Annotated in this window: 229 protein-coding genes, 7 tRNA genes, 1 other RNA gene and 2 pseudogenes (2 of these 239 running past the window's edge); 150 read left to right on the forward strand and 89 right to left on the reverse strand. The window is 62.1% G+C overall.

The genetic code is table 11. The annotated features are described in order from the left end of the window. Window positions 1-135, forward strand: the 3' portion of a protein-coding gene (locus HGO38_RS00755) for an endonuclease/exonuclease/phosphatase family protein (protein WP_250954012.1). 678 nt of this gene lie to the left of the window's left edge; only the last 135 of its 813 coding nucleotides appear in the window; its start codon lies off the left edge, out of view; its stop codon occupies window positions 133-135. Between the two features lie 74 nt (window positions 136-209). Next, window positions 210-2,369, forward strand: coding sequence for an NAD-dependent DNA ligase LigA (gene ligA, locus HGO38_RS00760; protein WP_250954013.1), 2,160 nt, complete (start codon window positions 210-212; stop codon window positions 2,367-2,369). A gap of 18 nt (window positions 2,370-2,387) precedes the next feature. Here ligA and HGO38_RS00765 read toward each other — a convergent pair whose 3' ends face one another. The 5 genes from HGO38_RS00765 to HGO38_RS00785 all read right to left on the reverse strand — a co-directional run bounded on the left by HGO38_RS00765 (window position 2,388) and on the right by HGO38_RS00785 (window position 7,500). Continuing rightward, window positions 2,388-2,798, reverse strand: a complete 411-nt coding sequence (locus HGO38_RS00765) for a TIGR02588 family protein (protein ID WP_250954014.1) — start codon at window positions 2,796-2,798, stop codon at window positions 2,388-2,390. A 14-nt stretch (window positions 2,799-2,812) separates the two neighbouring features. Further along, entirely contained in the window at window positions 2,813-3,694 is an 882-nt protein-coding gene (locus HGO38_RS00770) for a TIGR02587 family membrane protein (protein WP_250954015.1), read from the reverse strand. Window positions 3,695-4,034: 340 nt separating this feature from the next. Continuing rightward, window positions 4,035-4,649 carry a LysE family translocator gene (locus HGO38_RS00775; RefSeq protein ID WP_250954016.1) on the reverse strand — a complete coding sequence of 205 codons (615 nt, stop codon included), beginning with the start codon at window positions 4,647-4,649 and terminating at the stop codon, window positions 4,035-4,037. Window positions 4,650-4,791: 142 nt separating this feature from the next. Then, window positions 4,792-6,747, reverse strand: coding sequence for a DEAD/DEAH box helicase (locus tag HGO38_RS00780; protein WP_250954017.1), 1,956 nt, complete (start codon window positions 6,745-6,747; stop codon window positions 4,792-4,794). 210 nt (window positions 6,748-6,957) lie between these two features. Then, window positions 6,958-7,500, reverse strand: coding sequence for a GNAT family N-acetyltransferase (locus HGO38_RS00785; protein ID WP_250954018.1), 543 nt, complete (start codon window positions 7,498-7,500; stop codon window positions 6,958-6,960). 274 nt (window positions 7,501-7,774) lie between these two features. Between HGO38_RS00785 and HGO38_RS00790 the strand changes: the two genes are divergently transcribed. Together HGO38_RS00790 and HGO38_RS00795 are read left to right on the forward strand one after the other, a co-directional pair. Beyond that, a complete protein-coding gene (locus tag HGO38_RS00790) occupies window positions 7,775-8,392 on the forward strand; it encodes a 3'-5' exonuclease (RefSeq protein ID WP_250954019.1) in 618 nt (205 codons plus the stop codon). A gap of 54 nt (window positions 8,393-8,446) precedes the next feature. Beyond that, a complete protein-coding gene (locus HGO38_RS00795) occupies window positions 8,447-8,938 on the forward strand; it encodes a CreA family protein (RefSeq protein ID WP_250954020.1) in 492 nt (163 codons plus the stop codon). 299 nt (window positions 8,939-9,237) lie between these two features. On the opposite strand, the gene HGO38_RS00800 is transcribed toward HGO38_RS00795, so the two are convergent. From HGO38_RS00800 to HGO38_RS00815, 4 genes are all read right to left on the reverse strand, one after another. Next, window positions 9,238-9,609, reverse strand: coding sequence for a hypothetical protein (locus HGO38_RS00800; RefSeq protein ID WP_250954021.1), 372 nt, complete (start codon window positions 9,607-9,609; stop codon window positions 9,238-9,240). A 223-nt stretch (window positions 9,610-9,832) separates the two neighbouring features. Continuing rightward, complete coding sequence (locus tag HGO38_RS00805) at window positions 9,833-10,297, reverse strand: chemotaxis protein CheW (RefSeq protein WP_168472641.1); 465 nt, start codon at window positions 10,295-10,297, stop codon at window positions 9,833-9,835. Between the two features lie 2 nt (window positions 10,298-10,299). Beyond that, complete coding sequence (locus HGO38_RS00810) at window positions 10,300-12,270, reverse strand: methyl-accepting chemotaxis protein (protein ID WP_250954022.1); 1,971 nt, start codon at window positions 12,268-12,270, stop codon at window positions 10,300-10,302. Between the two features lie 203 nt (window positions 12,271-12,473). After that, the gene (locus HGO38_RS00815; RefSeq protein ID WP_250954023.1) at window positions 12,474-13,262 is read right to left on the reverse strand and encodes a DUF2189 domain-containing protein; all 789 of its coding nucleotides are present in this window, start codon (window positions 13,260-13,262) and stop codon (window positions 12,474-12,476) included. 140 nt (window positions 13,263-13,402) lie between these two features. On the opposite strand from HGO38_RS00815, the gene HGO38_RS00820 reads away from it, so the two are divergent. The 3 genes from HGO38_RS00820 to HGO38_RS00830 all read left to right on the forward strand — a co-directional run bounded on the left by HGO38_RS00820 (window position 13,403) and on the right by HGO38_RS00830 (window position 15,344). After that, complete coding sequence (locus HGO38_RS00820) at window positions 13,403-13,561, forward strand: hypothetical protein (protein WP_250954024.1); 159 nt, start codon at window positions 13,403-13,405, stop codon at window positions 13,559-13,561. Between the two features lie 178 nt (window positions 13,562-13,739). After that, on the forward strand, window positions 13,740-14,339 hold the full coding sequence (locus HGO38_RS00825; RefSeq protein WP_250954025.1) for an SCO family protein: 600 nt from the start codon (window positions 13,740-13,742) through the stop codon (window positions 14,337-14,339). A 132-nt stretch (window positions 14,340-14,471) separates the two neighbouring features. After that, entirely contained in the window at window positions 14,472-15,344 is an 873-nt protein-coding gene (locus tag HGO38_RS00830) for a 50S ribosomal protein L11 methyltransferase (protein ID WP_250954026.1), read from the forward strand. A gap of 248 nt (window positions 15,345-15,592) precedes the next feature. Here HGO38_RS00830 and HGO38_RS00835 read toward each other — a convergent pair whose 3' ends face one another. Further along, window positions 15,593-15,766, reverse strand: coding sequence for a hypothetical protein (locus HGO38_RS00835; protein WP_250954027.1), 174 nt, complete (start codon window positions 15,764-15,766; stop codon window positions 15,593-15,595). Between the two features lie 342 nt (window positions 15,767-16,108). Here HGO38_RS00835 and HGO38_RS00840 point away from each other — a divergent pair, with 342 nt between their 5' ends. Further along, window positions 16,109-17,944, forward strand: a complete 1,836-nt coding sequence (locus HGO38_RS00840; RefSeq protein WP_250954028.1) for an aminopeptidase P family protein — start codon at window positions 16,109-16,111, stop codon at window positions 17,942-17,944. Here the strand turns inward: HGO38_RS00840 and HGO38_RS00845 are convergent. Together HGO38_RS00845 and HGO38_RS00850 are read right to left on the reverse strand one after the other, a co-directional pair. Then, window positions 17,934-18,245 carry an AzlD family protein gene (locus tag HGO38_RS00845; RefSeq protein ID WP_250954029.1) on the reverse strand — a complete coding sequence of 104 codons (312 nt, stop codon included), beginning with the start codon at window positions 18,243-18,245 and terminating at the stop codon, window positions 17,934-17,936. The genes HGO38_RS00840 and HGO38_RS00845 overlap by 11 nt on opposite strands. Further along, window positions 18,242-18,970: an AzlC family ABC transporter permease gene (locus HGO38_RS00850; protein ID WP_250954030.1), complete on the reverse strand. Its 729-nt coding sequence runs from the start codon at window positions 18,968-18,970 to the stop codon at window positions 18,242-18,244. Before HGO38_RS00850 ends, HGO38_RS00845 begins: the two co-directional genes overlap by 4 nt. Before the next feature lie 150 nt (window positions 18,971-19,120). Here HGO38_RS00850 and HGO38_RS00855 point away from each other — a divergent pair, with 150 nt between their 5' ends. Then, window positions 19,121-19,378 carry a DUF2164 domain-containing protein gene (locus HGO38_RS00855; RefSeq protein WP_250954031.1) on the forward strand — a complete coding sequence of 86 codons (258 nt, stop codon included), beginning with the start codon at window positions 19,121-19,123 and terminating at the stop codon, window positions 19,376-19,378. Between the two features lie 11 nt (window positions 19,379-19,389). Here the strand turns inward: HGO38_RS00855 and panB are convergent, their stop codons facing one another. From panB to pncA, 3 genes are all read right to left on the reverse strand, one after another. Continuing rightward, window positions 19,390-20,208 (reverse strand): 3-methyl-2-oxobutanoate hydroxymethyltransferase, encoded by an 819-nt coding sequence (gene panB / locus HGO38_RS00860; protein WP_250954032.1) that lies wholly within the window; start codon window positions 20,206-20,208, stop codon window positions 19,390-19,392. A gap of 1 nt (window position 20,209) precedes the next feature. After that, window positions 20,210-21,082 carry a pantoate--beta-alanine ligase gene (gene panC, locus HGO38_RS00865; RefSeq protein WP_250954033.1) on the reverse strand — a complete coding sequence of 291 codons (873 nt, stop codon included), beginning with the start codon at window positions 21,080-21,082 and terminating at the stop codon, window positions 20,210-20,212. An 85-nt stretch (window positions 21,083-21,167) separates the two neighbouring features. Continuing rightward, window positions 21,168-21,794, reverse strand: coding sequence for a bifunctional nicotinamidase/pyrazinamidase (pncA, locus tag HGO38_RS00870; protein ID WP_250954034.1), 627 nt, complete (start codon window positions 21,792-21,794; stop codon window positions 21,168-21,170). A gap of 233 nt (window positions 21,795-22,027) precedes the next feature. Between pncA and HGO38_RS00875 the strand changes: the two genes are divergently transcribed. Further along, window positions 22,028-24,376, forward strand: a complete 2,349-nt coding sequence (locus HGO38_RS00875) for a glucose/quinate/shikimate family membrane-bound PQQ-dependent dehydrogenase (protein ID WP_250954035.1) — start codon at window positions 22,028-22,030, stop codon at window positions 24,374-24,376. Between the two features lie 176 nt (window positions 24,377-24,552). Further along, window positions 24,553-24,834 (forward strand): DUF6074 family protein, encoded by a 282-nt coding sequence (locus tag HGO38_RS00880; RefSeq protein ID WP_250954036.1) that lies wholly within the window; start codon window positions 24,553-24,555, stop codon window positions 24,832-24,834. A 6-nt stretch (window positions 24,835-24,840) separates the two neighbouring features. Here the strand turns inward: HGO38_RS00880 and HGO38_RS00885 are convergent, their stop codons facing one another. Together HGO38_RS00885 and HGO38_RS00890 are read right to left on the reverse strand one after the other, a co-directional pair. Beyond that, window positions 24,841-25,023 (reverse strand): DUF559 domain-containing protein, encoded by a 183-nt coding sequence (locus tag HGO38_RS00885; RefSeq protein ID WP_250954037.1) that lies wholly within the window; start codon window positions 25,021-25,023, stop codon window positions 24,841-24,843. A gap of 289 nt (window positions 25,024-25,312) precedes the next feature. Beyond that, on the reverse strand, window positions 25,313-27,793 hold the full coding sequence (locus HGO38_RS00890) for an ATP-dependent helicase (protein WP_250954038.1): 2,481 nt from the start codon (window positions 27,791-27,793) through the stop codon (window positions 25,313-25,315). Between the two features lie 256 nt (window positions 27,794-28,049). Here HGO38_RS00890 and HGO38_RS00895 point away from each other — a divergent pair, with 256 nt between their 5' ends. From HGO38_RS00895 to HGO38_RS00920, 6 genes are all read left to right on the forward strand, one after another. Further along, a complete protein-coding gene (locus HGO38_RS00895) occupies window positions 28,050-29,237 on the forward strand; it encodes an efflux RND transporter periplasmic adaptor subunit (protein ID WP_250954039.1) in 1,188 nt (395 codons plus the stop codon). Beyond that, window positions 29,237-32,398, forward strand: a complete 3,162-nt coding sequence (locus HGO38_RS00900; protein WP_250954040.1) for an efflux RND transporter permease subunit — start codon at window positions 29,237-29,239, stop codon at window positions 32,396-32,398. The genes HGO38_RS00895 and HGO38_RS00900 overlap by 1 nt, the downstream gene beginning before the upstream one ends. 31 nt (window positions 32,399-32,429) lie before the next feature. Next, window positions 32,430-33,170, forward strand: a complete 741-nt coding sequence (locus tag HGO38_RS00905; RefSeq protein ID WP_250954041.1) for a dienelactone hydrolase family protein — start codon at window positions 32,430-32,432, stop codon at window positions 33,168-33,170. Between the two features lie 2 nt (window positions 33,171-33,172). Next, complete coding sequence (locus HGO38_RS00910; protein ID WP_250954042.1) at window positions 33,173-33,856, forward strand: class I SAM-dependent methyltransferase; 684 nt, start codon at window positions 33,173-33,175, stop codon at window positions 33,854-33,856. 155 nt (window positions 33,857-34,011) lie between these two features. Further along, complete coding sequence (locus HGO38_RS00915; protein WP_250954043.1) at window positions 34,012-35,421, forward strand: FAD-binding oxidoreductase; 1,410 nt, start codon at window positions 34,012-34,014, stop codon at window positions 35,419-35,421. Between the two features lie 91 nt (window positions 35,422-35,512). Further along, entirely contained in the window at window positions 35,513-39,217 is a 3,705-nt protein-coding gene (locus HGO38_RS00920; RefSeq protein WP_250954044.1) for an AsmA family protein, read from the forward strand. A 73-nt stretch (window positions 39,218-39,290) separates the two neighbouring features. On the opposite strand, the gene HGO38_RS00925 is transcribed toward HGO38_RS00920, so the two are convergent. Further along, on the reverse strand, window positions 39,291-39,692 hold the full coding sequence (locus HGO38_RS00925) for a hypothetical protein (RefSeq protein ID WP_250954045.1): 402 nt from the start codon (window positions 39,690-39,692) through the stop codon (window positions 39,291-39,293). Window positions 39,693-40,028: 336 nt separating this feature from the next. Here HGO38_RS00925 and HGO38_RS00930 point away from each other — a divergent pair, with 336 nt between their 5' ends. Next, entirely contained in the window at window positions 40,029-40,598 is a 570-nt protein-coding gene (locus HGO38_RS00930; protein WP_250954046.1) for a helix-turn-helix domain-containing protein, read from the forward strand. Between the two features lie 7 nt (window positions 40,599-40,605). Here HGO38_RS00930 and HGO38_RS00935 read toward each other — a convergent pair whose 3' ends face one another. The 5 genes from HGO38_RS00935 to HGO38_RS00955 all read right to left on the reverse strand — a co-directional run bounded on the left by HGO38_RS00935 (window position 40,606) and on the right by HGO38_RS00955 (window position 42,975). Beyond that, window positions 40,606-40,818 carry a ribbon-helix-helix domain-containing protein gene (locus HGO38_RS00935; RefSeq protein WP_250954047.1) on the reverse strand — a complete coding sequence of 71 codons (213 nt, stop codon included), beginning with the start codon at window positions 40,816-40,818 and terminating at the stop codon, window positions 40,606-40,608. Between the two features lie 93 nt (window positions 40,819-40,911). Beyond that, window positions 40,912-41,106: a DUF4169 family protein gene (locus tag HGO38_RS00940; RefSeq protein WP_250954048.1), complete on the reverse strand. Its 195-nt coding sequence runs from the start codon at window positions 41,104-41,106 to the stop codon at window positions 40,912-40,914. A 59-nt stretch (window positions 41,107-41,165) separates the two neighbouring features. Next, entirely contained in the window at window positions 41,166-41,675 is a 510-nt protein-coding gene (locus tag HGO38_RS00945; protein WP_250954049.1) for an SspB family protein, read from the reverse strand. Window positions 41,676-41,826: 151 nt separating this feature from the next. Further along, window positions 41,827-42,206, reverse strand: a transfer-messenger RNA (tmRNA) gene (ssrA, locus tag HGO38_RS00950). A gap of 22 nt (window positions 42,207-42,228) precedes the next feature. Further along, window positions 42,229-42,975, reverse strand: coding sequence for an AprI/Inh family metalloprotease inhibitor (locus tag HGO38_RS00955; RefSeq protein WP_250954050.1), 747 nt, complete (start codon window positions 42,973-42,975; stop codon window positions 42,229-42,231). 238 nt (window positions 42,976-43,213) lie between these two features. On the opposite strand from HGO38_RS00955, the gene HGO38_RS00960 reads away from it, so the two are divergent. The 6 genes from HGO38_RS00960 (at window position 43,214) to HGO38_RS00985 (ending at window position 48,584) form a co-directional block, all read left to right on the forward strand. Continuing rightward, window positions 43,214-44,008, forward strand: coding sequence for a thymidylate synthase (locus HGO38_RS00960; protein ID WP_250954051.1), 795 nt, complete (start codon window positions 43,214-43,216; stop codon window positions 44,006-44,008). Between the two features lie 35 nt (window positions 44,009-44,043). Beyond that, window positions 44,044-44,571 carry a dihydrofolate reductase gene (locus HGO38_RS00965; protein WP_250954052.1) on the forward strand — a complete coding sequence of 176 codons (528 nt, stop codon included), beginning with the start codon at window positions 44,044-44,046 and terminating at the stop codon, window positions 44,569-44,571. Window positions 44,572-44,718: 147 nt separating this feature from the next. Next, the gene (hflK, locus tag HGO38_RS00970; RefSeq protein ID WP_250954053.1) at window positions 44,719-45,810 is read left to right on the forward strand and encodes an FtsH protease activity modulator HflK; all 1,092 of its coding nucleotides are present in this window, start codon (window positions 44,719-44,721) and stop codon (window positions 45,808-45,810) included. A gap of 2 nt (window positions 45,811-45,812) precedes the next feature. Then, window positions 45,813-46,739, forward strand: coding sequence for a protease modulator HflC (gene hflC, locus HGO38_RS00975; RefSeq protein WP_250954054.1), 927 nt, complete (start codon window positions 45,813-45,815; stop codon window positions 46,737-46,739). Between the two features lie 11 nt (window positions 46,740-46,750). After that, entirely contained in the window at window positions 46,751-46,936 is a 186-nt protein-coding gene (locus HGO38_RS00980; RefSeq protein ID WP_250954055.1) for a DUF2065 domain-containing protein, read from the forward strand. Between the two features lie 97 nt (window positions 46,937-47,033). Continuing rightward, window positions 47,034-48,584, forward strand: coding sequence for a Do family serine endopeptidase (locus HGO38_RS00985; RefSeq protein WP_250954056.1), 1,551 nt, complete (start codon window positions 47,034-47,036; stop codon window positions 48,582-48,584). Window positions 48,585-48,618: 34 nt separating this feature from the next. On the opposite strand, the gene HGO38_RS00990 is transcribed toward HGO38_RS00985, so the two are convergent. The 3 genes from HGO38_RS00990 to serB form a co-directional block, all read right to left on the reverse strand. Further along, on the reverse strand, window positions 48,619-50,925 hold the full coding sequence (locus HGO38_RS00990; RefSeq protein ID WP_250954057.1) for a putative bifunctional diguanylate cyclase/phosphodiesterase: 2,307 nt from the start codon (window positions 50,923-50,925) through the stop codon (window positions 48,619-48,621). A 193-nt stretch (window positions 50,926-51,118) separates the two neighbouring features. Continuing rightward, on the reverse strand, window positions 51,119-51,691 hold the full coding sequence (locus HGO38_RS00995; RefSeq protein WP_250954058.1) for a GNAT family N-acetyltransferase: 573 nt from the start codon (window positions 51,689-51,691) through the stop codon (window positions 51,119-51,121). Window positions 51,692-51,709: 18 nt separating this feature from the next. After that, window positions 51,710-52,600 carry a phosphoserine phosphatase SerB gene (gene serB, locus HGO38_RS01000; protein ID WP_250954059.1) on the reverse strand — a complete coding sequence of 297 codons (891 nt, stop codon included), beginning with the start codon at window positions 52,598-52,600 and terminating at the stop codon, window positions 51,710-51,712. Here serB and miaA point away from each other — a divergent pair. Beyond that, window positions 52,599-53,492 (forward strand): tRNA (adenosine(37)-N6)-dimethylallyltransferase MiaA, encoded by an 894-nt coding sequence (miaA, locus tag HGO38_RS01005; RefSeq protein ID WP_250954060.1) that lies wholly within the window; start codon window positions 52,599-52,601, stop codon window positions 53,490-53,492. The two genes, serB and miaA, sit on opposite strands and share 2 nt — an antisense overlap. A gap of 22 nt (window positions 53,493-53,514) precedes the next feature. On the opposite strand, the gene HGO38_RS01010 is transcribed toward miaA, so the two are convergent. Next, window positions 53,515-55,569, reverse strand: coding sequence for an ATP-binding protein (locus HGO38_RS01010; RefSeq protein ID WP_250954061.1), 2,055 nt, complete (start codon window positions 55,567-55,569; stop codon window positions 53,515-53,517). A gap of 339 nt (window positions 55,570-55,908) precedes the next feature. Here HGO38_RS01010 and HGO38_RS01015 point away from each other — a divergent pair, with 339 nt between their 5' ends. From HGO38_RS01015 to HGO38_RS01025, 3 genes are all read left to right on the forward strand, one after another. Beyond that, window positions 55,909-57,687 (forward strand): acetolactate synthase 3 large subunit, encoded by a 1,779-nt coding sequence (locus HGO38_RS01015; RefSeq protein WP_250954062.1) that lies wholly within the window; start codon window positions 55,909-55,911, stop codon window positions 57,685-57,687. Window positions 57,688-57,709: 22 nt separating this feature from the next. Beyond that, window positions 57,710-58,282 carry an acetolactate synthase small subunit gene (gene ilvN / locus HGO38_RS01020; protein ID WP_250954063.1) on the forward strand — a complete coding sequence of 191 codons (573 nt, stop codon included), beginning with the start codon at window positions 57,710-57,712 and terminating at the stop codon, window positions 58,280-58,282. Between the two features lie 161 nt (window positions 58,283-58,443). Next, window positions 58,444-58,713 carry a hypothetical protein gene (locus HGO38_RS01025; RefSeq protein WP_250954064.1) on the forward strand — a complete coding sequence of 90 codons (270 nt, stop codon included), beginning with the start codon at window positions 58,444-58,446 and terminating at the stop codon, window positions 58,711-58,713. Window positions 58,714-58,725: 12 nt separating this feature from the next. Here HGO38_RS01025 and HGO38_RS01030 read toward each other — a convergent pair whose 3' ends face one another. Then, window positions 58,726-59,571 (reverse strand): aldo/keto reductase, encoded by an 846-nt coding sequence (locus HGO38_RS01030; protein WP_250954065.1) that lies wholly within the window; start codon window positions 59,569-59,571, stop codon window positions 58,726-58,728. Between the two features lie 143 nt (window positions 59,572-59,714). On the opposite strand from HGO38_RS01030, the gene HGO38_RS01035 reads away from it, so the two are divergent. The 6 genes from HGO38_RS01035 (at window position 59,715) to HGO38_RS01060 (ending at window position 64,111) form a co-directional block, all read left to right on the forward strand. Beyond that, complete coding sequence (locus HGO38_RS01035) at window positions 59,715-60,308, forward strand: LysE family translocator (protein WP_250954066.1); 594 nt, start codon at window positions 59,715-59,717, stop codon at window positions 60,306-60,308. A 34-nt stretch (window positions 60,309-60,342) separates the two neighbouring features. Then, window positions 60,343-61,134, forward strand: a complete 792-nt coding sequence (locus HGO38_RS01040; RefSeq protein WP_250954067.1) for a bestrophin-like domain — start codon at window positions 60,343-60,345, stop codon at window positions 61,132-61,134. A gap of 141 nt (window positions 61,135-61,275) precedes the next feature. After that, entirely contained in the window at window positions 61,276-61,851 is a 576-nt protein-coding gene (nthA, locus tag HGO38_RS01045; RefSeq protein WP_250954491.1) for a nitrile hydratase subunit alpha, read from the forward strand. Beyond that, on the forward strand, window positions 61,848-62,507 hold the full coding sequence (gene nthB, locus HGO38_RS01050; RefSeq protein ID WP_250954068.1) for a nitrile hydratase subunit beta: 660 nt from the start codon (window positions 61,848-61,850) through the stop codon (window positions 62,505-62,507). The genes nthA and nthB overlap by 4 nt, the downstream gene beginning before the upstream one ends. Beyond that, a complete protein-coding gene (locus tag HGO38_RS01055) occupies window positions 62,494-62,865 on the forward strand; it encodes a nitrile hydratase accessory protein (protein WP_250954069.1) in 372 nt (123 codons plus the stop codon). The genes nthB and HGO38_RS01055 overlap by 14 nt, the downstream gene beginning before the upstream one ends. Window positions 62,866-62,983: 118 nt before the next feature. After that, window positions 62,984-64,111, forward strand: coding sequence for an ATP-dependent DNA helicase (locus tag HGO38_RS01060; RefSeq protein WP_250954070.1), 1,128 nt, complete (start codon window positions 62,984-62,986; stop codon window positions 64,109-64,111). 185 nt (window positions 64,112-64,296) lie between these two features. On the opposite strand, the gene HGO38_RS01065 is transcribed toward HGO38_RS01060, so the two are convergent. Continuing rightward, window positions 64,297-64,989, reverse strand: coding sequence for a MerR family transcriptional regulator (locus tag HGO38_RS01065; RefSeq protein ID WP_250954071.1), 693 nt, complete (start codon window positions 64,987-64,989; stop codon window positions 64,297-64,299). 563 nt (window positions 64,990-65,552) lie between these two features. Between HGO38_RS01065 and HGO38_RS01070 the strand changes: the two genes are divergently transcribed. After that, window positions 65,553-66,305, forward strand: a complete 753-nt coding sequence (locus tag HGO38_RS01070; protein WP_250954072.1) for a pyridoxine 5'-phosphate synthase — start codon at window positions 65,553-65,555, stop codon at window positions 66,303-66,305. A gap of 82 nt (window positions 66,306-66,387) precedes the next feature. On the opposite strand, the gene HGO38_RS01075 is transcribed toward HGO38_RS01070, so the two are convergent. Next, window positions 66,388-67,278: an SDR family oxidoreductase gene (locus tag HGO38_RS01075; protein WP_250954073.1), complete on the reverse strand. Its 891-nt coding sequence runs from the start codon at window positions 67,276-67,278 to the stop codon at window positions 66,388-66,390. A 140-nt stretch (window positions 67,279-67,418) separates the two neighbouring features. On the opposite strand from HGO38_RS01075, the gene HGO38_RS01080 reads away from it, so the two are divergent. Beyond that, window positions 67,419-67,829, forward strand: coding sequence for a winged helix-turn-helix transcriptional regulator (locus HGO38_RS01080; RefSeq protein WP_250954074.1), 411 nt, complete (start codon window positions 67,419-67,421; stop codon window positions 67,827-67,829). 18 nt (window positions 67,830-67,847) lie between these two features. Here HGO38_RS01080 and HGO38_RS01085 read toward each other — a convergent pair whose 3' ends face one another. The 3 genes from HGO38_RS01085 to HGO38_RS01095 all read right to left on the reverse strand — a co-directional run bounded on the left by HGO38_RS01085 (window position 67,848) and on the right by HGO38_RS01095 (window position 69,638). Continuing rightward, entirely contained in the window at window positions 67,848-68,741 is an 894-nt protein-coding gene (locus HGO38_RS01085; RefSeq protein ID WP_250954492.1) for a bifunctional helix-turn-helix transcriptional regulator/GNAT family N-acetyltransferase, read from the reverse strand. 113 nt (window positions 68,742-68,854) lie between these two features. Continuing rightward, complete coding sequence (locus tag HGO38_RS01090; RefSeq protein WP_250954075.1) at window positions 68,855-69,229, reverse strand: DUF4087 domain-containing protein; 375 nt, start codon at window positions 69,227-69,229, stop codon at window positions 68,855-68,857. Between the two features lie 163 nt (window positions 69,230-69,392). Next, the gene (locus HGO38_RS01095; RefSeq protein WP_250954076.1) at window positions 69,393-69,638 is read right to left on the reverse strand and encodes a hypothetical protein; all 246 of its coding nucleotides are present in this window, start codon (window positions 69,636-69,638) and stop codon (window positions 69,393-69,395) included. Between the two features lie 380 nt (window positions 69,639-70,018). On the opposite strand from HGO38_RS01095, the gene HGO38_RS01100 reads away from it, so the two are divergent. Then, a complete protein-coding gene (locus HGO38_RS01100) occupies window positions 70,019-70,657 on the forward strand; it encodes a TetR/AcrR family transcriptional regulator (RefSeq protein ID WP_250954077.1) in 639 nt (212 codons plus the stop codon). A 71-nt stretch (window positions 70,658-70,728) separates the two neighbouring features. Further along, entirely contained in the window at window positions 70,729-71,748 is a 1,020-nt protein-coding gene (gene ilvC / locus HGO38_RS01105) for a ketol-acid reductoisomerase (RefSeq protein ID WP_250954078.1), read from the forward strand. Between the two features lie 106 nt (window positions 71,749-71,854). Here ilvC and HGO38_RS01110 read toward each other — a convergent pair whose 3' ends face one another. From HGO38_RS01110 to HGO38_RS01120, 3 genes are all read right to left on the reverse strand, one after another. Beyond that, on the reverse strand, window positions 71,855-74,878 hold the full coding sequence (locus tag HGO38_RS01110; RefSeq protein ID WP_250954079.1) for a calcium-binding protein: 3,024 nt from the start codon (window positions 74,876-74,878) through the stop codon (window positions 71,855-71,857). 437 nt (window positions 74,879-75,315) lie between these two features. Beyond that, window positions 75,316-75,687, reverse strand: a complete 372-nt coding sequence (locus tag HGO38_RS01115; RefSeq protein ID WP_250954080.1) for a hypothetical protein — start codon at window positions 75,685-75,687, stop codon at window positions 75,316-75,318. Between the two features lie 146 nt (window positions 75,688-75,833). After that, window positions 75,834-76,319, reverse strand: coding sequence for a cupin domain-containing protein (locus HGO38_RS01120; RefSeq protein WP_250954081.1), 486 nt, complete (start codon window positions 76,317-76,319; stop codon window positions 75,834-75,836). A 69-nt stretch (window positions 76,320-76,388) separates the two neighbouring features. On the opposite strand from HGO38_RS01120, the gene HGO38_RS01125 reads away from it, so the two are divergent. Together HGO38_RS01125 and HGO38_RS01130 are read left to right on the forward strand one after the other, a co-directional pair. After that, complete coding sequence (locus tag HGO38_RS01125) at window positions 76,389-76,994, forward strand: TetR/AcrR family transcriptional regulator (protein WP_250954082.1); 606 nt, start codon at window positions 76,389-76,391, stop codon at window positions 76,992-76,994. Between the two features lie 135 nt (window positions 76,995-77,129). Then, entirely contained in the window at window positions 77,130-78,356 is a 1,227-nt protein-coding gene (locus HGO38_RS01130) for an aminotransferase-like domain-containing protein (RefSeq protein ID WP_250954083.1), read from the forward strand. A gap of 29 nt (window positions 78,357-78,385) precedes the next feature. On the opposite strand, the gene HGO38_RS01135 is transcribed toward HGO38_RS01130, so the two are convergent. Beyond that, on the reverse strand, window positions 78,386-79,249 hold the full coding sequence (locus HGO38_RS01135) for a DMT family transporter (RefSeq protein WP_250954084.1): 864 nt from the start codon (window positions 79,247-79,249) through the stop codon (window positions 78,386-78,388). A gap of 108 nt (window positions 79,250-79,357) precedes the next feature. On the opposite strand from HGO38_RS01135, the gene HGO38_RS01140 reads away from it, so the two are divergent. Further along, the gene (locus HGO38_RS01140) at window positions 79,358-80,785 is read left to right on the forward strand and encodes an aminotransferase-like domain-containing protein (RefSeq protein ID WP_250954085.1); all 1,428 of its coding nucleotides are present in this window, start codon (window positions 79,358-79,360) and stop codon (window positions 80,783-80,785) included. A 10-nt stretch (window positions 80,786-80,795) separates the two neighbouring features. Here HGO38_RS01140 and HGO38_RS01145 read toward each other — a convergent pair whose 3' ends face one another. Then, window positions 80,796-82,697 (reverse strand): CASTOR/POLLUX-related putative ion channel, encoded by a 1,902-nt coding sequence (locus HGO38_RS01145; RefSeq protein ID WP_250954086.1) that lies wholly within the window; start codon window positions 82,695-82,697, stop codon window positions 80,796-80,798. 270 nt (window positions 82,698-82,967) lie between these two features. Between HGO38_RS01145 and HGO38_RS01150 the strand changes: the two genes are divergently transcribed. From HGO38_RS01150 to HGO38_RS01160, 3 genes are read left to right on the forward strand one after another with little or no spacing between them, the layout of a single operon-like run. After that, window positions 82,968-83,948 carry an ABC transporter substrate-binding protein gene (locus HGO38_RS01150; protein WP_250954087.1) on the forward strand — a complete coding sequence of 327 codons (981 nt, stop codon included), beginning with the start codon at window positions 82,968-82,970 and terminating at the stop codon, window positions 83,946-83,948. A gap of 12 nt (window positions 83,949-83,960) precedes the next feature. Further along, entirely contained in the window at window positions 83,961-85,655 is a 1,695-nt protein-coding gene (locus HGO38_RS01155) for an ABC transporter permease (RefSeq protein ID WP_250954088.1), read from the forward strand. Beyond that, entirely contained in the window at window positions 85,643-86,671 is a 1,029-nt protein-coding gene (locus tag HGO38_RS01160; RefSeq protein ID WP_250954089.1) for an ABC transporter ATP-binding protein, read from the forward strand. The genes HGO38_RS01155 and HGO38_RS01160 overlap by 13 nt, the downstream gene beginning before the upstream one ends. 18 nt (window positions 86,672-86,689) lie before the next feature. Here HGO38_RS01160 and HGO38_RS01165 read toward each other — a convergent pair whose 3' ends face one another. Continuing rightward, on the reverse strand, window positions 86,690-87,067 hold the full coding sequence (locus HGO38_RS01165; RefSeq protein ID WP_250954090.1) for a DUF4189 domain-containing protein: 378 nt from the start codon (window positions 87,065-87,067) through the stop codon (window positions 86,690-86,692). A gap of 160 nt (window positions 87,068-87,227) precedes the next feature. Here HGO38_RS01165 and HGO38_RS01170 point away from each other — a divergent pair, with 160 nt between their 5' ends. The 4 genes from HGO38_RS01170 to HGO38_RS01185 all read left to right on the forward strand — a co-directional run bounded on the left by HGO38_RS01170 (window position 87,228) and on the right by HGO38_RS01185 (window position 90,265). After that, window positions 87,228-88,337 carry an endonuclease/exonuclease/phosphatase family protein gene (locus tag HGO38_RS01170; protein WP_250954091.1) on the forward strand — a complete coding sequence of 370 codons (1,110 nt, stop codon included), beginning with the start codon at window positions 87,228-87,230 and terminating at the stop codon, window positions 88,335-88,337. Then, window positions 88,334-89,074 (forward strand): NUDIX hydrolase, encoded by a 741-nt coding sequence (locus tag HGO38_RS01175; protein ID WP_250954092.1) that lies wholly within the window; start codon window positions 88,334-88,336, stop codon window positions 89,072-89,074. The genes HGO38_RS01170 and HGO38_RS01175 overlap by 4 nt, the downstream gene beginning before the upstream one ends. 71 nt (window positions 89,075-89,145) lie before the next feature. Next, complete coding sequence (locus HGO38_RS01180; RefSeq protein ID WP_250954093.1) at window positions 89,146-90,063, forward strand: PhzF family phenazine biosynthesis protein; 918 nt, start codon at window positions 89,146-89,148, stop codon at window positions 90,061-90,063. Window positions 90,064-90,189: 126 nt separating this feature from the next. After that, a tRNA-Lys gene (locus tag HGO38_RS01185) sits at window positions 90,190-90,265 on the forward strand. A 177-nt stretch (window positions 90,266-90,442) separates the two neighbouring features. Here the strand turns inward: HGO38_RS01185 and HGO38_RS01190 are convergent. From HGO38_RS01190 to HGO38_RS01200, 3 genes are read right to left on the reverse strand one after another with little or no spacing between them, the layout of a single operon-like run. Then, window positions 90,443-91,225: a heme ABC transporter ATP-binding protein gene (locus HGO38_RS01190; RefSeq protein WP_250954094.1), complete on the reverse strand. Its 783-nt coding sequence runs from the start codon at window positions 91,223-91,225 to the stop codon at window positions 90,443-90,445. Next, window positions 91,225-92,310: a FecCD family ABC transporter permease gene (locus HGO38_RS01195; RefSeq protein ID WP_250954095.1), complete on the reverse strand. Its 1,086-nt coding sequence runs from the start codon at window positions 92,308-92,310 to the stop codon at window positions 91,225-91,227. The genes HGO38_RS01190 and HGO38_RS01195 overlap by 1 nt, the downstream gene beginning before the upstream one ends. Then, a complete protein-coding gene (locus tag HGO38_RS01200) occupies window positions 92,307-93,200 on the reverse strand; it encodes a heme/hemin ABC transporter substrate-binding protein (protein ID WP_250954096.1) in 894 nt (297 codons plus the stop codon). The genes HGO38_RS01195 and HGO38_RS01200 overlap by 4 nt, the downstream gene beginning before the upstream one ends. Before the next feature lie 298 nt (window positions 93,201-93,498). Here HGO38_RS01200 and hmuQ point away from each other — a divergent pair, with 298 nt between their 5' ends. Continuing rightward, window positions 93,499-93,840 (forward strand): heme-degrading protein HmuQ, encoded by a 342-nt coding sequence (gene hmuQ / locus HGO38_RS01205; RefSeq protein ID WP_250954097.1) that lies wholly within the window; start codon window positions 93,499-93,501, stop codon window positions 93,838-93,840. Window positions 93,841-93,848: 8 nt separating this feature from the next. Then, a complete protein-coding gene (hutX, locus tag HGO38_RS01210) occupies window positions 93,849-94,370 on the forward strand; it encodes a heme utilization cystosolic carrier protein HutX (protein ID WP_250954098.1) in 522 nt (173 codons plus the stop codon). A 32-nt stretch (window positions 94,371-94,402) separates the two neighbouring features. Here hutX and HGO38_RS01215 read toward each other — a convergent pair whose 3' ends face one another. Next, window positions 94,403-95,803, reverse strand: coding sequence for a M10 family metallopeptidase C-terminal domain-containing protein (locus HGO38_RS01215; protein WP_250954099.1), 1,401 nt, complete (start codon window positions 95,801-95,803; stop codon window positions 94,403-94,405). Window positions 95,804-96,108: 305 nt separating this feature from the next. Between HGO38_RS01215 and HGO38_RS01220 the strand changes: the two genes are divergently transcribed. The 6 genes from HGO38_RS01220 to HGO38_RS01245 all read left to right on the forward strand — a co-directional run bounded on the left by HGO38_RS01220 (window position 96,109) and on the right by HGO38_RS01245 (window position 103,368). After that, window positions 96,109-98,589: a mechanosensitive ion channel family protein gene (locus HGO38_RS01220; RefSeq protein ID WP_502941487.1), complete on the forward strand. Its 2,481-nt coding sequence runs from the start codon at window positions 96,109-96,111 to the stop codon at window positions 98,587-98,589. A gap of 129 nt (window positions 98,590-98,718) precedes the next feature. After that, window positions 98,719-98,982, forward strand: coding sequence for a hypothetical protein (locus HGO38_RS01225; protein WP_250954101.1), 264 nt, complete (start codon window positions 98,719-98,721; stop codon window positions 98,980-98,982). Window positions 98,983-99,232: 250 nt separating this feature from the next. Then, window positions 99,233-100,057 (forward strand): response regulator, encoded by an 825-nt coding sequence (locus HGO38_RS01230; RefSeq protein ID WP_250954102.1) that lies wholly within the window; start codon window positions 99,233-99,235, stop codon window positions 100,055-100,057. A gap of 156 nt (window positions 100,058-100,213) precedes the next feature. Further along, a complete protein-coding gene (locus tag HGO38_RS01235) occupies window positions 100,214-101,572 on the forward strand; it encodes a diguanylate cyclase (protein WP_250954103.1) in 1,359 nt (452 codons plus the stop codon). Window positions 101,573-101,683: 111 nt separating this feature from the next. Beyond that, the gene (locus HGO38_RS01240) at window positions 101,684-102,610 is read left to right on the forward strand and encodes an ABC transporter ATP-binding protein (RefSeq protein WP_250954104.1); all 927 of its coding nucleotides are present in this window, start codon (window positions 101,684-101,686) and stop codon (window positions 102,608-102,610) included. Then, window positions 102,607-103,368, forward strand: a complete 762-nt coding sequence (locus HGO38_RS01245) for an ABC transporter permease (protein WP_250954105.1) — start codon at window positions 102,607-102,609, stop codon at window positions 103,366-103,368. The genes HGO38_RS01240 and HGO38_RS01245 overlap by 4 nt, the downstream gene beginning before the upstream one ends. Before the next feature lie 19 nt (window positions 103,369-103,387). Here HGO38_RS01245 and HGO38_RS01250 read toward each other — a convergent pair whose 3' ends face one another. From HGO38_RS01250 to HGO38_RS01260, 3 genes are read right to left on the reverse strand one after another with little or no spacing between them, the layout of a single operon-like run. After that, on the reverse strand, window positions 103,388-104,089 hold the full coding sequence (locus HGO38_RS01250) for a TIGR02281 family clan AA aspartic protease (RefSeq protein ID WP_250954493.1): 702 nt from the start codon (window positions 104,087-104,089) through the stop codon (window positions 103,388-103,390). Continuing rightward, window positions 104,086-104,307, reverse strand: coding sequence for a DUF1289 domain-containing protein (locus HGO38_RS01255; RefSeq protein ID WP_250954494.1), 222 nt, complete (start codon window positions 104,305-104,307; stop codon window positions 104,086-104,088). Before HGO38_RS01255 ends, HGO38_RS01250 begins: the two co-directional genes overlap by 4 nt. 39 nt (window positions 104,308-104,346) lie before the next feature. Further along, entirely contained in the window at window positions 104,347-105,129 is a 783-nt protein-coding gene (locus tag HGO38_RS01260; protein ID WP_250954106.1) for an adenosylcobinamide-GDP ribazoletransferase, read from the reverse strand. A gap of 142 nt (window positions 105,130-105,271) precedes the next feature. Here HGO38_RS01260 and cobT point away from each other — a divergent pair, with 142 nt between their 5' ends. From cobT to HGO38_RS01275, 3 genes are all read left to right on the forward strand, one after another. Continuing rightward, window positions 105,272-106,294 (forward strand): nicotinate-nucleotide--dimethylbenzimidazole phosphoribosyltransferase, encoded by a 1,023-nt coding sequence (gene cobT / locus HGO38_RS01265; RefSeq protein WP_250954107.1) that lies wholly within the window; start codon window positions 105,272-105,274, stop codon window positions 106,292-106,294. After that, window positions 106,287-106,694, forward strand: coding sequence for a diacylglycerol kinase (locus HGO38_RS01270; RefSeq protein WP_250954108.1), 408 nt, complete (start codon window positions 106,287-106,289; stop codon window positions 106,692-106,694). The genes cobT and HGO38_RS01270 overlap by 8 nt, the downstream gene beginning before the upstream one ends. Before the next feature lie 106 nt (window positions 106,695-106,800). Beyond that, window positions 106,801-107,040, forward strand: coding sequence for a hypothetical protein (locus tag HGO38_RS01275; RefSeq protein WP_250954109.1), 240 nt, complete (start codon window positions 106,801-106,803; stop codon window positions 107,038-107,040). Window positions 107,041-107,333: 293 nt separating this feature from the next. On the opposite strand, the gene HGO38_RS01280 is transcribed toward HGO38_RS01275, so the two are convergent. From HGO38_RS01280 to HGO38_RS01350, 15 genes are all read right to left on the reverse strand, one after another. After that, entirely contained in the window at window positions 107,334-108,494 is a 1,161-nt protein-coding gene (locus tag HGO38_RS01280) for a tyrosine-type recombinase/integrase (RefSeq protein ID WP_250954110.1), read from the reverse strand. Further along, a complete protein-coding gene (locus HGO38_RS01285) occupies window positions 108,494-108,760 on the reverse strand; it encodes a helix-turn-helix transcriptional regulator (protein WP_250954111.1) in 267 nt (88 codons plus the stop codon). The genes HGO38_RS01280 and HGO38_RS01285 overlap by 1 nt, the downstream gene beginning before the upstream one ends. Beyond that, window positions 108,757-109,335 carry a hypothetical protein gene (locus HGO38_RS01290; RefSeq protein ID WP_250954112.1) on the reverse strand — a complete coding sequence of 193 codons (579 nt, stop codon included), beginning with the start codon at window positions 109,333-109,335 and terminating at the stop codon, window positions 108,757-108,759. Before HGO38_RS01290 ends, HGO38_RS01285 begins: the two co-directional genes overlap by 4 nt. 127 nt (window positions 109,336-109,462) lie before the next feature. Beyond that, the gene (locus tag HGO38_RS01295; protein ID WP_250954113.1) at window positions 109,463-109,666 is read right to left on the reverse strand and encodes a hypothetical protein; all 204 of its coding nucleotides are present in this window, start codon (window positions 109,664-109,666) and stop codon (window positions 109,463-109,465) included. Then, window positions 109,663-109,971, reverse strand: coding sequence for a hypothetical protein (locus HGO38_RS01300; RefSeq protein WP_250954114.1), 309 nt, complete (start codon window positions 109,969-109,971; stop codon window positions 109,663-109,665). Before HGO38_RS01300 ends, HGO38_RS01295 begins: the two co-directional genes overlap by 4 nt. Next, the gene (locus HGO38_RS01305) at window positions 109,968-110,171 is read right to left on the reverse strand and encodes a hypothetical protein (protein ID WP_250954115.1); all 204 of its coding nucleotides are present in this window, start codon (window positions 110,169-110,171) and stop codon (window positions 109,968-109,970) included. Before HGO38_RS01305 ends, HGO38_RS01300 begins: the two co-directional genes overlap by 4 nt. After that, the gene (locus tag HGO38_RS01310; RefSeq protein ID WP_250954116.1) at window positions 110,168-110,446 is read right to left on the reverse strand and encodes a hypothetical protein; all 279 of its coding nucleotides are present in this window, start codon (window positions 110,444-110,446) and stop codon (window positions 110,168-110,170) included. The genes HGO38_RS01305 and HGO38_RS01310 overlap by 4 nt, the downstream gene beginning before the upstream one ends. Further along, window positions 110,446-111,630 carry a phage Gp37/Gp68 family protein gene (locus HGO38_RS01315; protein ID WP_250954117.1) on the reverse strand — a complete coding sequence of 395 codons (1,185 nt, stop codon included), beginning with the start codon at window positions 111,628-111,630 and terminating at the stop codon, window positions 110,446-110,448. Before HGO38_RS01315 ends, HGO38_RS01310 begins: the two co-directional genes overlap by 1 nt. Beyond that, on the reverse strand, window positions 111,630-112,946 hold the full coding sequence (locus HGO38_RS01320; protein ID WP_250954118.1) for a reverse transcriptase domain-containing protein: 1,317 nt from the start codon (window positions 112,944-112,946) through the stop codon (window positions 111,630-111,632). Before HGO38_RS01320 ends, HGO38_RS01315 begins: the two co-directional genes overlap by 1 nt. Before the next feature lie 4 nt (window positions 112,947-112,950). Continuing rightward, window positions 112,951-113,319, reverse strand: coding sequence for a diversity-generating retroelement protein Avd (gene avd, locus HGO38_RS01325; protein ID WP_250954119.1), 369 nt, complete (start codon window positions 113,317-113,319; stop codon window positions 112,951-112,953). A 49-nt stretch (window positions 113,320-113,368) separates the two neighbouring features. Then, entirely contained in the window at window positions 113,369-114,232 is an 864-nt protein-coding gene (locus HGO38_RS01330; protein WP_250954120.1) for a phage major tropism determinant, read from the reverse strand. A 5-nt stretch (window positions 114,233-114,237) separates the two neighbouring features. Then, on the reverse strand, window positions 114,238-114,411 hold the full coding sequence (locus tag HGO38_RS01335; RefSeq protein WP_250954121.1) for a hypothetical protein: 174 nt from the start codon (window positions 114,409-114,411) through the stop codon (window positions 114,238-114,240). Beyond that, window positions 114,395-114,730 (reverse strand): hypothetical protein, encoded by a 336-nt coding sequence (locus HGO38_RS01340; protein ID WP_250954122.1) that lies wholly within the window; start codon window positions 114,728-114,730, stop codon window positions 114,395-114,397. Before HGO38_RS01340 ends, HGO38_RS01335 begins: the two co-directional genes overlap by 17 nt. Then, complete coding sequence (locus HGO38_RS01345; protein ID WP_250954123.1) at window positions 114,727-114,999, reverse strand: hypothetical protein; 273 nt, start codon at window positions 114,997-114,999, stop codon at window positions 114,727-114,729. The genes HGO38_RS01340 and HGO38_RS01345 overlap by 4 nt, the downstream gene beginning before the upstream one ends. A 2-nt stretch (window positions 115,000-115,001) precedes the next feature. Next, on the reverse strand, window positions 115,002-115,226 hold the full coding sequence (locus HGO38_RS01350; protein WP_250954124.1) for a hypothetical protein: 225 nt from the start codon (window positions 115,224-115,226) through the stop codon (window positions 115,002-115,004). A 302-nt stretch (window positions 115,227-115,528) separates the two neighbouring features. Between HGO38_RS01350 and HGO38_RS01355 the strand changes: the two genes are divergently transcribed. Beyond that, a complete protein-coding gene (locus HGO38_RS01355) occupies window positions 115,529-115,861 on the forward strand; it encodes a hypothetical protein (RefSeq protein WP_250954125.1) in 333 nt (110 codons plus the stop codon). Window positions 115,862-115,894: 33 nt separating this feature from the next. On the opposite strand, the gene HGO38_RS01360 is transcribed toward HGO38_RS01355, so the two are convergent. Then, window positions 115,895-116,236: a helix-turn-helix domain-containing protein gene (locus HGO38_RS01360; RefSeq protein WP_250954126.1), complete on the reverse strand. Its 342-nt coding sequence runs from the start codon at window positions 116,234-116,236 to the stop codon at window positions 115,895-115,897. A gap of 93 nt (window positions 116,237-116,329) precedes the next feature. Between HGO38_RS01360 and HGO38_RS01365 the strand changes: the two genes are divergently transcribed. From HGO38_RS01365 to HGO38_RS01555, 39 genes are all read left to right on the forward strand, one after another. Continuing rightward, window positions 116,330-116,521: a helix-turn-helix domain-containing protein gene (locus HGO38_RS01365; protein WP_250954127.1), complete on the forward strand. Its 192-nt coding sequence runs from the start codon at window positions 116,330-116,332 to the stop codon at window positions 116,519-116,521. Window positions 116,522-116,780: 259 nt separating this feature from the next. Beyond that, on the forward strand, window positions 116,781-117,245 hold the full coding sequence (locus HGO38_RS01370; RefSeq protein WP_250954128.1) for a hypothetical protein: 465 nt from the start codon (window positions 116,781-116,783) through the stop codon (window positions 117,243-117,245). A gap of 4 nt (window positions 117,246-117,249) precedes the next feature. Next, window positions 117,250-117,729 carry a hypothetical protein gene (locus HGO38_RS01375; protein ID WP_250954129.1) on the forward strand — a complete coding sequence of 160 codons (480 nt, stop codon included), beginning with the start codon at window positions 117,250-117,252 and terminating at the stop codon, window positions 117,727-117,729. 1 nt (window position 117,730) lies between these two features. Beyond that, window positions 117,731-117,958: a hypothetical protein gene (locus tag HGO38_RS01380; protein WP_250954130.1), complete on the forward strand. Its 228-nt coding sequence runs from the start codon at window positions 117,731-117,733 to the stop codon at window positions 117,956-117,958. Next, a complete protein-coding gene (locus tag HGO38_RS01385; protein ID WP_250954131.1) occupies window positions 117,955-118,137 on the forward strand; it encodes a hypothetical protein in 183 nt (60 codons plus the stop codon). The genes HGO38_RS01380 and HGO38_RS01385 overlap by 4 nt, the downstream gene beginning before the upstream one ends. Beyond that, window positions 118,137-118,868, forward strand: a complete 732-nt coding sequence (locus HGO38_RS01390; RefSeq protein ID WP_250954132.1) for a hypothetical protein — start codon at window positions 118,137-118,139, stop codon at window positions 118,866-118,868. Before HGO38_RS01385 ends, HGO38_RS01390 begins: the two co-directional genes overlap by 1 nt. Then, window positions 118,865-120,334 carry a hypothetical protein gene (locus HGO38_RS01395; protein WP_250954133.1) on the forward strand — a complete coding sequence of 490 codons (1,470 nt, stop codon included), beginning with the start codon at window positions 118,865-118,867 and terminating at the stop codon, window positions 120,332-120,334. The genes HGO38_RS01390 and HGO38_RS01395 overlap by 4 nt, the downstream gene beginning before the upstream one ends. Then, the gene (locus tag HGO38_RS01400; RefSeq protein ID WP_250954134.1) at window positions 120,331-120,642 is read left to right on the forward strand and encodes a hypothetical protein; all 312 of its coding nucleotides are present in this window, start codon (window positions 120,331-120,333) and stop codon (window positions 120,640-120,642) included. Before HGO38_RS01395 ends, HGO38_RS01400 begins: the two co-directional genes overlap by 4 nt. Next, a complete protein-coding gene (locus HGO38_RS01405) occupies window positions 120,639-120,923 on the forward strand; it encodes a hypothetical protein (RefSeq protein WP_250954135.1) in 285 nt (94 codons plus the stop codon). Before HGO38_RS01400 ends, HGO38_RS01405 begins: the two co-directional genes overlap by 4 nt. Further along, the gene (locus tag HGO38_RS01410) at window positions 120,923-122,419 is read left to right on the forward strand and encodes a DNA cytosine methyltransferase (RefSeq protein WP_250954136.1); all 1,497 of its coding nucleotides are present in this window, start codon (window positions 120,923-120,925) and stop codon (window positions 122,417-122,419) included. Before HGO38_RS01405 ends, HGO38_RS01410 begins: the two co-directional genes overlap by 1 nt. Then, window positions 122,416-123,615, forward strand: a complete 1,200-nt coding sequence (locus tag HGO38_RS01415) for a helix-turn-helix domain-containing protein (protein ID WP_284739279.1) — start codon at window positions 122,416-122,418, stop codon at window positions 123,613-123,615. The genes HGO38_RS01410 and HGO38_RS01415 overlap by 4 nt, the downstream gene beginning before the upstream one ends. Next, window positions 123,602-124,267 (forward strand): transcription termination/antitermination protein NusG, encoded by a 666-nt coding sequence (gene nusG / locus HGO38_RS01420; protein WP_250954138.1) that lies wholly within the window; start codon window positions 123,602-123,604, stop codon window positions 124,265-124,267. The genes HGO38_RS01415 and nusG overlap by 14 nt, the downstream gene beginning before the upstream one ends. Window positions 124,268-124,493: 226 nt before the next feature. Next, window positions 124,494-124,898, forward strand: coding sequence for an HNH endonuclease (locus tag HGO38_RS01425; protein WP_250954139.1), 405 nt, complete (start codon window positions 124,494-124,496; stop codon window positions 124,896-124,898). Between the two features lie 166 nt (window positions 124,899-125,064). Then, window positions 125,065-125,694 (forward strand): P27 family phage terminase small subunit, encoded by a 630-nt coding sequence (locus HGO38_RS01430; protein ID WP_250954140.1) that lies wholly within the window; start codon window positions 125,065-125,067, stop codon window positions 125,692-125,694. 10 nt (window positions 125,695-125,704) lie between these two features. After that, window positions 125,705-127,432 (forward strand): terminase large subunit, encoded by a 1,728-nt coding sequence (locus tag HGO38_RS01435; protein ID WP_250954141.1) that lies wholly within the window; start codon window positions 125,705-125,707, stop codon window positions 127,430-127,432. Then, a complete protein-coding gene (locus HGO38_RS01440; RefSeq protein WP_250954142.1) occupies window positions 127,433-128,662 on the forward strand; it encodes a phage portal protein in 1,230 nt (409 codons plus the stop codon). Continuing rightward, window positions 128,640-129,488 (forward strand): head maturation protease, ClpP-related, encoded by an 849-nt coding sequence (locus HGO38_RS01445; protein WP_250954143.1) that lies wholly within the window; start codon window positions 128,640-128,642, stop codon window positions 129,486-129,488. Before HGO38_RS01440 ends, HGO38_RS01445 begins: the two co-directional genes overlap by 23 nt. Before the next feature lie 12 nt (window positions 129,489-129,500). Further along, window positions 129,501-130,907: a phage major capsid protein gene (locus tag HGO38_RS01450; RefSeq protein WP_250954144.1), complete on the forward strand. Its 1,407-nt coding sequence runs from the start codon at window positions 129,501-129,503 to the stop codon at window positions 130,905-130,907. Between the two features lie 77 nt (window positions 130,908-130,984). Next, the gene (locus HGO38_RS01455) at window positions 130,985-131,422 is read left to right on the forward strand and encodes a hypothetical protein (protein WP_250954145.1); all 438 of its coding nucleotides are present in this window, start codon (window positions 130,985-130,987) and stop codon (window positions 131,420-131,422) included. Window positions 131,423-131,484: 62 nt separating this feature from the next. After that, a complete protein-coding gene (locus HGO38_RS01460) occupies window positions 131,485-131,754 on the forward strand; it encodes a hypothetical protein (RefSeq protein ID WP_250954146.1) in 270 nt (89 codons plus the stop codon). A 1-nt stretch (window position 131,755) separates the two neighbouring features. After that, window positions 131,756-132,367: a head-tail connector protein gene (locus tag HGO38_RS01465; RefSeq protein WP_250954147.1), complete on the forward strand. Its 612-nt coding sequence runs from the start codon at window positions 131,756-131,758 to the stop codon at window positions 132,365-132,367. 62 nt (window positions 132,368-132,429) lie between these two features. After that, window positions 132,430-132,582, forward strand: a complete 153-nt coding sequence (locus HGO38_RS01470) for a hypothetical protein (protein WP_250954148.1) — start codon at window positions 132,430-132,432, stop codon at window positions 132,580-132,582. Then, the gene (locus HGO38_RS01475; protein WP_250954149.1) at window positions 132,572-132,916 is read left to right on the forward strand and encodes a phage head closure protein; all 345 of its coding nucleotides are present in this window, start codon (window positions 132,572-132,574) and stop codon (window positions 132,914-132,916) included. The genes HGO38_RS01470 and HGO38_RS01475 overlap by 11 nt, the downstream gene beginning before the upstream one ends. After that, entirely contained in the window at window positions 132,913-133,371 is a 459-nt protein-coding gene (locus tag HGO38_RS01480) for an HK97-gp10 family putative phage morphogenesis protein (protein WP_250954150.1), read from the forward strand. Before HGO38_RS01475 ends, HGO38_RS01480 begins: the two co-directional genes overlap by 4 nt. Further along, a complete protein-coding gene (locus tag HGO38_RS01485) occupies window positions 133,371-133,760 on the forward strand; it encodes a DUF3168 domain-containing protein (RefSeq protein ID WP_250954495.1) in 390 nt (129 codons plus the stop codon). The genes HGO38_RS01480 and HGO38_RS01485 overlap by 1 nt, the downstream gene beginning before the upstream one ends. A gap of 40 nt (window positions 133,761-133,800) precedes the next feature. After that, the gene (locus tag HGO38_RS01490) at window positions 133,801-134,253 is read left to right on the forward strand and encodes a phage tail tube protein (protein ID WP_250954151.1); all 453 of its coding nucleotides are present in this window, start codon (window positions 133,801-133,803) and stop codon (window positions 134,251-134,253) included. Then, on the forward strand, window positions 134,253-134,669 hold the full coding sequence (locus HGO38_RS01495) for a gene transfer agent family protein (RefSeq protein WP_250954152.1): 417 nt from the start codon (window positions 134,253-134,255) through the stop codon (window positions 134,667-134,669). Before HGO38_RS01490 ends, HGO38_RS01495 begins: the two co-directional genes overlap by 1 nt. Then, window positions 134,669-134,818 (forward strand): hypothetical protein, encoded by a 150-nt coding sequence (locus tag HGO38_RS01500; RefSeq protein ID WP_250954153.1) that lies wholly within the window; start codon window positions 134,669-134,671, stop codon window positions 134,816-134,818. The genes HGO38_RS01495 and HGO38_RS01500 overlap by 1 nt, the downstream gene beginning before the upstream one ends. Further along, entirely contained in the window at window positions 134,818-136,866 is a 2,049-nt protein-coding gene (locus tag HGO38_RS01505) for a tape measure protein (protein ID WP_250954154.1), read from the forward strand. The genes HGO38_RS01500 and HGO38_RS01505 overlap by 1 nt, the downstream gene beginning before the upstream one ends. Window positions 136,867-136,868: 2 nt before the next feature. Beyond that, a complete protein-coding gene (locus HGO38_RS01510; RefSeq protein ID WP_250954155.1) occupies window positions 136,869-137,510 on the forward strand; it encodes a hypothetical protein in 642 nt (213 codons plus the stop codon). Window positions 137,511-137,865: 355 nt separating this feature from the next. Then, entirely contained in the window at window positions 137,866-138,642 is a 777-nt protein-coding gene (locus HGO38_RS01515; protein WP_250954156.1) for a hypothetical protein, read from the forward strand. Window positions 138,643-138,766: 124 nt separating this feature from the next. Next, on the forward strand, window positions 138,767-139,393 hold the full coding sequence (locus tag HGO38_RS01520) for a hypothetical protein (protein ID WP_250954157.1): 627 nt from the start codon (window positions 138,767-138,769) through the stop codon (window positions 139,391-139,393). Then, entirely contained in the window at window positions 139,390-139,818 is a 429-nt protein-coding gene (locus HGO38_RS01525) for a DUF6950 family protein (RefSeq protein WP_250954158.1), read from the forward strand. The genes HGO38_RS01520 and HGO38_RS01525 overlap by 4 nt, the downstream gene beginning before the upstream one ends. Further along, entirely contained in the window at window positions 139,818-142,643 is a 2,826-nt protein-coding gene (locus HGO38_RS01530; RefSeq protein WP_250954159.1) for a phage tail protein, read from the forward strand. Before HGO38_RS01525 ends, HGO38_RS01530 begins: the two co-directional genes overlap by 1 nt. Further along, window positions 142,640-144,154 carry a hypothetical protein gene (locus tag HGO38_RS01535; protein ID WP_250954160.1) on the forward strand — a complete coding sequence of 505 codons (1,515 nt, stop codon included), beginning with the start codon at window positions 142,640-142,642 and terminating at the stop codon, window positions 144,152-144,154. The genes HGO38_RS01530 and HGO38_RS01535 overlap by 4 nt, the downstream gene beginning before the upstream one ends. Before the next feature lie 11 nt (window positions 144,155-144,165). Beyond that, on the forward strand, window positions 144,166-144,384 hold the full coding sequence (locus tag HGO38_RS01540) for a hypothetical protein (protein WP_250954161.1): 219 nt from the start codon (window positions 144,166-144,168) through the stop codon (window positions 144,382-144,384). Beyond that, window positions 144,384-145,232, forward strand: a complete 849-nt coding sequence (locus HGO38_RS01545) for a hypothetical protein (RefSeq protein ID WP_250954162.1) — start codon at window positions 144,384-144,386, stop codon at window positions 145,230-145,232. The genes HGO38_RS01540 and HGO38_RS01545 overlap by 1 nt, the downstream gene beginning before the upstream one ends. 15 nt (window positions 145,233-145,247) lie before the next feature. After that, window positions 145,248-145,553, forward strand: coding sequence for a hypothetical protein (locus tag HGO38_RS01550; protein ID WP_250954163.1), 306 nt, complete (start codon window positions 145,248-145,250; stop codon window positions 145,551-145,553). Window positions 145,554-145,555: 2 nt separating this feature from the next. After that, a complete protein-coding gene (locus HGO38_RS01555) occupies window positions 145,556-145,888 on the forward strand; it encodes a hypothetical protein (RefSeq protein WP_250954164.1) in 333 nt (110 codons plus the stop codon). Here HGO38_RS01555 and HGO38_RS01560 read toward each other — a convergent pair. Further along, on the reverse strand, window positions 145,885-146,472 hold the full coding sequence (locus tag HGO38_RS01560) for a hypothetical protein (protein ID WP_250954165.1): 588 nt from the start codon (window positions 146,470-146,472) through the stop codon (window positions 145,885-145,887). The genes HGO38_RS01555 and HGO38_RS01560 overlap by 4 nt on opposite strands. 100 nt (window positions 146,473-146,572) lie before the next feature. Between HGO38_RS01560 and HGO38_RS01565 the strand changes: the two genes are divergently transcribed. From HGO38_RS01565 to HGO38_RS01595, 7 genes are all read left to right on the forward strand, one after another. Continuing rightward, window positions 146,573-147,274, forward strand: coding sequence for an NlpC/P60 family protein (locus tag HGO38_RS01565; protein WP_250954166.1), 702 nt, complete (start codon window positions 146,573-146,575; stop codon window positions 147,272-147,274). Continuing rightward, window positions 147,271-147,516 carry a hypothetical protein gene (locus HGO38_RS01570; protein WP_250954167.1) on the forward strand — a complete coding sequence of 82 codons (246 nt, stop codon included), beginning with the start codon at window positions 147,271-147,273 and terminating at the stop codon, window positions 147,514-147,516. Before HGO38_RS01565 ends, HGO38_RS01570 begins: the two co-directional genes overlap by 4 nt. Then, window positions 147,513-147,893: a hypothetical protein gene (locus HGO38_RS01575; protein WP_250954168.1), complete on the forward strand. Its 381-nt coding sequence runs from the start codon at window positions 147,513-147,515 to the stop codon at window positions 147,891-147,893. The genes HGO38_RS01570 and HGO38_RS01575 overlap by 4 nt, the downstream gene beginning before the upstream one ends. A 49-nt stretch (window positions 147,894-147,942) precedes the next feature. Beyond that, complete coding sequence (locus tag HGO38_RS01580) at window positions 147,943-148,092, forward strand: hypothetical protein (RefSeq protein WP_250954169.1); 150 nt, start codon at window positions 147,943-147,945, stop codon at window positions 148,090-148,092. Next, entirely contained in the window at window positions 148,092-149,669 is a 1,578-nt protein-coding gene (locus HGO38_RS01585) for a hypothetical protein (RefSeq protein ID WP_250954170.1), read from the forward strand. The genes HGO38_RS01580 and HGO38_RS01585 overlap by 1 nt, the downstream gene beginning before the upstream one ends. 30 nt (window positions 149,670-149,699) lie before the next feature. Further along, the gene (locus HGO38_RS01590; protein ID WP_250954171.1) at window positions 149,700-150,008 is read left to right on the forward strand and encodes a ubiquitination-like system serine protease family protein; all 309 of its coding nucleotides are present in this window, start codon (window positions 149,700-149,702) and stop codon (window positions 150,006-150,008) included. A gap of 187 nt (window positions 150,009-150,195) precedes the next feature. Beyond that, the gene (locus HGO38_RS01595) at window positions 150,196-150,411 is read left to right on the forward strand and encodes a hypothetical protein (RefSeq protein WP_250954172.1); all 216 of its coding nucleotides are present in this window, start codon (window positions 150,196-150,198) and stop codon (window positions 150,409-150,411) included. Between the two features lie 28 nt (window positions 150,412-150,439). Here HGO38_RS01595 and HGO38_RS01600 read toward each other — a convergent pair whose 3' ends face one another. Then, window positions 150,440-150,664, reverse strand: a complete 225-nt coding sequence (locus tag HGO38_RS01600; RefSeq protein WP_250954173.1) for a hypothetical protein — start codon at window positions 150,662-150,664, stop codon at window positions 150,440-150,442. A gap of 34 nt (window positions 150,665-150,698) precedes the next feature. Here HGO38_RS01600 and HGO38_RS01605 point away from each other — a divergent pair, with 34 nt between their 5' ends. Further along, window positions 150,699-151,034, forward strand: a complete 336-nt coding sequence (locus tag HGO38_RS01605; RefSeq protein WP_250954174.1) for a hypothetical protein — start codon at window positions 150,699-150,701, stop codon at window positions 151,032-151,034. A 98-nt stretch (window positions 151,035-151,132) separates the two neighbouring features. Here HGO38_RS01605 and HGO38_RS01610 read toward each other — a convergent pair. Continuing rightward, window positions 151,133-151,206 (reverse strand) — tRNA-Cys (locus HGO38_RS01610). Between the two features lie 246 nt (window positions 151,207-151,452). Between HGO38_RS01610 and HGO38_RS01615 the strand changes: the two genes are divergently transcribed. From HGO38_RS01615 to exoR, 7 genes and pseudogenes are all read left to right on the forward strand, one after another. Continuing rightward, window positions 151,453-152,124 carry a protein-L-isoaspartate O-methyltransferase family protein gene (locus HGO38_RS01615; RefSeq protein WP_502941479.1) on the forward strand — a complete coding sequence of 224 codons (672 nt, stop codon included), beginning with the start codon at window positions 151,453-151,455 and terminating at the stop codon, window positions 152,122-152,124. Between the two features lie 296 nt (window positions 152,125-152,420). Continuing rightward, window positions 152,421-153,818 (forward strand): TolC family outer membrane protein, encoded by a 1,398-nt coding sequence (locus HGO38_RS01620; protein ID WP_250954175.1) that lies wholly within the window; start codon window positions 152,421-152,423, stop codon window positions 153,816-153,818. A gap of 155 nt (window positions 153,819-153,973) precedes the next feature. Continuing rightward, a pseudogene (locus HGO38_RS31230) lies at window positions 153,974-154,124 on the forward strand (DUF2497 domain-containing protein); the annotation flags it as partial. A 467-nt stretch (window positions 154,125-154,591) separates the two neighbouring features. Beyond that, window positions 154,592-154,804, forward strand: a pseudogene (locus tag HGO38_RS31235) (PopZ family protein); the annotation flags it as partial. A 132-nt stretch (window positions 154,805-154,936) separates the two neighbouring features. After that, window positions 154,937-157,867 carry a valine--tRNA ligase gene (locus HGO38_RS01630; RefSeq protein ID WP_250954177.1) on the forward strand — a complete coding sequence of 977 codons (2,931 nt, stop codon included), beginning with the start codon at window positions 154,937-154,939 and terminating at the stop codon, window positions 157,865-157,867. Between the two features lie 489 nt (window positions 157,868-158,356). After that, the gene (locus HGO38_RS01635) at window positions 158,357-159,541 is read left to right on the forward strand and encodes an OmpP1/FadL family transporter (RefSeq protein WP_250954178.1); all 1,185 of its coding nucleotides are present in this window, start codon (window positions 158,357-158,359) and stop codon (window positions 159,539-159,541) included. 558 nt (window positions 159,542-160,099) lie between these two features. Beyond that, window positions 160,100-160,894, forward strand: coding sequence for an exopolysaccharide production regulator ExoR (gene exoR, locus HGO38_RS01640; protein WP_284739281.1), 795 nt, complete (start codon window positions 160,100-160,102; stop codon window positions 160,892-160,894). Between the two features lie 58 nt (window positions 160,895-160,952). Here exoR and xth read toward each other — a convergent pair whose 3' ends face one another. After that, window positions 160,953-161,744: an exodeoxyribonuclease III gene (xth, locus tag HGO38_RS01645; protein WP_250954179.1), complete on the reverse strand. Its 792-nt coding sequence runs from the start codon at window positions 161,742-161,744 to the stop codon at window positions 160,953-160,955. A 146-nt stretch (window positions 161,745-161,890) separates the two neighbouring features. After that, a complete protein-coding gene (erpA, locus tag HGO38_RS01650; RefSeq protein ID WP_250954180.1) occupies window positions 161,891-162,223 on the reverse strand; it encodes an iron-sulfur cluster insertion protein ErpA in 333 nt (110 codons plus the stop codon). Window positions 162,224-162,409: 186 nt separating this feature from the next. Between erpA and HGO38_RS01655 the strand changes: the two genes are divergently transcribed. The 13 genes from HGO38_RS01655 (at window position 162,410) to HGO38_RS01715 (ending at window position 178,094) form a co-directional block, all read left to right on the forward strand. After that, window positions 162,410-163,627 carry a deoxyguanosinetriphosphate triphosphohydrolase gene (locus HGO38_RS01655; RefSeq protein ID WP_250954181.1) on the forward strand — a complete coding sequence of 406 codons (1,218 nt, stop codon included), beginning with the start codon at window positions 162,410-162,412 and terminating at the stop codon, window positions 163,625-163,627. Window positions 163,628-163,690: 63 nt separating this feature from the next. Then, window positions 163,691-165,448, forward strand: a complete 1,758-nt coding sequence (argS, locus tag HGO38_RS01660; RefSeq protein WP_250954182.1) for an arginine--tRNA ligase — start codon at window positions 163,691-163,693, stop codon at window positions 165,446-165,448. A gap of 67 nt (window positions 165,449-165,515) precedes the next feature. Then, window positions 165,516-168,386, forward strand: a complete 2,871-nt coding sequence (locus HGO38_RS01665; RefSeq protein WP_250954183.1) for an SPOR domain-containing protein — start codon at window positions 165,516-165,518, stop codon at window positions 168,384-168,386. 120 nt (window positions 168,387-168,506) lie between these two features. Then, window positions 168,507-169,523 (forward strand): beta-N-acetylhexosaminidase, encoded by a 1,017-nt coding sequence (nagZ, locus tag HGO38_RS01670; protein ID WP_250954184.1) that lies wholly within the window; start codon window positions 168,507-168,509, stop codon window positions 169,521-169,523. A gap of 56 nt (window positions 169,524-169,579) precedes the next feature. Beyond that, complete coding sequence (locus HGO38_RS01675; RefSeq protein ID WP_250954498.1) at window positions 169,580-170,374, forward strand: segregation and condensation protein A; 795 nt, start codon at window positions 169,580-169,582, stop codon at window positions 170,372-170,374. A 36-nt stretch (window positions 170,375-170,410) separates the two neighbouring features. Continuing rightward, window positions 170,411-171,109, forward strand: a complete 699-nt coding sequence (scpB, locus tag HGO38_RS01680) for an SMC-Scp complex subunit ScpB (protein WP_250954499.1) — start codon at window positions 170,411-170,413, stop codon at window positions 171,107-171,109. Between the two features lie 90 nt (window positions 171,110-171,199). Continuing rightward, complete coding sequence (locus HGO38_RS01685) at window positions 171,200-172,342, forward strand: ABC transporter ATP-binding protein (protein ID WP_250954185.1); 1,143 nt, start codon at window positions 171,200-171,202, stop codon at window positions 172,340-172,342. A gap of 4 nt (window positions 172,343-172,346) precedes the next feature. Then, window positions 172,347-172,559: a twin-arginine translocase TatA/TatE family subunit gene (locus HGO38_RS01690; protein WP_250954186.1), complete on the forward strand. Its 213-nt coding sequence runs from the start codon at window positions 172,347-172,349 to the stop codon at window positions 172,557-172,559. A 67-nt stretch (window positions 172,560-172,626) separates the two neighbouring features. After that, complete coding sequence (gene tatB / locus HGO38_RS01695) at window positions 172,627-173,391, forward strand: Sec-independent protein translocase protein TatB (RefSeq protein ID WP_250954187.1); 765 nt, start codon at window positions 172,627-172,629, stop codon at window positions 173,389-173,391. Further along, window positions 173,388-174,212 carry a twin-arginine translocase subunit TatC gene (tatC, locus tag HGO38_RS01700; protein ID WP_250954188.1) on the forward strand — a complete coding sequence of 275 codons (825 nt, stop codon included), beginning with the start codon at window positions 173,388-173,390 and terminating at the stop codon, window positions 174,210-174,212. The genes tatB and tatC overlap by 4 nt, the downstream gene beginning before the upstream one ends. Window positions 174,213-174,305: 93 nt before the next feature. Then, a complete protein-coding gene (gene serS, locus HGO38_RS01705) occupies window positions 174,306-175,589 on the forward strand; it encodes a serine--tRNA ligase (protein WP_250954189.1) in 1,284 nt (427 codons plus the stop codon). A 148-nt stretch (window positions 175,590-175,737) separates the two neighbouring features. Continuing rightward, window positions 175,738-176,379, forward strand: coding sequence for a protein-L-isoaspartate(D-aspartate) O-methyltransferase (locus HGO38_RS01710; protein WP_502941488.1), 642 nt, complete (start codon window positions 175,738-175,740; stop codon window positions 176,377-176,379). A gap of 149 nt (window positions 176,380-176,528) precedes the next feature. After that, on the forward strand, window positions 176,529-178,094 hold the full coding sequence (locus tag HGO38_RS01715) for a peptidoglycan DD-metalloendopeptidase family protein (protein ID WP_250954191.1): 1,566 nt from the start codon (window positions 176,529-176,531) through the stop codon (window positions 178,092-178,094). A gap of 70 nt (window positions 178,095-178,164) precedes the next feature. On the opposite strand, the gene HGO38_RS01720 is transcribed toward HGO38_RS01715, so the two are convergent. After that, window positions 178,165-179,034 (reverse strand): ATP-binding protein, encoded by an 870-nt coding sequence (locus HGO38_RS01720; protein ID WP_250954192.1) that lies wholly within the window; start codon window positions 179,032-179,034, stop codon window positions 178,165-178,167. A gap of 213 nt (window positions 179,035-179,247) precedes the next feature. On the opposite strand from HGO38_RS01720, the gene yajC reads away from it, so the two are divergent. The 5 genes from yajC (at window position 179,248) to HGO38_RS01745 (ending at window position 184,024) form a co-directional block, all read left to right on the forward strand. Continuing rightward, window positions 179,248-179,595: a preprotein translocase subunit YajC gene (gene yajC / locus HGO38_RS01725; protein WP_250954193.1), complete on the forward strand. Its 348-nt coding sequence runs from the start codon at window positions 179,248-179,250 to the stop codon at window positions 179,593-179,595. 64 nt (window positions 179,596-179,659) lie between these two features. Next, window positions 179,660-182,215, forward strand: a complete 2,556-nt coding sequence (secDF, locus tag HGO38_RS01730; protein ID WP_250954194.1) for a protein translocase subunit SecDF — start codon at window positions 179,660-179,662, stop codon at window positions 182,213-182,215. Window positions 182,216-182,220: 5 nt separating this feature from the next. Beyond that, entirely contained in the window at window positions 182,221-182,607 is a 387-nt protein-coding gene (locus tag HGO38_RS01735) for an Mth938-like domain-containing protein (protein WP_250954195.1), read from the forward strand. 66 nt (window positions 182,608-182,673) lie between these two features. Beyond that, a complete protein-coding gene (locus HGO38_RS01740; RefSeq protein ID WP_250954500.1) occupies window positions 182,674-183,486 on the forward strand; it encodes a phytoene/squalene synthase family protein in 813 nt (270 codons plus the stop codon). Between the two features lie 79 nt (window positions 183,487-183,565). Further along, a complete protein-coding gene (locus HGO38_RS01745) occupies window positions 183,566-184,024 on the forward strand; it encodes a hypothetical protein (protein ID WP_250954196.1) in 459 nt (152 codons plus the stop codon). Between the two features lie 45 nt (window positions 184,025-184,069). Here the strand turns inward: HGO38_RS01745 and trmFO are convergent, their stop codons facing one another. From trmFO to HGO38_RS01760, 3 genes are all read right to left on the reverse strand, one after another. Next, on the reverse strand, window positions 184,070-185,488 hold the full coding sequence (trmFO, locus tag HGO38_RS01750; RefSeq protein WP_250954197.1) for a methylenetetrahydrofolate--tRNA-(uracil(54)-C(5))-methyltransferase (FADH(2)-oxidizing) TrmFO: 1,419 nt from the start codon (window positions 185,486-185,488) through the stop codon (window positions 184,070-184,072). A 101-nt stretch (window positions 185,489-185,589) separates the two neighbouring features. After that, window positions 185,590-185,733 (reverse strand): DUF1127 domain-containing protein, encoded by a 144-nt coding sequence (locus HGO38_RS31100; protein ID WP_168472761.1) that lies wholly within the window; start codon window positions 185,731-185,733, stop codon window positions 185,590-185,592. A gap of 260 nt (window positions 185,734-185,993) precedes the next feature. After that, window positions 185,994-186,140: a DUF1127 domain-containing protein gene (locus tag HGO38_RS01760; protein ID WP_168472762.1), complete on the reverse strand. Its 147-nt coding sequence runs from the start codon at window positions 186,138-186,140 to the stop codon at window positions 185,994-185,996. Between the two features lie 734 nt (window positions 186,141-186,874). Here HGO38_RS01760 and HGO38_RS01765 point away from each other — a divergent pair. From HGO38_RS01765 to tig, 4 genes are all read left to right on the forward strand, one after another. Then, entirely contained in the window at window positions 186,875-187,981 is a 1,107-nt protein-coding gene (locus HGO38_RS01765; protein WP_250954198.1) for a DUF2157 domain-containing protein, read from the forward strand. After that, a complete protein-coding gene (locus tag HGO38_RS01770) occupies window positions 187,978-188,574 on the forward strand; it encodes a GDYXXLXY domain-containing protein (RefSeq protein ID WP_250954199.1) in 597 nt (198 codons plus the stop codon). The genes HGO38_RS01765 and HGO38_RS01770 overlap by 4 nt, the downstream gene beginning before the upstream one ends. Window positions 188,575-188,693: 119 nt before the next feature. After that, a tRNA-Leu gene (locus tag HGO38_RS01775) sits at window positions 188,694-188,778 on the forward strand. A gap of 185 nt (window positions 188,779-188,963) precedes the next feature. After that, the gene (tig, locus tag HGO38_RS01780) at window positions 188,964-190,454 is read left to right on the forward strand and encodes a trigger factor (RefSeq protein WP_250954200.1); all 1,491 of its coding nucleotides are present in this window, start codon (window positions 188,964-188,966) and stop codon (window positions 190,452-190,454) included. Window positions 190,455-190,531: 77 nt separating this feature from the next. On the opposite strand, the gene HGO38_RS01785 is transcribed toward tig, so the two are convergent. Beyond that, complete coding sequence (locus HGO38_RS01785) at window positions 190,532-190,831, reverse strand: putative quinol monooxygenase (protein WP_250954201.1); 300 nt, start codon at window positions 190,829-190,831, stop codon at window positions 190,532-190,534. Window positions 190,832-190,879: 48 nt separating this feature from the next. Continuing rightward, window positions 190,880-191,896: an NADP-dependent oxidoreductase gene (locus HGO38_RS01790; RefSeq protein ID WP_250954202.1), complete on the reverse strand. Its 1,017-nt coding sequence runs from the start codon at window positions 191,894-191,896 to the stop codon at window positions 190,880-190,882. 109 nt (window positions 191,897-192,005) lie between these two features. On the opposite strand from HGO38_RS01790, the gene HGO38_RS01795 reads away from it, so the two are divergent. Next, entirely contained in the window at window positions 192,006-192,554 is a 549-nt protein-coding gene (locus HGO38_RS01795) for a TetR/AcrR family transcriptional regulator (RefSeq protein WP_250954502.1), read from the forward strand. A gap of 169 nt (window positions 192,555-192,723) precedes the next feature. Here the strand turns inward: HGO38_RS01795 and HGO38_RS01800 are convergent, their stop codons facing one another. The 8 genes from HGO38_RS01800 to HGO38_RS01835 form a co-directional block, all read right to left on the reverse strand. After that, complete coding sequence (locus tag HGO38_RS01800) at window positions 192,724-193,308, reverse strand: hypothetical protein (RefSeq protein WP_250954203.1); 585 nt, start codon at window positions 193,306-193,308, stop codon at window positions 192,724-192,726. Between the two features lie 402 nt (window positions 193,309-193,710). After that, entirely contained in the window at window positions 193,711-195,129 is a 1,419-nt protein-coding gene (gene sthA, locus HGO38_RS01805; protein ID WP_250954204.1) for a Si-specific NAD(P)(+) transhydrogenase, read from the reverse strand. Window positions 195,130-195,334: 205 nt separating this feature from the next. Next, window positions 195,335-196,729 carry an amidase gene (locus HGO38_RS01810; RefSeq protein WP_250954205.1) on the reverse strand — a complete coding sequence of 465 codons (1,395 nt, stop codon included), beginning with the start codon at window positions 196,727-196,729 and terminating at the stop codon, window positions 195,335-195,337. A 34-nt stretch (window positions 196,730-196,763) separates the two neighbouring features. Then, on the reverse strand, window positions 196,764-197,777 hold the full coding sequence (locus HGO38_RS01815; RefSeq protein WP_250954206.1) for an ABC transporter ATP-binding protein: 1,014 nt from the start codon (window positions 197,775-197,777) through the stop codon (window positions 196,764-196,766). Between the two features lie 262 nt (window positions 197,778-198,039). Continuing rightward, a complete protein-coding gene (locus HGO38_RS01820) occupies window positions 198,040-199,029 on the reverse strand; it encodes an ABC transporter ATP-binding protein (protein ID WP_250954207.1) in 990 nt (329 codons plus the stop codon). Continuing rightward, window positions 199,026-199,898 (reverse strand): ABC transporter permease, encoded by an 873-nt coding sequence (locus tag HGO38_RS01825; protein ID WP_250954208.1) that lies wholly within the window; start codon window positions 199,896-199,898, stop codon window positions 199,026-199,028. Before HGO38_RS01825 ends, HGO38_RS01820 begins: the two co-directional genes overlap by 4 nt. Continuing rightward, the gene (locus HGO38_RS01830) at window positions 199,895-200,845 is read right to left on the reverse strand and encodes an ABC transporter permease (RefSeq protein ID WP_250954209.1); all 951 of its coding nucleotides are present in this window, start codon (window positions 200,843-200,845) and stop codon (window positions 199,895-199,897) included. Before HGO38_RS01830 ends, HGO38_RS01825 begins: the two co-directional genes overlap by 4 nt. Window positions 200,846-201,309: 464 nt before the next feature. Next, window positions 201,310-202,842, reverse strand: coding sequence for an ABC transporter substrate-binding protein (locus HGO38_RS01835; RefSeq protein ID WP_250954210.1), 1,533 nt, complete (start codon window positions 202,840-202,842; stop codon window positions 201,310-201,312). 246 nt (window positions 202,843-203,088) lie between these two features. On the opposite strand from HGO38_RS01835, the gene HGO38_RS01840 reads away from it, so the two are divergent. Both HGO38_RS01840 and speB read left to right on the forward strand, forming a co-directional pair. After that, window positions 203,089-204,291 carry an aminotransferase gene (locus tag HGO38_RS01840; RefSeq protein ID WP_250954211.1) on the forward strand — a complete coding sequence of 401 codons (1,203 nt, stop codon included), beginning with the start codon at window positions 203,089-203,091 and terminating at the stop codon, window positions 204,289-204,291. A gap of 98 nt (window positions 204,292-204,389) precedes the next feature. Beyond that, window positions 204,390-205,448 carry an agmatinase gene (gene speB, locus HGO38_RS01845; RefSeq protein WP_250954212.1) on the forward strand — a complete coding sequence of 353 codons (1,059 nt, stop codon included), beginning with the start codon at window positions 204,390-204,392 and terminating at the stop codon, window positions 205,446-205,448. Window positions 205,449-205,467: 19 nt separating this feature from the next. On the opposite strand, the gene radC is transcribed toward speB, so the two are convergent. The 4 genes from radC to HGO38_RS01865 are packed head-to-tail and all read right to left on the reverse strand — an operon-like array spanning window position 205,468 to window position 209,789. Further along, on the reverse strand, window positions 205,468-206,319 hold the full coding sequence (radC, locus tag HGO38_RS01850) for a RadC family protein (RefSeq protein WP_250954213.1): 852 nt from the start codon (window positions 206,317-206,319) through the stop codon (window positions 205,468-205,470). Window positions 206,320-206,329: 10 nt separating this feature from the next. After that, entirely contained in the window at window positions 206,330-207,160 is an 831-nt protein-coding gene (gene map / locus HGO38_RS01855; RefSeq protein WP_250954214.1) for a type I methionyl aminopeptidase, read from the reverse strand. A gap of 12 nt (window positions 207,161-207,172) precedes the next feature. Then, window positions 207,173-207,913 carry a DNA/RNA nuclease SfsA gene (gene sfsA / locus HGO38_RS01860; protein ID WP_250954215.1) on the reverse strand — a complete coding sequence of 247 codons (741 nt, stop codon included), beginning with the start codon at window positions 207,911-207,913 and terminating at the stop codon, window positions 207,173-207,175. 40 nt (window positions 207,914-207,953) lie between these two features. Next, on the reverse strand, window positions 207,954-209,789 hold the full coding sequence (locus tag HGO38_RS01865; protein WP_250954503.1) for a PHA/PHB synthase family protein: 1,836 nt from the start codon (window positions 209,787-209,789) through the stop codon (window positions 207,954-207,956). Window positions 209,790-209,854: 65 nt separating this feature from the next. Here HGO38_RS01865 and HGO38_RS01870 point away from each other — a divergent pair, with 65 nt between their 5' ends. The 5 genes from HGO38_RS01870 (at window position 209,855) to recJ (ending at window position 215,554) form a co-directional block, all read left to right on the forward strand. Beyond that, complete coding sequence (locus HGO38_RS01870) at window positions 209,855-210,346, forward strand: SHOCT domain-containing protein (RefSeq protein ID WP_250954216.1); 492 nt, start codon at window positions 209,855-209,857, stop codon at window positions 210,344-210,346. A 227-nt stretch (window positions 210,347-210,573) separates the two neighbouring features. After that, complete coding sequence (locus tag HGO38_RS01875; RefSeq protein WP_250954217.1) at window positions 210,574-211,791, forward strand: LL-diaminopimelate aminotransferase; 1,218 nt, start codon at window positions 210,574-210,576, stop codon at window positions 211,789-211,791. Window positions 211,792-211,852: 61 nt separating this feature from the next. Continuing rightward, on the forward strand, window positions 211,853-213,175 hold the full coding sequence (locus HGO38_RS01880) for a homoserine dehydrogenase (protein WP_250954218.1): 1,323 nt from the start codon (window positions 211,853-211,855) through the stop codon (window positions 213,173-213,175). Window positions 213,176-213,411: 236 nt separating this feature from the next. Next, window positions 213,412-213,627: a hypothetical protein gene (locus tag HGO38_RS01885; protein WP_250954219.1), complete on the forward strand. Its 216-nt coding sequence runs from the start codon at window positions 213,412-213,414 to the stop codon at window positions 213,625-213,627. Window positions 213,628-213,751: 124 nt separating this feature from the next. Beyond that, a complete protein-coding gene (gene recJ, locus HGO38_RS01890) occupies window positions 213,752-215,554 on the forward strand; it encodes a single-stranded-DNA-specific exonuclease RecJ (RefSeq protein ID WP_250954220.1) in 1,803 nt (600 codons plus the stop codon). 229 nt (window positions 215,555-215,783) lie between these two features. Here the strand turns inward: recJ and HGO38_RS01895 are convergent. The 4 genes from HGO38_RS01895 to gloA all read right to left on the reverse strand — a co-directional run bounded on the left by HGO38_RS01895 (window position 215,784) and on the right by gloA (window position 217,701). Beyond that, a tRNA-Glu gene (locus HGO38_RS01895) sits at window positions 215,784-215,858 on the reverse strand. 216 nt (window positions 215,859-216,074) lie between these two features. Continuing rightward, window positions 216,075-216,149: transfer RNA gene (locus HGO38_RS01900), tRNA-Glu, on the reverse strand. A 211-nt stretch (window positions 216,150-216,360) separates the two neighbouring features. Further along, window positions 216,361-217,098 (reverse strand): hypothetical protein, encoded by a 738-nt coding sequence (locus HGO38_RS01905; protein WP_250954221.1) that lies wholly within the window; start codon window positions 217,096-217,098, stop codon window positions 216,361-216,363. Between the two features lie 162 nt (window positions 217,099-217,260). Next, window positions 217,261-217,701, reverse strand: a complete 441-nt coding sequence (gloA, locus tag HGO38_RS01910) for a lactoylglutathione lyase (RefSeq protein WP_250954222.1) — start codon at window positions 217,699-217,701, stop codon at window positions 217,261-217,263. Between the two features lie 189 nt (window positions 217,702-217,890). Between gloA and HGO38_RS01915 the strand changes: the two genes are divergently transcribed. From HGO38_RS01915 to HGO38_RS01940, 6 genes are all read left to right on the forward strand, one after another. Then, the gene (locus HGO38_RS01915) at window positions 217,891-218,469 is read left to right on the forward strand and encodes a cold-shock protein (protein ID WP_250954223.1); all 579 of its coding nucleotides are present in this window, start codon (window positions 217,891-217,893) and stop codon (window positions 218,467-218,469) included. Window positions 218,470-218,506: 37 nt separating this feature from the next. After that, window positions 218,507-218,944, forward strand: a complete 438-nt coding sequence (locus HGO38_RS01920) for a DUF192 domain-containing protein (RefSeq protein ID WP_250954224.1) — start codon at window positions 218,507-218,509, stop codon at window positions 218,942-218,944. Between the two features lie 96 nt (window positions 218,945-219,040). Next, window positions 219,041-219,117: transfer RNA gene (locus tag HGO38_RS01925), tRNA-Pro, on the forward strand. A 99-nt stretch (window positions 219,118-219,216) separates the two neighbouring features. Then, the gene (locus HGO38_RS01930; RefSeq protein WP_250954225.1) at window positions 219,217-219,522 is read left to right on the forward strand and encodes an ETC complex I subunit; all 306 of its coding nucleotides are present in this window, start codon (window positions 219,217-219,219) and stop codon (window positions 219,520-219,522) included. Window positions 219,523-219,575: 53 nt separating this feature from the next. After that, window positions 219,576-219,652, forward strand: a tRNA-Arg gene (locus HGO38_RS01935). 816 nt (window positions 219,653-220,468) lie between these two features. Beyond that, window positions 220,469-220,680: the 5' portion of a Csu type fimbrial protein gene (locus HGO38_RS01940; protein WP_250954226.1), read on the forward strand. 301 nt of this gene lie beyond the right edge of the window; 212 of the gene's 513 nt are visible here — the first part of the coding sequence; it begins with the start codon at window positions 220,469-220,471; its stop codon lies beyond the right edge, outside the window.

Genomic DNA, 220,680 nt, shown 5'->3' on the forward strand with positions numbered 1-220,680 from the left:
CTGGACCGCATCATGGCCAACCAGGCCGGGCTCATCACCGATATCTCGGTGCACGATACGCCGCTGGCGCGCACGGCATCGGACCATCTGCCGATCAAGGCGCGGCTTGATCTGACGCTCGGCAAACTTGTCTGAGGGTTTTGCGAAAGGCGTCTTCTCATGGCGCCGTTTTTCGCTAATACCTGCCAAGTCGCAATTCGGAGGTGGCCATGGCGTTTGAAACGATCGCAATCGAAGAGCTGAGCCAGGACCAGGCAAAGGCCGAGCTGGAACGTCTGGCGCGCGAAATCGCCCATCACGACGCGCTCTATCACGGCAAGGACCAGCCGGAGATCTCGGACGCCGACTACGATGCGCTGAAGCGGCGCAACGATGCGATCGAGGCGCGGTTCCCGGAGCTGCTGCGCACCGACAGCCCGTCGCAGCGGGTCGGCGCGGCACCGGCCGGCGTCTTCTCGCAGGTCACCCATGCGCGGCCGATGCTGTCGCTCGACAATACGTTTTCCGACGAGGACGTCGCCGATTTCGTTTCCGCGGTCTATCGTTTCCTCGGGCATCTTCCCGACGACAGCATTGCCTTTACCGCCGAACCGAAGATCGACGGCCTGTCGATGTCGCTGCGCTACGAGAACCGCCGGCTGGTGACGGCCGCGACCCGCGGCGACGGCACGACGGGCGAAAACGTCACCGCCAATATCCTGACCATTCCCGAAATTCCGACCGAGCTTCCCGCAGGTGCACCCGACATCGTCGAGGTGCGCGGCGAGGTCTATATGGCCCGTAGCGATTTCCTGGCGCTGAACGCGCTGATGGAGGCCGAGGGCCGGCAGACCTATGTCAATCCACGCAATACGGCCGCCGGCTCGCTGCGGCAGCTCGATCCGAAGGTGACCGCTAGCCGCAAGCTGAAATTCTTCGCCTATGCCTGGGGCGAGATGTCGGCAATGCCGGCCGATACCCAGATGGGCATGGTCGAGACGTTTGGAACATGGGGCTTTCCGGTCAATCCGCTGATGAAGCGGCTGGTCTCGGTGGCAGAGATCATCGAGCATTACCGCGAGATCGGCCTCAAGCGCGCCGATCTCGACTACGATATCGACGGTGTGGTCTACAAGGTCGACCGGCTCGACCTGCAGGCGCGGCTCGGCTTCCGCTCGCGCAGCCCACGCTGGGCCACAGCCCACAAGTTCCCGGCCGAGCAGGCCTTTACCACGGTGGAGGCGATCGACATCCAGGTGGGCCGCACCGGGGCGCTGACGCCCGTGGCGCGGCTGGAGCCGATCACCGTCGGCGGCGTGGTGGTGACCAACGCGACCTTGCACAATGCCGACTATATCGAGGGCATCGGCAATGGCGGCGAGCGCATCCGCGAGGAGGGGCATGACATCCGAGTTGGCGACACGGTCATCGTGCAGCGGGCCGGCGACGTCATTCCGCAGGTGCTTGATGTGGTTCTGGAGCGCCGGCCGGAGGGGGCAGTCAAATACGCGTTTCCGACCCAATGCCCGGTCTGCGGCAGCCATGCGGTGCGGGAGAAGAACGAGAAGACCGGCAAGCTCGATTCGGTGACGCGCTGCACGGGCGGCTTTGTCTGCTCGGCGCAGGCGAAAGAGCACATCAAGCATTTCGTGTCGCGCAATGCCTTCGACATCGAGGGGCTCGGTACCAAGCAGGTCGATTTCTTCTTCGACAGCGAAGATCCGTCGCTCTCCATTCGTACGGCGCCGGATATTTTCACGCTGAAGCGGCGGCAGGAGGCCTCGACGCTGACCAAGCTGGAAAATATCGACGGGTTCGGCCGGGTCAGCGTGCGCAAGCTGTTCGACGCCATCGATGCACGGCGCGATATCGCCCTGCACAGGCTGATCTTCGCACTCGGCATTCGTCATGTCGGCGAGACCACGGCCAAGCTGCTGGCGCGCTCCTATGGCTCCTATGCGGCCTTTGCGGAGGCCATGCAGGCGGCAGCGCCGAAATTCGGTGAGGCCTGGAACGAGCTGAACGCCATCGACGGCATCGGCGAGGTGGTGGCCGCCTCGATCGTCGAGTTCTTCAACGAACCGCGCAACATGGAAGTGGTGTCGCGCCTGCTCGACGAGGTGCGCCCGATCGATGCGGCGGCGCCGGTGACCAGCGGCAGTCCGGTTGCCGGCAAGACGGTGGTGTTCACCGGCAGCCTTGAAAAATTCACGCGCGACGAGGCAAAGGCGCGGGCCGAAAGCCTCGGGGCGAAGGTCGCAGGATCCGTGTCGAAGAAGACCGATTATGTCGTCGCCGGGGCCGATGCCGGTTCCAAGCTCGCCAAGGCGCGGGAGTTGGGTGTCACGGTGATGACCGAAGACGAATGGCTGGCGCTGATCGGCGGGTAAGCGTGGCAGCAATAGCCATCACGGATCGGTAAATCCCACCGGGCGGATCGTCACCTGTTTGCCGGTCGGGTCGGTCTGGAAAATCAACGCGCCGCCGGCCTTGGATTGTGAGGGGACGTAGTCGAAGGTCACTTCGGCTTCTTCGACGACCTCGCCATTGTCGGTGATTTCGCCATGCAGGACGACGGCGGCCGCGGTGGCGGTCGAGATGTTCTCGACCTCGAAGGTGACCCGGTGTCCGGTCGGGCCGCTGTCGGTGCCAAGCAGCGTCACGGACAGCTCCGGCGTCTCATCGGTGCGCGTGACGGCCTCGTAGCCGACCCAGCCGATGATGGCGAGGATCAGCACCAGCGACAGCATGCCGGCGACCCATTCGATCCAGTGGGGCTGGTCATATTCGGTGCTGTGGCCGCTTTTGACGGTGGTCATGGGTTGGGTCCCCTTTACAGGATCAGGCGGGCGGCGGCGGCGCCCAGGGCAGCGGGAAAGCCGAGCACGATCATCGAGATGATGATTTCCACCGAGGCGGTGTCGTTGATGCGCTCGAAGGTCCACAGCGCGTAGAGGCTGATCATTAGCGCAATGGCATAGCCGGGCAGGGTGAAGCGGATGAAGGCATGCCACCAGGGCGTCTCCGGCGACAGTTCATGGCCACCTTCAAATGACACCGCATAGACGAAGCCGTGCATCAGGCCGATCGACAGGACGAGGATGGCCAGCGCATGCCAGGGCGTCATCTTGTAGGCCAGCACGATCATCTCTTCGGTCGGGGCGACATTGAGCGACAGGAACAGGGCGCCGGCCGCCATCAGGAACAGTTCGCCGCCATAGCTGGTCTTGCGCTCCTGTTCCTCGTCATCCTCTTCGTCGTCCTCGTCCTCGTCCTCGTCATCCGCATCGCCGGCCAGCTGGCTGCGGCCGAGCATGGCGCCGATGCTGGCGGGAACGGCCTGCAGGGCGATCTTGCCGATCCACTCGCTGAGCGGCATGTCGCCCTTCAAGAGACCAAAGGCCAGGAGGATCACGGTGCTGGCGACGATGCCGATGCCATAGGCGACGATGGCATCGCGGATCGCTTCGCGCCAGGTCAGGGTCTTTTCAAAACCGATGCGGTGGGACAGCACGATCAGCAGGGGGATATTCAGCAGCATCAGCAGCAGCAGGCGTTCGCGGCTGATGTAGAAGCCGAGATACCACATTTCCATGGTCATCAGCATCGGCAGGGCAAACAGCAGGGCACCGGCCAGCCCGCGCGCCAGCCCCATCACAAAGCGATTGCGTTTAAGACGACGCGCGTCCTGCCTGGCTTCGACCGCTGAAATCATGATTGTTGCCGCTGCTCCCCGATGTGGGAGGGCAATCGCACACTAGAAAGCCCCTCTCTGGCCTGCCGGCCATCTCCCCCACAAGGGGGAGAAGACCCGGACGAACCCGCTCGCTTCTATCCATAGAGGGTGCGGCTGGGTTAAGCCCTCCCCCTTGTGGGGAGGGTTTGGGAGGGGACTGTCTTCAGATGCGATTGCCCTGCCCGATGTGGCGAGGTAATGCGGGCGAGGCGCAATTGTTCCATTCTAAAAAGGCAACCCAAAACCGCCCGCTAAACCGCGTCTGCGCTGCGTATGGTTGAGCGGACGACCAGCAGGCGCCCAAGACCCTGCCGGATCCTCAATTGCGTGTCGCGATAGCCGCCGCCGCTCCCCCCAAAGCGAGGGCCCCGATCCGGTTGGCCATGCGTGTGGCACGCGGGGTGCGCAAGAGATGCCGCGCCTTGTGTGCGAGGAAGGTCCAGCTCAGATCGATCGCCGCCAGCGTTGCCAGCGTCACGGCGGCGAGGATCGCCCATTCCTGTACCCCTGTCCTTGAAAGATCGATCAACGACGGCAGAAGGGCGAGGTAGAACACCATGATCTTGGGGTTGCCCAAGGTCAGCGCCATACCCGCACCGAACATCGACAATGGCGAGGTCCGCCGCGGAAGATCGTCAATGCCTTCGCCGACCGATTGGCGCCACATCTTGAAGGCCAGCCAGCAGAGATAGGCAATGCCGAGCCATTTCAGGACATGAAAGCCAAACTGGAAGGTTTGGGCCAGAGCGGTGAGGCCGGCCATCGCCATGGTCAGCCAGATCACTTCGCCGATCCACATGGCAGCCACGAAGGGGATTACGTCGCGCCATCCATTGGTGATCACACGCGATACCAGTGCGGCAATGCTCGGACCGGGTGTCCCTGCATTGAGCAGCAAAGCGCCTGCGAAGATGGCAATCGATAGCGGTTCCACGGACACCCTCGACGAGATCGGTTTTCAGACGGAAGCGTAGACAATGGGCAGGATGCCGGATGCCGATATTTCCCGCAAGCAGAAACGCTCGCAACATGTCTGCTGCGAGCGTTCCGATTTTTCCAATGTGATTGAGCTGGGCTCAGGCCTTCGGCTTGCGCGGCTTCTTCTTGTCAAAGGAGGGGGCGCCATCGAATTTCGGCTTGCCGGCATAGGCCGGTTTGTCGCCCTTCGGCTTCCAGGCCGGCTTGTCGCCGGTGGCGGCCTTCGGCGCATCGCCCCAGACTTCGCGGTCGGCCTTGACCAGGTCGTCGTCGCGGCGCTTGCCGGCATAGGGCTTCTTATCCGCATAAGGCTTCTTGTCGCCGAATGCCTTCTTCTCGCCGTAGGGTTTCTTATCGGCATAGGGTTTCTTATCGGCGTAAGGCTTCTTGTCGCCAGCCGGCGCACGGCCGCCGCTCAAGTCCGGAACGCCGTCGATCGCCTTGACGGTAATGCCGCGTTCCAGCGCCTTGTTGGGGCCGAGCGCGTCCATGAAGCGCTCGGCGCTGCCGGCGGCGATCTCTACGAAGGTTTCGTCCTGCTGCATCTTGATCGCGCCGATATCCACCTTGGTCAGCTGGCCATGGCGGCAGATCATCGGGATCAGCCAGCGCGGCTCGGCGCTCTGCTTGCGGCCGACCGACAGCGAGAACCACTTGCTGGGACCGAAGGCCGGATCCGGGCCGCGGCTGGGCGACGGGGCGAAGTCTTCGCCTTCGCGGCGCTTGCGCTCCGGCGTCAGGGCGACGTCGATCAGGTCTTCGGGGGCAGAGCGGTTGTTGCGATAGAGCCGGACGAAGGCGGCGGCGATCTGTTCGGCGCCGTGCTTTTCCAGAAGCTCGGCAATGAACGGACGCTCGTCATCGGTCAGCGGCACGGAAAAGGCCGGATCGGCCAGCACGCGCTCGTCGTCGCGGCGCAGGATATCGTCGGCCGATGGCGGCTTTGCCCAGGTGGCGTCGATATTGGCATTCTGCAGCAGGCGTTCGGCGCGGCGGCGGCCGCTGGCCGGCACGATCAGCGCCGAGACGCCCTTGCGGCCGGCGCGACCGGTACGGCCGCTGCGATGCAGCAATGTGTCGGGATTGGTCGGCAGGTCGGCATGGATGACCAGTTCGAGGCCGGGTAAGTCGATGCCGCGGGCGGCAACGTCGGTGGCGATGCAGACGCGGGCGCGACCGTCGCGCATGGCCTGCAGCGCGTGGGTGCGCTCGTTCTGGCTGAGTTCGCCGGACAGGGCGACCACGGCAAAGCCGCGATTGTTGAAGCGGGCGGTCAGATGGTTGACGGCGGCGCGCGTCTGGCAGAACACGATGGCGTTCTTGGCATCATAATAGCGCAACACGTTGATGATGGCATTCTCGCGGTCGGACGGGGCGACGACCAGAGCGCGGTAGTCGATGTCGACATGCTGCTTGGCCTCGGCTGCGGTCTGCAGGCGCACGGCATTGCGCTGGTAGTTCTTGGCGAGATCGGCGATGGCGCGCGGCACGGTGGCCGAGAACATCAGAGTGCGGCGTTCTTCAGGGGAAGCCTGCAGGATGAATTCCAGATCGTCGCGGAAGCCGAGGTCGAGCATTTCGTCGGCTTCGTCCAGCACCACGGCGCGCAGGCCGGACAGATCCAGCGAGTTGCGGGTGATATGGTCGCGCAGGCGGCCCGGTGTGCCGACGACGATATGGGCGCCGCGGTCGAGCGCCCGGCGCTCGTTGCGCATGTCCATGCCGCCGACGCAGGAGGTGATGACGGCGCCGGTCAGTTCATAGAGCCATTCCAGCTCGCGCATGACCTGCAGGGCGAGTTCGCGGGTCGGCGCGATGGCGAGCGCCAAAGGTGCCTCGGCCTTGCCGAAGCGTTCGGCCGTTCCCAGCAGCGTCGGGGCGAGCGCCAGGCCGAAGGCCACGGTCTTGCCCGAACCGGTCTGGGCCGAAACCAGTGCGTCGGCTCCGTTCAGCTCGCCATCCAGGACTGCCTTCTGGACGGGGGTGAGGTCGAGGTAACCGCGCTTGCGCAAGGCCTCGGCGATCGCCGGGACGATGCCGTCAAATTGTGTCATGAGGTCCGTCTTTCGAAATTCTGTTCACTTGCACCCGTAGCCGATGGTGCAATCGGGCGGCCATAGGCGCCGCTCCCGCGCCAGCGCGGGTCATTCCTGATGGGCCGTTCCTACTTTGCAATCGTCGCATTGTATAGAGCCGAAACGCAGCCACTGGCGAGAAAAGCCGCCCGGCCGGCCGAATTTGCGGCCGGGACGGCTGTTTCGGTCTCAATGACGGTTGATTCGCGCCATGGAATAGGCATCGACATAGGATCCCGCCCGAAAGGCGAAATCCTGCAACCGGCCCTCGCGAACGAAGCCGAAGCTTTCATAGAGAGCGATGGCGCCGGTATTGTCGATAAAGACCGTCAGTTCCAGGCGCGCCAGGTTCAACCAGTCATCGGCGATCGCGACGATTTCGCCGAGCAGCGCCCGGCCGATGCCGCGCCGCTGATAGGCGTCATGCACGCCCATGCCGATGCCGGCGGCGTGCGAGCGGCGTCCGACGAAGCGATTGAGGCCGATATCGCCGACGATCATCCCGTCCATGACCGCGACGAGCGAGACGCTGCCGGGATTCTCGGATTCGATGAACTTGCGCACGTCCTCAAGCTTCGGATAGGGCAGGCGCAGGGTGCCGGCGCGAAAGCCTGGCTGCTGCTGCATGGCGGTGATCCCTTCGGCATCGGCCGCGGCGCGAGCGCGGATGACAAGACCCTCGGGCCAGGCGCTGGCGGCATTGATCGGATTTATGGGCGGGATGTCAGGCATGCTACTCTCCATCTTTGGTGCCGGGAGAGCAGGCGTTTTTAGAACCCTACTCGCCTCGGTAGGGTTCGCCGGATGATCGTGCCGTTATCGACGCAACCGTGCTCCCGCGCCCTCGATGAGGACGGTGGTGGAGACGGTCATATGCAGGGTCGAAGCGACAGCGTTCATCCCGATATGGTGTTGGCGATCGGTGGCGATGTCAAGCCTTGGCCGGCCCGCCGGTTTGCCAGGTCGCTGCACAGGCTATAATGAGTGCGAATCGTCCTCATCCTGAATGGTCCGTCCGTTGAAAGCCATCGCCATCGATTTCGAGACTGCCAACGAAATGCGGGGCAGCGCCTGCTCGGTGGGGCTTGCCTTCATCGAGGACGGTGTCGTGACCCGGGTTGAGGAGCGCATGATTCGGCCGAAGGTGATGCGGTTTTCCTCCTTCAATACAGCCATTCACGGGATCCGCCCGGAACATGTCGAGGACGCCGGCGAGTTTCCCGAAGTGATGGACGAATTCGCCGACGATTTCGCAGGCGCCACGATGATCGCCCACAATGCGGCCTTCGACTTCAGCGTCTGGCGCTCGACGCTGGACCTCTACCGCCAGCCCTATCCGGCGTTCCAGTATCTGTGCAGCGTCAAGCTGGCCCAAAAAGTCTGGCCACATCTGCCGTCCCACAAGCTGAATATCCTGGCCCAGCATCTGGGCCTGCGCTTCGTGCACCATAATGCCGCCGAAGATGCCGTGGTCTGCGCCAGCGCCACCATCGCCATGGCGCGTCAGGCGGGCGTCGGGGCCATCCTGGACCTGGCCGCCAAGATCGGCATGCGGCCGGGCCGGCTGCATGCCACGGGTTACGAATCCTGCTCGGTGCGCAAGGGCACGCTGCACGTCTTGTAACGATCTGCCACTCCCTTATGTAATGCAGCAACGCAATCCTCTGGGAGCCTGTCGATGTCCTACAAACTTCTCATTGCCGCCGGTGTGGCAACCCTTTCCCTTGCCGGCGGGATGGCGCTCGCCGAAGAGGTGGGCAAGGTCGGTGTCGACTGGGTCGGCAACGATATTGTCGTCGATGCCGTCAGCGATCCCGAGGTCAAGGGCGTGACCTGCCATGTCACCTATTTCGACCGCTCGATCATCGACCGTCTGTCAAAGGGCAACTGGTTCGAGGATCCGTCCAACAATTCGATCGCCTGCCGCCAGACCGGGCCGATCGAGATCGGCGATATCGACCTGTCAAAGGATGGCGACGAAGTGTTCCGCGAGGGCATGTCGCTGATCTGGAAGGCGCTGGTCGTCAACCGCATCTACGACAAGCAGAACGACACGCTGATCTATCTGGCACATTCGCGACAGGTGGTCGATGGATCGGCGAAGATGGCCATTTCGACGGTGCCGCTGTTTGGACAGCAGGTGGTGTGGAAGAACGGGAAACCGCAGTAAGGGCGCCCGACAGCCTGGGCTGAACAGCATTCAGCCCAAAAAAGGTCTGTCAATTCGTCGAATGACGTACCCCTTTGCGCGGAACTACACTTTTTAAGCGTGAGAAATTCAGGCAAGTTATCGGGGCGTGAAGACGACCGGTGGCGAAAACCCCATCGTTCCGGTCTCACTCCTGTTCACGTTCTGCCTATGCATTGATCCAATCTGCTGGATCAACGGAAATCGCCCTGGAAATCCTCCAGGGCGATTTTTTATTCAATCGATTAGCCAGCTGATAACGCTAGCCTTATCTTATTGAATTAACGGACGTAAACGGTCTTGCCGCCATTGGCTGCAGTCTGAATGGCCACGACGTTCTGCAACTGAACATTCTTGGCTTCCAGGGACATCCGCAGCGATTCGTTGGTGGCGATCTCGTCCTGGGCGGCCTTCATGGTCTGCGGCGATGCATTGGTGACCGTGTCGGGAATCGCGCTACCGCTGGAGGAGCCGGTGTTTGCCGGGATGACGACGATCGACAGCATGTCATCGGTCATCATCATCGCCTTCTGCGTGGTCGTGGCAGTGGCAGCCGAGCTGGCGGCAGGAGGAGTCGTCTGGGCAAGAGCAACGCCGCCCAGAGCCGATACGGACATCATAGACGCGAGAGCAATCTTCAAAATCTTGGACATGGTGTTTCTCCTTAGCATGGTTTTTTTCGCCCGGACCGCCTCGTGCGGACCCGGTCAAACCGTTGTTTCCATTAGCGAAGGATAAACACGCCAAGGCCCTGGATGTTCCGATGAACACCAGGGCTATTTTTGCCAGCCGATAACACCGCCGAGAGAATCAGCGTCAATTCAGGTCCGGGACGCTGCCAAGATTATGCGAAGCGCCACCTTGTCCGTCGATCGCTCAGGCCGCCTGGGCCAGTTCGTCGGCGATGACAGTGTCGAGGTTGAGGAAGCAGACCATCGACTTCTCCAGGGCGACAATGCCGCGGCAGAAGGCGCGCTGCTCTTCGGGAATGATTTCCGGCGCAGGCTGCAGATCTTCGCCGCGGATGGTCATCATGTCGGAGACCTGTTCGACCAGCAGGCCGACCAGCTTGCCGGCAATGTCGGTGACGATGATGGCGGCGCGCTCCGAAGGGTCGGTCATTTTCATGCCGAGACGGCATGCCATGTCGATGACCGGGATCACGGCGCCGCGCAGGTTGATGAGGCCGAGAACGTAAGGGGGCGTGTGGGGCATCGGCGTTACCGGAGCCCAGCCGCGGATTTCGCGGATCGCCATGATGTCGATGCAGAACTCCTGGTCTCCAAGATGAAAGGAGACGATTTCCAGATAGGCGCCGGACTGTTTAATGGCATTGGACATGATCAAAATTCTTCCCAGTTTTCTTTGGCGGCTGCCGAATTCGGCGCGGCAGACGACGTGCTTCGGTTAAATGCGCCCGCAACCTTGCCCATGAGGCTCCTTGCGGGTGACGGTTTGGGTTCTGCGGAGGACGTCACGGCCTCCGGTCCACGGTTCGCCACTCGCTGGCGTCCGTCGATCCTGAACTGGCCGACGAGGCGGCCGAGGTTTTCTGCATCGCTGGCCAGGGTATGGCTTGCGGCATTGGTCTGTTCCACCATCGCGGCGTTCTGCTGCGTCACCTGGTCCATCTGGCCGATGGCCGAGTTGATTTCGCTGAGGCCCACGGATTGTTCGCGGGCCGAGGTGACGATCGACTTGACGTGGTCGTTGATCCGCAACACATCCTCGCCGATGCGATGCAGCGCCTCGCCGGTGGCCGTCACCAGGTCGACGCCGGTCTTGACCTCGACATTCGACTTGCTGACCAGCGATTTGATGTCGCGGGCGGCATCCGCGGCGCGACCGGCCAAAGCGCGCACTTCCTGGGCGACTACCGCAAAGCCCTTGCCGGCCTCTCCGGCGCGGGCCGCTTCGACGCCGGCATTGAGGGCCAGCAGGTTGGTCTGGAAGGCGATTTCGTCGATGACGTTGATGATCTTGCCGATTTCGCCGGTGGCGCCTTCAATGCGCTCCATGGCGGCCATGGCATCGTTCACCACCGATCCCGATGATTCGGCGTAGTTCTTGGCATTGTCGACCATGTGGCTGGCATGTTCGGCCTGTTCGGTCGAATTGCGAACGGTGGCCGTGATCTGGTCGAGGGCCGCCGAGGTTTCCTCAAGCGAGGCCGCCTGCTGTTCGGTGCGGCGGGCGAGATCGTCTGCCGCCGTGCGCATCTGGTTGGCGTTGGCCTGGATCGAGCTGCTGTTGCTGGCGATTTCGCCCATGACGCTTTGAAGGTTCTGGGTCACCTTGTTGAAATCGTTGCGCAGGCGGTCGAGGTCGCCGTGGAAGGGCTGGTCGATGGCGGCCGACAGGTCGCCATCGGAAAGCTTGGTAAGCCCAAGCGCCAGGGCATCGACGGCGGATTTCACGGCCTGGGCATCGGCGAAGCTTTCGGCTTCGCGGGCGGCGCGTTCCTGCTCGTTGCGCTGGCGGGCTTCGGCGGTGCTGGTTTCCAGGTTGCGCTTTTCGATGGCGGCGAGCCGGAAAATATCGGCCGAGCGGGCGATGTCGCCGATTTCATCGCTGCGATCGTTTTCCGTCAGGGTTTGCGCATAGTCACCATCGATGATCCGCTGCATGCTGGCGCGGACTGTGCGGATGCCGTTGACGATGGCGTTGGCATGAATGAACTGCAGCGCCAGAACGGTCAGCAGCGCGAGCAGCCCCAGGCCGGTCTGCAGGGTCAGCGACAGGCGCGAGGCCTCGGTTGCCTCTGTGACACGCTCTTTCTGAAGCCCGCCTGCCAGCGCCGAAATGTCGTTTAGCGTCTTGGCAAGTCCTGCGCCGGCTCCGTCGATGGCGTCATCGATCTTGGCGTAGGTGCTCTCGTCAGCACCGGTCTCGACCAGCACCTTGAGATCCACAGCGATCGCCTGGCGCAGAGCTGCCAGATCGGCGTCGTAATTTGCGGCAAGTGCCGGCTGGCCGACGTCTTCCGCAGCCGCCTTCAATATGGCCGATCCCTCGGCCAGTGTCTTGCCAGCGGCCTCGATGGTCGCCATGCGCTCGGGCTGGATCTTGCCTTCGCCGCGGTCGATGATGGTGTCCATGGCTGCCAGGACCAGTTCGCCATTGGCAAGGCGCATCTCGTTGATGCGCTCGAGATCCTGCTGCAATGTGATGGTCCGGTTGAGGGCGTTGTCGACGCGGCTGTTCTGGTAGAAGCCCACCGCGACCATGGAGGCTATGCCGCAGACAGCGGCGCCGCCAAGGGTCATCATGCGTTGCCTTACGGAAAGCCTGCGGCCCGAAATGATATCAAACATGCGTCCCCTCGAATCCACCCGGATGCCGGTCTGTCGTGCCGGTCTTTGAAACTTGCATGCGGAGTGCCGGGGGACTTGGAGACTTCGGCGGACGTCATGTCACTGCAATCGTTGGATTGCCTTCGCCCATTGAGAATCTCAAAGAGTGGTTAAACTTCCGCTAATAATATTCGCAGTCGATAATATAGCGGAACAAAAAGCTGCTATTTTACAGCAATGGCGCGCTTGTAGAGATGCCAGGTGGCGTGACCCAGCGGCGGCAGGACAAAGAAGAGGCCGAGAAACGCCGGAATCATCGACAGAATCGCTGCCGCCGCCACGACGAAGCCGAAGCTCAGCATGGCCAGAGGGTTTTCGGTCACGGTGCGCAGGCTGGTGATCATGGCAGTAATGAAATCGATGTCGTGATCGAGCAGCAGGGGAATTGCGATGACCGTCAGCGAGAAGAGCAGGGTGGCGACGACGGCGCCGACAACCGTGCCGACGGCGAGGAACAGAATGCCCTCGGGGGTGGTGGTGACCACGGTGACAAAGGCGGCCAGCGAGGCGGGAATCTTGAAGCCGAGGAAGAGGGCCAGCAGCAGGCGGACCTGGTAGACCCAGATCCAGAACACAAACAGCACGACAAAGGCCATCCAGGACAATTGCCGCTCCCGTTGGCGAAAGACCTCGGCCAGCACGCCGCGCCAGGTGACGGTCAAGCCGGCCCCGTGGCGGCGGCTGATCTCGTAGAGGCCGACGGCAACGAACGGTCCGATCAGCGGAAAGCCGATGGCCACCGGAATGATCATCCAGGGAAGATGGTAGACGGCAAGGGTCACGACGATGAACAGGCCGCCGATGGCATAGATGCCGCCGAAGAACAGGCCGAACAGCGGAAAGCGCATGAAATCCCGCCATCCATCCAGAAGCGAGGCGCGGACATCGGCCAAACCCAGCGGATTGATATGCAGTCTCGGCACTGCGACGGTGCCCGCCAGTTTATCGTCCATCCGTCCCTCCCAAGACCTGTCGGCAAGAGATGACGCTAGTGCCAAAGGCCCCGATCAATCCTTGACGATCATCAAGCGGTGACGGTTTGGCGTCAAAATTTGCGCTTTGCCAGAAGAGCAATCAACGATATCCTGCGACGATGCAACGGATCGACAGCCTCGCGCCGCGTTTTCTGGTCACTGCCCTGGGCCTGCTCCTTGGCGCAGCGCTGGTCGTCGTGGCGTTTGCCGGATGGATCCGCTATGGCGCGGAGATCGTCATCAGCCTGTCGGAAAGCGGCCTGTCATTCTGCTTCTAGCACGGATGCTCCCGAGTGCCTTGTCTCACATGACGGATGGCGAGACAAAAGCGCGCAATCCTGCGTTTTCACGTTCAGTTAATTTGCATGCACACCGCGCCCGGAGTATCAGCGAGCGACGCGGTTGTACCGGTGGCTTTGGCAGCGGTGCGGACCCATGCCTCAAGGATTGCTGACAATGAAGACATTTCGCATCGTACTTTGGGTGGCCGTTCTGGCCTGCGCCGGTCTTCTCGGCTGGCTGACGTTGGAAATCACCCGCTCCAAACAGGATATTGCCGAGGCGCCGTTTGGCGTGCCTTTCGCGCTGACCGATCAGACCGGACAGCCGATCACCGAGCAGGCCTTCCGCGGCAAGCCGACCGCGCTGTTCTTCGGCTTTACCCATTGCCCCGAGGTGTGCCCGACCACGCTGTTCGAACTGAACAACTGGCTGACCAAGATTGATCCGGACGGCTCGCGCCTGCATGCCTTCTTCGTCACCGTCGATCCCGAGCGCGATACGCCGGCGCTGCTGGGCGCCTATATTGCCAATGTCACCGACCGGGTGATCGGCATTGCCGGCGAACCATCCAAGGTGGCCGAGGTGATCAAGGGCTTCCGGGTCTACGCCAAGAAGGTGCCGCTCGACGAGACCAAGCCCGACGGCGACTATACGATGGATCACACGGCATCGGTCTTCCTGCTGGATGCAGACGGCCGCTTCGTCGGCACGATTGCCTATGGCGAAAACCCCGATGTGGCGGAACAGAAGCTGAAGAACCTGCTCAAGGGATAAGAGCCGACCGCCAGCGCCGATTGGCGACTACTGTGTCGCCGGTTGCCAGACGCGCACAGGCATTGTACCGGAAGCGCAGAGGCGCGCCACGGTGCGCGCCATCCCATCCCGTCCAGAATGGAAGACCGAGCCTTGAGCGACATCCGCCTATACGTGACCACCGGAGAAACGCAGGCCGGCGAAATTCTCGACCTGATGACGATCGCCTTCATCGAGGAGGATTATCCGATCGCCACCAACGAGATCGACGAAAAGAACGATGTCTGGGAGGCCTCGATCTATCTGATGGCCGACGAGGAGGATGTCATCCGCGAACGGCTGGCGGCGGCGCTGAAGCCCGGCTTTCCCGATGCGGTTATCCACAAGGAGGTCATCCCCGATATCGACTGGATCGCCAAATCCCTGGAAGGGCTGAGCCCGGTCCGGGCCGGGCGGTTCCTGGTGCACGGGTCGCACGACCGCGACAAGGTGCGGGCCAATGACCTGGCGATCGAGATCGATGCCGGCCAGGCGTTCGGCACCGGCCATCATGGCACCACGGCGGGTTGCCTGGAGATGATCGATCAGGTGATGCGGGCCTATCCGGTCACCAATGCGCTGGATCTGGGAACCGGCAGCGGCGTGCTGGCGATTGCCGTGCGCAAGCTGCATCCCGTGCCGGTTCTGGCCACGGATATCGACCCGATCGCCGTGCGTGTGGCGCGCGAAAACGGCCGCCGCAACGGCATCGCCTCCGGCATCGATTTTCGCACCGCGCCGGGCTTCCACTCCACGGCTTTTGCCAGCCACGGGCCGTTCGACCTGATCATCGCCAATATCCTGGCGCGGCCGCTGATGAAGATGGCGCCGCAGCTCAGCGCCCATCTGGCAGTCGGCGGCTCGGTGATCCTGTCGGGCATTCTGGCGGCGCAGCGCTGGAAGGTGATTGCCGCCTACAATGGCGCGGGCCTCAAGCATGTCAGGACGATCTGGCGCAATGGCTGGGTGACGATCCACCTGCGATAGGCCGAAGCTATTTGGCCGGATCGCCGATGCCAGCGATCCATGTTGCATCGCAGTATTGCATTATGCGCATATCGGCCGCACTTTTCCGGCCAGCGGCGGACATGCAAAAGGCGGCATCATGGATGCCGCCTTGCAGATCAGTTTGTGCTGATCATCCCGCGAGCTTGAGGAGGAGGAGAGCGCTCAAGCGGGTTACGTATTCCAAAGGCCGGGCCAGCTGGGAGGAGGAGTGCCGGACCGGGTCTTGATCAGAATACGTAGTTGTTTGCACCCTTGCGGCGCAGTTCTTCGCGGCTTGTGCCCATGCCCTTCAACGTTTCGTCGTCGAGGTTCAGGAGGGCGCCGTTCACGTAACGGCTCGCCTGACGTTCGCGTGCCGCTACCACGCGCTGGTATGCATCACGGAAGAAGGAGTTTGCCATTGTCTTTGTCCTTTGGTTCGGAAGCCATCTGGCCGCCGTTCGATGAGGAGAATATAGGCGCTTCCGACCGGTTCAGGCAGAGGGTTTGCCTCATGGGTGTTATGCATTCAGTGCATAGGCGCGTTCAAAATCCGGGAAAATCGCTCGAAGTTGCGCAAAATCTGGGCAGCTGCACTGAGGATCTTCCTGCTGCGACGCAGCAAGGGTGTGGGGCCGAGGTTCTGGCTTGCGGGGGACTTGGCGAACACGCGGTTGCTTTCACATGGGCCGGGGGTGGATTCTCCTGACCGCTGGTATAGCATCCGCGCCAATCGTTTTCATTTCTTCAGGCAGGCCGATTCCATGTTCCAATCCTTTGACGTCACCTCCACGCCGCAGTTCGGAAAACAACGGGTGGAGGCGCTGCGGACGCGTTTCGAGGCGCTGGGCATCGACGGGTTCCTGGTGCCGCGCGCCGACGAGTATCAGGGCGAATATGTGCCGGCCTCGGCCGAGCGGCTGGCCTGGCTCACCGGCTTTACCGGATCGGCGGGGCAGGTGCTGGTGACCGCGACCCAGGCCGTGGTCTTTGTCGATGGCCGTTATGTGACGCAGTTGGCCGAACAGGTCGATGGCGCCGTGTTTAGCGGCGGCGATCTGGTCGGCGAACCGCCGCATCTCTGGCTTTCGGCGCATGCCGTGAAGGGCTTTCGCCTTGGCATCGATCCGTGGCTGCATACCAGCGCCGAGGTCAGAAGGCTGGAAAAGGCGCTGGCGGGGCTGGACGGTTCGCTGGTGTTTGTCTCGGAAAACCCGCTGGATGCCATCTGGGACAACCGTCCCGCCGAACCGCTGGGTGCGGTTGCGATCCAGACCGACAGCTATGCCGGCGTGCTGGCCAAGGACAAGATCGCCAGGATCTGCAGCGAGCTGACCGACAAAGGCCATGCGGCCGTGCTGGTCACCGATCCCTCCTCGATCGCCTGGATCTTCAACATCCGCGGCAGCGACGTGCCGCACACCCCGCATCCGCTGGCCCGCGCCATACTCTATGCGGATGGCAGCGCCGATCTGTTTCTCGACAAGCGCAAGACCGGTATCGAGGTCGAGGCCTACCTTGGCCAGCTCTGCGTGCAGCGCCCGCCCAGCGAGTTGACCGAGCGGCTTGCGGCACTCGCCGGGCAGGGGGGGCGCATTTTGGTGGATCCCGATCTGGCGCCCTTTGCGCTCTGCGAGCTGATCCGCGCCCATGGTGGCACGATCGTCGAAGCCCATGATCCGGCCAAGATCCCGCGGGCGGTGAAAAACACGGTCGAGCTCAATGGATCGGCTGCCGCCCATCTGCAGGATGGCGTGGCCATGGTCGAGTTTCTCTATTGGCTGGAGCAGAACCATCCGGGCAATGTCACGGAGATCGGCGCCACGAAGGCTCTCGAAGCCGCGCGCCGGCAGGTGGGCGAGCGCATGCAGAACCCGTTGCGCGACATTTCCTTCGATACGATTTCGGGCGCGGGCGAGCATGCCGCGATCATGCATTACCGGGTGACGACGGCGAGCGACCGGCCGATCCGCTCCGGCGAGATGTTCCTGATCGATTCCGGCGGGCAATATGTCAACGGCACTACCGACATCACCCGCACGGTGGCGATCGGCGCGGTTCCCGAGGAACAGAAGCGCTTCTTCACGCTGGTGCTGAAGGGCATGATCGCCATCAGCACGGCGCGTTTTCCAAAGGGGTCGCGCGGCTGCGATCTCGATCCGCTGGCGCGCATCGCGCTGTGGAAGGCCGGCGCCGATTTCGCCCATGGCACCGGCCATGGCGTCGGCTCGTTCCTCTCCGTGCACGAAGGGCCGCAGCGCATCTCGCGGCTGTCGACGCAGGAACTGCTGCCCGGCATGATCCTTTCCAACGAGCCCGGCTATTATCGCCCCGGCGCCTTCGGCATCCGCATCGAGAACCTCGTCTATGTGCGCGAGGCGGAAGCGGTCGAGGGCGGCGATCTGCCGATGCTCAGCTTCGAGACGCTGACCTTCGTGCCGATCGACAAATATCTTGTCACGACCGAGATGCTGACGCGCGAAGAGCTGCACTGGCTGGACGCTTATCACCAGCGCACGCGCGACGAGTTGATGCCTTTGATCCACGATCCGAAGATCCGCGACTGGCTTGAGCTGGCGACGGAACCGTTCAGCCGATAAAATACCGGGCGGCCAGAACGACGATCCAGCCGATGATCAGCATTGGAATGGCCGAGAGGCGCAGGCCCACCAGAAGGGCGGCCGTCATGGCCAGCTTGACATCCGTCCCGCCGGCAAAGAAGGCCGGCGCGACCAGGGTCGTCAGCACCGCGGCCGGAACGGCGTTGAGGGCCGCCTCAAGGCGGGGCGGCATGGCATTGAGGCGCGAGATCAGCAGGTAGCCGGCGATGCGGGTCACATAGGTGGCGGCAGCGCTCATCAGGATCAGCAGCACCATCTGCGGGGTGAAAAATTCGCTCATTCGGCGGCTCCGCCATGCTGTGCCAGGCCGTCGGCAGCCTTAGGATCGGGCTTGCGCGGCGGCAGCAGTGCGGCGACGATCACGCCGGCCAGTGCGCCGAGGCTGACATGCCAGGGGGAGCCGACATAGCGGTAGGCCAGGACGGAGGCCGCTGCACTGACGACGACGACCGCCAAGAAATTGTCGCGCCGGCGGAAGCCAAGCACCAGGCCCATGAAATAGATCGGCAGGAGAACGTCGATGCCCCAGGCCGCGGGGTCGCCGATCAGGCTGCCGAAGGCGGCCCCCACCGCCGTCATCGACACCCAGGGCACATAGAGCGTCGTGGCAAATCCCAGGTACCAGACAAACGACACCGGGGTGTCCCGCTCGCCGCGGGCAAGCGTCTGGGCAAATTGCGGATCAGTCAGGAGAAACAGGGCAAGGGCCTTCTGCGGGCCGGTGAAATGGCCGACGAAGGGGGCAATCGCTGCCGAATAGAGCACATGGCGGAAATTGACCGCAAAGACCGACAGCACGATCAGCCAGGCGGGCACGTGGTGACCGAACAGCTCGATGCCGACCAATTGGCTGGCACCGGCAAAGACGGTGGCGCTCATCAAGGTCGCCTCGGCGACGGTCAGATGATTGCCGACCGCGATGGCGCCGAACAGGGCGGCAAACGGTACGGTCGAGACCAGCACAGGCAGGCTGCCGCGCATGCCTTCCAGAAAATCTGCCTTCATCGGGAAAATCGTATCCTTTTCTTTCAGCTCCTACCAAGGACACCATTGGAGAACAAACGAATAGGGCTGATGGATCAATTGATTTGGCTTAAGCGTCATCGTAGTCTGACCGAATTACCGATAGATCTCTTGCACAAAAGGATCCGGCCCATGCCCAATCTTGATTTTTCCAGGGAAGACCAGGCCGCCATCGTTCAACGGATCCAGGAGTACTTCCTGCAGGAATTCGAGCTGGAGATGGGCGGGTTCGAGGCCGAATCCGTCATGGAATTCGTGGCCGGACAGATCGGCGGCCATTTCTACAATCGCGGTCTTTACGACGCCCAGTCGGTCTTCACGGACCAGATCGAGCTCATCAACGATGCCATCTACCAGCTCGAGCGACCGACCGGCGCTTCCTCCGGCTGATTGGATCGGCCCTATCGCTTGATCTGGAACGTGTGTTCGGGGCCGGGAAACGTTCTCGCCTTGACTTCGCTGGCATAGGCCTCAACCGCGGCGGAAATGGTCGGCGCCAGTTCGGCATAATGCTTGACGAAACGCGGGCGGAATTCGTTGAACAGGCCGAGCATGTCGTCGGAGACCAGGATCTGGCCGTCGCAGGCCGGGGAGGCGCCAATGCCGATGGTCGGCGCCCGGACCGTGCCGGTGATGTCGCGGGCGAGCGGCTCGACCGTGCCCTCGATCACCATGGCAAAGGCGCCGGCCTCATCGATAGCTCTGGCATCGCGGCGGATCTTGTCGGCTTCCTGATCGTTATGGCCCTTGGAGCGATAGCCGCTGGCATTGACCTGCTGCGGCATCAGGCCGATATGGCCGAACACCGGCACGCCGCGGCTGGTCAGGAAGGCCACCGTCTCGGCCATTTCCTCGCCGCCTTCCAGCTTGACGCCGTCGCAGCCGGTTTCTTTCAGGATGCGGGCGGCATTGCGGAAGGCCTGTTCCCTGGATTCCTGATAGGCCCCGAAGGGCAGGTCGACGATGACGCAGGCGTGGTTTGCGCCGCGCATCACCGCCTGGCCATGGGCGATCATCATCTCCATCGTCACGCCGACGGTTGTCTCCAGGCCATAGATCACCATGCCGAGGCTGTCACCGACCAGCAGCAGGTCGCAATGGGGATCGAGCAGCCGGGCGATCGGCGTCGTATAGGCGGTCAGCGAGACGATCGGCCGCCGGCCTTTCATGGCAGAGATATTGCTCGGCGTCAGGCGCTTCTGGCTCGGGGGTGTGCTCATGTCAGGCGGCCTCCATGCCGGTTTGGGCGGATGCGCCGATGACGCGGTTGTCGAGCAGTCTTGTCGTGCCGATGCGCACGAAGACAAGCAAGAGGAAGGGAGCGGCGAGGGTGTCGATCTCGGCCAAGGTCTGCGGATCCCGGACGGCGACAACCTCCGGATCGGCCAGCGGTTCGCGGCGGATGAAGTCGGTAATGGCGGTCTCAAGCGTGTTGGGATCGCGCAGGCCGTGGGCATAAAGCCGCTCGGCTTCGGCCAAAGCCTGCGGCACGATGACGGCGGCGGATCGCTCGCTCGGTGACAGATAGACATTGCGCGACGAGCAGGCGAGACCGTCGGCCTCGCGCACGGTTTCAACCGGCACGACGCGCACCGGCTGGGCGAGGTCCTCCACCATGCGGCGGATGATCGCCACCTGCTGGTAATCCTTCTCGCCGAAATAGGCGGCATCCGGCTGGACGATGTTGAACAGTTTTGTGACCACGGTGGCGACGCCGGCAAAATGGCCGGGGCGGGCCGCACCTTCCAGCTCGGATCCGAGCGTCGGCACATCGACGACCGTCTGCATCGGCTGCGGATACATATCCTCGACGCCGGGCGCAAACAGGAACTCGACGCCGGCGGCCTGAAGCATGGCGCTGTCGCGGGCGAGGTCGCGGGGATATTTCGCCAGGTCCTCATGGGCGCCGAACTGCAGCGGATTGACGAAGATCGACACGACCGTCACGGCATGATCGGCCCTGGCGCGGGCGACCAGCTGCATGTGTCCCTGATGCAGATAGCCCATGGTCGGCACGAAGCCGATCGACCGGCCGCTGCGGCGGGCCGGCGCCAGCCTTGCGCGCAGATCTGCAATGGTGGTGATGGTTTCCATATCCGGCTCCTCCGCTCCCCCAATGGCGGGGCTGACCTAGCGCGGATGGCCGGGGAAATCAATCGGCGGATCGATAAGGGGGCATTCAGGCAAGCAGTGCCTCGCTGGTGACGATCTCGATGCCTCTCGCCTGCATTTCTTCGATTGCCGCCGCAACGCCGGCCGGATCGATGCCGCGTGAGGCGTCCTCGATGAACCGCACGGTGACGCCAGGCAACATGTCGACGGCATCCAGGGCCGAGAACTTGACGCAATAGTCGGTGGCCAGGCCACAGAGGTCGAGTTCGGTGACGCCTTTCGACCTGACATAGTCGGCAAGACCGGTGAGGGCCGCCTGGTCGTTGTCGCGGAAGGCGGAATAGCTGTCGACGGCGGGGTTCTGGCCCTTCTGCTGCACGAAATCAATCCTTGCCGTGTCGAGACTGCCGTGGAATTCCGCATCGCCGGTGCCCTGCACGCAATGGTCCGGCCACAACATCTGCGGCTTGCCGGAGAGTTCACCCATGTCGAACGGTGACTTGCCGGGATGCTGGGAGGCAAAGCTGCCGTGATCGGCGGGATGCCAGTCCTGCGAGGCGATGACCAGGTCGTAACGCCCGCTTGCCATCAGCGCATTGGCGATCGGCACGATCTCGTCGCCTTCGGCGACCGGCAGATTGCCGCCGGGGCAGAAACCGTTCTGGATATCGATCAGCAGCAGTGCCTTGGTCATATCGCATTTCCTTCATCTTGCGCTACCCACAGAATGGCAAGCGCAGCGACGCGGATCAAGCCCTTGAAAGCGCAGGACGAGGCCGATCCGGACCGCTTTGACAGAATGCCGCGTTCCTCGGGATTGTGATGGAACAAAACTAAAATGGCGGCGTTAGGCCCCTTGTTGGGGCCTCCACATCAGGCGGGCCGACAGCGCCCGCCTTTTTACTTAAACAATTTCGGGATATCAAAATGGTCCTCTTCCTGACCGCCGTCGTCTTCGGCGCCATCGGCATTGCCCTTGGCACCGGAGGCGGTGAACTCGTGGCCCTTGGTGGCAGCGTGTATTACCTCATCGCCGGCCTCGCCTTCGTTGCGACCGCCATTCTCCTCTTCCGGCGCAAGCCGCTGGCCCTCTGGCTCTACGGAGTCTTCGTGCTCGGCACGCTGGCCTGGGCGGTGTGGGAAGTCGGCTTCGACTGGTGGCAGCTCGGTCCGCGCGGCGGCATTGTGGTGCTGGCCGGTCTGTGGCTGCTGACGCCCTGGGTGCGCCGGCCGCTCGGTTATACCAGTCTTGAAGGCTTTCGCTACGGTGCGAGCCCCTGGCCGGTGGCCATTCCGGTGGTCATCGCCATCGGCGTTGCCGGATATTCGATGGCCACCGATCCGCATGACCTGGCCGGCAGCCTGCCGACCGAGGCGGCCTCGACGGTGGCGCCGAGCTATGGCGGACAGGTTCCCGACGGCGATTGGCATCAGTACGGTCGCACGCCCTATGGCCAACGTTATTCGCCGCTGACGCAGATCACCACCGAAAACGTCGCCAAGCTCGATGTCGCCTGGACCTATCAGACCGGCGATGTGAAACGGCCGGAGGACGTGAACGAGACCACCTATCAGGTGACGCCGCTCAAAGTCGGCAATTCGCTTTATCTCTGCACGCCGCACAATTGGGCGATCGCGCTTGACGCGGCGACCGGCAAGGAAAAGTGGAAATATGATGCCAATGCCGGCATGAATGCCGATCGCCAGCATCAGACCTGCCGCGGTGTGACCTATTATGCCGATCCGGCCATCGCGCCCGGCCAGGCCTGCGCCGAGCGGGTCTTTCTTCCGACCTCGGACGCGCGCCTGATCGCGCTCGATGCCGCCAATGGCACGGTCTGCGAAAGCTTTGCCGACAAGGGTGTGCTGCATCTGGAAACCGGCATGAAATACAATCCGGCCGGCTACTATTACTCGACCTCGCCGCCTGTGATCGCCGATGGCAAGATCATCGTCGGTGGTGCGGTCAACGACAACTATTCGACCCAGGAACAGTCGGGCGTCATCCGCGCCTTCGATGTCAATACCGGCGCGCTGGTGTGGAACTGGGATTCGGGCAATCCGACCCAGACCGCGCCGCTGCCAGAAGGTGAGACCTACACCACCAATTCGCCCAACAGCTGGTCGGTGTTCTCGGTCGACGAGCAATTGGGCCTCATCTATGTGCCGCTCGGCAACCAGGTGCCAGACCAGATCGGCATTGGCCGTTCGGACAATGTCGAGAAATACTCCTCGTCGATCGTGGCGCTCGACATGCGTACCGGCCAGGACCGCTGGGTGCGCCAGACCGTGCATCACGACCTCTGGGACATGGACGTACCGGCCCAGCCTGTTCTGCTCGACATTACCGGCAAAGACGGGACACCGGTGCCGGCGCTGGTGGGTCCCACCAAGCAGGGCGACATCTATGTGCTCGATCGTCGGACCGGCGAGCCGATCATCCCGGTCAAGGAAATCCCGGCACCGAGTGGTGCTGTCGACGGCGATTTCACGTCGCCGACCCAGCCGATTTCGGACCTCACCTACTCGCCGCCGCCACTGACCGAGAAGAACATGTGGGGCGTCAGCCTGTTCGACCAGATGCTGTGCCGTATCGATTTCCACAAGCTGAAATATGAGGGCCGCTATACGCCGCCGTCGCTGGAAGGATCGCTGATCTATCCCGGCAATTTCGGCACGTTCAACTGGGGTTCCGTGGCCGTCGATCCCGAACGCCAGGTGATGTTCGGCATGCCGACCTATCTGGCCTTCACCTCCAGGCTGGTGCCGCGCGACCAGGTTCCGCCGAAGGGCGACGACGAGAAGGGCAGCGAACAGGGCCTGAACCGCAATGATGGCGCCCCTTATGGCGTCTACATGGGGCCGTTCCTGTCGCCGATCGGCATTCCCTGCCAGGCGCCGCCCTGGGGCTATGTCACCGGCGCGGACCTGCGTACCGGCGAGATCGCCTACAAGCACAAGAACGGCACCGTACGCGACATGACGCCGCTGCCGCTGCCCTTCAAGGTCGGCGTTCCGGGCATCGGCGGACCGATGATCACTAGGGGTGGCGTTGCCTTCCTCGGTGCGGCGGTCGACGACTATCTGCGCGCCTATGACCTGACGACCGGCCGGGAGCTGTGGAGGGCCCGTCTGCCGGCCGGCGGCCAGGCCACGCCGATGACCTATGCGCTCGACGGCGGCAAGCAATATGTGGTGATGGTGGCCGGTGGCCATGGCTCGGTCGGCACCAAGCCGGGCGATTATGTCATCGCCTATACGCTGCCGAACGAATGATCGGAACGCATCGTCTTTGACTACGAGGAGCCGAACCCTCCGGGCGCCAATGCCCGGAGGTTTTTTTATGGGTAAAATCGCCGACCGAACGGAAAAGACCGTGGAACGCGCGGGCCGAAACCAAACGTTAACCATGGCCGACTTAAAAAAGGTGCCGTAACGTGAGGATGGTTCGCATGACAGTATCTGAGTTCGCCAGCCCGGCCGCCGGGAAGATTGCCTTCTTCCCCCTGGCCAGCCGCCGCGATCTGGTGCGCACCTCCGCTGAAAAGCTCGACCAATGCCACGGCCCCGATGCCGTCCAGTTCTGGCGCACCACCTGCCGGGCACTCGGCGCCGAACTCTTGTCGCTCGGCTGCCCCGAAGCCACCATGCGCGCCGAAATCATGGATTTCCAGGAAGCGGTGCAGTTTGAGCTCATGCGGTTGCACGGCGAGGGCGGCGTGGCGCGGGGGTAGGTGCAGTCACCTCGACAGATCAAAGCCGATCGACCTCAATATATGCGTGCAGACTGCATCCAGATTATACAGGACGTCTTTGTTGGTGATAGGGACAATGTTCCATCCCAAAGCACGAAGCCGTTGATCCCTGTCGCGGTCTCTGTCGATTTCGTGATCATGACTATGGGATGCGCCGAAATGCGGCATGGCAAGACTGTCCGCGGTTGTGGCGCAAATTCAGTCATGTTTTCGGGATTATAACAGCTCCGGAAATTAAGGGGAGGCTGAGGTTACCCCCCTCTGCCCTGCCGGGCATCTCCCCCTCAAGGGGGGAGATCGGTCGTGGCGATCCATTGCCCGTCCCGTGGGCGTTGGATATTCCGTTAGCCTTTAAAGTGGGTGCTATGTGGAAGCGGTGATCTCCCCCCTTGAGGGGGAGATGTCACGAAGTGACAGAGGGGGGTATCCAGTGCGCGTCCGCGTGCGGACCGTCCCCTCACACCCGCTCCACAAACCCATCCAGCACGCGTTTCTGCCCCGCCCGGTCAAAATCGATTGTCAGCTTGTTGCCTTCGATGCCGACCACGTTGCCGTTGCCGAATTTCATGTGGAAGACGCGGTCGCCGAGGGTGAATTTCGAGGGTTCGGTGCTGGTGGATTTGGCGATCAGCTCGCCGTCGATGGTTTTGGCGCGCGGGCCGCTTTCGCCGTAGCCGACGCGCTCGACCGCATGGCCGGAGCGGTTGCCCCAGTTGTCGCGAGTGGCGTCGGTTTTGTTGGCCTGGGCGCGCTTCCAGCCCGGCGTCGAATAGCTATTGGCAAAGGGCTCGGCCTTGTCGAAGCGCGACTGGCCGTAACCGCCACGCCCGTAGCCGCCATAGGACTGTTCTGACTGGGCGACATCGACATGGGTGGCCGGCAGTTCGTCCAGAAAGCGTGAGGGCAGGGTGGATTGCCACAGGCCATGGATGCGGCGGTTGGAGACGAACCAGATGTGGCAGCGGCGCTTGGCGCGGGTCAGGCCGACATAGGCGAGGCGGCGTTCTTCCTCCAGCCCCGAGCGGCCGCCTTCGTCGAGCGCGCGCTGATGCGGAAACAGGCCTTCTTCCCAGCCGGGCAGGAACACGGTTTCGAATTCCAGGCCCTTGGCCGAGTGCAGCGTCATGATCGACACGGCGTCCATTTCGGCATTCTGCTCGGTATCCATGACCAGCGAGACATGCTCCAAAAAGCCGCGCAGGCTCTCGAAAGCCTCCATCGAGCGCACCAGCTCTTTGAGGTTTTCCAGCCGGCCGGGCGCCTCGGCGCTCTTGTCGTTCTGCCACATGGCGGTATAGCCGCTGTCGTCGAGGATCTGCTCGGCAAGCTCGGTATGGGGCGTGTTTTCCAAGAGCGACTGCCAGCGGCGGAAATCGGTGACGACGTCGAACAGCGCCTTGCGGGCCTTCGGCTTCAGCTCGTCGGTCTCGATGATGTCGCCGGCAGCGGCCAGCATGGGAATGTCACGGGCGCGTGCATAGTCGTGCAGGTTGCGGATCGTGGTGTCGCCGAGGCCACGCTTCGGCGTGTTGACGATGCGCTCGAAGGCCAGATCGTCGGCCGGCTGGCAGACCATGCGGAAATAGGCCATGGCATCGCGGATCTCGAGACGCTCGTAGAAGCGCGGACCGCCGATGACGCGGTAGTTGAGGCCGAGCGTCACGAAGCGGTCTTCGAATTCGCGCATCTGGAACGAGGCGCGCACCAGGATCGCCATGTCGTTCAGGCGATGCTCCTTGCGCTGCAGCTGCTCGATTTCCTCGCCGACGGCGCGGGCTTCCTCCTCCGAATCCCAGGCGGCATGCACCACGACCTTCTCGTCGTCCGGGTCGCGGCGGTCGGTGAACAGCGTCTTGCCGAGCCGGCCCTCGTTATGGGCAATCAGATGGCCGGCGGCACCGAGAATATGCTCGGTGGAGCGATAGTTGCGCTCCAGCTTGATGACCTTGGCGCCGGGAAAATCCTTCTCGAAGCGCAGGATATTGTCCACTTCCGCGCCACGCCAGCCGTAGATCGACTGGTCGTCGTCGCCGACGCAGCAGACATTCTGCGGCACATCCTTCGGCCGCTGGGCCAGAAGCCGCAGCCACATATATTGGGCGGTGTTGGTGTCCTGGTACTCGTCGACCAGGATGTAGCGGAAGCGGCCGTGGTAATCGCGCAGGATATCGGGATTGGCGCGGAACATGCGGATCGGGTGCAGCAGCAGATCGCCGAAATCGCAGGCGTTCAGCGTCTTCAGGCGGGCCTGATAGGCGGCATAGAGTTCGCGGCCCTTGCCATTGGCAAAGGCGCGGGCGTCGCCTTCGGGGATCTGGGCGGGGTCGAGGCCCTTGTTCTTCCAGCCGTCGATCATGCCGGCAAACTGTTTTGCCGGCCAGCGCTTGTCGTCCAGGCCCTCGGCCTGGATCAGCTGCTTGATCAGCCGGATCACGTCATCGGTATCGAGAATGCTAAAATCGGAGCGCAGGCCGACCAGTTCGGCATGGCGGCGCAGGATTTTCACGCCGATCGAGTGAAATGTGCCGAGCCAGGGCATGCCCTCGACGGCGCCGCCGACCAGGTGGCCGATGCGCTCCTTCATCTCGCGGGCCGCCTTGTTGGTGAAGGTCACGGCCAGGATCTGGCTCGGAAAGGCGCGGCCGGAGGCGAGAATATGGGCGATGCGGGTGGTCAGCACCCGCGTCTTGCCGGTGCCGGCGCCGGCCAGAACCAGGACGGGACCGTCGAGCGCTTCGACGGCGGCGCGCTGTTCCGGATTGAGGCCGCTCAGATAGTCCGGGGTGCGGTTCTGGTCGCGGGCGGCCATGGCGCGGGCGGCGATGCCAGACGGACCAGCAGTGCCGGTTTCAGGGGCAGCCGATGCCGGGCCGCCGGGCGCCTTGCGCGGGGCGGGCTCTTCATCGAAAAAGGGTATGTCGTCGAAACCGTTGCTCATGGGGCTCAATGTAGTGATTCGGATCTGAAAGGCCAGAAAAGATGTTCTGGTTTCATTCCTGCGGGCTTTCCTTCGCGCCAAATGCGTGGAAACATCGCATCACGCTTCGCGCCGCGCCCAGTGGGCCTGGAGTTCACGAAAGCGTGAAAATCCAGTGATATTACAATTCCGTAACGAAGGCGATGCGGCATTGCGTGAGCGCCTGCAACAAAGGATACTTGGCACAAGCCAATCCATGCCCGATCTGGAGACTTGAATGCAGCTTTGGAAACAGTGTCTGATCAGTGCAATATTGCTGGTTGTTTGTCTCATCGGATGGGCCATCTTGGTACCGGGGGCCGCCAATACATTGGCGCGGCTCGGGCTGCCGGACAGTGTGGTGGCGATGCTCGGTCCGTCGCCATCGGCGGAGCCCGGCCCGGCAGGCGGCACGGCGTCGGCACCGGCCGCAGGTGCTGCCAATGGCGGACAGTCCCGCCGCGGCGCTCCGCAGGCGACGCTGGTGGCCACCAAGCCGGTGGTCAACGGCATCGTCAACGACCGGCTGAATGCGATCGGCAATGGCGAGGCCATCCAGTCGGTGACCGTCATGCCGCAGGCGACCGGCACGATCAACGAGATCCTCGTGGCATCCGGGCAGCGAGTGACCAAGGGGCAGGTCCTGGCGCGGCTTGACGATGACGAGCAGGTGATCCTGCGCGATCAGGCCGAGGTTCTGCTGCGCAGCGCGACCGAAAAATCCGCCTCCTATAAAAACCTGGCGAGCTTTTCCCGCCTTGAAGTGCTCGATGCGCAGATCGCCTTCGAAACGGCGCAGCTTGACCTGACCAATGCCCAACTGAGCCTCAAGCGCCGCTCGATCGTCGCGCCGATCGACGGCATCGTCGGCATCGTTGCGGTCAATATCGGCGACAATGCGACGACGTCGACCAGCGTGGTGTCGATCGACAACCGGTCCGAACTGCTGGTCGATTTCTGGGCGCCTGAGCGCTTTGCGATCGCCGTCAAGCCCGGCATGCCGGTCGAGGCCAGTTCGGTTGCCCGGCCGGGCCGGGTGTTCTCCGGCGCGGTCGAAGCGATCGACAACCGCCTCGACGAGGCCAGCCGCACCATCCGCATCCGCGCCCGCATTCCCAATACCGACGACGAATTGCGGGCCGGCATGTCGTTCGGTGTGACCATGGCCTTTCCTGGCGAGACCTATCCGTCGGTCGATCCGCTGGCCATCCAGTGGGATTCGGAAGGCTCGTTCGTCTGGCAAATCCGCGACGACAAATCGACGAAAACCAGGGTGCGCATCATCCAGCGCAATCCGGATTCGGTTCTGGTCGATGCCAAGCTGAACGAAGGCGATGCCGTTGCGATCGAAGGCCTGCAGCGGGTTCGCGAAGGGGGCACCGTGCGCATTGTCGGTGCGGTCGAGACGGCTAAGGTGGCAAGCTGATGAGCGTTGAACCCCACAATCCCGGCGGCAGCGGTAGCGGCGCGAATAGCTTTACCGCAATGTTCGTGCGACGACCGATCTTTGCCGCCGTTCTGAACACCTTGCTGGTGGTGGCGGGCCTTGCCGCGTTGTTCGGCGTGGAAGTGCGCGAACTGCCGGATGTCGACCAGCCGGTGATCACGGTGAGAACCACCTATGACGGCGCGTCGGCCCAGACCATCGACCAGGAACTGACCGAAATCATCGAAGGGGCGGTGGCCCGCGTCAGCGGTCTGAAATCGATCTCGTCCTCGTCGCAGTTCGGCTCCAGCCGCGTGACGCTGGAGTTCAACGATACCGCCGATCTTGCCGTTGCCGCCAACGATGTACGCGACGCGCTTGGCCGGATCACTGACCAGTTGCCGGACGAAGCCGACGAGCCGCGCATCGTCAAGGCCGATTCCGATTCGCAGCCGATCATGCGGCTGGCCGCCACTTCCTCGACGCTCAGCATGGAAGACCTGACGCTGCTGGTCGACAACGAGATTTCCGATCGGCTTGCGGCCGTTGACGGCGTTGCCGACGTGGAGCTCTACGGCGACCAGGAAAAGGTATTCCGCGTCGATGTCGACCAGTCGGCGCTGGCCAGCCGCGGCCTGACCATTGCCGATCTGTCCGACGCGCTGGAAACGGCAGCCTTCGACGTGCCGGCGGGATCGCTGGAATCGGCGACGCAGGACATTGTCGTGCGGGCCACGGCCAACCTGTCGACCCCTGAGGATTTCGAAAATATCCTGATCGGCGGCAACCGGGTGCGGCTGCGCGACGTGGCAACCGTCATGCTCGGTGCCGATGACGGCACCACGGCGCTGCGCTCGAACGGCGTGCAGGGCGTCGGCCTTGGCATTATCCGCCAGGCGCAGTCCAATACCTTGAACATCTCGGCGGGCGTCGAGGCGGCCGTTGCCGAGCTGTCGAAAACCCTGCCGGAAGGCACAAAGATCGCCATTACCAGCAATGATGCCGTGTTCATCCAGGGCGCTCTGCACGAGGTGGAGATCGCGTTGTCGCTGTCGGCCTTCATCGTCGTCGTGGTCATCTACCTGTTCCTGCGCGACTGGCGTGCCACGCTGATTCCGGCACTGACCATGCCGGTGGCACTGATCGGCACCCTGATCGCCATCTATCTCGTCGGCTTTTCCATCAATATCCTGACGCTGCTGGCCATCGTTCTGGCGACGGGGCTTGTGGTGGACGACGCCATCGTCGTTCTGGAAAATATCGTCCGGCGCCGCACCGAAGGCATGGGGCCGCGGGCCGCGGCCGTGCTCGGCACCCAGGAAGTGTTTTTCGCCGTCATCGCGACGACCGCGACGCTGGCTGCCGTGTTCATTCCGCTGTCCTTCCTGCCGGGACAGCTTGGCGGACTGTTCCGCGAGTTCGGCTTCGTGCTGGCCTTTGCCGTCGCCCTGTCGTCTGTGACGGCGCTGACGCTCTGCCCGATGCTGGCATCGCGCATGCTGACGCGGCCGATGGCGGAAAAGCATGGGGTCCTCGACTCGTTCGGCAAGGCCTTTGCCGGGTTCTATGCGCGGACATTGCAGTCCTGCTTTAATGCGCCGATGGTGGTCATCGCCTTCTCCATCGTGTTTTCCGTGGCGGCCTATGGCGCCTTCCTTCTGGTGCCGAACGAACTGACGCCGCAGGAAGACCGGGCGATGGTGATGATGCGGCTGACAGCGCCGCAGGGGGTCAGCCTCAACTACACCCAGGATCAACTGTTGCGGGTCGAGGAAAATCTGCAGCCGTTGCGCGACAGCGGCGAAATCCGCAATATCTTCTCCATCTCCGGACAGGGCGGCTCCTCGAACAGCGGCTTCATGGTGCTGACGCTGGCACCGTGGGCCGAGCGCGAGCGCACGCAGAACGACATCGTCGCCGATGTCAACGCGGCGGCTGCCAAAGTGCCGGGACTGCGCGGGTTTGCGGTCCAGCAGAACAGCCTGCGTATTCGCGGCGCCGGCAATGGCCTGCAGATGGCCATCATCGGCAACGATCATGCCGAACTGACCCAGGCAGCCATCAAGCTGGTGCAGCAGATGGGCACCACAGGCCTGTTCGATACGCCGCGCCTGCAAACCGAACCGAGCCAGGCGCAGATTTCCCTGACGGTCAGCCGCGAGCGCGCGTCCGATCTCGGCATCGATATCGATGGCCTGGGCACAGCGCTGCAGTCGCTGCTGGAGGGGCGCTCAGTGGTTGACGTTTTCGTCAACGGCGAGGCCATCCCGGTGAAACTGACGTCGACGACCCGTCCGGTCGACGATCCGACCGATCTTGAGAACATCTTCCTGAAAGCCGGCGATGGCCGGATCGTGCCGGTCTCCACCATTGCCAGCCTGGAGGAAAGGGCCGTTGCGCCCGAACTCAACCGCGAGCAGCAGATGGCTTCGGTCTCCTTCTCCGCCGGCCTGAAGGAGGGTGTGTCCCTCGGTCAGGCGGTAGAGGCGGTGACGGCGCTGGCCCAGCCGTTGCTGCCGCCCGGCGCGCGGCTGATGCCGCTCGCCGAGGCTGCAACGCTTGCCGAAAACTCAAGCGGCATGCTTTTGACCTTCGGCTTTGCCATTGCCATCATTTTCCTGGTACTGGCGGCTCAGTTCGAGAGTGTACTCTCGTCGCTGATCATCATGTCGACCGTGCCGCTGGGGCTTGCCTGTGCGGTATTCGCCCTGGTTTTGACCGGCTCGAGCCTCAACGTCTACAGCCAGATCGGCCTGGTGCTTTTGGTTGGGGTCATGGCCAAGAACGGCATCCTGATCGTCGAATTCGCCAATCAGCTGCGCGACCGCGGTGATGACGTGCGCTCGGCCATCGAGACGGCCTGCAAGCTTCGGCTGCGGCCGGTGATGATGACGATGATCGCCACCGTGATCGGCGGCGTGCCACTGGTGATGGCCGTAGGGGCAGGCGCCGAGGCCCGTATCGCGCTCGGCTGGGTGATCGTCGGCGGCCTCGGTCTTGCGACCCTTGTGACGCTCTACATCACGCCGGTCGCCTATCTGTTGATCGCCCGCTTCGCCAAGCCGCATGCCGATGAAGAGCAGCGGTTCCACAAGGAGCTGGCGCTGGCATCGCGCACGCCTGCCAAGGAACAGGATACGCTGCCGATTGCGGCCGAGTGACCGGGAAGACACGGGCAAGGAGATGGCAGAGTTGACCACAGCGACGATCGATATCGTGATGGCCGAGGGCGTGGCCAAGGGCTTTCTGGCCCTTCCGCCGGTGATGTCCGGCAGCGTGCCGGGCATTGTTCTCTACATGGATGCCTTTGGGCCGCGGCCGGCGCTCTATGGCATGGCCGAGCGCATGGCGGCGGAAGGTTATGCCGTACTGGTGCCCGATCTCTATTATCGCCTCGGCGCTTACGGTCCTTTCGAGGCGGCGACGGCGTTCAAGCATGAGGAGACGGCGCGCCAGCTGCGCGGCATGATCGGCGCCACAAGCCAGGCGATGACCGAGGCCGATACGGGTTTCTTCATCGCGGCGCTGGCGGCGGCCGGCGCCACGGGGCCGATCGGCGTCGTGGGCTATTGCATGGGCGGCGCCAGAGCGCTGACGGCAGCGACCGCCTATCCCGAGCGGATCGTCGCGGCCGCAAGTTTTCACGGCGGAAACCTCGCCAGCGAAGCGTCCGACAGCCCACATCTCAGAGCCGGCGATATCCAGGCGCGGGTCTATGTCGGAACGGCGGGCATCGACGGTTCGTTTCCGCCGGAGCAATCGACCCGTTTCGTTGAGGCTTTCCGGCGCGCCGAGGTGGATTTCACGCTGGAGAACTATGTCGGCGCGGCTCATGGCTGGTGCATTCCGGATCACAGCGTTTACGACGAGCGCGCGTCCGAACGTCATTGGCAGCGGCTGCTGACCCTGTTTGCCGAGACACTGAAGCCCTGACCGTGCGCGAGGCGACCAGCCTGTTGCTCCCCGATGGACCGGACGGCGAGGCCAGGCGTGCAGCCTTGATCCGCGACCGGCTGACCTTGCAGCCACCGCCGGGGCTTGCCGGCACCGGCCTTTGCGATCTTAAGCTCTACCGGGCTGGGCCCTCCAGCGGGTTGTCGAAGCTGGTCGGCTCGGTAGCGCCCTATTGGGCGCATCCCTGGGCCGGCGGCCTGGCACTGGCGCGCTATATGGCCGAACGGCCGGACGCGGTCGCGGGGCGCCATGTGCTGGATCTCGGCACCGGCGGCGGGCTGGTGGCGATTGCCGCGGCCCTGATGGGCGCTGCTTCGGTCACCGGGATCGATATCGATGCCTGGGCCATTTCGGCGGCGCGGCTGAACGCGGATGCCAATGGTGTCGGCGCCCGATTTTTGCAGGGCGACGTGGCCGATGTGGCGCTGGCCGGCGTGGATATGATCCTGGTCGGCGATCTGTTCTACGACAAAGACCTGGCGGACACGGTATCGGTGGTCCTGGCATCGGCTGTGTCGAGGGGTATCCCCGTGCTGGTCGGCGATCCCGGTCGAAAACCGTTGCCGCGGGTGCATCTGCTTGATGTGGTCGAGTATCCGGTCGCCGACGTCGGCGATCCGCCCGGAACGGCGTCGGCGACCGGCAGGGTCTCTCGCTGGGTCTGACCGGCGGATTGGCGACGGCGTGTGCGGGGCACTGCATATCGTTGTCACAGCAGATGCTTTGACCACTGGACAAGCAGGACGGACTTGGCCCATACCTGCCCGAACTTTGCTAAGCATGCCCCGCATCCGGCGCGGCAATATAAGAGGGCCGTTCCATGGCATTGAAGGACGTTGTCGCAGGGGTTCGCAACGAGGCGGGGATCGCCACCGTGCTCGGGCTGCTGAAGCAGTCCTTCGGCGAGCGGTTCCAGACCGGCCAGTCGTTCCGCGAGCAGCATGCCCATACCACCACCTATCTGCCGGCCCAGCTTCCCGATGGTGTCGTCTTCGTCGAAAACGTCGAGGACGTGACGGCAGTCGTCAAGACCTGTGCGGCCCATAAGGTGCCGATGATCCCGTTCGGCACGGGCACCTCGCTGGAGGGGCAGATCAATGCGTCTTCTGGCGGAATCTCCATCGATTTCAGTCGCATGAACCGGGTTCTTTCGGTGAACGCCGAGGATCTCGACTGCACCGTGGAGCCGGGTATCACGCGGGAGGAGCTGAACACCCATCTGCGCGATACCGGCCTGTTCTTTCCCATCGATCCCGGCGCCAATGCGTCGATCGGCGGCATGGCCTCGACGCGGGCGTCCGGCACCAATGCGGTGCGCTACGGCACCATGAAGGACAATGTGCTGGCGCTGACGGTGGTCACGGCCAATGGCGAGGAAATCCGCACGGCGCACCGGGCCAAGAAGACCTCGGCCGGCTACGACCTGACGCGGCTGTTCATCGGCGCGGAAGGCACGCTTGGCGTCATCACCTCGGTCACCCTCAAGCTGCAGGGCATTCCGGAAAAGATCGGCGGCGGCGTCTGCGGGTTTCCGAGCCTGAAGGCGGCCTGCGATGCGGTGATCACCACGATCCAGATGGGCATCCCGGTCGCCCGGATCGAATTGCTTGACGAGATGCAGATGCGGGCCTGCAATGCCTATTCAAAACTCTCCTATGCCGAAAAGCCGACGCTGTTTCTCGAATTCCACGGCACGGAGGCGACCGTCGCCCTGCAGGCCGAGCAGTTCAAGGAGATTGCCGCCGAGTTCGGCGCCGACGAATTCCTCTATACGGCCAATGCGGAGGAGCGTAGCCAGCTCTGGAAGGCGCGGCACAATGCCTATTGGGCAGGCATGGCACTCGATCCGAGCCTGACCGGCCTGTCGACCGATGTCTGCGTGCCGATCTCGAGGCTTGCCGATTGCGTGGCCGAAACCCAGGCCGACATTCGCGAGACCGGCCTGCTGGCGCCGATCGTCGGTCATGCCGGCGACGGCAATTTTCACGTTCTGGTGCTGTTCGACGCCCATAACCCTAAGGATGTGGCGCGGGCCGAGGGATTCGTGTCCCGCCTCAATTCGCGGGCGCTGGCCATGGACGGAACCTGCACCGGCGAGCATGGGGTGGGGCAGGGCAAGATGAGTTTCCTCGAGCAGGAAATGGGTTCGGCACTCGATGTCATGCGGCAGATCAAGCGCGGGCTCGATCCGGACAATCTCTTCAATCCGGGCAAGATCTTCCGATTATAGCAATGGGCGTTTGCGCCTTCGCAACGCAGCAGATAGGGTTGCCCAACCCTTGAGAGAACGAACGGAGTGAGCACAGGTGCTCGGACGGTTATTGGTTTTCTGTGGCGGGCTTCTGGTCCTGGTGCTGTTTGCGGCGCTGCTGGCGCCCCTGTTCATCACCTGGACGGATTTTCGCAAGGATTTCGAGGATCAGGCCAGCCGGATCATCGGCAAGAAGGTGACGGTGCATGGTGCCGTCGAGGCGCGCATCCTGCCGTTTCCGTCGGTCACGTTCAGTGACGTGACGGTCGGGCAGGACGAGCAGGGCCGGCCGCTGGTCAGGGCGAACCGCTTCTCCATGGATGTCGAGCTGGCGCCCTTCCTGTCGGGCGAGGCGCGGATCTTCGACATGCGGATTGAAGGGCCGAAGGTACAGTTGCGGCTTCTGGCCGATGGCACGCTCGACTGGCTGCGCAGCGGCCATCCGGCCATTCCCGCCCGCACCGTAGTTCTCGAAAACATCCACGTCACGGATGGATTGATCGAACTGGTCGACGAGCAGGCCGGGCGGACAAGGGTGGTGCGCGGCCTCAATGCCGATATGTCGGCCCGCTCGCTGGCCGGCCCGTGGACCGTCAATGGCCGGGCTGAACTGGACGGCCAGGCGGGCGCCTTCGTCTTGTCGAGCCTGCTGCCCGATGCGCAGACCGGCGCGGTGCCGGTCAAGCTGCGGCTCGACCCGGATCACCATCCCCTGCAGCTTGATCTGGATGGCGATGTGGCCATTGCGGAAGGGAGGCCGACTTACAAGGGCAAGTTCCAGGCAAACCTGAAGGCGGAGCCCATCGACAAGAACACCGGTGAAAAGCCGCTGCCGGGACCGCGGGCCAAGGGCTCTTTCGAACTTGCCAATGACCGCATTCGCATTCCCGACTACCGGCTGGAACTGGGCGGCCTCGACAATCCTTATGCCGTGACCGGCGAGGCGACGCTCGATACCGGCCTGGCGCCGGAATTCCTGCTGATCGCCGAGGGGCAGCAGATCGATGTCAACAGTCTCGATGTCGAAGCGCCGCCGACCGGCAAGACGGCCCGTCGGGCGGCCAGTTCGGTGCAGCAGCGGATCAATTCGCTGGTGGCCATGGCGGCCGATATTCCCATTCCGACGGTTGCCGGTCGCGCCAGCCTGTCTTTGCCGGCGATCGTCGTCGGCGATACGGTGATCCGCGACATCAAGCTCGATCTGCGGCCGGCCGGAACCGGCTGGACCGTCGACAAGGCGGTGGCGATCCTGCCCGGCCGCACCCAGGCCGAGGTTTCGGGCAAGCTCAACCTGCAGGGCGAACCATCGTTCAACGGCGACATGCTGGTGGCGTCAACCCAGCCTTCCGGCTTGGCCAGCTGGCTGACCGGCGACGTGGATCCCAGTATCCGGCAGATGAAATCCGTCGGCTTTTCCGCGGCCGTCAATCTGACGAGCCAGTTGCAGCGCTTCGAGAAGCTGGAATTGTCCGTCGGCCCGGCGCGGCTGCTCGGCCGCGTCGAGCGGCAGTCTCTCGACGGCGCGCGGCCGAACCTGTCGATCGACCTAGCCGGCAATGCCTTCGATTTCGATGCGATGCGGGCGCTGGCGACACTGGTGGCCGGTGAGCAGAGCGACGACCGCATGCTCGACCACCTGATTGCCGCCAAGATCAAGGTGGACGATTTCTCGGCCTTCGGTGTCAACGCGCGGGACGTCGATGCCGTCTTCACCTTCGCCGATGGTGGCTTTTCCGTGCAGCGTCTCAATATCGGCGATCTGGCCGGCGCGACGGTCCGGGCCTCGGGCGAGGCGGAAGGCTCGTTGCTCGATTATAGCGGCAAGGCAACGGTGACGCTTCGTTCAGCCGATCCGCGGGCATTTCTGGCGATGCTGCAGCAGAAGCTGCCGCCGCATCCCGTGCTCGACCGGCTGGTCGCCAATGCCGACTGGTATGTGGACAGCGAACTGACGCTTCATGCCGCCTTCGGCGATGCCGAGGCGGGCGGCCTGACGATCAAGGCCGACGGTCACTCGAACGGCAGCAGCGTGGCGATCAGCTATGGGCGCGACAGCCTGCTCGATCTGATGGGCGACGCGACCGTTGCCATCACTGCCAAACTCGACAATCCCGAGCCGTCCGTTTTGCTTGGACAGTTGGGCCTGCGGCCGCTGCCGATTCCGGTGGGCGGTGCGGCCCAGGCGTCCCTTGAGCTGAAACAGACCGGTACGGAGCAGGCCGATGCAGACCTGCGGCTCTCGGCGGACCAGACGGTACTGACGGCGACCGGCAAGGTCGACCTATCGGCGGCGTCCTTCCTGCACGGCAGCGGCCACGTGACGCTCGAAAGTGCCGATCTCGAGCCGTACCTGATCATGAATGCCATCGTACCGCCGCAGACCGGCTCCGGACTGCCGGTCCGGCTGGCGGCTGATGTGACGGCCAATGGAGGACGATTCGATATCAACGGGCTGACCGGCGAGATTGCGTCGAATGCTGTCACCGGCACGCTCAACCTCGACCAGAGCGGTGCCGTGCCACGGATCGGCGGTGTGCTTGAGTTCGATCATGCCGATCTTTCGTGGCTTGCCGAAACGGTTCTCGGTTCGGTCACTGATCCTCTGTCCGGGGAGCTGTCGTCCGACCCGATTGCCGGCATGGTGCCCGGCAGCATCGACGCGGCGATTGCAGTGCGGGCCAAGGCCTTCGATCCCGGTGTGTTCGGGCCTGTCACTGGTTTTTCCGCCAATCTGTCGCTGAAAGACGGCACGCTCGGGCTTGAGGATATCAAGGGCGGCTGGCTGGGCGGCACTGCGGCAGGCCGGCTGATGCTGTCGAATGGCGAGGGAACCGCCTTTTCGCAGATGCGACTGGATCTGACCGGGGGCGACCTGGAGGCGGCACTTGGCGGGCCGGACGGCCTTCCCGCCGCAAAAGGCAAGTTCGATCTGGCGCTGGTCTCGGAAGCCAGCGGCAAGAGCGCAGCCGACCTGCTGTCATCTGCCAACGGCTCGGGCGAATTGCGGGTGAGCGGGCTGACGGTGCCGGCGCTCAACCTCAACCTGTTTGCAGCCCTTCTCAAGGGCGCCGATGCGATCGAGGGCGAGATCGGTGTCGATGCGGTCAGCGCCCTTGTGGCGCCGCTGGTTGGCCAGGGCGAGGCGGTGCTGGGCGCCCTTGTCGTTCCGTTCACCGTGACCGACGGCGTCGTGCGCGCCCAGAACGTGTCTGTGGCAACGCAGGCGGCGCAGCTTTCGGGTGAGGCGCGGATCGATTTCACAGAACGGCAGCTGTCGGCGGCCATCAGCATTGCGCTCAATGCCGGCGACGAGGGGCTGGATGGCGCCGAGCCGGCGTTCCGGATGGTCTATGACGGCGATCTCGCCGGGCCGGAACGGCGTCTCGACGTGGCGGATCTCACCAATTACCTGTCGCTGCGCGCTTTCGAGCGGGAGCGGCGGCGGGTCGAGACCCTGCAATCGAATGTGCTGGAAAAACAGCGGCTGCGGCGCGAGGTGGCGCTCTACCGGTTTCAGGCAGCCGAGCGCCAGGCGGCGCGCGAAAAGGCCGAGGCCGAAGAGCGGATGCGACGCGAGGAGGCTGAAAGGCTCCGGCTGGCGGCTGAGGAAGAGGCGGCGCGGGCCGAGGCCGAACGGCGGGCAGCGGAAGCGGCCCGCGCCGCTGTTCCGCCGGCCAAGGCACCGTCGCAAGTCCCGAATACCGATGCCGTGCAGCGTGGCGGAAACCTGCCGCCGGCAGACCTCAGGTTCGACAGCCTGCCTGGCGTCAATTGACGAAACATCGCCAGGCTCAAAATAGAAACGGCGACCCGAAGGCCGCCGTTTGATTGTGCGTTATGGGGCTGGCTTAGACGTAGGCATAACGCTGGCCGAAAGGCGTTTCGGAGTCGAAGTTCGTCGAACCGATATTTTCACTCTCGCCGGAGAAACGCGGCATCGGCGGCGGTGGTGGCATGTCACCCTTTGGCCGCGTGGGGGCTCCTTCCTGCGTCTGCTCAGACTTCTCGGCCTGTTGTGCCTGCTTTGCCTGGGCGGCGGCCAGTTCGGCCTTTAGCGACGCAAGCTCCGTTTCCAGATCAGCCTTAGCGTCTTCGTCTTCCTCGTCGTCGACTTCCGCCTGTTTGGTCGAAATCTGGGTCTGAAGCTTGGTGATCTCAGCCTCAGAAGAACCCTTGGACGAACTGGTGGGAGCGGAGTATGTCGTGGATGTCGCAGTCGACACCGATGATATTGCAGTGACCATTTTCAATCTCGCTTTTTAAAATTGCTGAGGAAAATCCGCATCATGCGGTGATCTCGATGGACTGCGGGCCGCGCGAACACGGCGGCGGGCCGAAATACGAATAGGCATCGAGGCCGATCATCTCCATCGGCGTAAAGACAGGCTAGGACAAGTTCCTGAATTATTCGTTATCAAGCAAAACTATTATGGTCGATAAACGCGAAGAGTGCGCGGCGCCGGGTGGACGGCAAGGGCAGCTTGCTGAAATGTCGACAAGTGTCCACTATAGGAGACGATCACCTGTCGATTGGCAAGTCGGCGCAGAGTTGTCAAGCTTGAGGCTTCGGCATGGGATGGAATGGCATGAGCGAGACGGATGAGAGCGGGGCGGCACAGGCGATTGCCGCAAGACTGAAGATCGAACGGGAGGCGCGCAGCTGGTCGTTGTCGGAGCTTGCCGAACGGTCTGGTGTATCGAAGGCGATGATCAGCAAGATCGAGCGCTGCGAGGCCAGTCCGACCGCGACCGTACTTGGCCGGTTGTCGGGTGCCTTCGGTCTTCCCCTGTCGGTTCTGCTGGCGCTCGCCGAGCGGGCCGGGGAGCGGCTGGTGCGGCACGATGCCCAGCCGGTCTGGACCGATCCCGAGACCGGCTATACCAGGCGCTCGGTGTCACCGCTCAATGGCGGGCATCTGGAATTGCTGGATGTCATTCTGCCGGCCGGCGTGCGCGTGCCTTATCCGGCCTCGGCCTTTGCCTTCCAGCACCAGCAGATCTGGCTTCTGGAGGGCCACCTTGATTTTACCGAGGGCGGGCGGCGCCACAGGCTGGAAGCCGGCGACTGCCTGCAGCTCGGTGCGCCATCGGATTGCGTCTTTTTCAATCCGGGGCCGGATGCGGCCCGCTATGTGATTGCTTTGACGCGCCGCTGAGGCAAGGTCATCTGCTCGATTTCAGCCAGTTGAAGATATAGATGCGCAGCGCCGAGGAGAGATTGCCGGCGGGATCCCTGGCCGAATCGATCTCGGCGATCAGGGCAGCGAGCGCCATCTTGCGGGATGCGGCGATCGTCTTCAATTCATCCCAGAACACGTCTTCCAGGGACAGGCTGGTGCGATGGCCGCGAAGGGTCGTGGAGTGTTTTCGGATCATGAGGCCTTGAAGCAGACTGTGAAGGGCTTGCCAAACTGATTCCGGACATGCCGGCAAGCGGCTGATCCGGAATCGTTTTTCGGTCTGGCCAAGCTATTCTTTTGATTCGGGTTTTTCGATGTGGCCGGCGTCCAGCGCCTGTTCGGCCTTCAGCCTCAGCCTGTCCGTCAGGGTCTTCTCGGCCTTGGTCCGGCCGAAGGTCAGGCGGTTCTGGTCCGCCTGCTTTTCCTTATCGCTGCGCGCCTTGGACTTGCGAGCCTGGCGCAGATTGACGACATCAGCGGACATGGGCGCTCCCGTCGAGGCGTGGCGGGGACGGACAGATCCATCCGGCCCCGAATTGCGGGTTACTGCTTCTTGCGGAACGAATCGAGCGAGACGACGGAGCCCGGCTTCTTCTCCTCGTCGCCGTCCTTGCGTTCTTCGCCGTCCTCGACCTTCTCGGCGGTGTTGACCGGATAGGCGGTGATCTCGGCGGTGGTTTCGTCCTCGTCGGCCAGCGGCACGTCGAATTCGAGTTCGAAATTGACCGAAGGGTCATAGAAGCCGCGGATGGCGTTGAACGGGATCACCAGCTTTTCCGGGGTGTCGGAGAAGGACAGGCCGATCTCGAACAGGCTGTCGGTGACCTTCAGGTCCCAGAACTGGTGCTGCACGACGATGGTCATCTGTTCGGCATATTTCGACTTCAGATGCTGGGAGATTCGCACGCCCGGCGCGCCGGTCAGGAAGGTGATGAAGAAATGATGGTCGCCGGGAAGGCGGCCGGTCGCTGCCACTTCCGTCAAAACCTTGCGGATGACGCCACGCAGTGCGTCCTGAGCCAGTATGTCGTAGCGGATGTGGTCCTGCGCCATGGGGTCCCTGTCTTTCTTTCCTGTCGCGTCAATTGCCGCGTATTTCGTCGGCGTCTTTTAAACGCCTATATGACATGTCGCAGAACAGGGGAAAAGCCCCGGTCACGAGTCAGGCCACATTATCACGATTGCACGACAAGGAGGAGGGTTAGGTGAAGGCTTCTGTTGCCAGGTGCCTTCGGACCCCGCCTCAAGGGGCTAACCTAGAGGACTTGGTTCGGATTTCCCGCACCGCCATTAGGCAGCGAGAGCATAACCCTTAGCGTTGTTGTCATTTGCAACTACACTTGTGACCCGATAACGGCGGTATCATGCCGAGCAAAAGTTCGATCTTTACGCCCTTGTCGATCCTATTTCGCCCCCATCAAAAGCCGGTCACTCCAAGAACAAGGGGGACCGACCGGTTTTTGGTGGAGGCGCCGGGTACCGCCCCCGGGTCCAATAGGTTTATTACACCGACCGTTTATTGCTATAGCCGGAGCAAGCCCCGGCGACCTTCATATAGGCGCTTATCTTGTGGATGAAAAGGGGTGTTGCGCGCTGCTTATGCGGTTCAGCGGCATTCGTTGGTGAAAGCGATGTAACGACGGCCATCCTGCTCGTAATGTTTGATCGTGTAGCCGACGTTTCCGGCGCGATCCACCTGCACTTCGCAGCGCAGGCCCCAGCGCGAATCCTGGCAGCCGTTGACGGTAAAGCACTGTCCCTGGCGCAATTGCCCGATGATAGGGCTCGACATGTCCACGGCCCGGCGCACATTGATGTCATGGGTGGCGCGCACGAAGGACTGCCTGTTGGATGGCGGCGGCGCACTATCCCGCTTGGAGGCGCATCGGCCGGTATCGGCGCGCAGGTAGCAATCCTTCGACTGGCCGGCCTCGGCGCCGGGAAACGGCATGGGAAAGGGCAAACCGGGCAGCGGCGCACCGTCGCCCCTCGCAAACCGTTGGCCGCTCAATGGCCTCAGCGTCAACAGGCTGCCGTCATGGGCGCGCCCGACCAGCGCACCACGGCTTGCGCTGAACGCGGCAATCTGGGCATTGCCGGTTCCGGTGATGACAATGCCGTCGGCGGTAGGCGCCCAGGCCCAGGCAAAGGACATAGGCCCGGCGCAGGTATAGGTCGTGGCTTTCAGCACGCCGCCCATGGCCTGTCCGGAAAGGGTGATTTTGCAGGCGCCGAGCGGGCCGCCCTCGACCGACCATTCGCCGACATAATCCTGTGGCGCCTGCGCGCTGCTGCTTGCTGCTGCAAAGAGCGTGAAGAGGACGGCTAGCCATGCTTTGACCGACTTGCGCATGCAGGTCTTGCTCCTCTGCTCGGGATTGCGAATGCTGGTGCGCACTGCCTTCACGCCTTGAGGCGCAAGGGATACGCTTCTTCAAAACACGCTAAATCAGCGCTGATTCGCCGACAAGAGGCGAAGTGGCTGGAAAGCGGTGGCGATGAGCAATTTCTCGGGGACGGTGCGGGCCGCAGGCTATGCTTGCCCGGCATTCCGCCTATAAAGAGAGCCCGAACGAACAGGCAGACGCACCATGCAGCAATATCTCGACCTCTTAAGCCATGTGATGGACAAGGGCACCGACCGCGGCGACCGCACCGGCACCGGCACCCGCTCCGTGTTCGGCTATCAGATGCGCTTCGATCTCTCCGAGGGCTTTCCGGTGACCACCACCAAGAAGCTGCATCTGCGCTCGATCATCCATGAACTATTGTGGTTCCTGAAGGGCGAGACCAATATCGCCTATCTCAAGGAAAACGGCGTTTCGATCTGGGACGAGTGGGCTGACGAGAACGGCGATCTCGGGCCGGTCTACGGGGCGCAGTGGCGCTCCTGGCCGGCGCCGGACGGCGGATCCATCGACCAGATCGCCAACCTTGTGGATGGCATCCGCAAAAACCCCAATTCGCGCCGCCACATCGTCACGGCCTGGAACCCGGCCGAAGTCGACGATATGGCGCTGCCGCCCTGCCATTGCCTGTTCCAGTTCTACGTGGCCGACGGCAAGCTCTCCTGCCAGCTCTATCAGCGCTCGGCCGATATCTTTCTCGGCGTGCCATTCAACATAGCCTCCTATGCGCTGCTGACGATGATGGTGGCGCAGGTGACGGATCTTCAGCCGGGCGATTTCGTGCATACGCTGGGCGACACCCATCTCTATGCCAACCATTTCGAGCAGGCCAGGCTGCAGCTGTCGCGCAGGCCGAAAAAGCTGCCGGTGATGCGGATCAACCCTGCGGTCAAGGACCTGTTTGCCTTTACATTCGAAGACTTTACGCTCGAAGGTTACGAGGCTGAATCAAGCATCAAGGCGCCGATCGCGGTTTGACGAGACGCGCGGGATAGGCGCGAGGGGGGGAGATCATGACAGGCATCAAGATCATCGTGGTGGTTGCCGTGTCGCGCAATGGTGTGATCGGTCGCGACGGCGACATGCCGTGGAAACTCTCGACGGACCTGAAGCGCTTCAAGGCGCTGACGCTCGGCAAGCCGCTGGTGATGGGCCGCAAGACCTTTGAATCGATCGGCAGCCGGCCCTTGCCCGGACGACCGCATATCATCGTCAGCCGCAATGCCGATTTCGCGCCGGCAGGGGTCGAGGTCGCGGCAACGCTGGATGCGGCGCTCGAGCGGGCCCGGACGCTGGCGATCGCAAGCGGCGTCGACGAGATCTGCGTGGCTGGCGGCGGCGAGATCTATCGCCAGGCCATGCCCTTTGCCGACTACCTGCATGTCACCCATGTCGAGGCTGACATCGACGGCGATACCCATTTCCCGTCGATCGATCCGCTGCGCTTCGAATTGATCGGCGAACAGGCCGTGCCGGCCGGCGAGCGGGACAGCTTTGCGACCCGGTATGGGATTTATCGGCAAAGGCCCGCGACAAATTGATGTATTTACGGTTTCGGCCCAAGAAGTTGGCCGATCCGCGTTGAAAGCGGCGGCGCCGATACCTATAACGGGTCATGCTCTGCGTGGCGCGCCTCGAAAGGCTGCACCGTTGCGGGTTGGGAGAGTTTTACAAACAAAGAGGTATTGATGCCCTGGAGCAATCAGAACGGCGGCGGCCCTTGGGGTGGCGGCGGAAATAATCAGGGTCCCTGGGGTCAGGGACCGAACCGGCCGCGCGGCGGCGGGGGCGGTAATGGCAATACGCCACCGGATCTTGAAGAGATTATCCGTCGCGGCCAGGACCGGCTGAAGAACCTTGTTCCAGGCGGATTCAACGGCGGCGTCGCCGTCATCATCTTTCTGGTGATCGCGGCCTTCTGGCTGTTCCAGTCGATCTATACCGTGCAGCCTGATGAACGGGGCGTCGAGTTGCGCTTCGGCAAGCCGAAGGACGAGATTTCCATGCCGGGCCTGCATTTCCATGCCTGGCCGCTGGAAACCGTCGAAATCACCAAGGTGACAGAACAGCAGCAGAATATCGGTGCCAAGGCATCGTCTTCGTCTTCTGCCGGCCTGATGCTGTCGGGCGACCAGAACATCGTCAACGTGCAGTTCTCGGTTCTGTTCACGGTGAGCGATCCGAAGGCCTATCTGTTCAACATCGAAAGCCCGCCGCTCACCCTGCAGCAGGTTGCCGAAAGCGCGATGCGCGAAATCGTCGGCCGTCGTCCGGCCCAGGACATCTTCCGGGATGCCCGTCAGGACATCGCCACCGAAGTGCGCAATATCATCCAGAGCACTATGGATTCCTACGGCGCCGGCATTTCCATCAATGCGGTGGCGATCGAGGATGCGGCTCCGCCGCGCGAGGTCGCCGATGCCTTCGACGAAGTGCAGCGGGCCGAGCAGGACGAAGACCGGTTCGTCGAGGAAGCCAATCAGTATTCCAACCAGAAGCTCGGTCAGGCCCGCGGTCAGTCGGCGCAGATCCGCGAAGAAGCGGCTGCCTACAAGAGCCGTGTCGTCAACGAGGCGGAAGGTGAGGCGCAACGCTTCGTGTCCATCTACGACCAATATTCCAAGGCGCCGGATGTGACCCGCAAGCGCCTGTATCTTGAGACCATGGAGTCCGTCCTGAAGAATTCCACCAAGGTTATCATCGGTGAGAACCAGAATGTCATGCCGTATCTGCCGCTCAACGAGCTGGCCCGGCCGCAACAGCAGCAGGGAGGCAACTGATCATGGGTAACCGTCTTCCCATCATTCTGATCGTTATCGCCGGCTTGCTATTGCTGGGATATTCGTCGGTCTTCGTCGTCAATGAACGCCAGCAGGCCGTGGTGGTGCGCTTCGGTCAGATCCAGTCCGTGCGCAGCGAACCCGGTCTCTACTTCAAGCTGCCCTTCGCCTTCATGGATGCCGATCGCGTTCAGTATGTCGAGGACCAGGCTCTGCGCTTCGACCTCGACAATATCCGCGTCCAGGTGTCCGGCGGCAAGTTCTACGAAGTCGACGCTTTCGTGGTCTACAAGATCACCGATGCCCGCCGCTTCCGCGAAACAGTATCGGGCGACCGCGACTCAGCTGAATCGCGGCTTCGCACCCGTCTCGACGCCTCGCTGCGCCGGGTCTACGGTCTGCGTGGCTTTGAATCGGCACTGTCGGATGCCCGTGCATCGATGATGCAGGAAGTGCGCGACGATTTGCGCGCCGATGCGGAATCGCTCGGCTTGACGATTGCCGATGTCCGCATCCGCCGCACCGACCTGACGCAGGAAGTCTCGCAGCAGACCTTCGACCGTATGAAGGCCGAGCGTCTGGCGGAAGCCGAACTGATCCGCGCCCGCGGTAACGAAGAAGGCCAGCGCCGCCGCGCCATTGCCGACCGCCAGGTCGTCGAATTGCAGGCGGAAGCGCAGCGCGATTCGGAAATCCTGCGCGGTGAAGGCGATGCCGAGCGGAACCGCATCTTTGCCGATGCGTTTTCACGGGATCCGGCTTTCTTCGAATTCTATCGCTCGATGGCAGCCTATGGTCAGTCACTGGGTTCGACTGGTACGACCATGGTGCTGTCGCCGAATTCGGAGTTCTTCCGCTTCTTCAATGACCCGGCAGGAACAGCACCTGCTGCCGCTCCGGCCGCTCCGGCGGTACCGGCCGGCAATTGACCGAGGCATCCGTGTCGGACCTTCTGACAGGGTTTGCATTCTTTCTGATCATCGAGGGGCTGGTGTACGCACTGGCCCCTCGTTTTCTTGTGGCGATGGCGCGGTTGCTTCCATCAATCCCCGAACAGCAATTGCGGATCTCTGGCCTTGTCGCCGTGATGCTCGGCGTCGCCCTTGTCTGGCTGATCCGCGGTTGAGTTGACCGCCGATCACAGCAAAATGCGTTTCACAGTTCATGAATCCGCCCTATGATTGGGCCAGATAGTAAAGCCGATTCCACAGCGAGGACGCCCGATGACCGCAACCGTAATCAAGACAGCGAAGCTTTGCCCGGCGCTTTTGGTCGGGGTCGCACTCTGCCTTGGGACATTGGGAGGTCAGCCCCGTCCGGCAATCGCGCAAGCCGTCGGCCCGGCCTCGGTGGCGGACCTGGCGGACGGACTGCTCAATGCGGTCGTCAACATCTCGACCTCCCAGAACATCAAGGACGAGGGCAAGGGGCCGATGCCGCAGGTGCCGGAGGGATCGCCCTTTGAGGAGCTGTTCGACGATTTCTTCAAGAACCGTGATGAAGGCGCCACCAACCACAAGGTCAATTCGCTGGGATCCGGTTTCGTCATCGATCCGGCCGGCTTTATCGTCACCAACAATCACGTCATCGAAAATGCCGACGATATCGAGGCGATTTTCCCTGATGGATCGAAGCTCAAGGCGACACTGGTCGGCACCGACCCGAAGACTGACCTGTCCGTGCTGAAGGTCGAGCCGCCGGAGCCGCTGACGGCGGTCAAGTTCGGCGATTCCCGGCAGATGCGGATCGGCGACTGGGTCATGGCGATCGGCAATCCGTTCGGCCTTGGCGGATCGGTGACCGTGGGCATCGTTTCGGCGCGCGGCCGCAATATCAATGCCGGCCCTTACGACAATTTCATCCAGACCGATGCGGCCATCAACAAGGGCAATTCGGGCGGGCCGCTGTTCAACATGAAGGGCGAGGTCATCGGCATCAATACCGCCATCATCTCGCCGAGCGGCGGATCGATCGGCATCGGTTTTTCCGTGCCGACGGAGCTGGCCGAGAACATCATCAAGCAGCTGATCGAATTCGGCGAGGCACGGCGTGGCTGGCTCGGCGTGCGCATCCAGCCGGTGCCCGAGGACATGGCCAAGACGGCCGGCCTGACGCGTGGTCACGGTGCGCTGGTCAGCAGCGTGATCGAGGGTGGGCCGGTGGCCAAGGGCCCGATCCTGGTCGGCGACGTCATCATCAAGTTCGATGGCAAGGAGATTATCGAAAGCCGCGATATCGTGCGCGTCGTTGCCGAAAGCCCTGTAGAAACCGATCTGGATGTCGTCGTGGTGCGCGATGGCAAGCAGATGACGTTGAAGGTGCGGCTGGGGCGGCTGGAGGATGCCGAAGCGGCTAGTGTCGCCCAGGCAACCGAGCAAAGCCCGGAGGCTGGCACGGACGATCCAACCATCATGCCTGAGGACGGAACGCCGGCACCCGAGACGCCGGAGGCCCCTTCGGATGAAACGGTTCCTGTGGGACCGGTGCTTGGCCTGTCGCTCGGGGTGATCGACGATGCGGCCCGCGCGGCCAACGGCATCGGCGAAGGTGTCGAGGGCGTGCTGATCACCAAGGTCGAGCCAGGGTCTCCGGCGGATCAGAAGAGCCTGAAGGTCGGCGAGGTGATCGTCGAGGCGGCCCAGGAATTCGTCGAGACGCCCAAGGATCTCGCCGACACGGTGGCGGCCTTGAAGGCGGAAGGGCGCCGCAGCGTGCATCTGATGGTGGCCAATGGCGCGGGCGACCTGCGCTTTGTTGCCATACCGCTGGAGTGACGATCGAAACGCCGGCCTGGAATTCGCGCGAGCGTCAGGCCGCTGCTTCCGGCAGGAACTGCGTGATGGCTCCGTGCGGCTGCGGCCGGCCGATCAGATAGCCCTGGATTTCGTTGCAGCCGAGTTCCCGCAACAGGTTGTACTGTCCTTCCGTCTCGACGCCTTCCGCGGCAACCGAGATACGCAGATCGCGGCCGAGCCGCAGGATGGCATCGACGATCGCCCGGCTGTCGGCATCGGAATCGATATCCCTGATGAAGGACTGGTCGATCTTCAGTTTGTCGAAGCGGTACTTGCGCAGGTAGCTGAGCGAGGAATAGCCGGTCCCGAAATCATCAAGGGCGATGCGGACGCCAAGTCCCTTGAGAGCGGCCAGCGTCGATTCCACGGCGCCGGTGGTGTTCAGCAGCAGCGATTCGGTGATCTCCAGTTCCAGACGGCTGGGATCAAGGCCGGTCTCTTCGATGGCACCCTTGATTGCCGAGAACAGCCCTGGCGAATTGAACTGGCGGGGTGACAGGTTGATGGCGATGCGTACATCCTGCGGCCAGCCGGCGGCAATCTGGCAGCCCTGACGGATAACCCATCCGCCAATCTGGGAGACAATCCCGGCGTCTTCGGCGATCGGTATGAATTCGGCCGGACTGATCGACCCGAGCGTCGGATGCGTCCAGCGCACCAGGGCTTCGAAACAGACGACCTTGCCGGTCTGGGCATTGACCAGCGGCTGAAAGTGCAGCGTCAGGGCTTCGGTTGCCAACGCGTTGCGCAATTCCTGTTCCAGAAGGTTGCGGCGGCGTGCGGCGCGGTCGAGCGACAGATCGAAAAAGCGATAGCGATTGCGGCCGTCGGCCTTGGCGCGATAGAGCGCCAGATCGGCATTGCGCATCAGGGCATCAGCGTCCCGGCCGTCGATCGGGGCACAGGCGATGCCGATGCTGACGCCGATGCGGACGGTGCCGGTCGACAGCTGGAATGGCTCCTGCAGGGCTGCGATGATGCGTTCGGCCAGTTCCGCGGAGGCCTTCGGGTCGCGGGCGGTGGCGTGGATGAAGGCAAATTCATCGCCGCCGATGCGGGCCAGCGTATCGAGTTCGGTGGCAAAGGACCGCAGGATGCCGGCGATCCTTTCGAGCAGTTCGTCGCCAGCGCCATGGCCGTGGGCATCGTTGACCTGCTTGAAGCGGTCGAGATCAAACAGCAGGATCGAGAAGCTCTCGTTGAAGTGCCCCAGCCTGGACAGGGCGTGATCAAGATTTTCACTGAGCAGAACGCGGTTGCCGAGATCGGTCAGGGGATCGTGTCGCGCCATGTGTTCGATACGGCTTCGGGCTTCGCGGGCGGCTGTGACGTCGCGCGCGACACCGCGATGGCCGGCAAAGAGCCCCTTTTCGTCGAAAACAGGTTTGGCGCTGAGCGACCAGATGCCGGGCTTGCCATTCTGTTCGACACAAAGTTCGAAATCCCGAAACGGTTCCCGCCGTTCCAGCTGTTCGCGCAGGGCGAGGGGTCCGTTCGTGTTGCTGCGGGTGGTTCGGCAATCGCCGTCCCGACAGGGAAGCACCTGCCAGAGCGGATGGCCGCAGACATCTTCCACGCGCTTGCCCGTCAGCTCGAAGAAGCGTGACGAGGCGCGCTGCACGATATGGTTCTCGTCGGCGGCCCATAGCCAGTCGCTGGCATTCTGTTCGAAGTCGTTGAGCAACAGGCTGATCACGTCGCGCTGCTCGTCGGCTGCCAGCTGCGCCCGCACCCGCGCACTCAGGCTCTGGCAAAGGCTCAGGGACGATCTGACGATAATGACGAAATAAATGACATAGAGAATAAACAGGTTGATGCCGATCAGGCTCGGAGCGGCGGTCAGGGCCACCGCCGAGCCAATCCCCATGAACAGCCCGAAGGTGATCGATGCCGCCGGTATGGTGGCGAGCGCAAAGCCGCCGCCGCCGGACATGCCGACGGTGATGGCGACCAGCACCAGTTTCTGATGCTCGTCGGCGTGGAAGTAAAAGACGGCGACCAGCATGGCCCACAGGACGCTCAGCACACCGGCATAGAGGACTGCCTTGCGAACGCCGCGGATCGAGGCCGTCTGGCGGGCAGGCCGGTCCCTGGTGCGCCACCAGGTCAGGCTGGTCATCACGGCGAGAATGGAAACGAAGATGGTCCAGAGCGTGATCCAGGGGAACAGGGTGCTGTCGCGAAAGGCTGCCAGCGTGACGGCGGCATTGCCGACATTGGCGGCCATCATCCAGGGCGTATTGCGCAAAACCGCGCCGAGACGCACGGCGCGGACCCGTTCGGCTTCGCTCTCGGAGAGGCCATGCTCACCAAGTCTCAAGAAGCGGTCCAGGGGGGAGGACATTTTCCCTGTGGGTCGGTCGGAGTTTGTGTCTCTCATGCATATCAGAATATGCGACACTGCTTAATGTGGCGTGAAAATAAGGGTTTTTGTCCCGCATCTGCGCAAGCAACCCCGCAAATGGTTAAAAAATGACGACGCTGGCAGGGCGGAATTTAAGGGAGCGGGTCCGTTACGAACGGGCGGCAGCGACGGGCCGGTGTGCGGCGGCCGCGATCCGATAGAGAACGTGGCGCTGCAGGTGCGGATGGCTGTCCGGCACGCGCGGATGGTCGAAATCGGCGCTCTCGTCATGGACCATGCCGATGCGCTTCATGACCGCCCTGGAGCGAAGATTGCCAGCCACGGCAAAGGACACCACTTCGTCCAGCTTCTTCTCCGCAAAGGCATAATCGAGGAGGGAAAGGGCCGCCTCCGTCATATAGCCGTTGCCCCAGAAGCGGGTCGCCATGCGCCAGCCGATCTCGATGGTGTCTTCGGGCAGGACCGGCTCGATATTGGCAGGCGCCAGTCCGCAAAAGCCGATCGCCTCGCCGGTTTCCTGCAACTCCACCGCAAAGAAGCCGTAGCCGGTTTCAGTGATCAGCCGGCGGACCTTGTCCATCATCGCATCGGCTTCTGCGTGGCTGCGACGCTGTGCAAAAAACTCCATCACCTTGGCATCGGCATTGATCTCGCGAAACAGGTCGCGATCGTCGTCGCGCCAGTTGCGCACCGTCAGCCGTGGTGTTTCGAGGATGATCACGTCCTGTTTCCCAGACCGTCAGGCGACCACGAAATCGGTCTTGCGGTAGCCCTGGAGATAGAGCAGGGAGGTCAGGTCGCCATGGTCGATGCGGATCTTGGCCTGGGCGGCCACCGAGGGCTTGGCATGCAGCGCCACGCCGGAGCCGGCAAGCTCCAGCATGCCGAGGTCGTTGGCACCGTCGCCAACCGCGATGACGTCGGCAGCGTTTATGCCGAGCCGCGCGGTGATTTCGAGCAGGGCATCGACCTTGGCCTGCTTGCCAAGGATCGGCTCGGCGACCGTGCCGGTCAGAATGCCGTCCTGTTCTTCCAAGATATTGGCGCGGTTCTCGTCAAAGCCCAGGCGTTCGGCAATGCGGGAGGTAAAGACGGTAAAGCCGCCGGAGACCAGCGCGGTGTAATGGCCCTTGGCCTTCATCGTGGCGATCAGTTCCGGTCCGCCCGGCGTCAGCGTGATGCGCTTGGCGATGACCTCGTCGACAACCGAAATCGGCAGGCCTTTCAGCAGTGCGACGCGTTCGCGAAGCGCGGGCTCGAAGGCGATCTCGCCGTTCATGGCACGCGCCGTGATCTCGGAGACGCGGTCCTTCAGGCCGACTTCGGCGGCCAGTTCGTCGATGCATTCCTGGCCGATCATGGTGGAATCCATGTCGGCGATCAGAAAACTTTTGCGGCGCGTTTCGGCATCCTGAATGGCCAGATCGATCGGCAGGCCGGCGATCAGGGCGCGCAGGCTCGCCTCGGCCTTGCCCAGATCGGTCCCGTCGCGCAGCGCGATATCGCAGGCAATGCCATCGGCCAGCCAATAGAGACCGGAGGCATTCAGCGTCGCTGATGCCTGTTCGGCAAGGGCGGGTGACAGAACGGGGTTTGACGGATTGGCTAGAAGCGTGGCAACGAAGGCCATGATGAAGAACCCTGCGGATGATACGGACGCCATCCTGATAACCGGCCCGACTGCCAGCGGCAAGTCCGCGCTGGCGGTTGATCTGGCGAAACTGCATGGCGGCGTGGTGATCAATGCCGACAGCATGCAGGTCTATGACACGTTGCGGGTCGTGACGGCACGGCCATCGCTTGAGGACATGGACGGCGTTGCTCATTATCTCTACGGCCATGTGCCGGCCGGTCAGGCCTATTCGACCGGCGACTGGCTGCGCGAGATCGCCGCTCTCGTAATAGACCTTAGGGCCGGCGGTGTCCGGTCGGTGATCGTCGGCGGCACGGGGCTTTATTTCAAGGCGCTGACGGGCGGGCTGTCCGATATGCCGGAGATCCCCGACGAAATCCGCACGGCGTTGCGCGACCGCATGGCGGCGGAAGGCTCCGAAGTGCTGCACCGGGAACTCCTGGCGCTTGATCCCGATCTTGCCTTGCGCCTCAAGCCGCAGGATGGCCAGCGCATCGTTCGGGCGCTTGAGGTCCTGCAGGCGACGGGACGGTCGATCGCCGAATTTCAGGGCCAGAGCGGACCGGTGATCGTCGATCCGGACCGGGCGCGGAAAATCGTCGTCCTGCCGGATCGCGCCGTGCTGCACGAGCGGATCAATCGCCGCTTCGAGACCATGCTCGACACCGGTGCCGTTGCGGAAGTGGAGGCGCTGCTCGGGCTGGGGCTTGCCGCCGACATGCCGGTCATGAAGGCGATCGGCGTTTCGCAGATCGCGGCCATGCTGCGGGGGGAGATGTCGCGCGCCGAGGTCATCGACAAGGCGTCGGCGGCCACAAGGCAATATGCCAAGCGTCAGATGACCTGGTTTCGCAACCAGATGGACGACAGCTGGGAGAGACGGGGCTGATGCGAGGCGGAAACCGGTCGCCTCAGTCCTTGCGATAGAGACTTGAGAGCGGCTTCTTCAAAATGCTGTCGCGGAGCGACTGGCCGGGTTCCTTGCGTAGAGTGCTTGCCGGCGCGGGGGCTGCGGTAAACGGCGTGGATGTCCCGCCTTGGCCGATGCCGGCCGGGTTTGCGTCGATGTCCCGTCGGATGAGGCGGGTGGTCGGTTCTTCGACCATTGTGCGTGGCAGCATGTCGGGACGATAAGGCTCGACGGGTGGCGTTTGCCGAGACAGATCAGCCAGGGGCTCTGCTGCTTCGGCATCGTCAAATTCGGGTTCGGCAAGATCGGCGGCGGGAAATGCGTCGTATTCGCGCAGGTCTTCGTTGTCGTCGCGGCTGGCGGGGAAGCTCTGCTGGAAGGCGGAGATATCCGGCATGGACACGGACCGCATGCGACTGATGACGCTGCGCAGGTCGACGGTGTCCGGCGTTTCATCGGTGACCTTGGCGGCGACGCCATTGGCCTTGGGCAGATAATGCTCCTCGACCCGTGAAAAGCGCATGCGCATCGGCACGGTAATCGCCTCGCCGAAGGCAATCGCCTCGCCATTGCCGATCGACGAGATGAAGCTGGTCGTCGAGATCGACGAATCCGGGATGGCCGAACGAATGATTTCCTGGTCGTGATCGTTGGTCAGGCGCATGGCAAACAGCGTCGAGCACTGCGACAGGATGGTCTGGTCGAGTTCGCCGGGCCGCTGGGTGATGATGCCGAGCGACACGCCGTATTTGCGGCCTTCCTTGGCGATGCGGGCAATCGCCTGGCGGGTCGGCACGAAGCCGAGGCTGGCGTCGGCCGGCACATAGCGATGGGCCTCTTCGCAGACCACCAGCATATGGATCGCCCCATTCGACCACAGGGCGATCTCGAAGGCCATGCGGCAGAGCACGGAGGCCACCGAATTGACCACTTCGGACGGGATGCCGGCGAGCTGGAAGGTGGAGATCGGCCGGTTGTCGCCGGGAATACGGAAGATATGGGCGATGGTCTCCATGATCGTGTCGCTGATCGTATTGTTGGAGAACATGAAATGGTAGCGCGGATCGTTGATCGCCGACGTGACGCGCATCTTGAGTGCCCGCAGGAAGGGCTTTTCGCCGCGGCCTTCGAGGCGGCCGAGGCGCTCGTCGATCAGGGCCAGCAGATCGGCCATGCGATAGGGCACGGGGGTGTCGGCGGTGATCGAGCTCTTGTCGGCCGAGCGGCGCATCAATGCCGAATCGCTGCCGCGGAAGGCGCGCTTGGCCTCCGGCATGACGTCGCGCAGGATGTCCAGTTCCTCCGGCACGGGCGGGCGGCCGCGAAACAGGACTTCGGCGAATTCTTCCAGCTTCATCAGCCAGAAGGGCAGGTCGAGCGTGTCGGTGTCGATGACCACGGCATGATCGGGAAAGGCCGCGGCAAATTCATTGTGCGGATCGAGGATCAGGACGCGCAGCTTCGGGTCGCTCTCGATCGCCTTGTGCAGCAGCAGCGACACGGCGGTCGACTTGCCGACGCCGGTCGAGCCGACGATGGCAAAGTGCTTGGACAGCATCGACGGAATGTGGATCGTCGCGTCGATGCTGTCGTCCTGGGTCAGCTTGCCGATGACGCAGGTATCGCCATGGCCGGTATCGTAGATGCGAAGCAGGTCGGCCGCACGGATGCGATGGGCGATGGCGCCGAGATAGGGATAACGCGAGATACCGGTCGAGAATTCCTCGCGGCCGTGGTCGCCGACATGCACTTCGCCCATCAGTTCGACTTCGATGAGGAAAGTGTTGTCGAGACCCTCGGTCCAGTCGCGCGATCCGGTCTGCATGGAATAGGCAAGCGCGACGACACGGTTGGTGCCGACAGTGATGGAAATCAACCGACCGACCGACCAGAGTTCGGTCAGATCGGTCTCGCCATTTTCGGCAATCGCCGAGATCGTGGCGCGCGAGCCATTGCACGCAACGACGCGGCCCAGGAACCGATTGCCAGGGGTCAGCTGGTTGCGGCGATCCTGTTCTCCGGCCTTCCCCGATGTCTGAAGGTCGTTGTTAAGCAATGTCTACTCCATACTTGACGGGAACAGTAGCGTTCCAGGCTTAACAAGTGGTGTAGGCAGAAGACGCAGGCCCTGCCGTCTCTGCCGGTTAAATAGGCTGGCCCGCGGCGTTTTTTCGGGCAGGCTGCGTTGACGAGCATCAGTTTTGCGGCTAACACTTCGGACATGAGAAATTTTCGTGCACTTATTGTGGTGGGACCGCGCATGGGCAGGATGGTGTAACCATCCGGCGTTAGCCACCCATGCGCGAAACGACAGGCTCCTTCAAGGGGCCTTTTTTTATGGCCAAAACCGGGCTTTAAGCCCTTGCAAAAATCCCAAAGGCAGATGGACACAGGCATGACGGGCAAAGACAATCAGATGACCGGCGCTGAAATCGTTTTGAAGGCGTTGAAGGACAACGGCGTCGAGCACATCTTCGGTTATCCGGGTGGAGCGGTGCTGCCGATCTATGACGAGATCTTCCAGCAGGAGGAGATCCAGCACATTCTCGTGCGCCATGAACAGGGCGCCGGCCATGCGGCCGAAGGCTATGCCCGCTCGACCGGCAAGGTTGGCGTCATGCTGGTGACGTCAGGGCCGGGCGCCACCAATGCCGTGACGCCGCTGCAGGATGCGCTGATGGATTCGATTCCGCTGGTTTGCCTGACCGGCCAGGTGCCGACCTCGCTGATCGGCTCGGACGCCTTCCAGGAATGCGATACCGTCGGCATTACCCGTCCCTGCACCAAGCACAATTGGCTGGTCAAGGACGTCAACGATCTGGCCCGGGTCATCCACGAGGCCTTCCGCATTGCCCAGACGGGCCGGCCGGGTCCTGTCGTCGTCGATATCCCGAAGGACGTGCAGTTTGCCACCGGCACCTATACGCCGCCGGAAAGCCATGAGGTCCAGCACAGCTACCAGCCGAAGACGCAAGGGGATCCGCGCGCCATCCAGGCCGCGATCGAGCTGATGTCCAAGGCGCGCCGGCCGATCATCTATTCCGGCGGCGGCGTCATCAATTCCGGACCGGACGCCTCCCGGCTGCTGCGCGAACTGGTCGGCCTCACCGATTTCCCGATCACCTCGACGCTGATGGGTCTCGGTGCCTATCCGGCGTCGGGCAAGAACTGGCTCGGCATGCTGGGCATGCACGGATCCTACGAAGCCAACATGGCGATGCATGATTGCGACGTCATGGTCTGTATCGGCGCACGCTTCGACGACCGCATCACCGGCCGGCTGAATGCCTTTTCGCCGAATTCCAAGAAGATCCACATCGATATCGATCCGTCCTCGATCAACAAGAATGTCCGCGTCGACATTCCGATCAACGGCGATGTCGGCCGGGTATTGGAAGACATGGTTCGCCTGTGGCGCGCCCTGCCGAAAAAGCCGGACGCGGAACAGACGGTCGAGTGGAAGGAGAGCGTGGCGCGCTGGAAGGCGCGCAAGTCCTTCTCCTATACGCCGTCGAAAGACGTCATCATGCCGCAATATGCCATCGAGCGGCTCTATGAGCTGTCCAAGCATCGCGACACCTATATCACCACCGAAGTCGGCCAGCACCAGATGTGGGCGGCCCAGTATTTCGGCTTCGAGGAGCCGAACCGCTGGATGACCTCGGGCGGTCTCGGCACCATGGGTTACGGTTTCCCGGCGGCGATCGGCGTGCAGATCGCCCATCCCGACAGCCTGGTCATCGACATTGCCGGCGATGCATCGATCCAGATGTGCATCCAGGAAATGTCCTGCGCGGTGCAGTATAATGCGCCGGTCAAGATCTTCATCCTCAACAACCAGTATATGGGCATGGTGCGCCAGTGGCAGCAGCTGCTGCATGGCAACCGCCTGTCGAATTCCTATACGGAAGCGATGCCGGACTTCGTCAAGCTGGCGGAGGCCTATGGTGCGGTTGGCCTGCGCTGCGAAAAGCCGGGCGATCTGGATGGCGCCATCCAGGAAATGATCGACGTGAAGAAGCCGGTGATCTTCGATTGCCGCGTTGCCAACCTTGCCAATTGTTTCCCGATGATTCCATCCGGCAAGGCCCATAACGAAATGCTGTTGCCCGACGAGGCGACCGACGATGCCGTTGCGACGGCGATCGACGCCAAGGGCCGCCAGCTGGTTTGATGAAAGGGAGAGGATAGACATCATGAACGCACACCTACAGCCCACGGGCTCCGCCTACTTCATCTCTCCCGAAACCGCCGCCATCGAAAGCCATACGCTTTCGGTGCTGGTCGACAACGAGCCGGGCGTCCTGGCCCGCGTCATCGGCCTGTTCTCCGGCCGCGGCTATAATATCGAGAGCCTGACCGTCTCGGAGACCGAGCACGAGGCGCATCTGTCGCGCATCACCATCGTGACGCGCGGCACGCCGAGCGTGCTCGAGCAGATCAAGGCGCAGCTGGAGCGCATCGTTCCGGTGCACCGCGTGCTCGACCTGACGGTTCGAGCCCGCGAGCTTGGCCAGGAACGGCCGATCGAGCGGGAAGTGGCGCTGATCAAGGTGGTCAGCTCCGGGGAGATGCGCGCCGAAACCCTGCGGCTGGCCGATGCCTTCCAGGCCAAGGTGGTCGATGCCACGGTCGAGCATTTCATCTTCGAGCTGACCGGCAAGTCGTCGAAGATCGATCAGTTCGTGGCCATCATGAAGCCGCTCGGCCTCAATGAAATCTGCCGTACAGGGATCGCCGCCATGAACCGCGGCTCGCAGGGCATGTAAATTCTGACACAAGTCGCCGTTCTTCAAGAGGCCTTGCGGGCGATCCCGCAAGGCCTCTTTGGTTTCACTTGGAGGGCCAATAACCCATCACAGAGGGGTGATCGGGGTTGCTTGAACAAAATCCTGCCTCATGCGTTAACGAGGCGAAGGAGAATTTCGCCATGAAGAAGGCAATCGCAATCCTACTCGTCGCAATGGTATCGGTGCCTGCAGCCGTCGCTGGCGTGTCGATGTCAGACCGCGCAACATCCGGGGCGTCCTACACCAATGTCGCCCTGGCCAAGACCGACCGGGTCGTTCCATTGATCAGCCAGGATCTGCCCGAAGAAACCGTCAGCGAATGGGTGCTGGATTGCTACGATACGTTCGGACCCGAAGGCGGCAACCCGAACGAGAACGATTTGTCGCAGTGCCTGACGACGGCCGGCTAAATCTCGGCGACCTCAGAGCATTTCCAAAGCCATTTTGGACTGCGGCGGCGGAAAAGCCGCATCCAGAACATCCCAATCCGCATCGCTGATATCAAGATCGACCGCACCGCGGTTTTCGCGCACACGCCGCAGATTGGACGATTTCGGGATCGGCACCACGCCGTCCCGCTCCAGCAGGAAGGCCAGAGCCACTTGCGCCGGCGTTGCCTGATAGGATTTGGCGACGTGGATCAATTCCGGATGGTGGACGAGGCGGCCCTGCTCGATCGGCGAATAGGCCATGATCGGAACGCCGCGCGCCTGACACCAGGGCAGAAGATCAAACTCGATGCCGCGCCGCGACAGGTTGTAGAGCACCTGGTTGACGGCACAGTTCGCGCCATCCGGCACGGCAAACAGTTCTTCCATATCCGCGACGTCGAAATTCGAGACGCCCCAGGCGCCGATCTTGCCGGCTTTCTGCAAATGTTCGAAGGCGGCGACCGTTTCTGCCAGCGGATACGCGCCGCGCCAGTGCAGCAGATAGAGATCCAGCCGGTCGGTGTTCAGTCGCGCCAGGCTTCTGTCACAGGCGGCAATGGTCTTTTCGAAGCCGGCATTGCTGGGAAAGACCTTGCTCACCAAAAAGACCTCGTCGCGGCGATCCTCCAGCGCCTTGCCGACCATCCTCTCCGAGCCGCCATCACCGTACATTTCCGCCGTGTCGATCAGCGTCATGCCGAGATCGATGCCGAGGCGCAGGCTGTCGATCTCGGCATTGGCGCGGGCTGCTGCTTCGCCCATGTTCCAGGTGCCAAGGCCAAGGGCCGGGATTTCCTGGCCGGAGGGAAGGGTGACGGTGGGGATAGGGTCGTGCATGGGGGCCTCGTAATTGCGTGCGATGTAGCTTAAACATGGCGAGCGCAGTTTCAATCATCTTCGAATTGCCACGGTGACAATTCCGGGATGGCAGGGCACCGCGGCCGCGATTATCGTCCGGCAAAATCATCCGGAGGCATAACTTGGAACCCGCAACCCTTTCGGCGCTGACGCTGTTTGCCTTCACGACATCGATCACACCAGGCCCGAACAATATGATGCTGTTTGCCTCCGGGGTGAATTTCGGTTTTCGCCGGACCATCCCGCATATGCTGGGCATCGGGGCCGGCTTTTTGTCGTTGTTGATCGGCGTGGGTCTCGGCCTTGGCGCGCTTTTGGCCACCGTGCCGCTGCTGTTCCTGGCCTTGAAGATTGCCGGCGGGCTTTATCTGCTGTGGATCGCCTATAAGATCGGCATGTCGCGCAGCCTGGGCGAGGGCAAGGCCGGCGCGCGGCCGATGACGTTTCTGGGGGCTGCCGCATTCCAATGGGTCAATCCGAAGGCCTGGGTCATGGCGGTGACGGCCATGGCGACCTATACGCAGGCCGATCGCTATTTCGGAAGCGTTGCCTTGGTCGGTCTTGTGTTCGCGGCGGTCAATGTGCCGTCGGTTTCGACCTGGGCCGGCTTCGGCTCGGCGCTGCGCGACTGGCTGTCGGTTCCGGTCCGGCTGAAGTGGTTCAACATCACCATGGCGCTCTTGCTTGTCGTCAGCCTATGGCCGATGCTGAAATAGCTTCGGGGCCATTGTGGGAGATGACGGTCAGGCGATGATGGACTTTCTGCTCTCCGCTTTGGGCGGGCTCGTGTTTGTCGCTGCCGCCGTGGCGCTGGTTCTCGGCAGCTATTTTCTGGCGCGCCGCCTGCTGACAACGGGCGGTGAGGGCGATCGCACCCATGATGCGGCCGGTACGGTTGCCGTGCGGGTAGCCGCCCTGCATGGCCTGATCCTTGCTCTGGTCTATGCTCAGGAACTCGACGACTACAAGGGCATCCGTACTGTCCTGACGCAGGAAGCCGTCGCCATTTCCGACGTTTTCAACGATGCGCAACGCTATGGCGGTCCGATGGCAGCCCCCATCCAGCAGAATCTGGCGACCTATGTGGCGCTGGTGGTGAATGAGGAGTGGGCGTCGCTTGCCAAACGGCAGGGCTTGAGTGCCGCGGCGTGGATCGAATGGGACAAGGCCTATAATATCCTGCTGGACCTGGAGCCTTTGAGCGATCGCGAGCGTTATCTGAGCGAGCGCATGCGGGACCGGATCACCGAGGTCGCGGGTTTCCGGCAGATGCGCGAGGCGCCGTCGCTCGGCACGTTTGCCGGCCTGTTCTGGGCGCCGGCGCTGATCGGCCTGGTCTGCGTGGCCGCTCCCTTCTACGTCTACCGGCCGACGCGCACCCATATCGCGCTGCTGTCGATGTTCGGCGCCTATTCGGGCGTCATCCTGTTTTTCATCTTCGCCTTTTCCAATCCTTTCGCGGCACCCGGCCGACTGGATCCAGCACCGTTCGAGCATCTTTTGAAGGGGGATATCGGCACAGCATTGCCGCCGAAAGGCTGACTTGTGCTATCGCCGTCAATAGGATTGAATTTTGCCCACCGACCCTTGGGAGACTGGTTCTTGGTTCACGATCACCACCATCCGCACGACCACGATCATCACGGTGACCATGGCCATCATCACGATAACGAATATTCCGATATGCAGGCGCGGGTGAAGGCGCTCGAGACCCTGCTGACGGAGAAGGGGCTGATCGATCCGGCCGCCATCGATGCCATCGTCGAAACCTACGAGACCAAGGTTGGCCCGCGCAATGGCGCGGCGGTGGTGGCCAAGGCCTGGACCGATCCGGCCTTTGCGGAATGGCTGAAGGCCGATGCGACGGCGGCGATTGCCAGCCTTGGCTTCACCGGCCGGCAGGGTGAGCATATGCGCGCCGTGTTCAACACACCGGACACCCACAATATCGTCGTCTGCACCCTGTGCTCCTGTTATCCCTGGGCAGTGCTCGGCCTGCCACCCGTCTGGTACAAGGCGCCGGCCTATCGCTCGCGGGCAGTGATCAATCCTCGCGCGGTGCTTGAGGAATTCGGCGTAACATTAGATAAATCTAAGAAGATCCGGGTTTGGGATTCGACGGCCGAGTTGCGCTATCTGGTCGTGCCTGAACGTCCGCCGGGGACACAAGGCATGGCGGCGGAGGCGCTGGCAGAGCTTGTGACACGCGATTCGATGATTGGCACCGGTCTGGCGCTATCGCCGGAGCAGCGCCCATGAACGGCCCGCACGATCTGGGCGGACAGATGGGGTTCGGCCCGGTTGCTCCCGAAAAGGACGAGCCGTGGTTTCATGCGGAGTGGGAAAAGCGGGCGCTGGGGATCACACTCTCCTGCGGCGCCTTCGGCGCCTGGACGATCGACGAGAGCCGGCATGCCCGCGAAACCATTCCGCCGGCCCAGTACCTGGCTGCCAGCTATTACGAGATCTGGATCAGGGCCGTCGACACCCTCCTGGAGCGGCACGGTTTTGCAACGCGGCAGGAATTGCTGTCGGGCCATCATGCGGCGGCCGGCGCCGTGCCGAAACGCGTCCTGACGGCAGACATGGTGCCGGCGGTTCTGGCCCGCGGCGGACCGTGCGACCGGCCGGTGCATTTCGAGCCGCACTTTGCGCCGGGCGACTGGGTGCACACCAAGAATTTCCATCCCGAGACCCATACGCGGCTGCCGCGCTACGCCCGCGGCAAGCAGGGCGTGATCGAGGCGGTGCAGGGCAGTTTCGTTTTTCCTGACGACAATGCGCATGGCAAGGGCGAGAATCCGCAATGGGTCTATACGGTGGTGTTTTCGGCCGACGAGATCTGGGGCGAGGGTGCGGATCCGACGCTCACCGTGTCGATCGATGCCTGGGAGAGCTATCTTGAGCCGCTGTGAAGAGCCTTCCTCGCTGGTGCAATCCCCGGGTCTGCCGGTGTCTCCGGACGGCGAACCGGTGTTTGCCGAGCCGTGGCATGCGCAGGCCTTTGCGATGACGGTGCATCTGCATCAGCAGGGCGTGTTTGCCTGGAGCGAATGGGCAGAAACCCTGTCGACGGAATTGCACAGACCCGGCCGTGCTCTGGACGGCAGCGACTATTTCGACGGCTGGGTGGCCGCGCTGACCACGCTTCTGGCCGAGAAGGGCGTGGCCGACGAGGCTCTGCTTCTCGATCTCCAGCAGAGCTGGCAAAGGGCGGCGCAAGCGACGCCGCATGGAAGCCCGATCGTACTCGCCAATGATCCGATGCGGTGAAGGCTCGTCCCGCTCGAACGATGTTCCGGGCGATGGCACCATTCGCAGGCCCATTCCGGGTCGCAGTTTCGCCGGCCGTCGCCTTGCCTTTTGCCGACGAATCCTGCCAAGTCGCCCGATGCAATTCGCACCGCAACAGGACGAGGCCTTGAAGGCCGTTTCGAAGTGGCTGAAAGACGGCAAGCAGCCGGTTTTCCGTCTGTTTGGCTATGCCGGCACCGGCAAGACGACGCTTGCCCGGCATTTTGCCGAGAATGTCGATGGTGACGTGCTGTTCGCCGCCTTTACCGGCAAGGCGGCGCAGGTGCTGCGCTCGCGTGGGGCCACCAATGCCCGCACCATCCATTCGCTGATCTACCGGCCGCGCGGCGAGGAATCGGTCGAGGACGAGGAAACCGGCAAGACGTCGATTTCGCCGATGTTTGCCATCAACCGCCAGAGCCCGCTTGCCAAGGCGGCGCTGATCGTCATCGACGAATGCTCGATGGTCGACGAGCAATTGGGCAAGGACCTGATGAGCTTCGGCACGCCGATCCTGGTGCTGGGCGATCCCGGCCAGTTGCCTCCGGTTTCCGGCGGTGGCTATTTCACCGATCAGGAGCCGGATTACCTGCTGACCGACATTCATCGCCAGGCGCGCGACAATCCGATCATCCAGCTTGCCATGCATGTGCGCGAAGGCAAGGAGATCATGTATGGCGACTATGGCACGGCACGGGTGATTTCCAAGGCGGAGGTGACACAGGAACTGGTGCTGGAGGCCGATCAGGTTCTGGTCGGCACCAACAAGACACGCCGTCGCTATAACAAAAGACTGCGCGAGTTGAAGGGTTTTACCGCGGATTATCCGCAGGCCGGCGACAAGCTGGTCTGCCTGCGCAACGACCAGGTCAAGGGCCTGCTGAACGGGTCGCTCTGGCAGGTCATGACCTCGTCGCGCGAGACCGTGAAACCGGGCATCAACCTTTTGATCAAGCCCGAAGACGACGACATGGATCGCGGCGCTGCGAAGATCAAGCTGCTCAAGGCGTCGTTCGAGGATGTCGAGACGGAAATTGCCTGGGCGACGCGCAAGCGCTACGACGAATTCGACTACGGCTATGCCCTGACCGTTCACAAGGCGCAGGGTTCGCAGTGGAACAATGTCGTGCTGTTCGATGAGAGCTGGGCGTTTCGCGATACGCGCGAGCGCTGGCTTTACACCGCCGTCACCCGTGCTGCCGAGACGCTGACCATCGTGCGATAGGCGCTTTCCCCTATTGCTTTTTGATGGACGGCAGCATGCCGATCAGATCTCTGTCCGTCTTGCCGGATTGCGTGGCGGTATCGGAGAGGCTGAGGCCATTCGTGGCGGCTGTGAGGGGGCATTGGTTTAAACCAAAGAAATATGTGCCAATGCCGTTGTGACTGTGTCCTTGTGGATCAGTCAGCTCAGGAGGCCACGACACCCATCAGCACCGCCTTGGCCACGGCCTGAAACCGATTGTTGGCGTCGAATTTGCGGATGATCTCGTTTTCCAGAACCGTAATTTCTTCGTGCTTGAGCTGCAATGCGCGGGCAATTCGCATCGGCGCATAACCCTCGGCCATCAGTTCAAGGCAGCGTCGTTCGAGCGCGTTCAAAGAGACCGTGTCCCGGCCGTCGGCCCTGGCCGTCGGCGGCTCGCTGTCGTCATGGGCGAGAAGGCTGTTGATCTGCTGCATCTGCCGGCGGATAATCGACAGGCCGGAGGTCAGTTCGCGCTTTCGCACGGTGAGGGAGTCGCGGAAAATCTCGTCGGTCTGTTCCTGCGAGTTGGCGGCCGCCAGTTCCTCCAGCAGGTCCTGGATGACGGCGACCGGCATGCCGACCTCCCGGCAGGCGTTGATCAGCGCCATGCGCACGACATCGCGATGAAAATAGACACGCATCAGTCCGACACGGCTGGCCGATAGCAGTCCCTTTTCCTCATAAAAATGCAATGTCCGGTGCGTCACGCCAAACAGGTTGGCCATATCCGCAATGGCGACCGGTTCGCTCGGCATGGCATAGGGCAAGGCTATCCTGGGCAGGTATTCATGATGCTGGTCGTGTTGGTTGGCCGTCGTCTTTTCTACGTGGAGATTCTCGGATTGGTCCGCCATGGTTCCCCCCATTTTGTCGGCGTACGTATTTCCCTCTTGTCCATCCGGCGCGTCGGGCTGCGTGCCGATGACCCCTTAAATTTACGGGTCTCTCGCCGGCATTCCTGATCTGCCTGCAACGCGAGCGGCCCCACTTTCCGTCGCGATAGGCAAATGTCATAATCGATCAGGATAGGCGCGCGATGGCGGTTTTGTAAACCGCAGGCTGTGCGGTTTCTGCAATTGGCGGGCAAAATACGCCTATTGTCTTACCGCTGCGGCAGACCGCGCTACAACCAACGCAATCATGCGTTGTCGACCAGGCGTGAGTGCGCCGTGCAAGGCTTGCCGATCTTGCCTTTAGCCTCCATGCATCAATGTCCTCGATGGAATTATCTGCGAAACGCGTTGGCGTTTTCGGCGGAGATCGCCTAAATGCTGGACGCAGTGCGATCGGCTGGGGCTTCGGTCTTTTTCGGGATGTCCGGGGCCGTTGCGTGCTGTGCTGCCGGGTGCGGCGGATCTCTCGAAGCCTTGTGGGGCGGAGCGATCGCCGGACGATAATCGTGAATGGGATTGATCCGATGCCTGCGAAACTGTCCGTCAACCTCAATGCCATTGCCATGCTGCGCAACCGGCGCGACCTGCCGTGGCCGGATGTGGCGCATCTCGGCCGATTGGCGCTCAAAGCCGGCGCCAGCGGCCTGACGGTGCATCCGCGCCCGGATCAGCGGCATATCCGCTTTTCCGACCTGCCGGTGCTGCGCGCCTTGATCGACGATGAGTTTCCGCAAGCCGAGTTCAATATCGAGGGCTATCCGACCGAGGACTTCCTTGCTCTGTGCGAGGCGACACAGCCGGAACAGGTGACCCTGGTGCCCGACGATCCGTCGCAGGCAACCTCCGATCATGGTTGGGATTTTGTGCGGCATGCCGATTTGCTGAAGAGTGTCGTCGGACGACTCAAGGCCAATGGTATGAGAGTGTCGCTGTTTGCCGATGGCGACGGCGACGAGGCGGCGGTGCTGGCGGCGAAAGCGACGGGTGCCGACCGGATCGAGCTTTATACCGGCCCCTATGGCGGCTGTTTCGACGATCCGGACGGCGCGCGCCTGCAACTCGATCTGCTCGGACGAACGGCCGATGCGGCACTGAAAGCCGGTCTCGGCGTGAATGGCGGCCACGACCTGACGGTGGCCAACCTGCCGGCGCTGGCAAAACGCATTCCGCATCTGGCGGAGGTGTCGATCGGCCATGGGCTCACGGCCGATGCTCTGGAATATGGCATGACGGAAACGGTCCGCCGCTTCTGCCGGGCCTGCGGCCAGACACTCTGACGGAGATATCCGTCTTGCTTCGTGCGTTTCGACGGTAGAACAGACCCGCTTGGCACTGATTGGCCGAGCGGGTCTTTTTGTATCAGCCGTTGAGGGCCGCGGTATTGGCTTCGAGGAAGCTTTTCAGCGAGGCGGGTGCCGTGCCGGTCAGCGTTTCGATATCACCGGTCACCATGGCAATCTGGCCTTCGCGGGTATTGGCATCGAACGAGACCAGCATCGGCACGAGGAAGTCGGGCAGGCCCGCCGCTTTCATGCCGCCGGCCAGCTGTTCGTCGCTGACGTGAACGACCTCCAGAGGCTTGCCGGTGACGTCGCGCACCAGGGCAGCGATGTCGTCGGTCGTATAGGCGGTGCTGCCGGTCAGGGTGTAGGTGACGCTTGCGGCTTCATCGGCGACCAGGGCGGCGGCGATGGCGCGGGCAATGTCTTCGCGGCCGACATGGGCGATGACGCCCTGGCCGGTCGAGGTATACCATTGGCCGCTGGCCAGGGCATGGGGCAGGGCCATGAACAGGTTTTCCATGTACCAGCCATTGCGCAGGATCGTGTAGGCAATGCCGCTGGCCTTGATCGCCTGTTCGGTGCCGAAATGATCGGGCGCAAAGGTCACCAGGCTCTTGCCCGGCTCGGGGTTCGGCATGGAGGTGTAGAACAGGCGCGATACACCGGCCTTGACAGCGGCATTGACGGCGGCCGTATGCTGCTCCAGGCGGCGGCCCGGACGATCGAGCGCATCGGTGGAAATGATCAGCAGGCGCTCGACGCCGGTAAAGGCCTCGTCCAGGCTCGCCGCATCGTCGAAATCCACCTTGCGGGTGACAACGCCCTTGGCAGCAAGATCGGCGAGCTTGGCCGTGTCACGGCTGGCGGCAATGATCTGCGCCGGTGCTACGCCCTCAGTCTCGATCAGGTTGCGGATGACGGACCGGCCAAGATGTCCGCTGGCGCCGGTGACAAGATACTTGCTCATTTCTATCCCTTTCCAGAGGCGGGTTTGTCATCCGCCTGAAATTAGTAACTCTCTAATTGAGAGTAGGGGTAAAATAGGAATTGACCGAGGCTTGTAAAGAAGGCAGTTTTTGGTGCCTACCAGATTTGAAAGGAACCGCAATGGATGCGTTTGCCACGGCCCAAAGCGACAGGCTTGCGGTCTACAAAGAGCAGTCTGCCGCTGGCGGGAGGCTCGAGGACTGCCCTGTGCGCGCCGTGATCGGCAAGATCGGCGACAAGTGGTCGACGTTGTTGCTGCAGGCGCTGGCGGAAAAACCCTATCGCTTCGGCGCCTTGCGACGGCTGGTTCCGGATATTTCGCAGCGCATGCTGACCCAGACCCTGCGCGACCTGCAGCGCGACGGCTATGTCGACCGGACGGTGTTTCCGACCAAGCCGCCCAGCGTCGAATACCGCCTGACGGATCTAGGGGTCTCGCTCTACGGATCGCTCGCGCCGTTGCTCATCTGGGCGGAACGTCATCATCCATCCGTCGTCGAGGCCCGCAAACGTTTCGACGAGGCAGCCTGACCCCGCCGCAAGGGGCGTTCAGAGATCCAGAACCCAGGTCTGGCCGATCAGTTCGGGTCCGAACAGGGTATGGCGTTCTTCCGCCTCAAGCCGAAAACCGGTCTTCCTGTAGATGGCGATGGCCGGGTGCAGGATGTCGTTGGTCCACAGGGACAGGCGATGATATCCGGCGCGGCGGGCAAAGCGGATACATTCCTCGACCAGGAGCCGTCCCAGCCCCAGGCCGCGCGCTGCCTCGTCGACATAGAGCAGGCGCAGCTTGGCGACGCCCTCGCCGCCGTTCATGATCATGATCGAGCCGATATTGACGCCGCTGCGTTCGGCGATCCAGCAGTGCTCAAGGGCCGGATCATGACCTTTCAGAAACTTTGCGACAACCTCGGCGACCAGCGCCTCGAACTGGTCGTTCCAGCCAAAGGCGGCGGTGTAGAACCGGGCCTGCGACTGCACGATCCAGCCCATGTCGCCGGGCCGGTGCGCACGGATGACCGGTGGTTGCCGTCGGCCACCGTCGGGATGGAGCAGATGGCGGATGGCCGAAAAGGATTGGCATAATCGGCTGCGATCGTCGGGCGAAAGCGGCTGCAGCATGTCGGCGATCTGCCGGCGAGATCTGTCCCCCAACTGCTCGAAGAGCGTGTGACCGATAGGCGTGATGGTGACGATCTGGCTGCGCCGGTCCTGCGGATCGGTCTGCGTCTCGATCACACCCTCCGTCTTCAGGCGCTTGATGATGCGGCTGAGATAGGCCGGGTCGAGATGCAGGTCGCGGCTGAGCGTGCGGGCGGTGAGGGATTTTGCTGCGCCGATTTCGTAGATGACCCGCGCTTCGGTCAGCGTATAGCCGCTGTCCAGATAGCCGCGACCCAGAACGCCGAGACGCTCCGTGTAGAACCGATTGAAGGCCCGCATGGCCTCCACGACCGTTTCGTCTTCTGTAATGGCCACTGCCGAATCCCTCCGTCGCCTAATCGTGGACTATGTCCCGCAATTAATGGACGGAGTCAATTAAATACGCGAGTGGTTCATTCCGGTGCCGGCAAGGCCTTGTCCCGGGTGCATTTGGCCAGCGGCAATTGCCGGAAAGCGTAGACGGCGGTGATGCGCTCTGCCGCGGCATCGGTTTCGACATCCATGCAGGCGCAGGCATAGCCGTAATAGCCATTGGTCTGGACGAAGTCGCGGGTGGAGAAGTCGCCGATATTCTCCATGCCGAGCGCTTCTTCATCGCTGCCCTGGGTGGAGAGCACCCATGTCCCCTGGCTATCGTCGAGCCAGAGATTGCCGGGCGTCGGATTCTGGAGCCAGCCGCAGCGGGTTTCCTTGGCAAGGGCCGCGCCGGGCAGAAGCGGGAGGGCGAGGGCAAGGGCAAGGGCGATGGCAAGGCGGCGGGGCAGCATGACGGGCATCCTTTTCTGTCGGCGCTTGAGCGAGGTGTGTTCGTCATAGCTGCGAAACGGGCCGTTGAGAAATGCCAAATATGGGTCAATTCAGAAGGTACTAAAAAAGTCGAAAGGCCCCGCAGCACTCTGCTGCGAGGCTGTCGGGGCAGGGATCTTGCCGTTAGCTGTTGGCGATGGTGCGGCTGACCAGTGAAACGCTGTGGTCGGCGTTGACCTTGTAGACTTCGCGCACTTCGTCACCGTCCTGGCTGGTGAAGGTGTGGAAGAAGTTGCTGCCGACCGGCGACTTTTCGAGGATCGTCTGATGGCCGTTATAGGTGATCGAACCCTGGATCGGCTCGAGCGCCATGGCCGCGGAGGAGGCAGCGAGGACCGAGAGCAGGGTGGTGGTTGCGAGAATTTTCATAAGGGTACTCCGAAATTTCTGTCTGTTATTTCATCGAACCGTTTGGTTCTGTGAACAGTAATTGGGCCATATTTTTCCGAGATGCAAGATCTAATTGCGCGCAATCGAACCGATCGGTTCTGTGAAGTGATCGATTTTGTCGTCGGGGGCTTGAAAAAATATCCTTGTTAAAACAGTTTCTTGCTTGTTCTTTCGGATGATTGCTGGACTGGCGGAAAAATATTTTTTTCTGCTCGTTTCAAAGAAACGTGATGGGATGGGACCGCGTGTCCGCCTCTGGAATAGGCAAAGTTCGGCCACTCAGAGGGGCTTGACGGCGGTCGAAGCAATTCGTACACAGAACCGTACCGTACGGTACTTCAAGCCCCGAGAGGATTGTTTTGCAGATTGAGCCCGCCAGCCTTGCCGAGTTTTCGCCGCGCCAGAGTGCCGTCCTGGCCGAAGCGCTGCGCCTGCTGGTCGACGGCGGCGAGAAGGCGCTGACGACGGCGGGACTGGCGCGGGCTGCCAATTGCTCGAAGGAGAGCCTCTACAAGTGGTTCGGCGATCGCGACGGGCTGCTGTCGGCGATGATCTCGTTCCAGGCCAGCAAGGTCAGGACATTCGAGCGCTCCGGCGAACGGCTGTCGGCGGAAACCCTGCGCGACCATCTGGAACTGTTCGGCCGTGACCTGCTCGACGTGCTGGCCGGTGACGTGTCGCTGGCCTTGAACCGCTTGGCGATCGGCCAGACCAGCCGCGACAGTTCCAAGCTCGGCAAGCTGCTGATCGAACGCGGCCGTCGGCAGATCGATCGCCGGGCGAGGGCGCTGCTGGATTCCGGCCGGCGCGACGGCCTGCTGCGGTTTGCAGATGGCGAAGAGACCTATCGAACGCTCTATGGGCTGATCGTCTGCGATCTGCATGTGCGCATGCTGCTCGGCGAACGCCCGGAGACGGACAATTTCGAGGCCAGGGCGGTGAAGGCGGTGTCCGCTTTCCTGACGCTCTATGGCACGGAGAAGATTCTGGCGGCCTGAGGGACAGATGCCCGGCCAGGCCGCCGGCGGAAGACCACACACAACCGACAAGCATAGGGAAGGAAAAATCAATGCGCGTCTATTACGATCGTGATGCTGACTTGAACCTCATCAAGTCCAAGAAAGTGGCCATCATCGGCTATGGTTCGCAGGGCCGCGCCCATGCGCTGAACCTCAAGGACTCGGGCGCCAAGGAACTGGTCATTGCACTGAAGGCCGGTTCGCCGACCATCAAGAAGGCCGAAGCCGACGGCTTCAAGGTCATGACCGTTGCGGAAGCTGCCGGCTGGGCCGACCTGATGATGATGGCGACGCCGGACGAATTGCAGGCCGACATCTACAAGGCCGATATCGCGGGCAACATCCGCGACGGTGCAGCGATTGCCTTTGCGCACGGCCTCAACGTGCATTTCGGCCTGATCGAGCCGAAGGCTTCGGTCGACGTCGTGATGATCGCGCCGAAGGGCCCGGGCCATACGGTTCGCGGCGAATACCAGAAGGGCGGCGGCGTTCCTTGCCTCGTTGCCATCCATCAGAACGCCTCGGGCAATGCGCTTGAACTGGCGCTCTCCTACGCCTGCGGCGTTGGCGGCGGCCGTTCGGGCATCATCGAAACCTCGTTCAAGGAAGAATGCGAAACCGACCTGTTCGGCGAGCAGGTCGTCCTGTGCGGCGGTCTCGTCGAGCTGATCCGCGCTGGTTTCGAAACGCTGGTCGAAGGTGGCTATGCGCCGGAGATGGCCTATTTCGAATGCCTGCACGAAGTGAAGCTGATCGTCGACCTGATCTATGAAGGCGGCATCGCCAACATGAACTACTCGATCTCCAACACGGCGGAATGGGGCGAATACGTCACCGGCCCGCGCATCATCACGGCGGAAACCAAGGCCGAAATGAAGCGCGTGCTGACCGACATCCAGACCGGCAAGTTCACCTCGGACTGGATGCAGGAATACCGTGCCGGCTCGGCCCGCTTCAAGGGTATCCGCCGCCTGAACGACAGCCACCAGATCGAAGAAGTCGGCACCAAGCTGCGCGCCATGATGCCGTGGATCGGCAAGAACAAGCTGGTCGACAAGAGCGTCAACTGATCGCTTCTCAAGACGCGTCCGCAGGGCGCGCGTGAATAAATGGAAGGGCCGGGGAGCGTAATGCTCCCCGGCCCTTTGTCTTTGTCTTGGTCTTTGGCTTCGGCAGTCAGACGAACAGGAAATCGCTTGCGGACAGCGAGTTCACGTTGTCGAGCGTCACGACAAGGTGTGATTCTTGATCGCCGGCCGCGCCATCGGCGTCGAACCACAGGTGGTGCGTGTCGGTCTCGTAGAGGAAGGTGGCACCGTTCCCCGCAGCGACGGGATTGGCGCCCTGCACCAGCCTCAACTGGTATGTGCTGGAGAGGCCGAAATCGCCTATGTCGATCGCGATCTTGTCGCTGCCGCGCTGGAAGTCGGTGATTTCGTCGCCGCCGCCCAGCAAGGTGTCGAAGACGAAGTGGTCGTTTCCGGAACCACCCGCCAGAAGATCCGCGCCGGTTCCGCCGTTCAAGGTGTCGTTGCCGCCGCGGCCGTAAAGAGCGTCACCGCCGGCACCGCCCTGCAGCACGTTGGCGCCATTGCTGCCGGCAAGTGTGTCGTCACGGGCGGAGCCGGTCACGTTTTCGATCGAGACCAGGGTCAGCCCCCGAGCCAAGCCGTCATTCTTGGAAAAGTCCAGCAGATCCACCTTCGCGGAGATATCGCCGTACCACTCGCTGAAGGTCATGGTATCCGTGCCGGAGCCTCCGTCGAAATGGTCGGAACCGCTCAAAAGATCGCGGTGGAACTGATCGTTGCCGGAGCCGCCATAGAGCTTGTCATTGCCCGCGCCGTCGTAAAGGGTATCGTTCCCCGCTCCGCCGTTCAGCGTGTCGTTTCCATCCCGACCGCTCAGAACGTCGTTGAGGCTGCCGCCGGTGACGACATCGTGGCCGGAGGTGCCGGTGAAGTTCAGCTGGTCCATCCCGCTGATGGTCGTATTGGCGTTGACCTTCACGGTGCCGGCCGACAGGGTGAACTTGACGCCTTCCGAAAGAGCGTGGAGATCCAGATTGATCGTATCTGTGCCGCTGCCGCCGTTGGCGGAGTCGTTGCCATGGATGGAGATGGTGTCGTTGCCGGCGCCGGCGTCGATCACGTCGCGACTGGTGTCTCCGCTGCTGTCGGCGGCATAGATCCGGTCGTCGCCGTCGCCGCCGTAGAGTTTGTCGCCGCCGCTGCCGCCATAGATCCAGTCATTGCCGCCGAGACCGGACAAGGTGTCGTTGCCGCCGTTGCCGCTGAAGGTGTCGGCGAGGTTGCCGCCCTTCAGGCTGTCATTGCCCGAACCGCTCGAGAGGATGACGGCTTCGAAGTTCTTCAGCACGGCGTTGCCGTTGACGAAGGTGGCATTCGAGCTCAGCGTGAACGACATATCCTTGGTCACGCGGGACCGGTCGACCGATGCGACATCGACCCCGGTGCCACCGTCTGCCTGCAGAATGCCATGGGTATAGCCCAGACCGCTGTTGAGCGAGACGCTGTCACTGCCCGCTCCGAGGTTGACCACGGTCTTGTCGCCGCCGGCATGGTCCTCGAACACGGTCATGACGACGCGGTCATTGCCGTTGCCGAGGTCCATGGTGTTGTTGCCGCCGAGATCGTAGACGGTGTCATCGCCATTTCCGCCCTCGATCTTGTCCGAGCCCAGGCCGCCGTTGAGGATGTCGTCGCCATTCCCGCCATAGAGTTGGTCATTGCCTTCGCCTGCCTGGAAGGTCACTTGCGTGGCGGTTCCCGCACGCAGCACATCGTTGCCGCGGCCGGTGGTGATCTCGTAGATTTCCACGTCCGTGGCGGTCGTGCCGTTGGAGAGCTTGCCCGTATGGCCGCTGATCGAAAACGTCATGTTGGCGTTGGAGTCGGACACGTCGATGGATGCGGTATCCACACCGGTGCCGCCATCAATCGTGTCTTTGCCGCCGCCGGCGACCAGCAGGTCGTTGCCGGCCTCGCCGGAAATCACGTCGTCGCCCAGGCCACCATTGACAATGTCGTTGCCGGCACCGGCCTTGAGCCGATCGTTGCCGCCGTAGCCGAAGATGAGGTCATTGCCGTCGAGCGTCGTGAAGGTGTCGCTGCCGTTCGAACCCTTCAGGTTATAGGCCTCGATACCCTTGATCGTGGTGCCGTCGGAGAGGGTATTGGTCAGACTGGCGGCCTTGGCGGTGAAGACGCCGCTCAAACCGCTGATGTCGATCGTATCCGTGCCCGTGCCACCGTCGACGGTATCGCGGCCCTGGCCAATGGACATGATGATCTGGTCATTGCCGGTGCCGGCGGTGATGCTGTCATTGCCATCGCCACCGACGATGTAGTCGTCGCCGCTGCCGGCATCGATGGCATCGTTGCCTTCGCCGCCATCCAGATAGTCGTTGCCGGCCCCGCCGCTGGCGCTGTCCTTGCCGCGGCCACCAAAAAGGCTGTCCCTGCCGTTTGCACCGTCCAGTACGTCGTCGCCGTCGTCACCGCTGATGTAGTCGTCGCCGTAGCTGCCGTTGAGCGTGTCGTTGTCGGCGCCGCCGTACAAGTAGTCGTTGCCCTGACCGCCATAGATCACATCGGCGCCCACGTCACCGACGAGGGTGTCGTCGCCTCCGGCGCCGTTCAGCCGGTCATTGCCGCCACCGCCGAGGAACTCATCGCCCCAGGCGCCGCCCGTCAGGGTGTCGGCGTAGGATGTGCCAGAGATCCAGTACTGCTCCACGGCCTTGACGGTTGCGCCGAGGATCGTACTGGTCACGGCCGGATCGGCGACGGTGAACGTCACTCCGCTTGCGAATGAGCCCAGACTAAACTGCATCGTGTCAACGCCGAGGCCGCCGTCTATCGTGTCGCCAGCCCAGTTTTCGGGAGAGTATTCGTTGAAGGTGTCTTCGCCGATCCCGCCGGACATCGTGTCGGCGCCTTCGCCACCGATCAGGAGGTCGTCGCCGAAATCGCCGATCAAGGTGTCTGCGCCCTGGTAGCCGGACAAGGTGTCGTCCTGAAAGCCTCCGTCCGCGGTATCATCACCATCGCCGGCGTCAACGATGTCACTGCCAAACTTGCCGTAAATCTTGTCGTTGCCGCCTTGCGCCGAGAAATAATCGGCGCTGTCGTCGCCGATCATCGTTTCGGCGGCATTTGTTCCGTATCTGTAAGCCATAGTGTTGTCCTTTCGATGGTTGTGTTGAGGCCCGCCGAACCGGGCGACGCGCGCTATCGGCAAAAACCGGTTGCAAAGACACGCGTCATCCCTTCCCCGCGCGCAGGTGCGCCCGTGGTTCGTCATGCCGATGGTTGCGAGGCGGCCGTTCTGTCGGTCGTGTCTGTCTGTCTGTCTGTCAGTCTGTCACGACGCGCCATCCGCGTGCCGAAGCAGCGCGCGTGGATACGGTGTCGGATCTGGTCCTCGCGTTACCAGCGTCCGACGGAATTGGACTTGCTGCGGCTTCCCGCAGCGTTCCAGCCTGTATGAAGACGGAGGATGCTTCCTTGCGCCCGGTCCTGCGCCGCTTTCATCCAGCGGCGGTCGGTCAGGTCAGCAGACTGCATTTCCGAGGTCAGTTTATGCGTTTTTGCATAAAAGCCGGCGCGGCCGCATCATGTGCGACTGCGGGATCGCAAGACGATGGTGGCAAACAGTGCCATCGCCATGAAGGTGAGGAAAGAGCCGAGCACGGCCAGTCCTTCCGTGATGCCCAGGATCGCCAGCGCGATGCCGGGGCAAAGGGTCAGCACGCCTGCTGTCGCGAAGGCGACCTGTGTCTTTGCGAGCCTCGTCACCGAGGCCGATGGAACGGCGTGGTAAAAGAGACCGTACAGGGCCACGCTAACCCAGCCGACAAGGTTCAGATGGGCGTGGGCGGGCGACAGCACATGATCATGGGTCGCAGCCATGAAGATGCCCAAGGCCATGGCCGCCAAGGCATAGGCAACAGCTGTGGCCAGACAGAAAAGTGCAACTCCGCGCATGCGGATCTCCAGCGAGTTGTGCGAGGTGGGTTCGTTTGACCCGGACCTCAGCGGGTTTGAACTTGGATTGCGAGCCCTGTCGCTTCGCCGCTTTGTCTTGCGCGCAAGACAGCCGCGGGCGCCCGGCCTTGTCCAAAGCCTCGTCGTTACTGAGCCTTGGGCGGCAAAATTTCGATGCCAAAGCGTGCTGCGGTGGCAGCGATCGCCGGAAAGTTCGGAGCCGATACGGGTGGAAAAGTCTGAGTACCGGCTTCGACCGGTTCACCCACAGCCTGAAAGAAGCTTTCATGGGGGCCGCCCGGGAGATTGACGATCAGCATCCTGGACGGTTTATCCGTCGGATTGTGGAAGGCGTGGCGTGTGCCCGGCTTGACATAGACGAACTCGCCGGGGCCGCAATGCAGCGTGTTGTCTTCCAGCATGAAGGCATACTGCCCTTCAAGGACGAGGAAGGCTTCTTCATCCTGCTGGATATGCGGCGGTGCGCCGGCGCCGGGCGCCGTTAAGGTTTCGATGAGCGAGAAACTGCCTTCGGTATCGGCGGAGCAGGCACGAAACGTGACCAGGTTTCCCAGGAAATGAAGGGTGGAGTTGATCGCCGGTGCGGCATTTTGCGTGAGGCTCGATTTCATGTTGGACTCTCCCGTGTTGAGTGATACATTTAACTCTTAATGAGATAAGTGTCTCATAACGAGGTGTGGATGAGCAGTCAAGAAAAAAGTCACGAGCGGATCAATCAAAAGCGGAGAACGCGCGCCGAACTGTTGCGAGCGACATGGGCGATGATGGAAAAGGGCCTGCAGCCGTCGGTCGCCGAAGTCGCCGATCACACCGGCATATCGAGAGCCACCGCTTATCGGTATTTCTCAAAGCCCGAGGATCTGTGGCGGGAAGCCGCACTTGATGCGATTGCCATCAGAATTGGCGAGGCTGGCCCTGATGCACCGGATCAAGCGGCCACGCCAGAGCAGCGGATCGAGACCTTGGCGGGTCAGGTGTTTGACATGGTGGCAGGAAATGAAGCCATGTTCAGAACCTTCCTCGCCAGTTCGCTGACCGCGACCGGTGCTGCCAAGCGTGGTGGACGGCGCATCGGCTGGCTGACGGCCGCACTCGAACCGCTCCGATCCCAGCTGACGCCAGCCGAGTTTCAGCGTCTCATCCAGGGCCTGTCCCTGACACTCGGCATTGAGGCGCTGATCGTGTTTCGCGACATTTGCGAATTGACGACGGAAGAAGCCCGCTCGGCGACCATCTGGTCGGCGCTGGCAATTCTGCGCGGTGCCCTGGCAGATGGGAAATCGTAACCTCAAGCCGTGACGTATCCGGCATCGGGCATTTTTATGCGGATCGTTGTTAGGGGTCGATAGGTCAGTAATATTGACATATTGAGCCCTCCGTGGTCATCTCGGTCGTACAAAAAACATCCGAGGAAACGCCCCATGCTGAATTGGGATCATATCTTTGCGACGCGCTCGACCCGCATGCGCGCCTCCGAAATCCGTGAACTGCTGAAGCTGCTCGATCAGCCGGATATCATTTCCTTTGCCGGCGGCATTCCCGATCCGAAACTGTTTCCGGATGGAGAATTCAAGGCGGCCTATGCCGATATCTTTGCCGGCGAGCAGGTGGGCGCAGCGCTGCAATATTCGGTCAGCGAGGGCTACAAGCCGCTGCGCGAATGGCTGCGCGGCGAAATGCAGAAGCTCGGCATTGCCTGTTCGGTCGACAATATCTTCATCACATCGGGGTCGCAGCAGGCGCTCGATTATCTCGGCAAGCTGTTCCTGTCGCCGAAGGATACGGCGCTGGTCAACTGGCCGACCTATCTCGGTGCGCTGCAGGCCTTCAATGCCTATGAACCGAATTACGACCAGCTGACGCTCACGGGCAACCGCACGCCGGACAGTTATCGCGCCACCGCGCAAAATCTCGGCGGCGAAGTAAAGTTTGCCTATGCGTCGGCCGATTTTTCCAACCCGACCGGCGAGAGCGTCGATCTGGCCGGCCGCAATCGCTTGCTGGATCTCGGCGACGAACTCGACATCGCCGTCATCGAGGATGCGGCCTATCAGTCGCTGCGCTATGACGGCGACGCGATCCCGCCGATCCTGGCGCTGGAGATTGCCCGCAAAGGCTCGATCGAGGACACCCGGACGATCTATTGCGGCAGCTTTTCGAAGACGCTGGCGCCGGGGCTGCGGGTCGGCTTCGTGGTCGCCAATATGACGGTGATCCGCAAGCTGGTGCTGATGAAGCAGGCCGCCGACCTGCATTCCTCGACCATCAACCAGATCGCCATCGCTTATGTGGCGGAACGCCATTTCGAGGCGCAGGTGGCCAAGATCAGGGCGGCCTATAGCGCCAGGCGGGATGCCATGCTTTCGGCGCTGGATCGCTACATGCCGGCCGGCACGGTCTGGACGAAGCCGGAGGGCGGCATGTTCATCTGGGTGACGTTGCCGGAGGGCATGGACGGTGCCGAGCTGCTGGAGTGCTCGATTCGGACGGAAAAGGTCGCTTTCGTGCCGGGGCAGGCCTTCTTCGCCGACCGGTCCGGGGCCAATACGCTGCGGCTGTCTTTCTCCTGCGCCAATGAGGACATGATCGAAGAGGGCATCAAGCGTCTCGGGCGGTTGATCGGCGGTGCGATTTCAGAAGCCGCCTGACCTAGGCCGGGCGCGGCATCGGCTTTGCATCACCGCGCAAAGCGTTTGGCGCCCGCCACACATCCGACCACGCACAGCGTGACGATCAGCAGGGACGGGCTGACCGGCTCGTGCAGCAGCGAGGCGGCGAGCGCCAGGCCGAAGAAGGGCTGCAGCAATTGCAGCTGTCCGACGGCGGCGATGCCGCCTTGCGCCAGGCCGCGATACCAGAAGATGAAGCCGATCAGCATGCTGAACAACGAGACATAGGCCAGGCCCGCCCAGGCGGGGCTGCCAATGGCGGCAAACGACGGCGGCAGTGTCGCGAGGCTGAGGGCCAGCATCATCGGCAGCGACAGGACCAGCGCCCAGCAAATCACCTGCCAGCCGCCGAGTGCGCGCGACAGTTTTGCGCCTTCGGCATAACCGAGACCGCAGACCACGATGGCGGCCAGCATCAAGAGGTCGCCGGCCGGCGAGGCGGCAAGACCTTGCGACACGGCAAAGCCTGCCACCAGCGCGCTGCCGAGGCAGGAGAAGACCCAGAACACCGGCTTTGGGTTTTCGCCGCCGCGCAAAACGCCGAAGACCGCCGTTGCCAGGGGCAGCAGCCCGACGAACACGATGGAATGGGCCGAGGTGACGTGTTGCAGCGCCAGCGCCGTCAGCAGGGGAAAGCCGACGACCACGCCGAGCGCCACGACAACCAGCGAGGCGAAGTCGCGCGCCGTCGGGCGCTTCTGGCGGAACGCCGTAAGCAGGCCAAGCGCCAGCAGGCCGGCGATCACGGCGCGGGCGCCGGTGAGAAAGACCGGATCGAAGTCCATCACCGCCACCCTGGTGGCCGGCAGCGAGCCGCTGAAGATCAGCACCCCCAGAAATCCGTTGAGCCAGCCGTTCGTCACCTTGTTCATTGCAGTCTCCATTTCTTGGCCAATGGATATCGACCGGATGATGGTGGCATTTCCAGAGACAGTGCGGTACAATTTCGACAAACTGTTATGGGTCCTGGATGGGTACGGATGGATCAAAACGTGCAGAGCAACACGCAGAGTGACACGCGGATCGCCACCGTGATGCAGGCCATCCGGCAGATGATCGGCGCGCGCAGCCTGACGCCGGGCGCCAAGCTGCCGTCGATCCGCGCCTTTTCTGCGACCCTGCGGGTGTCGAAATCGACCGTGGTCGAAGCCTATGAGCGGCTGGTGGCGGAAGGTGTCATCCGGTCGCGGCCCGGCTCCGGCTATTTCGTCGTCGCGCCGCTGGCGCCGCTGTCGCTGGTTGAAGCCGGTCCGAACGTCGACCGTGCCGTCGATCCCCTGTGGATCTCGCGGCAATCGCTGGAGGCCGGCGAGACCATGCCGAAACCCGGTTGCGGCTGGTTGCCGGCCGCCTGGATGCCGCAGGAGGCCATCCGCCGCGGGCTGCGCACGCTGTCGCGCGGCGAAGATGCCGTCTTGACCGATTACGGGACGCCGCTTGGCCTGCTTGCCCTGCGCCAGATGCTGGCCCGCCGCATGGCCGGCCACGGTATCGAGGCCTCGCCGTCGCAGATTATCTTAACTGAATCCGGCACCCAGGCGATCGACCTGATCTGCCGGTTCCTGATCGAGCCCGGCGATACGGTGCTGGTCGACGATCCCTGCTATTTCAATTTCCATGCGCTGTTGCGGGCCCATCGGGCCAAGGTCGTCAGCGTGCCCTATACGCCGACGGGTCCGGATATCGAGCTTTTCGCGCAGGTGCTGGCCGAGCACCGGCCGCGGCTCTACATCACCAATTCGGGGCTGCACAATCCGACCGGCGCTGTTCTGTCGCCGGTCACCGCCCATCGCGTGCTGCGGCTCGCCGAACACTTCGAGCTGACCATCGTCGAGGACGATATCTTCGCCGATTTCGAGGTCACGCCGGCGCCGCGGCTGGCGGCCTTCGACGGATTGGACCGGGTCATCCAGATAGGCAGTTTTTCCAAAACCCTGTCGGCCTCGGTGCGCTGCGGCTATATCGCGGCGCGACCGGCCTGGATCGAGGGGCTGATCGACCTGAAGATCGCCACCAGCTTCGGCGGCACCAATTTGTCGGCCGGGCTGGTGCTGGCGCTTCTGACCGACGGCAGCTATCGCAAGCACGTGGAGTCTTTGCGGCAAAGGCTGGCGAAGGCGATGGCGGAGGCATCGAGCCGGCTGAAAGCGATCGGCATCGCGCCCTGGATCGAGCCGCCGGCCGGCATGTTTCTGTGGTGCAGACTGCCCGACGGGGTCGATGCCGCCGATGTGGCACGCCATGCGCTGAACGATGGCATCGTGCTGGCGCCCGGCAACGTGTTCAGCCTGTCGCAGACGGCCGGCAGCTTCATGCGCTTCAATGTCGCGCAGATGGCCGATCCGCGCGTGCTGACCGTGACGGACACCGCGATCCGGGCGGCTAAGCCGCCCGCCGCCGCCCGCTGAGCGGTGGCGTTCAGTCAGCGGCCAGCACGATGACCATGTCGCGGTCGGTATAGGTCAGCATTTCGGAGCGTAACGGATTGACCGTGACGCCGCCGAGGTTGCGGGTGTCGGGATCGTCGTCGCGCTGGCGGCGATAGCCGATCGCCACTTCGCCGCGCCGCAGCGCCGCCAGGGCCACGGTGAAGAAATTCACCGGTCGGTCGGTCGCCACATAGTCGGCCATCGGCCGCATGTAGATTTCCGAGCCCTCTTCGCTCAGCAATTCGTCGAAGATCGCCGCCATATATTCGTTTTCGGAGGCCTGGGCGAGCATCAGGCTGACCAGCTTGTTGCTGACGACGAAATCGTCGGCGCGGGTCACTTCGGCAAGCTCGCGGTTGCGCACGTCGATCATTTCGCTGACGACGCTGATATGCCGGCCGGCCCGCTCGGCGATCTTGCGCAATTGCAAAAGCGTGATCAGCGTGCGTGTATCGGCCGATTGCGCCGGCATGTCGTCGCTATAGCCGAGAACCAGAACATGATCGAAATCAGGGATGTCGAGCGCTTCGAGCGCCAGGCGGCTGCTGGTGTCGATGACCCTGTGGGCCACCGTCATGGTGTCGCTGGCGATCGTCAGCGCCTCGATGTCGGCCTGAAACTGCGGCGTTGAGGCCGCAATCGTCAGCGACGAGCCGGGCGCCACATAGCGGGCGAGCTCGGTGGCGATGATCGGTCCGCGGCGGTTCCAGCCAAGGATCAGCGTCCGCTCGGCCACCGGTGCCTTGTCGACGGGGGGCAGGATGGCGTCCTTGGCCAGGTGGATGTCGCCGTCCCAGGGGCGGATCGAGGCGTCGTCCTCGGCAATGATGATGGCCCGTTCGCCGGACTTGAACACGCGGTTGGGCGCCGGATTGAGCTTTACCTGACCGTTGGCATCGCAGAGGCCGATCAGGGTGCAATTCTCGTAGGTCATGACGGCGGCGCCGAAGGATTTGCCGACCAGATCGGGCTGGTCCAGCGTGTAGATTTCGCAGCCGTCGAAATCGAGCAGTTCCGAATAGACGGCGCTCAGGCCCGACTGGCGGCTGGTATGCACGACGATGCGTGAAATCAGATCGTCGGCCAGCACCATCTGCATTTCCCGGCCACCGACGATCTTCGCCACATCGGCATTCTGCCCGTCGCGGATTTCGGCAGCGATCATGTAGGGCTTGCTGCGCCGGTTGGGATCGTTGACCAGCGCCAGCACGGATTTGATCACCTGCGAATCCGTATCCTCGCCGTCGGGCGACAGCACGATGATCGAGCGCGACGTCTGGGGATTGACGATGTTGAGGTCGTAAAGGTCGGTCGGATCGCCGCTGCGGCAGATGATCTTGGTGTTCTTCAGATCCTCGACCTTTGTGGCGATCTCGTCTTCCATCTCGACCTTGTCGCGATTGGCCATGATGACGATGCGCGGCCGGCGGCGGCTCTGGTTGGCAATCACCAGTTCGGAAATCACGTCGAAGATCGACGGCGACCAGTTGAGGATGATCGTATGATCGCTTTCAAGGATGCGCGAGCGGCCCTTGCGCAATTCGTCCAGCTTGTTTTCGAGGCCGGAGCTGATGACGCCGATCAGGGCCGAGAAGACGAAAATGCCGGCGATGGTCACGAACAGGGAGACGCCACGGAAACTCCAGCCCTGGTCGCCGCCCATGGTGCCGGCATCCATGGTTCGCATCAGCGATTCCCAGGCTCCTTCGATGAAGCCGACAGGTTCGCCATCGGGCGGAGCAATGCCGGTCAGCGACAGGAAAAGCCCGGCCAGCAGGATCACCACGAGCGAGATCAGCGCCAGCCAGCCGATCAGCGCGATGGCACCGCCGGCCATGCTCTTATCGAATTCATAACGCAGACGCGCGCGCCAATCGCTGCCAGTTTTCATGTCGGTTGTTCCGGTGTTGTCACGGTATGGTCGAAGCGTCTCGATTGCAGGAAAACCGCTTCGACATCAATCTCTTGGCCATGGTAGGCCAAGGGGCGAACCCATAAAAGTCACGAAAATGACATTTTTTACCGCGTCGCCATGATGCAGCGGGTGCGACCCGGTGAGGCGGGTGTGCGAGGTCGTCGCAAGGTCCAAGCTGTCACATGACTGTTAAAGCGGTGTGGTTATGGATCGGGCTTCAAGCTTTTGTCAAAAAAGGATTGCCCGATGAAAAACCTGCTCTCGGCCTTTACCGCCGTCGTGACCCTCGGTCTTCTGGCCGTCAACGCCGATGCGGCCAATCTGGTGCTCTATACCAGCCAGCCGAACGAGGACGCCCAGGCGACCGTCGACGGTTTCATGGCCGCCAATCCCGATATCAAGGTCGACTGGGTGCGTGACGGCACGCCGAAAATCATGGCTAAACTGATGGCCGAAATCGAAGCCGGCAATCCCGGCGCAGACCTGCTCTTGATCGCCGATACGGTGACGCTGGAGCGCATGAAGCAGGCCGGCCAACTGCTGGCCTACAAGTCGCCGGAAGCGGTCAACTACGATGCCAGCCTCTATGACGCCGACGGCGCCTATTATTCGACCAAGCTGATCACCACCGGCATCATGTACAATACCGCTGCCGGCATGAAGCCGACCAGCTGGAAGGATCTGGCCAAGCCCGAGGCCAAGGGCCTGGTGGCCATGCCGAGCCCGCTGACCTCGGGTGCCGCTCTCATCCACGCCCAGACGCTGGCTGGTGTCGACGGCCTCGGCTGGGACTATTACAAGCAGCTGCAGGCCAATGGCGCGACGGCAGCCGGCGGCAATGGAGCGATCCTGAAGTCGGTGGCATCGGGCGAAAAGGCCTATGGCATGGTCGTCGACTATATGCCGATCCGAGAAAAGGCCAAGGGCGCACCGGTCGAGTTCGTCTTCCCGGAAGAGGGCGTTTCGGCTGTGACCGAGCCGGTCGCCATTCTGTCGACCACCAAGAATGCCGACGCTGCCAAGAAGTTCGTCGACTATGTGCTGTCCGAGAAAGGCCAGGAAGGCTTCCTGAAGCTCGGCTATATCCCGGCCCGCAACGGCATGCCGGTTCCCGAAGGCTTTCCGGCCCGCGACACGATCAAGCTTCTGCCGGTCAACGCCGCTGAAGCGCTCAAGGCCTCCGATGCCGACCTGAAGACCTTCTCCGGCATCTTCGGCACGAACTGATCGCAACGGTCCATGCCCTTGCCCTTTACCAAAGCGAACAGCCAGCCCCGCTGGCTGTTTCCGTTTGTTGCCACCGTCGTCTTTGCCTTTTGCGTCGTGCCGGTTCTGCGCCTGTTTCAGGCCGGGCTTACCGCGATCTGGCGGGGCAGTGCCTGGACACTCCTCACCGATGCCAACGTCTGGACGGCGGCGCTCAACACCCTGTCGACCTCGTTCTTCGGCATGGTCATTTCCGTTGTGATCGGCGGCGTTTTTGCGCTGGCGCTGACGCTTGCCGATATCCGCGGCAAGGGCCTTTTGAGCTTCCTGTTCATGCTGCCGACGATGATCCCGCCGCAGGTGACGGCCCTTGCCTGGGTCGGCATGACCGGGCCGTCGAGCCCGCTTTTGAAGACGGTTGGGCTGGCACCGCCGCTCGGCAGTCCGCAGCCGCTTTATTCGATCGCCGGTATTGCGCTGCTGCTCGGCGTGCAGCATGCACCGCTGGTGTTCCTGGCCCTGCGCGCCGGCCTGCTGGCCCTGCCGCGCGACGGCATCGAGGCGGCAAAGCTGTCCGGTGCTTCGCCGCGCCGCGTGCTGTTTGACATCATCCTGCCGCTGTCTTTGCCGGGGCTGATCGCCGGTGCGGCCATTGCCTTCGTGTCCGGCGTCGGCAATTTCGGCATTCCGGCGATCCTTGGCATCCCCGCCTCGATCTACACCCTGCCGACGCTGATCTACAGCCGTTTTGCCAGCTTCAGTGGCTCGACCTTCGGCGATATCGCCATGCTGTCCGGCATGATCGCGGTGATTGCGGTCGCCGGCATCGCCGTCCAGGAACAGGCGCTGAAGGGCCGGGACTACCGGGTGATCGGCCTATCGGGCAGTGCCGCGACCTTTCGGCTGGGTTTCATCCGCCCGATCGTGGAGGCTCTGCTATGGCTGGTGCTGGTGGCGATCCTCGTGCTGCCGCTGCTGGCGCTGATCGCCGGATCGCTGGTGCCGGCCTATGGCGTGGTACTGTCTTTCAAAAGCATCTCGTTCCATGCCTATGAAGAGATCCTGTTTCGCCAGAGCGTGACGCGCACGGCCTTTTCCAACTCGCTGTTTCTGGCCAGCGTGACATCGCTCGGCCTGCTGGTGATCTCCGTGCTGACCGCCTATGCGCTCACCCGCGGGCGAGGACGTTTTACGACGATCGTCTCGGCGATGATCGAAATTCCTTACGCGCTGCCGGGCATCGTGATTTCGGTTGCCTTCATCCTGGTGTTTGCCGCGCCGATCCCGCTGCTTGGGGTAACGATCTACGGGACGATCTGGATCATCCTGGCGGCCTATGTCTCGAGCTTCTTTGCGGTCGGTCTGAAACCTGTCATCAGCGCCTTTCGCCAGCTCGATCCGGCGCTCGAAGAGGCGGCAAGGCTGTCCGGCGCCGGGTTCTATCGCCGGCTGGTCGACATCATCGTGCCGCTGATCGCACCCGCTGCGGGCGCCTCGGTCATCCTGGTCTTCCTGATCGCCTGCAACGAGCTGACCGTGTCGGCGCTGTTGTGGTCGGCCGGCACCCAGACGCTGGGCGTGGCGATCTACAATCTCGACGACAGCGGATCCTACGATCTGGCCGCCGCCCTGTCGGTGCTGGTGGTCGGCATGGTGACGGTGTTGATGCTGCTCTTGGAACTGATGGCAGCGACGCTGCCGAAAGGAGTCGTGCCTTGGCGCAACTGATCTTGCACAAACTCTCCAAGGACTATGGGACCGGCAAGCCTGCCGTCAGCGATGTTTCGCTGACCGTGCGCGAAGGCGGTTTCCTGGCGCTGCTCGGGCCGTCCGGCTGCGGCAAGACCACCGTGCTGCGCATGATCGCCGGCTTCGAGGCGCCGAGCGAGGGCTCGATCCTGCTCGGCGAACGGCTCCTGGCGGATGCCGCCGGCATAGTGCCGCCGGAAAAGCGCAACATGGCGATGGTGTTCCAGTCTTATGCGCTCTGGCCGCATATGAGCGTCGCCGACAATGTCGGCTATCCCTTGAAAGTGCGCGGCATTTCCGGCGAGCGCTACCAGGCAGCGGTGCGCGAAGCGCTGGCGACGGTGCGGCTGGAAGCCTATGCGGCGAGGCGTCCGGCGGATCTTTCCGGCGGCCAGCGGCAGCGCGTCGCTTTGGCACGCTGCCTGGTGACAGCGCCCGATGTGGTGCTGCTGGACGAGCCGCTTGCCAATCTCGACCGGCACCTGCGCCAGGAAATGGAGGAGACCTTTCGCGAATTCCATATCCGCTCCGGCGCGACGATGGTCTTTGTGACCCATGACCAGAGCGAGGCCATGGCGCTGGCGACCGACGTCGCCGTGATGGCGGAAGGGCGGCTGCTGCAGGTCGCGCCGCCCGCCGAGATCTACGCGCGGCCGGAGGGCCGAGCGGTTGGCGCGCTGGTCGGCAAAGGGAGCATCCTGCAACTGCCGATGGCCGATACACCCCGCCGCGACCTCGACTGGACAGCGCTGGCCGAACCGCTGTCGCAGCCGGACGAGCGGCTGCCCAAGGTCGATGTTCTGGTCCGGCCGCAGGATGTTGTGATCGGTCCGGACGGCGTTGCGGCAACCGTCGAGACGGCGATCTTCGAGGGCGAGCGTTATGCCGTGCGGCTCGCGCTGTCCGACGGGCAGAGCCTGCGCGCCTTCAGCCGCACGGCCATCCGGCCGGGCGAGCGGGTTGCGGTGATCGTCAAGGCCGGCTGGCGGCTCTGAGCTGGCGTGTCGCGCAGATCAGCGGGCGTCGGAACACTGCCAGCGGATGGTGCGGCAGCCGCGCGTGTTGCGGCTGCAGACCTTCATCGCTTCATATTCGGCCCGCGCCCGGTCGTCGCCCCAGCCCGAGCCCCAGCCGTTCGGCCCGGCGGCCAGGGCGCCGCAGGCATTCTGGAACCAGATCGCCACGCGGCAATCGTCTGCATATTGGGAGCAGGCGTTGAGGGCCTTGCGCTCGGCGATCCGGCGGGTGTCGTGGGAATGCGACCAGCCGGTCGATCCGGTGGCGGGCGAATAGGCGAGCGCCCCAAAGCCTTCGGCCGAAGCGTTACCGGGCAAAAGCGTTGACGTCAGGACGGCGAGGCAGGTGATGATCTTGATGATTGGCAGGCGCATGGATGAAGTCTCCCCCTAGAGTTTTCGGGAGCAATGATAGCGTCGAGGAAAAGCCCGCCCTAGCGGAATATCGCCGCAAACCTGGCTTTAATTGGGTCGTGCCTTTGCTATTGGCGGCCCGCGTCGTAGGCTGCAGACCGCCCCAACCGAAAGCTCATTCATGTCCCTGCGCCTGGCCACCTTCAATGTCGAAAACCTGATGACCCGCTTCGATTTCACCGGCTTTCGCAACCAGTTGCGCCAGGACCGGGTGATGAAGCTGTTCGAGATCAAGGACGAGCGGGCCTATGAGGCGCTCGAATCGGCCCGCGTCGTGGCCTCGACCGACGATACAAGACAGCTCTCGGCGCTGGCGATCGCCGATGCCGACGCAGACATTCTCTGCCTGCAGGAGATCGACAATATGGAGGCCTTGTCGGCCTTCGAGTACGGCTATCTGTTTCGCATGGTCGGCAATGGCTACCGGCAGAAATACCTGGTCGAAGGCAATGACAGCCGCGGCATCGATGTCGGCGTTGTCATGCGCGAGGAGACGCGCGACGGCCAGAAGATCGAACTGGTCGATATCAAGAGCCATGCGGCGCTGACCTATCGCGACCTGAAGCCATTCGTTCCGGGGCTGGTCAGTCCGAACAGCGAAGACGACAAGATCTTCAAGCGCGATTGCCTGGAACTCGACCTGCGGATCGGCGGGCAGCCGCTGACGCTTTATGTCGTGCATCTGAAATCGATGAGCGGCAATCGCGACGGCCTGGATGGGCGGACCTCGACCATGCCGATCCGCCAGGCCGAGGTGAGCGCCGTGCGCCATATCATCGAGAACCGTTTTGGCCGCGACCGTACTGCTGCGATGAATTTTGCGATCTGCGGCGACATGAACGACTATCAGGAGCGCGTTGACGTGATCGGCAGCCGCAGGCTCGGATACCGGTTCGAGCATCGTGCCGACCTGCCAAGCGCGCTCGACGGGTTGAGCCATGACGGCTTTGCCGAAAATCCGATGCTGCGGCGTGATCCGCTGGACCGCTGGACACTCTACCATGCCCGCGGGCCGGAGGAGCAGCATCTGTGCCAACTCGACTATATCTGGCTGTCGCCGGCGCTTTCACGCCTGAACGCGACGCGGGTGCCGGAGATCATCCGCGCCGGCCAGCCGTTTCGAACCGTCTTTCCGCCCGGTCAGGAGGTCGAGCGCTTTCCGCGCATCGGTTGGGATCGTCCCAAAGCCTCCGACCATTGCCCCATTGTCATTACCCTGGACCTCAAATGACCCTGCACACTGTCGACGACCATCTGCACTGGCCAGCGGAAGAAACGGTCTTTCCGGTTTCGGAGATCCGCTTGCGGATTTCTGACGGCGACTATCCGTTTCCGCCCGAGGTGGAGGCCGCAGCGGCTGACAACTGGAGCCGCGAGATCGCTGCCAATCCCGCGCTTTTCAACGGCCGGATGCTGTTTCAGCGGCGCCTGTCGATGGGTGGCGACACGATTGCCGGGGAGGGGCACGTCATCCCGTATGCGACCTATCTTTGGTGGCGCCGCCAGGCGGAGCCGTCCTTCGGCTATCACCTGTTCGCCCTGCCGGTGCCGGTGTCGAGCGATGGGGCTGTGATTGCCGTGCGCATGTCGCCGCATACCGCCAATCCGGGACAGGTCTATTGCGCGGCGGGTTCGCTCGAGCCTGGCGACGTCGTCGACGGCCATGCCGATCTGGGCGCCAATATGGCGCGCGAGGTGATGGAGGAAACCGGCCTTGATCTGGGCGAGGCGCAAGCCGATCCGCAGTTTTATGCCAGCTATCGCCAGCGTCGCGTCACCGTGTTCCGGCTTTACCGCTTTGCGCTTACGGCCGACGAGATGCTGGAGCGCATCGCGGCGCATATGGCGGTGGACGAGGAAAAGGAGATATCCGGAGCTGTTGCCATCCGCTCGGCCGATCCGCAGGCCCATGCCTACAACCGCGCCATGCTGCCGATGCTCGACTGGTATTTCAACAGGCCTAACTAGTCCTTTGCTTGCATGCCAATCGATGCTCGGGCAGTCTGCGGCACCAGACCGCAGGACAGAGGGAGAATCGATTGGCCCGTCATTACAGCGTCTATGATGTTTTCACCGACAGAAAGCTTGCCGGCAACCCGCTGGCGGTGATTTTCGACGGTGAAGGCTTGAGCGATGAGGCCATGCAGGCCATTGCCCGGGAGCTCAATCTGTCGGAAACGGTGTTCGTGCAGACGGCAGCCAATCCGACCCATGCCGCCAAGCTGCGCATCTTCACGCCAGGGCGCGAATTGCCGTTTGCCGGGCATCCGACCGTCGGCACGGCGATTGCGCTGGCAGAGCGCTCCTATGACGGCAGCAATGGCGGTCTGGATCTGGTCTCGGTGCTGGAGGAAAATGTCGGGCCGGTGCGCTGCGCTGTGCGGATTCGCGACGGCGAGGCGAGCTTTGCCGAATTCGACCTGCCCCGGACCTCGCAACAGGTGCAATTGCCGCTCGACAGACAGGGCCTGGCCGATGCGCTCAGCGTCAAGGTGAGCGATATCGGCTTTGAAAACCACGTGCCGGCGGTCTGGAGTGCCGGTGTGCCGTTCCTGTTGTTGCCGCTGCACAATCTTGCCGCCGTCGAAACGCTCGAATTCGACCCGCAGCTTTGGGAGCGCACGGCGCCGTTCAGCAATGGGGCGCTGGCCTCTGCCTATGTCTATTGCCGCGGCGGCGTTCACCATGCCGCGAAATTCCACGCCCGCATGTTCGGCTCCGGCATGGGCATTTCCGAGGATCCGGCAACGGGATCGGCGGTGGCGGCGCTGTCGGGGGCCATCCACCTGTTCGACGGGCTGCCGGACGGTCATCATCCGGTGCTGATCGAGCAGGGCGTGGAGATGGGACGGCCGTCCTTCATTCACCTGCATATCGACGTGAAGGACGGGGAGATTTCCCGGGCGCGGATCGGTGGCCAAGCGGTGCGAATTGCCACCGGAATGCTCGACCTTTGAAAACAAAGGGTTTTTCCGGATTTGTGGAAAATATTTGACAGACAGGCGAAGAATTTTCGCTTGTCGGCTGGACAAGCCCGAATATCCTGTTTATACGCCCGGTCACGCCACCAGAACGGCGCGGATGGGTGATTAGCTCAGTTGGTAGAGCAGCTGACTCTTAATCAGCGGGTCGTAGGTTCGAACCCTACATCACCCACCAAAATACAAATTTCCGCTGAAAATTCAGATGCAGAAAAAAAAGCCGCTTCCAGCGGTGTCTCTGTTTGTTCCGGGTCCGAAAGCCTGATGTTCATCGGATGTTCCGGAATTTTCTCCCCGACTGTCAAATCTTGCCTGTGGATAACTGTGGATAACCTCTGAGCCGGCTAAATGCCGGTCAGCGGTGGCGCGATTGCGGCAGGACGTAGGGAATCCTGTCGGCAGGCGGGCGGCCGACGGCACCTGAGATGCCGTAGACATCGGCGATCACCGTGTCGTGAATGGTGTCGGCCGGCGGCCCTTCGGCAAAGATCCGGCCCTGGTGCAGGACGACCAGATGATCGGCGAATTCGGCGGCGAGATTGAGGTCGTGCAGGATGGCAAGCACCGCTCCGCCGTCCCGCACAAAATCCCGGGCGATCTCCAGCACCGCAATCTGGTGGCCGATATCAAGGCTTGAGGTCGGCTCATCGAGGAACAGGGCCTTGGCGCCGTCATCGTCCGTGGCGGTCGGCACCTGGGCCAGCACCCGTGCAAACTGCACCCGCTGCTGCTCGCCGCCCGACAGCGCCCGATAGGGCCGCCCTTCGAAGCCGGCAAGCCCTACTCTTGCCAGCGCCTGGCGGGCAGAGCGGCCGGGGTCCGCGCTGCCATGGGCGATGGCGCCCATGCGCACGACTTCCAGCGCTGTGAAGGGGAAGGACAGGACCGTGCTTTGCGGCAGCACGGCGCGCCGTGCGGCAAGCTCGGCCGCCGTCATGTGGGCAACGGGACGATCCTCATAAAGAACCGTGCCGTGGTCGGCTCTGATCTCTCCCGACAGCACCTTCAGCAGCGTCGACTTGCCGGCACCGTTGGGGCCGATGATCACGGTGAAGGTGTTTGGCCGAAGCGTCAGGGTGATGGTGTCGATCAGCCGGCGGCCGGAGCGTATGAGCGTGACATTGTCGGCCGATATCATCAGAGACCTTCCATGGCGGATCGGCCGTTCTTGCCGAGCAGCAGCACGAGAAAGACCGGAGCGCCGAGCATGGCGGTGATGATGCCGATCGGCAGTTCGGCCGGCGCCACCACGGTGCGGGCCATGCTGTCGGCCAGCAGCAGCAGGCTGGCACCGCCCAGCGCCGAGGCCGGCAGCAGGAAGCGGTGCGACGGGCCGATCAAGAGGCGCAACAGATGCGGCACGACGATGCCGACAAAGGAGATCGATCCGGCGACCGCCACCGTGGCGCCGCAGGCCGCCGCCACGGCCAGAATGACGATGCGCTTCAGCCGCTGCACCGGCACGCCCATATGGTAGGCCGCCGCATCGCCGAGCACCAGCGCGTCGAGGCCGCGGGCGACAAACGGGATGGTGGCCAGCACCGCCAGGATGAAGGGCAGGATCGAGGCCGCCTTGGCATAGGTGGCGCCGCCGAGCGAGCCGAGGCTCCAGAAGGTGATGTCGCGCAGCGCCCGGTCGTCGGCCATGAAGATCAGCAGGCCGGTGCCGGCCGCGCACATGGCGCCGATGGCGATGCCGGACAGGATGAGCACGGTGGTCGAGGTCTGGCCATTGCGGGTGGCGATGGCATAGAGCAGGACCGTGTTGGTCAGACCGCCGAAAAAGGCCATCAGCGGCAGAAACTGATTGCCGAGCAGCATCTGCAGGGGTGCCAGCACCGTGGTGCCGAGCACGATGGCACAGACGGCGGCAAGGGCTGCACCGGAGGTGACGCCGACAAGGCCGGGGTCGGCAAGTGGATTGCGGAACAACCCTTGCATCATGGCGCCCGACACGCCCAGGCCCGCACCGACCAGCAGCGCCAGCGCGGTGCGCGGCAGGCGCACCGCTTCGAGGATGACCAGATCCTGGGTGGCAAGCCCGCCTACGCCCGAGAGATGGCGCCACAGGTCGCCAAGGCCGACGCCGGTCGGGCCGCTGGCAAGCGAGACGAGGCTGGCGAGCCCCAGCAGGGCGACCAGGGCGAGATTGACCGCAAGGCCGAAGCCGCTGCGGTCGCCGGTCAGACCGGCGCTGGAGCGCCGCAGCAGGGACAGGGTCACGGCTTGATGGTCTCGGGATAGAGTTTGGCGGCCAGGTCGCGCGCCGCGTCTGCGGTGCGGGGGCCGAGGCCGAGCAGATAGAGGCCTTCCATGGCGATGAAGGCGCCCGTCTGTCCGGCGGGGCTCGATTTCAGGGCCGGCACGGCAAAGGCCTGTTCGGCGGTGACATGCATGGCGGCGTGATCCATGACCAGCACGACATCGGGGGCCGCGGCAATCAGCGCCTCGTCGCTCATCGGCTTGTAGCCATGGGCATCGCCTGCCGCATTGACGCCGCCGGCAAGGGCGATCATCGCATCGGCGGCGGTGGCCGAACCGGCGGCCATGACGCGACCATTGGCGAAGGACAGGACGAACAGCACGCGCTTCTTCGGTTCGGCGATGCCATCGATATCGGCTTTCAGGGCCGCAAGACGGTCCGTCACGGAATGGGCCAGGGCGGCGGCTTCCTGTGGTTTGCCGACGGCCGCGCCAACGGCTTCGATCTTCGGAGCGATACCGTCGGGGCTCGGTGGTGCCGGAATGCTGACAACAGGCGTGCCGCTCGCGTCAAGGATCGCCATGGCTTCGACCGGGCCGGCACCGGATTCGGCGAGAATGAGGTCCGGCTTCTGGGCAAGGATGCCTTCGGCGGACAGTTGCCGCATATAGCCGACATTCGGCTTCGACGTGACGGCTTGCGGATAGGTGCTGGTGGTGTCGATGGCGACGATCCGGTCGCCGGCGCCCAGCGCATAGAGGATTTCCGTGACCGTGCCGCCGATCGAGACGATGCGCCGGGCATCGGGATAGGGGCCTTGCGCCAAAGTGGGCACAGCCGCCAACAATGTCGCGCCGGCCAGGGTCGTGATGCCAAGCGACAGAGCGCCAAACATTCTTTTCAAGTGCATGTGATCATTGTCCTATCTGCCGATCATGCCGTCACGGTTTTGAAACGATGAGGGCGTCCCGGAGCCGAAAATACGATGGCAATGGCGCCGTCTGTCAGCGACATTTAACTTGACTATAATGCACAAGTTTAAATAAGAAGGCAACACCGCGACGGACGCGGACCTGTGCTGCCGGCAAGCGCGAATGCGGGATTTTCGGCGCCAAGGCTTTGTCCGTTGGCCGTTTCAGGAGTACTATCGGTCACCGCCGCGCGGCCGATGGTCTGACTTGCACCAGAACCGAGAGGAATTTCGATCAATGTATATCGCTATGAACCGTTTTCGCGTCGTTCCCGGTTTCGAGGAAGCGTTCGAGGCCCAGTGGCTGAACCGTCAGGGCCGTCTGTCGGAAGTGCCGGGCTATATCGAATTCCAGATGCTCAAGGGTCCAAAGGCCGAGGATCACACGCTCTACGCATCGCATACCGTCTGGGACACCTATGAGTCCTTCGTCGCCTGGACCAAGTCCGAGCAGTTCCGCGCGGCCCATGCGCGCGCCGGCGAGAGCAAGGTGCAATATCTGTCCGGTCCGCATTTCGAAGGTTTCGAGGTGATCATCAGCGAAGACAGCGCCGGCAATCGCCGTTCGCAGGCCGCTTGAGTTCAGCCATGGATACGATCGGGACAGACAAGGATAGCCGTATCGAACGGGCGAGGGCGGCTCTGGCCGAGAAGCCGGACGGCGTGGTCGAGGCCATTGCCACCTCGGCCGATGTGACGCCGGCCGAGGTGCTGGCGCTGCTTGCGGACGGAGCGGCGAAGATCGTTTCTGCCGATCTGTTTGCCGAGATCTGGCAGGAATTCGGCAGCTGGGGCGAGGTGCTGATGATCGTCCACACGCAGGATATCGTGCTGGAAGTGGTCGGCTCGCTGCCGGCCGGCAGCGAAGGCCATGGCTGGTTCAACATTCATGGCGACAGCCCGATCGGCGGCCACATCCGCAAGGATCGCTGCGCCTCGATCGCCTTCATCGACCGCGCCTTCCATGGCCGGCGCTCCTGTTCGATCTGGTTCATGAATGCCGATGGGCACGCGATGTTCAAGCTGTTCGTGCGCCGCGACGCACAGAAGGAACTGCTCGCCGACCAACTGGAAAAATTCGAGGCGCTCAGCGCCCGCCTAGCCGCCTGACCAGTCGATGGTATGGCCCGGTTTACCGGGCGTCAGAGCAGAAAATCCGAGGCTGTGAGGTCGTGATGGCCGATCAGGATGATTTTCAGATCGGCGGCGGCGTCACCATTGACGTCGCCTTCGATGATCGTGCGGGCATTGCTGCCGGTGCCGGTCTGTGACCATTTGAGCTCGCCGGCATGGCGGGTGAAGGCGGCTCCTTCGGTGGCGAGAAAAGAGAAGGCGTATCCCGCCGCCTGGCCAGTGCCATCGATATGGGACAGGTCGATGCGGTCCTGGCCGCTGACGAAGCCGGAGATCACGTCAGCCTGGCTCGGCCGGCTGTCGGACAGGGCGTTGAAATCAAAGACATCGCGGCCGGCACCGCCGAACAGCCGGTCGGCGCCTGCGCCGCCCTGCAGCCAATCATTGCCGTTTCCGCCATAGAGCCGGTCGTTACCGCCATTGCCGATCAGTGCATCGGTGCCGTTGCCGCCTTCGAGCCGGTTGGCGCTGGCGCTTCCCACCAGCAGGTCGGCATCGTTGGCCGCGCTGTCATGGCTGGTGCCGTCGCCCTTCAAGGTGGTCAGTGTGCCGTCGGCGACCTGCAATTCTTCAAGCGCGAGGCCGGAGCCGATCTTGTAGGTGGCTTTCAGCCGGGTCATGGCCGGCGCCATTTCGTCGAGGATTGTCTCGATGCCGGATTCGCCCTTGATTTCCGCGGCATTGGTCGGCGACCAGAGCGCTTCATAGGACAGAATCTTGTCGCGATGGGTGGCATACATGACACCGGCGTCAAGGGCTTGCGCGGTGCTGGCTTTGCCATCGGTGTCGAACAGCTGGAAGCGCTCGGCCTCGACATAGCGGCGATTGGCAATGCCGGCGATCTTGCTGCCGTTGGAATTGTAGCGGATCTCGTACCAGGCTTCGGCCCGGTCGCCCGCGAGGATCGCCGCCTTGAGGTCGGGACCCAGCAGGGAGGGATTGTTATAGGCGAGCGAAAACAGCACGGCCCGTTCGGTCGAGTTGGGAATGCCGGACAGCCAGCGGTCGACATAGCCGTCATAGGTCGGGGCGATGGCGGTCAGGGCCGCGCTGATCTGGCTGGAATTGGCAAAGACGAAGGAGACCGGAACGGCGCTGTCACGGCTGTCATGCCAGGTTTTCATCACGGCATCGAGCCGCTTTTGCAAAAGTGCGGTCTGGCCGCTTGAATAGTCGGCGTCGACCACGGTCTGAAGGCGATCGAGCAGCGTCGCACTATAATGGCTTTTTCCGACCATCGCGGTCAGCACTGAGGCCAGATTGTATTTGAGATTGAAACCAATGCCGATGGTCGGATCGCCGACGACGTCGAGATAAGGCTTGGAGGTGGCGCCTTCGAGCAGGATCAGCAGATCGGCACGGGTGGTGCGGTAGGTAGCGGTGCTGCCGATCGTGTTCCAGTTCAGCACGGAGGGTCTCCCGGTGGGCGCGTTTCAAAGGATACTACCGGCCGGACCAAAAGATTCGGTAAGAAAAGACGGTAAATGGAGTTTATCGGGCGCCGGCATGGCGGTCGCGCCGGGGCGAACGGCACGCTCTGCTCTTGTCTGCCGCCCCTTGCTTTTCTTCGCCATGCAATCGCCCTATGGTTCGGCCAGAGGTCGTCGGCCGCTTCGATCATGGCTGAGCTAAGGAACAGATTTTGCAACGGTTAAAGACTACTTTCTCGATCTGCCGGACGACGGCACTGCTGCTCTTCCTGGCGATCTCTGCCATGCCTTTGCTGTCGCCCCGCCTCGCCATGGCGCAGGATCCGCTCCTGACAGCGCCGGCGGACCCCGTCGGGACGGCACAGACCCGGATCCCGGAGGCGCAAAAGCAGCTCGATTCGCTGCGGGCCTCCGTCGAGGCCGATGCGAAGGACGATACCAAGCTGGTCGATGACAAGGCGAAGGCGGACACGCTGGCCCGCGACATGCTGCAGGTCACGGTCGACATCAGGCCGCGATTTGAAGAGATCAAGACGCGCCTCGAACAGCTGGGCGACGCGCCGAAGGATGGCCAGCCTGCCGAAGCGCCGGAGGTTTCCGACGAGCGCAGCAAGCTGGTGGCAGAGCGCCTGGAGATCAACACCCTGACCGGCAAGGCGGAAGATGTGTCGATCGGCGCGACACAGCTCTCCAATGCCATCACCAAGATCCGCCGCGAATTGTTTGCAAACCAGATTCTTGCGCATACCGATCTGTCCGGGGCGGTGCTTTCCGAAGCCTGGACCTCTTTTGGCGCCGAAATCCAAAATTTCAACCGCACCGTCGGCAGCTGGCTAAGTTTTGTCTGGAAGTTCAAGCGCTTGCAGCTGGGCATTGCCATCATGCTGTCACTGGCCATGGCGCTGATCCTGCTGACCGCCGAATATCGCCTGTTCGGGTCTTTGATCAAGCGTGATCCGGCAGCGCAGAATCCGGCCTATATGAGCCGGTTCTCGGTGGCTTTCTGGTCGACGATCCTTCCGACATTGGCAATCGCTGCCTTTCTGCTGGGATCGTATTTCTTCCTCTATACCTTCAATGTCCTGCGTCCGGACATTGCGTCGATCATCTCGGGTGCCTTCGCGTTGATCGGCTTGATGTTTTTCGTATCAAAGCTGACGCGCGCGGTGCTGGCACCGGGAGCATCGACCTGGCGGTTGGTGCGGGTCTCCGACCGCGGCGCCCGCGACCTGGAATATGCCATTCTGGCCATGGCGCTGATCAACGGTGCCGATTACGTGCTCGGCTCGATCAGCGAGACCTTGGGCTCGCCAGTGGTGCTGACCGTCATCAAAAGCCTGGTTTCCGCCGTTCTGGTGGGATTAATCATCGTCATCGTGTCCTTCATGAAACCGGTGATCGCCAAGCATGACGAGGCTTCCGTCGAGGGAAGACCGTGGCCGCGCTGGGTGATCGCCACCATGCGCCTGACCGGGGCCGGCCTCATTCTGGCGGGCCTGACGGGCTATGTCGGCCTGTCGCGCTTCCTGGCAACCCAGTTGATCCTGAACGGCGCGGTGATCGCCACCATGTATATCGGCATTCGATCGGGCCGGGCCGTGTCGGCACCCAATCAGTTCGGCGAGACACTGGTCGGCCGATTTTTGCACAAGCGCCTGGCCCTGTCGCCGGTGGCGCTCGACCAGTCGGGTATTGTCGCTGGCCTGCTGATCTATGTCTTTGTCCTGGTGATCGGCATTCCGCTGACCCTGATGTCCTGGGGCTTCCAGCCGCGCGATCTGCAGTTGTGGTTCTTCAATCTCTTCACCGAGATCAACCTGGGCAATATCCGCATCTCGATTGTCGGCATCCTGGGCGGCGTGCTGCTGTTTGCCCTCGGGCTGGTGGCGACCCGCTGGTTCCAGAAATGGCTCGACGGCAATGTCATGGCGCGCTCCCATGTCGATACCGGCGTGCGCAATTCCGTGCGCACCGGCATTGGCTATCTCGGGACGGGGCTGGCCACTCTGATCGGCATTTCGGCGGCCGGCATCGATCTGTCCAGCCTGGCACTGGTGGCCGGTGCCCTGTCGCTCGGGATCGGCTTCGGCCTGCAGAATATCGTCTCGAATTTCGTCTCGGGTCTCATCCTGCTGGTCGAGCGACCGTTCAAGGTCGGAGACTGGGTCGCAACCGGCACGACGGAGGGCTTTGTCCGCAAGATTTCGGTGCGCGCCACCGAGATCGAGACATTCCAGCGCCAGACGATCATCGTGCCGAATTCGGAGCTGATCAATGCCTCGGTCGGCAACTGGACCCACCGCAATACGCTGGCCCGCGTCGATATTCTGGTCGGGGTCAGCTATGACAGCGATCCCCGACAGGTCATCCGGATCTTGACCGAGATCGCCGGCGAGCAGCCGGGCGCCTTGCGCAATCCGGAACCCTTCGTGGTCTTCCTGTCCTTCGGCGCGTCGTCGCTCGATTTCCAGCTGAGTTTTTACGTTGCCGACGTGCTCAACAGCCTGGGCGTCAAGAACGAGACGCGGATCCGGATCATCGAGCGCTTCCGCGACGAAGGCATCGAAATGCCATTCCCCCATCAGGATGTGCGTATCCTGATGCGAGCGGGGGAAGCCGACATAAAGCGAAAGGAGGGCGCCGATGACGATCATGCAAAGGCGCCTTCGGAACGGCTCGAGGCCGGGACGCCGTCCAAGCAACAGCCGCCCGTGGAGCGGGGCGATTTGCAAGACGACCCCTCTGATGACACACTCGGCAGATGAACTGCGCATTCAGCCTGGGTTCAGTTCCTGAGCGATAGACAATGGCCCATGCTCTTCCTTCGTGGTGCGTCTGTCGCCATGGATTAAGCGGCGGCAATCAGAGGACGGCGCCAAGGCGCTGGGATCGACATGGCAAGACTTGTTTTGGCACTGCTTGTTGCTGCGGCAACCGCGTCCGGCGCGCTCGCCGCGTCCATTACCAATGCGGGCGAGGCGACCGTGACGCTGACCATTGTGGAAGACGGCACCAAGACGAATGTTGCCATCGATGCCGGCGCAACCGAAGCCATGTGTCCGAAGGGCTGTTTCGTCACGCTGCCGAATGGAGACCGCATCGGTCTGGTCGGCAACGAATCCGTCGAAATCAAGAACGGTGCCGCCCTGATCAAGTAGGTCAGCGCACGGCAACCGCGTTTTGGCTGAGGCAGGCGTCTTCCCTCCAGCGCCCTTTGCGTCTGCCTGCGCCGCTGGGCGGATAGCCCGTTATGCTTGCCCATCTGCAAGAAAAACCCAAAAGAAACGCATTATTACCTTTGAATATAAGGAGGGTTTCGGGTCTTCTTGGCCATATTTGGCGGATTAACGGTTCTGCAAGCCGTTTGGAGTATTGTGTTCAACAGTTCTCTCACGACGAAGGCGCGCCATGACTTTCCTAGGTGTTTCCGGAATGCAGTATTCCGGAGAGTCATTTCCCGATGTACGAATTATCGTCGCGGAAGATTCCAATGTGTTTACTTCGATGATCGGAACTCGGCTCAAAGAGCTGTTCGGCATCGATGCGGAAATCTGCAGAACCTTTGAGGATCTTCAGGCCGCCAACGAGCTTTCAGAAGAGCCTGTTACTCTGGCGATTTCGAACATCAACCTGCCGGGCGCCGAAAATGGCGAGGCGCTTGAGTATCTGCTCGATCTCAACATTCCGACGATTGTCTTTACCGGCACCTTTCAGGAAAAGACCCGCGAGAAACTTCTGGCGCAGGATATCGTCGACTACATCCTCAAGGACAATATCTTCGCCGTCGAGATGCTGGCGGAATCGGTCTGCCGCTTCCTCACCAACCACCGCCACCATGTTCTGATCGTCGACGACAGCCCGACGGCACGGGCCCTTTTGTCCAGCCGCCTGAAGCGCTACAATTTCCGGGTCAGCACCGCCGAGAACGGCGCCAAGGCCCTGGACACCCTCAAGGCCAACAAAGATATCGGCCTTGTCGTGACCGACTACAACATGCCGGATATCGACGGCTTCGAACTGACCCGCCGCATACGCGCGGTGCGTGGATCCCATGAACTGCGGATCATCGGCGTCTCCTCGTCAAGCGATCGGCTGCTCTCGGCCCGGTTCCTGAAAGTGGGCGGCAATGATTTCATGCTGCGGCCTTTCATCGACGAGGAATTCTATTGCCGCGTCAACCAGAACCTCGACACGCTGGTGCAGATCAGGGCCGGCCAGCAGCGGCGTGCATAAGGCAGCCCCGTGACAGGTCCGTCTCTCCCTCGGCCGCGAGGGAGAGATCGGCTCCGGGACTTTCGCACTCGAATATGGGTTGGCGAGCCTCAGGGGTCGCAGCATCATGCTAAAAAGCGCCCCGCTGGTCCGTGACCCGGGGCGAGGGTTATATCCATGTCCTTCGCATTCGATGTCTCGTTTCCTCGGCACAGCACCACGTTCGATGACTGCAATGTCCTGTTGATCGAAGATTCCCGGTCGATTGCTTCCTTTCTGGCGCATCGTCTGAGGACGGAACTGGGGACGGCTGTAACCCATTGCGCGTCCACCAGGGCCGTGCGCAAGGCGATCGCTGCACCCGGGCGCAAATTTGACGTGGCCATCGTCGATCTCAACCTGCCGGATTCGCCCAACGGCGAAGTGCTCGACATGGCGGTCGAGCTGGGCATACCGGCGATCGTCTTCACCGCGACATTCAATCTCGACATGCGCGAGCGCATCGTCGAAAAAGGCGTTTCGGACTACATCATCAAGGACAACGACCGCGCCCTCGACATGGTTGTCGCGTCCGTCGGGCGCGTGCTGTCCAACCGCTTTGTGCGGATCCTGGTTGTCGACGACGCTGCCTCGGCGCGTCAGCACCTGGTCGATCTTCTCACCCTGCAGCAATTCAACGTGGTGCAGGCCACTACCGGCACGCAGGCGCTGCAGATGCTCGAGCAGCATAGCGATATTTCGCTGGTTATTACCGACTACAGCATGCCCGACATGGATGGCTACGAGCTGACGCGCCGCATTCGACGCCATTATGACAGCAACCAGTTGCGCGTCATCGGGATCTCGTCGTCATCGGACCGCCTGCTGTCGGCGAGCTTCCTGAAAGCGGGGGCCTGTGACTTCGTTTATCGGCCCTATGTTGCGGAAGAACTGCAATGCCGGATCAATCATAATATTGAAACGCTGTCGCAGATCGGGCAGTTGCGCGCTGCGGCCTTCAACGACTACCTGACCGGTCTCTACAACCGGCGCTATTTTTTCGAACGGGGGCCGGTGCAGATCGACAAATGCCTGGGGCGGCACGAGCCCTGCAGCGTCGCCATGCTCGACATCGATCATTTCAAGAAGCTCAATGACACCTACGGGCACGAAGGCGGCGATAAGGTGCTGAAAGCCGTGGCTGCCAAGCTGAAGCCGCTGATGGCCGACCAGGCGTGCCTGCTCGGGCGTCTCGGCGGAGAGGAGTTCGGCCTGCTGCTGCCGGGCCACGATTCGGCCCAAGCCGCTATTCTTTGCGAAACGCTTCGCCAGAGCCTTTCGGAGATGAAGGTGGCGATCAATGACAAGGAGGTGTCGATCACCGTCTCCTTCGGGGTGGCCGAGGTCCGCGGGCGGGAAAATTTCGACAATTACCTGAATGCCGCCGATCAGTTCCTCTACCTGGCCAAACGCTATGGCCGCAACCAGGTCTATTCCGATCGGTCGATCCTGGACGACCCGGCATCGAGAGCCGTGGGATCAGCCGTGGGATCATAAGCTGTCAGCCGCCAAACGGTAATTTGGCGGGCGGGCTGGTGATCGGGGCGCGAGAACCTATATAGGGGAACCATTCTTACCCTTTTGCCCCACCCATCCGAGAAGGTGCCCATGGCTCCGATCATTTCCATTCGCGACCTGACCAAGACCTATGCCAACGGTTTCAAGGCCCTCAAGGGCGTGACGCTCGATATCGAGGAAGGCGAGATCCTTGCCCTGCTCGGGCCGAACGGTGCCGGCAAGACGACACTGATCTCGATCGTCTGCGGCATCGCCAATCCGAGCGGCGGGTCGGTGATGGTCGACGGCTTCGACGTCGTCAAGGATTTCCGCAAGACCCGCGGTATGATCGGCCTGGTGCCGCAGGAACTGACCACCGACATGTTCGAGACCGTCATCAACACGGTCAGTTTTTCGCGCGGCCTCAACGGCCTGCCGGCCGATCCCGCCCATATCGAAAAGGTGCTGAAATCGCTCAGCCTCTGGGACAAGCGCGACAATGCGCTGCGCGAGCTCTCGGGCGGCATGAAGCGGCGCGTGCTGATCGCCAAGGCTTTGTCGCACGAGCCACGCATCCTGTTTCTCGACGAGCCGACGGCTGGCGTCGATGTCAGCCTGCGCAAGGACATGTGGCAATTGGTGAGCCGGCTGCGCGAGACCGGCGTGACGATCATCCTGACCACCCATTACATCGAGGAAGCCCAGGAGATTGCCGACCGGATTGGCATTGTCAATCAGGGCGAGCTGTTGCTGGTCGAGGAGAAAAATGCGCTGATGCGCAAGCTCGGTCGCAAGCAGCTCATTCTCGACCTTGCCAAGCCGATCACTGAAGTCCCGGCAACGCTCTCGGCTTTCAACCTGCTGCTGCAGGAGGAGGGATCACAGCTGGTCTACGATTACGATGCCGAAAAGGACCATGGCGGCATTCCGGGCCTGCTGGCGGCCATCGAGGCGTCGGGCCTGCATTTTTCCGACCTCTCCACCCGCCAGACCTCGCTTGAGGATATTTTCGTTTCGCTGATCGGAGACGCGTCATGAATTTCGAAGCCATCAAGGCCATCTATTACTACGAAATGGCGCGCACCGGCCGCACTCTGCTGCAGAGCGTCGTCTCTCCCGTTGTCTCGACGGCCCTCTATTTCATCGTCTTCGGCGCCGCGGTCGGGCCACGCATGCAGGAAATCGAGGGTGTGTCCTATGGCGCGTTCATCACGCCCGGCCTGATCATGCTGACGCTGATTTCGCAATGCCTGGCGAACGGCGCCAACGGCATCTATTTCCCGAAATTCACCGGCACGATCTACGAAATCCTCTCGGCGCCGGTCGCCATGACGGAAATCCTGATCGGCTATGTCGGGGCCGCGACCACCAAGGGCATGCTGATCGGCCTGATCATCCTGGCCACCGCTGCCTTCTTCGTCGATCTCAAGATCGACCATCCCGTCCTGATGATCGTCTTCATGCTGCTGACGGCCATGACCTTCAGCATGGCCGGTTTCATCATCGGCATCTGGGCGAAGAATTTCGAGCAGTTGAGCCTGGTGCCGATGCTGGTCGTGCCGCCGCTGACCTTTCTCGGCGGCACCTTCTATTCCGTCAGCATGCTGCCGCCCTTCTGGCAGACGGCCAGCCATTTCAATCCGGTGCTCTATCTTGTCAGCGGCTTCCGCTGGAGCTTCTTTGAAGTGGCGGATGTCGATCCGCTGATCAGCGTGGGCATGGTCGGCATCTTCCTGGCGCTCTGCCTCGGTTTCCTCACCTGGGTGTTCCGCACCGGCTACAAGCTGCGCAACTGATCGGCCATCGGGGTTGGGCTCAGTCGCGCAGGCGCAATTCATCCGTCTGCATTTGCAGGGAGCCGAGCGTCGACAGGAATGACATGCCGAGCAGGCTCTGGTCGAGCTTGCCCTCCTCGGCAACCATGGCCGGAATGTTCTGCCGGACGATCGGGCCAATGGCCACCTGCGCCAGCCTTATCGGCGCTGCCGTGGCCCGGCCGTTGGCGGTCAGGATCGTCTGGGTATAGTTCAGATTGGCAGGGTCGATGCCGATCCTGACGGCATCCTCGAAGCTCAGTGCCACCGAGGATGCACCGGTATCGATCAGCATCGGCACCGCGACACCGTCGACATCCACCGTCGTTTCGAAGTGGCCGCCGAGCGACTTGTGCAGGATCACCTCCATGCCGCCCTCGCTGGTCGTGACCACCACGGCCCGACCGGGCATGAGGCCGGCCAACAGGCGATTGCCGACGGCGGAAAAATCGTTGCGGTAGAGATAGCCGGTGACCAGCACCAGGATGATCAGCAGCCACCAGGCGATCTGGCGGACGCTCTCGCTCAACGAGCGGCGGCTTGCCAGGATGCCGACCGAGAGCAGGGCGGCAAAGGGCAGCAGGGTGATCATCCGGCCGAAACTGTCATTGTCCATGCCGAAACTGCGACCGCTGTCGTGATTAAACAGCAGAACGGCCAGGCCAAAGCCGAGAATTGCCAGAACGATGATCAGGCGCATCAGAGCGTCTCGCCCTGGCGCGCCATGAGGCTGCGGCGGGTTTCGCGGCGTGGCTTGCGTTCAAGGCCTTTGAGCCGTTCGGCCAGTTGCCCCATCACGGTGCTGCGTTCTTGGTCGGAATAGCTGGTCCAGGCGCCGATCTCGTCGCGGGTGCGGCCGCAGCCGAAGCAGTAGCCGGTTTTGCTGTCGATCGAACAGAGGAGGATGCAGGGCGATTCCATCATACGGGCCTTGTTGTCTGGCTTTTCCATATTGGGTGGTCAGGCGGCCATGGCAAGGGCGGTCAGGCCGACGGCTTCGCAAATCTGCTGGCAGGCGCCGATCGTATCGCCGGTGTGGCCGCCGATGCGGCGGCGCACAAACCCGAGAAAGGCGACCGCTGCCCCGGCACTGGCGGCAAGGGTGATCAATAGCGCGAAGACCGATGCGGCCGGGATGATCGTGATGGCGGCAATCACAGCGGCTGAGATCAGAGCGACATGCAGGGCCGATTTTTGCGGAGATCCGAGCGAGGACGCGACACCGTCGGCGCGGGCGGGCGGGAGTGAGGCCCAGTGCCAGACCATCAGCGCCCGGCTGAGGGCTGCGATGGCCGGCAGGCAGGCGGCAGCGGCGAGGGGGGGCAGGTGCTGGGCGAGGGCCGCGATCGCCGCGATGCGCAGGGCAAACCCCAGGATCAGGGCGACGACGCCATAGGAGCCGACCCGGCTGTCCTTCATGATGATCAGCGCATGGTCCTTGTCGCGGCCGCCGCCAAGGCCATCGGCGGTGTCACCGAGGCCGTCTTCGTGCAGGGCGCCGGTCAGCAGCGTCTGCACGGACAGGGCTGCCACTGTCGCCATCAGCGGTGTGGCGCCAAGGCTGAGCATAATCGCCAGCACGACGGCGACCGGCAGGAGGATGAGGGCTCCGGCCAGCGGAAAGCCCTGGACCATGCGTGTCATCGTCCCGGTCTGGCCGGTGAAAAAACGGCCGGGAACGGGCAGGCGGCTCAAGAAAGCCAGGGACCGGGCGGTATCGCCATAAAATTCACGCAAATCCATCGGATCGCGGCACTCCATTGTCGAAGGTGAACACATAGGCAAAGGGCAGGGCCGCTTTATGGGTTGTTGCGGTCCGTCCGTCTGCGTATTAGATGAGCCCACAAAGCCCGATTTTGCCTAGAAACACAAGAAAGCCTGCCTGATGAGCGTCACCGGTCTGCCATTCGATGATTTCCGTTCGCTTCTGCGCGACCTGCCCGGTCCGGATACGGCGGCGCTCGTGGCGGCGCGCGATCGTGACCGGCAGCTGACCAAGCCGCCGGGTTCGCTCGGGCGGCTGGAGGAAATCGCCATGTGGCTTGCGGCCTGGACGGGCCGGCCGCCGGCGGTCAACCGGCCGCTGGTGGCGATCTTTGCCGGCAATCATGGTGTCACGAAACACGGCATCACGCCCTATTCGTCGTCGGTGACCCAGCAGATGGTCGAGAATTTTGCAGCCGGCGGTGCGGCGATCAACCAGATCTGCGTGACCCATGATCTCGGCCTGAAGATTTTCGATCTGGCGCTCGATTACCCGACCGGCGACATCACCTGCGAGCCGGCGCTGTCGGAGCGCGACTGCGCGGCGACGATGGCGTTCGGCATGGAGGCGATTGCCGGCGGAACCGATCTGCTCTGCATCGGCGAAATGGGGATCGGCAACACGACGATTGCTGCGGCCATCAACCTGGCCCTCTACGGCGGCACGGCCGAGGACTGGGTCGGTCCGGGAACCGGGTCGCAAGGCGAGGTGCTGCAGCGCAAGACCGCGGCGGTCGAGGCGGCCGTCCATTTCCACCGCGATCATCTCGACGATCCGTTCGAGGTGCTGCGGCGGCTTGGCGGCCGCGAGATTGCCGCCATGGCCGGCGCGATCCTGGCGGCTCGCATGGAAAAGATTCCGGTGCTGATCGACGGCTATGTGGCGACCTCGGCTGCGGCTATCCTGAAGGCCATCAACCCGTCGGCACTCGACCATTGCCTGATCGGCCATGTCTCGGGCGAGCCCGGCCATCTGCGGGCGATCGAAAAGCTCGGCAAGACGCCGCTTCTGGCGCTCGGCATGCGGCTTGGCGAGGGGACGGGGGCAGCGCTGGCGGCCGGCATCGTCAAGGCGGCCGCGGCCTGCCATGCCGGGATGGCGACCTTCGACAGTGCCGGAGTGACCAACAAAACCCATGAGTGAGCCTGTCACCCGCGAGGCGGGACCACGGCATGCCAGTGCCAATCCGATCCGCAAAGTCACCGGCTTTGCCCATGTCTTTGCCGCCTCGCGCTATTCGCTGCAGGGCTTCCGGCGGTTGATCGGCGAATCGGCCTTTCGCCATGAGCTGATCGCGCTTGCCGCCGGCTTGGCTCTGTTTGCCATTGCAGGGGCAGCCCTGTGGGAATACCTGGCCTTCCTCGTGCTGATGCTGGTGCTGTTTGCCATCGAGGCGCTCAATACGGCCATCGAGGAACTGGTCGACCGGATCTCGCCGGAAATCTCCACGGTCGGCCGCAATGCCAAGGACTTGGGCTCGTTCGCGGTGTTCTGCCTGCTGGTCGCCAACGGCCTGTTTGCCGGCTACGTCGTCTTTTTCTGATCGTCAGAAACGTCTCAGCCCCGGCACCGCGCTGTGCCGGGAGGCTGCCCGACGGGCATCGGTTTGCGATGCCCGCTGGAACTCGCGCGCTTATAAAGGAAAAACCATGAAAATTCTTCGCATCCTGCTGACCGTAGTACTGGCCATCGTGCTGGTCGCCGGCTTCCGCTGGTATCGCTATGTCACCAATGTCGAAAGCCCCTACAACGAAGTGGGAATCGAATTGAACAGCCGCATGCCGGGACCGATCAACAAATGGGGCTGCGACAGACTGCACACCACCTTCACCACCCAGCTGCCACCCTATGGCTGCCAGTCGACGGCGGATGCGACGCAGTGGCTGTAAGGGCTTAAAGCAGACTGATGGACGCTATTGCCCGGATGGGCTGGTAGCGTCCCTTATCGTCTCTGATGATGATCCACCCAGGCTGGCTCGACGACGTGTATGGAACCGCCACAACCACAGGAGCGGCATTGTCATTGGCCGATCGCCGTTGCGATTTCGGCAGGCAAATCAATAATGTGTCGTGAAATTAGGAAGGGAATGGAGGCCTCGCCCGGAATGGGGTTTGGGCTTATTTGTCAGGCACTTGGCGCACGGTGCGCCACACTTTCGGCTTCTGGAAATGCCGTTTTATTTCAAGGCGCGCTGCCACACCCTGCCACACCTTCGGCATCTGCCAGCAGGGTTGCGCCGATGCCGTCCCAGTTGATCTTGGCGACGGCCTGACGGGCGAGGCGGGCGCGTTCGGCGTTGCGGGTGTAGATTTTCGAGGTCTTGCCGTCGGTCCAGCCGAACATGGCTTCCATCATCGAATCAGTGGCCTCGTTATGGGCCTGGTCGGTGGCGAGGCCCTTGCGAACCGAATGGGCTGTCAGGTGCGGAAGGCCGGCCTGGGTGAACCAGTCGGACACGCGGTTGCCAAGCCCCTTGACCGAAAAGGCCTTGCCATACTCGGTCTGCATATAGGTCATGCCGGTGACCTTATGGTTGGCCAGCACCGCCTCAAGGATGGGGTGGATGGCGATCTCGATATCAACGGGCGTGCGATTGCGGTTCTTGAAGAGCCGCAGCTTGAACATATCCTTGCGGCGGTGCTGCGGGCCGATCGCCGCCAGATCCGAGACGCGGAAGCCGGTGAACATCAACAGCGCCATGGCCAGTACGGCTTTCGATCCCTGTCCGTGATGGGCGATAAACTGTTTCAACTCGTCCGGCGTGGCCGTGCTGTGGCCGTCGCTGCGGGCGCGGAACGGCTGCACCAGGCGCGCCGTGTTCTGCACGTAAGGTCGGCCGGCGGCATCCTTGGTGTCGAGGATCTGGCGCAGGATCTTCAGGCGCTCGTCGGCAGCAAAAGGCGTTTCTTTCTTGCGGTCGCGCAGGATTTCCAGATTGCGGATATCGAGGCGCGCCATCGGCATTTCGGCAAAGCGCGGGCCTGCCGGGTTCTTGGCCGAAACCGGCTCATCCCACATGGATTCGATGATGGCGCGGCGCTTCCCCTGCGTCGTGAGGTCAAGCATGGTGAAGGCAGACGAGCGCATATAGGCCAGAGACAGCCACTGGAAGGTGTTGGGCTTGACCGTGACATGCAGCGGGCGCGGGCGTTCCTCGCGCTCCAGCGCCTTGCCGGACGCGCTGCGGGCCACCCAATAGGCCTTGGCAAAGTCTTCGCTGTCGATATCGTCGGGCAAACGGCAGATGCGCCGACCGTCGATGCGGAAATAATAGCGCATCGTGCCGTGGCGGCTCTTGTTGGTCTCGACATAGGGCAGATCGATATTGGCCAAATCCCGCATCAGGAGGCCGTCCACTGATCGTCCGGCCCGTCCTGCCTTTCATGGGTGTCGAACTCTGCCGCGCCGGCATCTTCGGGCCAGGCCTGCAGCGCTGCTTCCACATCGGACAGCAGCCAGACCTTGCGCGTGTGCCAGCGGCGCGGCGGTGGAAGGTAGCCTTCCTTGACCATCTGATCAACAGAGGTGGCGCTGACGCCGATCGCCTGGGCCAGCTCGACACGATTGAGGCCGAGGCGCGGCACGCTGCGGGGCGGGGCAGGGTTCATGGCGCCGTCCTCCACTTGAAATAATCAGCCAGCAGATCCTTCCACCTTGCGCAGGCAGCCAGATCTTCGTTGAGTTCCTTCCTGGAGCTGATCGCCAGAACACTGCGAACCTTGGTCTCAACGCGCTCTAGGTCGGTGGCGTTGGCCAGACCGTGGCACTCGATGAGGTATCGCCGGAACAGGTGGTCATCCTTGCACCGCATGGCGCATTCGGCAGCATAATTGCCCTCCGGCTTGCCAGCCATCCGACACTGCAAGGTGTGGATCTCGGCGGTCAGACGGTTGATCTCGGCGCGCTGGGCGCGGATACGGTCATAGGCGCGGGCGAGCAGCTCCAGCAGAAAGACCTGGTCGGCGTGGGCGTAGATCAGGAAATCGCGATCGGCATAGCCGCAATCGGGCGTGAGAATGCAGATCGCCACCGGATCCGTGCCCGGTGCCAGCATGGCGCCGATGCGCTCATGCTCGCGGCCACGGGCGATCAGATGCCAATCGCGACTGGCCTCATTGGTGCGGATCTGGATCTGTTCCAGTCGGCGGGCATTGGCGAGTCGGCGATCGGCGTCGGTGGTCATAGGGCCGGCTCGCCAAACGAAACCACGACGCCAAGACAGGGCAGCGGGAAAATGTAGAGCCGGCGCTTATGCCGGTCCCAGAACAGGCCAACCCAGAGGTCATACCATGCGAAAATGGGGCGGATCGTCACAGCAGCCTCCCCTCGCGCGACCTAGCGCAATCCGGGCAAGTGTGGTGCCACACGCCGGCGAGCTTCTTCGGCTTCCAGCCTTCGCGCTGGATATCGCCCATCATGGTCAGGAAGTCGGCCTCGCCATAGGTGTGGCGATAGACGGTCGGGCAGGCATCGCAGCGCACAGTGAGGGTTTCGAGCTTGCGGGTGAGGGTCATTGGCGGATCCCTCCCAACGTAATGACCTGCGCCTTTCCGTGGTTTTTCGTCATGGCCTCGGCCAGCGCACGGGGGCGCGTATCGTCCATAACCTTGCGCATCGCCTTGCGGTGTCTGGGATCCTCGATTGAGGCCAGCATGGCAGCTTCATTGGCAACCAAAGCGCTGGCCAGCGCATTCATGATCGGCGCTTCAAACGTGCGCGCCGTGGCCATGATTGTCTCATTAATGGCATCGGTGAGGATCTTGGCCTGCCGGCGCTCTTCGGTTTTGTATTCGTCGTATCCGGGAGGGTTCGGGGTCATGGCTGCGGCTCCGCTGGCGTTGCATCCGGAAGCGGCTCACCGTCGAACGTAGTGTAGATCTCCGGCTCGATCACGTAGGTCGTCGCGCCCTTGAACGGCTCCAGGCTCCACATGCGCAGACTGATGGCCGGCCATGTGGCTTCGGACTTGCCGAACTGCACATAGATGCGATCAGGGATTTTTGCGTCTGTCTCGCTCATCTTGCATGCTCCTGGTAGGGCCGCGCCTGGATCGACAGGCGGGGCAGGGTGATGGGGCCGTCGATGCGGGACATGATCCATGTCGGGACGATCATGCGATCGGGATCGGCGGGGCGAGAAAGGCTTTCCAGCGGTGCGACGAGGCCAAGGCGTTTCAGCCTGGCGTCGACGGCGGACAGGCTGCAGCTGCAAGCGGCTGCGATATTGCGCCGGCCAAGGCCGGAGGCGACCATGCGGCGCATTTCGCTATCGGCGGGGAGTTTGATGTTGGACATCAGCGCACCTCCGGGAAGGCATTGTGTTCGACGCCGTCGAGCAGGCGGCCGGCAACGGACTTCTCGAAACGAAGGAAATTGCCCTGCCAGGGGAAGTCACCCTCTGGCTGCTGAAAGCCGTTTCGATACGGCGCATGGAGCCGGGCACGCGCTTCCGTCACATTGCCGAGACGGTCAAAACGCGAGCAGTTGGTGAAGCCGCTGGCAACGTCACGCCATTCGCGCCAGTGACCCCATTGCTTGAACAGGAAGGGCACGCCAGCGGCGGCGCATTGGTCGCGCAGGGATCTGGCCCAGTCGGGGTGCATCGGATGGGCGGCCCTGCCGCTTTCGCCGCCCACGACGACCCAGTCGAGGCGAGGTAGTATTTCCAATTCTGGGTCAGGCATTTCTGCGAGGTTGTACCAGTCCATAAAACTGGTCTCCCAATCTTGTTCGGTGCCCTGCCAGTTTTCAATTTCGTCACCCCATAGTCTGATATTGAGGGCGTCGACAAAACTGTCGTTATCGACGTCGATCGTCGTCAGGTTGATCAGACCCAGCAGCGGCTCTGCACTAATCCAACGGATGGTGGCTGGTGTTTGAAGCAGGACCGGGATACGCTCTACAGCGCGCTTCTGGTCTTCGACGGACACTCCGCACCAGACATTTGGCAGCGGCCAGAGGCCCAGCATGACTTTGTTGCCGGCTGGCGCCACATCATGGGTCCGGGGCGTCGTGAGGATGGCCTTGACGCCGTCGACGACAACCATGTCCATCACCAGGTCGTAGACCCTCTGCACGGTCTCGGGATTGCTCAGATAGGCCCGCATGCGTTCTGGCCGCTTGGTCAGCACCTGAAACGTGTGGCGCGGGCTGAGCGCCATGACGGCAAAGATCTGGTCGAGCCATGCGTCTGTCACACCTTCGGCGAAGAGATCGCCATGGGCGCAAACGAATATCATGCGCGGCTTGGTCCAAAGCAGCGGCTGGTCGAGCCATTGCTCGTTGAAGCGCACCTCGCCGGTCCAGACCGGGCCGGCCTTGCTGTCCTTGGTCAGGCCTTCGCGGCTCGGGTGGTGCTTCAGCCTCGTGCCGGCGAGCTTCATGGCATAACAATTGGTGCAGCCCGGCGAGACCAAGGAACAGCCGGTAATCGGGTTCCATGTGGCGTCGGTCCATTCGATCTTGGTGTGGTCGGCCATTAGGCGACTCCCTTCGTGAGATTTGCGGTTTGGACATCGAGGCTGCGCAGCAGGTTGCGGCTGTCGGCCCATTTGGCGTGGCCGGTCCAGGCGGCCAGAAAGCGCTCCAGACGCACAAAATCGCCGCCGGCGCGGTAGGCGCGGATCTTGCGGCGGGCGCGGGTGACACTGTCGCGGCGTAAGAGCTTGTGGCTTGGCCAGATGCGATAGCCGACGAAATTGACGCCGCGGCTGATGGGCTGGATGCTCCATTTGGAAAAGCGCAAGCCCAGTCGATCGCGCGACAGCTGCTCGATCGAGCCGCGCACTTTACGCAGATGGTCGGGATCGCGGCCGAGCACGACGATATCGTCCATGTAGCGATACCAGCAGCGCTCACCGAGATCCTGCTGCAAGTGGCGATCGACCACGCCGGCATAGATATTGGCGAAGATCTGCGAGGTCAGGCTGCCGATCGGCAGGCCGATACCCTGGCGCGGCAGCATGGCCTCGATCAGGGTGAGCGTTGCCCGGCAGGAAATTTTTGTCTCGATCAGTTGCCACAGGGCGCCGCGCTCGATGCTGTAGAAATAGCGGAAAAAGTCTGTCTTCAGGGCATGGAGCGGGCCGTCACGATCGAGCCGGCGCATATCGGCCTGCAACAGGATGGCGGCGGCATGGGTGCCCTTGCCGGGGCGGCAGGCGAAGCTGCGCGGCAACAGGGTGCGATCGAAGATTGGCGCGATGACGGCGCAAAGGGCCTGCTGGGCAATGCGATCCTCAAAAGGCAGGGCGGAAATCAAGCGTTCCTTGGGATCGAAGATGCGGAACTGGCGGGGTTCGCCCGATTGATAGGTACCGTCGCGCATGCGGCCGGCCAGTAGATGCAGGTTGAGGGCGGCATATTCCTTGTATTCCAGGTGGCCCGGCGTCAGCCGTTTGCCAAGCGAGGTCAGCCGGAAGGCCTCGCGCATGTTGGCGTCCGATGTGATGGTGTCGATCAGGTTGCGGTATTTGCGGGCCATGGCCTTGTTCTCCAAATGCCGGTCGCGGGTTTCGACGGCGGTGTCGCCGCTACTCCCCGCTGTACCGGACCTTGCAATGTCTTCGCCGAAGCCGGACGGAAAGGCCGACCACCCTGGCGCGTAAACGCCGGTGGACTGTGGCCGGCGGGACCGTGGCCACCGCCGCGCCGGAAGAGGGTCGTCGCAGGCGCCACGAGCGGACAGGTTGTCGTTCGAGTTGTCCGGCCAGTTGTCGAGGTTCGCGTAACGCGAGCCCGCGTTCGAGCCGTTGATCCACGAGCCGCCGAAGATGGACGGGCGCAACAAAGTCATACCCCTACCGCCCGTCACGTTTTGCCGCCTTCACCCATTGTCCGAGCATGGCGCCCACCTCGGCCAGGCGGCGCAAAGCCACCTGGTGCTGATGGTGCGATAGGATGCGGACAGCGGGAGAGGCGGCAAAACGCAACCAGAACCGCAGCGTCGCCAGATGGGCATCGGCTGCGTAGAGCCGCGAGGCCTGTTTCGATTTCGCAGCCTGATACAGGAGGCTGACAGTCTCCATCAGCATGCCGATCATATTGTCCCGCAGCGCGCCGTGGCGCTTCGGGAAGGCTTGAAAGATCGGGTAGAGATAGGACACGACGGCCTCGTATTTCTCGACGATCGCCAGATCACGACTGCTGCCATTCTCGTCTTTGATCATGTCCGGCGTTCCTGTTGGAGGGTTCAGCAGGTCCGCGCTTTCGCGCGAACTAGACAGGGCTCAGGTGGTCGCAGGCGCCACGAGCGGACAGGTTGCCGATCGAGCTGCCCGGCCAGCTGCCGAGGATCGCGAAACGCGAGCCCGCGTTCGAGCCGCTGATCCACGAGCCGCCGAAGATGGACGGGCGGGGATCGTCGGGGTCGCCGTCCGTGCCCCAGACCCAGAGATTGCCGGTGGCCTGCATCATGCCCCAGCGACTGGTGCGGGCGGCGTCCAGGCCGGTAAAATCTGGATCTTTGGGCGCGGCTGATCTTTCGGTGACGCCGACGGCGGCCGCCTTGAACTCGTCATAGGTCATCAGGCGCTTGCCGTGGCCGGCATAGATCGCCGTGGCGGTGGCGTAATCGAGCAGGTCAAGCGAGCGGCCGTCGGCGATCTTGACGCCGTAACGGCTGGTGCCTTGGGTTACGTGATCCCTGCCAAGCTTGTAGATGTCGCCCCATAGGCGCTGGCTGTCGGCCGTCTCAAAGGCAAACATGCCGCGCGGATCGCAATAGGCAGGCCGAAATCTGATATCCCAGATCGATGCGGGATTGATGGCCGGCACGGCATCGCCGCCGGTGCGGGCAGGAGCATTGCCGCCGGGAGCGTAGTGGAAACCGGCAAAAGCGCCTGTTTCGATCGGGTTTTGTTTGTCGGCCGGAGTGACGACGGGCTTGCCATCCTCGCCCAGGCTGACGGCATAATCCGTGCCGGGAACAAGCTCGGGAGGGGAAAGCGCTGTTTCCCACTCAAAACCGTGGACTTTGCCGTCGACGGTGATCTCCGTTCCGGCGTGAATGATGATGCTGTCGCGGCCGGTGGCAAAAAGGACGGGACTTGTCAGGCGTGGGTTGTTGATGGCGATGCTCATCGAAATTATCCTTGTTCGGTTTCACGGATCAGTTTGGTCTTGCGGATGATGCCGGGGTGGCGCTGGCCGGCCTCGGTAGCGGCGGTCTTGGCGTCCACTGCCTGGACATCGAGTTTCGTGCCGTCCTCGAAATGGACGCGGAACGGCAGAAGGGGTTTTTCGTCAGGCGCCGTCGTCATCGCCGCCTCCTTCGGTGGAAAGCCACGCGACGACCTGGTGGCGCAGCGGGCGGGTGTGTTCGGGAGCGCCCATGATGTCGATGACGGCCAGCGTGGCCGATAGCAGCGAGGTCAGCGTTTCGCCGCAATCGACGTTGTTGCCGGGGCCAAGCGGCCGGCCCAGGGCGGCAAGGCGCATGGCCTCGGAGAGATCAAGGCTTGCGGCCCCCGTGGCGCCGATCGCGTCAGCAAGACCCAGGGTCAGGCGCTGGCCGGCATTCGGCGCGGTCGGAACGACATGGGGCTTGAAATGTTTGGGGAAGGTGACGACTTCGCTCATTGGTCAAAGTCCAGAGCGGCAGTCACATAGTCATTGCGGAAGGCCTGCCATTCCGGGAAGCGGCAGGCCAGCGCCTCAGCATTGCCGTCGAGGTAGGCGGCAATGAAGGCGGCGCGCTCATCCTTGCTGCAGCGGTCGAGCGCGAAATTGAGCGCGCCGCGGGGCTCGGCGGTGCGCTCGGTCTCGGCGCGTTGGGCGCGGGTGATGATCCACCGCAGCGCGGCAAAGCCCGACAGGCTAATTCCGACAATGGTGACGATCGTGCCCATGGTCAGACCCTCGCAGCCTGTTCGAGCTGGCGCTCCATCTCGACGAGACGGACGGCAGCCAGGCCGGCGCAGAGCGACACGGCCATGATGGCGGTGACCAGCGAGCCGAGAAACACGCGCCGGGCGATATGCTGCTCCAGCGGCGACGGGCCTTTGAGGCGGATCTGCGGCGGGGGCGAGACGCGGGCGCCGAAGGGGGTAAAATGGTTGGCATCAGGCGAAGGCATGGGCTCTCTCCTCTTTCCCGCCGCTGCCCCGCCGCCGGCTCTCCGGAGGGGGTGAGAGCGTGATCGGCGGCGGGGTGTCTTGCGGCGACCACACAGGGAGGTTGAGGTGTGTGGCGTGAGGAGGAATGTGCATGTAATTCACATTCCCGTCAAGCGGAAATGTGCATGCTATGAACATCGTGATTTTGGGGCGGCCTGTGGGCGGCGAATCGGGTCGAAGCGATCGGCGGTCAGCTGATCAACTGTTGCGTGTCCATTAAAGTCATTCTAGGTTGACTTATTCGATGGGCGGAGATCTCGTGATGACGTTTTTTCTGTATATGCTTGGCGGGCTTAGCATCGCCGGATCTGCGCTCGCTTTTATAATGGCACCGTCGGCAATTCAGGAAATCTTCGGGGCACTGCTATGGTGCGGCGGCTGGATTATGCTTGGAGTTGCAGCAATTATCGGCAGGATGGATAAAATCATCGGCGTGCTGGAAAGCCATGGCAGTGCGGAGCTTCCTCGACGCGGGGACGAAGCAACTGCGTTCTTGTCGCAGCCTGCGGCTGAGAAAACGGTCACCTGTCGAAATTGTAATTTCAGCATGCCGGCCGGCGCGAAGCTATGTCGGTGCGGAATGAGCTTGCCGTGACCAGAGCTTGCTCAATCTGGCGAGCGTGTCTGGTTAGTGGTCAGTTCCCGATTTCAAAAGGAAATTTGCAAAGTCAATAATTTGTTTGCGGGTAACGGGATCTGCCTTTTTCAGTTGGTCCTGTATCGACCAGACGGATTCGCGGTCAAGTGGGTTGCGAATAATCAGGTCTGGCACGTCGCAGCCGTATGCAGCCGCCGCGTTTTCCATAAATTGCTGCGTGTACGGACTTATTGCGTTCTCGATCTTTGAGAGCAGGCTTCGGGATACGTTGATTCGTGACGCGGCGGCTTCCTGGCTGAGATTGTTGTATTCTCGCCATTCCTTCAGATACGTCCTCTGAAGCTGCTGCTTTGGTTTCTTGATCGGGGCCATTATCCTATTTTCTGCTTAAAAATGCAAAAATGCCATGCCATGTCATTCACCTTGTGCTTGACATTCACGTTCATGACATTCACATTCCGCGCCATGACCCTCGACGAACACATGTCGCTGCACAAGCTCACTGACGCCGCACTGGCGTCGAAAGTCGGCTGCGACCGATCGATGATCAGCAAGATACGCAATCGTGTGGCGACCCCCTCCCTGAAGCTTGCAATGGCGATCAATCGGGAGACGGGCGTTGATGTCAGTAAATTGTTGCCGGAGGCCGCCGAATGATGCGCCTCCTCCTATGTTTCTCCCCTGCGCGCTGTGAGGTCGGCGCGCGGCACCTGGCCGGAGCGTGCTTGAGCTTTGCACGGCGGACCGCTCCGGCCTTTTCTTTTTCAACCTGTCGGCCATGGCTGTGCGGGCTGCTGGTCTATCGTGCATGCGGGCCTCCGTGAGTTTGCTTGACGTTTGTTAAGCCGCCCGCCGGCGGCTTTCATGGAATCCTTTTCCCACCGTTTTTCCTTGACCCGTTTTGATGGGGGTTTTCGTGCGCCGTTTTTCCGAAAGAGATTATCTCGCGCTGAAGCGGGCGCCCGACGTGGCCTATGACCTGGCCGGTGGGCCGTCGCTGGTGCAGCACGGCACGCGGGTCGTGGTCAGCCAGCTGTCGAAATATGCCTCCGAGCAAGACGACCACCTGAAAACCTTCATGCCGATCGACGTGGCGGTCGATGTGGACCGGGCGGCCAAAAGCCCTGTCATCACCAGCCGCATGGCGGAAATGCTGGGGTTTCGGCTGGTGCCGCTCGACGAGGCGGTCAAGGCCGAACCGGGCCTGTCGGAAGGCGATGCACTCCAGATCATGGATGAGGCGACCGAGCTGTGGCGCATGACCCGCGCCGCCTTTGCCGACGGGCGCATCGATGCGCTGGAGAAAAAGACCCTCTGCCTGCAGCTGCACCAGCTGATCCGCGCCGCCGGCGCCATTCTCGAAAAACTGGAAAGGATCTGACGTCATGGCTTTCGAAATGATCGTGCCCACGCCCAAGGCAAAGCCCGGGCAATTCAAGGTTTCCACCGTGTCGCGCCAGGGGGGGGCGTGGCGGATACAGATCACCATTCCCTCGGCGGAATTCGGCGTGGCGTTTGGCGCGGCCGAACAGTTCGACATTCTGCGCGGCACCGGAGACGACGCCGGCAAGCTGATGATCCGGCCGAACGAGGCCGGACTGTTCAAGGCGACTGGCCTCAAGCACTGCGTGATTTTTCGCCTGCCGGCCGACGACACGACGCCACAGATCGAATTCAAGGGCGAAGATCCGGGCCGCAAGGTTGTCGACGGCTGCATGCTGATCGAGCTTCCGGCCTGGGCCTGGGAACCGGGCCGCTGGCAACAGATCCGCGATGCGCGCAACACGGCGCAGCGGCAGGACGCGGCGGAAAAGCTGACCCGCAAGGACGCCATGGCCCGCATCGGCGCTATCAAGGCGCCCTGAGATGAGCGAGGCCCATATCCGCCTGTTGTCGACAAAGACCCGCTGCCCGGCCTGCGAGGCGGCGCGGGTGCCGGCCCATGATCTGGCGACGTTCAGCGCGACCACCGCCGAGTTCGAATGCTCGGCGGCTTTCTGCGTTTCGAACGATGCGATCATCGTCTCGGTGCCATGCCCGGCCCGCAGTCTTTTGGCGGCCAAACTGATGACGATCGGGGCGGGTGGATCATGAACCTTTCGCTGATCGAGAAGAACCCGACGCTGCGGCTTGGCCGGAAGGCCCGGCTGATGCCGTTGGTTCTGCAGTATTTCCACAGTGAGGGCAGGGCGACGACGGAAATCGCCGTCCTGCTCGACATCTCCGAGCAGGAGGTCTGCGATCTCCTCGACGAAGCGGACAGGGGGCGGTGATGAATCTTCAGGTTGTTCGCGACAAGGGCGATATCAGCGCGTTGGTCCAGGCGATCGAACGCGCACGGGGCTTGCTGGATCAAGGCGATGTCGAAACGGCCCGGATGCTGGCCGAAGGGATTTACGACGAGGCTAAGGCGGCCGCTTCATTCGCAGCGAGGTTCAAAGCTTCTGAGGTGATCATTGCCAAAGCGCGCCGATTGCAGGCGGACGCCTTGTTGATCGAGACGTTGGCTGTGATTGCAATTGCAGACAGGTGGCGCGCTGCGAAGGCCTCAGGGCTTACGCAGATTGGTGGGCGTCCTTCCGCAGATACGCGGCATTTGATAAAAGTTGCAGATACAGGCCTTGATAAGCGCCGCATGTTCGAGGCCAGTCGGCTTTCTACACTTGAGCACGATGCGCCCGGCACCATTTCTGCCCTGATTTCTGATCGCGTTAGCAATGGCCTTGAACCAAGCCGTAGCTTTTTGCGCAAAACAGCTTCCGCTTCTTCAGTGAAGAGGCAGAAGGGCGCAAGCCCATGCGCCGCAACGTTGAGAACTGGCGAACATGTCCGTGACCTGCATTGGTACGAGTTGCAGGAGATCATCCGTCAAAATCTGCAAGACAACGCAGCCTTGCAACGGATCCTTGATCACTGCATCCCAGCAGACCCTTCCTGCAAGGTTGGCGACGTCTTCTCCGAAGACTCCCTCTCTGTGTTGCTCGGAAAGGCGAACCGGGCATGACCCTGATTGTCACCGAAGTATCAGAACTGGTCTTTGCCATAGAGCGGGCACGGGCGATGTACGATCAGGGAGACGTGCAAGACGCCCTGATGCTGTCGACGACCGTGTACGAGCAGGCCAAGGCGGCGGCGCTGGCTGCGACGAAGGTGAAGGCCTCGCGCAAGCTGATCGACAAGGCGCGGCGTATGCAGGCCGATGCACTCAAGATCGAAAGCCTGTGCTATGTCGCCATGGCCGACGTGGTCGACGAGGCGCAGGCCAAGGGGCAGATCGCCCGGCGAGGCCGCCCCAAAAACATTTCCGATGAAAATGTTTTCACGTTTGAAGATGTCGGTCTGGATCCCGGCCATTTGCACCAGGCGCGCCAGCTGCGCAACGCCGAGCGGGCCGAGCCGGGCTTTATCGAACGCGCTGTGGAAGCGCGGATCGACGAGGGGTTTGAACCCTCGCGCGCCAGCCTGAAACAGGCGGCCGGGCATGCCATCGGCACCAAATCAGCGACCAAAGAGGATCGCGGCGACGATCTTTATGAAACGCCGATCGAGGCGATGCGCACGCTGCTGGCGCTGGAAAGCTTTTCCGCCGCGGTGAAGGAACCCTCGGTCGGGCGCGGCGCCATTCTGCGGCCTCTGGAGGACGCAGGCTATGATGTCGTGATCTCCGACCTGGTGGATCGCGGCACGGCGACCCGGCACGGCGAATGCCATGCGGTGGGCGATTTCCTGACCTCGCAGCCCGGCGAAACGCTCGGGCTTGATATCGTCACCAATCCGCCCTTCGGCATTGCCAATGCCTATATCGCCCATGCGCTGAAAGCCCATCAGCCGCGCAAGATGGCCATGCTGCTCAACTTCAACTTTGCCGCCGGATTCGACGATGCCGACCGGGTCTTCGTCATGGAGACCTGCCCGCCGAGCCGCATCTATCTGTTTTCCCGGCGCCTGCCAATGATGCATCGCGACGGATGGCAGGGCAACAAGGCCTCCAGCCAGATGAACACGGCCTGGTTCGTCTGGGAGCGCAACGACGACGGCAGCTATGGCGAGGGTTATCCGAAGCTGATCCGGGTGGACTGGGAGCGGTTCAAGACGGCCGAGCCGCTTTTGCCAGGCGCCGGCGGCCATGTCGGGCCGATGCTGTTTGCCAATGACCTCGACGAGGATTTCACGCGGGAAACGCCGCGCAAGACGATTGATGAGCGGGTCAGCGAGGAACTTCATCGCGCCATCGCATGGGTCGGTCAGCACCAGGACTTCGATATGCCGAGCTTTCGGCGCGGCGTCGCCGTCCGGACCCTCGTCGCAAATGCTCTGATCGACGACATGGTGGCCAGCGGCATTATCGAGCCGCGCGGCGACGGGACATGGTTTCTGACGGCGCAGGGCATCCACTATCTGGCCAATGGCTGGGCGGCTGATGCGGTCAACGCTGCGAAACGCCAAACGGTTGGCGAGGTGGCGGCATGACCATCGACCTTTCGCCCTCCATGCTGAAATTCTTCCTGCAGGCCAATGTGGGCCATGCCGGCAATGTGGCGGCGCGGTTGCCACCCGCCCGGCGGACCGAAGACAAGGATCGCCGCAACGCCGAAAAGGGTCGCAAGACCGATTTGCGCATCAAGGCAAAGGTCAGCCGCGACGAGTTCGACGCCGCCTGGGCGGGACGATTGACGAAAGCCGCACCTCGCGAACGGCTATGGCTGGCGCTGGGCGTCGATACCGTGACGATGCAGATCCTGCTGACCGACGACGGCGGACAGGAGGATCGCCCATGAAACCGCAGGTCGATCGCGCGCTGCTGGCCGCTCATGTCCGGCAATGGCTTTCCGAAAACGGCAAATCCTACCGCATCGCCGCGGCGGAATTCCCCATCCTCAACCCCGCCATGCTGTCTAGGGCCTGCTCCGAACAGGTCTTGAGCGTCGAAAGCTTTCTCGCGCTGTGCTGCGTCGTCGGGCTTCAGCCGATGGACTATCTGCGCGGCAATGGCGAGGCAAAACAGAGTGTTACAGCAATTGGCAAACGTGAAACATCGTTTGCGGATGGGAATTTTTGATGATCACCTATGGCTCCGTCTGCTCCGGCATCGAGGCGGCCAGCATGGCCTGGCATCCGCTCGGCTGGAAGCCGGCCTTCTTTTCCGAGATCGAAGCGTTTCCGAGCGCCGTGCTCGCCCATCACTACGGCTCCAACCTGCCCGGCGAGCCGCTATCGACCAACGGGGTGCCCAATCATGGCGACTTCACCAAAATCCCGGCCAGCGCCGGCCCAATCGACCTTCTTGTTGGAGGAACACCATGCCAGTCTTTCTCGGTCGCGGGAAAGCGCCTCGGACTGGATGATCCGCGCGGCAACCTCGCCCTCGAATATCTCGCATTGGCTCGCCGTCTTGGCGCCCGCTGGTTCGTCTGGGAAAATGTGCCCGGCGTCATTTCCTCTGTCACAGATGAAGAGGACGGTGAAAGCGGTGTTCGATCCGGTCTTGAAGGCCGCGAAGCCGGAGACGAATGGATTGAGGAAAGCGATTTTGCAACCTTTCTCTCATTCGTTCGGGAATGCGGGTATGGGTTCGCCTACCGCGTTCTTGACGCTCAATATGTCCGAGTGGACGGCTTTGGGCGGGCTGTGCCCCAGCGACGACGGCGTGTGTTCGTTGTCGGATATCTTGGAGACTGGCGACGTGCCGCAGCGGTATTACTTGAGCCCGAAGGCCTGCGCTGGGATCCTGCGCCGTGCCGACAAGCGGGGAAAGGTGTTGCCGGAGCCGTTGCGGCGAGCACTGGCCGCTGTGGCAGAACAGACGATCCCGAACGCGGAAAGCTGATCGCGGTCGGCTATGGCGGCGGCAACACGAGCGGAGCGATCGACGTCTCGACGGCTCTGACGGCTCATGGTCACCGAATCGATTTCGAAGTCGAGACCTTTATTGCCGGTCCTGTCTCGCCGCCGCTGACGCGCAATCCCTATGGCGACCATGAAGCCCGCGAAGACCTGCTGGTTGCCCATACCCTGAAGGGTGAAGGCTTCGATGCTTCCGAGGATAGCACGGGGCGCGGCACGCCGATCGTGCCGGTGGTGGCCATTGCCATTCATTCCGATGCGCTTGGCAGAGATGGCATAGCGCGATCAGACAGCCTTGACGCCGCAGGCGCGTCCCGTAAGCGCGATGCTGGCGCGGGTATCATTGAAGACGGCTCTGTCTATCATCTGATGGCCAATACCCAACCTCACGCCGTCGCCTTTGCCCATCAGGCGGGCGGCAAGCAGACGACGCTGGGCTACAGCGACGACGGCACGGTGCAGACGCTTTCGGCGCACCAGACGCCGGCCATCGCACAGCCCTGGGCCGTGCGCCGCCTGACGCCGCGCGAATGCGAGCGGCTGCAGGGCTTTCCCGACGATTTCACCAATGTGCCGTGGAACGGCAAAGCACAGGCCAGCGATGGGCCGCGCTACAAGGCGCTGGGCAATTCCATGGCCGTCAATGTCATGCGCTGGATCGGCACCCGCATCGACCTGATGGAACGGCTGATTGCGGAGGGCCGGGTATGAGCCATGACGCGACCAATTGGGCCATCAAGCAGCGCGGTCTGAAGCCGGCCGTAAAAATGGTGTTGTGGCATCTGGCCGACCGGCATCATCCCGACAATGGCTGTTTTCCAAGCCAGGATACACTGGCGTATGACGCCGAAGTGCCTAAATCCACGCTCAACGTCTATCTCGACGAGCTGGAAAGACTTGGCCTGATCGCCAGGGAGCGGCGGCGGCAGAAGGGCAGCCAGAAGCAGGAACGGACGCGCTATTACTTCTCTTTCGAGCCCGAATTCGAGCAGTTTTCAACGCCAAAACCGTGTCCAGAAACTGGACACGGAAACGGGGAAGCCGAGTCCAGAAATGACGAAAAGCCGAGTCCAGAAAATGGCGAAAGCCGAGTCCAGAATCTGGACAGTAACCCTGTAAGGGAACCAGTAAGAGAACCAGTAAGCTTGAGAGAGAGCGTGAGCGAGCTGGAAGGGCAGGAGGATCGCAAACGGATCGAACACGGCTTCAAGCGGTGGTATCCGACCTGGCCGAGCTATGTGAGCGACAGCCAGCCCGCGGCGAGCAAGGCGTGGTTCGGGCTGTCGAGCGACGAGCGGGTGGCAGCGGCGGCGGGAACCGAGGCCTATCTGGCGGCGGTGAAGGCATCGGGCCGTAAGCTGATCTGCTCGGCAGGCGTCTATCTGACCGAAAAACGCTGGGAGAAGCTGCCGGCCGTGAAAGCGCAGGCTGCGGCGCCCGTGGTGTCCAACGCCTATAGCCGGCCGTGGATGGGGCAGCATTTCGCAGGGCTTGCAACGCCGATGCGCAGGCTGTTCTGGACGCCGCTGGAAGAGCAGATTATCCGCGACAAGCCGGACAAGCGCGACGTCATGTGGCGCGACAAATGCCTGAAGCAGGGTTGGCCCGACGTGACGAAGCTGCACGACAAGGCGGCCGAATTCCGAGGCGTGATCGTGGCAAGCGACGTGGCAGAAGCGTCTGCGGGCTTTGTCGCGGTCAAGGTCGGCAGCGAGGTCTGGGACGCCTGGAGGCGGCTGCACCATGCCAATCAATGGCCCTTCGTGCCCGATCCCGGCAAGCTCGAATACGTCCAGTTTCCACCGATCGACGAGACAGAGCACGATCTCGACCACGCCGTGGCCGAGGCCGTGGCACGGTTTCACCAGGTGCTGAAGGCAGCGAGGAACGACGATGATGCAGCATAGACGAGGCGATATCGACGGGCCTGTGATCGAGATCCGCGACTATGCGGTGTTCAAGCGCGAAAAGGCGATCAGCGAGAATGCGATTCGCATCCACAATATCGGCATGGCCAGCCGGCGAATCGCTGACGATTATCCGGACCTTGCGGCGTGGTTTTGCCTGCGGGTGAAGCCTCGGACCGACTTCGTTGTGGAAAAAGCATTGGCTGATGCTGGTGTGCATTGCCTTGTTGCAACCCGCAAAGGCGACAAGATTGTCAAGCGGCACCGCATCATTCCCTCTCCGATGCTACCCGTTCTGCCTGGTTATGTGATGGTGAGATGTGTTCCGCACGTCGCAGCCATGGCTGGTCTGAGAAGGTTTGACAATGTGGTCGACGTGGTCGGCGGCGCTGAGACACCCTATCGCGTACCCATGAAATTCGTCAGCAAATTCATAGAGAAGGCCAGCAATGGCGAATATGATTACCGGCCACCATCGGCCATGGTCTATCACCTTGGCGAAGCCGTGCGAGTGGTCGATGGGCCGTTTGCATCCTTCAATGGAGCAGTGGTCGAGATGGGCACGATTCGAAACCGGATCAAGGTCGATGTGGATATCTTCGGGCGATTGACGCCAGTCGAATTAGATATTGCGCAGATCGAAAAAGTATGAGTACAAATCTGCCCACGGATAATCCTATGATCCTGATTGCGAGCCTTTGAGCCGACGGCATTGACCGGGAGCGAGTGAAGCGAAAGCTTCCAGGTGGGTACGCCGATAGGACCCCGCCCTGACAGTCTCGACGAGAGACGCCGATTCAGGGCCAGTGCGAAAGCTATGCCCGATAGACTGAGACGATGACAGGCGGCCGAGAGGTCGCCTTTTGTGTTCTTAAGATATGAAACGCGCGAAACAGTTCAGACCTGCCGGCGCACCATCCCGCAAGGAACAGAAGCAAGAGGCTGATCGCTGGCGTGGCAATGCGGCCGATCGTGGTTACAACCATCGTTGGGGCAAGGCGCGGCTGACCCATCTGGCACGCTCACCCCTCTGCATCGGATGCGATGCTGAAGGCCTGACTGTCCCGGCAACCGTCGTCGATCACGTCGATCCGCATCATGGCGATCCCGACAAGTTCTGGGATACCAGCATGTGGCAGTCCTGCTGCAAGTGGCATCACGACAGCGTCAAGCAACGGCTCGAAGCGCTATATGCTCGGCGGCAGTGCACCTTGACCGACCTCTGGCTCAACAGCCCCCTGGCGATCGCCACCGCCCAGGGCATGCGATGCGACGAGGCCTAGCCCTCAGCGGACGGCCGGGGGGGGGGTCAAAAGTCCCCAGACCCTCGGATTAGGACCGGCGGTCTCACACACAAAAAAGTGGCGCGATATTTTGGGCGATATCTTTTTTTCTGGGACCGATGTCGGGGGATGGGGCGGGTGTCTGACAACGGATGAGTGATCGATCATGGGACGGCGCAAGGATGATCCGCTGCTGCAGGCGGCCAAAGGCTTTCCTGGCCGACGTCGTGGCAAGGTCGAAACGGAGATCGAAGCCGCGGCGCAGGCCGCAGAGGCGATGCCGGCCACGGCCGACAATCCGTTCCCGATACCGGACGTTTTCCTGAAGGCGCCGGTCTACTGGGGCGAGGCGATCCGGGTGTGGAAGGAAAAGGCGGAGGTGCTGCGGGCCGCAGGCCGGCGCCGACCTGGTTATCGGCACACGCTGGCGCGCTACTGCATGTGGACCCAGTTCTTTTTTTCCGCCGGCGAACAGTTGCGCCGCGATCTGCCTCGCGGCGGGGCATCGATCAAGGTGAAGAAGGGCGACGGCGAGACCGTGATCCGCACTCATCCGAACATCGACTTCATGGCCAAGGCCGAATCGGCGCTGCGGCTGCTCGATGCAGAGTTCGGTTTTACGCCAGTGCGCGACCAGGACCTGGTGCGAACCGAAAGCTTCAACGCCGGACAGGGCAAGTTGCCGCTCGGCGGAACGCATCCGGCCTCACGGCAGAGTCAGCCAGTCGAGCAGAACGATCCGATGGACATGATGAACAGCGCGGACAGCCCGCCACCGGGCGCGCGCCCGAACTAGGGATAGCCGCATGGTCGCGCCTTATCCGCTGGCCATGCCTTATCCGGATTGGCTGGCAGACGTTGCGGACGATCCGGCCTACGAATGGGCGATCTCGGGTTGGAACCGGGCCGCGGCCGTCGAGGGGGCATGGTTTGATCATGCCAAGGCCGATAAGGTCGTGGCACGGTGGCCGGAGATCTTCCGGCTTACCAATGACCGGTTCAAGGGCATATCGTTCCGGCTGGTCAAGTGGCAGGAAATTACTATCCGCCTGCTGGTCGGCTGGAAAAAGCCGATCGAAGTCATTGATCCGGCGACCCACAAGCCATCGATCGAGCACGTCCGGGTGTTCCGGCGGCTCGATTTGTGGATCCCGCGCAAGAACGGCAAGTCGGAATTCCTGGCGGCGCTGGCCGTGCTGTTCTTCGTGCTGGAAAAGGTCAACGGCGCTGAGGCCTATGTCTTCGGTCGCAATGAAGACCAGGGCCGGGTGCCGTTCGGCAAGATGCAGGACATCATCCGTGAGGCTGTCGGCCTTATGGAAGACGCGCTTGGAAACGAGCGGATCTCTCTGCATGACAAGACGATCTTCCTCAGGGAAACGACGTCGCTCTGCCAGCTCCTGACCGGAGCACCGGACGGCAAGCACGGGCGCTCGCCGACCGTCATCGTCGGCGACGAGATCCATGAATGGAAGACGCGCGACCTGGCCGACACGTTGCGCCAGGGCACCGGCGCCAGGCTGCAACCGATTGAGCTTTACGCATCGACGGCGGGCCGCAAACAGAACCGAACCGGGTTCGAATGGTTCGAAGAGTCGATGGCCATCATGCGTGACGACCTCGACGATCCGACCACGCTGGTGATCTTTTTCGGGATCGGCGAAGAGGATGACTGGACCGACGAGGCGGTGTGGCGCAAGGCCAATCCCAGCCTCGGCCTGACGCCGACACTGGATTACCTGCGGACCGAGTTCAAGAAGGCCAAGGGCCGGCCGGCGCAGGAAGCGATCTTCCAGTGCTACCATCTCAACCGCTGGGTCGATCAGCTTTCAGGGTGGATCCCGCGTTCGAAATGGACGGCATGCGCCGGAGCTACGGGCTGGGGCGCTCTCTGGGCGGAACACAAGGGCCGCAAGGCTTATCTGGCATGCGACGTGTCGTCGACGCGAGATCTGACAGCCCTGGTGGTGGTCATTCCGCCGGACGACACGCATAGCAAATGGGTGATCATCCCGCTTTTCTGGGTGCCTGAAGATACGCTCGATGAGCGGGCTGAACAGGACCGGCGAGTTGACTGGAAAAAATGGGTGAAGAGCGGCGCGTTGCGGACCACGCCCGGCGACAGTGTCGATCAAAGCTTTGTGCAGCAGGCGGTCACCGCTGCCTGTGGCCATTTCGATATCCTGGCATTCGGCTTCGATCCCTGGAACGCCCGCAAGCTGGCCGGCGACCTGCAGAATGACGGCATGGATGCCGAGCTGCAGATTGAAATGCGGCAGGGTCATCAGACGCTGTCAGGGCCAACCAAAGAGTTTGAGCGGTTGGTGTTTGCCGGCAAAGTCGAACACGGCGGCCATCCGGTCCTGGCCTGGATGGCTGGTCACTGCACCGTGCGGTTCGACGTGAACCTCAACTATGTGCCCGACAAGAAAAACTCGCTCGACAAGATCGACGGAATGGTGGCTGCGGTGATGGGGCTCGGGCTGGCGATGACGACGGAAGAGCAGGAAGACGCTGCAATTGAGGTGGTTTGAATGAGCCTGCTTAGCCGCCTTTTCGGTAGTGGTCAGCCCCGTGCTTCGGTACAGAGCGATGGTCCTGGAGCCGCATATAGGGCCGATGATCCGGCCATTCTGGAAGCGATCCGGGCTTCCATGGCGGGCGATATCCGGTCACGCATCCTGCGCAACGGCGCACTCAATCGTGCAATTCGGCTGCACTGCGAAACGATCGGCATGCTGCCGCTCAATCTTTTGCATTCGACCGATGACAGGTCGAAGGCAGATGATCATCCCGTACATAATGTTTTGGCCAGAACGCCGAACAACTGGCAGTCGCCTTACGAGTTCAAGCGGTTGATGCATTGGGCAATGCTGCGCAACGGCGCGGCCTATGCCCAGATCGTACGGTCCGTGGGCCGGGTAATCCAACTGCAGCCGCTGTACAAGTTTCGTGTCACTCCGAGACAGACCATGGACTGGTCGATCAGCTACGACCTGATCAGCAGCAACGGCGTCAGAAGCACACTTCGACCGGGAGAAGTTTTTGCCATTCGCGACCTTCCGGTCACAGACGGGTTTTCCGGAGACTCCCGCGTGCAGCAGGCGATGGACTCGATCAATCTGTCGCTGACGATCAAAAACGCTGCACAGAAGCTGTTCGAGAACGGCATGCATGTCGGCGGCGCGATCCAGTCCGCAACGAAGCTCGGCAAGGAAGCGCGAGAGCAGATCAAGAAAGACATGGCCGAACGCACCGGCGCCGACAACGCCGGCAAGTGGCTGCTGCTCGATGGCTTTACCGCCGAACCATTCGATCAGAATCTGAGCGACAACCAGCAGATCGAGAATATCAAGCTTGAAATCGAGGAAATCGGCCGTCACTTCGGAACGCCTCGGCCGCTGCTGATGCTGGATGACACGTCGTGGGGCAGCGGCATCGAGGCGCTTGGCCAGTTCTTCGTGACCTATGGCCTGGCGCCGCAATTCGTGAACTGGGAACAGGCGATTTTCAGGGATCTGCTGACCGATGACGAGAAGCGCCAATATGGCGCGAAATTCAATGAAGGTGCCCTGATGCGCGGCTCGATGAAGGATCAGGCGGAAGTTTTCGCCAAGGCCCTTGGGGCCGGTGGATCTCGGCCGTGGATGACGCAGGTCGAAGTTCGCGACAAGGCGGATCTGCCAAAGAAAGGCAGCGACGAACTGCCGGAAAACGCACAGCAAATCACAGGAGACCGCAATGTCGCTTCGAAATCTGCCTGAGGCAAAGACGTTTCAGCGGCCGAAGAATTTCCAGTGGGACGCGCCGAGCGATGTCCTGTCGAGCTGGGCCGAGACGCCGCGCGCGGCCGAAGGCACGGCGGACAACGTGATCTCGATCCTCGACGTGATCGGCGAGGACTGGTGGACGGGCGGCGGATTTACCGCCAAGCGGGCCTCGGCGGCGCTGCGCTCGATCGGCGAGCGCGATGTCGTCGTGCAGGTCAATTCGCCGGGCGGCGACATGTTCGAAGGTATTGCGATCTACAATCTGTTGCGAGCCCACAAGGGCAAGGTGACGGTGCAGGTGATGGGCTGGGCCGCCAGTGCCGCATCGATCATTGCCATGGCCGGCGACGAGATCGTCATGGGTCTCGGGTCTTTCATGATGGTCCACAATGCCTGGGGCATGGTGGTCGGCAATCGGCATGATCTGGCGGAAGCCGCCGTGCTGTTTGAAGGTTTCGATTCGGCGATCGCCGATATCTATGAGGCCAGAACGGGCAGCGATCGCAAGGCGATCGTCAAGCTGATGGACGGCGAAACCTTCATGGGCGCCTCCGATACCGTTGCCAACAAATTTGCGGACCGTGTCGACGAGGGCCTGAAGCTCGACGGCTCGACACAGAACCGTGCCGAAGATGACCATATCCGCGCCAAACGCCGCGTCGACGCAGCGATGGCACGGGATGGAATGCCACGAAGCGAACGCCGCAAGATGTTCGCCGAAATGAAAGGGGGTACGCAGGACGCTGCCCCGACCACCACGCGCGCCGCTGGTGAAGACATCATGCTGACGAAGCAGCTTATCAACCTGTTCAAGATCTGAAGGATCTCCCAGATGAAGTATCATCATATTCTGGCGCTCGGCGCCGTTCTCTTCGTATGCGCGCTGGCTGCCCTGATCGTCACGGCACCGAGCGTTCACGCGGCGGTTGCCTGGGTCAATGACCCGCCCTCCGTGTCGTTCCTGGCATCGTGCCTGGCACCTGGCCTCAACTATCGTGCCCGCGGCATTATCGGCGTTCGCGCCGAAGGCGACACGGCGGCCATCTTTGCCGAACTGAAAAAGACAGTCGAGGCCTTCAAGGAAGCTAACGAGGCCGAACTGAAGGGCATCAAGGATAAGTTCGCCGATGTTGTGCAGACCGAGAAGGTCGACAAGATCAATGCCGATATCAGTAAGCTGACCAAGGCGCTCGACGATCTGAACGCGTTCAAGGCGGCAATCGAGCTTGGCGGCGGCGGTGGCGATGCGCTTAATCCTGCAGCGCAGGAACACTCGCAGGCCTGGAACAAGTGGTTCCGCAAGGGCGTCGACAACGGGCTGTCCGACCTTGAGGTCAAGGCGGCGCTTACCACACAATCCGATCCGGACGGCGGGTTCCTGGTGCCGAAGGAAGTCGAGACGACGATCGACCGGGTGCTTGGCACCATATCGGTCATGCGCCAGCTGGCGACCGTCATGCCGATCGGTACCGACACCTATACCAAGTTCGTCAGTATGGGCGGCGCGACGGCCGGTTGGGTTGGCGAGGAAGAGTCGCGGCCGGAGACTGCAACACCGACGCTGCGCGAGATCGTGCTGACCGTGATGGAAATGTATGCCTATCCGTTCACCACACAGAAAATGCTGGACGACGGCATCATCGATATCGCCGCGTGGCTTGCCGATGAAGTGCAGACGACCTTCGCCGAGATGGAAGGGGCGGCCTATGTCGCCGGCGACGGCGTGAAAAAGCCGCGGGGAATTCTGTCCTATCCGACCATTGCCAACACTTCCTGGTCGTGGGGCAAGCTCGGCTTTACCGTCTCGGGCGGTGCTGCCGGCTTTGCATCGACTGCGCCTGCGGATGCGCTGATGGATCTCCACTTCTCGCTGAAACAAGGCATGCGCAATGGCGCCTCCTGGCTGATGAGCAATGCATCCATGGGCACGGTGCGCAAGATGAAGGACGGCGACGGCAACTATCTCTGGGCGCCTCCCAGCGACAAGGCCGACGTTGCCACCATTCTCGGCAAGCCGGTCTATACCGACGACAACATGCCGGCGATCGGCGCAGGGACCTTCCCGATCGCCTTCGGTGACTTCCGTCGTGGCTACATGATTGCCGATCGCATCGGCATCCGTGTGCTGCGCAATCCCTATGCCGTCGTCGGCAAGGTCGGTTTCTACACGACCAAGGGGGTTGGTGGCGGTGTCACGAATTTCGAGGCGATCAAGCTGCTGAAGATCGCCGCTTCCTGATCCGGACGCATGAGCCACGATGCCGGCCCGCGACAGGCCGGCATTCTTCTCCATCCATTTTTGAAAGGACAGGTCCCATGAAGGATCTCCATTCGCATATCACGATCGTCTCGGCGATCGGCAATGTCGTGCTGGCGGCGGACAATACGCCGGTGGCGATCGACCTGCAGGGTTACGACTCGGCCGAAGTGGTGCTTTCGATCGGCATCGGCGGCATCACCTTTTCCGGTACCAACAAGATCGAATTCAAGCTGACCCATTCCGACGACAACACGACCTATACCGACGTGACGACGGCGGACATGCTCGGCGTGACGGTCTCGGCCAGCGGCATCATCAAGTCGCTGGTGGCGGCCCATGCGGCGGCGGCGGTCTATCGCTACGGCTACAAGGGCGGCAAGCGGTATCTGATGCTGCTGGCCGACTTCTCTGGCACCCATGGCACCGGCACGCCGATCGCCGCCAATGTCATCAAAGGCAACGGCGCCGACAATCCGCAGGCTGCCCAGGCCTGACGGCTGCGACACTGCCCGGCTGGTTTGCCGGCCGGGCGATCCTTTGAGGAAGGACAGATATCATGGCGAATTTTGACGAGTTTACCGGAACCCTGCAAAGCCTCGGGCGTAAGGGATCGATGATCAATTATTCCGGGGGCGATGTTGCTCTGGCGGCCAGCGTCAAGGCCGTCGTGGTCTGCGATGGCGGCAATGTCGTCTATCGGCCGCGCCTTGAGGCGAGCGCGCAGATCACCATGACGGGGCTTTCGGTTGGGCAGTTCCTGCCGCACGTGCCGGGGACCATCATCCAGAGCGGCACGACGGCCGTGCTGTGCACGGTCGAGGACTGACATGCATCGCCCTTTCCTGGTCACAGCCCCCGCTACACTGCCCGTGACCGTCGAAGAGGCGATGCGGCATTGCCGGATTGCTGCAAACGAAGATGACGCGGCGGAAACATCCGATATTACTGACCTATTGACCGGATATATCGGGGCGGCTGTCAATCACCTGGACGGCTGGGCCGGCATTCTCGGTAGTTGCATGGTCAGCCAGGTCTGGCGGCAGGATTTCGATCGGTTTTCAAAATGCCTTGACCTGCCGCTCGGGCCGGTGATCAGCATCGACGGCGTGACCTGGCGCAACAGTGCCGGGCAAGTCGCGACGGTGGCTGCGGAAAGCTACAGCCTGCGGACCTCGGGCGGCGGCATGAGCTATTGCCGCTTTGTCGATGCGTTCTCGCTGCCCTCCGATCTCTATGAGGTCGGCGGGGTCAGCGTGACCTATACGGCAGGCTATGCCGATGGGGCAGTGCCCCGCGCGATCCGGCAGGCAATCTTGCTGATGGTCGGGACATGGTTTGAAAATCGCGAAGAGGCTGTTGTGGGGGTTTCTGCGGCATCTCTCCCGAATGCCGTCGCGGTTGATCGGCTGATCGCGCCATTCCGCAAAACGGGCCTCTGACCATGCCGCGCGTTCGGTTTGTTGCCGACTTTGATTTCTCGCCGGCGGCGCGGGGTGGGCGGGTGACGATTGCGTATCGGGCCGGCGTGGTAGCCAATGTCACGCGGGAATGTGCTGGTCTCGCCGGGGCGCTTGGGCGGATCGAGGATGTGACGGCGGGGGTTAATGACCTCCCTGATGCCGACAGTGTAGAGGCTTCCATCGATGGCGAATAATGGTGCGGGTCAGCTGAAGAACAGGGTTGCCTTCGACAAGCGCGGCACGGGGTCCGATGGCGCCGGCGGGACGACGACGGTGTTTGTCGAGCAGTTCCGCCGGGCGGCAGGCTTCACCCATCTGCGCGGTGGAGAGACGGTTCTGGCGGCGCGGTTGGCAGGTCAGCATACGATCGTTGTCCGTGTCCGCTCCGACAGCCTGACGCGCACGGTGACCGTTGGCTGGCAGGTTCGCGACCTGGCGAACGGAACGGTTTACGCGGTCCGCGATATCGAGGTCGAAGACAATCGCGCCTTCATCAGCGTGACCTGCCAGAGTGGCGCAGCATCATGAAATTCAGAGGTCTGGATCGGCTCAAGCGGACGATCGCCGCCATGCCGAAGGAAACGCGCGACGAGATCCGCAAGGGGCTCGACGAGGGCGCCTCGGAAATGGTCGCGGTGGCGAAGGCCTTGGCGCCGCGCGATAGCGGCGACCTGGTCAACAGCATCGACAAGACCTTCGGCGATTATCGCCCTGACAATGCCAATGTGCGCGGCGTTGGCGCGGGCGGCGGCGGCCATGACCTGGCGGTGACGATCCATGCCGGAGACCGAAAGGCCTGGTATGCCTCGCTGGTGGAATTCGGTACGGCGCCACATGTCAACAAGGGCCTGTTTGCAGGAACGCAGCACCCCGGAACGGCTGCGCAGCCGTATTTCTTTCCGGCCTATCGGCTGACCCGCAAGCGGATGAAAGCGAAGCTGTCGCGCGCCATGCGCCGGGCAATCAAGAAGGCGGTCTCGTGATGGTTGGTGCAGAGGTGCAGAGGGCCATTTTTGCCGCGCTCACCGCGGCCGATGTTGCCGGCGACAGGATCTATGACCAGCCGCCGGAAGATGCGGTTTTTCCCTATGTGACGATCGGCGACGAGCAGGTTCTGGACGATGGCACAAGCTGCGGCGATGCCTGGGAGGTCTATGCCGATGTGCACGGCTGGTCGCGGCCAGCGACAGGTTCGAAGATCGAGGTCAAGGATCTGCGGGCGGCGATCGTTGCTGCTGTCACCGGAATTTCGACTGTTTCAGGATTTTCCCTGATCAGCGTGTCGGTCGATACATCCCGCACAAGGCGCGATCCGGACGGCCTGACCGAACACGATATCACCACGTTCAAATTTCTGCTGAACGGCCTCTGACCCTCTCACAATCCATCCCTCTCAAAACAGGAGTACGACCATGGCCCCCATCAAGGGATTGAAGGGCGAAAGCCTGCTGGTGCAGATCGGCGACGGCGCATCGCCGACCGAAGTTTTCGCCCATGACTGCCTGATCAATGCCGAGCGCGGCATCCAGTTCTCGGCCGACACGACGGACGACACATTGCCGGATTGCGATGCGCCCGGTGATCCGGGCTGGAAGGAAACCCTGAAAGACGGGCTTTCCGCGACGGTGACCGGCGGCGGCAAGCTGCATACCTCTTCCGTCGCCGACTGGTATGCGTGGTTCGATAGCGACGACAGTCGCAATTGCCGGGTCAAGGTGGATGCGTCGGCGGCCAATGGCGGCGGCTATTGGGCCGGAGCCTTCAAGCTGACGAATTTCGAAGTGACCGGCGAGCGCAAGCAATATGCAACGTCCAGCGTCACGCTGGTTTCGTCCGGCCCTGTCACCTGGGTGGACGCCACCTGATGTCGCGCCACGGGCTGATCACCATGCCGTGGGCGGATGGAACCTATTCCTTCCGCCTCGGCCTCGACGAGATGGAAGAGATCGAAGAGCGGTTCGATCGTTCCATTTTCGATATTTCGGACGCGCTGCGCAACCGCACGGCCAAATCATCGGAAATCCTGCATGTGCTGCGGATCGGCCTGATCGGCGGTGGCACGAAGCCTGTCGACGCGCTTGCCCTGACGCGGCGCTATGTCGACCAGCGCCCGCTTGAGGAAAACAGGGATGCTGCCTATGCCGTCTGCCTTGCTGCACAATTGCGCGTGCATGCGGCCGAAGTGGAGGCGGCGGCAACCGAAGATGATGCGGGGGAGGGCGGGGCGGCAAAGGGCGAGCCCGGCTCGATTTTGCCGCCATCCACGGAAACGCCGTCCTGATGGGAATCCAGGATGTCGGCACGCTTTCGCTCGGTCAATGGGTGGCGGTCTGCCGGATCTGGAACAAGGCGCAGGGTGGTGGCCAAAGTGCTGCGCCAAGCGACGATGAATTCGAGAAGGCCGTTCTGGCCGCACGGGGTGTCCACTGATGGCTGTCAGCGAGGAACGGCTTGTCGCTATTCTCGAAGCCCGTATCCGGGATTACGAGAAGAACCTCGCCAAGGCGCTCAAAACCACCAACCAGCAGTTCAACAAAATCGAAACGCGCGGCAAGCAGCTCGAGGCGCGCATGGCGCAGATCGGCGGCAATACGGCGGCACGGTTCGCGGCGGGCCTCGGCGGTGCCATTTCCTTGCGCGCCGCACAGCAGTTGATCGATGCGGCCACACGTATCCAGAACTCCCTCAAGGTGGCGGGGCTGGAGGGGGAGGAGCTCTCCAAGGTCTACGACGCGCTATTCGCATCGGCGCAACGCAATGCCGCACCGATCGAAGATCTTGTCACGCTCTATAGCCGTGCTTCGCAGTCTGCTGCTGACTTGGGCGCCAGTCAGACCGAACTTCTGAAGTTCACTGACAATGTCGCGCTTTCCCTTCGTGTTGGCGGCAAGTCTGCTCAGGAGGCATCCGGCGCATTGCTCCAGCTTAGCCAGGTGCTTGGCGGCGGCGTTGTTCAGGCAGAAGAGTATAATTCGCTCATCGACGGTGCGCAGCCGTTGCTTCAGGCTGTTGCGGCCGGCCTGAAAGAGGCGGGCGGTTCCGTGTCTGCCCTCACTCGTTTGGTGAAGGATGGAAAGGTCTCCAGCCAAGCATTCTTCCGCGCCTTTGAGGCTGGTGCCGGCATCCTCGAAACAAAGGTAGCCGGTTCTGAAGATGCAATCAGTCAGCGCTTTGTCAGGCTGCAAAATGTCCTGATTGATGCGGCCGGGAAGATCGATGATGCGACGGGCGCAAGCGGACGGCTTGGCTCGGCAATCGAAGACCTGGCGGGGATCATCTCGGGATTTGGTGATGGCATCGCAGCCGTTGCTGAAAGCGACGTCGGCGCATTCATCGGCAAGATTTACGAGGCATATGAGGCCGCGCGAGACTTCAAGAACTTCATGGGCGGATGGGTCGGAACGCTTGCCGAGATGGGTAAACTGACCAACGATGCCTTTAAGGGCCTTCCGTTGGGCACCACGACCAGCAGTACGTACATCCAGTCGCGTATTGATCAGGCCTTTGCGGGGGATCCTGCGGCGCCCAAGACCGGCAGATTGCCCGCATCAACTGCAAGTTCTGTGACCCCTGTTTCGATCACGGATTACAAGGTTCCTTCGAAATCCGGTAGCGGCAAAGGCAAGGCTGACAAGCTGGACAGCTATGAACGCGAAATCCAGCAGATCGAAGAGCGGACGGCGGCCCTGCAGGCGGAAACCGCAGCACAGGCGGGTATCAATCCGCTTATCGAAGACTACGGATATGCGGTCGAGAAGGCCAAGGCCAGTTCGGACCTTTTGAATGCGGCCAAGCGGGCCGGGATTGCGATCACGCCGGAGCTGGAAGCCAGCATCGGCGCGCTGGCCGAAGGCTATGCGCAGGCCAGTGTCGAAGCGCAGAAGCTGGCCAAGTCGCAGGACCAGGCCCGCGAAAGCGCTGAAGAGCTGCGCAGCACCGCCAAGGACGTGTTCGGCAGCTTTATCGACGATCTGAAGAACGGGACGTCTCTTGCCGACAGCCTGACCAATGCCCTGTCGCGGGTTGGCGACAAGCTGATCGAGATCGGGCTGAACAGCCTGTTCAGCGGTACGGGCACGGGCGCCACGGGCGGGCTGTTCGGCGGGGCGATCATTCCCGGCATCCTGCATTCCGGCGGGACGGCCGGCAAGGATGGCTATGGACATGGCCGCTCTGTTTCGCCATCGACCTTTGCCGGCGCGCGGCGATACCATTCGGGCGGCGTGGCCGGCCTGAAGTCCGGCGAAGTGCCGGCGATTCTGCAGCGGGGTGAGGTGGTTCTGCCGCGCAATACCAAGACCTCCGGCGGCGGGTCATCATCGACGACGATCGAGATGAAAATCGATGTGACCGGCGCCCGCGGCAATTCAGAGATCGAGGACATGGTGTCATCTGGCGTTTCCAAAGGCCTTGCCGGCTATGACAAGATTCTGCCTGACAGGGTCGCGCAGATCAGCCGTAACCCCAACAAGAGGTGAGCATGTTTTCTCTGGCGCAATTCTTCAACCAGCTGGACCTGCTGCCGATGCGCTGGGATATCCGGCGCAATGACGAAACATCGGGTACCGGCGGCGGGACGATCATCACCGCTGAACTGGCGGATCCCCTGTGGACCGCAGAGATCAAGTTTCGCCGCATGCGATCGACGCGGGCGGAGCAGATGGCGGCCCTGGTGCGCAAGCTGCGCGGATCGCAGGAGACGTTTCTGTTTTCCAACCCCTTTATCTGTGGCCCGCAGGCCGATCCGGACGGGACGATCCTCGGTGCATCGACCGTGACGGTGGCAGCCGTCGGCAGCGACTATACGACCATCAGCCTGGAGGGCCTGCCGACGAGCTACAAGATCACGCTCGGTGACAAAATCCAGATCGTCTACGGGGATAGCCCCGTGAGGTATGCTTTCCTGGAAGCATCAGCCAACAAGACCGCGAGCGGCGCCGGCGTGTCCGGCTCCTTTGCCGTCTTTCCGAATGTGCCGGTCGGCGTGGCTGAGGGTGATGCGGTGACGCTGGTCAATCCTGCCGCCCGATGCATCATGGTGCCGGGGTCTCACAATGTCGGAACGGCCAGCGGCAGCGTGACTGACGGCCAATCCTTCCAGATCATCCAGAAGAAAATATAGGTGGAGCTATAAACTTGCGACGTTTTAATCTCATCATCGACTGGCTACCTCCTGAGTTCCTGGCGCACGTTGGCCGAAGAAACCGATTTAAAGTGCAGGGGGTGGACCCGCTCCTCCAAACGCGAAGAGCCCGTTTCAAGGTTCTGTGGATTTGCCCATTCTATAAGGAGCGGGTGAGAAAATGGGAGACCGAGCGCCCCGTGAAGGAAGGTCAAAAACTCTCGGCAAGATATACGCTTCGAGTGCCGTTAAACTATGGACGCGGCCTGAAGTTCAGACTCCTTATGAGGCAGTCAAGAATTAGACGCTTTTCTGAACATCAGCGCGGTTATCACAAGTGGTGGGAGGATCTGGCATGACTCCGCTAAGCTTGAAAATCGCCCGAGACTCAACCCTACCATCTAGCGAACGCCGGTTCCGCGACAAAGCCAAACTTGCTCAGCATCTTGGAGAGGCTCAATACTTTGAGTTGACTGAAGTGTATGAGGCCATGGTTTCGCTATCTGCCGACGTTGCAAGGCAGCTGCGACAGGGGAAGTTCGCCGAGCTTGCATTCCTCCCCGCTCCGGTTACTTGGCTGGAGTGGAGTGGACCACACGCCCGTATCGCCTGGGTGCTTGTTGACCGCCAGAAATCGGCAGATGTTTACGTCGTAGGCGGCGACATTGAGACTAGGTTCGCGATGACAATCCCGCTCAGAGATCAGTTATTGGCGCGAGGTCACGAAGATTTGATGATCATGGAAGACCGGCAGGATCATCTGCGCATTGGTTTTTTTGGCGATCATTACCCTTTCATCCTGGCGGCGCTGGCGATGATTAATACACCGCGAGTGATAGGTAGAAAGCAACACATGCCGCACAGGGGCCTTGAGAGGAAGCTACTGAAAAGTCGTCAAAACATTGGCAAATTTCCTCTTCGAGCATGGACCGAGATCAAGCTAGCCATCACGCCTCCACAAGACTTGAGCAATGCCGCGTCCATTGAGGCTCACTACACCGGCACGCGCGCACTGCATTTTTGCCGAGCACATCTCAGAATACGGCGCGGTCAAATTGAGGTGGTCCGAGGCCATTGGCGGGGAGACGCTTCTCTCGGCATAAAGCGTAGTCGTTACAAATTGGTCTCGTAAGAGCGCCCGTTCGCCCGGCCCGCTCCGAGCTTTGATCCACTGCACGGACCGGGCGAACTACTCTTGGAGCAAGGAGCTTCAATGTGCCAATCCCACATTCTAATCCGGATAGCCAAATAATACGATGAAGAACATTTCGACAGGGTTTCTTGCTGCCTTGGTCGCGGCGCGCGAGGACGGGATTGTTCCGCGGCGGCTGGTTTATATCACGGCGAAGGACCGGGAGACCGGGGATCCGGTCGAAGTGGGGATCTGGACCGGCGACGACGACGTCAATATTCCTGTTCTGTCCGGCCTGACCGGTACGGAAGAGACGCGGACCTATTATGGCGGGCTCAATCTTTCGGTTGGCGAAATTCCGCGGGTGTCGGATCTGACAACCCAGACCGTCACCATCGAGATGAGCCAGATTGCCGAGATCACGCAATTGCTGGTGCGTGGCTATGACGTGCGGCTGGCCAAGGTCGAGATCCATGACCTGCTGCTTGACCCGCGTTCGCGCATGCCTGTGGCGCCGGCCGAGATCGCCTTCCTGGGCGAGGTGGACGGTGCGCCGATCGATACGCCGGCGGCGGGTAGCGATGGCAAGATCACGCTCAATGTCGTCTCCGATGCCATCTCCATGCTATCGCGCACCAATCCCGCCAAATCGTCCTATCAAGGCCAGAAGCGGCGCAGCGATGACCGGTGGGGACGTTACAAGGGGACGGTCGGGAATTGGGAATTGCCGTGGGGGCAAAAGGCGACATGAGCGATCTGATCCGACTGCCGGACTGGCGGGCGCGTTTCGACGCCCAATGCGACCGGATGCGGTTGCAGCCCTTCTCCTGGGCGGACAATGATTGCGCCATCGGTCTTGCCGGCAACCTGGTGCTGGCGCTGACCGGCGTTGATGTGGTCGCCGCCTATCGCGGCCGCTATTCGACGCGGGTCGGGGCGATCCGCTGTTTGCGTGGCTCCGGCTTTGCAACGCTTGGCGACCTGGTCGCCTCGCTGCTACCGGAACATGCCCATGCCAGCATGGCGCGGGTCGGCGATATCGTGGCGCTGCCCGATGACGGCCCGTTCAGCCATGGGCTCGGCGTCGTCAACGGCGAACGGGTCTTTGTTTTGACGGATGCCGGGTTCGGCACGGTGGACCGGGCGCAAGCGGTCCGGGCTTTCAAGGTCGGCTGATGAACCTCAAAAAGTATCTGATCTGCAGCACGGCGTTTTTCCTCGCCGGTGCGACGACAGCCAGTGCCGGCCCGCTCGCGGCCGCGATTCCGGCCATTTTCGGGCTGACCGGTTTTGCGGCTGGCGTGGTGCAGGTGCTTGTCGGCCTGGCGATCTCCTATGGGGTTACGCTGATCCAGCAGGCGCAGGCCGACGACACGACGCAACAGAGCGGTGTCACCGTCACGACGCAGTTTGGCGACGACCAGCCGGTGACCGCCATCCTTGGCCGCTATGCGACGGCCGGCGTGCGCGCCTATGCTGGTACCTGGGGGGCGGCCGGCAAGACGCCGAATGCCTATCTGGTCGACGTGGTCGAGCTTGGCAATCTGCCGGTCACCGGGCTTGGCGATGTCTGGATCAATGATTCCAAGGTCACCCTGCTGACGGCGGAAGAACATGCCGACATGGGTTTTCCAGTCGAGGAATTCCGGGAAGACGGCAAGGATTATCTGTGGGTCAAGTTTTATGACGGCACGCAAACGACGGCTGATGCCTACCTGACCACGCGCTTTGGCGACGATGAAGACCGGCCGTTCGAAGCCGACATGGTCGGGTTCGGCTGCCCTTATGCGATCATCACGGCGCGCTACAATACCGAGCTGCATAGCTCGGCGCCCTCCTGCCTGTTCGAGATGGACGGCATCCCGCTCTACGATATCCGCAAGGATTCGACCAACGGTGGCTCTGGCGCCCATCGCTGGAACAACAAGGCGACCTGGGAGCACAGTGATAATCCGATCGTGCAGATCTATAATATCGCGCGCGGCATCACCTATGATGGCGTGTGGTTCTATGGTGGGCAGAACCTGCCGGTGTTTCGGTTGCCGTCTTCAGCCTGGATTGCGGCGGCCAATGAATGCGATACGGATATCTCTTTGTCCGGTGGCGGCACCGAGCCGCGCTTCAGGTCGGGATACCAGATCAGCGGCGATGAAAAGCCGCTCGATGCGATCAAGAAGATCGCCAAATCCGCCAATGCCCGGCTTGCCGAGGTCGGCGGGATCTTCAAGCCCTTGGTCGGCTCACCTGGATCGGCCATCTATGCCTTTACTGACGACGATATCCTAATCACCGAGGGGCAGAGCTTCGATCCGTTTCCAACCCTTGACGACACGGTGAACGGCATCGAGGCGACCTATCCAGAGCCGCGCGAGCGCTGGGCGATGAAGGATGCGCCGGCGCGCTACAATTCGACGCTGGAAAGCGAGGATGGCGATCGGCGGCTGCCAGCGAGCGTGACCTTCGAGGCCTGTCCTTACTCAAAGCAGGTGCAGCGGTTGATGCGCGCCATGCTGGAAGAAGCGCGCCGGTTTCGCACTCATCAGTTCTACCTGCCGCCGGATGCCTATGCGCTGGAGCCGAACGATGTCGTGTCCTGGTCGTCGGCACGCAATGGCTATTCCAACAAGAAGTTCCTGGTGACTCCTATCACTGGGCAGATCACCATGAACCAGCTGGTGGTTTTAAAGGAAATTGACCCGTCCGACTATGGCTGGTCGAGCGATTTTGAGCTACCGACGTCCTATGGATGGACCGGGACCATCGTCTCGCCGCCGCAAGGGGTGACGGGCTGGACCGTGGCACCGGCGACGATCTATGACGCCAGCGGCAATCCGCGGCGTCCGACGATCCAGATCAGTTGCGCCAGCGATCAGGACGACGTGAAGAAAGTCCGGGTGCGGGTAAGGTTGGCGTCCAGCGGTGATGTGGTATTCGACAGCGATTCCATTGTCTATGGAGATCCCTATAGCTGGAAACTTAACGGCACATTCCTGCCGAATGCAGACTACGAGGTGCAGGGGAAATTCATTCCTTATTCCAATCGCCGCACGACCTGGTCGTCGTGGCTGTCCGTCACCACACCGAATGTCAGGCTGACCGACGAAGATGTGTTCGTCGATGTGGATCTGAGCGGCCTCGATGAGCTGATCGAAGACGCCACGGACTGGATCCGGGGCGGGGTGCGCGAGGCAATCGAGACGGCGCGCGAAGCGATCAGCGCTTTGACTGATGCGGATTCCGGGGCGTTCCTGGACCGGCAGGAATTGCGGCGCGAGCTGGTGTCGCGGTCGGGCGAGATCACCGCGTCCTATACAGAGGCGATCACCGCCGCCACGGGGCCGACATCTGCGCTGGTCGGTCGGGTGGAGTCGCTGGAAGCGACCATTCCGTCACTGGCGACGGTGACCGTCGTCTCGGCGATCGCAGCCCGTGTCACGACGACAGAGGGCAATATTACCGCCTATGGTGTGCGGCTCGACGACATCGAGGCGACAATTCCGGGACTTGCTACCGCCAGCGCGGTTTCGACGCTTTCGGCGCAGGTGACATTGATCGATGGCGAGGTGAGCACGCTTGCCGATGCCATTACCTCCGTCACGGCCGGCTCGGTGGATGGCAATGTCGCGACTGCCAATTTCCGGATGACGGCGGAGGGGTCGCCGGGGTCGGGCTATGCGGCACGGATCGGCATGGAGGTGAGGTCGGGCGGATCCGGCACATGGCGCGGCGCTTCCTTGTTTCTGGATGTGCCGACCAGCACGAGCGGTCTTTCCCGCATCGTGATGATGGCCGACCAGGTGATCATGACGAACTCGGAGGGCACGTTGAGAAGGCCATTCACCTATTCTGGTGGTGTGCTTTATCTCGACAATGTCAGGGCCAATAACCTTGCCTCCATCTCGGCCGATCTCGGCACAGTGACGGCGGGAAGGATCGAAAGTACCGATGGCACCACCTTGGTCATCGACCTGGACGATGGCACGATCGTGATATCCTCATGACGAAAACCCTTATTGGCAAGGACAGCGACGGCGTCGGCTGCATCAAGATCACGAAGGGCACCTATAACCCTGTGACGACGCCGGACAGTCAGGCCTACAAATTCTATTACAACTCGAAATGGGCCGCAGATGTGAAGGTGCAGGGCGTTCTGGTGCGCCCGACGAATACGACGCCCGGACCTTTCTACTCTCCGACAGGTTCGGGCTGGAAGTACTGGCACTCCTATTACGGCGATGTCCAGATGGAGATTTTCAAGAAGAGCTATTTCGACGGGGTGATCTATAATTTTCCGCTGTTCGATATAAAGACTGTCGATTCCGAGACGGGCCGCTATGTCAATGGATCGATCGGCCTGGAGACAACCGGCTACGCTGGCGGGCGCGATCGCGCCGGGCAATGGTTTTTGCGCAATTACAAATCGACCGGGTGGCTCGCAGCAGACGCGACCTATAGCTTCAGCGGCTATTTTGCCGCCACCGTGACGCCAAGCGAGCCGAGCATTCTACTCAGGAACACCGCGGAAGACCGGCTCGTCGTCTGGCGGTTGCCGGGAGACAATACGGATATCCAGAACGGGACAGAGCAAAGTGCCGTGTCCGGCCACCAGCAAGTACGGCTCAGCGCCACGGAATGCAAGGTATCCAAGCCTGGCTTTGACGTGCGTTATGCCACCGCGACACAACTGGCCTTCGACGCCTCCGATGTGCCGGCGAAGATCGTCGCCGCCGATGACATTTCCATTCCGGAGGGAACTTCGTATTACGAGACGGGGGTCAGCCTGCCGGAGAATACGGTGGTCGACCTGCATTTCTACCAGAGCGGAGGAAATATTATTTACCCGAGCCCTCCGCTGAATGTCGAATTCGGTGCGGCCTATTGGGTGGACGGTACGAAGATCCGGTTTGCCAATGCCAACGCGGCGTGCCGGGCGCGGTTCCTGGTGATTGCCGCCGATACGGAAGGACCGACAAGCGGCACCAACAAGGTGCTGCGGCAATTCACCAGTGGCGGCGAAAATGTCGTCCAGTTCCTGCGACCTGGCGCCGGCAGTAGCCCAAGCTTCGCCGACATCGTCATCGACAGCCGATGGCCCTGCCTGCAGATCGTCAAGGAAGGGTATTTCAGCGTGTCTGTCGGCGACGACCTGACCCACATGGTGACCTATGATGCCAGCGGCATGTTCACCTTCGTCAAATACATGACGGTGCATGGGTCGGGGTCCTATTTCGCGACCGGCTCTCTGGAGGTCGACTTTACCAAGCGCGTGCGCGTGCCGACGACGGGCAAGTGCGCTTACTATAATGGCGGATGGCAGGGCTACGCGGACACCGGTAACTCCAGCTATTGCGTCTATGACAATGACTCGGCGGTGTTCCACACGTTTAGGGGTAATCCGGTCCGGAAATATTACCGGGATACAGAGGACTACGACAACAACGTTGTCACCGTGGATTATGACCCGTCGCCGATCGTCGGCATCCGCTACTACATCTTCGGCATTGCCGCCTAAAAGGAAACGCCATGACTGAACCATCGGCAGACGGCCAGACCGTGCGCATCAGTGCGACTGCGGCCCTTCGCGAATCCGAGCTGCGGGAGCAGATCCTAAAGCAGCGCTGCGCCATCCTGGCCTCGGCGGTCGACGAGATGGCTTTGGAACTGCAGCGCATCCAAGACGATGTGATGCGCCTGCAGTCGGAGAACGCCCGGCTGAAGGCCGATAAAGAGGAGACGGACTGATGGCGCTTCCGACTTACTATTCCACTGGCACAGCCTCGGTCGCCAATGCCGGGACGGCCGTGACGGGATCCGGAACAAGCTGGCTCAATGTGCTGCAGCCCGGCGACCTGTTTGGGACGCACAAGGGTCTCCCGATCCGCATCGCCAGCGTCAATAGCAATACGTCGCTGACCCTGGCGCATATCTGGCCCGGTACGACACAATCGGGCGAGGCTTATGAGATCCAGCTGACGCCGCGCTCGGTCGGCGTCCAGGAAGCGACCCGGCAATTGCTGGAGCAGCTGGCCAATGGCAATCTTTCCGCGATCGCCGGCCTGACGACGGCCGCCGACAAGGTGGCCTATTATACCGGAGCCGGAGTGGCTGCGCTGGCCACCTTGACGGCACATGCCCGCGCGCTCCTTGAACTGAGCGGCGGGGCCGGGAAATTTATCCGATCGACTGGCACATCGACGGCCGTCATGCAGAATATCGTGGGCACGGTTTCGCAAAGCTCGGGAACGCCAACTGGGGCGATTGTCGAGAGGGGCAGCAATAGCAACGGCGAATATGCACGCTTTGCTGATGGAACGCAGATCTGCACTTCGCCGGCCTTCACTGGGGATATCAGCCTGTCCTCTGGGTCTGTTTACCGAGCATCAAGCGCCTCAGACGGGTTCGCGCAATGGACTTTTCCGGCGCCATTTGTCGGCTCTCCAAGTGTGTCGCCTAGTGGACAAAACAACTCCGCATCTCATTGGATCTCTGTCCGCACGATCAGCGCAACCCAAGCGGCGCTCAATATGTGGGCCCCAGCATCGAGCACATCAAGAAATGCTAGTGCGATTGCCGTTGGCCGATGGTTTTAAGAAAAGGATCGTACGATGCAAATATCACTGAGTCCGCAGCGCAGGGACGACGGATTGGCCATCCACAAGATGGGCGATATTCTCACGGTCAACGGCGCGACGTTCGACTTCACGAATCTGCCCGATGGCGCGACCATTCCCGCAGGGGAGATCCCGTGCGCATGGATCGTCGGGCCGGTGGAGCGGGTTTCCGGGTCGCTGCATCTGACGCTGATCCTGCCGCACGGGCCGGCACCTTTGCCATCGGTGGCATTTCCCGAGCCGATCATCGATCCACCGGACGGCATTGTCCTGCTGCCGACCGCAACCGGAGAGGCATGACCATGACGTGGACCGTATCGCAAGCGACCATCATCACGGCTGAGCAGAAGCAAGCTACCGCCCGCGCTGCCCTGATCAACGCCTATTCCGCGGCGATCCAGGCGCATATGGACGCGACTGCGAAAGAGCGTCTGTATGACGGTATCCAAACCGCTGTCAGCTATCGCGATGATCCGAACCCGCAGTTTGCCGCAGAGGCCAACGCGCTGTTCACATGGCGCTCGGCAGTCTGGACCTATGCCACGACAGAACTGGACGCGGTCCTGGCGGGAACGCGGGCGCAGCCGTCGATCGAGGCATTCGTGGCGGAGCTGCCGGGATTTACCTGGCCCTAGAAGCGGATGCCAATCACGGTGCGAAGATTGACCTGATCGAGATCCATGTAATCCGGCTTGGTGAAGTGGCGAGCCTCAATATCCAGTCGCATGAAGGTGCGGGAAAAATCGTATTGCAGGCCGGCGCCAAAGCTCAAGGTGGGAGAGTTTATCACGTTAACATCAGTGCTTTGCACGCCGAAGAAATTGTACCATTCCCCCGTGGTGGCGAGATGGGACAGGCCGACCCCTGCAAATGAAAAGGCGGACAATGACCCGAACCTTCGGCCAAACCGAAGGGAGACTTCAGCCGCGATCCGTTCCCTTACTGTCTCGCGATAACTTATGGCAGGATCGTCATACTGCAGGATCGTCGGATCGTTCAGGCCGAATCTCAGTGATGCTTCAGGGGCAATAAAATAGCCGCCATCCAGGTCAAATTCCTTGCCGATCACTATCCCGGCGGATAGCGGCGAAAATTCATCGTACCAACTTTCCAAGTTAGTCAATGCGCCGCCGCTGAAAGACCCACCGACATAGACGTCATCGGCTTCTGCCGGCAGAGCCCAGGCCAGAATGGCCGCCACCATTGCATGCTTGCGCATAATCTTACCACCCAATCGTTGTGCGCGTCACAATGCCAGATCGCCGTATCGCGTCAAGATGGCGGAACGTACTCCTCACTCTCCACAAAAGGACATCATCATGAAAACCACTCTGGATATCCAGAAGCGGTTGGCGGAGCTGGGCTTGGATCCCGGCCCGGTCGACGGCATTCGCGGGCGGATGACGATTAATGCGGTCAAGCGGTTTCAGACGCTCAATCACCTCGAGGTGGATGGCATTGTCGGGCCGGCTACGCTGCGTGCGCTTTTCGGCGGGGCAATGGTCAAGCCATCAGAAAGCCCTGATGTGGCGCCCTGGATGGACGTGGCGCTGCGGATGAAGGGGCTGCATGAGCGGCGCGAGAATGCCAGCCTGCGGGAGTTCCTGAAAAGCGACGGCGGCACGGTGGGTGATCCAGCCAAGGTGCCGTGGTGCGGGGATTTCGTGCAGACCTGCCTGGCGCTGGCCATGCCCGACGAGCCGCTGCCTGCCAACCCTTATGCCGCGATCAACTGGCTGACATTCGGCAAGGCCGTCGCGCCGCGGCGTGGCGCCGTGCTGATCTTCTGGCGCGGATCGCCTGATGGCTGGCAGGGACATATCGGCTTCTACATGGCCGAAGATGCCACGCATTTCCATGTGCTGGGCGGCAACCAGGCCGACAGCATCACCGTGTCGCGCATTGCCAAGACGCGGCTGCGCAAAGACGGCTGCCGCTGGCCGGGTTCGGCGATCGACACGGACGCTGGCGCCGTGCTGGCGGACGGGTCAGCGCTGTTCGAGACCCGGAACGAGGCGTGATCATGGAGCGAGGCTGGAAATATCGGCGGCTGATGGTGTTCACGATCATCATTTCCTGCCTGGGCATGCTGTTTGCCGCGCTGATGATCGGCGGCAATGACATGGTGGTGCTGGCTGTGGTGCAGGCGGCCCTGGGGATCATCATCGTGGTGGCCGGCGGCTATCTCGGCTTTGCTTCCTGGGACGACAAGAACAAGGCGCGCGAGATCCTTGATGGGATCCGGCGGGAGGGGCAGCCGTGATCGCGGCGATCTGGACACTGATCGGCGGATGGCGCGGGGCGCTGGTGCTGGCGGCGATCGTCGCCGGCGCGGTCTGGCACCTTGCCGCCGTCTCGGAGGCGCGGCAGGCCGGCGCTTTGTCGGAACGGCTGGTCTGGCAGGAAAAGCAGCGGCGCGAGGACATCAAGCGCGAGGCTGAGCGCCAGGTGGCGCAAGGGGCGATCGATGCGGCCGAGACGAAGATGATCAACGCCATGACCGAAACGGCCATTGCCGAGGCCGACCTTGATACCGAGCTGAAAAAGGAGAAGACCCGCAATGACGCAAAAACTGGTGGTGCTTGCCAGCCTGATCTGCCTGACGGGGTGCGAGACGCTCTCAACCGTATCGGCCGTTGATACGCGCCCGAAACTGGCCACGGCCTCACCGTCGGTCAAGGTCGGTTGCGTGGATCCTGTGCTGATCCCCAAGGGGGTTGGCCAGGATGATCAATGGCGGCTGTGGGGGCAGGACCGCCGGGCGCTGGCCGACTGCAAACAGCGCGATGCCGCCAAGGCGGCGGTGATCGCGGCATTCGAAACGCAAGGGGCACGCTGATGTCATTCGAGTTTGGATTTCGATACGGAGTGGGTGCCGCCCTGAATAAGGGTGTGCGGCCGATCGACCTGATGGGGTATTATTTCGCGTCAAGCCGGTTTCGCACTCCCTCGAATGTTGGAGCGGTTCCGGCCGGTCTCGAATATCAGATCTCGGTTTTCGAATTTTACTCGCCACCCTATGCCTGCAATCATTTCCGGATCGCGTTGCCCGCGCACTATACCGCTCAGTCATCTGCCGGGATGTTCGCAGCGCCCAATGACGTGCATTTCGAGGGGGTTCATCTTCAGGCGTTTCAAGGGTCTTGGCAGGATAAGACGGCGACCCTTAATGGACAGTCATCCTTCACCATGACACCTGGCGTCGGCGCTTTTTTGGATGACGTCATTTTTACAACCGACGTGCCCGCGAATAGCCGCATGCAGATCCGGCTTGCCTATTATGTTGCCGCTGGCGCGCAGATGATCGTCAGTATTCCGCCGTCGCAAGCGACGGCACAAACCGCGCCGTTTAGGACTGTGGCGAGTGTAGAGGCCTGTGTCGGCGGGGCGTCATCGCTGGCATCTCAATTGACCGCTAGCACAAAACCGACCGGGACCGATGCTCGGATTAGCGGCGCTGGATATTGCCCGGCCTTCGTCGTGGCCAAGCCAACAAGCCCATTGGATCGACCTGTCTGGCTGCATAACGGCGATAGTAAGACCTGGGGCAAAAATGAAAACGAGGTCTATCTCGCCACGAAATATCTCTCTATGGGCTTTGTCCAACGCACCTTTGATGATGATATTGCATCGCGCAGAATGCCCTGCTGCATCATGAGCGTGCCCGGCATGGGCGCGTCTGAGATCTATCCGGCAAGCGACCAGTCGTACAAGCTGCAGCTGATGCAGTTGGTGCCAAATCGGCCCTATACTCACCTAAGCACAGATCACTACAACAATAGCGGCGTTCTGGATGCCAACTATCGATCGTTCTTCACGGGCTATTTTGCAATGCTGCGCCAGCTCAGCCGCCATTGGGGCAATGCGGCCGCACCGCTCTACCATTTCGATATCATCCCACGTCCTGGCTCCAGCAACTGGGCGACGACGCTTGGCGGACAAAACCCGACGACCAACGGCGATAACTACCCAACCGGCTATCGCTGGCAATTTGCCGACGACCTGGCGTCGGGGTATTTTTCGGATATCGCCGGGGTGTTTCCGACCCGCGATTATTACTCGTACGACCTGACGACCAACCGCGACAAGACCAAGTTGAGCACTGCGACCTATACGCTGGCCGCAAATTACACCTCAGGCGCAACAACGATCAGCCTCACGACGGCGCCGCCGTATGACACGATGCTTGTGCTCAACGCCGCATCATCGAGCGGCGCAACGTGGGTGCGCGGCATCAGCGGATCGGGACCGTATACCGTGACCCTGCGGCAAGGCGTTACTGTTTCGGGGCTTAATTCCGGGGCGGTGATCGGGACAACCTATGTTGGCGATCAGGTAGGCCTGCATCCCGCGCCGCAGGGCCACGAGCTGATCGCGCAGGCGGCGATTGCTTACAAGCAAGCGACGTTCGGTTAACCCCACACCCTCACATAAAAAGGAAGTGTCATGAGCGAAGTCTCGACCTCGCCAGTTGCAGCCGTGCATCTGGAAAAGACTGCCTTCCATGAAGAGCGGAAGGCCGGCAGCTTCATGATCGGCGATGTCGACAGCGATGGCGAAACTTCGTTCTGGTATTGCTGTCCTTGCCCTTGCGGTCGCATCGGACTGCTCAATGTGGGCAAGAATTTCAAGCCCGCCGATGGTCCGTCCTGGGAGTGGAACGGCTCGCTCGACGCGCCAACGCTGATGCCGAGTGTCCATCATGTTGGTCACTGGCACGGTTGGCTGCAAGACGGTGTGTGGAAGTCATGCTGACAAGCCTGGAGCCCAAGTCTGAAACTGAAAAACAGGTGGACGATTTAGCGATGCTAGTCCGCAAACTCGTCCGCTACATACCTGAAGACCAGCAAATCAGGGCGCAAGCGCTGGACTACTTGAAGCGGAAGAACCTTATGGGTAGTCCGCTGCGATCCCCCACACCCTAAGAACAAAAGGAATCATCATGACCGAAGATCAGATCAAACACATGGTCAACCGCTTCCTCGCTTGGAAGCTTCCCGAGGAATTCAACCCGGACGGCGGCATCAGTTTCAAGCGGAGGTTCAACGAACACACCGCCCATCCCATGAAGCATGAGCCATCTGGAACCAACCTGCTCGACGCAACGCAGGCTCAGGCGATGGTGCGGCATATGCTCGACGGGCTTCCCCAAGGCTGACCCCACACCCTAAGAACATGTGGGGGTGTCACCCGAACCGGCCGCCCTGGCCGGAGCTGGCGGCGCCGGAGATATAGATCTGCACCTGGCTGCCGCAATCACGGCATTTGAACCGGGCGTTGATGTAGACCCGTGTCGGCTCGATCGCGGTCAGGTCTATGTCGCGATAGGCCTCGCAGGCCGCGCAATGGCCGGCCATCGTCATGCGGTTCTCGACCAGTGCGCCGAAGGTGTCGTCTGGATATTTCCCCATCGTGCTCGAATTCCTCTTCAATACAGGAGCAATCATGACAGCTGCCGAGATCCTTGAATTTTTAGGCATCAAGACAAGTGTCCTGGTTGCGGGTCTATCGGGCGGGGTTTTGCGGGCAATGTCGCGCCGCCGCTACAAGATTCGCGAAATGGTGGCATCGCCGATCTGCGGCGCGCTGGCAGCGGCGTACCTAACCTCGCCATCCGTGCACTACCTGAACGCTGTGCGCTGGCCTTTGCCGGCAGATGGGATAGCAGCCGAACATGCGACCGCATTTCTGATCGGCGTGTCGGCGATGTGGATCTCTGACATCCTATTTGAATTCTTGGTACGGAGAGTCAAGGGAGATGAGTTTGGGGGTGACAGGTGAACAGATTGCCACACCTCACGCGGCGGTACGGTTCCGACTGCCACACCTGATGAAATATCACAACAATTTCAAAGGCTTATTTTTGGAAATAAAGGGAATGGAGGCCTCGCCCGGAATCGAACCGGGGTGCAAGGATTTGCAGTCCTCTGCGTCACCACTCCGCCACGAGGCCATTCCGATAGTCAAAAGCGAGCGGTGACGGGCGTTTAGAACGGATCAAGGTTGAGCGCAAGGGGCTTCGTTCTCTGCCGCCAGTTTTTTTCCCGAAGCGGCCTGCCGTTTGACCGTTATACAGCGTTTTCGTCGATTTTAGCGGAAGCGATGCGGGAAGCCTTGAAAGGCGCTGCGGCTGCAATTAAGACACCTAGACGATTGCAATCCGGCGTGAGATCGGCCGGCTGGTATTGGGACGACAAAAATGATGGACTTCGAAGCAGCACGCCAAAAGATGGTCGACAGCCAGATCCGCACGACCGATGTGACGTCGTATTCGGTTCTCACCGCGTTCTTGACGGTGCCGCGCGAGGCTTTCGTGCCGGCAAACCTGAAGCAACTCGCTTATATCGATGAAGACCTGCAGATTGCGCCGGCCGCGAACGGGTTTCCGCCGCGCTATCTGATGGAGCCGTCGCCGCTGGCCAAGCTTCTGCAGCTGGCAGAAATCGGCAGGGACGACGTGGTTCTGGAAATCGGCTGTGGCGGCGGATATACGGCCGCCTTGCTGTCGCTGCTGGCCGGCTCGGTCGTCGCAGTCGAATGCGACGAACAACTGGCCGCCAAGGCAAGCGCCACCCTTTCCGAGCTCGGCTATGACAATGTCGCTGTCGTGACGGGCAGCCTGGAAGCCGGCTATGCCGACGAGGCCCCTTACGACCTGATCTTCGTCAACGGTGCCGTGGAATCGGTTCCCGAAAGCCTACTGGGCCAGTTGCGCGAAGGCGGCCGGCTGGTTGCCGTGGTCGGTTACGGTCATGCGGCGCGCGCCAAGGTGTTCGAGCGGTCCGGCGGCACGACCTCGCAGAGCGCCTTCTTCAATGCCGCGGTCAAGCCGCTTCCAGGCTTCCGCCAGGCGGCCGAATTCGTCTTCTGAGCGCTGCCGTTTCATCGTCAAAGGGTTGAACCACGGGCCGATACTGCCAAACTGAGCGGTGTCGGCCTGTTTCCGTTTGTTGCTGGATAGCAACTTTTCTGTGGTTTCTCCCGCCTGAGCCTGCCGCAGCGGTTGCGGTTGGCGTTTCCCCGGCTCATCAAGGTGTTAGGATTTTGTTAACGGATCGGGCGCGAATCAGCGATTGCTGAGGAGTGGGCGACGGTCGCTCCGACCCGTTGGCGCCGGATGATCCGGTCGCTTTGGCAAATCCGATCTGGAGCGTGGAGTTGAGAGACGTGTCGATCATTCGAAAAACCGCCTTTGCCGCTGCGCTTGCGCCCGTCCTCCTGATATCCCGCCCGGTTTCGGCGGAAACCATCTTCGGGGCGATGGCCAAGGCCTACCAGAACAATCCCGATCTCAACGCCGTGCGTGCAGCCCTTCGGGCCTCCGACGAGAATGTCACCATTGCCAAGGCCGATATGCGGCCGCAGATCAGCGCCACGATAACGGGCACCTCGATAGGCGGTTATAGCTATGCAAAAAACGGCTTCAACAGTGGCACCGGCTACGACTATCAGACGGCGAGCGGCGGGCTGACGATCACGCAGCAGATCTTTGACGGTTTCCAGACGCTGAACAATGTTCGCTCCGCCGAATCCGGCGTGCTGTCCAGCCGCGAAAACCTGCGGGCCAACGAGATGTCCATTCTTCTGGCGGCCGCCCAGGCCTATAGCGATGTCGCGCGCGACCAGCAGATCGTCGTCATTCGCAAGCAGAACCTGCAGTTCCTGCGCGAGCAGTTGAAAGCCGCCAATGCGCGGCTGCAGGTTGGCGAGGGCACCCGGACCGATGTCAGCCAGGCGGAGGCGCAGCTGGCCGCATCGGAGGCGCTGCTGGCGGCTGCCATTGCGCAGTTGAAGCAGAGCGAGGCGACCTATGTGCAAACCGTCGGCGACACGCCGAGCGGGATCAAGCAGCCGGCACCGGCCAGCAAATCCCTGCCGCCCGATGTCGAGAGCGCGGTCGCCATTGGCATTCGCGAACATCCGTCGGTGCTGTCGGCACTGCACGCGGTCAATGCCGCAGGGTATGACGTCAAATCGGCTGAGGGCACCTTGCTGCCGGGGGTCGTCCTCCAGGGCAATGTATCGCGCAACTGGACGAACGAGGCGAGCACATGGCTCGATTCAAACAATGACTATGACGGGGGAACGCTGACCGCGCAGCTCCGCATCCCGATCTATCAGGGCGGCGCGGAATTCGGCCGGATCCGCCAGGCCAAGGAGAGCCTCGGCCAACAACGGATCCAGGTGGACTCGACCCGTGCCGAGGTTCGCCAGCAGGTGGTCTCGGCCTATGCCCAGATGGAAGCGGCCATCGCCGGCATTGCGGCGGCGCGCAAGCAGCAGAGCGCCGCCAATCTGGCGCTCGAAGGGGTCATCCAGGAGCGCAATGTCGGCCAGAAGACCACGCTCGATGTGCTGAACGCCCAGCAGAACGTGCTGGAGGCCAAGGAAAGCCTGGTCGGCTACCAGCGCAATTCCGTGGTGGCGAGCTATTCGGTCCTGGCGGCGAGCGGCAGGCTGACGGTTCTGACCCAGGGGCTCGAAGTGGCGGAATACCGCTCGGAAGAGCATTACGAGGCGGTCAAGGATGCCTGGTTCGGTCTTCGCACCGTCGACGGACGCTGACTTCGGCCGTTAACCGCGATGCAACAAAGCTGTGTATCAAAGCGAATCAGTTTGCGGCGGTGATTTTATTCCCGGAAAGCGTATCCTAAGTTGAAACCGAATCATCCGCCCCAAGTGCCGGGCGCCTGAAATTCCAGAATGTAACGGGGATAAGAATGGCTCAGCCAAGTGTATCGCGTGAACCGTCGATGGAAGAAATCCTCGCGTCGATCCGCCGGATCATCGAGAGCAACGAGCCTGGCGCTGCCAAGGGCCTCGGTGGGTCCATGCCGCCGCTCTACGGCGGTGACGAGGATGAGACCGGCGACGAAATTCACCTGACTGTGGATGACGACGAAGACGGCGAGCCTATGATCTCGGCGGCCAATGGCATGATGGATTCTTACATGCCGGTCGGCGCCCAGGAGCGTCGCGAGGAACCCGTCGCCGAACAGGAGCGGTCCGCCCAGAAGAGCGTGTCGCTGGCCGATCTTGCGGCGCGCGTCCGCGCCGCGTCCGAGCGCGTCGCGGATCACCCGCCTGTCGCCACGCCGATGCCGGTTCAGGCCGCCTCGATCCCGGTCCAGGCCAACGAAAATTCCGCAGTAAATCCGGTACTGACTGCGCGTATGGCCGAACTGCGCGGCACGGCGCCGCAACAGACGGCGTCGGTCCAGCTTGTGCAGGTCGAGACCGTCTCCGTCTCGTCCGCCGAAATCCCATCCGCACCGCGGCAGGAGACCGAGAGCTTCCAGCATACGCTGGCTCGTTCCGAGCTTTCTGAGCCCAAAGGTCTGCTGTCGCTGGCAACCGGCGAGCAGGTCGCCCGCTCGTTCGGCGAACTGGCGGCTGCCGTCGACGGCACGCAGCGCCGCTCGCTCGACGAAATGGCGGAAGAGATGCTGCGGCCGATGCTGCAGGACTGGCTTGACGACAATCTGCCGACGCTGGTCGAGCGCCTGGTGCGCGAAGAGATCGAGCGGATCGCCCGCGGTCCGCGCCGATAAAGCGCACCGCCAGCCCGCCGCAAAGATGTGACAAGACAGCCGCTCCGGGCACCGGGGCGGCTTTCTTGTTGACACTGGCAGGCGCGTCCGGTTTACAGACCCGGTCAACTTCATCAAATGCTTGGTCCTAAAATGCTCGAAAAGACCTATGATTCCGCCGCCGTCGAACCGAAGATTGCCAAGGCTTGGGACGAAGCCGACGCGTTTCGCGCCGGAGCCAATGCCAAGCCGGGCGCCGACACCTTCACGATCGTCATTCCGCCGCCGAACGTGACCGGTTCGCTGCACATGGGCCATGCGCTGAACAACACGCTGCAGGACATCATGGTGCGCTTCGAGCGCATGCGCGGCAAGGACGTGCTGTGGCAGCCGGGCATGGACCATGCCGGCATCGCGACCCAGATGGTGGTCGAGCGCAAGCTGGCCGAAAACGGCCGGAACATCACCCGGCGCGACATGGGCCGAGAGGCCTTTATCGAGAAGGTCTGGGAGTGGAAGGACGAATCCGGCGGGTTGATCTTCAACCAGCTGAAACGTCTCGGCGCTTCCTGCGACTGGTCGCGCGAGCGCTTTACCATGGACGAGGGCCTGTCCGAGGCGGTTCTCGAAGTGTTCGTTTCGCTCTACAAGGACGGCCTGATCTATCGCGGCAAGCGGCTGGTCAACTGGGATCCGAAATTCGAAACGGCAATTTCCGATCTCGAGGTCGAGAACAAGGAAGTTGAAGGCCATATGTGGCACTTCAAGTATCCGCTGGCCGGTGGCGAAACCTATACCTATATCGAGAAGGATGCCGACGGAAACGTCGTGCTGCAGGAAGAGCGCAATTACATTTCCATCGCCACCACCCGTCCGGAAACCATGCTCGGCGACGGTGCCGTTGCCGTTCATCCGTCGGATGCGCGTTATGCCTCGATCGTCGGCAAGCTCTGCGAAATCCCGGTCGGGCCGAAGGAACATCGCCGCCTGATCCCGATCATCACCGACGAATATCCCGATCCGACCTTCGGCTCCGGCGCGGTGAAGATCACCGGCGCCCATGATTTCAACGACTACCAGGTCGCCCGCCGCAACAATATTCCGCTGTACCGGCTGATGGACGGCCTGGCGCAGATGCGTTCGGACGGCGAGCCCTATGGCTTCTATGCGGCGCAGGCCCTGGAGATTGCCAGGTCGGGCCATGTTCCGAACGAGGCCGAGGTCGATGCGATCAATCTGGTTCCCGATGACTATCGCGGTCTCGACCGGTATGCGGCGCGCAAGCTGATCGTCGATGCCATCAATGCCGAGGGCCTGGCGGTGACCGTCAAGGACGCCGAAGGCAACGACATTCCCTATGTCGAGAACAAGAAGATCATGCAGCCGTTCGGCGACCGCTCCGGCGTGGTCATCGAGCCGATGCTGACCGACCAGTGGTTTGCCGACGCCAAGACGCTGGCCCAGCCGGCCATCGCCTCGGTCAAGGAAGGCCGCACCAATTTCGTGCCGAAGAATTGGGAAAAGACCTATTTCGACTGGATGGAAAACATCGAGCCATGGTGCATTTCGCGCCAGCTGTGGTGGGGTCACCAGATTCCGGCCTGGTACGGCCCGGACGGTCAGGTCTTCGTCGAGAAGACCGAGGAGGAGGCATTGCATGCCGCCATCCAGCACTACATCTCCCATGAAGGTCCCTGGAAGGCCTGGGTCGAGGAAAAGCTTGAAAATTTCGAGCCGGGCGAAATCCTGACCCGCGACGAGGATGTGCTCGACACCTGGTTCTCGTCGGCGCTGTGGCCCTTCTCGACGCTCGGCTGGCCGGAACAGACGCCGGAACTGGCACGCTATTATCCGACCGATGTGCTGGTAACGGGTTTCGACATCATCTTCTTCTGGGTCGCCCGGATGATGATGATGGGCCTGCACTTCATGAAGGACGAGGAAGGCAATCCGGTCGAGCCCTTCAGCACGGTCTATGTGCATGCGCTGGTTCGCGACAAGAACGGCCAGAAGATGTCGAAGTCGAAGGGCAATGTCATCGACCCGCTCGAACTGATCGACGAATATGGCGCCGACGCGCTGCGTTTCACGCTGGCGATCATGGCGGCGCAGGGACGCGACGTGAAGCTCGACCCGGCCCGCATTGCCGGCTATCGCAATTTCGGCACCAAGCTGTGGAACGCAACGCGCTTTGCCGAGATGAACGGCGTCAAGAGCGATCCGCATTTCCTTCCCGAAGCAACGACGCTTGCCATTAATCGCTGGATCCTGACCGAACTGGCCCGCACCGAGCGCGACGTCACCGAGGCGATCGAGAATTTCCGCTTCAACGATGCGGCAAGCGCGCTTTATCGTTTCGTGTGGAACCAGTTCTGCGACTGGTATCTGGAATTGCTCAAGCCCATTTTCATGGGCGAGGACGAGGTCGCGAAGACCGAGGCGCAGGCTTGTGCCGCCTATGTGCTGGAAGAGACCTACAAGCTGCTGCATCCCTTCATGCCCTTCATGACCGAAGAACTGTGGGCCCATACGGCGGATGCCGGAGCGGAGCGCGACCGGTTGCTGTGCCACGCCGATTGGCCGGCGCCTGATTTTGCCGACGATATCGCCGCTGCCGATATCAACTGGCTGATCGAACTGGTGTCGGGTATTCGCTCCGTGCGCTCGGAGATGAATGTGCCGCCGGGTGCGATCGCGCCGCTGGTGGTGGTGGCGGCCAATGGCGTCACCCGCGAGCGGTTGCTGCGCCACGAGGTGTCGATCAAGCGGCTGGCGCGTGTGGAGAGCATCGCCCTTGCCAACGAGGCGCCGCGCGGTGCCGCACAGGTGGTGATTGGCGAGGCGACGGCCTGCCTGCCGCTCGGCAGTCTGATCGACGTGGCGGCTGAGACGGCGCGGCTTGAAAAGGCGATTGCCAAGACCGATCAGGAGATGAGCCGCATCGGCTCCAAGCTTGGCAATGAAAAGTTCGTGGCCAATGCCAATCCCGACGTGGTGGCGGCCGAGCGCGAGCGTTACGCCGAACTTGAGGTGCAGAAAGCCTCGCTGCTCACGGCGCTGGCGCGGGTCAGCGAAGCGGGCTGAAACCTGAAGCAGGCGTGCGCCGACCGGGCGCATGCCTTTTCAGCCGCACGCAACGCGTGCGCAAAATTATTCCTGAAAAATGGTGCGCCGCAAACCGCGGCAGCGGCCTCAAGCGCGGCGCAAGCGTCGCCAAAAAGTGTCATAACGCCAGCGTTTCCGAACTCACCGCGTGATTCGGCGGTCAATCACATCATAATCCCAGATTTTTGGCGGCATTTATGCCCAAAATATGAATGTGTCGCACAAACGCTGTTGTGTGCCAAATTGGTTACATCAGTAGCAGCTTCGGGAATTAATTTCTAATATTTGGCGTCCGTTTCGATTGTGGCGGAATTTTGATCCAAATGAGGCCGGTAAAGCCGGTGCTGTCCGGCAGTTTACGTAAGTCAATGGACGAGTGTTGGAGGTCAGGCCCGGCAAAGCAATGATTGTTATTCCTGACGACATGACTAAACTCAAATCATCGACATGCCTGGAGTGGGGAGACAAATGGCAAACACAATTATTAGAACAGGCTTACTGAGCCTGATGGGCGCTTGTGCGGTGGTGACATCGGTTCAAGCGGGGGGATTCTCCAGAGGCGACGCCGACACCGATATCCTCTACGAAGATGGCACGGTCGTTCTTCGCGGCGGATATGTCTATGTCATGCCTGATCGAGGATATGACACGGTCAATGGCGCGTCTGGTACCGATGACGCATTCACCGACAACTACGGCATTCCGTCCTTTGCGGCGAAATTTCGGGTGTCGGAGAATTTCTCTTGCGCTGCGACTTACACGCAGCCGTTCGGTGCGGATTCGACCTATGGCGAGCAGGCTCAGGCCGCTGACCGAACTGCGGATATCGCCGCAGGTGGCATAACGGGCTTGTTGGGCGGCAATGCCGTCAAGGAAGCAAGCTTCGACACCGATGAAATCGGCGGAACCTGCGACATCAGTTTCGCAGCCGGCAAGGGCAGGCTCCACTTGCTGGGCGGCGTATTCACGGAATCGTTCTCCTATACGGAGGTCAAGGATTTCGGAACGTTGGAAATGGAAGATTCCAGCGCATTCGGATATCGCCTGGGTGCCGCTTACGATATTACCGAATATGCTCTTCGCGCCGAGATCATGTATCGTTCGCAGATCGATCATGAGGCCTCCGGCACATTCACGTCCACTTCGACGCTTGCAGCGATCGGCATTCCAACGGGATCGGTCCTGGACGCGACCGGCTATGGCTCGCTGCCACAGTCTCTCGAACTCAACCTTCAGAGCGGCATCGCGCCCGGCTGGCTGGCCTTCGGTTCGGTCAAGTGGACAGACTGGAGTGTTCTCCAGACCCTGAACTATACCATCGACGGCCTTGGCGATCTGGAGAAGAACTTCTTCTGGCGTGACGGTTGGACGATCACCGGTGGTGTCGGACATACGTTCACGGATAAGGTTTCCGGCGCACTGAGCTTGACCTGGGACCGCGGTGTCGGGACCGGTGCGGATATCGTCACCGATACTTGGACGCTGGGTGCTGGAACACAGATCAAGGCTGGGCCCGGCGTGCTGCGTTTGGGCGGCGCGGTCTCCTATCTGACCGAAGGAGAGCAGAGCGTCACAGATGGTGCTGACTTCGACGCGACGGCCGACGCCGACTGGGCCTATGCTGTAAGCGCCTCCTACAAGATCTCATTCTGATCGCCGCAGGACCGCCATTGCTGACGCCCGGATTGTCCGAGTAACGGCGAACATTATCAAGACGAGAGAGCCCGGCATGCCGGGCTTTCTGCTGTGCGGATTTGGCGAACACTCCTGTTCTTGTGATTAAATTGCAACACTTGCTCTATCGTCGCTGACCCGTCCCGGTTGGGCCCGATTTGTCCATTTCCCGCCACAAACGAAGCGCAGCGATGAGGTCGGAAATGGCGAGAGACCGGGGTTTTGCAGTGTATCTGAGTAAAGTTGGGGCGCGTTCGCGGGTAATACATCCAAAGATTCAAGGAATTCCGGGCTGGGACGCCACGTCGCGAACCAGTACGGGCAAGCTTGCGCAGGCAAGGGATGTGCAGTCGCAGTGTTGCCTGAAAGACTCGCTATGTTTCTAGACATGGCGATCGCGTTCGGTGGCGCTGTTTTTGGGCGTGAACGCGGTGTTCATGAGTCTTCATGTATCGCTTTTAAGACTGTGGAAATGCGTGCATTTCAAACTGGGATCTCTTCGTAATGTTTGCGGCAAACTGGAAGACAAACGGAAACATGGTGAAATCTGACTGGAAGCTGCCGGCCATGCTGTTGTGCTCCGCGGTTCTGTCCGTGTTGAGCAATACCGCCGCCCATGCCTTCGATATCAATGCCGGCGTCAGCCGTGAATCCGGTCCCTTCGATCTCTTCAAGTTCGGCTTCAACGCCCACAAGAAGGGTCAGAAGGAGGAGGCCGTCGAAGCTTATCGTTATGCTGCCGAGAAGGGCCATACCGGCTCGCGCTGGGCGCTTGCCAATATGTATGCCGATGGCGACGGCGTGGTGCAGAACGATTTCGAGGCCTTCAAGATCTATTCGGAAATCGCCAGCCAGGGCGTCGAGCCGGGTTCGGAAGATACGGTCTATTTCGTCAATGCGCTGCTGTCGCTGGCCCATTACTACCACCAGGGCATTCCCGGCAGCCCGGTCGGCGTCGACCTGGCCCAGGCCCGCCAGCTTTATTTCCAGGCTGCGTCGACCTTCGGTTTCGCCGAAGCGCAGTTCCAGCTGGCGCGGATGATCCTGGCCGGCGAGGGCGGCAAGGCCAATGTGCAGCAGGCCAAGAAATGGCTGAACCTGGCGCGCAAGAGCGGCCATGCGGGTGCCATGGCGGTGTTCGGCAATGTGCTGTTCCAGGAGGGCCAGGCGGTGCGTGGTCTGGCCTTCATGACGGCTGCCATCGACAAATGCAGCCCGAAGGATTGCCTGTGGATCCAGGACATGCAGGAGCGGGCATTTTCGCTCGCCGACGAACAGGACCGCCGCGTGGCGGTGGCCCTGGCGCCGCAGATCTTCACCGAAGTCGAATAAACCCCGGCGCCCCTCGGGCCGCCGGTTTCAACATCATTTCGCTGTTTTCGCGGGCCTCTCAGGCCGCAAAATCGAAATGGGCCGTGACCGGAACATGGTCCGACGGCTTTTCCCAGCTGCGCACATGCTTTTCGATCTGCGCTGATTGCAGCCGGTCTGCGGCCTCCGGCGACAGCATCAAATGGTCGATGCGGATGCCGTTGTTCTTCTGCCAGGCGCCGGCCTGATAATCCCAGAACGAATAGAGCGGAACGGTGTCGCAGGTGGCGCGCACTGCGTCGGTCAGTCCTAGGCTTTCCAGGCGCTGGAAGGCCTGACGGGTGGCCGGCAGAAACAGCGCATCGCCGGCCCAGACCGCTGGGTCGTGGCAGTCGTGCGGCTGGGGAATGACGTTATAATCGCCCGCCAGGATGAAGGGTTCTTCCAGCGCCAGCCGACCTTCCGCAAACCGTTGCAGTCGCTCCATCCAGGCCAGCTTGTAGGGGTATTTCACCGGATCATCGGGTGGGTTGCCGTTCGGCAGGTAGAGCGAGCAGACGCGCAAGACGCCGCCTTGTACGGAAAACACACCCTCGATGAAACGCGCCTGTTCGTCGAGATCGTCGCCGGGCAGGCCGCGGTTGATCTCGTCAGGCCGGATCTTCGACAGCAGGGCGACCCCGTTGAAGCCTTTCTGGCCATGGGTTTCGACGTGATAGCCGAGCGCCTCGATCTCGGCCCGCGGGAATCCCTCATCGACGGATTTGATTTCCTGGAGGCAGGCGATGTCGGGAGCGGAGCTTTCCAGCCATTGGCACAGATTGGCGATGCGCGCTTTAACGCCGTTGATGTTCCAGGTGGCAATCTTCATGTCTCGACCCTTTTCAGGCAAGCTTCGCTAGGCCGTCATCGGACGGCCGGTGTCGCGACAATAGGGGTTTGCCGCCGCTTCGCCAACGGTACACCGCGCTTTTGCACGATTGATATCGAAGCCTTATGAAGGCGGGTGAGCCTGGATCAAACCGAGAAGCTGGTGCCGCAGCCGCAACTGGCGACGGCGTTGGGGTTCTTGATCTGAAAGGACTGGCCGAGCAGGTTGTCGACGAAGTCGATTTCCGAGCCTGCCATGTAGATCAGGGACACCGGATCGATCAAAAGCTTGGCGCCATTGCGCTCGATCACCAGGTCGCCATCCTGTGGTGCGCCGTCCAGATCGAACTTGTAGGAAAAGCCCGAACAGCCTCCGCCTTCGACCGAGACGCGCAGGGCGCTTTTTTCGCTTTCAGCAGCGACGATCGCGGCGATCCGCTTGGCGGCGGCGTCCGATACCGTTACGTTTACATCCGTCATTTTGCCTCCTGTCGGGTTCAAGGCCCGCAGAAAAAGAGATGCCGCAGCAGGGGAATCAAGCTCCGGTCAAGACGCGTTGCCATATTGATACTATATAGTGGGCAAAGCGTGCCGACGCTTGCAGCGGTTCGTCTATAGGTATGAATGCGCGACGGCGGCGTCAATGGGCAGATAGCAGGACAGGCAATGACGATTGATAAAAATGCACTCGGTTTCGGTTTCGGCCAGCGCGCCATCTATGCGGCCGATCCCTGGACGACGCGCGGCCGACTGTTTCCCGAACCGTCCAGCCCGACCCGCTCCGATTTCCAGCGCGACCGCGACCGCATCGTCCATACCACGGCCTTCCGGCGGCTGAAGCACAAGACGCAGGTGTTCATCGGGCCGGATGGCGACCATTATCGCACACGCCTGACCCATACGATCGAGGTGGCGCAGATTGCGCGCGCGCTGGCGCGCGCCTTCAAGATCGATGAGGACCTGGCCGAAGGCGTGGCGCTGGTCCACGATTTCGGCCATACGCCGTTCGGCCATACCGGCGAGGATGCGCTCGACGAGATGCTGAAGCCCTTTGGCGGCTTCGATCACAACGCCCAGTCGCTGCGGATCGTCACCAAGCTTGAGCGGCGCTATGCCGAATTCGATGGCCTCAATCTGACCTGGGAGACGCTGGAGGGGCTGGTCAAGCACAATGGGCCGCTGCTGACCAAGACGGGCGAGGGGGCGCGCGGCCCGGTGCCTCTGCCGATCCTCGACTATTGTGCGGTTCACGATCTGGAGCTTTCCAGTTTTGCCAGCCTTGAGGCCCAGGCGGCGGCGGTGGCCGACGATATCGCCTATAATACCCATGACATCGACGATGGCCTGCGCTCGGGCTATCTCAGCTTCGAGATGCTGGAGGACGTGCCGTTTCTGGCGGGGCTGATGGCCGAAGTGCGCGACCGGTATCCGGGTCTGGAGGATGACCGCTTTACCCATGAAATGATGCGCCGGCAGATCACTCGCATGGTCGAGGACGTCATTTCGGTGGCGCAGGACCGCCTCAAAGCCGTCAAGCCGCTTTGCGCCCAGGATATCCGCGATGCCGGCCAGACGATCGTCACGTTTTCGCCCGAGATGGCCGAAACCGACCGGCAGATCAAGAAACTGCTGTTCAGCCGCATCTATCGCCATCCCGATATCATGCGGATTCGGGCCGGCGCGGCGCAGATCGTCTGCGACCTGTTTCATGCCTATATGGCCGATCCCGAACTGATGCAGAGCCACTACTGGGTCAAGCACATTGCCGGACTGGAGACCCCCGCCAAGGCCCGCCATGTCGGGGATTACCTGGCCGGCATGACGGACACGTATGCCGTGAATACCCACAGGCGTTTGTTTGACCAGACTCCCGATTTGCGATAGGCAGCGGCAACGAAGCGAGGCGTCAGGCGCCGTCGCTCGGATCAGCGCGCGTGGAACAACGATATGAATCTGTTTGCCGATTTCGAACATCGAATCAAGAATGCTCTTGAACATATTGATATCGTGAAAGAACGACGGTCAGAGATCAGCTTCGACCGGATCGTCGTCGAGCCGCCGCGCGATTCCAGCCATGGCGACGCTGCTACCAATGCGGCGATGGTGCTGGCCAAGCCGCTGGGCACCAATCCGCGGGCGCTGGCCGAGATCATCGGCGAAAAGCTCAAGGAAGATCCTGACGTTGCCGAGGTTTCGGTGGCGGGTCCCGGCTTCATCAATATCCGCCTGTCGACCGCCTACTGGCAGCGGCTGCTGGCCTCGATGATCCTGGCGGGGACCGATTACGGACGCTCGACGCTCGGCAAGGGCCGCAAGGTCAATGTCGAATATGTCTCGGCAAACCCGACCGGCCCGATGCATGTCGGCCATTGCCGGGGTGCTGTCGTTGGCGATACGCTGGCCAATCTGATGGCCTTTTCGGGCTATGACGTCACCAAGGAATATTACATCAACGATGCCGGCGCGCAGATTGACGTGCTGGCCCGGTCGGTATTCCTGCGCTACCGCGAAGCGCTGGGCGAGACGATCGGCGAAATCCCGGCCGGCCTCTATCCCGGCGATTATCTCGTGGCGATCGGCGGGACGCTGGCGGAAGAATATGGCACGAGGCTGCGCGGCATGCCGGAAGAGCAGTGGATGGAGATCGTCAAGGATCGCGCCATCGCCGCCATGATGGTGATGATCCGCGAGGATCTGGCCATGCTCAATGTGCACCATGACGTGTTCTTCTCGGAGCGCACGCTGCACGCCAATGGCGCCGCACCGATCCGCACGGCGATCAACGACCTGACCTTCAAGGGCCATGTCTATCGCGGCACCCTGCCGCCGCCGAAGGGGCAATTGCCGGAAGATTGGGAAGACCGCGAGCAGACCCTGTTCCGCTCGACCGAGGTGGGGGATGATATCGATCGCCCGTTGATCAAGTCGGATGGCAGCTATACCTATTTTGCGGCGGACGTTGCCTATTTCAAGGACAAGTACGACCGCGGCTTCAGCGAGATGATCTATGTGCTGGGCGCCGACCATGGCGGCTACGTCAAGCGGCTGGAGGCCGTGGCGCGGGCTGTGTCGGAAGGCAAATCCAAGCTGACGGTGCTGCTCTGCCAGTTGGTGAAGCTCTATCGCAATGGCGAACCGGTGAAGATGTCGAAGCGCTCTGGCGATTTCGTCACGCTGCGCGAGGTCGTTGAAGAGGTCGGGCGGGATTCCGTCCGCTTCATGATGATCTATCGCAAGAGTTCGGAGCCGCTCGACTTCGACTTTGCCAAGGTGACGGAACAGTCGAAAGACAATCCGGTCTTTTACGTGCAATATGCCCATGCGCGCTGCATGTCGGTGTTGCGGCAGGCGCGTGAAGCGTTCGGCGATTTCGATCCGCAGCCGTCAGAGCTGGCGGCGGCCGTCGGCGAGATCCTCGACCCGGCCGAGATCCAGCTGGTCGCCAAAGTGGCAGAATACCCGCGCATTATCGATGCTGCCGCCCAGTCACAGGAGCCGCATCGGGTTGCTTTTTACCTCTATGATCTGGCAAGTTCGTTCCATGCCCATTGGAATAAAGGTAAAGATCATCCGGAATTACGATTTGTTAACGATAAAAACCGACAATTGAGCATTGCCAGACTTGGACTGGTGCATGCTGTCGCCTCCGTATTGAAGTCCGGGCTGTCCATAACAGGCACGGACGCTCCGCTGGAGATGCGATAGTACTGTCACCATTTCCCCACATTGCGCTGGCATGCGTCTTGTTGCGTAAGTGAGTGGAATCCAAGTGATGGTGCAAAAGCAGGCCACGTATAACAGAGATCTGGGAAGCAATGCTTTCGCGGACGACGATCCGCTGGCAGAGCTCGCCCGGATCGTCGGCTATGATGCTCCCGCGTCCCGCGAACCCGAAGCCCCGGTCATCGAGACGGCTGCAGCCTTCAATCTCGAAGACGAGCTGCTGCGCGAATTCGCGACCTATGACGCTCCGGCTGTTCGTCCGGCCTATGTGGCCCCCGTCGTTCAGCCCGTCGCCCCGGTTGAAGATGACCTTGAGGACTTGCTGCCCGTCGCCGAGGAGGCTGCTCCCTATGCGGCTTTCGAGGACGATGCGGCGCCGGCCGATGAAGAGCCGGACTCCTATTGGCCCGACGAGCCTGTCACTGTAGCGGCTGGCGAACCGGAAGTCGTCGATGACCTCGCCAACGAACTGGAATGGGCCATTGCCGAAACCAGCGCGCCTGAGGTGCGGGCAGCGGAGATGCGCGATACCGTGCAGTCCACGCCGACCGGCGATCCGATGGGCTATGGCCGCTTTCGCCTGCCGATTGCCAATTTCCATCCGGTGAGCCGCGAGACGCCGCGGGTCGAGCCTGACATGGCGGCAGCGCCGGTGGCTTCCGTGCCTGTGCCGGAGACTGTCGAGCCGGATATCGACAGCTGGACGCCCGCCGAGGCGTCGTTAGATGCCGAGCCGTCCTTCGATCTGCCGGCCGATTTCGATTTGTCCGCCGAGCCGTCCCTGTTCGCTGACGTCGAGCCGAAGCGCGAAGAGGTGGACGCTGCCAGGCGAGAGCCTGCTTTCGACGATGTGGCGCCGGAACCCGCCCTGGACGATTTTGGCTTCGATGGCCTGATGGACGATCTGCCGGGGCTTGATGCACCTCGGGCAGCACCCGCACCGGTTGCGACACCAGCACCTGTTCCTGCCGTCGCCGCGATGCCGGCACCGGCACCGCAGGCTTGGCAGCCGAGCGATCGGTCCAGCTTTGCCGATGAACTGGCCGAGAGCGAAACCGTCGCCTCTCCCTACCGGGTCGTTGAGCCGGCCGAAGATGACGCCGTTGCCGCCGGCGGGCGGGCTGCTGCCGATGATGCCGACCTGTTCGACCCCTTTGCCGATGGCGAGTTCGAGCTGCAACTCGATGATATCGACCTCAACCTGAATGATTTCGACATCGAGGACGAGCCTGTCGCCGCTACGCCGGTAGCACCCGTCGTTGTCGTGCCGCCCCGCGTCGTTGCGCCGGCCCCGGTTCCGGTTGCCTTCGTGCCGGAGCCTGACATCAGGCTGCCGGCCGGCGACGATTCGGTCCTGCCGTTCGACGCCTCGGAAATCTCCGAGCAGGAGGATCATCCCGAATCCATTTCCGCCGTCGATGTGCCGGAATTTCCGGTGGTCGAGGCTGCCGAGCCGGTCTCCTTCCCGCAGGACTACGATATCGACATCGATTCGGAACTGGCCACGCTGTTCGATACGACGCCCGATACCAGCGCCAACCAGCGCACAGCCCCTGCCGCAGCGGCCGCGGTTGCGACTGCTGCGTCTGTCGCCGCCGCCAAACCGGCAGCGGCTTCGCCGGCCGATGATTTCGACGATTTCGAGCGGGCCCTTGAAGAGGATTTTCGCCGGACGCTGCACGAGCCGCAGACCTTTGCCGCACGGCGCAGCAGCAGCATTCCCCTGCCGCAGGACGATGAGCCGGTGCTGCTGTCCGACGACCGGCCGCGCTCGCGCGGCTGGTTGCTGGCAGCCTCCGTTGCAGCCGTTGCCGTGCTGGGTGCCGGCGGGATCTATGCGTGGATGAATGGCACTGCCGGCAATGTCATGAACTCGGGCGAGCCGCGCGTCGTGATGGCCGACAAGGAGCCGGTCAAGGTCGTGCCGGAGAACAAGGGCGGCAAATCCGTGCCCAACCAGGACAAGGCGGTGTATGACCGGGTTGCCGGTGCCGCCGTCGAGGATCCGAAGCAGGAAAGCCTGATTTCGTCGAACGAGGAACCGGTCGACGTGGTGCAGAAGACGCTGATCCCCGAGACATTGCCGCTTGAGGGCGAGGACGATACCGAGTTCATGCCGACACCGGTTGGCGAGACCGAGGATCCGCGCTTGTTGCCAGGCCAGACCGCCGAAACTGCAGAGGCACAGTCGGGCGCCGCTGATCCGGTAACGATTACGCCGCGCAAGGTGCGCACCATGATCGTCAAGCCGGACGGCACGCTGGTGGCCCAGGAGGTCCCTGCGCAGGAGCCCGCCGCGACGCCTGCGGCCAAGACGACGCCAGCACCGGCCGAGACGGCGGCCTTGCCGCAGGCCGAATTGCCGGCGGCGACGCCTGCCGTGAATTCTGCGCCGGTTGACGGCACTGCCGCTCCGGCGACCACCGTCCAGACGGTGCCGGTCGGGCAAGCAACCGAAGCCGCTATACAAACGGAAGCGCCGGCTGCCGCGGCACCCGCTGCGACGCCTGCTCCGCGCATGCCGGTCCCGACCGCTCGGCCAGCCGAGCAGCCGGTCAATGTCGTGGGTCGGGTTACCGAACAAGGCAATGTTGCGCCAGCGGTTCAGCAGCCGGCCCAACGGGCCGCGGCCGCACCCCAGGCAACGCCACCTGCCGCCACGGCAGCCGTGCCTGCGGGCGGATATGTGATCCAGATCGCCTCGCTGCCATCGCAGGCCGAGGCGCAGAAGTCCTATCAGAGCCTGTCGGCGAAATTCTCCGGCGTGATCGGCGGCAAGGGTGTCGATATCAAGCAGGCCGATATCGCCGGCAAGGGCACGTTCTACCGCGTGCGCATTCCGGCCGGCAGCAAGGCGGATGCCGTTGCGATGTGCGAGCGTTATCGGGCCGCCGGCGGCAGCTGCCTTGTGGCGCGGTAAGCTTTAAAGTCCCTGAATTTTACGAATGGCGGAAATCCCTTTGGGGTTTTCGCCATTTTTCTGTGCATGACCGTCAGTTCAGCCTTTCGGGACCTTGCCGCAGGCTTTTATGATTCGGGCATGAGCGAATCAAAAGCAATGATCCTGGGCTGTACCGGCCTTTCCCTCTCCGCCGACGAGATTGCCTTCTATCGGGACGAACAGCCCTGGGGGTTCATCGTCTTTACCCGCAACCTGTCGGAGCCGGCGCAGATCACCGATCTGGTCGCGGCGATGCGCGACACGGTCGGCGGGCGCAATGCGCCTGTTCTGATCGATCAGGAGGGGGGCCGGGTGCAACGCATCCGCGAGCCGATGATCCCGCGCTATCCTTCCGGCACCGATCTCGGCGATCTCTACCGCCAGGACCGTGACAAGGGCCTGCGCGCCGCGTGGCTATTGTCGCGTCTGCATGCCTTCGATCTGCTGCGTCTGGGCATCAATGTCGATTGCCTGCCGGTTCTCGACGTGCCGATCGAAGGGGCCAGCAATGTGATCGGATCGCGGGCCTATGGCAATGATCCGGTGACGGTCGGCGAGATGGGCGAGGCGGCGGCCAAGGGGCTCAAGGCCGGCGGCATGCTGCCGGTGATGAAGCATATTCCCGGCCATGGCCGTGGCATGGCGGATTCGCATTTTGAATTGCCGATCGTGCCGACGCCGCGTGCCGAGTTGGAGACCCATGATTTTGCGCCGTTCAAGCGCCTCAACAAGGAATTGATGGCGATGGTCGGCCATGTGGTATATTCCGACATCGACCCGGATTTTCCGGCGACCGCATCGAAGACCGTGATGTCGGACATCATCCGCGGGTCTATCGGTTTTGAGGGGCTGCTGATGACCGATGATCTGTCGATGAATGCCCTGAAAGGCTCGATGGGCGAGCGGGCCAAGGCCTTTATCGCTGCCGGTGGCGACATTGTGCTGCATTGCCACGGCATCATGGACGAGATGAAGGACGTTGCGGCCCATGTGCCGGTGCTGTCCGGCCGGGCGCTGGCGCGGGCGCAGGCCGTCGAAGCGGCGTTTGGGTTCGATGACGGCGCCGATGAGGCGACCATTCGGGCCGAATTCAACAGCTTGCTGGCGATTGCCTGATGGCAACCGGGCCTTCCACACCCACCGTTTCGCCAGCCGGCCCGGCGCCGATGCCGATGGACAGACTGTGGCAGGACAATGGCCCGGAGCGGGCGACGGGCGAAGCGGCACTGGTCATCGATGTCGCCGGCTTCGAAGGACCGCTCGATCTGCTGCTGTTCCTGGCGCGCAACCAGAAGGTCGACCTGTCCAGGATTTCCGTGCTGGCGCTCGCCGAACAATATCTGCTGTTCATCGAAAGCGCGCGGCGCATCCGCATCGAGCTTGCCGCCGATTATCTGGTGATGGCGGCCTGGCTTGCCTTTCTGAAATCGAAACTGCTGATCCCGCAGCAGGCCAAGGATGACGGACCGTCGGGCGAGGAAATGGCCTCGGCGCTGGCCTTCCGGCTGAAGCGGCTGGAAGCTATGCGCGATGCCGCAACGCGGCTGATCAACCGCAACCGTCTCGGCCGCGACGTCTTCCGCCGCGGTGCGCCCGAACACATGCCTGATCGCGTCCACTCCGCCTTCGAGGCGTCGCTCTATGACCTGCTCACCGCCTATGCCGCGCTTCGACAGCGCCAGGCGGTGACCCAGGTGACGATCGCCCGCCGGCAGGTCTGGTCGCTGGCCGATGCGCGCGTCATATTGACACGGATGATCGGCGAGATTTCTGACTGGACGGCGCTTGAACATTACCTTCTGCGCTACATGACCACGGCGGAAGAGCGGGTGACGGCGATTGCCAGCGCCTTTGCGGCCTCGCTGGAACTGGTGCGCGAAGGCAAGCTGGAGATCCGCCAGGACGGGGCCTTTCAGCCGCTCTACATGCGTCGCGGCCAGGCGCGCATGGTCGTGGTGACGGAATAGGGCAGGGCGATGGCGCAGTCCGACATGGACGACACGATGCCGATGGTTGAGGGCGATGCGCCCGCCGTGGCCACGGACAGCCGCAGTCACGCGGAAGCGCTGCGGATCGTCGAGGCGCTGGTGTTTGCCTCGGCAGAGCCGGTTTCGGAAGGGTTTTTGGCCGAACGCCTGCCGCGCGACACCGACGTTGGCAGTCTGATGCAGCGCCTGCAGGCCGACTATGCGCCGCGCGGCGTCAATCTGGTAAAGGTCGGCGATCACTGGGCTTTTCGCACGGCGGCCGACCTGTCCTTTGCCATTCGCAAGGATGACAACGAAGTCCGCAAGCTGTCGCGCGCCGCCCTCGAAGTGCTGGCCATTATTGCCTATCACCAGCCCGTGACGCGGGCGGAAATCGAGGACGTGCGCGGCGTGCAGACCTCCAGGGGCACGCTTGACGTGCTGATGGAGGCGGGCTGGGTGCGGTTTCGCGGTCGCCGGCGCACGCCGGGCCGGCCGGTGACGCTCGGCACGACCCGCGATTTTCTCGATCATTTCGGCCTGGAGGAATTGCGCGACCTGCCCGGCATGGAAGAGCTGAAAGGCGCCGGCCTGCTGTCGGGGCGCATTCCGCCGAATTTCAACGTGCCCATTCCGATGGGGTCGGACGAGCTGAACGACGACGAGGATCCGATTACCCAGCTCGACCTCGAAGAGCTTGGCCTCTTGACACCGGGCGGTGAACCGGAGGAATAGGTTCATCTTTATGGCAATCGCTGCTTTTCCGGAGACCTGTCTGCGGGTGGCCGCGTCAGGGTGGACACCCGGTTCCAGGCGAGCAACGGCATGATTTCAGACCCCGCACGCATATCGACCGGCAGCGCCAGGCGCTCGGCAGCGGTGACGTTTGCGGCAAGGCTGAGCTTCGAGAATATCACCCACAGCTATCACGGCAAGGAAACCATCCGCGATGTGTCGCTGACCGCCGAGCCGGGCGAGGTGCTGTGTCTGCTCGGACCGTCCGGCTCCGGCAAGACGACGCTGCTCAGGATTGCGGCGGGCATCGAGGCGCAGTCCTCCGGCCGTCTGCTTCTTGATAACCGCGAAGTGGCAGGCCCGGCATGTTTCCTGCCGCCGGAGCGGCGCGGCATCGGCCTGATGTTTCAGGATTTTGCGCTGTTCCCGCATATGAGCATTCTCGACAATGTGCGATTCGGTCTGACCGCTCTGCCGTCCGGCGAGGCGGTGGCCGAGGCCATGGCGGCGCTGGAGCGGGTCGGTCTCGGGCACTATGCAAGAAAGTTCCCGCATGCCCTGTCGGGAGGCGAGCAGCAGCGGGTGGCGCTGGCGCGGGCGCTGGCGCCGCGGCCAGCCGTCCTGCTGATGGACGAGCCGTTCTCCGGCCTCGATTCCCGGCTGAAGGACACCATCCGCGCCGATACGCTGGCGATCCTGCGCGACACGAGAGCCACCGCCATCGTCGTCACCCATGATGCCGAGGAGGCCATGCGCATGGCCGATCGCATCGCCCTGCTGAAGGACGGCAGGCTGGTGCAGGTCGGCACGTCGGACGACCTTTACCGCCGGCCATGCGACCTGTTTACCGCCGGCTTCTTTTCCGAGATCAACGAGTTCTGCGGCACGGCCCGCGGCGGACTGGTGGAGACGCCGCTGGGCCGGGCTCAGGCACCGGATCTGGCTGACGGAACGGCCGTGTCGATTGCCGTGCGGCTGTCGGGGGTCAATGTGTTGGAGGAGGGCGGGACTATTCCGGCCCGCATCGTCTCACGGCGGTTCCTCGGCGTCGTCGAACTGCTGAGCCTGGCCGTGCCGGGCAGCGACCAGGTGGTGCGGGCGCGAATTCGCGCCGATCAACTGGGGCAGGGCTTGCGCGACGTGACGCTGCGTGTAAACCAGCAGGACATTTTGGTGTTTGAAAAAGATCTGCAAACACCTTACATCGGTGAGAGAGAGAAATTAAGGAGCTGAACTCATGGGTTCTTTTAGCATGTGGCACTGGCTGATCGTTCTGGCGATCGTGTTGTTGCTGTTCGGTCGCGGCAAGATCCCGGAGCTGATGGGCGACGTCGCCAAGGGCATCAAGAGCTTCAAGAAGGGCATTTCGGAAGACGACAAGCCTGAAGCGCCGGTGACGCCCGTCGCTCCCGGCAAGACGGTCGATCACAAAGTCGACGAAACCAAGTGACGCTGAACGCGTAACGGATATGCGGCCCGAGACAGCGGCCGCATCGGCGGCCTTAGGAGCCTGATTCATGCTGGACATTGGCTGGACCGAATTGCTCGTTATAGCAGTGGTCCTTATCGTTGTGGTGGGCCCGAAAGATTTGCCGCCAATGCTTCGGGCATTCGGCAAAATGACGGGTCGTTTGCGCAAGACCGCCGGCGAGTTCCGGGCGCAGTTCGACGAAGCACTGCGCGAGGCCGAACTGGACGATGTTCGCAAGACTATCAGCGATGTGAAAAGCCTCAATCCGGCCAGTTCGCTTCGCGATGCCATGAACCCGCTTCGGCAGATGGGCAACGAGATCAAGGCCGATCTGAAGAAAGCGACGCAGGTTGAGACCTTTCCCGTGGATGACAGCGCGACTGTCACGCCGAAGGATGCACCTCCCCAGCCGATGACCGCCGCCGACCTGCCGCCCTTGGCGTCCCTGCCGGCTACGCCGCCCGTCATTCCCGCTGCCGTGCCGGTACCCGCGGCTGCGAGCACCGTATCGGAGCCGGTTGTCGCCGCTGCTCCTGTTGCCAAGCGGGTGCGCAAACCGAAGGCCAGCGTGGAGCCGGTGTTGGCCGACGAGGTTTTGGCTGCCGTCCCTGCGAAGAAGGCGCCAAAGGCTGCTACGGGCGTCAAGCCTGTCGCCAGTGCCAAGCCTGTCGCCGCCAGTGCCAAGCCTGCCGCTGCCAGCGCCAAGCTGCCGGCCAAATCCAAGGCCCCGGCAAAAACATTGCCTGCTGATGCGCCGGCCAAGAAACCCGCTGCGAAGAAGACCGCTGGCCGGAAAGAGGACCTTGCATGACCAGCGATATCGAAGACAAGCCGCAGCCGCTGGTCGAGCATCTGATCGAGCTGCGCACACGCCTGATCTGGGCACTCGGTGCGTTCTTTGTGGCGTTCATCGTCTGTTTCGCCTTTGCCAAGCAGCTCTTCAACTTTCTGGTCGTGCCCTATAAATGGGCGGTTGTCTGGGCCGGGCTCGATCTCAACAAGGCGGAGCTGATCTATACGGCGCCGCAGGAATTCTTCTTCACCCAGCTGAAGGTCGCCATGTTCGGCGCCCTGGTGATCGCGTTTCCTGTGATTGCCGCGCAGATTTACAAGTTCGTGGCGCCGGGCCTCTACAAGAACGAACGGCAGGCCTTTCTGCCCTTCCTGATCGCGTCGCCGGTGCTGTTCCTCTTGGGCGGCGCACTGGTCTATTTCTTCTTCACGCCGATGGTGATGTGGTTCTTCCTGGCGATGCAGCAGGCACCGGGCGAGGGGGAAGTGGCGATCTCGCTGATGCCAAAGGTGTCGGAATATTTGAGCCTGATCATGTCGCTGGTATTTGCCTTCGGACTGGTGTTCCAGCTGCCGGTGGTGACCACGCTGCTGGCCCGGGTCGGCATTCTGGAAAGCAGCTGGCTTGCCGCCAAGCGCAAGTATTTCATCGTCGTCGCCTTCGTGGTGGCCGCCGTGCTGACGCCGCCCGATCCGATCTCCCAGATCGGTCTTGCACTGCCGACCATCCTTCTCTACGAGGTTGCCATCTATGCGGCACGACTCGTCGAGCGCGGACGGGCCAAGGCTGCAAAGTCCGAGGACGAGACCCCGGAGGCGACCGAGAACAGCGAGGCCTGATCGGGCGCGCTCCGGTCGTGTGCCGCATTGCCCATGGGATCGGGCCGCTGGCAGGTCCGTTCCGATTTTTCGATTCAACGATCTGGAACGACGATGCTTGATATCAAATGGATTCGTGAAAACCCCGAGGCTCTTGATGCGGCGCTTGCCAAGCGCGGCGCCGAGGCCCTTTCGGCCGGCCTGATCGACCTTGACGAACGCCGTCGCTCCGCCGTGCAGTCCCTGCAGGACATGCAGTCGCGCCGCAATGCCGCCTCCAAGGAGATCGGCGCGGCGATAGCGCAGAAGAATTCCGAGCTTGCCGAAACGCTCAAGGCCGAGGTGGCGCATCTCAAGGACACCATGCCGGTGGCCGAAGAGGAGGAGCGCCGGCTCTCGGCCGAGCTGACGGATGCCCTGTCGCGCATTCCCAACATTCCCTTGGACGACGTGCCGGTCGGCAAGGACGAGCACGACAATGTGGTGGCCCGCACGGTCGGCGACAAGCCGCGCTGGAACCATCCGGCGAAAGAGCATTTCGAGATTGGCGAGGCGCTCGGCTACATGGATTTCGAGCGGGCGGCGAAGCTCTCTGGCGCGCGCTTTACCGTGCTGACCGGACCGCTGGCGCGGCTTGAGCGGGCGCTTGGCCAGTTCATGCTGGACCTGCACACGTCGGAACATGGTTATACCGAGGTCAGCTCGCCGCTGATGGTGCGCGCCGAAGCGCTCTACGGAACTGGCAATCTGCCGAAGTTCGAGGAAGATCTGTTCAAGACCACCGATGGGCGCTACCTGATCCCGACGGCCGAGGTCACCTTGACCAATCTGGTGTCCGGCGAGATCCTCGATCAGGAAAAGCTGCCGCTGCGCTTTACAGCACTCACCCCGTCCTTCCGCTCGGAAGCAGGCTCGGCCGGTCGTGATACCCGCGGCATGCTGCGCCAGCATCAGTTCTGGAAATGCGAACTCGTGTCGATCACCGATGCCGAGAGCGCGGTTGCTGAACACGAGCGGATGACGGCCTGCGCCGAGGACGTCCTGAAACGCCTGGGCCTGCATTACCGCACCATGACGCTGTGCACCGGCGACATGGGCTTCGGCTCGCGCAAGACCTATGATCTGGAAGTCTGGCTGCCGGGCCAGAACGCTTATCGCGAAATCTCCTCCTGCTCGGTCTGCGGCGATTTCCAGGCGCGGCGGATGAATGCCCGCTATCGCGCCAAGGACGGCAAGGCGACGCAGTTCGTGCACACGCTGAACGGTTCCGGCACGGCGGTCGGCCGCTGCCTGATCGCGGTCATGGAGAACTACCTGAACGAAGACGGTTCGGTGACCATTCCCGACGTGCTGCTGCCTTACATGGGCGGCCTCACAAAAATCGAAAAGGCGGCTTAGGACGCGCTAGGTTCGGAGTGCCCATGCGCGATCTTGTCAAACACTGCAGCATCTCGTTGACGCGTTTGAAAGGCGACATGACCGAAAATAGGGTTGAAGACCGCCTGGCGCAGGCGCTCGGGTTTGGAGTTGCCGCTTGAAAAGTGCGATGCTGGAGAAGGAAGGATTTGCCGCCCTGGTGCTTCGGCTGCGGGCAGAAGGCATTTCCGACCTCGATCTCCTGACGGCCGTGGAGCAGACGCCGCGCTCGAAATTCGTGCCGCCGCTGTTCACCGCCCAGGCCTATTCCAGCCACACGATCCCGATCGAATGCGGCGCGTTCATGGAGGGGGCCGATCTTGCCGTGCGGTTGCTGGACCGGCTGCATGTCAAGCCGGGTCAACGGGTAATGGAGATCGGCACGGGTAGCGGTTTCATCGCCGCCATCCTGGGCCGTCTGGCAGAACGGGTCGTGTCGATCGATCGCTACAAGACGCTGCTGTCCGCCGCGCAGACCCGGCTTGATGGCTTTGGCATCAGGAATGTCGTCTTGCGGCAGGCAGACGGCAGCAATGGCCTGGTCGGCGAGGGGACGTTCGACCGCATCCTGTCGACCGCAGCATTTCCGGTCATGCCGCGCGGCATTGCCGACCAACTGGTGTCCGGCGGTATTTTGCTGGCGCCACTGATGACCGAAGATGGCGGCTGCGTCATGGTGCGCCTGACGAAGACCGGCAGCCGCTTCGACCGGGAAGACCTGTTCGCGGTGCCCTATCTGCCCCTGACGCCGAAAATCGCCTCTTATTTGTAGGCTGCGCGGCATCGGGATTTTGTCGTGCTGTCGGGCAGGAGCCTTGCCTTTCTGCAAATAGTTCACGCAGATCCGGCGCGATTAACCCCACAGTAACACTAACGCGCTTTAATAAACCTACTAGAGTTCGCGTCGTAAGTAGGTTGTAAATGCGTATGAGTGTATCTCCGAAATCCGGATTGCCAGTCGCCCGCATGCTCGCGGTAAGCCTTTTGGCAAGCGTTGCTGCGGGTTGCAGCTCCGATGCGACGCGCTTCAGCGGTCTGTTTTCCAGCACAGACGATATCACCACGAGTTCCACGCCGCGCCGGAACATCACCGGTCTGAACGGCACGGTGCCGGTCCCGGACGGCGACATGGCCGTATCGTCGGTCTCGCAGCAGCCGGACTATACCAGCCGGCAGCAGGCGATGAGCCAGCCGTATCCGGCGCAGCCCGGCTACAATGCGCCTTCGAACGTATCGGCTGCCCGTATGGCGTCGGCGCCGGTCTCCGTGCAGCGGGCCGAGCTCTCTGCTCCGACCGGTCAGCCCTCGGCCATGCGCCCGCCGGCTCAGCCGTTCCCCGCCGAGCAGAGGGTCGCCGCGGCGCCTGCCATCGTTCCGCCCGAATCCGATAACCTGACGACCGGCAGCAATCCGCAGGGCGCCAAGGGCAACGGCTGGAGCACGGCCAATGCGCCACGCGTCGCACTGCGCCCCGGTGAAACCATCGGCACGCTGTCGGCCCGCTACGGCGTTCCGGAAAAGGAAATCCTGAAAGCCAACGGCCTGACGAAAGCGTCGGCTGCTGGTCCAGGCCAGACCATCATCATTCCAACCAATGGTGCCCGCGCCACGCCGGTGCGCGCTTCTGCCGACGGCGCGCTGCTGCCGGCTGGCCAGACACCGGTTCCCAACCAGGCGCCTGAGCAGAAGGTGGCCGTGCTGCCGGCATCGGGCACGTTGCGCGACAAGTCGCAGCCGGGTGACAATGCTGCCGGCAACAAGGTCGTCTCGGGCGACGGCAAGGCACCTCCGCCCGCCGGTGGCTCCTATGTGGTCAAGCCGGGCGATTCGCTCAGCAAGATTGCCAAGGCGACCGGTACGCCGATGGATGCGCTGAAGTCGGCCAACGGTATCAAGGATGGCAATATCCGCATCGGGCAGAGCCTGAAGCTTCCCGGTGCCGGCTCTGCGGCCGTCAATCCCGATACCGTCAAGACCGCCTCGGTTCCGGCCAAGACGGCCGAGCCCAGCAGCCCCGCACCGTTTGCAAGCCCTGCACCGGTCAAGACCCAGACCGTCAACGAAGTGACGGCGTCCGCCGACCCCAAGGACATCGCGCCGGAGTCGACCGGCATCAGCAAATATCGCTGGCCTGTCACCGGCGCCGTGGTGGCCGGATTCGGCGCCAATGTCGACGGCAAGCGCAATGACGGCATCGATATCTCGGTGCCGACCGGAACGCCGGTCAAAGCCGCCGAAAACGGTGTGGTGATCTATGCCGGCAATGGCCTGAAGGAACTCGGCAATACGGTTCTGGTGCGCCATGACGACGGCACCGTGACGGTCTACGGCCATACCGAAGCGGTTGGTGTGACGCGCGGCCAGAAGGTCCAGCGCGGCCAGCAGCTGGCAACGTCGGGCATGAGCGGCAACGTCAAGCGTCCGATGCTGCATTTCGAAGTCCGCAAGGACGCCACACCGGTCAACCCCATGACATTCCTTGACTAAAGTACTGCGTTTCAAGGAATTCTGAAGAAGGCCCGGATCCGTCCGGGCCTTCTTTCATTTCGGCTTGGTCTTAGCCGCGGTCCATGGATATGCGCAGGCGGCCGGCGAGATCCTGGATATATTGCCAGGCGACCCGTCCCGATCGGCCGCCGCGGGTGGTCGCCCATTCGAGCGCTTCGGCATGCAGCTGCGGCCTTTCGAGCGGCAGATGGAAATGATCCGCATAGCCGTCGATCATCGTCAGGTAATCGTCCTGGCTGCATTTGTGGAAGCCGAGCCAGAGACCGAAGCGATCGGAGAGCGATACTTTCTCCTCGACGGCTTCCGACGGGTTGATCGCGGTCGACTGCTCGTTTTCCATCATGTGGCGCGGCAGCAGATGGCGGCGGTTCGAGGTGGCGTAGAACAGCACATTGTCCGGCCGTCCCTCGATGCCGCCGTCGAGGGCTGCTTTCAAGGATTTGTAGGCCGTGTCGTCATGGTCGAAGGAGAGGTCGTCGCAAAACAGGATGACCCGGTATTCGGTCGCCTTCAGGAGGTCGAGAAGGGCCGGCAGCGAGGCAATGTCCTCGCGGTGCACCTCGACCAGTTTCAAGGCGACACCGGTCTCCGAGCGCACGGCGGCGTGGACCGCCTTGACCAGCGAGGATTTGCCCATGCCGCGGGCACCCCACAGCAGAACATTGTTGGCGGCATAACCTTCCGCAAAACGCTCGGTGTTTTCATGCAGGATGTCGCGCACCCGGTCGACGCCACGGATCAGCTGCAGCGCGACGCGGTTTGGCCGCACGACGGGTTGCAACCGGCTGCTGACGGGCGACCAGACGAAACAATCGGCCGCAGTCCAGTCGTTGACGGCGGGGGCGGGACCTGCCAGCCGCTCGACGGCGTCGGTCAGCCGGCGCAGTTCGGCCAGAATTCGCTCATTGATTTCGGACATGGCGTTCCTCCTTGAAAAGGCAGGAGAAGACCTCTCCTGCGGCATTTTCGATGGCGGTAGCATGGCGTTTTGGCATCCGAAAGGGTATGAGGCGGGGAATCGGTACGCACAGGGGCTGTTCTTGTTGCATTCATAACCGGCCCCACTATATTCCGGCAGCCGAAAGCGGACGGGATCAATCCCTCTTTCCACGCCATTCTCGAGGAGTTTCTGATGTTTATTACTGAAGCATTTGCGCAGGACGCAGCGCCGGCCATGGGCGGACTTGGCTCAGGTCTTGAGATGCTGTTCCTGTTTGCGCCGTTGATGGTGATCTGGTATTTTTTCCTGATCCGTCCGCAGCGCCAGCAGCTGAAGAAGCGCGAAGAAACCCTGTCGGCCATTCGCCGCGGTGACCAGGTGGTGATCGGCGGCGGCATCGTCGGCAAGGTCAGCAAGGTCATCGACGACAAGGAACTGGAAGTCGACATCGCCGACGGCGTCAAGGTTCGCGTCATGCGCAGCTTTGTTGCCGAAGTGCGCGTCAAGGGCGAGCCGGTCAAGGCCGACACACCCGCGTAACGGCTGTCCGGTCTTCCTGGTTCCAGATCGTCCTGATGTGACCTAACGCGCAATCGAGATCCGCATGCTGTATTTTTCCCGCTGGAAGACCGTTCTGATCTGGCTTGCCGTTCTGCTCAGTGTGCTGGTCGCTGTGCCCAATCTGTTCAGCGACGAGCAGCTTGAGGGCTTTCCCTCCTTTCTGCCCACCAAGAAAGTGACCCTCGGTCTCGATCTTCAGGGCGGTTCGCACATCATGCTGAAGATCGAATCCTCGGACATCGTCAAGGAACGGCTGGAAACGACGGTTGGCGACATCCGCAACACGCTGCGCGAGGCCGGTATCCGCTATACCGGCCTGTCCGGGGTCGGACAGGCGGTTCAGGTCAGGATCACTGACGCAAGCCAGATCGATGCGGCCAAGGAGGCCTTGCGGCCTCTGATCGAAGCGGTCAGTGCGGGAACCCTGACCGGCGGCTCCATTCAGGAAGTGACGATCGAGGACGGCGATAACGGGCAGTTGCGGCTGAACCTCACCGATGCGGGCATCAAGTACCGCATCTCGTCGGCGCTCACCCAGTCGATCGAGGTGGTGCGGCGCCGCGTCGATGAACTGGGCAATACCGAGCCTTTGATCCAGCGCCAGGGTGCCGACCGGATCATCGTCCAGGTGCCGGGCCTGACCGATCCGCAGCGGCTGAAATCGCTGCTGAACCAGACGGCAAAACTGTCCTTCCACATGGTCGACAGCAGCATGCCGGTGGAAGAGGCGATCAACGGTCGTCCGCCGGCCACCGCCGAAGTTCTTTACAGCCAGGACGATCCGGCCGTGCCTTACCTCGTTGAAAAGCGGGCGCTGGTTTCGGGTGAAAACCTGGTCGACGCCCAGGCGAGTTTCAACCAGCAGACCAACGAGCCGGTGGTGACCTTCCGCTTCGACAGCCGCGGCGCGCAGCGTTTTGCCCAGGCGACTCAGCAGAATGTCGGCCGGCCCTTTGCCATCGTGCTGGACGACCAGGTGATTTCCGCCCCTGTCATCCGCGAGCCGATCGTTGGCGGTTCGGGTCAGATTTCCGGTAGCTTCTCGGTCGAAGGCGCCAATGACCTGGCCGTCCTGCTGCGGGCCGGCGCGCTGCCGGCCACATTGACCGTGGTCGAAGAGCGCACGGTCGGCCCGAGCCTCGGTGCGGACTCGATCCGCGCCGGCGTGGTCGCCGGCATCATCGGGGCAGCACTGGTCGTGCTCTTCATGGTCGGTTTCTATGGTTTCTTCGGGGTGCTGGCCGTCGTGGCGCTGGTTGCCAACGTGATCATGATCCTGGCCGTGCTGAGCGTGCTCGGATCGACGCTGACCATGCCCGGCATTGCCGGCATCGTGCTGACCATCGGCATGGCGGTCGACTCCAACGTGCTGATCTATGAGCGTATCCGTGAGGAATATCGCAGCGGTCGTGCGCTGATCCAGTCGATCGATACGGGTTTCAGCAAGGCTTTCGGGACGATCGTCGATGCCAACCTGACGACGCTGATCGCCGCCGTTGTTCTGTTTTTCCTAGGCTCGGGTCCAGTTCGTGGTTTCTCGGTGACGCTGGCCATCGGTATCATCACCACCGTCTTTACCGCCTTCACGCTGACCCGCTGGCTGTTTGCCGAATGGGTGCGCCGCCGCCGTCCCAAGATCATGCCCAAGGGTGTGCGTACCGGCATGTTCGACGGGACGAATATCCCGTTCATGGGCATTCGGCGCTACGTGTTCATTCTGTCGGCCGCGGTTTCGCTGGCCGCGCTGGTTGGTTTCTCGACGCTCGGCATGAGCCTTGGCATCGACTTCACCGGCGGCTCGATCGTCGAGGTCAAGTCGCGATCCGGCCCTGCCGATATTTCCGATATCCGCACGAGGCTCAGCGAACTCAATCTCGGCGAAGTTCAGGCCCAGGGCTTTGGCGATCCGCAGAGCGTGCTGATCCGCATCCAGGCCCAGGAAGGCGGCGAGAATGCCGAACAATCGGCGATCAGCCTGGTGCGTGCCGAACTGGAAGATGCCTATGAGTTCCGCCGCGTCGAAGTGGTCGGTCCGGCGGTGTCGGGCGAGTTGACCCAGACGGCGACGCTCGGCGTTCTGGTCGCGCTGGCGGGAATTCTCGTTTATATCTGGTTCCGCTTCGAATGGCAGTTTGCGGTGGGCGCGATCATCGCCACACTGCATGACGTGATCCTGACGATCGGTCTTTTCGTATTGACCGGGGTCGAGTTCAACCTGACGAGCATTGCGGCGGTGCTGACGATTGTCGGCTATTCGCTGAACGATACCGTCGTCGTTTATGACCGCATGCGCGAAAACCTGCGGCGCTACAAGAAGATGCCGCTCGACGTGCTGATCGATACCTCGATCAACCAGACCCTGTCGCGCACCATCCTGACCTCGGTCACAACAATGCTGGCCCTGCTGGCGCTCTATATCTTCGGTGGCGAAGTCATCCGCTCGTTTACCTTCGCCATGCTGTTCGGTGTTGCCGTCGGCACGTTCTCGTCGATCTATATCGCCGGTCCGATGCTGATTGCCTTCAAACTGCGGCCCGAGAGCTTCCAGGATGAAGGCGACGGCAAGCCGGATGCGCTTGCCGGCAAGGCGCAGGTCTGAGCGGCATGAGCAAGGGGATCATCGTTCGCGAGGCGCATTTTCCAGGTCGGGCGCCGATCGATGCCTATGGCAATGGCGGCTTCCGCTTTGCCGATATGTCGCATCGCGGCTCCTTGCTGCTGCTGCCCTCCGGCGTCTACGGCTGGGACGTGGAGGAGGGGCAGGCGCTGGAGACCGCGCTGTTCCAGCGCTTGCTGGACGAGGCCGGGGATATCGAGGTGCTGCTGGTCGGCACCGGCACAAAACTGTGCTTCCTGCCGCCCGATCTCAAAGCCATGCTGAAGGGGGCCGGCATTTCCGCCGACCCGATGAGCACCGGCGCTGCGGTGCGCACCTACAATATCATGCTGGCCGAAGAGCGCGCCGTGGCCGCCGCGCTGATCGCGGTCTGAACTCGGGGCAGGGGTTTTAAGTATTTGACCAGCGTTGAGACCAGCGATCAGGATCTTTGCCTTTCCATGCTGCGCGATACGGATCGCGACCGCTATCTCGCCTGCCTGCTGTCGCCTGCCGACACGCGCGGGGCTCTGGCCGCGCTCTATGCCTTCAACGCCGAGATTGCCCGAGTTCGCGACCTGGTGAAGGAGCCTTTGCCGGGCGAGGTGCGTCTGCAGTACTGGCGGGATCTATTGGCGGGTGCTGCGCATGGCGCAACGGCTGCCAATCCTGTGGCCGCGGGCCTGTTGCAGGCCATCGCGCGCCATCACCTGCCGCTAAAACCCTTGCTCGACATGGTCGACGCCCGCGTCTTCGACCTCTATGACGACCCAATCGGCGAGCGTTCGGCGCTGGAGGGCTATGCCGGCGAGACCGCGTCGGCGGTGATCCAGCTGGCAAGTCTTGTTCTGGATGGCGAGGCCGCAGCCCGCAGTGCAGACAGGGCTGGCCATGCCGGCGTCGCCCAGGCGATTGCCGGTCTGCTGCTGCTGATGCCGCAGCATCGCGCCAGGGGACAGGTCTATGTGCCGAGCGAAATCCTGGCGGCCACCGGGCTTGACCGGGACAGTTTTCTGGCCGGCCAGGAGCGCAGCCGGATTTCGGCAGCCGTCGAGGCCTTTGCCGGCCTCGGTCTCGACCATCTGGCCAAGGCGCGCAGCCTTGGCCGGCCGGACGCTTCGATTCTTCCTGCCTATCTGCCGGTTTCGCTGGCCGGGCCGGTGCTCGGTCTGGCGCGGCGGCGCGGCGCAGATCTTTTCGACAGGTCTTTGCAGCCGCCGCAATGGCGCCGGCAGATCACGCTTTTGCGGGCGGCCTTGACGAAACGCTATTGAGGGCGTCCAAATTCGCACAAGGCTGGCATCGTACAGAGCAGCCAGAAGCCGCAACGACGGCACCATTCGGAGGCTGACCGTGGGCTTGGTGACTTGGATACTGATCTTGTTCGCTATGGTGCTGTTCTCGTATTACGCTGCGAGAATGGCCAAGCGAAATACCGATGACGGAATCCGGGACGCGGGCCTAGCCATTCTGGAATTCGGCCGCGCCTTTCCCAACGAGGCGATCCGCAGCCTGCATGTGACGGCCGATGGCGGTGCGGTGTTCGTGCGGTTGCATGACAATAAGGCGGGCTTCATGCGCAATATGCGCAGCCATTATGCCTGCCACCTGATCGAGCCCGGCACCGTGCGGGTTCGCGATCTCGCGGACGGCCGCAGCTTTGCGATCGAATTTCTCGATGCCCCCTACCACAATGGCCAATTTACCTTCACATCCCCGATGGAGGCTGCCGAAGTCTCGCTGTGGCTGCTCGGCAATTACGTCTCGGCGCGGGATCTCGATCAACTGGCCGGACCGGCCGGCGCCTCCTGAGGCGATCGGCCGGCTGCCGGGTCAGCTCTTAGGGCTCGGTCGGCGTCATTTCTGCCCGAGCCAATGCCGGCAATCGGCCAGGGCGCGGGCGGCGACCAGTTGCCGCTTCATGACCGTCTTGTCCTTGCCGCGGAAGCGCTTGACACCCTCGGGCTTGACGATGGAGCCCGGCTCCAGCTCGGGGAACAGGCCAAAATTGATGTTCATCGGCTGAAACGAGCTTTTGCCCGGCTCGTCATCGGAGACGATATGGCCGCCGGTGATATGGTTCAGCAGGGCGCCCAGCGCCGTCGTTGCCGGCGGCAGGTCGAGCATTTCTCCCTTGCGGTCGGCGGCGGCGAAACGGCCGGCCAATAGCCCGATCGAGGCGCTTTCGACATAGCCTTCGCAGCCGGTGATCTGGCCGGCAAACCGCAGACCCGGCCGCGATTTCAGCTGCAGGCTCGGGTCGAGCAGAACAGGCGAATGGATATAGGTGTTGCGGTGCAGGCCGCCGAGGCGGGCAAATTCCGCCTTTTCGAGGCCAGGGATCATGCGGAAAATATCGGCCTGGGCGCCGTAGCGCAGCTTGGTCTGGAAACCGACCATGTTGTAGAGCGTGCCGAGCGCATTGTCCTGGCGCAATTGCACCACGGCATAGGCCTTGACGGTTGGATTGTGGGCATTGGTCAGGCCCATCGGTTTCATCGGGCCGTGGCGCAGGGTCTCGCGGCCGCGTTCGGCCATGACCTCGATCGGCAGGCAGCCGTCGAAATAGGGCGTGCCTTCCCATTCCTTGAAACCGACGGCATCGCCGGCGATCAGCGCGTCGATGAAGGCATTGTACTGGGCCTCGTCCATCGGGCAGTTGATATAGTCCTTGCCCGTGCCACCCGGGCCGACCTTGTCGTAGCGCGACTGATACCAGCAGATGTCCATGTCGATGCTGTCGCGGTGCACGATCGGCGCGATGGCATCGAAAAATGCCAGGGCATCCTCGCCGGTCTCGGCCCGGATCGCCTCGGCCAGATCCGGCGAGGTCAAGGGTCCGGTGGCGATGATCGCCTGGTCCCAGTCCTTCGGCGGCAGGCCGGTCACCTCCTCGCGCCGCACGGTGATCAGCGGATGGGCGGCAATCGCCTCGGTCACCGCTTCGGCAAAGCCGTCGCGATCGACAGCCAGCGCGCCGCCGGCCGGCACCTGGTGTTTGTCGGCGCAGGCCATGATCAGCGAGCCGGCCAGGCGCATTTCGGCATGGATGACGCCGACCGCATTGGCGGTGGCATCATCGGACCGGAAGGAGTTGGAGCAGACCAGCTCGGCCAGGCTGTCGGTCTTGTGGGCATCGGTGCCGCGGGTGCCGCGCATCTCGTGCAGAATGACCGGTATGCCGGCCTCTGCCGCCTGCCAGGCGGCTTCCGAGCCGGCAAGGCCGCCGCCAATGACGTGAATGGGGAGAATGGTGTTGTTTGCTGTCTTTGTCATGGGCGGTCTCTACCATGACCGATGCACGGTTCCAATCGGCCCCGAATCAAAAACGGCGCCATGAAGCGCCGTTTCAACAAACTCGGATCTGACCGCAGGAATTAGCGGAAAGAGCGAGTGGCAATGTTGCGGATGTCGTAGCGGGTGATGCCGATATCCGACAGGGCCTGGTTGGACAGGTTGCCCAGTTCGGACATCGTGCGGCGGTAGCTGATCCAGTTCTTGGCAATGCGAAGCGGGTTCATGGTCGTTTCCTCGGGTTCAATTTCTTGGCTGATCGGTTCGTCCGCATCAGCGATTGGTGTTCTTATACGCCTGTAAAACAAGATTGTGCAGTGCAAATTGTGAGCGACTGCTATGCAAATGTGCAGTGCATTGCTGCTGTTTTACGCAATGACTATTTAAAAGGCGTGAATCCGGAGGGCTCAAGGCATAAAAAAAGCCTCCCCGGAGGGAGGCTCTTTGGTCTGATCGTCGATAGCTTAAAAAGGCTATCGAAACCGGATCAGGCGCCGATGGCGTTGCGGGCAACGCGACGGATGTCTTCGCGGCCGATGCCGAGGTCGCGCAGTTCGCGGTCCGACATGCGGCCGAGTTCCGTGATGGTCTGACGATACTTGCGCCAGTTGGTCAGCGAACGGGTGATGTTCATGATAAGCCTCTTTCGATTTGGCCCTTTGCCCTAACCGGGCCGGCCGTTGATTTCATGAGCCGAATATATGCTGCGGCGCATCAATCCAAAAGCGCTAAAGCCAGATGTCACCTATGCATCGCTCGCATAGCAATAGACTTCAGTGTTAACGTTTGATCAATTATTAGGCGTTTGCGCAGGAGTTGATCAGGCAAACGCGAGGAGGCCGCCGTGCTTGGCGCGTCAATCAAATCGGTTCGTATTTTTCGGGAGCGATGCTGGATTGCCTCAAGGGCAAAAAATAACGCCCACCGGGGGAGGAGGATCCGGTGGGCGTCATTTATGGGGACTGACAACTGGGAGGAGGAGTGTTGTCAGTCGGATCGACACTGCACTGGGAGGAGGAGTGCGCAGCGCCGAATTCAGTCAAGTGCAGGATTTGCACCCTCGGTCCGGTAGAAGCAAAGCGTTTTGGTCCTGACCTTTGTTAATTATCATACTAGCCGCACTGCTCATGTTTGTGCAGTGCAATATTCTCATATTAGGTATTCTTCCTCTGCATGGCTTCCCGCAGCGTTTCAGGGTGGCGATGGCGGCAAGCAGTCGCTGGACCACCCCTGAAATTTCAAGGGATTTCATAGTCAGTGCAAGAGCTTGGGATGGCGCTTGAGTTTTGCCCGTTGGGCCGTCACAGTGGTCTCGGCGACGGATCGTCGTTCCGCGGCCATGCCGCGTGATGTTTTTTAGGAGTTGCGATGTATCGCGGCAGATTGCGAAAAGACCTGGAGATCTGGGTCGACAAGGGAATCATTGGGCCGCCGGCGGCCGAGCAGATGCTGGCCGAATATGATTCTCGCCAATCGACGTTCAGCGTCGGCAATGTCCTTTTGATCTTGGCGGCGGTGCTGATCTCGGCATCGATCCTGCTGTTGATTGCCGCCAATTGGGAGGCGATACCGCGGTTTACCCGGGTGGTCGGGATCATCGTGCTGCTCTGGGCCTTTCATCTGGCCGGCGCGTTTGCGATCGGGCGCGGTGCGCCGCGGGTCGGCGCGGCCTTTCTGCTGATGGGTACGATGAGTTTCGGCGGGGCGATTTCGCTGATTGCCCAGCTTTACCATCTGTCCGGCGAGGCGGTCGATGCCATGCTGCTATGGTTCGGCATGGCGGCGTTGTCGGCAGCGCTGTTTCGCTCGGGCGTTCTGACCATCACTGCCGGGTTCCTGTCCTGGGCGGTGTTCCTGACCTTCCTCGATCAGTACGACACGCGCTGGGACGGGTTCTACAGCTGGACGCCGATTGCAGCCGGCATCGTTCTGGCGGCGCTTGCCGTCTGGACCGGTGCCAGCAGGGTTCAGCACATTATCTATATCGGTTTGATCGTCTGGCTCGGCTGGCTTTATTCCTTCGACGAAAGCCCGCGGTTTGCGCTGCTGCTGGCGCTCTGCGGCATGGCTTTGTTTGCCGCGATCGGCGCCAAGGCCTCGCCGCTCTCGGTGGTGACGCGCAAGACGGGGGCCGCGCCGGCCTTCTACGCCTTCGTGGTTGCCGTCATGGGGCTTTTTCTGCTCAACATCGAATATGACAAGGGGTCTGGCCTGGCGATCGTCGCCATTGCGACGGTGGCTGCCTCGGTGCTGGCGCTGGCGCTGGAAGGTCGCGACAATGGAGCGGTGCGGTATCTCGCTTACATCACCTTTGCCGCCGAGATTCTGTATCTGTCCTTCGTGACGATCGACTCGATGCTCGGCACATCCGGCTTCTTCCTGTTGTCCGGCCTGATCGTCGCCGTGCTGGCCTTTGTCGTCATCCGCATGGAGAAGCTGTTTGCCGCCAGGCCTAAAGAAGGAAGCGCATCATGAGCGGCTCGCAGCGCGGGGGAAGCCTGCTTTTCAGGGTCATGGCGATTGCGGTGCTGGTGTCGGCCCTGCAGACGGCGGTGCTCGGCTATCAGATCGAGACGCGGGCGCGGATCCTGCGCTCGGGCACGGAAATCCTGCTGAAGACGGTGCCGGTCGATCCGCGCGATCTGCTGCGCGGCGAATATGTCGTGCTGTCCTACGATATCTCGCGGATCCCTGCCGCACGGATCGTTGGCGACAAACCGGACGCCGGCGAGTGGGTTACGCTCTGGGTTCGCGTCGCGCCGCAGCCGGACGGATTCTGGACGGTTTCGGAGGCCTCTTTCGCGGCGCTGCCGCAGGCGCCCGGAACGGTTCTGCTGAAAACGGCGCCGTTCTATTTCGAAGGTCTGTCGGATGGCGGGTCTGAGGAGATCTTCGTCCATTACGGGATCGAGCGGTTCTATGTGCCGGAGGGGGATGGCAAGCCGCTGGAGGAGGCGCGCAACGACGGCGTGGTGTCGATCGCTGTCCGGGTCGGCAGCAGCGGTTCGGCGCAGATCCGGCAATTGCTGGTCGATGGCCAGACCGTCTACGAGGAACCGCAATACTGACTTTCCGGAGCGGCGACCGGGGATTGTGTCATTTTTTCTTTGCGCAGGCAAAAACGGGTGATATAGAGACGCGCGCTCTGGAGGGGCCATGCGCGAGGCTGCATGCGGTTCCAAGGGACGCGGGTATGGTGAAATTGGTAGACACGCCAGATTTAGGTTCTGGTGCCGCAAGGCGTGGGAGTTCAAGTCTCTCTACCCGCACCAGAATTGCCGCTCGGGCCGGCGGAGGAGACGCTTATCCTCCAGCCAAGGCCCTTTTGCGCCATTTTGCCTGGCAAAATGTCTGAGGATTACGACTTAGCCACGCCCGGGAAACGAGAATTCCGGCGTCGTGCTCACTGAAACCATCGGCTGTCCGAGCACGGCCGCCATGACACGAAGGTAAGAACATGCAGGTTATCGAAACGCTCGCTGAAGGGCTGAAGCGCGAAATCAAGGTCGTCATTCCGGCCAAGGACATGGAAGCTCGCATGAACGAGCGCCTGGTCGAAGCCAAGGACAAGGTCCGCATCAACGGCTTCCGTCCCGGCAAGGTGCCGATGGCGCATCTCAAGAAGATGTACGGCAAGTCGATCATGGCCGAACTGGTCAACGAGATCGTGCGCGACCGCCCGAGCTCGATCCTGTCGGAGCGCGGCGAAAAGTCGGCGACCCAGCCGGAAGTCGCCATGACCGAGGACGAGGCCGAAGCCGACAAGATCCTCAGCGCCGAAGCCGATTTCGAATTCACCCTGTCCTACGAAGTGATCCCGCCGATCGAGCTGCAGTCCCATGACAGCGTCAAGGTCGTGCGCGAAATCGTCGACGTCAGCGACGACGAAGTCACCGAGCAGATCATGAAGGTTGCCGAGAACGCCCGCACCTTCGAGACCAAGAAGGGCAAGGCCGCCGATGGCGACCGCATCACCATGGACTATGTCGGCAAGGTCGACGGCGTTGCCTTCGACGGCGGCACCGACAGCGACGCTGAACTGGTGCTCGGCTCGAACCGCTTTATCCCCGGCTTCGAAGCCCAGCTGGTCGGCGTCAAGGCAGGCGACGAGAAGACCATCACCGTGACTTTCCCGGAAGACTATCCGGCCAAGAACCTGGCCGGCAAGGACGCCACCTTCGACGTCACCGTCAAGGATGTCGCCGGTCCGGCTGCCCTGGAGATCAACGACGAGCTGGCCACCAAGCTCGGCCTGGAATCGGCTGATCGCCTGCGCGAAGTCGTTCGCAGCCAGATCGAGAGCCAGTACGGCAACGTGACCCGTCAGAAGGTCAAGCGCCAGATCCTCGACCAGCTCGACACGCTCTACAAGTTCGACACGCCTTCGCGCCTGGTTGACGCCGAGTTCGAAAACATCTGGCGCCAGATCAACACCGATCTCGCCCAGTCCGGCAAGACCTTCGAAGATGAAGACACGACCGAAGAAAAGGCTCGCGAGGAATATCGTGCGCTGGCCGAGCGTCGCGTCCGCCTTGGTCTCGTTCTCTCCGAAATCGGCGAAAAGGCCGGCGTCGAAGTGTCTGAAGACGAAATGCAGCGTGCGCTTTATGCCCAGCTGCAGCAGTTCCCGGGCCAGGAAAAGCAGATCCTCGACTTCTTCCGCAACACGCCCGGCGCTTCCGCCTCGCTGCGCGCGCCGATCTTCGAAGAGAAGGTTGTCGACAAGCTGCTGACCGAGATCGACGTCACCGACAAGACGGTTTCCAAGGAAGAACTGCTGGCCGACGACGAAGCCGAGACCGAAGACAAGCCTGCCAAGAAGGCCGCCCCGAAGAAGAAGGCCGCTGCCAAGGCCGACGACGCTGTTGAAGGCGAAGAAACCGCAGAAGCTGCACCGAAGAAAAAGGCTGCTCCGAAGAAGAAGGCCGCCGAAGGCGACGCCGAGTAATCTTTGGGATTATCATCTGATATGAAAAGGCCGCCTGTTGGGCGGCCTTTTTTGTCTCTGGGGCAGGGATGGTATGGCTATCCAGCGAGTGTCCGTTCTCCGGAGACGTCATAGGCCTGCAAGTCGCTGTTCATTCTGTCTCCCCAGGTCTTGAGGAACGCCCGCGTCTCGGGTTTTTCCAGATGTGCCGCGAGCGATAGCTGGTCCTGCCAGCGCTCGGCGACCAGGAAGCGTCCTGCCGAGCGGTCGTCCAGAGTGATGCTATAGAACAGGCATCCCTTTTCGGCTTGGGTGCTGCTGCTGATCTGCTCGACGTCGGTGATGAAGGCATCGACGTCCGAGGGATCGAGGTGGATGTAACCCATGAGGATGAGCATTGTGGACAGGCCTCCTTCTTCAGCGCCATGGCATCGGATGGTTCGCGTTCATGCGGCAACGGTCAGCACGATCTTGCCCTGGATATGGCCTTGCCCGGCGCGTTCATGGGCCTTGCGGGCGTCGGCGAGGGGATAGGTGCTGTCGATGGCGGTGCGGATCGTGCCGTCATCCAGCATGCGCGCGAGTTTTGCCAATTGCGCGCCGCTGGAGCGGACCTGGGTGGCCGACACCGTGATGCCCCGTTGCTCGGCCTCTGCGGCATGGGCAAATCCGAGCGGATAGACCGGGAACAGAGCGCCGCCGCGCTTGAGGGTTTGCAGGAAACGACCTGATGTCGGGCCGCCCAGCGCGTCGACGACAAGGTCGATGTCGTGTGCCACGTCTTCGGGCGGCGTTTTGCCGTAATCGATGAAGTCGTCGGCACCGAGGCCGCGCAACAGGGCCTCGTGCCGGCCCGATGCCACGGCAATGACATGGGCGCCATTCCGCTTGGCAAGCTGCACCGCGAGGTGGCCGACGCCGCCGGCGGCACCGTTGACGAGGACGGTCCTGCCCAGGAGCGGCACGGGCTGATGTTTGTGGGCCTGAAGCGGGTTCGGTTGATCGTGGCCCAGTTCGATCATGAATTGCCAGGCGGTGAGCAGCGACATCGGCGCGGCCGCGGCATGGATGTGATCGATGCCGGCGGGCTTCAGGGCCAGGTCCGCGGCCGGCACGCTGACATATTCCGCATAGGCCTTGCTCTCGCCGACGCTGAAGAAGCGCACCATGGAATAGACGTCGTCGCCAACCGAGAAGTTTTCCACATCGTCGGCGACCGCCTCGACGGTGCCCGAAATATCGGTCCCCAGGATGATCGGGAAGGACACCTGCGGCCGCCATTCCGGCGGCAGCGCCTTGTAGCCATCGCGCAGGTACCAGTCGGGAGGATTGATGCCGATCGCGTGAACGCGAACCAGAACCTCGCCCGATTGCGGCACCGGCTTTGGCGCATCCTCGTAGCGCAGCACCTCGGGCCTCCCGAATGCATGGATGCGAATTGCCTTCATTGTTTCACTCGACATTGTGTTTCTCCATCGTGGCAGATGTGCTACTGAATTCGGAGCACTGCCCCATTTATTTGGAGCGCCGCTCCGTATAAAAGGAGCGGCGCTCCGTTTGTCAAGGCTGATGATGAGAGCTGACGCCAAAAAGAACTATGACCATCTGCTCGCAGTCGCGCGGGACCTGTTCACCGGCGAGGGCGCCGACGTCTCGTTGCGCGATGTGGCGCGCCAGGCGGGGGTGGGCGATGGCACCCTGTACCGGCATTTTCCGACGCGGGAAGCGCTGCTCGAAGCCTTGCTGCGCAGCAATTTCGACGCTTTCGGGCAAAGGGCAGCGGATCTCGAAGCCTGGGACGACACCGGCAGCGCCCTGGTGACATGGCTGAAAGAGGCTGTGGCGATGACCCATGCCTATCGCGGCATCATCGCGCCGATGGTCGCCGCCATCGCCGATGAAAGCTCGGCGCTGCATGCCTCCTGCGTCACCTTGCGCACCGCCGGCACGCGCCTGCTTAAGCGCGCCCAGGCAGAAGGCGTGGCGCGGCAGGATATGGATGGCAACGACCTGTTCGCGCTGATCAGCGCACTAGCATGGCTCGCCGACCAACCGCCGCTCGTGCCCCGCGCCGATCACCTGTTCGAGATTATCTCGGATGCGATCCTGCGGGGTGGATAGGGGTAGGGGACGGGTCGTAGCGGCATCGGGGGCTTGTGTCTGGATCCTCGGGCAAGTAAACCGCCCGGTGTGCGGCTTTTTGTCGGCGTAGCTTGCATATGGCAAGTTTGGCTTCGCTAATGCGGAAGGTAGCTTAAATATGCCTTTTCACTCAATTACTATCCCAAGGCTATTTGGCGGCGGTCAATAGCTTTTCGCAAGCTGTCTTGTCAGCTGTCTTTTGGATGCAATAAACATACCGATCAGTGGGAATCTGAACTTTTTCAATCTGCATGATCTCAAGCTGACGGGTATGGGCGTCTATTCTTTCCATTATTGAAATCTGTTGCGTGGATCCTGCGGAGTTTCGCAGGGACACATCTCTAATTTCGCTAGCGAAATACGACCCGAATGTGGAAAACAAAGTCATTGACAGTATTGATAGGGGTATCCACTCGCGATTCACGGTGTCAGCGTTGCTCTTGAATAGATAAACTAAGAAGGCCGTCGCACTGGTTATGATCGCTGGAAGCATCGCGTCAACAATGGGTTCGCGGCTGCCCCCTGTGAATACTCCAATGAAAATCCCGAATGAGGAAAATGCCAGAACGAAATTTGCTGCTGCCCTGTTGTTAAATCTGTTGCGTGTCAGTAAATATATAACAAGCGCCGGACCGAAGGGTATAACTCCATAAATTACTCCCTCTGTCACAGCGAATATTAAGTCCGCCATATAGGATTGTGCCACTCCGATGAAATCCGAAATGGCGTTCATTGTATTTCTATGCCTCGAAATTTTAAAATTTCCTGCTGAAAATATAATTCCTGCGACGGATTGGACCTAAAGATGTCAGGCAATTCCATGTGTGTTCCGCCAGCTCGTGGAGTTCCCGAAGTCGTGGGAGCGGGCGATGTCACGCAAACGTATTTCTTAAGCTGTGAGTCGAAATAGCACGTATAATTCGACATTGAGCCGAGCAGAGGTGTCATCAAAATAGCTGTTATCACACTTGAGGCTGCCATTGAGCACTCCGTGAGTTATGAAAATACATCTTATAGTCGCATTTTTAGTCAAGCGATGCAATTGTAAAAGGTCAGAACTACGATCCGAATTTTGTGAAATTCCGATGCTTTGCAAGAGTAGGGAGATCGGGTGAAGGGAAGGAGTCGACCGCTTTTACTCCGTGGCCTTCTTCGCTACTTTCAATTCCCCCATCCGGTTCCACGCATCCAGCCCGGCGATCTTATAGGCTTCCGCCAGTGTCGGGTAGTTGAAGGTGTTCTCCACGAAATATTCCACCGTGCCTTTGAGGTTGAGCACCGCCTGGCCGATATGGACCAGTTCGGTGGCGCCTTCGCCGACGATGTGGACGCCGAGCAGGCGGCGGGTTTTCAAGGAAAAGATCATCTTCAAGAGGCCGCTGTCGAGGCCCATGATATGGCCGCGCGAGGTTTCACGGAAATGGGCGATGCCGCATTCGTAAGGGATCTTGCGCTGCTGGACTTCTTCCTCGGTCAGGCCGCAGGTGGAGATTTCCGGCACGGCATAGATGCCATAGGGGAAGAATTGCGGGGGTTCGGTGGTCAGCGCGCCGACGGCATGGCGGGCGGCGATTCGGCCCTGTTCCATGGAGGTCGAGGCAAGGCTCGGAAAACCAACCACGTCGCCGGCGGCATAGATATGCGGGACGGCAGTCTGGAACGTGTCCGGATTGACCTTCAGCCGGCCGCGGTTGTCGGCCTCCAGGCCGCAGGCCTCAAGCTTCAGGGCATCGACGGCGCCGACGCGGCCGGCGGCAAACAGCACCATTTCGGCGATCAGCACGCGGCCGTTCTTCAAGGTGACGTGACACTTGCCGGCCGCGTCCTTGTCGACCTTCTCCACCGTCTGGCCAAAGATCAGCTTCACGTTGCGGTCGCGCAGTTGATAGGAAAAGTCCTCAACGATCTCCTTGTCGATGAAGTCGAGCATGGTGTCGCGGGGTTCGACGACGGTAACGGCGGTGTCGAGCGCCGAGAAGATCGTCGCATATTCGATGCCGATGACGCCGGCGCCGATGACGATCATCGAGCGCGGCACCTGCTTGATCTCGAGGATCTCGTCGCTGTCGATGATGCAGTCGCCGTCAAACGGGATATGGCCGGGCCGGAACGGCCTTGTGCCGACGGCGAGCAGAATGGCGTTGGCGGTGACCCTCAGGATCTCGCCGTCTTCCTTCTGCACTTCCAGCGTATGGGCATCGATGAAATGCGCCGCGCCGCGCAGCTGGCTGACCCGGTTGCGGGAAAACTGGTGTTCGAGCACATCCACTTCATGGTCGAGCGTGATCAGCAGGCGGCGGCGCAGGTCTTCGGCGCTGATCTCCTGCTTGACGCGATAGGCGCGGCCGTAGAAGCCGCGCTCGCGCCAGCCGGTGAGGTTGAGCGCCGTCTCGCGCAGCGTCTTGGACGGGATCGTGCCGGTATGCACGGAGACGCCGCCGACGCGGCTTCCCTTCTCGATCACCAGCACTTTCTTTTCGAGTTTGGCGGCCTGAATGGCGGCGCGTCGGCCGGCCGGGCCGCTGCCGACGACCACGAGATCGTACTGGTTCATCTGTCTGCCCCGTCTGATGACATGCGAATCATGCTGCGCTGCAAAATTATGCGCAAAAGCAGATTAACAACTCAACCTCACCGTTTTGTTAGCACCGCTGTCATCATCGGCTTTTGTCTTCACAATCTGATTCAGGTCGTTTGCGGATTGAATCCGCAAACGGGTGCAGGTCATTGAAATCGCTGGGTCGTAGGTCTGTTTGAGGTCAGGCGGCGGGTGGCTTTGGCCATTGCTGGATGCCGCCGGTCCAGGTCTCGAATTGTTTGGCGAGCTTCAGCACCAGCATGTCATTGAAGCGAGGGGCCACGATCTGCAGGCCGATCGGCATGCCGGAACGCGAAAATCCGCAATTGATCGAGGCGGCCGGCTGCTCCGACATGTTCCACGGCACGGTGAAGGCGATGTGCTCGAAGGGCTTTTGCGGATCGTTGGTGGGTGAGGCCCATTCGGCCGGATAGGAGACGATCGGGTTGGTCGGGCTCAGCACGGCGTCGACGCCTGCAAACAGCGCGCCGCAGGTCTTGCGCATCTCGATCGTCTGGCCAAAGCCCTTGACGGCATCGACGCCGGAGATATCGGCGCCGCCTTTGGCCCAGTCATAGATATAGGGCAGGATCTTGGCGCGGCGCTCGTCGCTGAGCGGGGCGATATCGCCCCAGAATTTGGCGCGCCAAAACTGGTCGAGACCGTCGAGCATTTGGCGGGTGATCACCGGTCCGACATCGACGAGTTTTGCGCCGGCCTTTTCGAAGCGTTTTGCGGCGGCCAGCACCGCGTCGCGCACCTCCGGTTCCGCCTCCAGTCCGCAACCGGCCTCCAACATCACGCCGATCTTCAGGCCGCGCACGGTGATGGCCAGGTCCATCCAGTCGATATCGTTAGGCGGCAGACTGGTGCCGTCGCGCCAGTCGGGGCGCGACAGGGTGGCCATCGCCCAGGCGGCGTCTTCGACAGTTCTCGTCATCGGGCCGGCGCAGCGCCCGACATAATAGGGGTCGACCGGGATGCGGCCGTGGCTCGGCTTCAAGCCGAACAGCCCGGTCCAGCCGGCCGGCAGGCGCACCGAGCCGCCGATATCGGTGCCGATATGCAAGGGACCGTAGCCGGCAGCACCCGCTGCGGCGGCACCGGCGCTGGAGCCGCCGGGGTTCTGGGTGATATCCCAGGGATTGCGGCTCAAGGGGTGGAAGCTCGACAGGCCGGAGGACAGCATGCCGTAGTCGGGGCAGGTGGTCTTGGCAAAGATCACCGCGCCGTCTTCCTTCAGACGCGCCGCAATCGGCGCATCCTCGAGTGCCGGCACCAGGTCCACGGCGGCGGTGCCGAGCGGCACGGGTGTGCCCTTGGTGGCGATCAGTTCCTTCAATGATACCGGAATGCCATCGAGCGGCCCTTGCGGCTCGCCGCGCGCCCAGCGCTCGCTCGAGGCTTCGGCCTGTTTTCGGGCGCTTTCGGGATCATAGGCGTAAAGGGCTGATAGGCTCGGCTCGAAGGCGGCGATGCGGTCTTCGACGGCAAGCCAGTATTCGGATGGTGACAGCGTGCCTGCCTGAAAATGCTGCAGCAGGTCCTTGATGGTCAAATCGATGGGGTCGGTCATGTCAGATGTCTCTGCCATTGGAGGAAAAATGGCGTCAGCCCGCCGGGGCCGAAGTCGGTTCAGTCTTGGAGAGAGCCCCTTGCTCTCCGGCGCGGTGACAGGCAGCCTGCCGGCCGGGAGCAATGGTTCGAAGCTCCGGGCGTTCCAGCGCACAGCGCTCGATCGCCACGGGACAGCGGGCGCGGAAGGCGCAGCCGGTCTCGTCCGAGGGATTATGGATCGCGGCCGGGCGCGGCTGGCCGGGCGGCCGGCCAAAGCGCTCGATGCTCGGCTCGGCATCGGCCAGCACTTTTGTGTAGGGATGCAACGGCGCCTCGAAGACGTCGTGGGCCGGACCGGTTTCCACCAGCCGGCCGCGATACATCACGCCGACCCGGTCGGCGATGCAATCGACCACGGCCAGATTGTGGCTGATGAACAGGAAGGTCACGCCGCGTTTTTCGCGCAGGTCCATCAACAGGTTCAGCACCTGCGCCTGCACCGACAGATCGAGCGCCGAGACAGCCTCGTCGGCGACGACCAGTTTCGGTTCGGTGATCAGCGCCCGGGCAATGGCGATGCGCTGGCGCTGGCCGCCGGAGAATTCATGCGGATGACGGGTGGCATGATCCGGGTTGAGGCCGACGCTCTCCAGCATGTCGGCGACCTTGTCCCGGATCTCCGCCTTGCTCGGCTTTTTCGGCAGGACATGCAGCGGTTCGGCGACGATGCGGCCGACCGTCTGGCGCGGGTCGAGCGAGCCGAACGGGTCCTGGAAGACCATCTGGAAGTCGGCGCGCTTTCGGATCAGTTCGTGCGGCGGCAGCGAAAACAGATCGTCGCCATCAAAGATCACATGGCCGGCCGTCGGCCTGTCCAGCGCCATCACCAGCCGGGCGAGGGTGGATTTACCGCAGCCGGATTCCCCGACAATGCCGAAGATCGTGCCGGCCTCGACGGTCAGCGACAGCTCGTCGAGCGCTCGCGTATGATGCGGGGCGGCAAACAACGAGTGGCTGGCATAGTCGCGGGTCAGGGAGCGTATGTCGAGCAGGGGGCGCGGGGTCATCGGGTGGCCTCACTGCCCTGCGGTCGCAGTCTTTGTCCTTGCGTGTTGAGTGCGGGTTTACCCCCCTCTGTCCTGCCGGACATCTCCCCCTCAAGGGGGGAGATCGGTGCGCGGTTGATGACGTCGATCACCCATTGCGCATGGTGACTGTTGATTTGCTTTGCTGTGAGGCAAGAAGGGTGGCGGCCGATCTCCCCCCTTGAGGGGGAGATGTCACGGAGTGACAGAGGGGGGCAACCGCCGGAATGGGTGGGTCCGTCGCTCATCTGCGCTCTCCCTCAGCACCCTCGGCATGGACACAGCGCACGCCGCGCCCGTCGCCCGTCACCGTCCAGCCCGGTTCGCGCTCGTCGCAGAGGCCGATCCTGTCCGGACAGCGGTCGGAAAACACACAACCCGGCGGCAGGTGGGAAAAACCCGGCACGGTGCCGGGGATGGTGGCCAGCCGCCCGCCATCGGGCTTTCGGCGCGGCACGGCCTTCAGCAGGCCCTTGGTGTAGGGGTTTTGCGGATGGGTCAGCACCTGTCGTGTGGGGCCTTCCTCCAGGCGCCGGCCGGCATACATGACCAGGGTGCGCTCGCACATGCGGGCAATCACGCCGAGGTCGTGGCTGACCAGGATCAGCGCCATGCCGTATTCGCGGGTGAGGTCGTCGAGAATGTCGAGCACCTCGGCCTGCACGGTGACGTCGAGCGCCGTGGTCGGCTCATCCGCGATCATCAGGTCCGGCTTCAGCGCCAGCGCCATGGCAATGCCGACGCGCTGGCGCTGGCCGCCCGACATTTCGTGCGGATAGGTCTGGGCGCGGCGCGCGGCATCGGGGATGCGGACCTGGTCGAGCAGGGCGACGGCCTCCAGCCGCGCCGCCCTCCAGCTCAAGCCGCGGTGCCAAACCAGCCCTTCGGCAATCTGGTCGCCGACCGTCATGGCCGGGTTGAGCGCCGTCATCGGCTCCTGGAAAATCATGCCGATGCGGTTGCCGCGGATCTGGCAGAGGGCATCGTCGTTAAGACCGAGCAGATCCTGCCCGTCGAGCACGATGCGGCCGGTGGCCTTGGCGACCGGCGGCAGCAGGCCGATGATGGCCAGCGACAGCAGCGATTTGCCCGAGCCGGATTCGCCGACGATGCCGAGTGTCTCGCCGCGCTTGAGCGTCAAGCCGATATCCTTGAGGATCGGCATGGATCCTCCATCCGGCAGACGGACCGCAACATCGAGACTGTCGATTTCTATCAGGGGCGTGTCGCTCATGACCGGCCTTTCTCGCGCGGGTCGAGCAGATCGCGCAGCCCGTCGCCCAGCATGTTGAAGCCGAACACCGTCAGGGCGATGGCAAGGCCGGGCAGGATGGCAAGCCAGGGGGCGGTTGCCAGATAGGTCTGGGCATCGGCCAACATGCGGCCCCAGGTGGGGGCCGGCGGGGCTAAGCCGAGGCCGAGAAAGCTCAAACCCGCCTCCGTCAGAATGGCCAGGCCGAGCTGGATCGTCACCTGCACGATGATCTGGTTGGAAATGTTCGGCAGCACATGTTCGAGTGTGATCAGCAGCGGACCCTTGCCGGACCCGCGCGCCGCCAGGACATAGTCGCGCGACCAGATCTGCAGGGCGGCACTTAGCGTCACGCGGGCAAAGACCGGTACCATAAACACGGCGATGGCGATGACCGCGGTGAAGCGGCCGGTGCCCATGAAGGCGCCGAGCATCATCGCCGACAGGATCGGCGGCAGCGCGAAGATCACGTCATTGGCGCGCATCACGACGGCCTCGAACAGGCCGCGTCTGGCCGCCGTTGCGACGCCCAGCACGGTGCCGATCGTGGCGCCGATGGCAACGGCAAGCGCGGAGGTGGACAGCGAATTCCAGGCGCCGACCATCAGCATGGACAGCAGGTCGCGGCCGAACTGGTCGGTGCCGAGCAGACCATGGCTGAGCGGCGGCTGCAGCTTGTGGATGATCTGCATCTTGGCCGGCGGCAGCGGCGTCCAGACCAGCGAGACCAGCGCGATGGCGACAAGGCAGGCAATGATCACGCCGCCGATCAGCAGATTGGGACGGCGCACGAGTAGCCAAGGGCGGCGCGGCCGGGGGGCGGGTGTTGCGGGACTCACGGGTGTCCTCATCGGCTGCCGCTCCGCAGGCGCGGGTCAAGCACCAGATAGGACATGTCGACCAGAAAGTTCATGATGATGACCAGGGCTGCGAAGAACAGCACGACATCCTGCATGACGATAAGGTCGCGCTGGGTCAGGGCCTGATAGGCGAGGCGGCCGAGGCCGGGCAGGTTGAAGACGTTTTCGATCAGCACGGCGCCGGCGATCAGGAAGGTGAATTGCAGGCCGAGAATGGTGAAGACCGGCACCAGCGCATTGGGCACCGCATGGCGCCAGAGCGCGGCCCGGCGCGTCAGGCCCTTGGCGCGGGCGGTGCGCACGAAATCCTCGTTCATGACCTCCAGCACCGCCGAGCGGGTGACCCGTGTCAGCACGCCGGCCTGCTGCAGGGCAAGCGCTATCGATGGCAGGAAAAGCGCCGTCACGCCGCTCCAGAGGCCGGCCTGCCAGCCGGGAAACCCGCCGGCCGGCAGCCAGCCTAGACCGATGGAGAAGGCGAGGATCAACAGCAGCGCCACCCAGAAGCCGGGAACGGCGATGAACAGTTGCGAGAGGAAGCCGGCACCATAGTCGACAGCGCTGTTGCGGTTTGACGCCGACAGCACGCCGAGCGGAATGGCGATCAGCACCGAGATGACGATGGCCATCAGCGCCAGCGGCAGGGTGACGGCGAGCCGCTCGGCAATCAGGCCGGCGACCGGCACGCTATAGGTATAGGATTGTCCGAGGTCGCCGCTCAGCACGCCGCCGAGCCAGACGACATAGCGCACCACCAACGGTTCGTTCAGCCCCATCTGCTCGCGCAGCGCCGCCAGCGTATCTGGGCTGGCCGACATGCCCAGCATGATTGCGGCAGGGTCACCGGGCAGGATGTCCATGACGCCGAAAATCAGCGCCGAGACGGCCAGCAGGGTCAGCAATAGGCCGCCCAGCCGGCGCAGGATGAGGCTTAGCATGGGGGTGTCTCGGCGATGGCAGGTCTGCGTGGGCGGGTGAGAGTGCTGCTACCCGCCTCCGTCCTGCGGTCCAATTCGCGATGGAAGGGCAGGGCTGTCGTGTATGAAAAAAATCCCCTCCCAAACCCTCCCCACAAGGGGGAGGGCTTAACCCAGACGTACCCTCGGCGAATAGATTCGAGCGATGTCCGCGGGTCTTCTCCCCCCTTGTGGGGGAGATGGCCGGCAGGCCAGAGAGGGTCTTTTTTCAGATGCCATACCCCTGCTCCGCGGCGTGAGATCGACTCGCGGAAACGCCTCGTGACGTCATTATTGCCGCGAACGGACGGGTGGCGGGTACTCGTTGACGATTGCTCCATCCGATCTCCCCCCGTGTGGGGGAGATGCCCGGCAGGGCAGAGGGGGGCGGCGATGGCGACAAGGCTGCTCATATCAGGTCCCAAGGTCCGGGGGATGCCGGACACTCACTCCTCCCAGTAGACCCCGCTCAGTACGTTGGAGGGGATCGGCTCGTTTTCCCAGAGACCCTTCAGCTTCTTGTCCCAGATGCCGAATTTCGGCATGACGAACAGGAAGAGGGCCGGCACGTCCTCGGCGAGGATTTTTTGCGCCTCGCCGTAAAGCTTGTCCTGCTCTGATGTATCCGCCGTCTCTTCGACCTTTTTGAGGATGTCGTTGAAGGCGGGGTTCTTGTAGTGGAAGTAATAGGGATCGCGGCCATAGATATCGATGTCCATCGGCTCGGCATGGGCGACGATGGTCATGTCGTAGTCGCCGCCCTTGAAGACGTCCTGCACCCATTTGGCCGGGAATTCGGTCGGCTCGATATTCATGGTCACGCCGATTTCGGCAAACATCGCCTGCATGACCTGGGCGCTGCGCGGTGCATAGGCCATCTGCGGCGTCTTGATGGTAAAGGTGAAGCCGTTGGCGTAACCGGCTTCTGCCAGCAAGGCTTTTGCCTTTTCCGGATCATAAGCAAAAGCGCCGGTCATGTCGACGAAGCCGCGGTCGTTCGGCGTGTAATGGCTGCCGATCGGCGTGCCATAGCCGGACCAGGCGCCGTCGACGATGGTCGGACGATCGAGCGCCATCATCAGCGCCTGACGCACCCGCTTGTCGCTGAACGGCTTGCGCTCGTTGTTCATGCCGGCCACGACCTTCAGCTCGGTATTGCCGATCACGGTGGTCAGACGCGGGTCGTCCTTGAAGGTCTCGACCAGTTCCGGGGCGCCGAATTCCGGGAAGGCATCGACATCGCCGGATTTCAGCGCGGCCGACTGGGCCTGCGGGTCGGAGATGAAGCGGAAGGTGACTTTTTCGAGCTTTACCGCAAGCTCCTTGTTCCAGTAGTCGGGATTGGCGGCCAGTTCGACGCGGTCGCCCTTGGCCCAACTGACGAATTTGAACGGGCCGGTGCCGATCGGCGTGGTCTTGGCATCGGCCGCACTCTTGGTGCCGACGATTGACGAGGACGGCCAGCCGAGCCAGTAGAGCAGGCTGCCGTTGCGGCTCTTCAGCTTCAGAACCAGCGTCTCGGCATCGGGCGTTTCGATCGTATCGATGGCGGCAAAGAAGCGCTTTTGCGGATTGACGCTGTCGGCGCCGCGGGCTCGCTCCAGCGAGGCCTTGGCAACGGCGGAATCAAAGGCCTCGCCATCGTGGAATGTGACGCCGCTCTGCAGCTTGAACGTATAGGTCAGGCCGTCCTCGGAAATCTCCCAGCTCTTGGCGAGCTGCGGCTGGATCTTGCCCTCGCTGTCGATGGTCACCAGGCCTTCGAAGATATTCTGCCAGGTCACCTGGCCGATCGCCACGGGGGCGGCGATGGTCGGGTCGAGGCCGGCGGGTTCGATGCTCATGCCGAGAACCAGTGTGGTCTTGGCGGCAGCGATCGCCGTGTCGGCAAAGGGGAAGGCCATGGCGGTGGTGGCGGCAAGGCCGAGGGCCAGCTTGCGCAGAATATCGCGCCTCAAGATCAGAAAAGCATGCGTCATTGTCGTCCCCTGTTCTGTGGCGATATCGCGTCCGCTGCCGGCCGCCTTCGCGTCTGCAAAAAGTGTGGCATCTCGCGGGCGAACACACAATGCTGTTTTTGTGTTGTCCCAACTGACATCTGTGCCCTGTATTCCGGCCGAAACCGGTCGTCCGGATCGAAATCCATCGTCCTTTCGATCAGCCCATTGCGATGCGGGATGTCGGGGATATAGGCTTGGCGATCAGCTATCAGGATTCTGCATTCCATGCCCTTGCCTTCGAACAATGCCCCGGCCTTCAATCCTCTGGTCGGCGATCTCTCCGCGCCGCCGATCCCTTCGGTCTTTGCCTGGGGTCGTGCCTATCAGGGCGGCGCCGGTCCGCTGATCGACCTGTCGCAGGCCGCCCCCGGCTATCCGCCGCATCCCGACATGCTGGCCTGGCTGGCGGAGGCGGCCGGGTCCACCGCCTATTCCGGCTATGGGCCGATCGAGGGAGAGCCGGCGCTGCGGACAGCCTATGCCGAGCATATGACATCGATCTACGGCGCGCCGTTCGGGCCGGCCAATGTGCACATTACCGCGGGGGCAAACCAGGGTTTCATGTGCGTGGCCATGGCGCTGGCCGGTCATGGCGACCGGATCGCGCTGCCCTGTCCCTTCTATTTCAACCATGACACGACGCTTGCCATGCTGGGGATCGAGACGGTGCCGGTTCACTGCGACCCCGAGCAGGGCTTTCTGCCGGATATGGCCTCCGTTAAGGCGGCGCTGGCCCTAGGCGTCAAGGCGCTGGTGATCATCACGCCGAACAATCCGACCGGGGCGATCTATCCGGCCGATGTTCTGCGCGAACTCTATCGCCTCTGCCGCGAGGCCGGCACCTGGCTGGTGCTCGACGAGACCTATCGCGACTTCCTGATCGATGCGAGCGTCAAGCCGCATGACCTGTTCGATCAGCCGGACTGGCAGGACGGGCTGATCCAGCTCTACAGCTTTTCGAAATCCTTCTGCATTCCCGGCCACCGCATGGCGGCTATCACCGCCGGCCCGCACGTCGTGGCGCAGGTGCTGAAGGTCATGGACAATCTGCAGATCTGCCCGCCGCGTGCGCCGCAGGCGGCCCTTGCCAAGGCGATCCCGGCGCTTGGGAGCTGGCGCGAAGCCAATCGGCTGGAGATTCTCAGGCGCGCCGATGCGCTGCGGACGGCATTTTCAAGCCTGCTCACCTGGCGGCTCGATTCGCTCGGCGCCTATTTCGCCTTCGCCCGCCATCCGTTCGGAGATCTTCCCTCGGCCGTCGTTGCCGAGGCGCTGGCGAAGCAGGCGGGCGTTCTCTGCGTGCCGGGCAGCTATTTCGGGCCGGGACAGGATCATTACCTGCGGCTGGCCTTTGCCAATGCCGATGTCGAGACGATTGCCCGCCTGCCGGAACGGCTTGCGGGCTTCGATCCGCGCGAGAGCGCTTGAAAGGGCCTGACTTTGCGTTAGGCTCTTCCCTTACGTGAGGTTGTCGACCGCATGTCGGCGCCGTTGTGATGTCAATTCGAAAACGAGGAAACAACACCATGGGTTGGGATCAGGACAGGTTGGAGGCGATCCGCGCCAAATATCTCGACAACAAGGGCGGCGAGATGTTCGACCCGAAGTTCAGGAAGGTCGCGGAAAAGATCTTCAACAAGAGCGGCACGCGGCTGGCGCCCTATTCCGGCGTTCCGACCTTCCTGTCGGCGCCCTATATGCCGGTCGATGCGGATCAGCCTGATTTCGGTAATCTGCAGGTGGCAATCGTCGGCGTGCCGATGGATCTGGGCGTCACCAACCGTCCGGGCTCGCGCTTCGGGCCGCGGGCGCTGCGCACCATCGAGCGCATCGGCCCTTACAACCATGTGCTCGAATGCGCGCCGGTGCAGGAATTGCGGGTGGCCGATATCGGCGACGTGCCGTTTGCCAGCCGCTACCGGCTGGAGCAGAGCCATGACGATATAGAAAAGCGCATCGGCCAGATCGTCGGGGCCGGCGTGGTGCCGCTGTCGGTCGGCGGCGACCATTCGATCAGCCATCCCATTCTCAAGGCCGTTGGGAAGGGTCGCCCGGTCGGCCTGATCCATATCGATGCCCATTGCGATACCAGCGGCATGTTCGACCAGACCAAGTTTCACCATGGCGGCCCGTTCCGCAATGCGGTGCTGGACGGCGTGCTGGATCCGACCCGCACCGTGCAGATCGGCATTCGCGGTTCGGCGGAATATCTTTGGGAGTTCAGCTACGAGACCGGCATGACCATCATCCATGCCGAAGACATTACTGGTCTCGGCATGCCGGCGGTGATCGAGAAGGCCCGCCAGATCGTCGGCGACGGGCCGACCTATCTGTCCTTCGATATCGACAGTGTCGACCCGAGCTTTGCGCCGGGCACCGGCACGCCGGAAGTGGGCGGTCTCACCACCCGCGAAGTGCTGGAACTGCTGCGCGGGTTGAAGGGGATCGATTTCGTGGGCGGCGACGTGGTGGAAGTGGCGCCGCAATATGATGCAACGACCAACACCGCCCATGCGGGCGCCCAGGTGCTGTTTGAAATCCTCAGCCTGATGGTGTTCAGCCCGTCGATCGCAGGCCGCGGATAAGTACCGATCGCGACGCCAATCAGATCAGCCGCAGGCCCTTCAGGCTGGCATGGCCGTCCTTGCCGATGATGATGTGATCGTGCACCGTGATGCCGAGTGGCTTGGCCGTATCGACGATCATCTTGGTCATGTCGATATCGGCGCGCGACGGTGTCGGGTCGCCACTTGGGTGGTTGTGGACTAAGATAATGGCTGTGGCGGACAGTTCCAGCGCCCGTTTGACCACCTCGCGCGGGTAGACCGGCGTGTGGTCGATCGTTCCCTTGCCCTGCACCTCGTCGGCAATCAGCGCATTGCGCTTGTCGAGGAACAGGATGCGGAACTGTTCGCGTGCTTCATAGGCCATGGCCGCGTGGCAATAGTCGATGACCGACGACCAGGAGCCGAGCACCTGCTTGCCCTTGATCTCGCTTTTCAGCATGCGCTGGCCCACCGCCGAGATCAGCTTCAGGTCGAGCGCCACGGCCTCGCCGACGCCCTTGACCTCCTGCAGAAGGGACGGCGGCGCGCCGATGACGCCGGCCAGCGTTCCGAACCGCTCCAGCAGCGCCTTGGCGATCGGCTTGGTGTCGCGCCGCGGGATCAGCCGGAACAGCAGCAGTTCGAGGATTTCATAGTCGGCCAGAGCCGTATCGCCATTGGCGCGGAAACGGTCGCGCAGCCGCTCGCGATGGCCGTGATAATGGGCCTGGTCGTCGGGCTTTGCGGCCAGCAGCGGCGATTTCTTCAAGGCGCCGGACTTCGGCGCCTGCTCGGCGAAAAAGCCGCGTTCGTCGGCCTCGTCAGGCCCGCTGGCCCCGACACTGTCCCCGGTCTCGACCCGTGGACCATGATCGTCATTCGGCGGGAGATCGGTCGGGGAACGGGCCATGCATTACCCTTTACAGCGGCGGAAGTCCGGGACGGTCGAGACCGGCAGGCGACAGGGTGAAGATCTCGCAGCCGGTCGCCGTGACGCCGACGGCATGCTCGTATTGGGCGGTCAGCGAGCGGTCGCGGGTCACCGCCGTCCAGCCATCCGACAGCACTTTGACATGCGGGCGGCCGAGATTGATCATCGGCTCGATGGTGAAGATCATGCCTTCGCGCAGCTCCGGGCCTTCGTTGGCGCGGCCGTAATGCAGGATATTGGGTGAATCGTGAAACAGCCGGCCGACGCCATGGCCGCAGAAATCGCGCACCACGGAGCAGCGCTCGGCTTCGGCATAGGTCTGGATCGCCTCGCCGATGGCACCGGTGCGGGCCCCAGGACGAACGGCGGCGATGCCGCGCATCAGGCATTCATAGGTCACTTCGAGCAGGCGTTCGGCGGCGCGCTTGATGGTCCCGACCGGATACATGCGGCTCGAATCGCCATGCCAGCCATCGACGACATAGGTCACGTCGATATTGACGATATCGCCCTCGCGCAAAGGCTTGTCGTCCGGCATGCCGTGACAGACAACATGGTTGATCGAGGTGCAGACGGAGTATTTGTAGCCGCGATAGTTCAGGGTTGCCGGCAGGACGCCATTGTCCATGCCGAAATCGAAGACGAAGCGGTCGATGGCCTGGGTTGTGACGCCCGGCTTGACGATCTCGACCAGCGCGTCGAGGCAGCGGGCCGTGACATTGCAGGCCTTGCGCATGCCTTCGAAGGCGTCAGCATCATAGAGCCGGATGGCGCCGGTATTCTTGAGCGGGGCGGACGCCGCATCGATATAATTCACCATTATTCCGCTTTCTTATTCATCCGTTTGTTTTGTTCTTAATGCAGCAAGGCCCGGTTCGTCTATGTGGATCAGCCGATGCGGCGTGATTTCATATGGCGTGATGCGGCATTTGACGGCATAGGCCTCGATGCCGCGGGCCGCGGCCAGCCGGAATGCCGCGTCATAGGCCGGATCGAGATCGCCCGACAGGCGGAACAGCTCGCAGTCGTCGCGCTGGATCAGATAGATCATGATCGCCCGATGACCGGCCTCTGCCATGTCGGCAAGCTCGAACAGGTGCTTGGCACCCCGCGCCGTCACCGTATCGGGAAATTCGGCAAGGCCCGGGGTGCGAATGAAATGGACGTTCTTCACCTCGACATAGGCGTCGGGACGGGCGTTGCCGGTCAGCAGCCAGTCGATGCGCGAATTGCGGCCGTAGCGCTGTTCGCTGCGCACCGTTTCATACAGCGAGAGATCGCCGACCAGCCCGGCGCGGATGGCTTCCAGCGCCAGCCGGTTGGGCAGCGCCGTGTTGATACCGACCAGGGTGCCGTCGGCCTCGACCAGTTCCAGGGCATGGCGGTATTTGCGGCTGGCACTGTCGTGCACGGAGAGCCAGACCCGCGAGCCGGGCTCCGTCAGGCCGCGCATCGAGCCGGTATTCGGACAGAAGCCGGTCACCTCCTGTCCGTCGTCCAGCACGGCATCGAACAGGAAGCGCTTGTAGCGGCGGATCAGCCGGGCAGGGGTGAGCGGCGGATCGAAGATCATCGATCAGGCCGACAGGTGCAGTCCGCGACGGTCAAGAGCGCTAGACCCGTGCCATTACGTAAGTGCCCGGCGCGTCGGCAATGGCGTTCAGCGCGCCGCCGCCGGGCTTGCGGGCCGGCACGCGCTCAGCGTCCATCTGCTCGATCCATGTTTGCCAATGGGGCCACCAGGAGCCGGGCGTCTCGGTTGCCGCACTCACCCAGTCTTCATAGGTGCCGGTGGTCGGGCCGCCCGTCCAGTACTGGTATTTCTTCTTGTCGGGCGGATTGACGACGCCAGCGATATGGCCGGAGCCGCTCAGCACATAGGTGACCGGCCCGCCGAAGAAACCGCTGCCGACAAAGACCGACTTGGCCGGAGCGATATGATCCTCGCGGGTCGCCAGATTGTAGATCGGGATGGTCACGTCCTTCAGCGACAGCGTCTTGCCGGCAAGCTTCATCCGGCCGCCCGACAGGTTGTTGTCGAGATAGCAGTTGCGCAGGTAGTAGGAGTGATTGGCAGCTGCCATGCGCGTCGAATCGGAGTTCCAGTAGAGCAGGTCGAAGGGCATCGGATCCTGGCCCTTCAGGTAGTTGTTGACGAAATAGGGCCAGATCAGTTCCGAGGCACGCAGCATGTTGAAGGCAGAGGCCATCTTCGAGCCGTCGAGATAACCGAGCGTCTTCATGCGGTCTTCCATGGCGACGATCTGCTCCTCGTCGACAAAGACCTTGAGGTCGCCGGCATAGGTGAAATCGACCTGGGTGGTGAACAGCGTGGCGCTGGCGATGCGCTTGTCGCCCTCCTGGGCATGCAGGGCCAGGGCTGCGGCCAGAAGCGTGCCGCCGACGCAGTAGCCGATGGCGTTGACCTGTCGCTCGCCGGTCGCCTTCTCGACGGTGTCGAGCACCAGGTCGATGCCTTCGCGGATATAGGCCTCCCAGTCCTTGCCGGCATGGCGCTCTTCCGGATTGATCCAGGAGATGACGAAGACCGTGTGGCCCTGATCGACGCACCATTTGATGAAGCTCTTCTGCGGATTGAGGTCGAGGATGTAGAACTTATTGATCCACGGCGGGCAGATCAGCAGCGGGCGCTTCAGCACCGTCTCCGTCGAGGCTTCGTATTGGATGATCTCGCAGACATCGCTCTGGGCGATGACCTTGCCGGGGGTGACGGCCATGTTCTGCCCGACCGCGAACTTGCTGTAATCGGTCTGGCGCATTCTCAGGTCGCCGCCACCGGCGGTGATGTCTTCGGCCAGCATTTTCATGCCCTTGACCAGGTTGGCGCCATGGCTTGCCACGGTTTCCCGGTAGAGCTGCGGGTTGGTGAGCAGAAAATTGACCGGCGAAATGGCGGCGGTGATCTGCCTGACGTAGAAGGCTGCCTTGTGGCGGGTGTGTTCGTCGAGGCCTTCGGCATCGGTGACCAGCTTGTCGGCCCAGTCGGACACGACCAGATAGGTCTGGCGCAGAAAATCGAAGAACGGGTTGCGCTGCCAGTCCTCGTCGGCAAAGCGCTTGTCCTTCGGCGCCTCGGCGTGCGGATCGCCGGTCTCGTCACCGGACAGTCGGTTGAGCGTCCGGCTCCAGATGCCGAAGATCGAGGCCAGCAGATAGGTCTGCGCCTCCAGCGTGCGCTTGGGGTCGGATATCCAGTATTCGGCGACCTTGGACAGGGTCTTGACCAGTTCCGTCATCGGTTCGGACACCGGATCGACGATTTCGCCGCGTTCGCGGGGGGCGAGCCATGTCGAGGCGGCCTTGCCGAGATTTTCGAGCGCCTTGGCAAAATTCATCGCCATGGCTTCGGGATCCTTGACCACGTAGGCATCCAGCAGTTTCGGATCGAAACCCGGTTGGCGGGCCCGCGCTGTGGCGCTGTCTTCGATATTGCTGCTCACGCTGCCCTCCCTGGACGCTTCTTATAGTCTTCTTTTACAATTGCGCATCCTGCATGAAAACGACTACAAGTTCCAGCGATACGAAAGCCCTGTCCCGTCTCGCACATCTGCCGACGGGCGTCTGGGGGCTATGCAGGAACATTGGGACGATTGCCGTGAAGGAAGCTGCGATGATGGGGATGCGGTTGCTGGTGTCGGGTGCAGCGGTTGCAGCACTTTTGATGGCCGCCGGTTGTACCACGTCGCACTCGCCTGGCACACGACAGGCGGATAGTCTGACCGTGACCGTGCCCGAGGATGGCGATGTCTCGACACGGCCGGCGCCCACGCCGGGTGGTTATCCGGACTTTTCGCAGCCGTTGACGGCGGCCAATACCCAGATGAGCAATGAAGATGCCGCCAGTCTGCAACAGCGCATGACAGCACTTGGCGCGGCGCGGCGGGCGGGCGCCGTGTCGGAGGCCGAGTATCAGCGCCGGCTGGCCGAATTGCGCAAGCTTGCGCTCGAGCACGGCGCCGATGCACAGGCCCAGATTGCCAAATAGCGCTTGCCTTTGCTGAAGTTTGGACGCAAAGCAAAAATCGAGAATGGGCACGTTCTGTCCTGCTTCGGCCTGTTTGCGACCCTCGGTCAAAAAATTACCGTATAAGTCCAGAATGGGTTAGTATCGGTCGTCACGGTTCCGCAGTTCGTTACGGGACGATCGCTTAAAGCCGAGCAACGAACTCGCCGACCGCAGCCAAGGCCCTTTGCGGTTTTACGGGGATGAAGATGGAAGAATTTCATAAAGTCCGGCGCTTGCCGCCCTATGTCTTCGAACAGGTCAACCGTTTGAAGGCCAGCGCGCGAGCCGGTGGCGCCGACATTATCGATCTTGGCATGGGCAACCCCGACCTGCCGACCCCGCAGGCCATCGTCGACAAGCTTTGCGAAGTGGTCCAGGATCCGCGCACCCATCGCTATTCGTCGTCCAAGGGCATTCCCGGTCTGCGCCGCGCCCAGGCCGCCTATTACGCGCGCCGCTTCGGCGTGAAGCTGAACCCCGACACGCAGGTCGTGGCGACGCTCGGCTCCAAGGAAGGCTTTGCCAACATGGCGCAGGCGATCACCGCGCCCGGCGACGTGATCCTTTGCCCCAATCCGACCTATCCGATCCATGCCTTCGGCTTCCTGATGACCGGCGGCGTGATCCGCTCGATTTCCGTCGAGCCGGACGAAACCTTCTTTCCGCCGCTGGAGCGGGCGGTGCGCCACTCGATCCCCAAGCCGATTGCGCTCATTCTCAACTATCCGTCGAACCCGACGGCGCAGGTGGCCTCGCTCGACTTCTACAAGGACGTCATTGCGTTTGCCAAGAAGCACGACATTATCGTGCTCTCGGATCTGGCCTATTCGGAAATCTACTTTGATGGCGCGCCGCCACCATCGGTTCTCGAGGTACAAGGCGCCATGGATGTGGCGGTCGAGTTTACCTCGATGTCGAAGACCTTCTCGATGCCGGGCTGGCGCATGGGCTTTGCCGTCGGCAACGAGCGGCTGATTTCGGCGCTGACGCGGGTCAAATCCTACCTCGACTACGGCGCTTTCACGCCGATCCAGGTGGCCGCGAGCTTTGCGCTGAACGGCGACGGCAGCGACATCGCCGAAGTGCGCTCGATCTACAAGCGCCGCCGCGACGTGATGGTCGAGAGTTTTGGCAAGGCCGGTTTCGAGGTGCCACCGCCGGCCGCCACCATGTTTGCCTGGGCGAAAATCCCGGAAAAGTTCCGCCATCTCGGCAGCCTGGAATTCTCCAAGCTGCTGGTCGAGAAGGCCGATGTGGCTGTCGCGCCGGGCATCGGCTTTGGCGAGATGGGCGACGATTACGTGCGCCTGGCGCTGGTCGAGAACGAGCATCGCATCCGCCAGGCCGCCCGCAGCATCAAGAAGTTCCTGTCGACGGCCGACGATACGATGCATAACGTGGTGTCGCTCAACGCCCATCGTTGATTTTTCGGGCGGCCCGTTCGCGGCCGCCTTCACTCTTCCATCTGATATTCGGGAATGACACATGGCTGATGCCCTTCGAATTGGCATTGCGGGTCTGGGGACTGTTGGTGCCTCACTGGTTCGTATTCTGCAAACGCGCGGTGAAGCGCTGGCTGTCGCCTGCGGCCGGCCGATCCGGGTCGTTGCCGTTTCGGCGCGCAATCGCGACAAGGACCGCGGCATCGACCTTGCCGGCGTCACCTGGTTCGACGAGCCGAGCGAACTGGCGACATCCGCCGATATCGACGTTTTCGTGGAACTGGTCGGCGGTGCGGAAGGGGCAGCCGACGCCTCGGTTCGCGCCGCACTGAGCCGTGGTCTGCATGTCGTGACCGCCAACAAGGCGCTGCTGGCAAAACACGGCGTCGAACTGGCGCGCATGGCGGAAGAAAAAGGGCTGCTGCTCAACTATGAAGCCGCGGTCGCCGGCGGTATTCCTGTCATCAAGACGCTTCGCGAATCCCTGACGGGCAATGGTTTTTCGCGCGTCTACGGCATCATGAACGGCACCTGCAACTACATCCTGACGCGGATGGAGAAGGAAGGCTTGAGCTTCGTGGCCTGCCTGAAAGAGGCGCAGCGCCTCGGCTATGCCGAAGCGGACCCGACCTTCGATATCGAGGGCAATGACACCGCCCATAAGCTCGCCATCCTGACGACGCTGGCGTTCGGCAGCGAGATTGCCGCCGACCAGATCTATCTGGAAGGCATCCGCAATATCTCGATCGACGATATTCATGCCGCCGCCGATCTTGGCTACCGGATCAAGCTGCTCGGCGTCGCCCAGCGCACCGAGACCGGCATCGAACAGCGCGTGCATCCGACCATGGTGCCGCTTGATTCGGTGATTGCCCAGGTTGACGGCGTGACCAATGCCGTGGCGCTGGAATCCGATATCCTCGGCGAATTGCTGATGGTCGGCCCCGGCGCCGGCGGCAATGCCACGGCGTCGGCGGTGCTCGGCGACATTACCGATATCGCCAAGAGCCGGCCGGGCGCCCAGCAGGTGCCGGTGCTCGGTCGTCCGGCCCATCTGCTCGAGCCTTATCGCCAGGCCGAGATGCAGAGCCATGAGGGCGGTTACTTCATCCGCCTGACGGTGCAGGACCGCACGGGCGTCTTTGCCAGCATCGCCACCTCCATGGCCGAGAATGGCATTTCGCTGGAATCGATCGTGCAGCATTCCAAGCAGCCGGTCGGCAAGGACGCGCCGCAGACCATCATTCTCGTCACCCACGCGACGATGGAATCCTCGGTACGCAAGGCCGTGGCAGCCATCAAGGGCGAGGGCTATCTGGTCGGCGAGCCGCAGGTCATCCGCATCGAACGGCCGAAGACCGCGTGACCAGCAAGCGGCAATAGGACCGGCATGGTCCCGTTCGTGACAAAGTCTCTGGCCCCTTGATCGAGCGCGGCAAGCGCTCGATCACAGTATTCGGCAATATCATGCTCTGCCCCGCAAGACTCTAAACGCTCGCGTTTCAGGAAAACTGTGTCAAAAAAGGTCAGTCGCCTCTCGCGTACCTGACGAATCTGAGATATACGAAAGGTTCATTCAAGGTCCTGGGGAGGAGCCTTTTCATGTTTCATCAAAGCAAGCCTGCGCCGGGTGGCGCGTCCTATCCGCTGTTGGGCGACCGATTCGTCGGGCCTTGGTCTTCCATCGAGCCCATTCCATCTGCCACCCGATCGTCCGAGGATGACGATTTCGAAGGGACCAGGAACTGGTCCGTGATCCTGGTGTTCGCCTCGGTGCTGGTTCCCGCCTTCGCTGTCCTTGCCGCCATCATTCTCTAGATCCTGTCGGTTGAGTGCCGCGGCCCGCCGGTGAGGGCGTGCTGATGATGTCCGTTGCTTTGCGGGCTGGTCATTTTTCTGCCAGCCTGTAGAAGACGTCGACAGACAGCATTGGCGAGTGGACATGGCAGAACCTGTTGATCCCGTACCCCGCGCATTTCTCGGCGTCGAGCGTTCCGCGACCGGCCAGCGCTGGGTATCGCGTCCCGATCAGGCGGCGCAGAACCGTGCACTGGCCATGGCGCAGCAGCACGGCCTGCCCGAACTGGTGGCGCGGGTGCTGGCGGGGCGGGGTGTCGGCGTTGACGAGGCGCCCGCATTTCTCGATCCGACGATCCGCAGCCTGATGCCGGATCCGTCGTCTCTTACCGATTGCGACAAGGCCGCCGCACGGCTCGAGCGCGCCATCCGGAATGGCGAGCGGGTGGCGATCTTCGGCGACTACGATGTCGACGGGGCGGCGTCTTCGGCGCTGCTCTACCGGTTTCTCGTCCATTTCGGGGTGACTGCGGAAATCTACATTCCCGACCGGATTTTCGAAGGCTATGGACCCAATGCGGCCGCGATCGGCCAGTTGATCGATCGTGGTGCCGGGCTGATCGTCACCGTCGATTGCGGCTCGACGAGCCATGAGGCGCTGGCGGAAGCGGCAACGCAAAAAATCGATGTCGTGGTGATCGACCATCACCAGATGGGCCACGAAATGCCGGTCTGTCATGCGCTTGTCAATCCGAACCGGGAGGACGATCTGTCGGGGCAGGGGCATCTGTGTGCCGCCGGCGTGGTCTTCATGGTGCTGGTCGCAACGCTCAGGCTGCTGCGCGAAAAGGGTCATCCGCAGGCCCGCTCGCTCGATCTTCTGGCCTGGCTCGATCTGGTTGCGCTGGCGACGATCTGCGACGTGGTGCCGCTGAAAGGGCTTAACCGCGCCTATGTGGTCAAGGGGCTGGTGGCCGCCCGCCACATGAACAATGCCGGCCTTGCCGCATTGTTGAAAGTGGCGGGTATCGGCGGACCGGTGACGCCCTATCATTTCGGGTTCCTGGTCGGGCCGCGTATCAATGCCGGCGGGCGGATCGGCGATGCGGCGCTGGGCAGCCGTTTGCTGACGCTGGATGACGGCAGCGAGGCCGAGACGATTGCCGTGCAGCTGGACGATCTCAATCGCCAGCGGCAGGCCCTGGAAGTGGTGATGCTGGCCGAAGCGGAGGCCGAGGCGCTGGCCGAATATGGCAATGCCGAGACGGCATCGGTCATCGTCACGGCACGGGAAAACTGGCATCCGGGCATTGTCGGGCTGCTGGCCGCGAGATTGAAGGAGAAATTCCAGCGCCCGGCCTTTGCCATCGCCTTTGATCTAAACGGCAAGGGCAGCGGCTCCGGCCGATCGATCGCCGGATTCGATATCGGCCGCATGGTGCGGGCCGCCGTCGATGCCGGCCTGCTGGTCAAGGGCGGCGGCCACGCCATGGCGGCGGGCCTGACCGTGGAGCGGGCCAAACTCGGTCTGCTCAGGGCGTTTTTCGACGAGGCGTCACAGACCGCCGTCATGGCGCTGGCCGCCAATCGGTCCTTGAAGATCGACGGTGCCCTGAGTGCCTCTGGCGCAACGCTCGCGCTTGTCGACCAGATCGAGACGGCCGGCCCGTTCGGCTCGGGCCATCCGCAGCCGATCTTTGCGGTTCCGGCGCACCGCATCCGCGATGCGCGGCCGATCGGCACCAATCATGTCAAGGTGACCCTGGAGGCACCGGATGGCACGCGGCTGGAAGGGATTTCTTTCCGTGCCGCCGATACGCCGCTCGGCGATCTGCTGCTGAATGGCCGCGGCAGCCAGGTGCATGTCGCCGGTTCTTTGAGCGCCGATCACTGGCAGGGCACCCGGCGCATCCAGATCCGTATCATCGACGCGGCACCGGCGCTTTAGCGAGTCTTGCCTGTCGCAATGCGTTGTATTCTGGTGGCTTGCCATGCCGGCGGCTGCAGATTAGCGTGCCTGCTCTTGGCCAATACTACGGGAGACGTTTCTGCTCTAGCCCGAACCGGGTTTGTCTTTCGGCTGCGCGGACACGGAAAGGCCCTGCAGCCGCAATTCCCGCAGCATCCGACGGAGCCGGATTGTTCAGTAGAGCCCGAATGTTCAGGAGGAGAAGGAGTGGCACGCCCTAGGGGAGTCGAACCCCTCTTCCCAGAATGAAAATCTGGTGTCCTAACCGATAGACGAAGGGCGCGTGCGCTCCGTGGCGCCCTTATAGTCAGGGGCTCTGAAAGCCGCAAGCGGAATCTTGCTGTTTTTCCACTGGGATTTTGAAAAACTTTGCAGCGTGAGTGAGCCCGAAATGCAGGGCACGGGACCGTCCCGAAACAGGCAGAAAATCCCTGCAATCAGCTTTGTCGAAGCCGGTTTCACAGCGCAATCTGCTATGCACAAAATGGGGGAGAAGGAGTGGCACGCCCTAGGGGAGTCGAACCCCTCTTCCCAGAATGAAAATCTGGTGTCCTAACCGATAGACGAAGGGCGCGTGCGCTCCGTGGCGCCCTTATAGTCAGACCGTTCCGATCCGGCAAGCGTCAATTTCGGTTTTTTATCAAAAAAATGACAGCTGTGAACAAGCGCTGGATCGGCACAATTTTCCAAGGCGAATCAGGCTGTTGGGCGCGGATCACGGTTCAGCCGGCGACCGCACTCTCTGGCGACCCATGATGCAGAATGTGCTGGCTTTGCGGCTTCGGCTAGCGGCTGGCGGCCGTCTCGGATGCGGCGTTGCGTCGGTGCAGGCGGCGCAGCACGGAGCCTTTCTTTTTCTTGACGCCCGGCGCCAGGACGGGCTCGGCCGGCACCGGCTCGGTCGCCGCCGTCGGCTGTTCTGCCTTTGCGTCGACGGCTGCGCTTAGGGCAGGCGGTTCAGGCTCCACCGGTCTCCTGTGAACTGGCTTGTCGGCCGGTTCTTCCTGAATGGCCGCGCCGGGCGGCAGACTGAAGACGCTGGCAAAGGCGGGATTGATGCCGCCGCGCACCGGCATGTCCTGGGGCACCAGGCTGGCGACCGCGGCTTCGGCGACCGGCGGCTGCCCCTCAAGCTCGGCGGCCGGATCGGCACCGTATTGCGGGGGATTGGTCGAAAAAATGCTGGAATTGCCGGCATGGATCCCGGTCGGCTGGACGATTAGCGCTGCCATGTCATTTTGCGGTGACGCGTCCGGGGCTGCTGCGGCGTCGGTGTTGCCGGACCATTCGGGGGTCGGCTCATAGGCAGATGCGACCATGGGGTCGACATATCCGGTCTTGGCACCCTGGGCACCCTTGGCCTTGGTCTGGTTCTCGGCCGGATCGACGGGGACAATCGGCAGGTCGGCGTCGCCGATGGCGGCGCTTTCCTTCGATGTGGTGGCACAGCCGCCAAGAAGGAGCGCCGACAGGGCGACGCAGGCGGCAAGGCTGATCTCTCTGACCGCTTTCCGATGTCCCATGGCTGACCGCATCGCGCAAACTTTCCAAGGTCCGGGTCCCTAGCTGCGAGAACCCTTTCACAAGGGCACTCGCCACCGCCGCAGGCCGGACGTCCATTCCAACGCCCAGAGCGTTTTCTGGGCGTCAGAATGACGGAACAATCTTGCGCGAGGCCGGATCGCCTACCAGGCGCCGGTATTGGCCATGGACGTCCAGGGTTCTGCCGGAGCCAGGCTCTCGCCCTTCTGGAGAATTTCGATCGAGATACCGTCCGGCGAGCGCACGAAGGCCATGTGGCCGTCGCGGGGCGGGCGGTTGATGGTGACGCCGTTTTCCATCAGTTTCGCGCAGGTGGCATAGATATCGTCGACCTCATAAGCCAAATGCCCGAAATTGCGACCGCCGGTATAGTCTTCCGGATCCCAGTTGTAGGTCAGTTCGAGGCAGGGCGCCTTGTCCGTGTGGGCGGCCTCCATGTCTTCTGCTGCGGCCAGGAAGATCAGCGTGAAGCGTCCCTTGTCGTTTTCGATGCGACGAACCTCGGCCAGGCCGAAAAGTTCGCAATAAAATCGCAGCGACGCATCCAGATCTTTCACCCTGACCATCGTGTGCAGATATCGCATAGTTCATCTCCTGTTTGTTTGTTTCGATATGGGTCAGGCTTCAGCCTGGAGCAAGGCAAGAGCTTCAGAAAAGCATCTGGGTATATTTTAAACTAGGGCTTGCGCGGAACCGTTGCCGGAATGTTAATCTGTTCATCAAGAATCAGTTAACTGTCACAATGTGTCGCGTAATCGAGGGGCGGGTAGAAGATGGCGGACAGGATTTCATCGAAGGAAATTCTTGATTTCGACGAGTTGGCCAACGAACCGGTCGATCTCATCGAAATCACCGGCGTTGTCAAATGGTTCGACGTGGCCAAGGGCTTCGGTTTCATCGTTCCCGACAACGGCATGCAGGACGTTCTGTTGCATGTGACCTGCCTGCGGCGCGACGGTTTTCAGACCATTCTCGAGGGCACGCGCATCGTTGCCCTGGTGCAGCGGCGCGAACGCGGCTACCAGGCGTTCCGCATTCTGTCGATGGACCAGTCGACGGCCGTTCATCCCTCGCAGATGCCGCCCGTTCGCACCCATGTGCAGGTGACGCCGTCGAGCGGCCTTGAGCGCGTCCTGGTCAAATGGTTCAATCGCACCAAGGGCTTTGGCTTCCTGACGCGCGGCGAGGGCACCGAAGATATCTTTATCCATATGGAAACGCTGCGGCGTTTCGGCCTCACAGAGCTTCGCCCCGGCCAGACCGTGCTGGTGCGGTTCGGCAATGGCGACAAGGGCCTGATGGCGGCTGAGATCCATCCGGACAATCCCGGTCCTGCAAGTCTGGCGCACTGAGATGAGGGCGCTAGAGACCTGGTTGAAGAGCGCCGTCATGGCGCTTTTTTTGCTTCTGCCGAGCTTTGCCCTGGCGCAGGCACTGCAATTTGACACTGGCCAACTGACGATCCTGACGGCGTCCGGTTCGCGCCACGCGTTCACGGTCGAACGCGCCATCACGCCGGCCGAGCGCGAAGTCGGCCTGATGCACCGCACCGAGCTTGGCGCCGACCGCGGCATGCTGTTCGACTTCGGCACGCCCCGCACCGTGATGATGTGGATGAAGAACACGCCGCTGCCGCTCGACATGCTGTTCATCGACGACACGGGCCTGGTGATCCGCGTCGAATCGCGCACCACACCGTTTTCGGAAAACATCATTGCCTCCGGCGGCGTCGTCCGGTTCGTGCTGGAAATCAACGGTGGCCGGGCCGAAGCGCTGGGGATTGCAGCGGGAGACCAGGTCGTCGAAGGGCTTGGCGACGCTCGATGAGCGCTTTCAGGCTTAATGTGCATGGGTTCGAGAAAAGCGGATTTTGCTGTTGCGGCCAAGGGATGAACCGTGTATCTCCGCTCATGATTGCCGTAGCGGAGTGTAGCGCAGCCTGGTAGCGCATCTGGTTTGGGACCAGAGGGTCGGGAGTTCGAATCTCTCCACTCCGACCATTCGGCAAGGCGGTTTTTCCGCCTGCAGAAAAATGACTGCGATCATGAGGGATTAAGAGAGGCGGCTCTCTGATCCTGTCGATAGGGAGCTTTATGGGAATGTCTGCCAAGATCTATCGCCCCGCCAAGACCGCCATGCAGTCCGGCAAGGCAAAAACCCATATCTGGCTGCTGGAATTCGATCAGGCAGCTCCCCGCAAAATCGAACCGATCATGGGTTATACCGGCTCGGCCGATACCCGCCAGCAGCTCAAGCTGACGTTTGAAACGCTGGAGCAGGCCGAGGCCTATGCGACGCGCAACGGGATCGAGTACCGGGTGATCCTTCCCAAGGAAGCCAACCGACAGGTTGTGTCTTATACCGACAATTTCCGCTTCAACCGGATTCAGCCCTGGACTCACTGACGCTGATCAGCGTCTGGGTCCGCGGCTCGGTTTGTTCGGCTGATACCGGACAGGGCCCCTTAGCTCAGCTGGATAGAGCACCTGCCTTCTAAGCAGGTTGTCGCAGGTTCGATTCCTGCAGGGGTCGCCATTCTTCTCTTCTGCCTTCTCGTTGACGCATTAATCCTCGGCGGTCCGGTCGCCTGTGAACGGCGCTTTTGCGCCGCTGGTTTGCAGCTTTTTACGATAGGCTTGTCAGGCCCATATGGCCTCGACGGGGACGCCGAGGCCTTGTGCCGCGAATCAGTTCGTGTAAAAAGCCCTACTCGCTTCGTCAAATGGGCTCCGTTCTGAAACGGAAGCGCTGCCATTGTTCATTTAAGCGCAATTTTCCACGGTTGAAATCCGCTGGTATACTCACGGGCAATACAATGTATTGCAACCTGTCTCAAAGAGCCGGTTGCAATCGAAATGCGTTGAACGCGGTTCTGCTGCGATTAGCGGCGCTTTGGATTTGACGCTGAAGCATCCTATTCGCGACGCGCATTGGGAAAACGTCGCCGTTGACCGATCCAATCTACAGTTCGGTACTGCGACGCCTGAGCTGCCGTTTCGGATGCAGGAACGGGGGATGATAGTATCAGCCCTGATCCGCAGGTTTCCATTTCATACTGGGTGGAACCGGGGTTCATTTAATAAAATTATTTTTGATCTGTGTATATGTTGTCGCTGTATGGCCTTGTAAAGCGTAGGCATTTAGATCGTGGATGTTTATATATTGTATATTGAGGAATATATTATGTATTAAAATAATGAGATCGTTTTTTAGTAAAATGTATATTTGGAATTAATCAGAAATAAACGATTTTTAACACTTTGTTAATGTCTGAGGCCGAAAAGAGGGGTGGCGAAAACGCCGATATATACCCCTGCGCAGATGAATTGCGCTCATTCGAGGATCTTCATGATGAAGCTTACCATCCCAGCCGCGACAGCTGCCGTCGCTCTCCTGCTCTCCTCCACCACTGCATTCTCCCAAACACAGACGGGCGACATGGCCGTGTCGATGACCGTTGCCGCTGAATGCACGATTGCAACCGAAGCGCTGGCCTTCGGCACAGTTGGCATCATCGACACCAATATCGATGCTGAGGCAGACCTCACGGTGCAGTGCACCTC

Origin of the sequence: Rhizobium sp. CG5 (genome assembly GCF_023701945.1) — a bacterium.
GTDB lineage: Bacteria > Pseudomonadota > Alphaproteobacteria > Rhizobiales > Rhizobiaceae > Allorhizobium.

What these genes read in the sequence shown, in the direction of transcription:
- HGO38_RS01785 (WP_250954201.1), bottom strand. Translation starts at nt 190,831, where the DNA reads ATGCTCATCCTCATGGGTTACATCCACCTCGATCCCTCGGACGTCGAT.
- HGO38_RS01125 (WP_250954082.1), top strand. Translation starts at nt 76,389, where the DNA reads ATGAGCAGTCAAGAAAAAAGTCACGAGCGGATCAATCAAAAGCGGAGA.
- HGO38_RS01140 (WP_250954085.1), top strand. Translation starts at nt 79,358, where the DNA reads ATGGATCAAAACGTGCAGAGCAACACGCAGAGTGACACGCGGATCGCC.
- HGO38_RS00810 (WP_250954022.1), bottom strand. Translation starts at nt 12,270, where the DNA reads ATGTTTGATATCATTTCGGGCCGCAGGCTTTCCGTAAGGCAACGCATG.
- HGO38_RS01835 (WP_250954210.1), bottom strand. Translation starts at nt 202,842, where the DNA reads ATGACGCATGCTTTTCTGATCTTGAGGCGCGATATTCTGCGCAAGCTG.
- HGO38_RS01345 (WP_250954123.1), bottom strand. Translation starts at nt 114,999, where the DNA reads ATGGGCACGATCGTCACCATTGTCGGAATTAGCCTGTCGGGCTTTGCC.
- HGO38_RS01310 (WP_250954116.1), bottom strand. Translation starts at nt 110,446, where the DNA reads ATGTCCAACATCAAACTCCCCGCCGATAGCGAAATGCGCCGCATGGTC.
- HGO38_RS00845 (WP_250954029.1), bottom strand. Translation starts at nt 18,245, where the DNA reads ATGAGCGAATTTTTCACCCCGCAGATGGTGCTGCTGATCCTGATGAGC.
- HGO38_RS01375 (WP_250954129.1), top strand. Translation starts at nt 117,250, where the DNA reads ATGGCTTTCGAAATGATCGTGCCCACGCCCAAGGCAAAGCCCGGGCAA.
- hflC (WP_250954054.1), top strand. Translation starts at nt 45,813, where the DNA reads ATGGGTAACCGTCTTCCCATCATTCTGATCGTTATCGCCGGCTTGCTA.
- HGO38_RS00985 (WP_250954056.1), top strand. Translation starts at nt 47,034, where the DNA reads ATGACCGCAACCGTAATCAAGACAGCGAAGCTTTGCCCGGCGCTTTTG.
- HGO38_RS01430 (WP_250954140.1), top strand. Translation starts at nt 125,065, where the DNA reads ATGGGACGGCGCAAGGATGATCCGCTGCTGCAGGCGGCCAAAGGCTTT.
- HGO38_RS01565 (WP_250954166.1), top strand. Translation starts at nt 146,573, where the DNA reads ATGAAAACCACTCTGGATATCCAGAAGCGGTTGGCGGAGCTGGGCTTG.
- HGO38_RS01395 (WP_250954133.1), top strand. Translation starts at nt 118,865, where the DNA reads ATGACCCTGATTGTCACCGAAGTATCAGAACTGGTCTTTGCCATAGAG.
- HGO38_RS00965 (WP_250954052.1), top strand. Translation starts at nt 44,044, where the DNA reads ATGACAGGCATCAAGATCATCGTGGTGGTTGCCGTGTCGCGCAATGGT.
- HGO38_RS00770 (WP_250954015.1), bottom strand. Translation starts at nt 3,694, where the DNA reads ATGATTTCAGCGGTCGAAGCCAGGCAGGACGCGCGTCGTCTTAAACGC.
- HGO38_RS01235 (WP_250954103.1), top strand. Translation starts at nt 100,214, where the DNA reads ATGTCCTTCGCATTCGATGTCTCGTTTCCTCGGCACAGCACCACGTTC.
- HGO38_RS01595 (WP_250954172.1), top strand. Translation starts at nt 150,196, where the DNA reads ATGACCGAAGATCAGATCAAACACATGGTCAACCGCTTCCTCGCTTGG.
- HGO38_RS01710 (WP_502941488.1), top strand. Translation starts at nt 175,738, where the DNA reads ATGCTGGAGAAGGAAGGATTTGCCGCCCTGGTGCTTCGGCTGCGGGCA.
- HGO38_RS01155 (WP_250954088.1), top strand. Translation starts at nt 83,961, where the DNA reads ATGCCCTTGCCCTTTACCAAAGCGAACAGCCAGCCCCGCTGGCTGTTT.
- nthB (WP_250954068.1), top strand. Translation starts at nt 61,848, where the DNA reads ATGAACGGCCCGCACGATCTGGGCGGACAGATGGGGTTCGGCCCGGTT.
- gloA (WP_250954222.1), bottom strand. Translation starts at nt 217,701, where the DNA reads ATGCGATATCTGCACACGATGGTCAGGGTGAAAGATCTGGATGCGTCG.
- HGO38_RS01885 (WP_250954219.1), top strand. Translation starts at nt 213,412, where the DNA reads ATGTTTCATCAAAGCAAGCCTGCGCCGGGTGGCGCGTCCTATCCGCTG.
- HGO38_RS00825 (WP_250954025.1), top strand. Translation starts at nt 13,740, where the DNA reads ATGAAGACATTTCGCATCGTACTTTGGGTGGCCGTTCTGGCCTGCGCC.
- HGO38_RS00815 (WP_250954023.1), bottom strand. Translation starts at nt 13,262, where the DNA reads ATGGACGATAAACTGGCGGGCACCGTCGCAGTGCCGAGACTGCATATC.
- HGO38_RS01920 (WP_250954224.1), top strand. Translation starts at nt 218,507, where the DNA reads ATGGCGCTTTTTTTGCTTCTGCCGAGCTTTGCCCTGGCGCAGGCACTG.
- HGO38_RS01135 (WP_250954084.1), bottom strand. Translation starts at nt 79,249, where the DNA reads ATGAACAAGGTGACGAACGGCTGGCTCAACGGATTTCTGGGGGTGCTG.
- HGO38_RS01545 (WP_250954162.1), top strand. Translation starts at nt 144,384, where the DNA reads ATGGCGCTTCCGACTTACTATTCCACTGGCACAGCCTCGGTCGCCAAT.
- HGO38_RS01735 (WP_250954195.1), top strand. Translation starts at nt 182,221, where the DNA reads ATGAGCAAGGGGATCATCGTTCGCGAGGCGCATTTTCCAGGTCGGGCG.
- ilvC (WP_250954078.1), top strand. Translation starts at nt 70,729, where the DNA reads ATGCGCGTCTATTACGATCGTGATGCTGACTTGAACCTCATCAAGTCC.
- HGO38_RS01435 (WP_250954141.1), top strand. Translation starts at nt 125,705, where the DNA reads ATGGTCGCGCCTTATCCGCTGGCCATGCCTTATCCGGATTGGCTGGCA.
- HGO38_RS01260 (WP_250954106.1), bottom strand. Translation starts at nt 105,129, where the DNA reads ATGGATTTGCGTGAATTTTATGGCGATACCGCCCGGTCCCTGGCTTTC.
- sfsA (WP_250954215.1), bottom strand. Translation starts at nt 207,913, where the DNA reads ATGATCTTCGATCCGCCGCTCACCCCTGCCCGGCTGATCCGCCGCTAC.
- nthA (WP_250954491.1), top strand. Translation starts at nt 61,276, where the DNA reads ATGCAGGCGCGGGTGAAGGCGCTCGAGACCCTGCTGACGGAGAAGGGG.
- HGO38_RS31100 (WP_168472761.1), bottom strand. Translation starts at nt 185,733, where the DNA reads ATGAACCCGCTTCGCATTGCCAAGAACTGGATCAGCTACCGCCGCACG.
- HGO38_RS01355 (WP_250954125.1), top strand. Translation starts at nt 115,529, where the DNA reads ATGACGTTTTTTCTGTATATGCTTGGCGGGCTTAGCATCGCCGGATCT.
- HGO38_RS01245 (WP_250954105.1), top strand. Translation starts at nt 102,607, where the DNA reads ATGAATTTCGAAGCCATCAAGGCCATCTATTACTACGAAATGGCGCGC.
- tatC (WP_250954188.1), top strand. Translation starts at nt 173,388, where the DNA reads ATGACCAGCGATATCGAAGACAAGCCGCAGCCGCTGGTCGAGCATCTG.
- HGO38_RS01930 (WP_250954225.1), top strand. Translation starts at nt 219,217, where the DNA reads ATGTCTGCCAAGATCTATCGCCCCGCCAAGACCGCCATGCAGTCCGGC.
- HGO38_RS01065 (WP_250954071.1), bottom strand. Translation starts at nt 64,989, where the DNA reads ATGGCGGACCAATCCGAGAATCTCCACGTAGAAAAGACGACGGCCAAC.
- HGO38_RS01635 (WP_250954178.1), top strand. Translation starts at nt 158,357, where the DNA reads ATGGCAAACACAATTATTAGAACAGGCTTACTGAGCCTGATGGGCGCT.
- HGO38_RS00935 (WP_250954047.1), bottom strand. Translation starts at nt 40,818, where the DNA reads ATGATCCGAAAACACTCCACGACCCTTCGCGGCCATCGCACCAGCCTG.
- HGO38_RS01455 (WP_250954145.1), top strand. Translation starts at nt 130,985, where the DNA reads ATGAAGGATCTCCATTCGCATATCACGATCGTCTCGGCGATCGGCAAT.
- HGO38_RS01095 (WP_250954076.1), bottom strand. Translation starts at nt 69,638, where the DNA reads ATGAAAATTCTCGCAACCACCACCCTGCTCTCGGTCCTCGCTGCCTCC.
- HGO38_RS01875 (WP_250954217.1), top strand. Translation starts at nt 210,574, where the DNA reads ATGGAAGAATTTCATAAAGTCCGGCGCTTGCCGCCCTATGTCTTCGAA.
- panC (WP_250954033.1), bottom strand. Translation starts at nt 21,082, where the DNA reads ATGGAAACCATCACCACCATTGCAGATCTGCGCGCAAGGCTGGCGCCG.
- HGO38_RS01760 (WP_168472762.1), bottom strand. Translation starts at nt 186,140, where the DNA reads ATGAACATCACCCGTTCGCTGACCAACTGGCGCAAGTATCGTCAGACC.
- HGO38_RS01800 (WP_250954203.1), bottom strand. Translation starts at nt 193,308, where the DNA reads ATGAACGCCATTTCGGATTTCATCGGAGTGGCACAATCCTATATGGCG.
- HGO38_RS00960 (WP_250954051.1), top strand. Translation starts at nt 43,214, where the DNA reads ATGCAGCAATATCTCGACCTCTTAAGCCATGTGATGGACAAGGGCACC.
- HGO38_RS01255 (WP_250954494.1), bottom strand. Translation starts at nt 104,307, where the DNA reads ATGGAATCGCCCTGCATCCTCCTCTGTTCGATCGACAGCAAAACCGGC.
- HGO38_RS01300 (WP_250954114.1), bottom strand. Translation starts at nt 109,971, where the DNA reads ATGACCCCGAACCCTCCCGGATACGACGAATACAAAACCGAAGAGCGC.
- HGO38_RS01525 (WP_250954158.1), top strand. Translation starts at nt 139,390, where the DNA reads ATGAGCGATCTGATCCGACTGCCGGACTGGCGGGCGCGTTTCGACGCC.
- HGO38_RS00890 (WP_250954038.1), bottom strand. Translation starts at nt 27,793, where the DNA reads ATGAGCAACGGTTTCGACGACATACCCTTTTTCGATGAAGAGCCCGCC.
- HGO38_RS01090 (WP_250954075.1), bottom strand. Translation starts at nt 69,229, where the DNA reads ATGCTGCCCCGCCGCCTTGCCATCGCCCTTGCCCTTGCCCTCGCCCTC.
- HGO38_RS01165 (WP_250954090.1), bottom strand. Translation starts at nt 87,067, where the DNA reads ATGCGCCTGCCAATCATCAAGATCATCACCTGCCTCGCCGTCCTGACG.
- ilvN (WP_250954063.1), top strand. Translation starts at nt 57,710, where the DNA reads ATGAACGCACACCTACAGCCCACGGGCTCCGCCTACTTCATCTCTCCC.
- map (WP_250954214.1), bottom strand. Translation starts at nt 207,160, where the DNA reads ATGGTGAATTATATCGATGCGGCGTCCGCCCCGCTCAAGAATACCGGC.
- HGO38_RS00765 (WP_250954014.1), bottom strand. Translation starts at nt 2,798, where the DNA reads ATGACCACCGTCAAAAGCGGCCACAGCACCGAATATGACCAGCCCCAC.
- HGO38_RS01905 (WP_250954221.1), bottom strand. Translation starts at nt 217,098, where the DNA reads ATGGGACATCGGAAAGCGGTCAGAGAGATCAGCCTTGCCGCCTGCGTC.
- argS (WP_250954182.1), top strand. Translation starts at nt 163,691, where the DNA reads ATGAATCTGTTTGCCGATTTCGAACATCGAATCAAGAATGCTCTTGAA.
- HGO38_RS01170 (WP_250954091.1), top strand. Translation starts at nt 87,228, where the DNA reads ATGTCCCTGCGCCTGGCCACCTTCAATGTCGAAAACCTGATGACCCGC.
- miaA (WP_250954060.1), top strand. Translation starts at nt 52,599, where the DNA reads ATGATGAAGAACCCTGCGGATGATACGGACGCCATCCTGATAACCGGC.
- HGO38_RS00805 (WP_168472641.1), bottom strand. Translation starts at nt 10,297, where the DNA reads ATGTCCAATGCCATTAAACAGTCCGGCGCCTATCTGGAAATCGTCTCC.
- HGO38_RS01405 (WP_250954135.1), top strand. Translation starts at nt 120,639, where the DNA reads ATGAAACCGCAGGTCGATCGCGCGCTGCTGGCCGCTCATGTCCGGCAA.
- serB (WP_250954059.1), bottom strand. Translation starts at nt 52,600, where the DNA reads ATGGCCTTCGTTGCCACGCTTCTAGCCAATCCGTCAAACCCCGTTCTG.
- HGO38_RS01530 (WP_250954159.1), top strand. Translation starts at nt 139,818, where the DNA reads ATGAACCTCAAAAAGTATCTGATCTGCAGCACGGCGTTTTTCCTCGCC.
- speB (WP_250954212.1), top strand. Translation starts at nt 204,390, where the DNA reads ATGGGTTGGGATCAGGACAGGTTGGAGGCGATCCGCGCCAAATATCTC.
- ligA (WP_250954013.1), top strand. Translation starts at nt 210, where the DNA reads ATGGCGTTTGAAACGATCGCAATCGAAGAGCTGAGCCAGGACCAGGCA.
- HGO38_RS01400 (WP_250954134.1), top strand. Translation starts at nt 120,331, where the DNA reads ATGACCATCGACCTTTCGCCCTCCATGCTGAAATTCTTCCTGCAGGCC.
- HGO38_RS00835 (WP_250954027.1), bottom strand. Translation starts at nt 15,766, where the DNA reads ATGGCAAACTCCTTCTTCCGTGATGCATACCAGCGCGTGGTAGCGGCA.
- HGO38_RS01560 (WP_250954165.1), bottom strand. Translation starts at nt 146,472, where the DNA reads ATGCGCAAGCATGCAATGGTGGCGGCCATTCTGGCCTGGGCTCTGCCG.
- HGO38_RS01350 (WP_250954124.1), bottom strand. Translation starts at nt 115,226, where the DNA reads ATGCCTTCGCCTGATGCCAACCATTTTACCCCCTTCGGCGCCCGCGTC.
- HGO38_RS01305 (WP_250954115.1), bottom strand. Translation starts at nt 110,171, where the DNA reads ATGAGCGAGACAGACGCAAAAATCCCTGATCGCATCTATGTGCAGTTC.
- xth (WP_250954179.1), bottom strand. Translation starts at nt 161,744, where the DNA reads ATGAAGATTGCCACCTGGAACATCAACGGCGTTAAAGCGCGCATCGCC.
- yajC (WP_250954193.1), top strand. Translation starts at nt 179,248, where the DNA reads ATGTTTATTACTGAAGCATTTGCGCAGGACGCAGCGCCGGCCATGGGC.
- HGO38_RS00945 (WP_250954049.1), bottom strand. Translation starts at nt 41,675, where the DNA reads ATGGCGCAGGACCACATCCGCTACGACATACTGGCTCAGGACGCACTG.
- HGO38_RS01605 (WP_250954174.1), top strand. Translation starts at nt 150,699, where the DNA reads ATGACAGCTGCCGAGATCCTTGAATTTTTAGGCATCAAGACAAGTGTC.
- HGO38_RS00885 (WP_250954037.1), bottom strand. Translation starts at nt 25,023, where the DNA reads ATGCCGCATTTCGGCGCATCCCATAGTCATGATCACGAAATCGACAGA.
- HGO38_RS01275 (WP_250954109.1), top strand. Translation starts at nt 106,801, where the DNA reads ATGAAAATTCTTCGCATCCTGCTGACCGTAGTACTGGCCATCGTGCTG.
- HGO38_RS01465 (WP_250954147.1), top strand. Translation starts at nt 131,756, where the DNA reads ATGCATCGCCCTTTCCTGGTCACAGCCCCCGCTACACTGCCCGTGACC.
- HGO38_RS01535 (WP_250954160.1), top strand. Translation starts at nt 142,640, where the DNA reads ATGACGAAAACCCTTATTGGCAAGGACAGCGACGGCGTCGGCTGCATC.
- HGO38_RS01015 (WP_250954062.1), top strand. Translation starts at nt 55,909, where the DNA reads ATGACGGGCAAAGACAATCAGATGACCGGCGCTGAAATCGTTTTGAAG.
- HGO38_RS00820 (WP_250954024.1), top strand. Translation starts at nt 13,403, where the DNA reads ATGCAACGGATCGACAGCCTCGCGCCGCGTTTTCTGGTCACTGCCCTG.
- HGO38_RS00915 (WP_250954043.1), top strand. Translation starts at nt 34,012, where the DNA reads ATGGCATTGAAGGACGTTGTCGCAGGGGTTCGCAACGAGGCGGGGATC.
- HGO38_RS01150 (WP_250954087.1), top strand. Translation starts at nt 82,968, where the DNA reads ATGAAAAACCTGCTCTCGGCCTTTACCGCCGTCGTGACCCTCGGTCTT.
- nusG (WP_250954138.1), top strand. Translation starts at nt 123,602, where the DNA reads ATGATGCAGCATAGACGAGGCGATATCGACGGGCCTGTGATCGAGATC.
- HGO38_RS01030 (WP_250954065.1), bottom strand. Translation starts at nt 59,571, where the DNA reads ATGCACGACCCTATCCCCACCGTCACCCTTCCCTCCGGCCAGGAAATC.
- HGO38_RS01415 (WP_284739279.1), top strand. Translation starts at nt 122,416, where the DNA reads ATGAGCCATGACGCGACCAATTGGGCCATCAAGCAGCGCGGTCTGAAG.
- HGO38_RS01240 (WP_250954104.1), top strand. Translation starts at nt 101,684, where the DNA reads ATGGCTCCGATCATTTCCATTCGCGACCTGACCAAGACCTATGCCAAC.
- HGO38_RS00795 (WP_250954020.1), top strand. Translation starts at nt 8,447, where the DNA reads ATGTCCTACAAACTTCTCATTGCCGCCGGTGTGGCAACCCTTTCCCTT.
- hmuQ (WP_250954097.1), top strand. Translation starts at nt 93,499, where the DNA reads ATGTATATCGCTATGAACCGTTTTCGCGTCGTTCCCGGTTTCGAGGAA.
- HGO38_RS01145 (WP_250954086.1), bottom strand. Translation starts at nt 82,697, where the DNA reads ATGAAAACTGGCAGCGATTGGCGCGCGCGTCTGCGTTATGAATTCGAT.
- avd (WP_250954119.1), bottom strand. Translation starts at nt 113,319, where the DNA reads ATGATCAAAGACGAGAATGGCAGCAGTCGTGATCTGGCGATCGTCGAG.
- HGO38_RS01360 (WP_250954126.1), bottom strand. Translation starts at nt 116,236, where the DNA reads ATGGCCCCGATCAAGAAACCAAAGCAGCAGCTTCAGAGGACGTATCTG.
- HGO38_RS01190 (WP_250954094.1), bottom strand. Translation starts at nt 91,225, where the DNA reads ATGATATCGGCCGACAATGTCACGCTCATACGCTCCGGCCGCCGGCTG.
- HGO38_RS01315 (WP_250954117.1), bottom strand. Translation starts at nt 111,630, where the DNA reads ATGGCCGACCACACCAAGATCGAATGGACCGACGCCACATGGAACCCG.
- HGO38_RS01685 (WP_250954185.1), top strand. Translation starts at nt 171,200, where the DNA reads ATGATTTCAGACCCCGCACGCATATCGACCGGCAGCGCCAGGCGCTCG.
- HGO38_RS01825 (WP_250954208.1), bottom strand. Translation starts at nt 199,898, where the DNA reads ATGAGGACACCCGTGAGTCCCGCAACACCCGCCCCCCGGCCGCGCCGC.
- HGO38_RS01665 (WP_250954183.1), top strand. Translation starts at nt 165,516, where the DNA reads ATGGTGCAAAAGCAGGCCACGTATAACAGAGATCTGGGAAGCAATGCT.
- HGO38_RS01840 (WP_250954211.1), top strand. Translation starts at nt 203,089, where the DNA reads ATGCCCTTGCCTTCGAACAATGCCCCGGCCTTCAATCCTCTGGTCGGC.
- serS (WP_250954189.1), top strand. Translation starts at nt 174,306, where the DNA reads ATGCTTGATATCAAATGGATTCGTGAAAACCCCGAGGCTCTTGATGCG.
- HGO38_RS00850 (WP_250954030.1), bottom strand. Translation starts at nt 18,970, where the DNA reads ATGAAGGCAGATTTTCTGGAAGGCATGCGCGGCAGCCTGCCTGTGCTG.
- HGO38_RS00800 (WP_250954021.1), bottom strand. Translation starts at nt 9,609, where the DNA reads ATGTCCAAGATTTTGAAGATTGCTCTCGCGTCTATGATGTCCGTATCG.
- HGO38_RS01330 (WP_250954120.1), bottom strand. Translation starts at nt 114,232, where the DNA reads ATGAGCATCGCCATCAACAACCCACGCCTGACAAGTCCCGTCCTTTTT.
- HGO38_RS01110 (WP_250954079.1), bottom strand. Translation starts at nt 74,878, where the DNA reads ATGGCTTACAGATACGGAACAAATGCCGCCGAAACGATGATCGGCGAC.
- HGO38_RS01475 (WP_250954149.1), top strand. Translation starts at nt 132,572, where the DNA reads ATGGCGAATAATGGTGCGGGTCAGCTGAAGAACAGGGTTGCCTTCGAC.
- HGO38_RS01870 (WP_250954216.1), top strand. Translation starts at nt 209,855, where the DNA reads ATGAAAACGACTACAAGTTCCAGCGATACGAAAGCCCTGTCCCGTCTC.
- recJ (WP_250954220.1), top strand. Translation starts at nt 213,752, where the DNA reads ATGGCAGAACCTGTTGATCCCGTACCCCGCGCATTTCTCGGCGTCGAG.
- HGO38_RS01175 (WP_250954092.1), top strand. Translation starts at nt 88,334, where the DNA reads ATGACCCTGCACACTGTCGACGACCATCTGCACTGGCCAGCGGAAGAA.
- HGO38_RS01585 (WP_250954170.1), top strand. Translation starts at nt 148,092, where the DNA reads ATGTCATTCGAGTTTGGATTTCGATACGGAGTGGGTGCCGCCCTGAAT.
- HGO38_RS01390 (WP_250954132.1), top strand. Translation starts at nt 118,137, where the DNA reads ATGAATCTTCAGGTTGTTCGCGACAAGGGCGATATCAGCGCGTTGGTC.
- HGO38_RS01500 (WP_250954153.1), top strand. Translation starts at nt 134,669, where the DNA reads ATGGGAATCCAGGATGTCGGCACGCTTTCGCTCGGTCAATGGGTGGCG.
- HGO38_RS01335 (WP_250954121.1), bottom strand. Translation starts at nt 114,411, where the DNA reads ATGACGACGGCGCCTGACGAAAAACCCCTTCTGCCGTTCCGCGTCCAT.
- HGO38_RS01130 (WP_250954083.1), top strand. Translation starts at nt 77,130, where the DNA reads ATGCTGAATTGGGATCATATCTTTGCGACGCGCTCGACCCGCATGCGC.
- HGO38_RS01555 (WP_250954164.1), top strand. Translation starts at nt 145,556, where the DNA reads ATGACGTGGACCGTATCGCAAGCGACCATCATCACGGCTGAGCAGAAG.
- HGO38_RS01060 (WP_250954070.1), top strand. Translation starts at nt 62,984, where the DNA reads ATGCAATTCGCACCGCAACAGGACGAGGCCTTGAAGGCCGTTTCGAAG.
- HGO38_RS00855 (WP_250954031.1), top strand. Translation starts at nt 19,121, where the DNA reads ATGCCCAATCTTGATTTTTCCAGGGAAGACCAGGCCGCCATCGTTCAA.
- HGO38_RS00940 (WP_250954048.1), bottom strand. Translation starts at nt 41,106, where the DNA reads ATGTCCGCTGATGTCGTCAATCTGCGCCAGGCTCGCAAGTCCAAGGCG.
- HGO38_RS00930 (WP_250954046.1), top strand. Translation starts at nt 40,029, where the DNA reads ATGAGCGAGACGGATGAGAGCGGGGCGGCACAGGCGATTGCCGCAAGA.
- pncA (WP_250954034.1), bottom strand. Translation starts at nt 21,794, where the DNA reads ATGACCAAGGCACTGCTGCTGATCGATATCCAGAACGGTTTCTGCCCC.
- radC (WP_250954213.1), bottom strand. Translation starts at nt 206,319, where the DNA reads ATGGCCCGTTCCCCGACCGATCTCCCGCCGAATGACGATCATGGTCCA.
- HGO38_RS01460 (WP_250954146.1), top strand. Translation starts at nt 131,485, where the DNA reads ATGGCGAATTTTGACGAGTTTACCGGAACCCTGCAAAGCCTCGGGCGT.
- HGO38_RS01040 (WP_250954067.1), top strand. Translation starts at nt 60,343, where the DNA reads ATGATGGACTTTCTGCTCTCCGCTTTGGGCGGGCTCGTGTTTGTCGCT.
- HGO38_RS01115 (WP_250954080.1), bottom strand. Translation starts at nt 75,687, where the DNA reads ATGCGCGGAGTTGCACTTTTCTGTCTGGCCACAGCTGTTGCCTATGCC.
- nagZ (WP_250954184.1), top strand. Translation starts at nt 168,507, where the DNA reads ATGAGCGAATCAAAAGCAATGATCCTGGGCTGTACCGGCCTTTCCCTC.
- HGO38_RS01070 (WP_250954072.1), top strand. Translation starts at nt 65,553, where the DNA reads ATGCCTGCGAAACTGTCCGTCAACCTCAATGCCATTGCCATGCTGCGC.
- HGO38_RS01540 (WP_250954161.1), top strand. Translation starts at nt 144,166, where the DNA reads ATGACTGAACCATCGGCAGACGGCCAGACCGTGCGCATCAGTGCGACT.
- trmFO (WP_250954197.1), bottom strand. Translation starts at nt 185,488, where the DNA reads ATGACAAAGACAGCAAACAACACCATTCTCCCCATTCACGTCATTGGC.
- HGO38_RS01480 (WP_250954150.1), top strand. Translation starts at nt 132,913, where the DNA reads ATGAAATTCAGAGGTCTGGATCGGCTCAAGCGGACGATCGCCGCCATG.
- HGO38_RS00955 (WP_250954050.1), bottom strand. Translation starts at nt 42,975, where the DNA reads ATGCGCAAGTCGGTCAAAGCATGGCTAGCCGTCCTCTTCACGCTCTTT.
- HGO38_RS01830 (WP_250954209.1), bottom strand. Translation starts at nt 200,845, where the DNA reads ATGCTAAGCCTCATCCTGCGCCGGCTGGGCGGCCTATTGCTGACCCTG.
- HGO38_RS01520 (WP_250954157.1), top strand. Translation starts at nt 138,767, where the DNA reads ATGAAGAACATTTCGACAGGGTTTCTTGCTGCCTTGGTCGCGGCGCGC.
- HGO38_RS01290 (WP_250954112.1), bottom strand. Translation starts at nt 109,335, where the DNA reads ATGACCACCGACGCCGATCGCCGACTCGCCAATGCCCGCCGACTGGAA.
- scpB (WP_250954499.1), top strand. Translation starts at nt 170,411, where the DNA reads ATGCCGATGGTTGAGGGCGATGCGCCCGCCGTGGCCACGGACAGCCGC.
- HGO38_RS01380 (WP_250954130.1), top strand. Translation starts at nt 117,731, where the DNA reads ATGAGCGAGGCCCATATCCGCCTGTTGTCGACAAAGACCCGCTGCCCG.
- HGO38_RS01490 (WP_250954151.1), top strand. Translation starts at nt 133,801, where the DNA reads ATGGCCCCCATCAAGGGATTGAAGGGCGAAAGCCTGCTGGTGCAGATC.
- HGO38_RS01810 (WP_250954205.1), bottom strand. Translation starts at nt 196,729, where the DNA reads ATGACCGACCCCATCGATTTGACCATCAAGGACCTGCTGCAGCATTTT.
- HGO38_RS01285 (WP_250954111.1), bottom strand. Translation starts at nt 108,760, where the DNA reads ATGAACCCTGCCCCGCCCCGCAGCGTGCCGCGCCTCGGCCTCAATCGT.
- sthA (WP_250954204.1), bottom strand. Translation starts at nt 195,129, where the DNA reads ATGAACCAGTACGATCTCGTGGTCGTCGGCAGCGGCCCGGCCGGCCGA.
- HGO38_RS01505 (WP_250954154.1), top strand. Translation starts at nt 134,818, where the DNA reads ATGGCTGTCAGCGAGGAACGGCTTGTCGCTATTCTCGAAGCCCGTATC.
- HGO38_RS01425 (WP_250954139.1), top strand. Translation starts at nt 124,494, where the DNA reads ATGAAACGCGCGAAACAGTTCAGACCTGCCGGCGCACCATCCCGCAAG.
- panB (WP_250954032.1), bottom strand. Translation starts at nt 20,208, where the DNA reads ATGAGCACACCCCCGAGCCAGAAGCGCCTGACGCCGAGCAATATCTCT.
- HGO38_RS01450 (WP_250954144.1), top strand. Translation starts at nt 129,501, where the DNA reads ATGAAGTATCATCATATTCTGGCGCTCGGCGCCGTTCTCTTCGTATGC.
- HGO38_RS01880 (WP_250954218.1), top strand. Translation starts at nt 211,853, where the DNA reads ATGGCTGATGCCCTTCGAATTGGCATTGCGGGTCTGGGGACTGTTGGT.
- HGO38_RS01280 (WP_250954110.1), bottom strand. Translation starts at nt 108,494, where the DNA reads ATGCGGGATTTGGCCAATATCGATCTGCCCTATGTCGAGACCAACAAG.
- HGO38_RS01795 (WP_250954502.1), top strand. Translation starts at nt 192,006, where the DNA reads ATGAGAGCTGACGCCAAAAAGAACTATGACCATCTGCTCGCAGTCGCG.
- HGO38_RS01515 (WP_250954156.1), top strand. Translation starts at nt 137,866, where the DNA reads ATGACTCCGCTAAGCTTGAAAATCGCCCGAGACTCAACCCTACCATCT.
- HGO38_RS00880 (WP_250954036.1), top strand. Translation starts at nt 24,553, where the DNA reads ATGACAGTATCTGAGTTCGCCAGCCCGGCCGCCGGGAAGATTGCCTTC.
- HGO38_RS01715 (WP_250954191.1), top strand. Translation starts at nt 176,529, where the DNA reads ATGCGTATGAGTGTATCTCCGAAATCCGGATTGCCAGTCGCCCGCATG.
- HGO38_RS01340 (WP_250954122.1), bottom strand. Translation starts at nt 114,730, where the DNA reads ATGAGCGAAGTCGTCACCTTCCCCAAACATTTCAAGCCCCATGTCGTT.
- erpA (WP_250954180.1), bottom strand. Translation starts at nt 162,223, where the DNA reads ATGACGGATGTAAACGTAACGGTATCGGACGCCGCCGCCAAGCGGATC.
- HGO38_RS01485 (WP_250954495.1), top strand. Translation starts at nt 133,371, where the DNA reads ATGGTTGGTGCAGAGGTGCAGAGGGCCATTTTTGCCGCGCTCACCGCG.
- HGO38_RS00785 (WP_250954018.1), bottom strand. Translation starts at nt 7,500, where the DNA reads ATGCCTGACATCCCGCCCATAAATCCGATCAATGCCGCCAGCGCCTGG.
- HGO38_RS00840 (WP_250954028.1), top strand. Translation starts at nt 16,109, where the DNA reads ATGTTCCAATCCTTTGACGTCACCTCCACGCCGCAGTTCGGAAAACAA.
- HGO38_RS01410 (WP_250954136.1), top strand. Translation starts at nt 120,923, where the DNA reads ATGATCACCTATGGCTCCGTCTGCTCCGGCATCGAGGCGGCCAGCATG.
- HGO38_RS01085 (WP_250954492.1), bottom strand. Translation starts at nt 68,741, where the DNA reads ATGCGGGCCTTCAATCGGTTCTACACGGAGCGTCTCGGCGTTCTGGGT.
- HGO38_RS01365 (WP_250954127.1), top strand. Translation starts at nt 116,330, where the DNA reads ATGACCCTCGACGAACACATGTCGCTGCACAAGCTCACTGACGCCGCA.
- cobT (WP_250954107.1), top strand. Translation starts at nt 105,272, where the DNA reads ATGAGCGTCACCGGTCTGCCATTCGATGATTTCCGTTCGCTTCTGCGC.
- hutX (WP_250954098.1), top strand. Translation starts at nt 93,849, where the DNA reads ATGGATACGATCGGGACAGACAAGGATAGCCGTATCGAACGGGCGAGG.
- HGO38_RS01075 (WP_250954073.1), bottom strand. Translation starts at nt 67,278, where the DNA reads ATGAGCAAGTATCTTGTCACCGGCGCCAGCGGACATCTTGGCCGGTCC.
- tig (WP_250954200.1), top strand. Translation starts at nt 188,964, where the DNA reads ATGCAGGTTATCGAAACGCTCGCTGAAGGGCTGAAGCGCGAAATCAAG.
- HGO38_RS01765 (WP_250954198.1), top strand. Translation starts at nt 186,875, where the DNA reads ATGTATCGCGGCAGATTGCGAAAAGACCTGGAGATCTGGGTCGACAAG.
- hflK (WP_250954053.1), top strand. Translation starts at nt 44,719, where the DNA reads ATGCCCTGGAGCAATCAGAACGGCGGCGGCCCTTGGGGTGGCGGCGGA.
- HGO38_RS01200 (WP_250954096.1), bottom strand. Translation starts at nt 93,200, where the DNA reads ATGCACTTGAAAAGAATGTTTGGCGCTCTGTCGCTTGGCATCACGACC.
- tatB (WP_250954187.1), top strand. Translation starts at nt 172,627, where the DNA reads ATGCTGGACATTGGCTGGACCGAATTGCTCGTTATAGCAGTGGTCCTT.
- HGO38_RS01690 (WP_250954186.1), top strand. Translation starts at nt 172,347, where the DNA reads ATGGGTTCTTTTAGCATGTGGCACTGGCTGATCGTTCTGGCGATCGTG.
- HGO38_RS01815 (WP_250954206.1), bottom strand. Translation starts at nt 197,777, where the DNA reads ATGACCCCGCGCCCCCTGCTCGACATACGCTCCCTGACCCGCGACTAT.
- HGO38_RS01225 (WP_250954101.1), top strand. Translation starts at nt 98,719, where the DNA reads ATGGCAAGACTTGTTTTGGCACTGCTTGTTGCTGCGGCAACCGCGTCC.
- HGO38_RS01120 (WP_250954081.1), bottom strand. Translation starts at nt 76,319, where the DNA reads ATGAAATCGAGCCTCACGCAAAATGCCGCACCGGCGATCAACTCCACC.
- HGO38_RS01440 (WP_250954142.1), top strand. Translation starts at nt 127,433, where the DNA reads ATGAGCCTGCTTAGCCGCCTTTTCGGTAGTGGTCAGCCCCGTGCTTCG.
- HGO38_RS01655 (WP_250954181.1), top strand. Translation starts at nt 162,410, where the DNA reads ATGACGATTGATAAAAATGCACTCGGTTTCGGTTTCGGCCAGCGCGCC.
- HGO38_RS01600 (WP_250954173.1), bottom strand. Translation starts at nt 150,664, where the DNA reads ATGGGGAAATATCCAGACGACACCTTCGGCGCACTGGTCGAGAACCGC.
- HGO38_RS01615 (WP_502941479.1), top strand. Translation starts at nt 151,453, where the DNA reads ATGATGGACTTCGAAGCAGCACGCCAAAAGATGGTCGACAGCCAGATC.
- HGO38_RS01230 (WP_250954102.1), top strand. Translation starts at nt 99,233, where the DNA reads ATGACTTTCCTAGGTGTTTCCGGAATGCAGTATTCCGGAGAGTCATTT.
- HGO38_RS01510 (WP_250954155.1), top strand. Translation starts at nt 136,869, where the DNA reads ATGTTTTCTCTGGCGCAATTCTTCAACCAGCTGGACCTGCTGCCGATG.
- HGO38_RS01790 (WP_250954202.1), bottom strand. Translation starts at nt 191,896, where the DNA reads ATGTCGAGTGAAACAATGAAGGCAATTCGCATCCATGCATTCGGGAGG.
- HGO38_RS01495 (WP_250954152.1), top strand. Translation starts at nt 134,253, where the DNA reads ATGTCGCGCCACGGGCTGATCACCATGCCGTGGGCGGATGGAACCTAT.
- HGO38_RS01550 (WP_250954163.1), top strand. Translation starts at nt 145,248, where the DNA reads ATGCAAATATCACTGAGTCCGCAGCGCAGGGACGACGGATTGGCCATC.
- HGO38_RS01720 (WP_250954192.1), bottom strand. Translation starts at nt 179,034, where the DNA reads ATGTCCGAAATCAATGAGCGAATTCTGGCCGAACTGCGCCGGCTGACC.
- HGO38_RS01220 (WP_502941487.1), top strand. Translation starts at nt 96,109, where the DNA reads ATGCCTTTGCTGTCGCCCCGCCTCGCCATGGCGCAGGATCCGCTCCTG.
- HGO38_RS00875 (WP_250954035.1), top strand. Translation starts at nt 22,028, where the DNA reads ATGGTCCTCTTCCTGACCGCCGTCGTCTTCGGCGCCATCGGCATTGCC.
- exoR (WP_284739281.1), top strand. Translation starts at nt 160,100, where the DNA reads ATGGTGAAATCTGACTGGAAGCTGCCGGCCATGCTGTTGTGCTCCGCG.
- HGO38_RS00780 (WP_250954017.1), bottom strand. Translation starts at nt 6,747, where the DNA reads ATGACACAATTTGACGGCATCGTCCCGGCGATCGCCGAGGCCTTGCGC.
- HGO38_RS01675 (WP_250954498.1), top strand. Translation starts at nt 169,580, where the DNA reads ATGGACAGACTGTGGCAGGACAATGGCCCGGAGCGGGCGACGGGCGAA.
- HGO38_RS01820 (WP_250954207.1), bottom strand. Translation starts at nt 199,029, where the DNA reads ATGAGCGACACGCCCCTGATAGAAATCGACAGTCTCGATGTTGCGGTC.
- HGO38_RS00895 (WP_250954039.1), top strand. Translation starts at nt 28,050, where the DNA reads ATGCAGCTTTGGAAACAGTGTCTGATCAGTGCAATATTGCTGGTTGTT.
- HGO38_RS01320 (WP_250954118.1), bottom strand. Translation starts at nt 112,946, where the DNA reads ATGACTTTGTTGCGCCCGTCCATCTTCGGCGGCTCGTGGATCAACGGC.
- HGO38_RS01915 (WP_250954223.1), top strand. Translation starts at nt 217,891, where the DNA reads ATGGCGGACAGGATTTCATCGAAGGAAATTCTTGATTTCGACGAGTTG.
- HGO38_RS01080 (WP_250954074.1), top strand. Translation starts at nt 67,419, where the DNA reads ATGGATGCGTTTGCCACGGCCCAAAGCGACAGGCTTGCGGTCTACAAA.
- HGO38_RS01385 (WP_250954131.1), top strand. Translation starts at nt 117,955, where the DNA reads ATGAACCTTTCGCTGATCGAGAAGAACCCGACGCTGCGGCTTGGCCGG.
- HGO38_RS01770 (WP_250954199.1), top strand. Translation starts at nt 187,978, where the DNA reads ATGAGCGGCTCGCAGCGCGGGGGAAGCCTGCTTTTCAGGGTCATGGCG.
- HGO38_RS01270 (WP_250954108.1), top strand. Translation starts at nt 106,287, where the DNA reads ATGAGTGAGCCTGTCACCCGCGAGGCGGGACCACGGCATGCCAGTGCC.
- HGO38_RS01740 (WP_250954500.1), top strand. Translation starts at nt 182,674, where the DNA reads ATGCTGCGCGATACGGATCGCGACCGCTATCTCGCCTGCCTGCTGTCG.
- HGO38_RS01630 (WP_250954177.1), top strand. Translation starts at nt 154,937, where the DNA reads ATGCTCGAAAAGACCTATGATTCCGCCGCCGTCGAACCGAAGATTGCC.
- secDF (WP_250954194.1), top strand. Translation starts at nt 179,660, where the DNA reads ATGCTGTATTTTTCCCGCTGGAAGACCGTTCTGATCTGGCTTGCCGTT.
- HGO38_RS00790 (WP_250954019.1), top strand. Translation starts at nt 7,775, where the DNA reads ATGGTCCGTCCGTTGAAAGCCATCGCCATCGATTTCGAGACTGCCAAC.
- HGO38_RS01445 (WP_250954143.1), top strand. Translation starts at nt 128,640, where the DNA reads ATGTCGCTTCGAAATCTGCCTGAGGCAAAGACGTTTCAGCGGCCGAAG.
- HGO38_RS01025 (WP_250954064.1), top strand. Translation starts at nt 58,444, where the DNA reads ATGAAGAAGGCAATCGCAATCCTACTCGTCGCAATGGTATCGGTGCCT.
- HGO38_RS01295 (WP_250954113.1), bottom strand. Translation starts at nt 109,666, where the DNA reads ATGACCCTCACCCGCAAGCTCGAAACCCTCACTGTGCGCTGCGATGCC.
- HGO38_RS00900 (WP_250954040.1), top strand. Translation starts at nt 29,237, where the DNA reads ATGAGCGTTGAACCCCACAATCCCGGCGGCAGCGGTAGCGGCGCGAAT.
- HGO38_RS01590 (WP_250954171.1), top strand. Translation starts at nt 149,700, where the DNA reads ATGAGCGAAGTCTCGACCTCGCCAGTTGCAGCCGTGCATCTGGAAAAG.